Here is a 230,686-nt window from a genome sequence, read left to right as displayed (position 1 = left end):
TCCTGAGTTTAATCGTTACTGTCAAGATGCGATCGCAGCTAAAATAAAAGGAAATCTATTAGTTTCGAGTCTTAATGGTCTTTTTCCTGAATTTTTGCCCGAACAAGTGAAAATGTTAGCTTATTACTCTGCTTTAGGGCAATTTTGGCGAGTAATGAGTGATATGTTCTTATCTTTATCGGATCGTTATGATAATGGAGAGATAGAATCTATTAGTGATGTAGTAAAACATATTCTCGATGGGTTAGTAGAATCAGCAAATAAACCCATTACCTATGCGGTGGAGATAAAAGGGAAAACTTATCAATTAATTCCAGAATCCGCAGGATTAACATTTCTGATGGATACAGCAGTACCCTATGTGGAAGCAGTATTTTTCCGAGGCACACCATTTTTAGGCACAATTTCTTATAATGCTCAAGCCAATCAAATCCCCTCAGATCAAGGCTCTTTTAATTATGGCGCACTTTATGCCGATCCTCTCCCTGTAGGTAGTGCAGGTATTCCTCCCACTCTTTTAATGCAAGATATGCGTCATTTTATCCCCGATTATCTCCATGAATTTTATCGTCAAACCCCTCGGCAGGAAGATGATTTATTAGTCAAAATCTGTATTAGCTTTCAAAAGTCAATGTATTGCGTAACTACGGCGGCATTGCAAGGGTTAGCCCCCTATCCCTTAACCACAGAAAATCCTAAAGAAAAATTAGCCAATCGTCAATATCTTGAACAATGGATGAATCGTTTTACCACTTCTCGTATTCTTGATGTCAATAGCTAATAGGATTAGGGTGTTGGGGAGTTCAGGGTTCAGAAAGAAGTGACAGGTGTCAGGTTGCAGGTGTTAGGGGATGGGGGATAAAGGGGGGTTTACCCTTTGTACTTTTAACTTTGCTCCCAGTCCTTAAATTCTGCTGAGTTGTCAAAAAGTAGCCTATCATGGAAATGTCAAGATACTGTTATAATTCTTAATGTTCATCAACACATATTGGTTAAAAAATTTAAGAGAATTTATCGAGTCGAAAATATTATTTGGAAATAAGTTAACACCCGAATTATTCGCTATTCTGACGGTTTATTTTGTCCAAGGTATTTTAGGATTGGCACGATTGGCGGTTAGTTTTTTTCTCAAGGATGATTTACTGCTTTCTCCTGCTCAAGTGTCAGCTTTAATGGGAATAGCGGCTATTCCTTGGATAACCAAGCCTGTTATTGGTTTTTTGAGCGATGGGAAGCCTATTTTTGGTTATCGTCGTCGTAGTTATTTACTCCTTTCTGGAGTTTTAGGTGCGATCGCATGGTTAAGTTTAGCTACCATTGTGAATAACTTAACAGGGGCAATTATTGCAATTTTATGTACATCTTTGTCGGTGGCTATTAGTGATGTCATTGTTGATTCGGTAGTAGTGGAAAGGGCAAAATCTGAATCTGTTGCCCAAGCTGGTTCACTACAATCAGTTACATGGGGTTTTTCTGCCATTGGGGGTTTAATCACTGCTTATTTTAGTGGATTATTGCTAGAACATTTTAGTAACTCTCAGGTGTTTTTAATTACCGCTTGTTTTCCTCTTTTAGTTGTGGGGATTGCAGGATTAATTATTGAGCAACCTGTTGTTGAAAAAAAGGATATAGGAGATTTTAAAGAACAAATTAAGCAAATATGGCATACTTTCAAACAAAAAACCATTTTATATCCTGTTATCTTTGTCTTTCTCTGGCAAATGACTCCTAGTGCTGATTCTGCATTTTTCTTTTTCAGTACTAATGAGTTAGGATTTACCCCTGAGTTTTTGGGTAGAATCAGACTGATAACCAGTTTAGCCTCATTAATTGGAATATGGTGCTATCAACAATGGCTTAAACAAATTTCTTTTCGGGTAATACTTGGTTGGAGTGTGGTTTTATCTTCTCTTCTCGGCATGACTAGCCTAATTTTAGTGACTCATCTTAATCGCCAGTGGGGTATAGATGATCATTGGTTTAGTTTAGGAGATAGTCTTGTTTTAACAGTGATGGGGCAAATTGCCTTTATGCCCGTACTTGTTTTATCCGCAAGATTATGCCCAGAAGGAATTGAGGCGAGTTTCTTTGCTTTGTTAATGTCTATTTGGAATTTAGGGGGCTTACTTTCCCATGAATTAGGGGCATTATTAACCCAGTGGTTGGGAGTGACGGAAACTAATTTTGATCGTCTTTGGTTACTTTTACTAATAACAAATTTATCTACTTTATTACCCTTACCTTTACTGAAATTGTTACCTAACGAAGACCCTCAAGGTCATGTTTCTGGGGAAAATTTACCTGTTTCGGAAATATATGAACATCATCTTTCAGGGGCAAGTATTAACACAGAAATGCTACCAGATGTAATGACTAACTTTTCTCAAAAATAGCTTGTATGAATCTGAGTTTGGGATAAATTTTCATCTATGAGTGAATAGTGAAATTAAAAATTAAGAATTAAGGATTAAAAACCCTAAACTCCTGTAGGGGCGAATGGCCATTCGCCCCTACTTCTCCCTCTCTCCTCATCTCCTCATCCCCCCATTCTTGACACTTACCCTTATCCAATATTATTAAACCAAACTGAGGTTATAATTAACTCACATCTTGCACCAATACATAAAAACTAAGTAAAAGGTATCACAGATTATAAATGTCTGGTTTGATGATTTTTGACTATTTTGAGGGTTAAGGCAATAATTAAGATTGTTTTGTGAAATAGTTTAAAATTAATTCTTTTTTCTTAGCTGAAAACCAGCAACCTGAAATCTGAAAACCGAGATGTTTTTCTTAAGGTGTAAGATCTCAGATTTGGACTTATATTTCAATCAAAATTATATCTTCCTATTCATGAATTCTGACATCAATCATCCTCTATCACGATTATTAAAATACTCTCGTAAGTATCGCTCATCCATTTATCAAGCCATAACCTGTTCTATTCTTAACAAGTTGTTTGATTTAGCACCTCCTGTGTTAATTGGAGCGGCTGTAGATGTGGTAGTTCAAAAACAAGATTCTATTATCGCTAAACTTGGAGTTAAGGATGTTTTTGGTCAATTAACGGTTTTAACTATACTCTCGGTCATTATATGGGGCTTGGAATCACTTTTTGAATATGGATACGAACGTTTGTGGCGTAATTTAGCTCAGAATATTCAACATGATTTGAGACTTAATGCTTATAGTCATATTCAGGATTTGGAATTGGAGTATTTTGAAAGTCGTAGCACGGGAAGATTGTTATCGATTTTGAATGATGATATTAACCAGTTAGAACGATTTTTAGATGTTGGGGCAAATGAGATTTTACAGGTTTTAACGACAGTGGTTATTATTAGTGGAGCTTTTTTCTTCCTTTCTCCTTCCACTGCTTGGATGACTATTCTTCCTATACCTGTAATTATTTGGGGTGCGATCGCATTTCAGAAATTGTTAGCTCCCCGTTATGGTGATGTGCGAGAAAAGGTTAGTTTACTTAATGGCAGATTAGCCAATAATTTGACGGGCATTACAACCATCAAAAGTTTCACCACAGAACATTATGAAATTCAACGGGTAAGAAAAGATAGTGAAGCCTATTTAGATAGTAACCAAAAAGCGATCGCGCTGAGTGCGGCTTTTGTGCCTTTAATTCGTTTAGTGATTTTAGTGGCTTTTACTGCGATTCTCTTATTCGGGGGCATGGAAGTAGAGAAGGGCAATTTAGCAGTAGGTACTTATAGCGTATTAGTGTTTATGACCCAAAGGTTATTATGGCCTTTAACTCGTCTTGGACAAACTTTAGATTTATATCAACGGGCGATGGCTTCCACTGCTAGAGTTATGGATTTACTAGATACTCCCATTACTATTCATTCGGGAGATACTCCTCTCGCCTTAGAAAATGTAAAAGGTGCGATCGCATTTAATCATATTACCTTTGCCTATCATCAAAGACAACCAGTTATTGAAGAATTTAATTTAGAAATACCTGCGGGGGCAACTATTGCTATTGTCGGTTCAACGGGTTCAGGAAAGAGTACCATAGTTAAGTTATTATTACGTTTCTATGAGATTCAAAAAGGAAGCATTACCCTTGACGGTATGGATATAAGGAAAATAGTGCTTTATGATTTACGTCGTGCCATTGGTTTAGTATCTCAGGAGGTATTTTTGTTTCATGGCAGTGTGAGAGAAAATATCGCCTATGGTAATCCCCATGTTAGTGATGAGGAAATTATCAACGCCGCAAAAATAGCGGAAGCCCATGATTTTATAATGTCGCTACCTGAAGGATATGATACTATCGTCGGGGAAAGAGGTCAGAAATTATCGGGGGGGCAAAGACAACGTTTATCTATTGCTAGGGCTATTCTCAAAAACCCTCCTATTCTCATCCTCGATGAAGCCACATCCGCCGTTGACAATGACACTGAAGCTGCGATCGCACGTTCTTTAACTCATATTACAGAAAACAGAACAACTATTATGATTGCCCATCGTCTTTCTACCATTCGCCATGCAGACTGTATTTATGTTTTGGAAAAAGGGCAAATTGTCGAACAAGGTAAACACGAGGATTTAGTTACAAAAGGCGGAGTCTATAGCAATTTATGGAGAGTGCAGACAGGGGAGTAATTACACTTTAGATTAGATCTAAAATTGATTAGCACCCAACGAATCGCACTATTGCCTCTTGCCTCTTGCCTACCCTAACTAATAATTTACACGACGAGAAGTGATAGAGCCTTAATTTTTCACCATTTTCTCTTGACAATAATCAAGTAGTCCCTGACAAGCATCTAATAATAAATCGATGACATAATTAAAACCTGATTCTCCACCATAGTAGGGATCAGGAACTTCTTGATCTGTAAAATTTTTAGCAAAATCACACATTAATTTAACTTTATGTTTATATTTGCCTTTGGGATCTAAAGCTAAAATATTATGATAATTAGACTTATCCATTGCTAAAATTAAGTCATAATATTCTAAGTCGAATTCTTCTATCTGTCTTGCTTTTCCTCTCAATTCTATGCCTCTTTTTCTAGCGGCTTCCTTCATTCTTCTATCGGGCGGTGAACCGATGTGATAATTTGATGTACCGGCTGAATCACATTCAAATTTTTCTGCTAAACCTTTTTTTTCTATTAAGTGATTCATGATATTTTCTGCTGAAGGCGATCTACATATATTCCCCAAACAGACAAATAATAGTTTTGTTTTCTCCATTTTTTCTTAATAAATAAAGCCCGAAATAACAAGTAATAAAATAAGTAGAAGTCAAGATGTTAGGGAAAAACGAGTTAGGAGTTAGGGATTCGGGGTTAGGAGCTTTTAATTCTCAATTCTTCACCTTTGCCCTCCCCCCTCTCGAGGGGAGATAAAGGGGGGTTTGCCCTTTTATAACCTATTCACTAATTGAACTACATTCCGGGTAAACCTAGGTTACCTGTTAACGCTTCCATTTTTTCACGCATAGTAGTGGTAGAAATTTGATATGCGTCTCTAACAGCTTCTGTAACCATTTCAGAAAGTTTTTCTGCACCTTCTCCCATAGCTTCGGGTTTAATTTCCACTTTTAAAGGCTCTTGATTGCCACTCATGGTGACTACAACTAAACCGTTTTCGCACTGCCCTTTAATTTGCATGGTTTCTAATTCTTCCTGCAATTTTTTGGCATCTTCCTGAATTTGTTGAGCTTTTTGGAAGGCGTTAGCTAGTTCTTTCATTTTACCTAAGCCTAAACCGAATCCTTTTTTTTCTGCCATGGTATTTTCCTTAATATTTTTTATAAATAAACAACAAAATTATATCTTGATCAGGTATTTATTCCTAGCTTCATTATTGATTCGGGGAAATAAAATCAATTTGTCTAGTTTTTCCCTGAATAGCTCTTGATTTTTACTCCAAACTCCATTTTTTCTAATGAACTGGTTGAACTGCTTCGATGGAAAAACCTTTTTTCTTTAATTCTTCTCCTAAAGCAATACTATTTTTTACCCTATCCACAAATAATATGCCATGAAGATGATCCATTTCGTGCTGAATTACACGGGAGAGTAATCCAGATGCTTTAATTTTATGTTTCTTTCCTGATTCATCTTTATAGGTAAGCTGTATATTTCGGGGGCGAATTACCTCAAGAAAAACGTTGGGAATACTTAAACAACCTTCTTCCGCAACACATAAATCTTTACTGAATTTTGTAATTTCAGGATTTATTAATACCATTGGTTGAGATGCAGGATTATCGGGTTGACAATCAACAACAATCATTTGTTTATGTACACCTATTTGAGGAGCGGCTAAACCAATACCGTTTTCGGTGTACATGGTTTGCAACATTTGTTTGGCTAATTCTCTGACACTGTCATCTATTTTGTTGATTCTTTTCGTGTTTTGTCGAAGGGTGCGATCGCCTAGATAATGTAATTGTAGAGGTGGAATAGCTAATTTTTCTTTTTCTATAGTTGTTAAATTCATAATTTACTTATCTTAATAAATATCTATATAATTTCATTCTAACTCCTAATTTCCACTAACATCCGATAAAAAGCGATTGAAGGCTTTGATTGTCGGCACTTTTAAATTTAGAATGGTTTGTTTCAGTAAAAAATGCTATTGCTAATAACAAGCTAATCAACAATAATTATAAGCAATTATGCTGTCTTTAAATTGTTTTAAAGCCCATTGAAATTACTGGTATCTGTGACAGCAAAACTCGTATTTCTGATCATCGTAATTGTAATTTAAAAGTCAGGACATTCCTAAGATAGATTTTTTCTTAATTCTTTGGCTTAATAGTTAACAACTGACACCTTTATACCGCTTAAAATTTTATGTCGCATCGAACCATCGCGAAAAGGCGTACTTCACGCTAGACTAAGAATAATTAAGAGTAAGAAAAATAAAATATGAAAGCTACCAACGAAATTATTATCATTGGTGGAGGAATTATTGGACTGGCGATCGCCATTGAGTTAAAATTAAGGGGTATCGGTGTCACTATCCTCAGCCGAAACTATCAACAAGCCGCCACTAACGCCGCCGCAGGAATGTTAGCACCTAGGGCGGAGGGTTTGCCTCAAGGGGAAATGTTAGATTTAGCTTTGGCTAGTTTAGCTCTTTATCCTGAATGGGTGGCAAAATTAGAGCAAATTAGTGGAGAAGATACCGATTTTAACCCCTGTGGTATTATTGCTCCTGTGTATCAAGCTCCCCAGAAAATAGAGCAGGACTATCATAGTGTTTGGTTAGATAAAAAAAACCTCCAATATTATCAACCTAACCTCAGTGAAGATATTGTCGGTGGTTGGTGGTATCCCGAAGAAGGACAAGTTGATCCTCGTCGTCTAGGTAAGATGTTGTTGCAAGTAGCCCAATCCCTCGGTGTGGAAATAAAAGAAGGAGTAGAAGCGATCGCATTTAGTCGGGAACACGGTAAAATCAAAAATGTTTTAACCAAATCAGGTATATTTTCAGCAGATATTTATATTCTTGCTGGAGGTGCATGGAGCGGTAAACTTAACCCCTTACCAGTAAAGCCCATAAAAGGGGAAATGTTAAGTCTAAAAATGCCCTTAGAAATGCCTTTAGAAAGAGTAATTTTCGGAGATAATACCTACCTTGTACCCAAACAAGACGGCAGATTAATTGTCGGGGCAACGGTAGAAGATAAAGGATGGCACGAAGGCAACACTGCCCAAGGCATTAATGAACTATTGAACAGAGCGATAAAACTTTATCCTCCTTTAGCAGATTGGCAATTATTAGAAACATGGTATGGCTATCGCCCCTGCACTCCCGATGAAAAACCAATTTTTGGTTATGGAGATGCCCAAAATCTGATTTTAGCAACGGGGCATTATCGCAATGGTATTTTATTAGCGCCGATTACCGCCCAACTAATTAGTAACCTAGTAAGTGATAAAATTACAGAACCTTTAATTAAACCTTTTACTTATCAACGTTTTCAAGAAAATTTATCCCCCTCGACTTCTTCGATTATGAATTATCCTACCCCTCTTAATAACGGCAAACTAATTTCTACCTCTACTCCTGATTTAAGTAGCGATGATGATACTTTGATAATTGCTGGACGAAAATTTAATTCTCGTTTAATGACAGGTACAGGTAAATATAAAACTATCCCCTTAATGCAACAAAGTGTGATTGCTAGTGGTTGCGATATTGTTACGGTTGCCGTTAGACGAGTACAAAGTAATGCACCGGGTCATGAGGGATTAGCCGAAGCCCTTGATTGGAAGCGTATTTGGATGTTGCCCAACACCGCAGGATGTACTAATGCCGAAGAAGCCATCAGAGTGGCTCGTTTAGGAAGGGAAATGGCAAAATTACTTGGTCAAGAAGATAATAATTTTGTCAAACTGGAGGTTATACCCGATTCTAAATATTTATTACCCGATCCTATCGGTACACTACAAGCGGCAGAACAGCTAGTTAAAGAAGGTTTTGCGGTGTTACCCTATATCAATGCAGATCCTTTACTATGCAAACGTTTAGAAGAAGTAGGATGTGCTACGGTTATGCCTTTGGGTTCTCCCATTGGTTCAGGGCAGGGTATTAAAAATTTGGAAAATATCAAAATTATCATTGAGCAGTCTAATGTTCCTGTTGTGATTGATGCGGGGATTGGCACTCCTAGCGAAGCCTGTTTAGGTATGGAAATTGGTGCAGATGCTTTATTAATCAACAGCGCGATCGCACTTGCTCAAAATCCAGTGAAAATGGCAAAAGCTATGGGATTAGCTACCCAAGCAGGAAGAATGGCTTATCAAGCAGGACGTATTCCTATTAAAACCCATGCTAATGCTAGTTCTCCTTTAACTGGAGTTATTAAATAGGGCAAAGGTAAATAACCTCAGTTCGGTTTAAGAATATCGGAGAAGGTTAGGTGTCAGGTTGCAGGTTGCAGGTGGTAGGGGTTTTTAGCAAGGGGCTTTCTTCTGACCTAGGCAAGGGGCTTAAGCCCCTTGTTTAAGTCAGTTCGGATTAAGGCAATTTTATCGTTGTTTCTAAGAAGCTATAAGGTTTTCTGACTAGGAGAAAATAATGCTTTCAGCTTATCCAAAACTCAGGTTAAGAATTAAGAATTAAAAACCCCTAACTCCTGTACGGGCGAATGGCCATTCGCCCCTAACTAACTCCCTCATCCCCCTAACACCCTACAACTTATAACCTACCTAAATCAAACATTTCTGCTGAACAACTGAGGGAAATTAATGATGATACCCGGTTGCTTCTTGGGCAGTTAAAGGTTTAGAAATGGGATGTTTGTCCAAATAATCAAGACAACGCTTCATATCTTCAACTAATAAAGATGCTAAGTCTCGACTGACACCATGGCGAACTAAAATACGTTGAATAACCATATGTTGACAATTAGCGGGTAAAGAATAAGCGGGAACTTGCCAACCACGAGAACGGAGGCGATCGGCAAAATCATAAAGGGTATAGCCTTTTGTGTCATAACCATCTTTGATTTTCCAACTTATGGCTGGAATCCCTGATTTTTCATCGCCATTATATAGAATCTCAAAAGGCTCCATTTTTGCTATTTCTTCGGCTAAATATTGAGCAGTTTCATAACAAGCCATTTGAATTTTGCGGTAGCCTTCTTTTCCCAGACGCAAAAAATTATAGTATTGACAAATAATTTGACCTCCGGGACGAGAAAAATTGAGAGCGAATACCGACATTTCTCCGCCTAGATAATTGACTTTGAAAATTAGTTCTTCGGGTAAGTCTTCCTTATCACGCCAAATAATCCAACCACATCCTAGAGGTGCTAAACCAAATTTATGTCCAGAGGTATTGATCGATTTAACACGAGGCAGGCGAAAATCCCATTCTAATTCTGGAACACAAAAAGGAGCAAGAAAAGCCCCACTAGCCCCGTCCACATGAATCGGTATATCCCAACCTTTCTCATCTTGTAGTTTATCTAAAGCATCACTAACTGCTTTTACGGGTTCATAGCCACAGGTAAAAGTTACTCCAAGGGTTGGCACAACGCCAATGGTATTTTCATCGCAACGCTTAATTACTTCTTCAGGAGTCATTAATAAACGGTTTTCTTCCATGGGAATTTCCCGCAACTCTATATCCCAATAACGGGCGAATTTATGCCAACATATTTGCACAGGTCCACAAATTAAATTAGGTTTGTCTGTGGGTTTGCCTTGGGCTTCCATTTTTTTGCGCCAACGCCATTTCATCGCTAATCCACCAAGCATTGCCGCTTCGCTAGAGCCAGTGGTAGAACATCCCATGGTATTTACCGCATCAGGAGAATTCCAAAGGTCTGCTAACATATGAACACAACGAGATTCTAATTCTGCCGTTTGGGGATACTCGTCTTTATCTACCATATTTTTATCTATGCACTCATCCATTAGTTGATGAACTTCTGGTTCGAGCCAAGTTTGACAAAATGTAGCTAAATTCTGACGAGCGTTACCATCAAGCATTAATTCATCGTGAATCAATTGATAAACATGGCGGGGTTCATTTTCTTTGTCAGGAAACCGATACTTCGGCATCGCTTTAGATAAATCAACTGATGCGTAAATATCGTCATTGATATATTCACGAATAAAATCTTTTTCTGAAAGTGCCATAATTAAAATTTATTGAATCCTCAACATCAGGTTAGCTGACAAATTGATGATTTCAACAAAAAATATCCTTCTTGACTAATTTCAACTTAGTTTAGATGGAGGGAATAACTGAGGCGATGACAAAGGGTTGTACTATTAAGGTTTTAAATTTTATTTCTGGTTCTTCATTCCAGTTACTTAATTCTTCTGAGGAGGGTTTTTTTATTAACTGCTCACTAATCCAATTTTGTACTAAGAAAGTATCATCAAGTGCGATCGCACATCCTACTTCAATAAGATCTAGTTGAGGGTGTACAATAATAAGAGCATCTCTTTGAGCGTGGGGTATTAAATCTTTCCAATCAACTTCAGCTAACTGTTCTTTTAATTGTGCTTTAAAATCTGACATGAATCAATAATTACTTAATATCACTTTTGGTTATTGTACCAGTGATTGATAATCAGAAAAATAGACCATTTAGAAATAATTATGCTTAATAATCAACAATTTTTAACTCAAGAAGAATCTTTGGCGGTGGAAGCAAGTCTATTAACTTCAGAAGAAAAATTTTTAACTCGATTGACGATTTCTTCCTTGAGAGTTTTACAGTTAATAGCTCAAGATTTAGATGTTTCAGTAGATTCTTTAAGCAGTGAACAAATTATTGCTTGGATGGAAAAAGATAGCAAAGTTAGACGAGAACAAGGAATAGATAAAGCTATTTTAAAATGGTAAAGATGTTTCACAACTAATATAGGATTACCATATCGAACTTTTTGAGTTCTTCTACTGAAAAAAGTTTAATTATTTTTGATCAATATTTCCCTATTTTTGACTTGAGCAATTTTATTTTTAATTAAAGTAGAAGTAGCGGTGAGGTTAGGGGATTCAATTAACTTAACAACCGCTTCTATCTGCTCAAAATTAGGCATCTTTTGCAAGTTTTGGACTAAAAAATCCTTGACAATTCTTCTTTGGAAATTAAGGCTAATTTTTCTGAGTTCTTCACATTTTAAGCTGTTATTTTCGTGATTATAAACTTGTTCATAAAGTCTGGTTGTTTCCTGTTTTAAATAGGTTAAATCTGCTCTGAGAATTTCGGCGGTTTGGGTTAAATGTTTTTCTATTTGAGGATTAAATTCTGTTTGTAAGTAAGGTATTAAATCCAAACGAATGCGATTACGAGCAAATTTACGCTCTTGATTATATTTATCTTCCCATACTGGTAACTGCCACTTATGACAAAATTGCCCTGTTTCTTGCCTTGTAAAATCGAGCAAAGGGCGTACAAGGGTTAAATTCTCATTTATTTTTCTCCTCCAATTCAACGCAGTTAATCCTTCTATTCCTGCTCCTCTCATTAAATTATAGATAAATGTTTCAGCGCGATCGCTTCTTGTGTGTCCTGTTAAAAGATAATTAAAATCATACTCAGTAGCAATATTAATCAGGGCTTCATAACGATATTTTCTTGCCTCTCCTTCCCTTTCCCTAATTTTTTCTTGGGCTTGAGATAGATAAAAATTAACCCCCCAATCATCACATATCTTAGCAATATGAGAACTTAAACCTCGATCGCATTCCCATTGATGATCAAAATGTGCGATCGCAATTTTCCAAGACCATTTAGACTGTAAATCCAAGCATAAACGAGCTAAACACAGAGAATCCTGGCCACCAGAAACAGCAATCAAAATTCTGCTAGATTTAGCTACTAAATCTTTATCTTTTAATAATTTATGCAACCTTGCATGATCTAAGCTCCAAACAGATTTACCCATAAAGTAGATCGAATAAAATCTTTATTGATTATCATTAGCCAGATATAAGATTAAGTTTCTTCTGTTTGAGAACAGTATATTTGGCGATTTTTTCAAAATCTCTATCACAATGATATAAGATAAAATTATTTTCCATAGCCATAACTGCGATGGCACAGTCAATATTACTACAAATAGTAATTCCCTGACATCGAAGCTCAAAATATAACCTAGCACAATTATCCCATATAGAAGAATAATCAGGTTCAAGATAATTTTATCGTGTTAGATAAGAACTTATTTTTATCCACTCAATCTCGTCTTTGCATCCTTGTAAAAGTTCCATTCTGGTAAAAATAGGAAGGAAATAATTTCTCCCATCAATCATCTTTTTGAGTTTTGCCGACTTAATCTTGGACTTATCCCGTAACACTTCAATCCAAATTGACGTATCAATCAATAACATAACGATTTGTTCTCACCATATTAGTGCCAAAACCGTCGATAAATTCAATCTCCCCCGCCAATTCTAAAAGGTCTTTTTGAGTGTGATTTTTGACTCATTCAGCTAAAGCAAAATTCACTAATTCTTTTTTGGTTCTCAATCCTGTGATAGCAAAGCCTTTTTTTTCGAGTTTTTCATCAAGATCAATATTCGTTTTCATAATAGCAAACAATCGACACAACATAAAATATTATAAACACTAAGTACAAAGTTAGCTGAATTCCGAACACCCTTAATACTCTAACACCCTAACTCCAAAGTCCGAACTATTCAATAATTATCATTGTCTGATTGACCATTAACCAATAAACTTTCTAATAAAAGCTATTTGATAGAAAAATTTTATGAAAAGAGTACTAAGCATCATCTTAGGCGGAGGCGCAGGTACAAGACTTTACCCCCTCACCAAACTACGGGCAAAACCAGCCGTGCCTTTAGCGGGGAAATATCGTTTAATAGACATTCCTATTAGCAACTGTATCAACTCAGAGATATTAAAAATCTACGTTTTAACTCAATTTAACTCTGCTTCCTTAAACCGTCACATTAGCAAAGCCTATAACTTTTCGGGCTTCAGTGATGGATTTGTAGAAGTATTAGCCGCTCAACAAACCAAAGAAAATCCTGATTGGTTTCAGGGTACAGCAGATGCAGTACGTCAATACTTATGGCTATTTGAAGAATGGGATGTAGATGAATATATTATCTTATCAGGAGATCATCTCTATCGCATGGACTATAGTAAATTTGTGCAACATCACCGTGATACTAATGCCGATATTACTATATCTGTTGTACCCATTGACGAACAAAAAGCCTCGGCTTTCGGTTTAATGAAAATCGATGACAATGGCAGAATTATTAGCTTTAGTGAAAAACCAGAAGGGGAAGCCCTCAAACAGATGGCAGTAGATACTTCTATTTTAGGTTTAAATCCTGAACAAGCTAAAGAAAAACCCTATATTGCTTCAATGGGTATTTATGTCTTCAAAAAAGAAGTATTGGAAAAACTCTTAAGACAAAACCCCAATCAAACAGACTTCGGGAAAGAAGTTATTCCCTTTGCGGCAAAAGATCATCGCATTCAGGCATACTTATATAAAGGTTATTGGGAAGATATTGGAACTATTGAGGCTTTCTATGACGCAAATTTAGCTCTAACTAATCAACCTCAACCTGATTTCAGCTTCTACGACGAAAAAGCTCCTATTTATACTCGTTCCCGTTATTTACCCCCCACTAAACTCTTAAATTCTAATGTAACTCAATCCATTATCGGTGAAGGTTGCATCATCAAAGAATGTCGTATTAATCACTGTGTTTTAGGGGTTCGTACTCGCATAGAAAACAACTGCATTGTCGAAGATACTTTAGTAATGGGTGCCGATTTTTACGAGCCTTTTAGCGTCAGAAAAAGCAAAATCGAACAAGGTAGCGTTCCAGTGGGAATAGGAGCAAACTCTACCATAAGAAGGGCTATTATAGACAAAAATGCTCGAATAGGTCAAAACGTGATCATTACAAATAAAGACAGAGTGGAAGAAGCTAATCGAGAAGATGAAGGTTTCTTAATCCGTAATGGCATCATCGTCATTATCAAAAATGCCGTTATTCCCGATAACACAGTTATTTAGAGAATTTATCATAAAGGTTTAAGGTGTTGGAGTGTAAGGTTATTGGGGGATTGGGGTATTGAGGTATTAGGGAGAAGTTAATTATACACTTTTGCCCTCCCCCTCTCGAGAGGGGATAAAGAGGGGTTTGCCTCTTGCCTACTTTAACCTACAATTTTGGATTAAACTCAGATTAACTCCAATCTTCTCTCTCCTCATCCCCTTTCACTTTTTTGCGATAGATAGAGCTATTTTGATGCAACTTCCTTGATTCTGCAAATAATTCATCTTCAGTCATTTCCCATTGTTGTAAGATGGAGTCCAAGTCAAATTGAATATCTCTAGCACCGGGGAAATTTTGGTAACGTATTTTTAGCCTTGCTACTTCCGCTAAGTTATAATCATTTTTTCCCTCAACAAATATCTGTTTAACTATTTCTCTGTCTATATGCCCTAAAGGATGTTTTTGATCTATTACCATAATGTTATAAAAATTATTTTTATCATTTATTGCCCTTAATTCAAAGTATTATAGTAAAAAGTCATATTAAAGATAAAACAGGGTAGATGTTTACTGGATTAGTACAAGGGGTTGGAAAAATCAGAAGTTTAGAAAATGATTTATATCAAATAGATATTGACTCTCAAGCCCAACATCTTATTTGTCATGATTTAGAAATAGGAGATAGTGTTGCTGTTGATGGTATTTGTCTAACGGTAGAAAAGATTTTGCAAGGAGGCTTTACCGCTACTGCTTCTCCTGAAACTTTACAACGTACAACATTGGGAAAAAGTACTATCAAACAGAAAAAAGTTAATCTCGAAACTTCACTCAGAGTGGGCGGTAAGATTGGGGGACATTTTGTAAGTGGTCATGTAGATGGAATTGGTTGTTTAATAGAGTCAGTAAATAAACAGCAGTCGTGGGAAATGACTTTTTCTTTCCCCTCTGAGCTAAAAAAGCAATGGCAAGAATATATTGCTCCTTATATTGTTTCTAAGGCTAGTATTGCCGTTAATGGAATTAGTTTAACTATTGCAAGATGTGATAGTCAATCTGGGGAATGGTTTACTGTTGCGGTTATTCCTCACACTTATGCCCAAACTAATTTATCTTTATTACAAGCGGGAGATTGGGTTAATTTAGAGAGTGATATTTTGGGTAAATATGTGGACAGATTAATTAGTCATCGTCTCGGAAAATTGCCCCAAGAAGATATTAGTTTAGATTTTTTGGCAACCCACGGCTATCTATAAATTATCCCTCTATTGTCAAATTCCGTAAACACTTGCAATTTATGGATTCTGTAATTTCTGCAATTATTGTATATCAGAGGGATGGATCTTAACTTCTTCTTTTTAAAAACTTTTTTCATAGAACTCAGGTAGTTTTAGGCAACAACCGCTTCAAAAGCAATACCTTCAAGATTAAAATTAGCATAGTTACTGATAACATTATCTGTTTCTGGTTCGCTCGTATATAGATAACTACCCAATAAATCATTACTTTGGAAACGGGAAATTACATCTGCCATTTGTGAGCCTTGAGGATAAGCATAAAAAGCAATTCCTTCTTCCACAAAATTAGGATAGTTTTCTCTTATAGACTCGCTTTCAGTTTCCTCCGCATAAAGGTAACTGCCGGGATAATCGAGATTTTGAAAACGATTAAAAGTAATTAAACCATCTTGAGGAGTCGTAGAAACATAAAAAGCGAATCCTTCTTCCACAAAATTAGGATAATTTTCTCTGATAGACTCACTTTCGATTTCTCCTGCATAAAGATAAGCACCCGTATCATAATCACTATTGCGAAAACGGTACATCGGTTTATTTAAAACAGTTTCGGGAGGATTGCCTCCAGCAAAAAACCCTCGTTTGATAATAACTCCATTTCTCGCACCGTCTAAATCATGTTCGCTACCGTCTTGAAGATGTAAAATAACTCCTTCATAATTACTATCATCATCTTCATCAAATAATTCTGCTCCCGTGTCCCCGTTAAAGTCAAATACCTCATAACGTTGGTTTTGGGTATTGAAGATATAGTAACGATTAAACTCATGATTACCGTCAAAATAAAGTTTAACTTCTGCTTCTCCTTCTGTAGCAGTTACCCTAAATTCTAATTCCCCATTGATTAAACTCAAAGGATGAGTTGATTCTTCTTGGATATGATGCCAACTGTTAATAATCCCATTATTAAAATCTGCATGAATATTAAATTCATCTATCAAAGGAGTATGACTTTCTTTTTCGAGGGTGACAAATAAACCGATGTCTTTTGTGCCAGTATAAACATCATCTAAGATTAAGGGTACAGAAACATTAATACTGCTTTCCCCCGGAGTGAAAATAGCTTTACCAACAGTGGGATGATAGTCGTTTCCTGCTTTTGCCCTTCCATCTTGAGTTACATAATGGATTTGGACATATTTATCTAGGTTGCCTGTGCGTTGAATGGTAAATTTAACTTCTCCATCGGCTTCGTTAACGGTTGGATTAGTGACGTATAAATTAGTTGTGCTGTCTTCATTATTACTGGTATTGGCAAAAAGAGAACTAGAAACTTCTGTTATATTATTTGATTCGTCTATACTGACAACACTATTATTTGCTGATGATACCTGACTTACGTTTTCAGGATTGAGTATTGCTTGAGGAATGTTAGTTGAGGGGGCAGAAAATTGAATGTTACTATCAAAAGCATTATCGAATTTTACTCTTAAAACTGTGGGATTAATCTCTGTACCTGCATTATTAACCGTAAACTCTAAAATATTTTCTCCTGCGATAAAACCTTCATTGATAGTAAAAGGAACAAAATCAGTGTTAAAGTTAGGATTACTTGCTAAATATTGCTCTATACCATTAAGTGTAATAGTTATACCCTCATCATCAGTATGCCATTCACCATCAATAAAGAATTGACTAAGATTAACTGTGTCAGGTAAATTAAAAGTTGTACGATAAGTATAATCTCCGGGGGGAGAAGAGTCACTGTTATTATTATCAGGGGAAATCCATCCAGATATGCCGTCTCCTGAATTGGTAACAAGAATATTTGAACTACTGCCGTCGGGAGCAGATACTAATTCATAATGGGGGTCTCCCGTACTATTGTTATTTAAAGGTGTACCTGAATCATCAACGCCTGTATTGTAGAGAGAGAGAGAAAGGGGCGTAAATGCTTTTGTTTGAACTATGTCCTCTAAAATGAGAACTGTTGCACCATCAATTCGATATTTTTGATAGGTTTCCCCATTGCGGTTGATTATTCCCTCGTTGACAAAATCAGCACTAAGATTAAGGGTATCTTCTTTATCCATTAATACTGTAATGGTGTTATTAGATGAAAGTTGAGTCACGGTGAGGGAATTAAGGGTTAAGGTATTTTCTCCATAATCTTTGATGTCTAAAATTTCAAAGTTACGCAAACGATTACCGGGAGAAAGGGTTGTTAAATCCCAATTTTGTCCGTTATAGCCTGTAAATTTAAGGGTATCAATACCTGTGCCACCATCCAAACGACGAAAATAAGTATCATTAACGGTAACAAAATCATTGCCCACACTGGCATAAACTACATCAACGCCACCATTACTATAAATTCTGTCATTTCCTTCTCCCGCAATAAAAATTTCTCCTGTGGGAGTACCAATCATGCGATCGCGCCCAATAGTACCTGTTTGATTAACTTGTTGGGTAAAATCACTACCAAAAATAACATAGGTTAAATCGTCATCGTTACCCGGTGCGCCTACGGTAAAATCATCAAAACCATCACCGTTGACATCCTCTCCACCACTGAGAGAAATTCCAGCTTGAGATGCGGGCAAACCAGTAATTAAAAAGCCATTAGTATTAGAGTTATCGGTGGTTGAATTAGATTGATTGTTGCTCAAACTGCTTAAATCAAAAGGATTTGTCGCAGAATAAGTTGATTGCCAACTTGAACCGCCAAAGACAACAAAAATAGACCCTTCATTACTTTTAGTAGTAGGAGATGACACTGCTACATCATCGTAACCATCACCATTAATGTCTCCAATGGCGGTAAAACGATTGATTTCATAAAGAAGAGACTGATTATCCGTAACAGGAGGATTGACTAAAACGACATCAGGTTTAGCGGAATTACTAATACCATTGGCGTTACCATAGTAGATAAGAATAGCACCCTGATTATTTCTGATTTGTAAACCTGCCGATAAATCAATAATGCCTAAATCTGCAATATAGCCTTGGGCAACTATAGCAAAATCTTCGATACCATCACCATTAAAGTCTCCTATACTATATAGTTGCTCTCCTAATTGTTGAGTTTGATTTGTATTATAAATAGGCTCTGAATAGCTAACATAAAGAGGAGCATTGCTTGTAACTTGTGAACTATAGCCAAAATAAAGGCTACTTTGGAAAAAAGTCAGAGAAGCGCCACCATTAACAAGCTGATTAGGGGTATTTCGATCGTTTTCCCAACTATTACCGCTATCCTGAGAGTAAATATATCTTAAATCATTGGGTTTTGTTCCTTCATAGGCAAGATAAATATTATTACCAACAGTGGTAAGAGATACACCATCGGTAGTTTCTATGGTATTGTTATTGTTTTGAGAATCTTGTACAATTTTCCCCTCACTCCAATTACTACCATCAAAGTTAGTGATATAAATATCGGCTTTATTACTGTTTTTATAGGCTAACACCAGTTTCTCCCCGTCAGGTGTGAGGGTAGCACCGACTCGATCGAAAGATTGTTGACCATTGATATAATTAAATTCATCATAGCCAAACTCTGTGACATTAGCAGGATCAGAAAGGGTTATATAATTGATTTGGTCATCACCATCAGCAATGTAAAAGATATATAATTTGTTATTGAATACGATGGGAGTAGGAGAAGTACCAGCATCCGCTATTAAAGCAGTATATTCACCAAAACTAATAGAATTATCATCCCCAGTAAAAGGAGTTATGTAAATAGTGCTATCTTCAAAGGTGTGGATTAAATATAGTTTATCCTCAAAAACCACTAAAGATGGACTATAAGGTGTCTGTAAAGAAGTCAAAACTACTTGATTTTCCCATGTGTTACCATCTCGACTTCTCATAACATTTATATCATCATTGCCATTGCCCTTAAATGTCATGTACAAATAACCTTGATACACCGCAAAATTAGGAGGCACGGGGGATTGTTGGGAAGGCACACCATAGGATGCGATGGTAGGGTTATAGTCATTGGAAGGAAAATTGGATAATGAAGGGGTTACAGGAGGCAAGATGGATTGATTTCCTCGGTTCGTATAGATGGTAAATTGCCCATTAGCGGCATCTTGAATGGTAAAATTACTCTGAGGAAGCCCTGTCGCTATATCTTGATAACCGTCACCGTCAATATCTCCAATACTGCCAAAGGTATAATCACTAAAGGAGTTACCCCCCACTGGATTAAAAGTAAGGAAGTTGTTAACATTGCCTTCCTCATTGCCTAGATAAATACGACTATTGCTAGAAGTGTTGAGGAGAATATCATCATAACCGTCACCATTATAGTCTCCCAGTTCGATCGCTTCTATGATAGAAGTAACAGAAGGATTAGATAAAGATAAATTGCCTAAACTGTTAAGATTATTAGAGCCTAATTGTATATAAAAATTATTATCGTCATCAATTACCCCAAAATCTTGTAAACCATCACCATTATAGTCTCCCAAAGAGGCAAAATCTTGTATCGAATGATTCGCCACGCTCAAAATTAAATCATTACTACCAACACTGGCATCTAAAAGATTTTCAGTGCTACTCCCGAAAATAATAACTGCACCATCTTCACTGCCTCCAGAAAGCACATCCGCAAAACCATCACCGTTAATATCTCCCAAGATAAGCACATTATTACCATTGCCATTTAAAGATTTTGAATTAGCCTTATAAAGGTCACCATCAATGACAAAACCGTTATCAGCAGAAATATCCGCTAGTTTGATACTACCATCGTCTGCTAACCACTGATGACCAAATACTGCATATAATTGTTGAGCATTGGGGGCAGTTATCATCAAATCATCCACATTATCATTATTGACATCGCCAATACCACTAAGGGCAGAACCTGTTAACTGATAAGGCTGTGAACCATTTAAGAGGAAAGTTTTTTTACTATCTGTGGCAGTGACGTTAAGATTAAACAATGTGCCTTGAGAGTCTAAATCCAAAGGTCCGAAAAGTAAGTAACTTTGTCCTACTCCCATTAATCCTTGGGGTGCGCCTACCAAAAAATCCTCATAACCATCGCCGTTAACATCTCCTGCTGATGCAATTTCACTGCCTGTTTTTGAGAAGGGTAAACCACCAAGAATAATTAAGTTACTAATGCTGTCTAAATCCCCTGAAGTTGGTTTTCCTCCTTTAACAACATAAACTAAACCATCACTATTGTCTGAACCCGGAGCGGAAATGGCTAAATCTCTTGCTCCGTCTAAGTTCCAATCATCACTAGCTAAGGCACTTCCTGTGAAAGAATTTTCGGCTGTGCCATTGGTAGAAGGTAAAATCGAGCCTGTAAAAGAATAAAGAGGAGTAGTTTGATTATTACCAAAAACATAAACCTTACCTATAGCGGTGGATGTGGTATTGGGAAATAAATTTTGATTTTCCGAAGGCAGTTGATCTGCCCCCACCCATTGATTTGATACACTACTAGCATAACTAGGTGCACCTACGATTAAATCATCTATGGTAGTATTACCTGAAAAACTTTGCTTTCCATTAGCTTGAGATACCGCTAAACTGTAACCGAGATTTTCACCATTACTACCTGTGGCGAAAGTTTGTAACTCACTATTATTATGTGCAATATATACTAAACCATCGCCTTTACTAGCCCCCGGAGAGCTAATAGCAAGATCTAAACTGCCATTTCCGTCAAAATTGCCCACCGCCACTGCATAGCCAAAATAAGCCCCTGTAACGGTAGGATTAAAGACAAACCCAATATTATTAGAAGCAGTATTTTTTTGATCAGAGAAACTATTATCAGAATTAATATTGATAATTTGCCCTTGATTGTCGGCGATATAACTGCCCCTAATAACATAAACGATTCCATCACCATTGTTAACATTTGGCGCCCCAATAACTAAATCCTCTATTCCATCTCCATCTATATCCCCAGTGACTAAACTCATGGGATAGTTACTTTTTGCATCCCCTCTGTCAGCGATACCCGTAATTAAAATACCGTTTCCTACGGATATTTTTTTTATTGGGCAAAATTCATCCGCTAATCCGCTATGCTGAGATTAGGGACTTCTTTTGCCATTTACGTTAATGTTAATTGTTTCCGTGACATTGCCATTATCATCGAGAATTTCTAAGGTAAATTGATTAGTATTAGGAACAAAATTACTTTCTAGTTCATCGGAAAAGCTAACAGCAAGAATCCGAGTAATTTGGCTAATTTGCCCATTACCACTCACCTTAAAAGAGGCAATTTGATTTTCATCGGCGGTTAATAATAAATTACCTTGTCCTGATTGATTACTATAATTAACTACCGCATTGTTACTAGGTATATTATCTAGTTTGAGAATAACGGTATTGTCTGAAATGGAAACCGACTCAACATTTGCACCAGTGACAGTAAATCGACGGACATCAGGGATAACATTAATATCAAGAGAAGTCGTATCAAAATAGAGAATTAGCTCATTGTTGAATCGAGAGTAGTTTTGACTGTTACCTGTTATGGGGCTATAAAAAGCACTAAATTGATTTGGAGTATTATTAGCTACCGTCAGGGAAAAAGAGTCTATCACCTCCCCCTGAGTATCCTGTAAATTCAAACTACTATCATCTGAAGTGCTATAACTAACTTGAATTAAATTAGGTTGTGGTTGAGGATTATCCCCCGTTGCATAGTCATAATTAGCATAAAGAGGAATTATCTCTGTTAGTCTTAACTGTAGAATACTACCATCAATTAAAACCTGAAATACGGGAATAGTGGTAATATTGCCAAATTGATCGGTTACTGTCACCACAAACTGACTGCCATCAGGCACAAAATCAGGATCAAGATTTTCACCCCAATCAATGGTTAATAATGAACCTTGCACCTGCGCCCCTGTAGAATCAATTTCTTCGCTAGAAACTCCTGTACTTTCTGCGGTATCTTCTCCTGTTCTCCAAGTCCAACCGGGGCGTAAACTAATGCCAAAAACGATCGGACCTATTTTTGTCCCTGCATCGATAGGAAAAAGCAAAAACTGCACATTAGGAGTATCGCCAATACCCCAAACTAAACCCACTTCAACCCCTGCCGAACCGTTAAAATTAAAGTTTTTGGTCCCTAACTGAAATTTAAATCCGCCCTCAACAATAGGAAATCCGATCGCAGTTTGATAGGCTAATTGATCTGAATCATTGGCAATAGTAATAGCATCAGCTACCGTAGAGAAAACCGCCTCCGCTAAAGCCCATACTATCGCCCCTTCAACGGTAGATTCATCACTGTTAGTTGCGGGCAGCGTAGCTGTGCCTTTGGCATCGCATTCCCCACAGCACCCACTAAAGAAGCAACTCCAGCCCCTAATATTTCTCCTCCCAATACCTCTAAAATAGCTGATAAGGGAGGTTGGTAATCTCCGTCAGGTAAAGGCTCGGCTTGAACATAAAAAGAAGCACCTATGTCACCAAAAGCACTCACTTCCACTAAAGGAACTTTCACCAAAGGAAAATCAACTTCAAAAGTGAGAGTAATACTGTCAAAAATTTCATTTAAAAGTAAAGTTTCTCGGTCAAATGACCATTCTGACTCTATACCCAAAGAAACAGAAAAAGCAGAGCCTTCTTTCTCCCCTCCCTCATTTTCATTTTCTCCTTTATTACCCGTAGCCTCAGACACCTCTTTTTGAGCTGATTCCTCCACTAGCTCTTCCCCCTCCACTTCAGGGGCGGCGACTAGAGTAGCAATTTTCTTGACCTCTTTTCCTTCAAAAGTGGTTTTTGCCTCCACGGATAAATAAGGATTGAGATTATCCCCACTAGAACCTATAATCGTATTTGAAGAAGAATTTTGACCTCCTTTGAGAGAAACTTCTATTTCTACACCCTTTATAAAAGGAGTAAGAATTTTACTTACTATCCCTTTCGGCACATTATCTTTAGCTTTGAGAACTTCTAATAAGTCAACAGAAAATTCTAATCCTCCTCCCCACGCAAAAGAATATTCAGGCACAACTGCTTCTGATTCGCTTTCGCTACTATCACTTTGCGCACCAATTCCCTGCCCTGCATTAGAGTTAAAAGTATTAACAGTTTGAGGGGTATTATTTACGGGGATAAGATTGGTAATGACTCCTTGTTGAATCAATTGGGGAGAATAAGAGGCAAGGGGAGGAGTGACATCACCATCGTAGAAAAGACTGTCATTGATAGTAAATCTTTGAAAATATAAATCCGTATCTTCTTTGATTGCCTGATTTGCTTGATTGAGAAAGTCAACCTTTGAACCAACCAAAAATACATCCCCTTGATAAATTATAGAGGTAGGTTCTAAATCTCCTACTTGGTCTGAGGTGATAGCTTGAGGATTAGCTAACCATTGTAATTCCCCTTGTTCATCATATTTTCCTGCGGTGTAATAAAAATCACTGTCATTATCGCTACCCTGTTGCCATGTCACCACAAATCCGGGTTGTTTTGCTTCTGTATTTCCTTCTTGGATGAGATTATCTTCATACAGTAATTGGATGTTGCTGATGTCTTGATTTTCTAGTTTGCTAATCGCCCTTGCTTCTTGCCAAGTCTCCGAATTTTCATCGTATTTCGCATACCAGAGAAAGGAATTTTCAGCCCAAACCAGATGGGTTTGACTGTTAGAGGAAGAAGTAATTGCACTCAAACCCGAAGCAAGATTGACAACCATTGGTTATATTTTCACCACTATTGATAATTAGTAATATAACCTCAAGAAAAAGGTATATATTTTATTTATTTACAATTCTTATTTGTTCATTTTGGTTGACGTTTTCACTTATACCCGAAATAGCTCCCAAAATAACCCAAGCTAAGATATTTAGCCTTAAATCGAACAAACTTACATCGAATAAATTATAAATAATATAAGCACCAAAAGCGACTAAATAACTAAAGAAAATTATGTTATGATTTTGTTCTATTTTTTCTTCTTTGATTATTAATAATCCTTTTGCTAAAACTATAGCAATTAAACCTAATAAAAATCCCAATGTAGTTAAACCTGTTTCTGCACCCATCATTAAAAAAAAGTTATGGGGATGTCCTAAATAAATTCCCATTTTTTCTTCATATAAAACTGTAAAATTCCTTAAACCCCAACCCAATAGTGGATGTTGTTCAATTAAATCTATGCAAAAATTCCATTGTGTAGTTCTTAGGGTTTCCAACGGGCGATCACCACTTACATACATTTGATCAGAAAATCTTTGCCATAAAAAATTAGGTACTATCTTTCGCCAAAAATTTTGCAATGGTAAATTCCCAAAAGAAGCCCAACTAACGATTATTCCTGAGAAAGTAATCAAAGACAATAAAAAATACCAATGACGATAAATAGCAAAAGCAATTAAACTCAAAAAAACAATAATCCAACCATTACGAGAACCTGTCAAAATTAAACCATAAACGTTAAGTGCGATCGTAAAAATTAAGCATAAATTAACTTTATTCAACCAGTATTTTTGACTATTTTTTATCAGTAATCCAGTTGATAAAATAATGGTAATAGCTAAATATAAAGCTAACGGATTTGCGTAGGGAAAAACAGAAGATGCCCTTCCGGGGGGGATGCCTTCTCCAGTTAATTGCCATCCAAATAATTTATATATTATATCTATTGTTACCCAATGAAAATTAATTTCTCCAATAGCGATCAAAACAACGATAATAGAACTCAATATTAAAGACCAAACTATGGTGTAAAGTTGCTCATAAGTCTTAACAATAGTTCTCAAACTTAAAAATACCCAGAAAAAAGGTAAAAAGTGAACTATGCCTAACCATGCTTCTCCTGATTTATATGCAAAAATAGAACTAACTATTAAAAGTAAACTCAGAAAAATAAAACCCAATGTCAAAGAACTATTTTTGATTTGACTCCAGTTTTTTACCGATGCCTGATAAGAGATATATACTAAAATTAAAATTCCTAAAAATGTTTGAAATGGTAATATTAATAAACTGAGAAATAAGAGTTTATTTAAAAAATTTTTATCTTCACTATAAAATGTCCAAAGCATTATTAATTAATCCTCTTCCATAGACTGCATTGCTACTATTATTATCTTGGTTATTATCTTTTTGTTTGATTACAATAAATCCAATAATAACTAAAATAATAACAAATATGCTTCCTGTAATTAGATTATTTTTTTCAACTTTTAATATTTGTCTGTTAGATAAAATTTTACTTAATCTTTGCTCTAAATTTTTAGGAATAGTTTGTTCAAAAAAAACTCTCGCTTTTTCTTTATTTCTCATATTTGTGATGATAAAATCAAGGGTATTTCCCTGAGCATCTAAGGCTCTATAAAGATATTTTTTTTTACCCCGCAAATTGAAAGGAATTTGCACAATTCTCCATCCTCTTCTTTTTTTTCTAAGGGTTTCCATCGCTCTTTTTTTTGCCAAGGGAGAATATTCTTTCACTAAATAATTAATAGTCCGAGGATCAATTTTAAAACCTCTTTGCCCCATGACTTTTTTTAATTGAGTATAGGTTAGGTTTTCTGTTACGTACCACTGAATACATAATAATATTACTTCTTCTCTAATTTGATCCCATTGATTAACATTAGATCTCCTCATTTTCTTAACCTCATTGAGCAGATTTTATTTATAATAATTATTGTCAGTAATAATATCATATTTTCAATTTTTCGATGTTTTATATTTGTTCTTAGATATTGAACTTGATTATATGATTTGATATTAATACTTATTAATACTTTTAATTGGAAGTTTTTACGAATTTTTGATAGTAAAATAAATGATAGCGGTAGAAATTAATAATATATCTTTTAATTATAACCAACAACAAATTTTTAATGATTTATGTCTAACTATTAATAATCAAGAAAAAGTCGGTATAATTGGTGCAAATGGTGCAGGAAAAACAACTCTTTTTTTATCTATTTGTGGTATTTTAAAACTTAATCAAGGAGAAATTAAATTATTTAATAAAACGATTGCGGCGGGAAAGTTTCATCCTGAAATTGGTCTAGTATTTCAGAATCCAGATGATCAACTATTTTGTCCCACTGTCAAAGATGATATTATATTCGGTGCGGAAAATTTAGGTTTATCATCTTCAGAAATAGAAGCAAGATTCAACCAAGTTATTACTACTGTCGGTGTTAAACATTTAATAAATCGAATCCCCCATCAACTTTCAGGGGGTGAAAAATGTATGGTTGCGATCGCATCTGTATTAATAATGCAACCCAAAATAATTCTCTACGATGAACCTAGTGCCAATTTAGACTTAAAAGCAAGAAGGAAACTAATTCAATTTCTACAATCTTCCTCAGAAACTATTTTAGTCTCAGCCCACGATCTAGAGTTAATATTAGAAGTGTGCGATCGAGTCATTGTTATGAATAAAGGAAAAATCATCGCTGATGGTATTCCTGAAAAGATAATGAGCGACGAAAAATTAATGAGGGAAAATAACCTAGAAATACCTCCCTCACTGAGTAGGTAAAATCGAGTTAATTAAACACTAGATAAGGAGAATCACCCTGATGAAGATAATTTTTTCTCACAGAAGAAGCATTATAAGCAGGGGTAGATTGTTTTTTAACCGAAGATGAATCCGCAGATTTAGATAACTCCAATCTCAAATTAATGGGAGTCAAACCCTGATAGAATTTTACCGATTTATTGGGACTCAAAGAGCAATAATCGCAGATAACATAATCTAATTTAGTCGTATCATCAATATGCCAATCTTCCAAAGAAACTCCACTCATATCCGCACCATAAAAATCCGTATGAGTTCCAATAATTCCCCCTAAATCAGCCTCTCGTAAATTAGCAGACACTAAACGACATCCCAATAGATTCGCTTCTGTCAAAACAGCACCTTGAAGATTACTATGGGTAAAATTGCCATTAGTTAAATTAGCCTTAATCAAATATGACTCAGTAAAATCGGTATATTGACAATTAACACTTTCCATCTCAGCCATACTTAAGTCGGCTTCTGATAAATATGCTTTTTCTAAATTAGCAAAGGTGAAATTGGCTTTATAACAATTTGCTCGTCTAATATTTGCTTCCTTAAGATTTGCCTGATGTAAATTAGCTTTCGTTAAGTCTGCATCAGTTAAATTACAACCTTGTAAGTTTGCACCCTTTAAATTGGCATCTCCAAGATTCACATTAGCTAAATTTAAACCCTGTAAATCTGCATTACTCAAATCGGGAATACTATAAGGATTTTGTAAACGCCATTTATTCCATTCGTGAATATTTCTAATTAAATTCAAATGATTTTGATTTGCCATAATATCTATAACTATTTACCTACTCATGTTATTTACATTTCTTAATAATCTAACATAAATTTTAAAAAATGGTAATTTACCATACAGTTAAAAGTTCACCTTAAATGTATTGAACACCCTTTTATCATTGGTTTTAATCCTTTATCATCGCTTATCACAAAGAAACTTTTTTTCAGTAACAATTATCTATTGGTAATATATGTACAAATATACTTAACTCATCATCATAATTCATGATTAACTTTGGTAAACGTAACTTTTGGGGCAAATTAATCTCATTACCTTTAACCTTGTTTGCAACTTCTCCTTCAATAGCCTCATCCTTGCCGAGAAATATTGAGAAAACAGAAGAATGTGAAATTCTAGTAGTAGGAGGAGGATTAGCGGGTGCCGCAACAGCCTATGAGGCTTTATTAAGAGGAAAAACCGTTTGCTTAACGGATATTACCGACTGGGTAGGTGGTCAAATTTCATCACAGGGTACTTCTGCATTAGATGAAAGAAACACCCAAAGACAAGAGTTATTTTTCCCAAGGGGTTATTTAGAATTGAGGGATAACATAGAAAAATACTATGGCAAGTTAAACCCCGGAGAATGTTGGGTTAGTCAATCTTGCTTTTTGCCCAAAGATGCCCATACCATCCTATTTGAACAGTTAGAAAATGCCGCCAAGAAAGGCAAAGGTAAATTAAAATGGTTTCCCAACACCGTTATTAAAGACTTAACCATTGAAACATTAAACAATAGCGGTACGGGACAACAAATCACAAGTGCGATCGCAATTCAACATCAAGCCCAGCCAAACACCCCCCCATTAAATACAGAACCTCTATCTCAAATCATCGAAGATGCTTATACCTATGAAGATTCCGAAAGACTAAAAAAAACCATCATTAAATTTTCTCCTCCTCAAAATGGTAAAGCCAATGACAAACTAAAATGGATAGTGGTAGAAGCAACAGAAACAGGGGAACTTATAGCCTTAACCGACGTACCCTATAAACTAGGAATTGATCCCCGTAGCGAACTTGAACCATCGTCATCGAGTGCTACCCCAGATCCTTATTGCACCCAAGGATTTACCTATACCTTCGCCATGGAACAAACAGAAGAGCCTCAACCTCAATCTAAACCTTCTTTCTATGAGCAGTATGAGCCTTACTATAGCTATGAATTAGAAAGATTAGCAAATTTTGACCTAGTCTATACCTATCGCCGTATATGGAAAGCACAACCCAGCGAAACAGAGACTTTTCAAGGTATAACTTGGACAAAACCCACTCCCGGTGATATATCCATGCAAAACTGGACATGGGGCAACGACTATAGACCCGGAACACCTCAAGATAACCTCATTTATACGAAAGAACAACTGCAAGAAACAGGACAGCTAACACCTGGTGGATGGATGGGAGGATTACGCACAGAAACCCTCAGAAAAGGAGAAGAAAATGCTCTAGGTTTTTACTATTGGTTAGTGTCAGGTACAACAGACTCTCAACTAGGAGAAGGAGTAAAAAAACCTCATCCCAATCAAAAATTACTCACAGGCTTAAATTCCCCTATGGGTACAATGCACGGTTTATCAAAATATCCTTATATGAGAGAAGCAAGAAGGATTATTGGCAGACCTAACTATGCTTATCCTGACGGTTTTATGGTAAATGAAATTGATATTTCTCGTCGTAACTACCACGATGATTATTATCGACAAGTCTTAACCCCCGAACAATATCGGCGCCTACAAGCCCTTTTAGCTGGTTTAGAAGGTTTTTCCGTATTAAGTGGTGAGACTGATCCTAATGATGTAAAAAATAGAAGTCGCTCAACCATTTATCCAGATTCCGTTGGCATCGGACACTATGCCATTGATTTTCACCCCTGCATGAATGAAAGCCCCCCTGAAAAATCTGGAAACACAGAAAGAGAAGGAGAAAGAAGAGGACAAGGACAGGCTTATCCCTTTCAAATACCCCTATCAGCCATGATTCCGCAAAAAATAGATAATATGTTGGTTGTGGGTAAAAGTATCGCTACCAGTCATATTGCCGCCGCCGCTTATAGGGTACATTCCTTTGAGTGGTCTTCTGGTGCCGCCGCAGGTGTTACAGCCTCATTAGCCTTAGATAAAGCAATTTTTCCCTATGAATTTACAGAAGGATTTGCTTTCAAAAATAAACCATTGCAGGAGTTGAAAGAAACTCTCGACAAAAATGGTAATCCCACTAAATTTCCCAACACATCCATTTTCAACAATAATTGGGATGATTGGCGCTAGTAATTAAACTCTGTTCGGCATAAAAATATAAGATCTGGGCAAGTGATATGGGTTGAATAATGTTCAACCCTTCTGGTGCTGAAAGATTTGACGGGAAAGATTCGAGTCAAATTTGTGATTAGTCATCAAAGAATTGAACATAAGAAAATCAATTCATCTATATTTCTCATAAATTTTCTAACTATTAACCTAACAACTGAAGCCTTATACCTTCAACCAAAAATTTGATGCCGAAATCAGGCTAACTAATTTTCGGAGAATACCGAATCAATCTCTGAGTTCTATATTCATATTACTCTGCCTCTCTCCTCGACAATCAGCAGGACGCACAGAAAAAATTTTTTAAACCTCAAAATGCTTATTATGCAAAGGATAAGAGAATTTATCAAAAAGAAAAAGAAAAAAATGTAGAAAAAAAGTTGCCATTTTAAAAAAGGTTAGTTATATTAGTATTTGTGCGATTGAGCCACACGCTCAACTCTGACACACCACGAACCTCGATAATTCAATATTTTTCTAGCCATCATAACCAAATACAAATCCTTGTTCAATTCATTTAATTGAAAAACAAAAAACAGGAATCAGGTAGTGAAAGCAAGTAATTGTAAGTAACAACCACTATGGAGAGTTTGATCCTGGCTCAGGATGAACGCTGGCGGTATGCCTAACACATGCAAGTCGAACGGGCTCTTCGGAGCTAGTGGCGGACGGGTGAGGAACGCGTGAGAACCTGCCTCAAGGTCGGGGACAACAGTTGGAAACGACTGCTAATACCGGATGAGCCGAATAGGTAAAAGATTTATCGCCTAGAGAGGGGCTCGCGTCTGATTAGCTAGATGGTGAGGTAAAGGCTTACCATGGCGACGATCAGTAGCTGGTCTGAGAGGATGAGCAGCCACACTGGGACTGAGACACGGCCCAGACTCCTACGGGAGGCAGCAGTGGGGAATTTTCCGCAATGGGCGAAAGCCTGACGGAGCAATACCGCGTGAGGGAGGAAGGCTCTTGGGTTGTAAACCTCAAAACTTAGGGAAGAAAAAAATGACGGTACCTAATGTAAGCATCGGCTAACTCCGTGCCAGCAGCCGCGGTAATACGGAGGATGCAAGCGTTATCCGGAATCATTGGGCGTAAAGAGTCCGTAGGTGGCACTTCAAGTCTGCTTTCAAAGACCGAAGCTCAACTTCGGAAAGGGAGTGGAAACTGAAGAGCTAGAGTATAGTAGGGGTAGAGGGAATTCCTAGTGTAGCGGTGAAATGCGTAGAGATTAGGAAGAACACCAGTGGCGAAGGCGCTCTACTGGGCATATACTGACACTGAGGGACGAAAGCTAGGGGAGCGAAAGGGATTAGATACCCCTGTAGTCCTAGCGGTAAACGATGGATACTAGGCGTAGTGCTGTTAGAAGGACTGTGCCGAAGCTAACGCGTTAAGTATCCCGCCTGGGGAGTACGCACGCAAGTGTGAAACTCAAAGGAATTGACGGGGACCCGCACAAGCGGTGGAGTATGTGGTTTAATTCGATGCAACGCGAAGAACCTTACCAAGGCTTGACATCCTGCGAATCTTGGAGAAATCTGAGAGTGCCTAAGGGAACGCAGAGACAGGTGGTGCATGGCTGTCGTCAGCTCGTGTCGTGAGATGTTGGGTTAAGTCCCGCAACGAGCGCAACCCTCGTCCTTAGTTGCCAGCATTAAGTTGGGGACTCTAGGGAGACCGCCGGGGAGAACTCGGAGGAAGGTGGGGATGACGTCAAGTCAGCATGCCCCTTACGTCTTGGGCTACACACGTACTACAATGGTTGGGACAAAGGGGAGCGAAACCGCGAGGTGGAGCGAATCTCATCAAACCCAGCCACAGTTCAGATTGCAGGCTGAAACTCGCCTGCATGAAGGAGGAATCGCTAGTAATCGCAGGTCAGCATACTGCGGTGAATCCGTTCCCGGGTCTTGTACACACCGCCCGTCACACCATGGAAGTTGGTCACGCCCGAAGTCGTTATTCTAACCCAAGTGGAAGGAGACGCCGAAGGTGGGACTAGTGACTGGGGTGAAGTCGTAACAAGGTAGCCGTACCGGAAGGTGTGGCTGGATCACCTCCTTTAAGGGAGACTTCGAGAAGAAGTCAGCAAGGAAATGGGGAGGGCTAGAAAAATAAAGAAAGAGGTGTTGGGGCTATTAGCTCAGGTGGTTAGAGCGCACCCCTGATAAGGGTGAGGTCCCTGGTTCAAGTCCAGGATGGCCCATTGGGGGTATAGCTCAGTTGGTAGAGCGCCTGCTTTGCAAGCAGGATGTCAGCGGTTCGAGTCCGCTTACCTCCAGAAGAACGAGTTTAGCACGGTGAAAAGTCACTACTGCTGAACAAAAAGTTCAGTGAGAACCTTGAAAACTGCATAGAAAAATAGGGAAGATTAAGGTCAAGAAAAGAAGGGCCGATGGTGGATACCTAGGCACACAGAGGCGAAGAAGGACGTAGCAACCTGCGAAAAGCCTCGGGGAGTCGGAAGCAGACGTAGAGCCGAGGATGTCCGAATGGGGCAACCCTAAAAACACACCTAAAAAAGGTGATGAGCGAACCTGGTGAACTGAAACATCTTAGTAGCCAGAGGAAGAGAAAACAAAAGTGATTCCCTTAGTAGCGGCGAGCGAAGCGGGAAAAGCCTAAACCATTGTCTAAGGAGAATGGGGTAGTGGGACACCAAAACATGACAGAGAAGGTTAAATGAACTAGCTGAAAACTAGACCAAAGAAGGTGAAAGTCCTGTAATTGAAAACCGACGAAGCATAGGTGAATCCCGAGTAGTCAGGGATAAGTGGAATCCCTGGTGAATCAGCCACGACCACGTGGTAAGGCTAAATACTACTGTGTGACCGATAGAGAAAAGTACCGCGAGGGAAAGGTGAAAAGAACCCCGGGAGGGGAGTGAAAAAGAACATGAAACCATCGGCTTACAAGCAATGGGAGTCCCATTAGAAGGGATGACCGTGTGCCTGTTGAAGAATGAGCCGGCGACTTACAGGTCGTGGCAGGTTAAGACGAAAAGTCGAAGCCAAAGGGAAACCGAGTCCGAAAAGGGCGAGAAGTCACGGTTTGTAGACCCGAACCTTGGTGATCTAACCATGTCCAGGATGAAGCTACCGTAACAGGTAGTGGAGGTCCGAACCGACCAATGTTGAAAAATTGGCGGAGGAGGTGTGGTTAGGGGTGAAATGCCAATCGAACCAAGAGCTAGCTGGTTCTCCCCGAAATGTGTTGAGGCGCAGCGGTGTGAAAGGTCATCGGGGGTAAAGCACTGTTTCGTTGCGGGCTGGGAGACCGGTACCAAGATGAGACAAACTCAGAATACCGATGAATGGTAGCACTAGTGAGACGGTGGGGGATAAGCTTCATCGTCAAGAGGGAAACAGCCCAGACCATCAGCTAAGGTCCCCAAGTACTAACTAAGTGAGAAAGGAGGTGGGAGTGCTTAGACAACCAGGAGGTTTGCCTAGAAGCAGCAATCCTTGAAAGAGTGCGTAATAGCTCACTGGTCAAGCGCTCCTGCGCCGAAAATGAACGGGGCTAAGTTAGTCACCGAAGCTATGGACTACATTGTAGTGGTAGGGGAGCGTTCTATTAAGGGTGAAGCATTAGCGGCAAGCAGATGTGGACGAGATAGAAGTGAGAATGTCGGCTTAAGTAGCGAAAATTAGGGTGAGAATCCCTAACCCCGAAAGCCCAAGGGTTTCTCCAGAAGGTTCGTCCGTGGAGAGTTAGCCCGGACCTAAGGCGAAGCGAACAGCGTAGTCGATGGCAAGCAGGTAAATATTCCTGCGTGGCTTAATTGGAGTTGCTACAGGGACCCATGAAAACTAAGCACACCCTGAGTGGATTGGGAGCGAGTAATCGTGAGTGTGGAAAGATAGTGGCAAGAAAAGCTAGTAGTAATGTTGAGAATTAAGTCCCGGTACCCGAAACCGACACAGGTGGGCACGTAGAGAATACGAAGGGGAGCGAGGTAACTCTCTCCAAGGAACTCGGCAAAATGACCCCGTAACTTAGGGAGAAGGGGTGCCACCGAGAGGTGGTCGCAGTGAAGAGTCCCAGGCGACTGTTTAGCAAAACATAGGTCTCTGCAAACTCGAAAGAGGAGGTATAGGGGCTGACGCCTGCCCAGTGCCGGAAGGTTAAAGAAGTTGGTCAGCGAAAGTGAAGCTAGCGACTGAAGCCCCGGTGAACGGCGGCCGTAACTATAACGGTCCTAAGGTAGCGAAATTCCTTGTCGGGTAAGTTCCGACCCGCACGAAAGGCGTAACGATCTGGGAGCTGTCTCGGAGAGAGGCTCGGCGAAATAGGATTGTCTGTGAAGATACGGACTACTTACACTTGGACAGAAAGACCCTATGAAGCTTTACTATAGCTTGGAATTGTGTTCGGGCTGGCAGTGCGCAGGATAGGTGGGAGGCGTAGAAGTATTCCTTGTGGGGGATACAGAGCCAACGGTGAGATACCACTCTCTGCTAGCTAGAATTCTAACTCGAATGAGGACAGTTTCAGGTGGGTAGTTTGACTGGGGCGGTCGCCTCCAAAATGGTAACGGAGGCGTACAAAGGTTACCTCAGACTGGTTGGAAATCAGTCGAAGAGTGCAAAGGCAGAAGGTAGCTTGACTGCGAGACCAACAAGTCGAGCAGGGTGGAAACACGGTCTTAGTGATCCGACGGTGCTGTGTGGAAGGGCCGTCGCTCAACGGATAAAAGTTACTCTAGGGATAACAGGCTGATCTCCCCCAAGAGTTCACATCGACGGGGAGGTTTGGCACCTCGATGTCGGCTCATCGCAACCTGGGGCGGAAGTACGTCCCAAGGGTTGGGCTGTTCGCCCATTAAAGCGGTACGTGAGCTGGGTTCAGAACGTCGTGAGACAGTTCGGTCCATATCCGGTGTAAGCGTGAGAACATTGAGAGGAGCCTTCCTTAGTACGAGAGGACCGGGAAGGACGCACCGCTGGTGTACCTGTTATCGTGCCAACGGTAAACGCAGGGTAGCCAAGTGCGGAGAGGATAACCGCTGAAAGCATCTAAGTGGGAAGCCCACCTCAAGATGAGTGTTCTGGTGTAAGGTCACGGGAAGAAGACCCGTTAATAGGCACAAGGTGGAAGTGCAGTAATGTATGAAGCCGAAGTGTACTAATAGACCGTCATCTTGACCTAAAGAACTATGAAATTCTATGCAGTCTTGAAGGTTATTCCTTCGAGAGTATAGCTGGTGTGACTAGCACTATGGAACCACTACGAACCATCCCGAACTCGTGGGTGAAACATAGTAGCGGCGACGATACTGCTTGGGAGACCGAGTGGGACAATAGTTCCATGCCAGCTTTAACATTCTTCCTTTACAATTCTATCTTTCATCGAAACATTAAAGAATCACCACACATTGTGTAGGTGGTTTTTTTATTTATAAAAGAATAGCCTTTCATCCCCTGATTAAAATCTAGGGGATGAAAGGCTTAAGGAGACTTGAGTCTCCCATGGTATCCTAACTCTTTTTGCGGTAATATTTTAATAAAAGAAAAATAATCAATCTTTTGTCCAAATCCCAATGATTTGATACCTAATTTCGGTGAAAAACCCGAAGGGTCTGAGTTTTCGCCAAAAACGAATTAAATGTAAGCATACAGCCAGTGAATATCTCACTAGCCAAGGTGTCTAGGGCGGTTTTGACCCTGCCACAAGGGATAAACATATTTAATCATGGTTTTAACCCGATTCAATTCAATATTCCTTTTTTGAATCCCCGTTACTTTAGTACGGGGAGAGGTCAAGTCTAGTGTTGAATAGTTACGCTATGAACGGGATGCAACTGGTCTATATTTTCCACGGGATAATTTTCGCTACTTCTTAATCATTAATTCGAAGTTTGACAAAAGAGAGATAATTTATACTGGTTCTGACACAAGTTTAGATGAAATAATCTGTAATTATTGTGTCAGTTAATTATATCATTCTTATTTGAAACGACTATATTATTACTCCAAACCGCCTCCTGCTCTAATAATTGAAACTTGTTCTTGCAAAGTACCCGCTACGCTGAGGGCATAACCAGCAGCCGCATCAAAATTCCATCCTGCATCTGTGCTTGCTATACCCGGATCAATTACTAATTCATCAATAGTACTTAAATTAACGTCAGTGGTTTCAATAGTAATAGTGGGATCAATAACTAAACAAGCAGAACTATTACAGTAACCTAAACTTTCGATCGCGCTGCCGGCTGGTGGAGTTCCTCCCTGAAAATAACGACTGCCAGAAGATGTCATTTCTCCATTTACAGACATAGTTGCACCATTAGGCAAAACAATACTGCTACTACCTGAAGCTCTAGCTCCGGGACGGCTTTCGGGAGTTAAACTATTTGTCCCTGCACCGGCACGAATAATCGAGACTAAATCTGACAATTCATTTATATCCCCCGCATTTTCATAAATTTTAAAGGCGGCTGAGGCGTTTAAGTCTGTGGAGGCAGGATTTAATGCACCAGGATTCAAACCCACACTAGGATCTCCGGGTTGTACTTCTCCTGGATTAATAGTTAGTAAAGTCATATTAAGAAAATCAAGTCCACCCACTGCCAACTGTTCCAACTCGGGAATAATACTAAAACATCCTAGTCCCCCTGCTTGAACACAATCAAATGCGACATTTGCTCCAGCCCCGGGGTCTCCAGTGGCAAAATATAAACCTGCAGGAAGAGCTATTTCTCCACTGGTAGATATAGTTGTACCGTCTTGGTTTTGAACAGTAAAAGCTCCTGCTATCCTTGCTTGAACTTGAGGGGAGGCAACACCATTAGCATCACTCACGGCACGAATAATAGACACAATATTTGATAGGTTGGTTTCTCCGTTTAGAATTGATGCGGCAGTGGTAGCTAAGTCGAAAGGAGTATTAACTAAACCCACAGGGCCTGGATCTACTGTTAATTCTTGAATTACAGGAGGTGTAGAGGGATCACCAGCAATCAGATTATCAATGAAAGGAGTTATTTTAATACACCCTGAAATTCCATTACAGTTACCTGTATTAAAGCCATCGTCAAAGCCGAGAAATAACAGTCCAATGGGAAGAGAATATTCTGCACTGGCACTCTGAATTAAACCATCAGGACTAGATAATGTGGTGCTTCCTGTCGCCACCGCTTGGGCAGTGCTGGGATTACTTAAAAAATTAGAATTTGCTCTAATAATAGAGACTACATCAGAAATATTACCAACACTAGCATTGAGTAAGTCAGCCGCTTGTTGATTCAGCGTTACTGAAGTGGGATTTGTTAAATCAATTCCTCCCGGATTAATGAGCAAATCATAGGTAGGATTACCATTAATGTTAGAACCAGAAATATTAACTAAAGGTTGAATGGAAGGAGTGCCAGTAAAAGAACCAGTAGGAATAGAAATACTTCCTGCATTTGTTTGGATAAAATTATTCCCTGAAACAGGGTCTGGGATGAAGTGAACCGATGCACCAGAGACAATAGCCTGAGCCATTACCATTTTTGGAGCGAGGGGAATTAAACTCAGGGTTGCTAAAGAGAAAGTGATTATCGATTTTAAATTCATCTGCTTTTATCCAAATTTTTTCGTAGATTGTTGAGTTTAAGGAGTATCAAATACTATGGCACTGTAAGTAGATTTCAAGATTCGCCGTCTGAAATTTTTGGTTTGAGTATATGGGCAATTTAGGCATTATTCAAATAATGGTTGTCGGATTAGTGGTGAATCTAAGTTTTTATTATTGCTCAAATTCATTCTCTAAATTTTTGTGTTGTCTTTAAACCCCCTTTTAACAAGGGGGGACTATATTCAAGAGACGTATAGAGAGAAGATTACTCTAAACCGTCAACTCCAGCACCGGCACGAATAATAGAAACTTGTTCTTGTAAATCAGCCGCGTTGACTAAAGCATCAGCTGCTGCTTGAGTGAAACTGGAAGGCACAAAACCTGCCAAATTACCGATACTATCGGGTAAGCCGGGATCAACTACTAATTCTGCAAATGCCTGTTCATTAACTGCTAAAAACTCAGTTTCGTCTTCAAGTGCAGGAGTCACAACTACGGCACCATCTACTTGGGCAGGGGTAGCAAGTTCATTAGCAAAACCACCTGTAAAGTAAGTTCCAGAAGGAAGACTAACTTCTGCACCGACAGATTGACTAGCTCCGTTCATTAAAACAATAGTCGAAGAACCGGAAGAGTAAGTTTGAGCAAAAGCAGGAGTGGCTAATAAAGAACCTAATCCTGCTACACCTAAAGCTAATAAAGTTTTTTTCATGGTTTATACCTAAGTAGATATTTGTTTTCAAGAATGAATTAACTACTAAATACCAACATACATTCACTTAATATATTAAAATGACGAAGTGAATTTAGTTAAATCTTTAGTATCATTTAATATTATAATATTATGTGAAAAAAAGAAACTTTTTATTGTTTATTTATTTGTTTTATTATTAGTATTTTTTATACTACTTTTTTCTCTATTGAATCTCAATACACATGATAGTATGATTGTGAAAAATCAATATGTAAAAACATTTTCTTTAGACATCTCCAAAAATTCATAAACGTTTTACCATAAATGTTTAGAGGTTTTTTTTTGATGGGGCGATGGTTTTTTCTTTGTTTCTTGTGCTTTATTCTCATTATCTTCAAGAAATTTAAGGTAATCAATGAGTTGCTGTAATTGTTCGTAATTGATACCTAATAATCTTTTTGTTTCTTGAGGATGGTTTTGAATATAAACCCAAGTATAATTATTCATTATGATCGCTCGCACTTGGCATAAAAATTAATAGGATTATACCAATTTTTAGTTATTATATTTTGGAGATGTCTTTTACATATCCAAAATAAATATATATTCTTATTTTTAAAGTGTTTGTAAAGATGCTACGAAAATTTTAAGAAAAATTTAATATGAAAAAAAAGTATGGATATAATGCACTTTTATCTTCATTTGGGGGCAATATTATTAACAAAAATATTTTAGGTTTCATAGTATTCTTATTGAGCTTTTTACAAAGTACAAGTGATGGTTGTGCAAGTATTTTTACTGATAGTGCTTTTACGGATACAGAGAAATTATTTGATACGGGATCAGAAAACCAATCTCAGGATTTGAAAAATATTGACGAAAAACAATACACTACTGACAGTAAGCAATGGGTAGTAGTAAACGATGAGAAACAATTTTTATTCTTCAGCTCAAGTTATGACTTTGTTAGGTCAAACATAATAGTTCAGAATATAGAAGAATATGAAGTAGCACAGTTATTCATCCCAGAAAGTGAACTCATCGAAGATGCCGCTTTGCGGATCGCTCTTAATCCTTATAGTTTTGATGAGCAGGTGAGTTTTACCCCCTTCAATAACAATCTTCTGGCTCAGAATATAGAAAAATATGAAGTAGCACAGTTATTTATTACACCACCTCAAGATGTATCCATCGAAGATGCCGCTTTGCGGATCGCTTTTAATCCCTACAGTTTTGAGTCGGGGGTGAATTTTACTCCTTTCAATAACAATCTTCTGGCTCAGAATATAGAAGAATATGAAGTAGCACAATTACTTATTCCAGAAAGTGCGATCGCTCTTAATCCATCTTTTTCCCTTGGTTCATTAGCTTTAAATACTACAGAAAACCAAAGTCGAAATTGGCAAAACGCTGATGAATATAGCTTTTTTCAAGAAAAATTATTTGCCCAAAGTGATTTATTAGCAGAAGATAGACTAATACCTTTTGAGCGTCAACCTGACCCCAGAACCTTACCTGTTGAACCCTTACAAGATGAGCCCCCAGAGCCAGAAGAAGAGCCTCCAGATACCATAACTGTACCCCCTGAAGTGGTAGCAGAATTTATTGATAAGGCTTTAAGCGGTACTGCCACAAAATATCCTTGGATTGTCGGAGGTTCAGATAGTCTCACTTTTTCTCCTTTTATCTTTAAGCCTCGCATCGATGATATGTATCTTAATTTAGACTTAAGAGAGTCCGATCGCAATCCCTTTTGGAATAAATTTGGTTTTGGTTACTATCCCTATAAAGATCAACTGTATTGGGTACTAGAAGATAACACCATTGTTGGTAGTGTTGCAGGTATTTTAGCAGGATCAATTTATGAGGGGAAACAAACAGAGATTACCCAACGACAAGTATTAACTCAAAGACAAAGTTTCACTGGTTATCAAGCGGTTTGGGTAATTCCCAATGATTTACAAAGACTATTTAAAGTTCAAGATTTATCAGATTTTCAAGTATTTAGTTTAGCTGGAGAAGTCGTTAACCCAGAAGGAGTACCAGCAGGGGATATTCAATTTAATACAGATAATTTAGGAGCAGTGGGAAAGGACACAATTATTTTACCTTCACCTCAGGCACTCAATGATAGTCAAATTGGTGTTGGTTCTACCTTTAATCCACAAGGGGGAGGAGCATTATTTCGTAATTTAGATGTGGAAAATAGTCCTTTAATCTTACAAGGTTTCCCAACTAATGATTTAAGGGCTTTAGCAGAAGTTGATGTGAGACAGGGTGAAACAATACCCAAGGAAATATTAGAAGGAGCAGGAATTTATTGGACAAATCCCATTACAGGAGAATCAGCACCCATTTTTAACCGTGAAGTTACCTCCACCCCCGGAGTCAAAATTGCTCAGGATGGAAAATTTGACAATCAAGATTTACTAAATATCCTTGTCAATCCTTTCTTAACCCAAAAAGAAAGAAATAATCATTATTGGAATTCACTTTTTTGGCTTGGCATGGGTATTCAACCCCCAGAAATTAACACTTTTGAAATTGCCAATGACCAAAAAGACTGGTACAGATTTTACTTCAGTGGTTTACATAATCGTTTTCTACTGCAATATTCCCAAGAAGATATAGGTGCAGTTTTTTATAATTTATTTACTAACCCCGGCTTATCCGTAACTCTTTCAGACGATTTTAACAATGTTGATGAGACTCAAAGTATTAATGCGAGTATTGGTATGATGTTAGGGGCAATATTTCACACTTTAGATCTTCATATTTTGGATGAAAGTCTCGAAAAAGCCAGAGAGAGGAGAGATAATAACGAAATTTTTAAACCCATTACCACTAAAGCCACATCTGAACAAAGACGGGATATAAATGTACGCTTAAACAGTACTCTCGGCTACGGTAATTCTGCCAGTAGTTTAAATCAGGTGTCAGGTTTTATTACCTTCCCCACCTATGTTACTCCTGATGAGTCAGATATTTTTCAGATTAGAACAGGCAATATCAAAAGGGCAGTACAATTCATTCAACAAGATATAGGTGATTGGACTGAGGGAGAAACTTTTGTGGAGTCTGCAAGACTTTCTAATGAAGATTTTGGCCCTTTAACCTTTTTAGGTAATCCCACACCTTTACAAGCAACAGAGTTTGAAAATAGAGGACAACCCATCAATGAAAACTTTGCCAGTCAGGTAGTTTTAATTAGTCCTGAAGGACAAAAATTTGTGCAGGAATTTAATTCTCGCTACTTAACAACCTATCCAGTGCCGATTACAACTTTTGACTTAGCTTATGATCGTTTAGTGTTACGAAGAGATTTTACAAGAGATATAAATCTTAAATACTTTAATGGTTATATTAACTTACCTACCATAGAAGGACTCTATGCTGGAACATCGGGAGATTGGGCTTACAGTGCTAATGCAGGTATTTGGTTTAATGTTGATCCCAATTCTGCAGGAGATATTAGTCGTAATGATTTTGGCTTGAAAGAACCAAGTGTTGGGATTTATGTAAATGCTTTAACCACAGCTAACTTTTCCTCTCCTGAGTTTGATGAAAATAATATATTAAAAGCCATCAGCACTCATAGCCCTTTATTTCGTTTTAGTTGGAATAGTGCTAGTAGTGGAAATAATCCTTGGCAGATTACCCTTGCTTATACATACTCTCGTCAAACTCGCACTTATGGTACTTCTGTCACAGGTGCATTGGGTATTATTCCTCAATATGGAAACGGCTCTGTTGTCGGTTTTCTCAATGGGAGATTCAGTTTTAATAATGGACCTATTTTAAAAGGTAACTTAGAGTTAGGGAATACCGTTTATTTTGGTTTAGAAGCAACACAAAAAGTTACAGATAACATTTTAATTGGTCCTTATGTTCGTAACTATATAGATCTTAATCAAGGATTTAATAGTAGGGAAGAAGAATTAAGTTATGGCGGGGTTATTGACTATCAAATGCCAGATAGTAGAGCTTCCATGCGTTTAGAATTGGGAGTTACAGAAAATGGAGATTTCATCGGTAGTTTAAAAGGTGATCTACGTTTCTAAATTACATGATTGAGTTAACCTGAATTCGATATAAAATTGTCTAATTGTGGTAGAAAACAGTAAAAAATACTTATAATTGCTGCAAAATAAGGTTAAATTGATTTTTTAATACCTTTTTTCTCAATTAAATGATTGTTTCGGGGAAATTTTTAAATTTTGTTGACTAATAGGTTTTAACTTCTTATTTTTCAATAGTTTTTTCCTCAAACTCAGGTGATTTAAGAGGGTTGAATAATATTCAACCCCGACAAAGTTAAACTAAACCTGAACTGTTTAATGTCATAAAGTCCGCCATTGTTAATTGATTGGTATTTATGCGAATAAAGGTGTCAGAATTTGCATCAAAACCAACTCCTGATTGATTGATTACCAAAAAGTATTGTGCAGAAACACCATTTAATTCAAGTACTACCGCAGTATTTTCAGCTAATCCACTAAGGGTGCTTTGAATAGAAGACTCATTCAAATTGGAAATCAAGCCAATATCCATGACATTGTTAAGGGTATTTTCAGTAATGATTTTATCCCCTTCGCTAGAGTTAAAATCTTTGATGTAGTCATAACCATTGAGCAATGAGTCAGTGGCAGAAGCATAAACAAAATAGTCAGCTCCAGCATCGCCAATTAATTCATCCGCACCATCACCACCGACAAGAGTATCATTGCCATTACCGGCAACCATTTGGTCATCTCCACCACCACCTATTAATAAATCATTGTCTATACCTCCACGCATAATATCGTTGTCCATTGAACCAATAAGAGTATCATTACCTGTATCTCCATCGAGAATGCTATTACCGCTTTCACTTATGATTACATCATCTCCTTCTCGTCCATAAAGAGCATCATTTGCTCCTTTTCCGTTAATTAAGTCATTTTGAGGTGTACCGATTATGGTATCACTGCGGGGTTGTTCTGATTCGTCTCCAATCATTGTATTATCTGGACTCCAAGGATCATCAACCCGAATGTAAACTTCTGCAAGATTAGAATTTAATTCGGAGTCGTTAGCAATGAAAGATAACTTTCTGATTCCTTTATGCTCGTTGACATTATAGGTAATATTTTGGATTAAGATATTTGCTTCCGTTTGAGTTAACTCTTTTGCAAAAGTTATTTCCAGAGGATTTCCATTGCTTCCTCCAGTAAAAGTACCAATTTGCGTTCCAGAAATACTCAAGATATTTCCATTAACAGTAACTCCAGCCCCAAAGCCAATAGTTTCTCCTGTTATGTCTCCGCCAAAGTAGAAGTTGCCTTGGGCTTGAACAATTAATGTGCCAGTATTTTTCAACAATTCATTATCAATAAGAGTTACTTTCGGTGAGCCAGAGGGATTAACCTGAGCGTCAATAACAAATACACCTGAGTTGATGTTAGTGGTGAAAGATTTTCCGTCTAAGTCATTTATCACAGGGGGAGTATTAACTGTACCATCGGTATAAATGTCAACCTTGTCACTTATTGCACTGGTATTGGTGGGGTTTGTGCCATTTAAACCAGTGCTTCTGGTAGCTAAGTTAACACTGGAGAAATTTAAGAAAGTCCCAAAAGCAGTACCCGTTCCGTTGTTGTTATCCACTAATCGCACTTCTAGGGGTTCAGGAATACCGGTAAATCCAGATGCGGATAAGAAACGAATGCGAGTGGTAGGTAAGAGAAGTAAGGCATTGTTGTCGCTAATGGTGCTAGGGATTGATCTCCAACTGCGACCTGCAAGATATTGCCATTGACCTTGACCACTATTTGGTGCATTGTTTCCTACGACTGCTATGCCTAATAAGTCATTAGCACTACTTCCTCCCGTTACTTGATCGGTATTGTCATTGAAGTTACCGTTAGCTGTGTTAAATATATTGCTGATAGTGTAGTAAGGTGGAGTACCATAACCTGTATATTTGGGATCAGATAAAATTACATCTTTACCAGTGGGGGCATCATTAACAGGATTGAGATTGATGTTTAGGATATTAGTATTAATGGCAGTATCATTACCTCCATTAGCTGTTCCACCATCATCTTGGACTCGGAATTGGAAATTTGTGTAAGATGAACCGATACGGTTCTCGTTGGGGTTAGTGGGACGGAATATTAAGTTTCCATTGTTAATGTCTGCAATGGGTATAACATCGTTGATATTATTGGCCGGATCAACGAGATTTCCATTATATAAAAGTATGCCATTACTAGGAAGGCTCTCAATTATGACAGCAGATAAGTCATCACCTTCAATATCAGTGAAAGGAAAGTCTGTTACTTGAAAAACATAATCATTATCTTCATTAACATTGATTGTGCTGTTTATGCCTTCTGGCGGATCGTTAGTGGGGATGATAGTAATTGTGGAAGTTATCGCAAGGGTATCATTGATATTGTCATCAATGTATATGTTGCCATTTTCATCTGTGTAATTGGTGCCGTTGTTGCCGTTATCCGTGAGAGAGGTGATTGTTACAACTCTTGTATTACTATCATTGGGAATGTCACTGGTATTTTCATAGGCGATGTTATTTACTAATGTTTGGAAACTGCTTTCTGATAAGTTTCCTCCGCTAAAGGTAAGGGTAGCTGTGTTTGAAACATCTATGCTAAGGGTGTAGTTTAAACCATTAGTTGTTGTACCTGAACCGTTACTTAAGGTTATAGGCGTACCATCAATGGTTAATATTTCATTCGTATCTGTTATGTTTGTTATGGTTAGTTGAAAGTCAGTTAAAGTTTGACCACTTTCGATCGCATCTGCAACAGTTCCACTGAAAACCTGAACGGGGGAATTGTCTTCGATATAGTTAGGATTTAATGGTGTAGCAGTAAGAGTGGGTTCATCATTGACAGGAATAACTGTTATGGTTCTGGTTAAGGCGGTGCGATCGCTTCCTCCATTATTTTGTCCATCTCCATCGATAACCAGAAAACGTATTCTGCGATCATTTGCAGAAGGATCATCGGAGGTATTGTTAAAAGTAACATTTTCGATTAATGCTTCTACTGCTGTGGGGGTTGCTTGATCGCGATCGAATCTGATACGGAGTTCAGAACCATCCTGTCCATTTAACCCTGTGACAATTACACCGATGCGTTGCCCTTGATAGTTAACGATATTATTATTTGCCCCAGTAATAGTTATATCTCCACTGGTATTAATTCCCAGTTGATCACCAGAATCAAATGAACTATTATTCACACCTCCCAGATTAAGAGGGGTAGGATAAAAGATTCTCAAAAAACCACCGTTGAAGTTAGGAGAATCAATGTCACTCAAGGTAACATCATTATCATAAATTTCTGCGGGTTCACCTTCTATGTGGGTTAAATTATCTAGGTCTGTAAAAATCGGAGAATCATTAACCCCTACTAGGTTAACAGTAAAGGTTGCGATACTAGAGATAAGATTATCGTCATCAGTAACAGTAGCACTAAAAACACGAGTACCGTTGGGGTCATCAGAAGAACTGTTATACTTCAGGTCATCAACAAGGGTTTCAAAGTCCGTTAAAGGAACTGTAACACCACTATTATTAGTAAAAGTGATAGTACGCTGACCACTTACATCAGACACATTGTAAGCAAAAGTTGTACCACCATAGGTAATAGTTCCAGAACCTGTAGCAGAGGTTAAATCGATAACCGTTATACCTAAACGCAGTTGATCTCCTGTTTGTATGGTGTTACTGTCTATACTAATTGTTAAGTTACTTAATAAAGTGCTATCAGGATCGCTAACATTAGTACCAGAACCGTTATTAATAGTGAAATTCACCGCATTCGCCCCCGTGTCAGGAACGCTCATTTCCGTGAAAGTAGTGGTATAGTTTAAAGTTCCCAAGTCGGTAGGATCAAAGTCAATAACGGGGGGATCATTGGTGGGTGTAATCGCTATTCCTCCAGAAAGAGTATTGGAGTTTAATGGATTTAGTCCTCCTGCATTATTTACACCTTGAATGTTATTCCCATCATTTACAAAAATATTATATTGACGGGTGTTATCTGTTCCGAAATTAGTGGGATTATCACTAGAACTTCTGTACTGAATATTGTTAAGAATATCGTTAACCTCAGTCAGAGTGGTATCGCCATCGAGGGTGATAAGAAAAGGAATGTTACCTGTGCCACCACTTACTGTGACACCATTAGGCAGAGTAAAACTAGGATTAATTTGCAGTATGTCCCCACTTACCCCGTCTGTGATTTGTGCTGTAATAGTACCTGCACCAAAAATGCTTGAGTTAAGACCGTTAGTGGTGCTTAAATCAATATCTGTAACATTAGAATTACTGAGTAAGTTGACAGGTTCTATCGAATTCCCTGTGCCAGTGGTGTTATTTTCTGTAACGAAAATATTTCCATGGGTAGCAGTTAAAACAGGATTATCATTGCGAGGACTAATTATTGCTGAAAGGTCGATCGTTTCTGACCATGTGCTAGTTTGAGTTAAATTACCTGTAATATTTACACCACTAGCAAAAGTTTGGGAGGTATCTGCAACTCGGATACTTAAAGGATCGGGTGTACCGTTAAAATTGGGATTGGGGTTAAAGCGTAATTGAGCATTTTCGGGGAGAATTAAAGCTGAATTATCGGAAACCAAACCCACATTAACCCAACCACTACCCGTGTTATATTCCCAATTTCCTTGAGTAACGGAATTAGCAGTATTACCAACGATCGCAATACCACCGAAAGAAGTACTCGCATTACCTCCTCCTATAATTCCTGTTTGGTTATCAGTAGCGTCACTATAGCCAAAGTTAGCACCTGTTACATCAAGGGCAGGAGTCGGATTATCTTCTACGGCACCAGTAATAGAAGTGTTAGTAGCGGTGGGGCGGTCATTTATATTAGTTATACCATTAGTGGTAATAGTAACAGTACCATTTGACCATGCACTTGTACCTCCTACTGTACCAAGATTTTTAAAATCACTCGAACTGTTACTTGCGGTTAAAATATTTGTACCGTCGGCTAAACGAACGGTTAAACTACCGGGAGTGCCAAAGAAGTTAGGATTGGGTACAAAACGAATATCTCGCCCTGCAGGAATAATTAATGCAGTAGTGTCAGATAATCCACTCACGGGAATATTAATCCATCCACCACTACCATTACTATATTGCCAAGTACCTTGCCCAGCTACATAGTCAGTGCTACCAGTAACTGCGATCGCACTTAGGGGAGTATCATTATCTGTTCCGACGGCAGTAACTATATCGTCGAGGTTATCAGAATAGTTAGCAGGATCGAGAATGAGGCTATTAATAATTGTACCGCTAGGATTATTATCATCTTCCGATTCTTGGTTAATTGATACTGTACCTTGGGCAGTAGGTGCATCGTTAACAGGATTAACATTAATGGTAATGGTATTGGGAGTTTGATCTAAATTAACTCCACCGTTAGTAGTGCCTCCATTATCTTCTACCTGAAAAGTAAAATTGGCGTAGTTATTGCCATTTTCATTGGTATCAGGAGCAAATCTTAAATTACCTGCACTGATGTCGGCAATATTTATAAATGTACCAGCAGTGATAGATGAACCATTAAGAGTTAAAGTGCCGTTGGTGGGTAAAGTCGTGATTAAAACTCGATTAAGACTATTAGGTGCGATCGCATCATTAGGAAGATCAGTAAAACCAAAGTCAGCTATATTGAAAATATAAGATTGATCCTCATTAGTCGTAACGGTGTTATCCGCACCACTAGGTTCATCGTTAACGGAGATAATGCCAGTATTCAAGGTAACGGCATTACCAGAGTTACTATAGGGAGTTGTAACACCACTAAGGCTAGTATCATTACTAACGTTGGCCGTTGTGCCTGAAGTTACCGCCCCAGAAGAAGTATCTATTAAACGGGCGATTAAACTCCCCGGAGTGCCGTGATAGTTAGCAACAGGCACAAAACGCAATAAATCAGTAGGAGCTAAAACAAAAGCACTGCCAGAAGATACGGAAGGTAAAGGAGTCCAACTTGTGCCACCATTAGAAGAATATTGCCAAACCCCTTGAGTAGAAGCATTGGCATTGTTATTGGTGATGGCAATTCCTGCAAAATCGTTAGGAGATGAACCACCATTAACGATTTGATTATCTCTTACATCAGAAAAAGTAGGGTTAAATAAAGAATCAACTGTTGCACCAACAGGGTTAGTATTGTCTTCTAAAATCGATGTTAGGTTGGTGGTAGCACTGGTGCGAGTAGGAGCATCATTAACTGGAGCAATATTGATACGGATAGTATCTGTGGCACTTGAAAAAGCAGTTGTGCCACCGTTAGTGGTCGTATTAGCAGTAACGCCATTCGTGCCAGTGGTTTGATCCCATGCTCTGAAGGTGATACCACTTACTAAAGTACCATTAATGTCTGTATTCGGAGAGAAGAAAAGACGGGTATTTCCATCATTTGCTAATAAAAGAGCGTTACTGTCGGATAAAGTTCCTGTAAATTCAGTCCAATTTGTACCGTTATTGGTAGAGTAATAGATTTTCCCTAAATTACTAGCATTAGTTAGGGCGATGCCAGTGAAAGGGTTATCATCTACGTCAGTGATATTGTCATTATTGTTGCCATCTACTAAATCGACAAAGTTACCAATTAAAAAGCCCACCGCCCCAGAGGGAATACCTATATCTTCTGTGGTGGAGAGACTTAAATCAGGTACAGGATTTAATACGGGCGCGTCATTAATGGGATTAACAACAACAGTAGCTATGCGGTTAATGTTCTCATTAAAATTATCGTTATCATAAGTTACACCATCCACATCAAAAGAATTATTAGCCCCGCTATCGGTTAAAGTTGTGATAGTAATAGTTCGATTTCCAGCCGTGGGTGCTTCACTGTTATTTTGATAAGAAAGACCATTAACTAAACTGTTTATTTGACTGGGGGTTGCATTTCCTGTCTTTGTAATAGTTAAAGTTGCAGTTCCAGATGATTCAGAAACGTTGATAGTATAACCATTGGTGGTATTGACAGTATTACCATTTGTTAATGTAACGGCACTTCCATCAATATTTAAAACTTCATTTACTCCATCACTGACATTATTAACAGTTAATTGTAACTGAGTTAAAGTTTGTCCAGATTCGATCGTACTGCTTGATATAGTACTGAAAAGATCGACAGCAGAAGCATTTTCGTTATAGGGTGCATTGCTAACTCCTGTTGCGTTGAGAGTAGGTTGATCATTAACAGGAATAACTTCAATGGTTGAGATTAGATTAGGATTACTGTTATTATCACCACCGTCAAGGACACCACCATTATCCGTGATAGAAGTAATAGTAACAACTCGATTTCCAGCAGTTGGGTCTTGACTAAAATTTCTGTACGCAATACTATCAACAAGAGCGTTAATTTGGGCTGAAGTTGCACCGGAAGAACTATTGATAGTAACTGTAGCGATGCCACCTGAAACACTTACATTCCCTGAATATAGACCACTGCTAAGAGTAAAATTGGTTCCATTAGTTAAATTAAAAGGTGTACCATTAATTCTTAGTCTTTCATTCCCACCATTACTTAAATTGCTAACGGTAAAGACAAGTTGATTAATTAATTGTCCCGCTTCAATGGTACTTGTCACCGAATTATTAAAAAGAGTTTTAAAATTATTCCCTTCTACAAATTTAGGATCTAAACCATTACTTATTAAAGTGGGTTCATCATTAATAGGAATAACCGTAATATTTCTGGTAGCTGTACCCGTGTCAGTTCCAGCACCATCAGAGTTAGCATCAGTGACGTTATAAGTGATAGTACGAGTTGTATTAGTGGGATCATCACCAGTATGAACAAAAGTAAGAGACTTTAAAACTGCTTCATAGTTTGTTTTACTATCTGTACCAGAAAGACTTAATACTCCCGTGTTAAAATCATAAATTGCTGTAATAGAAGTACCACTGGTATTAACAGCTAAAACATCCCCTGCGGTGAAACCACTACTAATAGAGATAGTAGCACTTGCCATCTGGGTATCGTCCACATCTGTTAGAGTGATGGCGTTATCAACAGAGATAGCTGTATTGTTGCCAATTTGCCCCACTGCTTCGGTAAAGATAGCATTACCCGTAGTCGGAGTGATAACAGGTGCATCTGCTTGGGGTGTAATGGTAATGTTAATTAGACCACTTCCTGTTAATGCACCTCCAGCACCTTGATTAATAATTGGATTTCCGTCATTAATAGTGTAAGCGATCGCAACTGAAGTCGGAGGGTCTTCACTAGAGTTGTTATAGGTAATTTGTTGTAAAGCACTATTAACTCTGGCAGTGGTAGCACTATTATTAAAGGTGATAGTTAATGTGCCGTTACTATTGGTGGCTAAAGTTCCGATGGTAGTTCCATTAAGAATAACATCACTACCACTAAAAGTTAAATTGCCAGTTGTGCCGAAAATATCTTCTGAATTTGCACCGCTTTGACGTTCAAGGGTTAAACTTGCTCCATTCCAATTATTGAATAAACCCGATAATTCTGGATCGATTACAGTAGCATTACTGTCAAGCACGATCGCACTTCCGTTTTCTGTGTAAGTAGGGGTTGCATCTAAGTCAACAAAAGATGGGGCATTATTTTGATCTGAAATGTTAACACGAATATTATTTGTAGCCGTTAGAGGATTATCTCCTACAGTGGGAGAACCATTACCCAAATCATTTACCAAAACATTGATATTGATGGGGGCATCATTGTTGTAATCGTCCGGGGTGAAACTAAGACCATTTAAGGCGTTATTAATGTCATTTTTTGTCCCCGTAATCGTTATAATGGCGGCATTACCATCGGTATCAGTAAGAGTTGAACTACCTGATAGTGCCAAAGTTCCACTACCTGCTGTTAGGGTGACGGTAAAATTATCAACTCCATTGTTATTGAGATCGGCTAAATCATCAATAGTAATAACATTTCCGTTAGTGGTATTAAAAACTAAAGGACTATTGGAGGTAATATTTTGAGCACCGGGTACAGCTAAAGTCGGGACATCATTAACAGGAGTAACATTAATAGGAATATCTGCGATCGCAATATTACTGCCTCCTTGTCCAACACTACCTTGTCCCAGTGCCTGAATTTCTAGAGTATCAATACCATTAAAGTTCACATCCCCTGTATAACCTAGGGCATTAAACAAAGCATCGATGGCAATTGGCTCAAAAGTACCTGTTATAGTGATGGTATCTGTTCCATTTCCTGTAATGGTAAAACCAGAAGGAGGATTATTAAAAGATAAAGTACCATTTGTTACTGTCAATTGAACTGTATTATTAGTTGTCTGGAAAGTATCAGGATCTCTTACTTCAATACCACTAAAAATTGCTCCACTTGCTACATCTTCTGTAACAGTAACATTTGCAGGAACATTAAGGATTGTGTTGTCATTGGCAGTAGAAACATTGATGTTAATTATTCTCGTAACCGTATTATTGGAATCATCTAAAGGTGATGTACCGCCATTAGTACCCTGATTTAATAAACCTCCATTTGCCCCAATAACATTGCCACTACCATCATAAAGGCGATCGTCCACAGTTACATTAAGTGCGATCGTTTGGTTTAAGTCGGTATTGGTTTGATATGTAAGGGAAGCCAAAGCGTTATTTATATCAGCTAAAGTTCCCTCAATAACTAATTTATTCCCTAGGGTATTATTAGTACCTTGAATAAAAGTAATATTATTTGTAGTGACTAAATTTAATGTACCAGCGTTAAAGGTATCGCCACTATTTTGACCATTGAAGGCTTGAGTTAACTTAGGATCGATCGTAACTCGGATTCTATCTGTTTCACCCACCGCAACGTTAACTAAATCAACATCTGCAAGGCTAATACCAGTTATAGGTAAAGGTGATGTTGAATCTAAGTTAAAAGTAGTGGTGGCAGTGGCTAGAGTTGCCTTATCGTTAAGGGGGTTAACTTGAATATTAAATTGTGCTACCTGAGTGGTTTTATTTCCATCACTGATAGTGAAACGGAAAAAGTCAGTGAAGTTTTCTGAGCCGTTATGCTTATAGCTTAATTTACCATCATCAATATCTTTTTGAGTGAAGGTACTACCAACCCCTAAAACTTTACCATCTAATAATAATGTGCCATTTTGGACTGCTTGGCTAAGGCGATATTGTCTTTGAATACGGTTATTATCAGAATCAATTGCTTGTAATAAACTATTATCAATCAGTCCAGTATCACCTTCATTTAAGGGAGTAATGAAACCTAAACCCTTATTGGTAGCAGTTGCAACTTCCCCCGGAAAAGGATCGGGAATGATAATATCATTAGCAGGATTGATAGATGATGTTAAAGGTACGATCGGAGTATCATTGACAGGAAAAACATCGATATTGATGTCAGCAGTACCACTAATACTACTATCAGGTTGACCTTCAGGTCGATTTTGATCATCTCTTGCTCGAACTGTAAACTGATCAATAAAATTCTCTGTACCATCATGGAGATATTTAACTTTACCGTCAATTAAGTCTTGTTTAGTAATCCATTGAGTAGTAGTAATTTCTTCCCCTACGTCAATGATGCCATTATTATTAGCATCAAGAAATAAAGTGCCACGAGTCGGTAAAGCAGTTACCTGAAATTCAAGATTATTGATAGTGGCGAAACCTGTGCTTTTATCAGATCCAACACCATCTACATCATTAAGACTTAATTGAGAAGATGTTATGGTAGTTACTTCTCCTTCTTTTAAAGTGACAGAAGAACCTTGACCAATGGTAGGAGTATCGTTAACAGGGTTGACATCTATACTAAAAGTATCATTAATGCGAACTTCACCACCGTAACTGACAGAATAGTCAAAACTACTGATAAAATTTTCTGTGTCGTTATGAACAAAAGTGATTAAACCATCATTAATATCTTGTTGAGTAAAAGTAGAGTCAACAACTAATTTCACCCCATTTTTGAATAATCCACCACCGGGATCGATATTATCAGGTAAAGATTTTAGAGTATAAACAACTTGCTCATTGGGTATTACTGTTACTCCAGAGTTTACAAATTTGTAATTTAACATCTCATCAGTGATGACGTTGAAACCACCTTCATTTGGAACTTGAGGAGAGTTATTTTTTGTAAAAGTTGTAGCTACATCGACTATGGGAGCATTATCTAATCTTGTACCCGTATCACCGCCATAACCAGTTGTTGAACCAGAAGGATTTGTAACTAAGGGATCAGTTTGTGGATTATTGATATTAATGTTAAAGGTGATAATATCTAAAGGACGGGGATCGATCGACGGTAGAGGTGTGCTTCTTATCCCCCCCTCTTCATCTGCAATGGGAAAAATAGTTCTTAAAGCGGAATCTCTAACAACGAAACTGAAAGAATCAGTATCTGTGAGATTAGTACTATGAACTTCATGAACATAACGAATATCCTCGTCATTAATTTGTTTTTGAGAAAATAAGCCGCCGATACCTAAATTAACCCAATTATTGTCATCATTTTTATCTCCCGTTGCTCCCCCTATGTATAGCTGTAGCACACCTTTTGTGGGGCGACTATCAAGGGAATAAACTAAATTTTTGGCTTCGCTATCAATATCATCCACTCGTAAAAAGCTATCAGTTATAACTGTAGTGCTTCCACCTTCTACTGTTAAAGAATTATTTACCCCTAAAGTGGGATCATCATCGACAGGATTGATAAATACGGGAATAGTGGCGGTGCTACTTAACTCATTTCCTGCACCTAAGCCACCACCTGCATCGGTAACGGTGATAGTATAAGAGGGTAAGGGTAAACTTGGTTCCGCACCATTACTGTCAAATTTTATTTTAAATACTTGATCTGCCGTAAAAGTTTGGTTAACAAATAAGTCTTCTCCTGTCGTATATTGCCCATTATTATCCGCATCAAAATATAATGTTCCTTGCCCTGCATTATCTACAGCATTAATTGTTATGGTAGCAGTTTCAGGAGTGTCGGCATTGTCTCCCAAATCGATAACGGGAAATCGAATGTTGTTAATTGAACCTTCAAGAAAAGCAACCTCGTCAAAAGCAATGATTGGGGCTATATTAACGGGAATTAAATCAATGTTGATTTGAGTGGGAGCAGACTCACCACCACCACCATCATTAACTTTTACGGTGAAAAAATCTGTATCACCCGGGCTAACATCATCGCCATTATGGGTATAAGTCAGTTGAGATAACTGATCATAAGAAAATACAGAACCAACTACTAAAATATTGCCATTTAGTCTTAAAGTACCTTTCGTGGGGAGACTTTCGATACTAACAATTTGTTGGGTTACTACTTGTTGTCCTGTGATGATGTCGGGATCAGATAAACCAAATTGGGCATCTGTAAAAACTACGTTAGCCTCTCCTTCATCAACGGCTAAGGCACTGATTGGGGTTAAAACGGGATCATCGTTGACTGCAGTAATAGCAAGAGAGACATTTTGACTGTCGGGGGTAACAATGGGCGGATTAGTACCATCAGGGACACTACTACTTATAGATATACTAAGAGTTTCATTACCGTTGAAGTGAGTATTAGGAGTGAAAGTTAAACCACTTAAGGCATCGTTTACATCGGCTAAAGTTCCAGAAAATTCAACAGCAGTATCATTTGTTCCATCTCCTGTTGTAAAAGTTAAATTGGGTATAGCATTGGTATCAAGAGTCAATGTGCCATTAGATACCGTGAGAGTTACTGTTATTGTTGCACTCGGATCATCATTAAGAGAAATTGTATTAAAAGTAAAGAGATTATCTTCGTTGAAAATATACTCAAAGGGAGTAGGATTAACGTCAATTATTGTAATAGCCATGATTTTTCTTCTTTCTAAGAATTAAATTAAGTTCAAAAATAAAATAAATTATTAATAATAACGAGGAAATAAATTAAAATTACGAAATATCATTTGTCGAGATAAACCGGTGTATAAATATGCTAAAACTCTTGCTTTGTAAAAAAGATTACTATGGAAACACTTAGGTATATTTTACAATATCGTTTCTTTCACAAGCAACAAATTATAAAATTAGAATTGGGTTATAGAGAACAAGATGAACTGGATATAAGACTTCCAATGCTATGATCCTAACATTATTTAATGAGGAGAAATAATTTCTTTTTTAAAGTTTTTATAAAGTCTTTTTTAAATTTTTTATAAACTTAATTATTTTTACTGGGAAATACATATATAACCTTATTTCGTCATAAAAAAAATATTTACTCTCACCTGCTTCTTTCTGTAGTTTGTTAGGGAGAATTGAATTCAAACAACAAAAGTTATATTACTAGATAAATTTTGCTATAAAGATGTAGAAACTTGAAAGGAAAAACTTCTTTACTGCAATATGAGTTAGATATAAAATTGTCTAGTGGTGACAAAGAAAGTGGAAAAACCCTCTATACCCCTTTGTGTCTTCCGTTTTAAGGGAAACAGGGAAAAGTATTTATAATTGGTATGTATGCCTTATAAACATGGGAAAAGCTATATATTAGCCTTTTTATTTTGACGCTCCACTGCCCAAAGAGCGGGGCCTGAAACCCATGTAAATATGGTCAAATTTTAACAATAATTACTTATTACTTATTATTTATACAAACTCTAAACTCCTAACCCTAAATTCCTAATTAATTAAGCTGTTTTCATGTCTCTTAAACTGTTGATGTCCACCTCAATGGAAGGTCCCATAGAAGAAGAAACGAACATGGTACGCCAGTAACGACCTTTCGCGCCAGAAGGACGATTGCGATCAACGGTTTCTTGAATCGCCTTGAGGTTGGTCAACAAGTCATTAGCAGAGAAAGATGCTTTCCCGAACATTACGTGAACAATACCACTGCGATCGGCTCTGAATTCTAATTTACCTGCTTTAAATTCGTTAATAGCACCCACTAAATCGGTGGTAACAGTACCACCCTTGGGAGAAGGCATCAAGCCTTTAGGACCTAAAACACGACCTAATTTAGCAATTTTGGGCATCATGTCAGGGGTAGCGATTAAGACGTCAAAATCCATCATTCCTTTTTGGATTTCATCGATTAAATCTTCGTCACCAACTAAATCTGCACCACCTTCACTGGCTTCTTTTACTTTTTCCCCTCTGGTAATAACTGCAACTCGAACAGTTTGTCCTGTACCTTTGGGTAAGCTAACAGTAGTTCTTAATTGTTGATCAGTATATTTAGGATCAATTCCTAAACGGATATGTACTTCGGCAGTTTCATCAAATTTTGCCGTTGCGGTTTCTTTTAACAGTTGTAATGCCTCTAAAGGCTCGTAGGCTTTAGCCTCAACTTTGGCTAAGGCTTCTTTAAATCTTCGACTTAATTTCTTACTCATTGGTGTAATGTATCTCCTTGGGTAAACTAACGAAGTAAAAACCTCTCCCCAGATTGCGAAAATCTTTTAGCAGTTAAACCACCATCAATTCACAAGCTTCGATGGAAAGTTATTTCTCGAATTAATCAACAACGGTAACGCCCATGTTACGAGCTGTACCTGCGATAATTTTCATTGCCGCATCAATGTCATTAGCGTTCAAATCCTGCATTTTGGTTTGCGCTATTTCTTCTAACTGAGCCTTGGTAATTTGGGCTACTTTAGCACGGTTGGGTTCTTTTGATCCTTTTTCAATTCCTGCGGCTTTTTTGATTAAAACCGAAGCTGGAGGGGTTTTGAGAATAAAGGTAAAACTGCGATCCTCAAACACTGAGATTTCCACAGGAATGATCATCCCGGGTTGATTGGAGGTTTTCGCATTATACTCTTTACAGAATGCCATGATGTTAACACCATGTTGACCCAACGCAGGACCTACTGGAGGTGCGGGGTTAGCCTTACCTGCGGGTAAAGCCAATTTAATCAGTGCAACGACTTTCTTCGCCATTATTCAAGTTTCCTTTTATTTATCCTTGTTTTTCTACTTGGTTAAATTCCAATTCTACGGGGGTATCACGTCCAAAAATGGATAATAGTGCCTTGAGCTTGTTTCTCTCGGTACTAACTTCAATAACCTCCCCTGCAAAGTCTTTAAATGGTCCTGATAGCACGAGGATTTTATCTCCCACTTGCATATCGATTTTTAAGACGGGTTCAGCTTCTTCGGATTCTTTGAAGATACGGGCTACTTCTGAAGGTGATAAGGGTAAGGGTTTGACATGACCTCTTCCTCTGCCTACGGCACGACGTTGTTCTGCCCCTACAAAGTTAATGACATTGGGGGTATTTTTCACCATCTGCCACGCATCATCATCGAGAATCATCTCAACCAACACATAGCCGGGTAAGACTTTTTCTGCTCCGTGAATACGACTACCATCTTTTTTGACTTTTACGGTCGGTGATTGAGGTATTCTAATTTGTAAGACGCGATCGCCCAAATCAAAGCTATTAGTCCTCTGTTCGAGGTCAGTTTTGACTTTTTTTTCACAACCAGAGGCTACCTGAACTACATACCAACGGGGTTTACCCACTGCTTTAGTTTGGGTTTCTTCTGCTTGTTGTTCTTGTTCAGGGAAATTGTTCATTAAAACACCTTCCCAGCCAACCAGCCAAATAATTTATCCATTAAATAAATTAGAGTTGCAACTACTGTAACCATTAAGATGACAGCCACTGACTCGCTTAATAACTGTTGTCGAGAAGGCCAAACCACCTTAGCTAATTCTTGCTTTGTTTCTTCGACAAAACCGCTGGAGATGATTTCTTTTCCTTGAGCTTCGTTGGAATTTGCGTTTTTCGTTTTTACGGTATCTTTATTAGTCACGATTATTCCCTCATTAGTTAACTTCTGTTTGTAGCGACTTATTTTAAGACACCACTAACAAGTACTTATTATATAATCACTTAACCATTCTTATAGGTCTGTCCCAACACGTCCTAGAGGATTTGAACCCCTGACATTCGGTTTTGGAGACCGACGTTCTACCACTGAACTAAGGACGTATATCATATTACTATAACAATCTTGTTAACTTTTGTCAAGGCTTAAACCCTGTATTTTAGGCTAACAATTATAGTAGTTGGTAAAAGACTACGGTTAAGTAGTTAGGGTTTGCGAGAGAAATAGAAGACTATTTTTTCTTTTTACTTTTGGTTGTTTTAACAGTGTCAATAGGACGGTCAAAACGTTGCTTAATACGGGTTGCTTTACCAACTCTGTCTCTGAGGTAATAAAGTTTAGCACGACGCACTTTACCTCGGCGGAGAACTTGGATATTAGCAACGATGGGGGAATGGATTAAGAATACTCTTTCTACTCCTACTCCCTGAAAAATACGTCTAACGGTGATAGTTTTATTTATACCGCCGTGACGCATTGCGATCACTGTACCTTCAAAAGGCTGTACCCTTTCTTTTCCACCTTCTTGAATGCGGACACCAACTTTAATAGTGTCGCCGACGTGAATGGTGGGGATACTGTCTTTATCTTTTAGATATTCCGCCTCAATAGACTGGATTATCGCATTTGCGTTGATAGACATGGAGATTGATTGCTTTAAAACTCACAATTTTTCATCATAACTTTTATTTGACTTCTTTGTCAATAAGTGATTGAGGATGTGTTTGACCCAGATCTTGTCTTTATCATCAATTTACCTGATGGTTTTAGTCATAAAGGAACTAAAAAGGAGGAAAAACAGTAGAAATTGGACTTAAAAGTATTAAAATTTATTTTACTTGTTTTATTTATTAAATATTTTTATTGCGATGCAATATCGTCTAGTGTGGAGATAGGGAAATTGTGGATATGATCATAGTTCAAATTTACAAATCTTTACCTAAATGGGCAAAATATTGTAAACTACCACAAGATAATCATTAATTTCACGCAAGGAGCAAAATATACCAATGCAGTCGGTTTCACCTGTATTGACATCGGTCCCAAGAGAATATTTGAAAGCACCGGGTGGATTTAATCCCAATGTATTCATGTTTATAATAGCCCTCTCTTTGATTACTGTTTCTACCTCTGGTTATTTTCTCTGGAGTTTTCCTGACTGGCTTTGTTTTACTGCTAATGTTTTAGCTTTGCACATTTCTGGTACTGTGATCCATGATGCTTCTCATAACAGCGCCCACAGCAATCGTATTATTAATTCTATTTTGGGTCACGGTAGTGCTTTGATGCTAGGCTTTGCATTTCCTGTGTTTACAAGGGTTCATTTACAACATCATGCTCATGTTAATGATCCTGAAAATGATCCTGATCATTTTGTGTCAACGGGGGGGCCTTTATGGATGATTGCGGCTAGATTTTTTTATCATGAGATTTTCTTTTTTAGAAGAAGATTATGGAAGAAATATGAGCTTTTAGAATGGTTTTTAAGTCGTTTGTTTTTGTTTACAGTGGTTTTCTTAGGAATTCACTATGGTTTTATCGGTTATGTAATGAATTTTTGGTTTGTACCTGCTTTAGTGGTAGGTATCGCTTTAGGTTTATTTTTTGATTATTTACCTCATCGTCCTTTTAAAGAGCGCGATCGCTGGAAAAATGCTAGAGTATATCCGGGTAGAGTTCTAAATTTTCTTATCTTTGGACAAAATTATCATTTAATTCATCATCTTTGGCCTTCTATTCCTTGGTATAAGTATGAATCTGCTTACTATGCGACTAAGTCTTTGTTGGATGCAAAGGGTTGTGATCAATCTTTGGATTTATTAAAGGGCAAAAATTTTGGCAGTTTCTTATATGATATTTTTCTTGGTATTCGTTTTCACGAAAAGCATTAATTTTTGGGTTTAATTTTTTCTTTCCTTATTTTTTTAATTGCCCTTTTGGGTGATTTTTTGTGTTGGTAAATTGTTCAAATAAATATGAATTTATGAATAGTAACTTAATCGCTGATAAAAATATTTCTTTTGAAGATGCGATCGCACTTACAGAAAGATTTATTGAGCAGATAAGCCAATTATCGGAGGCGGAAAAAGAGAAAGTTATCTCTTCTTTAGTAGCTACGGAAAATGGAGCAAGAGGTTTATTTGTTACTTATTTAACTAGCGATAATTCTGTGGTTGATAACCCGTCTCCGGGTATTATAAATGGACTAAAAACCTCTCCTCAAATTGTCAGTGAATTATTAGTTAAAAATGTAGCTATGTCAACGGGAATGAGGTTAACCCATACAAGAAATAATAACCCTGACATGGCAGAAAGTTCCTTTAAAGTTACCCAAAGAAGTTTAAATTTGATTAACGAATTATCTTTACCAGAAACCAAGGAAAAAATTATCTTGTTAATAAATACGATAAAAGAAAAAGAAGGTGTTTATCAAGAGTTTTTGAGCCGATGGGGTTATGATGAGGAACAAAAAAAACAGATTTTAGATGTGTTGACTAAAATTGACCAATAATTAAAGATATTTTGATGGTGTTTTGTGGCAAAATAAAATGCAAAAGCAATGATTAAATCATAAAGTCATACTATGTTAATAAAATCTACTACTCGTCACATTAGAATTTATGCGGCAGAAATTCAAAATAATGAGTTAATCCCCTCTGAACAAGTTTTAACTCTCGATGTTGACCCTGATAATGAATTTAATTGGGAAGAAATGACTTTACAAAAAGTTTACCGTAAATTTGATGACTTAGTAGAAAGTTATAGTGGAGAGGATTTGAATGATTATAATTTACGTCGTATTGGCTCAGATTTAGAGCATTTTATTCGTGGTTTATTGAATAAAGGGGAAATTAGCTATAATTTGGACTCAAGAGTATTAAATTACAGTATGGGTTTACCAAAAGTAGAAAGCCCTGATTCTGAAGGAAAATACTTATTAAGTTAATGTTAATTGTCATAGTATAAATAGTGTAGAAAACATAGAGAGGAAATAGATGTCAATGGTAAAAGCAGTATTTTCTCTCTATATCCATTGCAATCTTTAATTATGAAATTATCATTAGATGAGTATGTTTATTTAGACTCTCTTATTCATCGTTGGCAATCTAAACCAAAATTAATAGCTTTACTAAGTTTAATTTTTTGTTTTGCTTTTATTCAGCGTTTATCTTTTTTGCCTGTTATTATTTTCATTACGGTTATTCTTTATTCTCTTTCTAAACTTCCTATAAAATATTTAATTTCTCGTCTTCGCTACCCCGGAATTTTTATTTTAGCAGTTATTTTTTTATTACCTTTTTTAGTGGGAGAAACAACGATTTTTTCGTGGGGATTTTTCTCGATAAAACAAGAGGGTTGCTTGTTAATTTTATTAGTAATTACTCGTTTTTTGTGCATCATCACAACTACATTGGTTTTATTGGGTACTTCTCCCTTTTTAACTATACTTAAGACTTTAAGATCTTTAGGACTTTCTCCTATCATCAGTGATATGATGTTATTAACATACCGCTATTTAGAACAAATGGGCGATCGCATCTTGAGTATGCGCAGAGCATTAAAATTGAAGGGATTTAATTTTCATCAATTCAGTAGTCGTAATTTAAGAATTATGTCTCAGTTAATAGGTAGTTTATTAGTAAGAAGTTATGATGAATCCAAGCTAGTTTATCAGGCCATGATATTAAGAGGTTACGGTTACAATTCTCAGCGAAAAAATCGCCATGAGCAGAATATAAAAATATCTGATTGGATTGCTTGTTACAGTGTGGTAGTTATAAGTGTATCTATAATTATTCTTCAGACAATATCTTAACTTTTTTGTTCTATTATTTTGAGTCTGTAAATTGTTGGTTAGGATAGGGAATAGGCAATAGGCAATAAAGGATTATTTTCTATTAATCTGTCATAACTAGCAAATAATAGTCATTTTCATGGTACTTTTTTTCCAGTCTAAGATCAAATAATGTTTTTATTCTTCAGTAAATTTTCTGTCATTATCGCTAGTTTTTCCAATTCAGTTTCTAACTGCTTAGCTTTTTTTTCATAACTTTTTTTCTTCGTTAAAGCCTCTCTTGCTAAATCTTCCCTATTATTCTGTAAAGCCTTCACAGCAACTTGTTGCCATGTGTCAATTTCTGTTAGTGCTTCCCGATATTGGGGTTGAATTTGTTCCCAAACTACCCTAATTTTACCTAAAGCATCTTCGAGTAAATGCTGAGAATTATTAATATCATTACTGCCCTGAAACGCATTTTTTAATGGTTCAAATAAATTAAAAGTATCTAATCGATTAATAGTAGGAATAAAGTCTTTCACCTGTTGACTTTCACTAACCCCTGTTTTACACCAAGTAGCAAAATGTTCACAATTATTGAACATAAGATTATATTTATTTTCTCCCAAACGGCTAAAAGCACGTTTTACCACCACTTCAGGAATAAAAGTAAAACCTTGAGGATATTCACGCACATAAACAGGATTAGCACGACTAAAAGTATCCCAGGAAGTTTGCTCAACAATTTCTGAGGGTTTACGATAGTGAATCACACTACCATCACCAATATCAATACCATGATGTTGATAAACCCCTTCTAAATTGTGAAAATTACGCCAGACGTATATTTGATCTCCAAATGCCATTGAGAATTTTTGATTCTTAATAATTTCTTATAATAATTCATCTCAAAGAAATAAATCAAATGGGATTAAAAAACAAAGACACAAGCCACCCCTCCCCGACCGCTACGGGTCAAGAAAAGGTGGCTTATTTACTTATACTTCCAGTATAGCAATAACACTCCATTTTGTCAATAGTTTTTTTGTTTTATTTATTGTTATTTTCAATGTTTATTTCAGCAAAAGATTTAACTAATTGATGAGAAGTTTGTTGCTCTATATTTAATTGATTAAATGTCTGTAAATCTCGTGCAACTAAAACCGTTTTCATTTGCACTTGAGAGGCACTATTGACTTCAGCTTCAACATCAGATAGAAAAATAATGTAATTTGGGTTTAAGCCGATAGATTGACTAATTTTTTCATAAGAATTAGGTTCTTTTTTATTGCCAATGTTAGTATCAAAGAAACCAGAAAATAAGTATGATAAATCACCATATTGAGTGTGAGCAAAAAAAAGTTTTTGGGCATGAATTGAACCGGAGGAATAAATATAAATGGGAATATTTTGACTGTGCCATAATTTTAGTTTTTCATAAGCATCTTCATAAATATGAGAACAAAAATCCTGATTTTTATAACCAGTTTCCCAAATAATTCCTTGTAAATCTTTTAGGGGAGTAAGTTTGCGATCGCACTTTATCCAATCTTGTAAAATAGAGGTAATTTGAGAAGGAGTATAGCTATCTAAATTTTCTATTTTTGCCACTTCTCCGACAGCATTTTTTACTGTTTCATCATGCCAATGTTGAGATAAAAAATCTCCCATTTTTTCATAAGCATAGGGAAACAAAACATCATGAACAAAACTAATAGAACTTGTGGTGCCTTCTATATCAGTTAAAATCGCTTTAATCATAAATTACTTTCGAGATTCGGAGTTATAAAATAGGTTTCAGGTTTCAGGTTGCGGGTGTTGAGGGATGGGGGGATGGGGAGATGGGGGGATGGGGAGATGGGGGGATGGGGAGATGAGGGGAGAGGGAGAAGTAGGGGCGAATGGCCATTCGCCCCTACAGGGTTTCAGGTTTCAGGAGAAAGTAATAAGTATTCAGAGTTTTTAATTCTTAATTCTTAATTCTTAATTTTTAATTTTTAATTATTAACTATTCACCTTTGCCCTTTGCCCCTTTCCCTTTGCCCCTTGCTAATTAAATTACTGACCTGTAATAGATAAAGAATCAACCCAAATACGGGGACAAACACCACTGGGAGTAACTTCCGCTTCGGATTCCACAAAAATAATAGACTTTAATAAATCGAGAAAATCTCCTGCAACGGTAGCCGCTTCGATACTAACTTTTTCTCCTTTGTTAACTAGCCAACCATCAAAAGGTAGAGAGAATGAACCTTGTAAAGCATTAACTCCAGCGTGTAAGGCTTGAACATCATCAATTAAAATAACATTTTCTGCCTCAGCTAAACTATATTCAGTAGTGGGGGACTGACCACGAAAAACATGATAATAATTAGGGCTAATACTCACTTTTGCCCCAATACTAGCATGACCTGTGGGTTGAGCATTCATTCTTTTTGCTGTCACACTGCTATGAAGAAAATTAACCAAAACTCCTTTATCAATAATGGATAAATTACGGGTGGGTGTGCCTTCACCATCAAAAGTTTCACCGCTTACATTTCCTTCATGTAACGGATTATCATTAATAGAAATCAGAGGAGATGCGATTTGTTTTCCTAAAGATTCGGGTGTGGAAAGACTTTGTTTATCGAGAATATTTTGAGCATTGTAAAGATTACTGAATGCACCTAAAAGACTTAAAAAGGCTTCTGGAGAAAAGACAACTCGATATTTGCCCGATTTAATCGGTTGATAGTCTAAATGACTCAGGGTTTTCTCAACGGTTTCTTGAAAGCAACCCTCAATGTCCAATTTTTCGAGACTATTGGCAACTTTATACGCTCCTCCGCTTCTAGGTTTTTTATTCTCCTGTTCAGTTTTGGCGTAGAGATATAGAGAGGTAAAGGTGCGATTTTCTTCTCTTAATGCTCCATCACTGTTAAGGTAAAAGCGTTCTATGGCTTGTTCTCCTAAACCATTATAAGGTACAGATGCGATCGCATCATGGGCATTTAATAAATCTGTTTCTAAAGTAATTAACTTTTCAATTAAATCAGAAGCAGGGGTTTGACTACCTAATTCTCGATGAACTTCAGGTAAACTAGCGGTAGCAGAAGGGCTAAAATCGGGGACATAATCTGTCACCCCGAAATAACTGGCTTCTAAAGCAGTTTTCAAAGCCAATTCAATTCCTACCTCGTCCACATCAGTAGTAGATGTCACGCCAATTTGTTCTTTTTCATTCCATACTCTGACGATAACACTTGATTTCTGAGAGGCTTTTACCTGTTTTGGCTCACCCTGAAACACTTGGACACTGGTTTGATCTACACTTGAACCATAGATGTCAAATTTTTTGATTTCTAACTCAGAGGCTAAGAGTTGAGCAATTTTGGCAATGGTTTTAACTTTAGACATAATTTTGTACAAAATGTAGAATTGAGAATGAATAATGAATTAATTAGGTTTCAGGTAAAAAACAATGACTAATTACTAAGTGAAACTAATCCCAATGAAGTTTGTATTGGTAAAGTATCAGTGATATTTTTCTGAGAGCAATATTTCAAATCATCATCTAAGGCTAGTCTCAATAATCTTTGTCCATGACTAGACAACTTAAATAAATCTAACAGTTTATCTTGCCATTGTTGATATAAGGCAATAGAAGCAATTACCTCATCATTACCAATCATATCAGGTTTACCAGTATCCACCAACAAAGATGCGATCGCACCTGCACAGACGGTATCTTCTAAAGAATAGCCTCCCTCCCAACCTGAACCCAATAACCAAAGAGTTTCGGGTTGTTTCTCTTGCAAATAATCCACCACTGCTTGATAATTAATCATCGCTCCAGCAATGACAGTTTTTGCCTCTTGAACTCTTTGTAAAGAACGAGTACCATTGGTTGTGCTAATAAATAACTGTTTTCCGCTCACTGTTTCCACAGTACAATCAAGAGGGGAATTACCCAAATCGCAAAAATCAACCTTTTTTCCCCCTCTTTCTCCCAATCTTAAGCGAGATTCAGGAGGCAATAAATTACTTTCTTTGGTCAACAAATCTAAATCACTGTAGGCTTTAACAGATTTTGCACCATTATTTAACGCCGTAACAATGGTCGTAGTTGCCCTTAGTACATCAATCACCACAGCACAATCAGGAATTTCATTTTCTGGAGTTGACTCGGGAGTATAATAAACAGAAATTTTCACGTTGGTTAATCAATCCAAAGGTATATCACAGTGAACAATGATGATTTTACCTTAATGATGTCAGATAATAATTAGTAATTTAGTAATTAGCAATTAAGATAAGGGAACAGGCAATAGGCAATGAGCAAAGGAAGAATTAAGAATTAAAAACTCCTAACTCTCATCGTCATTACTCATTACTTGTTTCTCCCTAACACCCCAATACCCTAAGCCCTCACTTCTCTCTCTCCCCCAAACACCTGCAACCCGAAACCTGAAACCTGCCACCTCTTTCCGAACTCTTTAATATTTTCTTAATATTTGCTATGGTGTTCTTTTGTTAACGCAATAGTGATCTAACTTAAAAAACTGTAACAAAATGCACAAAATATATACTGATAAAGTATAACTGAATGTCAAGTAAAGTTAAAAAACTGTTGTTACGGCGACAAAATATCAGTGTTAAGATCAAATTGCAACTATTTTTACAATTTATATTAATTGGTTAAATTATGACAATGAATCAAGCACCAATAGCTCCCGTTGTGCTAGTCATTCTTGATGGTTGGGGTTATCGTCCTGAAAAAAAAGATAATGCGATCGCACTTGCGAAAACTCCTGTAATGGATAGTCTATTAGAAGTTTATCCCAATACTTTAATCAGTGCTTCTGGTAAGGCCGTTGGATTACCCCATGGACAGATGGGCAATTCAGAAGTAGGACATTTGAATTTAGGGGCGGGGAGGGTTGTTCCACAGGAATTAGTACGCATTTCTGATGCAGTGGAAGATGGCTCAATTTTTCAAAACCCTGTATTAGAAGAAATTTGTCAACAAGTAAATCAGTCTGAGGGTAAATTACACCTGATGGGTTTATGCTCTGATGGAGGTGTTCATTCTCACATTGAGCATTTAATTGGCTTACTGGATTTAGCAAAATTACAGGGTGTCAATGAGGTTTGTGTTCACATTATCACTGATGGTAGAGATACCAATACCACCGAAGGAGTTAACTATATTCAGGCGGTTGAAGAACATATCCACAAAATCGGTTTAGGTAAAATTGTCACCGTTTGCGGACGTTATTATGCCATGGATCGCGATCGCCGTTGGGATAGAGTACAAAAAGCCTATGATTTATATACGATAGATGGTGAAGGGGATGGTAGAACACCAGTACAAGTATTAAAAGATTCTTACAGTCAAGACATTACCGACGAATTTATCGAACCCACTCGTATCAGTAAAGGGGCAGTAGAATCAGGAGATGGTATTATATTCTTCAATTTTAGACCTGATCGCGCCCGTCAGATTTGTCATGCCTTCACAATGCCGAATTTTGACGGTTTTGAAAGAGAATTAATCGAAAACCTCCATTTTGCAACTTTTACCCAATATGACCCCAATTTGCCTGTTAAAGTTGCCTTTGAACCTCAAAAACTAACCAATATTCTCGGAGAAGTTATCGCCGAAGCTGGATTAAAACAATTTCGTACCGCCGAAACAGAAAAATATCCCCATGTTACCTACTTTTTCAATGGTGGATTAGAACAACCCCTCGAAGGAGAAGACAGGGAATTAATTTCTAGTCCTATGGTGACAACCTACGATAAAGCACCGGCTATGTCTGCGGTAGAAGTTACCCAAGTCGCTTGTAATGCTGTCAATAAGGGCATTTATTCTTTAATCGTCATGAACTATGCAAACCCCGATATGGTGGGACATACAGGCAATTTAGAGGCCGCTATAGATGCGATCGAAACCGTTGACTCATGTTTGGGTAAATTAATCAAAACTATCAACCAAGCAGGAGGCACAGTAATCATTACAGCAGATCATGGTAATGCCGAATATATGAAAGATGAAGACGGTAATCCTTGGACTGCTCACACCACCAATTTAGTACCCTTGATTTTAATTGAAGGAGAAAAAAGAAAAATACCCGGTCACGGTGGCAACGTACAATTAAGAGAAAATGGTAAATTAGCAGATATTGCACCCACTATTCTCGATATATTGCAACTACCCAAACCAGAAGAAATGACAGGAATATCTCTATTCAAACAACCTCAATACGAGGTCAAAACCAGTCGAACCCCCGTCAGTATATCTTTGTAAAATACAAAAGTGGTTATAAGGTATTGGGATGTTAGGGAATTTATAGATAATAATGTTTGGATATGACAGAAAATAAAGAGCCAAACGACAAAGATTATGAAATATCCCGCAAATTAAGAAGTCTTAATAGGCGAGTTGAACGTTTGGAAGATACTAGGGAGGATGTCAAGAAGAAATTGACTATCTCGAAGATAAACTAAGTCTTGTTCAATCGGAATTTAACGATTTTAGCAGTGGAATTAACCCAAAACTAGATACTATTTTAAAACACATCACTAGAATTAATTAAGTGAGACTAACAGAGATTGATTATATTTGAGTCAATGAATAAAGGAAACAAACCCCTTTGGATAACAGGAGAAAGTTGTTGTGGTAAAACTCGTTATTTAGCCCAATCAATTTATCAATGGATGCAAATATATCCTCTCCCCCATAAACCCCTTATTCTCGTTATCAATCATCAAGCAAGAGAAAATCTACTTCGAGAAATCCTTAAACTTAACGCTCAAGGGTATCTAGGAAAAATAAGAACCCCTCTGGGATTAATAATGGAAGATGTTAACCTATTCTATCCCCTTATTTGCGAAAAACTAGATATAAAAGCAAAAATACCCATTAGACTACGCCCTGAAACTGAACAAGAATTAGCAACTCAACTATGGCAAAAAGATATTACCTCCGAATTAATTAGCATTTTTGGTAATGAATATACTTGCGTTCGCAGAATTTTAGATTTAACACAATTAGCAGGGGCGGCAGGAATACCTTTTGAGAAAATACCTGACTCATTACAAAATTCAGATTTTTTCCAGACTATAGGTAATAAATCCATTACTAATTTGCTCGGAGAATTAATCCAAAAATGGCGCAATTGGTGTTTAGAAAAAGGATTTTTAAACTACGGTTTAATTTATGAGCTTTACGCATTATATTTATTGCCTTCTGGGGAATATGAACAGTATTTATTAAATCAATATAAGGGTTTATTTATCGATGATATTGATGATTTTCCTTCTATAATTACACAACTTTGTCAAAGATTTATTGATAATAATATCACCTCTGTTTTTACCTACAATGAAACAGGAAAAGTTCGATTAGGATTAAATGCAGATCCAGAATATATTAAAGAGAAAATATTACCTTTATGTAACCATCAAGTTTTAGAAAATAAGGATAATCAATATTTAAAAAATAACCTAGAAAAACCAATTTTAAAACTAATAAATGGAGACTTTGAAGATATAGAAACTTTAGCAAATATAAGTAGTATCATCACAGAATCAAGGGCGGAGTTGCTTTCTCAAACTTGTAATTTTATTATCAAATCTATTCAAGAAAATAAAATAAAACCTCAAGATATAGCGATTATTGCCCCGGGCTTAGATGAAATAGCTCGATATACTTTTCAAGATATTTTTACCAATCAAAATGGAGTAGCAATTCAATTTTTAAGGGAAAAAAGACCTTTAGTTAGTTCGGCAATTATTCGCAGTATTTTAAGTATTTTAACTTTAGTTTATTCACATCAAGGGAGGTTAGTAAGAAAAGATTTATTACCAGAAATGTTAGTAATTTTGTCTAAAGAAAAAATAGATTTAGTTAGGGCAAATTTATTAGTTGATAGTTGTTATGTTCCTGATGTAAATAATCCTTTTCTCTTAGATTACACTAATTTTTCCCGTTGGGATCGTCTCAGCTATCAAAGTAGGGAAAGTTATCAAGAGATATTAGCCTTAATAGAAAATATCAAAGCTGAAATTAGCGAAGGAAACAACCATTTAATTGCTATAATAGACAAAATTATTCAGCTATTTTTTCCCAATCTTAATGAACTTCAATATAATCAAATTACTAATTTAAAAGAGTTTATAGAAACCGCACAACATTTCTGGGAAATTCAATATAAATTGGGTAATTTAACTATTAATGAAATTGTTAGCCAATTTTTAACATTAATAAGAAAAGGTACAATCACAGCAAATCCCTTACTTGAATATAATCAAAACAATAGTGATGACTCAGAAGATAATTTTTCTTCTTTAGAAGGAGGACTATTAATTTCAACTATATATCAATATCGATCGCATCGTTGTCGCCATCGTTGGCAATTTTGGATGGATACAGGTTCACGTTTTTGGAGTCAAGGTTTAGGATTATTTGCTTATGAAGCATTTTTACAACCTATAGAAAAAAATGCTCAAACAATGCCAAGAGAGTCAGAAGATATTTTAATTAGACGAATTGTTAAAGATTTATTAGCTAGAGCAGAAGAAAAGATTTTTCTATGTCATAGTGACCTCAGTGTCACAGGTAATGAACAAATTGGTAAATTATCTCCTTTACTTGCGCTCACACCTTAAAATTGTTTTGTGGTGGTAGAGAAAAGGGAACTAGCTCATAAAAGAATAAAACAATAGTTAATTAAATGAAAACTTACTTAAAAAAACTTAGAAATTGAAAAGATATTTGTATGAGATCATTAAAATAACGTGAATTATAACAATGATTAAATACAAATCTTAATAAAGAGAAATGACTACAGATAATAAACCCACAGTAATTGTCACTGGTGCATCATCAGGGGTTGGCTTACAAGCCGCTAGAGCCTTAACACAAAAAGGCTGGTTTGTAATTATGGCTTGTCGTAATATTGATAAAACCCTAAAAGCCGCTAACGAAGTAGGTATAAAATCTGGTGACTATCAAATTATTCATATTGATTTAGCCGATTTTGACAGTGTGCGTAAATTTGTGCAAGATTTTAGGGCAACAGGTAGAAAATTAGATGCCTTAGTTTGCAATGCTGCGGTTTACTATCCTCTTTTAAAAGAACCTTTGCGCAATAAGGATGGCTACGAAATTAGCGTTGCGACTAATCATTTAGGACATTTTCTTCTTTGTAATTTAATGCTAGAAGATTTGCAAAAATCTGGCAATCCTGAACCCCGTTTAGTCATTTTAGGCACTGTAACCGCTAATCCTAAAGAGTTGGGCGGTAAAATTCCTATTCCTGCACCTCCAGATTTAGGTAATCTTGATGGCTTCAAACAAGGATTTAAACCACCTATTAGCATGATTGACGGCAAAAAATTCAAATCAGGCAAAGCCTATAAAGATAGTAAACTTTGCAATATGCTCACCATGAGAGAATTGCATCGCCGTTATCACCAATCCACTGGTATCACTTTCTCTGCTTTATATCCCGGCTGTGTGGCAACTACTGCCCTTTTCCGCAATCACTATTCTTTATTCCAAAAAATCTTCCCTCTTTTCCAAAAAAATATCACAGGGGGTTATGTTTCTGAAGAATTGGCAGGAGAAAGAGTTGCTATGGTTGTCGCCGATCCAGAGTATAATCAATCGGGTGTTTATTGGAGTTGGGGTAATCGTCAAAAAGAAGGCCGTAAATCCTTTGCACAAGAAATTTCCGATGAGGCGAGTGATACAGATAAGGGTGTACTCATGTGGGATTTGAGTAAACAATTAGTGGGATTAGCTTAGGTAATGAGTAGAAGTTAGGAGTTAGTTAGGGGCGAATGGCCATTCGCCCGTACAAGGGTTCGGGGTCATAAAATAGGTTGCCGGTGTCAAGGTGATGGGGGGAGAGGTGGCAGGTATCAGGTGGCAGGTGTCAGGTTTAAGGGAGTAATTATCAACTATTCACTATTCACTAATGAAAATAGGTATTATCGGTTTAGGCTTAATTGGTGGTTCGTTAGGTTTGGATTTAACCGCTAAAGGCTATGAGGTAATTGGGGTTTCTCGTAAAAAAGAAACTTGCGATCGCGCTTTAGAAAAACAAATAGTAACCACCGCAGGACAAAATTTAGAGCTTTTGAGCAAAACAGACCTAATTTTTGTTTGTACCCCCATAGAGGCAATTTTAAGAACCATAGAGAGCATAATTCCTCATCTATCCCCAGAAACCATTATTACTGATGTAGGTTCTGTTAAAGGTGCGATCGCATCTCCTGCCACTAAACTATGGTCAAATTTTGTCCCCAGTCATCCCATGGCGGGTACAGCTAATCAAGGGGTGGAGGCCGCAGAATATAACTTATTTAACAATGCCCCCTGTGTCATAACCCCTTTACCACAAACCTCTCCCCTAGCCATCACTAAAGTCAGTCATATTTGGGAAACTGTTGGTTGCCGACTATATCAATCTACTCCTGAATTACATGATCGAGCAGTCGCATGGATTTCTCATTTACCTGTGATGATTAGTGCCAATTTAATTTATAGTTGTACTCATACATCATCCCCAGAAGTCATCAAATTAGCTCAAGCTCTGGCTAGTTCAGGATTCAAAGACACCAGTAGAGTAGGGGGAGGCAATCCAGAATTAGGACTAATGATGGCACAATACAACCGTCAACAATTAATCAACTCCTTACGGGAATATCAACAAAACCTTGATTTACTGATTGAAAGCATTGAAGGGGAAAACTGGGAAGCCCTGACAAATATCTTACAAGAAACTCATCAAAACCGCCCTAACTTCATTTGAGTTGGATTTCACAAAGAAATTGACACTCACCCGTTAAATCAGTGATTGTAACGGGCTATTCTTGCTTCTTTCAAGTCCCCTCTTAACTAGGTATCATTATTACTAATAATACCCCCGTCAGAACGAGTCCACAAGCAGTTTAAACATAGTTTTTTATCTGTGCTACCGTATGCCCTACGGCTAGTATCAGTTTTGTTTTACGTCAGCCCACATTACTGGTTACTGCTATTATCTATAGTATAACTTTTTGTGGATACTGTCAATGGCTAGAGAATATTCTTTAAGAGTAAGGTTAACTAAGGATGAAAAATCAAGACTTGCTTACTATGCAAAATGTAAAAATGTAAGTATGTCTGAGATTATCCAAGATTACTGTAAACGGCTACCAAAACCCCCTGATACTAAGGACTAAAGGTTTATTTTGTTGGTCAAAATTCATCTCCCAGTTCCTTCCTTTCGTCAGGACTAAAGGATTTGAGGTATGTTTTTTTGTTGTCAAATATCGGGTAAGGTTCGAGAGTCACCTCTCTCCCCTCCCCTAAGAACCGTGCGTGACTATTTCTAATCACGCGGCTCAAGCCTTACTTCAAGCCTTCAACTTGGATTTCGAGTGTACCTGTTTATGACAAGCCTTGTGCAAATGTACGAGATTGTCAGTGGAATCTTCACCACCATCTTTTACAGGTACTATGTGATGGGTTTCTATTTCTTCTCCATTGAACAAGTTGTCACCACATACAGGACATTTCCAATTTTGGTTGGTGGCTACTTGATAGTATTTACTACCTTTTGCCCAATAGTTTTTACCCTGTTTTAGTTCCTCTAATCCATGTAAACCAATGTTGGCTAACAACGGACTTATGACTCCTCCTTGAGGTGTACCTGTTTCGGTAGGGTTGTGGACACCTTTATCGATGAATCCTGCTTTTAACCATCCTTTGATTAACTCCTTTTTAGGGTGAGTATCAATCATTTTTAGGATAGATTCATGGGCAATGTTATCGAAAAACCCCTTTATATCAGCGTCTAAAACCCAAGTATCTCTACCATCACACAATCTTAGAAAACATTGTTCAATAGCATCATGACAACTTCTTCCGCATCTGAATCCATACCAGTTAGGCTCAAATACGGCTTCCCATTCAGATTCTAGTGAGTTTTTGACTATTGCTTGTGCGACTCTATCTCTCACGGTTGGGATGCCGAGAGGACGTTTCTTGCCATTGGATTTAGGTATATAAACCCGCTTTGTCGGAACTGCTTTTGGCATCTCACAACAGTATTTAGTTCACCCTCTTACCATTTTGGTTAGAGCTTATCAGGGATAATTTAGCTCTTCGGACTATAACGCAGTTTAATCATCAACTTAGACTATGTTCATCCTTCTACATCTTCCCTCTAGCTCCTTACCGTTTAATCCCTAACAGCTTCGGCTACATTTGGGGTCTGCATTCCACCTGTTTCGTTACTTACTAGGGTGTGACCACGCTTTGTGATAAAGTGTTTTCCACGAGGGCTGGTGGTAGAAATCACCAAACGACAGGGTGTCGTAATCAAAATGACCAATTCAGGTCGCACGCAACGGGAGTCCTCTTTTGACATAACCTGATAGAAATATCTTCTTAATTACCTTTACCCCTTACCCTTCGTTAATTAAGCGAATACTCGATGTTGTAAACAAGGCATTTGTTGTCTTACCTTTTGTAATCTTTGAGGATTAATTTCTGCGATCGCAACTCCAATTTGAGAGCCAGTACTAGAAAGAATAGAACCCCAGGGATCTACAATCATACTATGGCCATGGGTACAGCGACGGGCATAATGATTTCCCGTTTGAGCAGGAGCAATAACATAAACAGTATTTTCGATCGCCCTTGCCCGAATTAAAACTTCCCAATGGTCTTTTCCAGTATAAGCAGTAAATGCCGCAGGAATAAAGATAACCTCAGCCCCCTGACGAGATAAATGACGATAAACTTCAGGAAAACGCACATCATAACAGATAGACAAACCAATCTTACCTAAATTATTGACCTCACAAACATTAGGCAGACTCTTTCCCGCCATAACAGTATTAGACTCACAATAATTATTGCCATCAGGGACATTAACATCAAATAAATGTATCTTTTCGTAACGAGCTAACTCTAAACCATTAGGATCAATTAAAAGAGCAGTATTATGAACTTTGGACTTATCCCCCGGTAAAGGAGTAGGAAAACCACCGCCGAGAATCGTCACCTGAAAACGCTGTGCCATGCGAATTAAAAACTTTTCGCTTCTTTGGGCAATATCTTCTCCCTGAGCGATTTTATCCTTATCTTCTCCTAAAAAAGAGAAATTCTCAGGCAAACCAACTAACTTTGCCCCTTGATTAACCGCTAATTCGATTAATTCTTCAGCTTGATTCAAATTGTGATCTACATCTGGAGTGCTTGTCATGCACACCGCCGCCGCAAGGTAAGATTTCATTTGATATAAAATGTCAGTATATTTAGATTATGGATAAGATGGGATTGGGGATAGAGGGGAAATTAATGATGAATTATGAGCTATAAACTAACACCTAAAACCTACTTACCCCAACACTATTTTTTGTCCCTACTATTAATTATTGATGGAAATAAAGTCTTGATAACTTGCCGTCAATTCCTTAACCGCTAACTCATAAAACTGTTTACCGTGTTCAGGAGTAGCCAAAGCAGGATTAGATCCCATTCTACCATCAGGGTAGCATTCTCGAAAGTTCTTTGCTCCGTAAATAGGATGTCCTGTGGCAACGGATTTATCTAAAGGTGCGCTTTTAATAGTATCAGGATAAACAAATTGAGTTAAAGCTACTTCTGAAGGGGTAGCATGAGAGCCTTCTTCATCTCCATAAAGTTTTTTTGCTAGTTGATAAACTTCACGCCCCATAAACCAATTAGCAATTTTACATTTAACTTGTTCACTATTAGCAAAATTCATCGAATCTAAATGATCATAAAACTGAGAAAAACTGGCCTTGACAGTGGCGATGTTTCCTCCATGCCCATTAATAAAAAAGAATTTTTTAAAACCTGCTTTAAACAAAGAAGTAAGATAATCTTGGATATATAGTATTAAAGTAGTTGGACGTAGAGATATAGTACCGGGAAAAGCCGTATGATGTAAAGCCATACCCACATTAATAGTTGGGGCAACAATTGCTCCTGTATTTTCTCCCACTCCCTGAGCTATTTTTTCCGCGCAAATAGCATCTGTACCAATTAAGCCCGTTGGCCCATGTTGCTCTGTTGAACCAATAGGAATAATAATACCATTAGAATGGGTGAGATATTTTTCTACTTCTTGCCAAGTGAGTAAATGTAACTGCATTTTTATCGATTATTTTTGAAATCATTTTATCAAAAAAAAGGATTAATCTGAGTTTTGGATAAGCTGAAAGCATCCCAACTCGTAGTCAGAAAACCTTAACCTTATAGCTTCTTAGAAATAACGACAAAATTGCCTTAACCCGAACTGACTTAAACAAGGGGCTTAAGCCCCTTGCTAAAAACCCCTACCACCCCAAACCCTAAGCCTTTACTTCCTCCTCTCATTCTCTCTTCTCATCTGGTCATCATCCTAACACCTGCAACCTGCAACCTGACACCTAACCTTATCGGATATTCTTAAACCAAACTGAGGTTATTTACCTTTGCCTTTTTCTTAATTACTGATTCCTAATTGCCTAAAATCTTGTTTTATAAAGGAATAATCCCACTAGGATTCAAAGGAAAAAGGTTTCCATAATAATCTTGTTTGATGGCGTTGAGATCATAGGTGTTTTTAATATTTGGTAAATTATTTATATCCTCCACATATCTGCTTAAGTGTGGGTAAGATGCGATCGCATTTAGACTACATTTGAATAGAGGATAGTAAACCATATCAAAACGAATCAAAGTAGTAAATAAACGCACATCTGCTAAAGTAAAACTATCACCACACAGATAACGATTACTAGCTAAATGAATTTCAATCTGAGCTAAAGTGTCAAACAGACTGCGACAGGCTAACTCATAAGCCTCCTGAGTTTGGGCAAAACCGCAACGATAAACCCCATTGTTAACATTATGATAAATTTTCTCATTCCATTGATCTATTTGCCTAACCAAAGAAGAAGGATACAGATTCAAATTCGGATTCTTGGCATACTGATTAAATTCAGAATTAAGCAATAGAATAATATCTGCACTCTCATTATTAACAATAGTTTTAGTTTGTTTATCCCACAAAACAGGAACAGTATTTCTTCCTCGATAACTACTTTGAGAAAGTCGATAAAGTTGAGCAAGAGTTCGACAATTTTCCGACTCTGTTTCCATAATCCATCCCCCTTGATTAACGGAAGGAATCAGGATTTCTATATCAATCACATCCTCTAAACCCTTCAAACTTCTAACGATTAAGGTACGGTGCGCCCATGGACAACTCATTCCCACATATAGACGATAACGACCTTTTTCGGGCTGATAAAGATAATTTACCTCTGATTTGACCTGATGACGAAATTGACTAGAAGGACGTTGATAATTTCCCTGTTTTTCAGTGGGAGCTAACTGAGACATCATAATCCGCCATAGAGTATGCCAAACCCATTTTCCTGTAATAATTAACCAAGATTGAGGCAAAGATGTACTCTTGTTTTTTAAATCTGTCATGGATATAGATTCATGTGAGTTCAGAGTTAGGAGTTAAAGCTGATAAATTTTGATCAAAACAGTTATTGACAATCAAACCGTCAAACCTAGTCAAATCAAATATTTTCACATTTAATTGAGGTATTCCCTTTAAACCTACCTCTGATTTGGCAAAAAGAAAAGCCCTTGGGAGTCTTGCCGTGTTTCGACCCCAAGAGCTATTCTTTGATTTCCTCACACCCTAATTAGGTACATTGACCTTCACTGATAAACAGTATAAACCTATTTTCTCATCCTGTCAACTGGTATAATAAAATTTCTTTAAATTAGTTATAAATTAAGTTATGGAAGTTATACCCGCTATTGATTTATTAGCTGGACGTTGCGTTAGATTATATCAAGGTGATTATGAACAATCTCAAGTTTTCAGTGAAAATCCTTTAGAAATCGCCCTACAGTGGCAGTCGTTAGGAGCAACTCGTTTACACCTCGTGGATTTAGATGGAGCAAAAGAAGGAACAACCATCAATTTAGATGCTATTTCTACTATCGTTAAAAATCTTAATATCCCCATTCAAGTGGGAGGAGGACTGCGCGATCGCACTTCCGTAGAACGTTTGTTCGATTTAGGAGTAGAAAGGGCAATTGTTGGCACTGTAGCAGTGGAAAAACCAGAATTGGTAGAAGAATTGTGTAATACTTTCCCTCATAAAATTGCAGTAGGTATTGACGCTCGTAACGGCAAAGTAGCCACAAAAGGATGGTTAGAAACATCAACAGTTGAAGCCACCGACTTAGCCCAGAGAATTTCTGACAAAGCCGCCGCTATAATTTATACAGATATTAGTAGAGACGGCACATTAGTAGGTCCTAATATCGAAGCCTTAAAACAATTAGCACAGGTAACAGATATTCCTGTTATTGCCTCTGGTGGTATAAGTTCTTTAACAGATTTATTAAGTTTAGTTTCTTTAGAATCTTTAGGTGTTCGGGGTGTTATTGTGGGAAAAGCAATTTATACAGGTAAATTAGATTTAAAAGAGGCGATACAAGCCATTGGCAATGGAAGATTACAAGACATTCCTCCCGATATTGGTAACTCAACCCTCGTTTAACCTAAGTTCGGTTTGAGAATATCAGCTAAGGGCAAGTTGTGGGGGTTGAACAATTTTTAACGTTCATAGTCGGAGGTATCAGGTTTCATGTGTCAGGTGTTTTTTATTTTGTCCTTTACCCCCTCTTACGAATAGATTTTATCTCTAACTGAGGTTATAATAAATAATTTAGCAATCGTGCATAAATTTCAGTATCATAGTATAGGTTAAATAAATATTCACTAAAGTTATATAGTTGTAAACTAATTAAGTTAATATGGTTAAATTACGTTTAAAAAGATTAGGAAAAAAAAGAGAAGTAAGTTACCGTATTGTTGCGATGAATAGTACCAGTCGCCGTGATGGAAAAGTATTAGAAGAATTAGGATTCTATAATCCTAGAAATGACGAAACTAGATTAAATGTACCTGCTATTGTCACCAGATTAAAACAAGGTGCTCAACCAACTGAAACTGTACGCAGTATTTTGACAAAAGCAAAAGTATTTGAACAAGTAAATGCTTAATAGTGACATAAACTTTCCCCTTCCTGATGGAACAAAACCCGATTATGATGGTTTAGTACGTTTTTTAATTGAACCTTTATTAGAATCTCCCGAATTGTTAAATTTCGATTGCGAATTAGTACCTAGTACAAAAAGAGTCTGGATTCGCCTAGCTTTTGAAGAAAATGACAAGGGAAGAATATATGGTAGGGGTGGACGTAATATTCAGGCAGTAAAAACAGTTTTACAAACTGCAGCAAACATTGTTGGGGATACCTTATACTTAGAAATTTATGACGAACAAGGGCGAAATAGAAGTAGAAATTCTCGCCCTCCAATAACTTCATCTTCTCCCAACAAAGAATCAGGAGATGCTTATTCTAAAAAACCAGTGAGAAGAAGACGTCGTACTATTAAACCCCAATTTTAGTAAAAAACATTCAAAGTAACAAATAACGCTACAATTGCTTATTCTGTTGAGCTTTTGTGGCGTTTTGCATTTATAGTTAGAGGGTGCTTTAAAGGTGTTTTGATTGATAAAAACAAACAATTAAAGTAATTGGTAATCAAGGGGAAAGGGGCAAAATCAAAGGGCAAAGGGAATTAAAAATTGGTTTCCCTCTCTCACCTCATCACCCTATCACCCCATCCCCCTTTCTCTCTACTCATTTATCCCTTTAAACCTGACACCACTTTTCGGCAATTTTCAGTTAATTTATTTCCCTTGCCTGACGAAAAATTTTTGCGGCAAACTCTGGATTTTCCCTCATTCGTCTAAACAATAATGGCATATCTTTATAATGTTGTTTAATTAATTCCTCATCTTCAGAAGGAATTTTTCCAGCTAAAAAAATAAGTTTATTTTCATCTAGGGTTAAATATTGAGCTAATTGACGAATAATATCTTCTTTTGGTGGATTTCCCCTATCATTCTCCAATTTAGAGAGGTAAGTAAAGTCTATTCCCAATTTATCGGCTAACTCTCTTTGACTATACTTTTTTTCTTTTCTGGCTTGTTTTATCAACTCTCCAAAGGTTTTTACTTCTATCATAATTAAATATTTGAAAAAATTTTCAACTTTTACTTGACTAAAAATTCAACATTAGTTAATATCATAATATCATGTTGAATAAAAAATCAAGTTTAAGGTTATGAGTCAAGCAGAGTTACAGCCCACAAAAGTGCAAATAATGTCGGCATTTCATCGGCTACTAAATCAATATCAGCAACAAGAAGCCAAGATTACGACAAAAGAGGAAGCAATTGAGAAGGAAAAAAATAAGGTTTTGTTAACCAAAGTTGCGGATTATACCGTTAATAATATTGTTAATAGTATGGCAACTTTACAGTTAGATTTTGGAAATTTAACCAAAGAAATTGCCACCAGATTGGAAAACGAATCTAATATATTAATTGACTTAAAAAAGGCGATTACTGTTGAAGCTAAAAGACTAGAAGAATTAAAACAAATTCGCTTAGTAGCTGATGGTTTATATATTCTTAGACAAGAACATCAAGAGAAGTTAAAATTATTAGAAAATCAGATTGAAGAAAGTAAAAAATTAATTGAGATTCAACAGGAGAAATTAAGAAAAAATTGGGAAAAAGAACAAGCAGAATTTGAAATAAAAATAGCAGAAGAATCTAAGTTATTAGAAGAAGCAAGGGCAAAAGAAGAAGCAGATTATAACTATAATTTACAAATTAGTCGAAAACGAGAAATGGATGAATATGAGGAAACAAAAAGGAATCAAGAAAGAGAATTGAATTTACTAGGAAAAGAAAAGAATAAACTATGGCAAGAAAGAGAAAATATTTTAGCTAGTCAAGAGGAAGAATTTAAAGCTAATCAAGAGAAAATTGCTCAATTAGAAGAACAAATTAAAACTGAAGTTAATAAAGCCCGTAGCGAAGCTATTCAGGAGGCAGATAGAGAAGCAAAAGTTAAAGCCAATTTAGTAGAGAAAGAATGGGAAGCTACGAAGCAAGGTTATGAGTTTAAGATTCAATCTTTAGAGGCAAAAATTGCTCAACAAAATCAACAAATAGATGCGATCGCACTTCAATTACAAAATGCAACAAATCAAGCTCAAAGTTTAGCCTTAAAAGCCTTTCAATCTAATAATAATTAAACAATAAATATAAAAATAATTAGGAGTAGAAAAATGGCGATTAATTCAAAAAATACAAAAGCAGAAATCTTATCAGCTTATAAAGAATTAGAAAAGGAAAAAACTGAGTTAGAAAATAAATTAAAAGCAGGGCAAAACCTTAATTTACCATTAGAAAAAACACCACCAATCCCTGAAAATAAGACGACTGACCAGAAAAAAAACACTGATAAAAATGAAGAAAAAACTATGAATATATCTAATGCAAATATAAGTCAAATAATCCAAAATTTAGAAACATTACAAGTTAGTTTTGGGGGTGCTGTGAGTCAACTTTCAGAACAACTAATAACAGAGGCTTCTACGGTGGAGAAATTACAAACAGAAATTCAAGGAGAAATTGACAAGTTAAGAGAATTACATGATTTAGAAACCATTGAAGAAAATACATTAGATGAGTTAATTAATAACTATCAAACCAGTGAAGAAAACTTCATTTTAGAATATAGTCAAAGAGAAGAAAGTTTAAGACAAGAGTTAGAAAATTTAAGTAAAGAATGGCAAAAAGAACAAGAAACCAAACAACGGGAAATCAAAATTCGTAACGATAATTATAATACCAATAAACAAAGAGAACAAGATGAATATTATTATAATTTGCAATTAGAAAGACAACTAAATCAAGAGAGCTATGAACAGGAAATCAATAATTTTTATAAAGAATTAGAAGAAACTAAACAGCAACAAGAAAAAGTATGGGAAGAAAGAGAAAAAGCTATTTTTGAAAAGGAAAAAGAATATGAAGAAACTAAACAAAAAGTAAAAGAATTTGAGGAAAAATTAAGTTTAGAAATCAAGAAAGCGAAAGAAGAAGGAAAAGGAATAGGAACTTATCAAGCCAAAGTTAAAGCGGATTTAAGACAGAAAGAAATTGAAGGAGAAACCCAAAATTATTTATTAAGAATACAGGCTTTAGAGTCAACAATTAATAATAATGAAAACCGCATTAATAACTTATCTCATCAGTTAGAATCTGCATTGAAACAAGTTCAAGATTTAGCCGTAAAAGCCATTGAAGGTACATCTAATCGTAATTCCTTTGAAGCGATGAAAGAGGTTGCGTTAGAACAGGCAAAAAATCAACAAAAAAGCAAATAATTTCCCCATAATAATTAGGAATTAGTAATTAAGACGAGGCAAGAGGTAAGAGGCAAACCCCCCTTTATCCCCCCTCGAGAGGGGGGAGGGCAACAGTGTTTAATTAATTTCCTCCTCATCCCCTCATCACCCTAATACCTGAAACCTGAAACCTACAACCTCTTTCCTAATTCCGAACTCGTGTAGAATGAGGATATTTAAAGCGACAGGTGTCAAAGTAGGATATAATATCAACCACAAAATTGTTGAAGAAGAATAGGAATGTCTGACAAATTTTCCCGTCGTACTAAGATTGTAGCAACGGTTGGTCCTGCTTGTGCTAATCCCGAAACCCTGCGCAAAATGATTCTAGCAGGTGCAAATACTTTTCGTCTTAATTTTTCTCATGGCACTCATGATGATCATCAACGTAGTATTCGCCTTATCCGTCAAGCGGAAAATGAATTAAATAAGCCTATCGGTATTTTACAAGATTTACAAGGACCGAAAATTCGCTTGGGAAAGTTTAATTGTGGTTCAATTACATTAGCAGAGGGCGATCGCTATATTTTAACCAGTAGGAATGTAGAGTGTACTCAGGAGATTGGTTATATTAGTTATGAAAATTTAGCAGAAGAAGTACCCATCAACTCCCGTATTCTCCTCGATGACGGTAGGGTAGAAATGAAAGTCAAGGAAATTGATTTAGAAAACAAGGATCTTCATTGTCAGGTAGTGGTTGGGGGTGTTTTATCTAGTAATAAAGGGGTGAATTTCCCCGATGTACGTCTTTCTGTAAAAGCATTAACAGATAAAGATAAAGTTGATTTAATGTTCGGTTTAGATCAACGGGTGGATTGGGTTGCGTTAAGTTTTGTGCGTAATCCTCAAGATGTTTTAGAAATCAAGGATTTAATTGCTAATGCTGGGAAATCAACACCTGTGATTGCTAAGATTGAAAAGCATGAAGCGATCGAACAAATGGAAGAAATTTTATCCCTCTGTGATGGGGTAATGGTTGCTAGGGGTGATTTAGGGGTAGAATTGCCTCCTGAAGAAGTACCAATTTTACAAAAACGCCTAATTCGTACTGCCAACCGTCTGGGTATTCCTATTATTACGGCAACTCAAATGCTTGATAGTATGGTGAAAAGTCCTAGCCCCACCCGTGCAGAGGTTTCGGATGTGGCAAACGCCATTTTAGATGGTACAGATGCGGTCATGTTATCCAATGAAACTGCCGTGGGAGATTACCCAGTCCAAGCGGTGGCAACCATGGCAAAAATCGCCACCAGAATTGAAAACGAAAGGGGTAAAATGTTAGCTGAATCAGCAGAAGGTAGTAGTTTTGCGTCTTTCCTCAATTACTCAGAGTCTTCTAGTCATAACCATAATATCCCAACTGCGATCGCTGGTGCGGTAGGTCAAATTGCCCAACAATTAAACGCTTCAGCAATTATGACCTTAACAAAAAGTGGAGCAACTGCCCGTAACGTTTCTAAATTCCGCCCTCAAACTCCCATTTTTGCTATTACTCCCCATGTCAATGTTTCTCGTCAATTACAGTTAGTTTGGGGGGTTAAACCCTTATTACTTTTAGATTTACCCGGTTTAAGACAAGTATTTCAAGCGGCAATTAATGTTGCTAGAGAAAAAGGCTTATTACAAGATGGCAACTTAGTGGTGATGACCGCAGGTACATTGCAGGGGGTTTCTGGGTCAACGGATTTAATCAAAGTGGAAATTGTTAAAGGCTTATTAGAAGCGGGAATAGGTATCGGACAAGGAGCTATTACTGGTAGGGCAAAAGTCGTTCATGATATTACTCAAGCTAGTAATTTTCAAGCAGGAGATATATTAGTAACAAAAAGTACTGATAATCAATATGTGGACTTTATGCGTCTTGCCTCTGCTATTGTTACTGAGGAAACTGGAGTGCGATCGCACGCAGCTCAAATCGGGATGCGTTTGGGCATTCCCGTCATTGTTGGAGTTAAAGACGCAACCACATTAATTAGAGATGCTAGTTTTGTCACCCTTAAGATTGAACAAGGACTTGTTTACTTAGGCACAGATAATGAAAGTGACGTTGATAGTTAGCTGGAATAATAAATAAATTGGGAAGGTTTTGAGTTCGGAGAGTACTCCTTATTCTTCACCTTTGCCCATTACCGAGGGGCTATCATCTGAACTGGGTTTAGGTGCTTAAGGGTAGAGAAAAACGGAAAACAGTACCTTTGTTTAATTGACTTTCTACTTCTATTTTTCCTCCCTGTAATTCAACCAGTTTCTTAGAAATAGCTAGACCAATACCACTACCTCCAGAATAACTCGAACGGGAGCGATCGCCTCTCCAAAATCTTTCAAAAACATGAGGTAAATCTTCTTGAGGAATACCAATACCAGTATCAATTACTTCTAACCAAAGATAAGAGCCTTTTTCCACTATCTTAATCTTAATTTCTCCTGTTTCTGTATATCTGATGGCATTGCCAATGAGGTTAACTAATATTTGTTCGGTGCGATCGAGATCTGCTATAACTAAAGGTAAACTTTCAGGAGAATCAAGGCTTAAAGTCGGTCCATCTTCTAATAGTTGATCAGAAAATCGAGAGATTAAATTTTTTAATAAGGGAAGCAAATTGACGGATTGTAAATCAATAGAGAGATAACCAGCTTCTGCTTTTGATAATTCTTGCAAATCATGGGTTAAACATTCTAATCGCTTAGTTTCCCTGACTAAATTGGCATATAATTGAAGAGAAGGCTCGATTTCTCCTCCTGCCAACTCCTCCAAATACCCCCTAACAACTGTTAAAGGGGTGCGTAACTCATGGGTTAAATCACTAACTAAATCCCGTCGCCGACTTTCTACATCTTCTAAGCAACTAGCCATACGATTAAAGCTAATACTGAGTTGATTTAACTCTAAAATATCACTTTCAGGCATTCTCTCTTTTAAATTTCCCGCTGCAAACTGTTGGGTAATTTCCTTCATTTGCTGTAAAGGCTTCATAATACGACGACTGAGACAATAACTCAAAAATCCTGCACTACTACCACCAACAATAAAAGACCAGAATGTGCTACGATTCCAAGCAGTGTGGAAACCGTCAATTAAATAGGTTCTGGCGGATCTAAAAGTAATAAAACCCCTTCTTTCTAATTGTTCCAAACGTAAGATAAAAAATTGAGGTGAAGATACTTTGGCGATAAAAACGAATGTACCTAAACCCACCATCATTACTGCTAGGTGAGAAAGAAGCAGTCGGGTATTAAGACTCATTTTCGGTTTAGGTAGCTTCATGATAGGATATTGAGGATTAGGGAGTAGCGAGTGAGGAGAGAAAAATGGCGAGTGTACAAGAATTTGAGTAACTATTTTAGTATATACTGTTGCTCGTTCCCTGTTGGCTGTTCCCTTTTCATAATTCTTAACTTGTAATTTTTAATTCTTTGTTATGGCTCGAACACCTTCAGTTATGTTACCTTTAGGTACGATCGCACCTGATTTCAATTTACCAGATACGGTATCAGGAAAAATTATTTCTCTGAAAGATTTTCAGGGATGTAAGGGGTTATTAGTGATGTTTATTTGTCAGCATTGTCCCTTTGTGAAACACGTTGAGCAAGAATTAGCAAAAATTGGTCATGACTATGGTAGTCAGAATTTAGGCATTGTGGCAATTAGTAGTAACGATGCGGAAAATTATCCTGATGATTCCCCCGCAAATTTAAAGCAAATGGCAGAGAAACTCAACTTTAATTTCCCTTTTTGCTATGATGAAACTCAAGAGGTCGCAAAAGCATATCAAGCGGCTTGTACCCCCGATTTTTATCTATTTGACAGCGATTTTAGATTAGTATATCGAGGACAGTTAGATGATAGTCGCCCTAGTTTAGATATACCCGTAACAGGAAAGGACTTAAGAGATGCGATCGCATCTTTATTGGCAGGTAAACCCATTAACCCTGATCAAAAACCTAGTCTTGGTTGTAATATCAAATGGAAAAGTTAAAATCCATTAGGAATTAGGAATTAAAAATTAATAATTTGGCTTAGAGTATATTTATGAGTCAGAGTATATCTGCAACAGAAGCGGATTGGCAGAGAGAAAAAATAGAAAAATGGTGGTCTCCTTCTAAACAACTGCTAAAATCCATTAGGGAATATCAAAAATGGCAATCCAGTAATTTCCCCTTCAAAGCTATTTTTATGAAATGGAATGCTCTGCAACATCGTTTTTGGAGTGTTGTCACTGGTGCAGAAATTCATCTCAATACCAAGAAAATGGGCGGAGGTTTAGTTCTCACTCATCCTAATGGTGTTGTTATTCATCCTGATGTAGAAATTGGGGTAAACTGTTTGATTTTGCAACAAGTCACTATTGTTAAAGGCGTGAAAATAGGTGGTCATGTGGACATTCATGCAGGGGCTAAAGTTATTAGAAGTGTTACCATTGGAGACCATGCAAAAATTGGTGCGAATGCTGTCGTTTTAACAGATGTCCCTGAAGGTGCTACTGCTGTCGGTGTTCCAGCTCGTATTATTTTACCAACAAAAGAGAAATAATAATATATATATAGTAATTTCAAATAAGAAAGTTACATTTAATTTGTGCAATAATCACGGATAATTTCATCTAAAGATTTTCCCGAAGGGGCATATAGTTTAACGTTGTGAGAGAAATCAATATTTATTTAATTATATTATTGTTACAGTCTTAATTAAAACTACTATAGACTTTTTGCAAAACAAATACCACTTCACAAGCAACGGGAAGAAGTAATATTATCTTGTTATTTTCAAGTATTTCTTCTGCTTTATTGGACAATTTCTCATGATCATTAAGAAGATAACGAAGGATTATATTTCCATCAGCAATCGCCATATTTTTCCTCTACATAATTTTCCCAAGCATTTGATTCCAAAGTGATTAATTCAGGATTAGCATAGTTTTTAAGTATCCCTTTTAAACTTTTTCTCTTCCTATCAGAAAAGTCTTTTGTTAAAACAATAATTTCCACCTATTTTCCTAAAAACTCTGAAGGTAAATTTAGTAAAATTTGACCATTTTTAACCTTTTCTACTATGCGAATTATTTTCATTTTTTTTGTTTATAATTCAATTTTAAATTACTCATCCCTATTCATAACACAAATTCACTGAAAATTTTATTTTATTCTATAATTTTAGGCGAGATATTCCTTTTCCCTACCATTACCAGTAAACTTAAATTCACTCCTAACTTTAACAGATAAATTATGTCTTCCATTGCCGTTGTAACCATTGGTAGGAATGAGGGCGATCGCCTCGTCAATTCTTTACAATCGATTAAAAAAGTACTACCAGAGACAAATCCGATTATTTATGTGGATTCAGGTTCAACGGATGATAGTGTAAATAAAGCAGAAGAATTGGGCGTAATAGTGTTAAATCTGGATTTATCCATAGCTTTTACCGCCGCTAGAGCCAGAAATACAGGATTAAAGTATATAGTCAATCATTATCCCCAGATTAACTATATCCAATTTCTTGACGGTGATTATGAATTAAATCCTCAATGGTTAGACAAAGCAAAGAAAAGACTAGAAGAAAATCCCTCATTAGCTATTGTTTGCGGAAGAAGAAGGGAAAAATACCCCGAAAAATCCCTTTATAATCGTCTTATTGATATGGAATGGAATACTCCCATTGGGGAAGTTAAAGCCTGTGGCGGAGATGCTTTGATGAGGGTTTCAGCCTTAAAAGAAGTTAATGGTTATAAACAAGATCTAATTTGTGGGGAAGAGCCTGAAATGTGCATTCGTCTAAGGGAGAAAGGTTGGAAGATAGAAAGACTTGATTTAGATATGACTTACCACGATGCGGCTATGTACAAATTTAGTCAGTGGTGGAAACGTAGTATTAGGGGGGGATGGGCTGTAGCAGAAGGGTATGCTATGCACGGAAAACCGCCCGAAAATTACATGATTAAAGAACTTAAAAGCGGTTATTTATGGGGTTTTATTATACCTTTTAGTGCCATAGTTTTAGCTTATTTTACTAATGGTATTAGTTTGCTTTTATTGCTCAGTTATGCACTTTTATATTGGAAAATATATCGCTATAGAATTAACTTTGGTGATAATGTAGAAAATGCAAAATTATACGCTTATTGGTGTGTTTTATCTAAATTTCCACAATTTATAGGACAATATCAATATTGGTGGAAAAAGATAAATAAGCAAAAATTTACTATTATTGAATATAAAAGTTAAAGTTCAGAGTTTTTTTATTGATTATTCCCTCTTCCCCTCCCCCCTGTCGAGGCAGGGTTTTTTCAAAGTCAGGGCAAAATTATCTTATCTTGCCCTCACCCCCAACCCCTCTCCCACAGTAGAGGGGAGCGTTTTTTCTTAATAATTGATTAATTAATACTTAAAAACTCCTGTATCTGTTACTATTTGTTAACCTGAGTTTTGGATAAGCTGAAAGCATCCCAACTCGTAGTCAAAAAACCTTATAGCTTCTTAGAAATAACGATAAAATTGCCTTAATCCGAACTGACTTAAACAAGGGGCTTAAGCCCCTTGCTAAAAACCCCTACCACCTGCAACCTGCAACCTGACACCTGACACCTAACCTTATCAGATATTCTTAAACCGAACTGAGGTTATTTGTTAGTTTCAAAAATTGACATTTTTGAGAATGAAAAAACCCTAGGGATAAAGGGGGGTTTCCCTTTTCCCTATCTCAATCAATAAACCTAAATATTTCCTAGTTTAATTGTAAAACTGCCTTAACCACATCAGAATGCTTGTCTAACCGAAAACCTAACTTTTGACAAAGATTTTGCATCCCTATATTTTCAGGGAGGATTTCCGCAATAATTGACCTAATTTCCTCCTGTTTAGCTATTTCGATAAGTTTTTGCCCTAAAATACTACCTAAGCCCTGTTTTTGACACTTATCTTTCACTAACATCCCTAATTCAGCAGATTCAGGTGTACCGTGTACCTTACTTAAACGGGCGATCGCAAGTATTTCTTTTTCCTTACTATCAGGTTGCAATGATTCTGCCACCAGAGCAATTTCTTGATCATAGTCAATAAAACAAATACGAGCAAGACGTTCGTGGGAAATAAGAGATTTATGGCTAATAGAGTGAAAATATCGCAGATAAACGCTTTCTTGAGACAAATCTCGGCAAAAATTTACTGCTTCGGGTTCATCTTCTGGGCGAATAGGACGAATTATCACTTCTCTACCGTTGCTTAACTGACAATAGGAGAGATATTGGTTAGGGTAAGGGCGAATGGCAGGGGGAATTATATCTTCTTTAGAGATAGTGGCATCGTATAACAAAACCCTTGCATCTAAGGCAATAAGTTGATTTCCTGACACTAATAAAGGATTGATGTCAATTTCCTTAATTAAAGGTTGTTCGAGAACTAATTGACTGAATAAAACTAAAATCTGTTTTAATTTTTCTAAATCAACACTTTTTCTCCCCCTAACTCCTTTTAAAGCAGTATATATCTTGGTTTGTTCCATTAACCTCTTGGCAAGAGTTGTATTGAGGGGAGGAAGTGCGATCGCCTGATCTTGATACACTTCTACTAATTGTCCTCCAGTGCCAAATAAGATTACTGCCCCAAATTGAGGATCAACAGTACTACCTAAAATCAATTCATAACCCTCAAGGTTAGCCATTTTCTGCACACTTACCCCTAAAAAGTCACTGGCTGATATGCGACTTTGCATCTCCAAAAAGGCTTGTTTCACTTCATCGCCATTTTTCAGGTTAAGTTTGACTCCCCCCACATCGGTTTTATGGGTAATGGTTTCGGAATGGAGTTTTAACACCACTGGATAACCTATTTTTTCGGAAACTGCGATCGCATCTTCCACATTTTCAGCGATAATAGTTTCGATAATAGGAATACCATAAGCCTTTAACAATTGCTTAGACTCATATTCCGTTAAAAGAGTGCGATTTTGCTCACGGGCATGATTGATGATATTTTCCGCAATGTCACGATTAACAAAATCATCGGACTCACCAAAACTGGGAGTTTCATACAAACCCCTTAAATTATAACTATAGCGCCACATCAAATTAAATAAACGGGCGGCATCATCGGGATAAGGTTGGGTATAAATATGAGCATTATTAAGAATTTCTGAACCCTTAGCAACGGTTTCTCCTCCCATCCAACTAGCTAAAACCGGTTTATCCTTAATCTTTTGTGCCACTTTCACCAATGCCTCTGCCGTTTTAGTAGGATCAGTCATGTCTTGAGGAGTTAAAATGACTAATAATGCATCACTATTGGGATCATTTGCCGCAATTTCAAGGGCTTTAGCATAACGTTCAGGATTAGCATCCCCTAAAATATCAATAGGGTTACTATGACTCCAATGGAGAGGAAGAATTTTATTTAACTCTTCGATGGTATTGTCGCTTAATTTGGCTAGTTTTCCTTTTCCCCACGTTAGTGCATCCGTAGCTAAAACCCCCGGACCTCCTGCATTAGTTAAAATAGTCAAATTCCTACCCTTTGGGCGAGGTTGTTTTGCCAAAATCTCAGTCATGTTAAAGACTTCTTTCACCGTATCAACTTGTAAAACCCCACTACGGCGAAATGCCGCCGCTAATACCTTATCACTACTACTTAAAGCCCCTGTATGGGAAGCCGCCGCCCTAGCCGCTTCTTGGGTACGCCCTCCTTTGATGACAATAATCGGTTTTGATAAAGCCACTTCCCTTGCGGCGGAAATAAAGGATCTAGCATTACCAATGGATTCCATGTAAATTACGATACTTTTAGTTAAAGGATCATCCCCAAAATAGTAAATTAGATCGCCCCAATCCACATCCAACATTGAACCGATGGAGATAAAAGCACTAAAACCAAGATTTTCCGCAAAACTCCAGTCTAAAATTGCCGTACAAAAAGCCCCACTTTGACTGATAAAAGCAACATTTCCCATTTTTGGACTAGCACTGGCAAAACTAGCATTTAATCCCGTGGGAGGACATATTAAACCTAAACAATTAGGACCAATTATTCTTAAGTTACCTTTTTTCGCCTCTGCAAGAACTTCTTTTTCTAATCTTAAACCTTCTGCTCCAATTTCCTTAAATCCTGCGGAAATAATTATTACCCCTTTCACTTTCGCTTTAACGCAATCTCTAATGATGTCGGGAATGGTTACTGCGGGAGTTGCGATAATTGCTAAATCAACATTTTCAGGAACATCTTGAATAGAGGAGTAAGCCTTAATTCCCATAACACTTTTCCTCTTGGGATTGACAGGAAAAACTGTGCCACCAAAGGGATGGGTAATTAAATTCCAAAGTAATGTACGCCCGACACTGCCTTCTTTTTCTGAAGCCCCAATTAACGCCACAGATTTGGGTGCAAACATGAAGTTTAAGGGATTGTGGTGATACCGCATGATGTCGTGGGCTTTTTCTGTTGCCATAATTATTCCTCGTGTTGGCTTATTTTTTTGCACTGAGATGCTTACTGCGTAGCCCCTTCGGGATCGCTCTTACAGATATTATTTTCTAGTCCTTACTTTCAGCTTACCTCAGTTGATTTTTTGCCTGACGATAATTTATGATTACTTTATATTTCACATACTACTTTCTAAAAAAAGCTAGGAATTAGGGTATTGGGGAAAGACGAGTTCGGAGTTCGGAAAATTCTTTGCGCTCGTACACTCCTTTCAATCGTGAACGGGATTCTTAATTCTTAATTCTTAATTATCAAACCTTTGCCCATTCTCCACCTAAATTTAGAAATCATATCTAAAATCAGCAACTCTAAAATAGGAACAAATTGAAACCGCTATCGTCAAAAAAGATAGTTTATCGTTACTTCGGGTAATTTAGTTATGTTTAAACCTATTTCTCTTACTTCAAAAACTCTTCGTTTTATGGTTTTAAGTCTTTCTTTAACTACTTTGGTGGGTAGTTTTGCTTCAGTGGAAGCTAGACCCGACAAATACTATAGATCCGCTCCTCCGGGATGGGAACGCAAAAACGAAGTAAATCAAAATAGAAAAAATCCTACCTATTATTCTGCTAACTTAAATTCAGGTACTGTTATTCCTACTACTTTACCGTCAGCGAAAAAAATACTTGTCACTAAAGATGAAACTTTACCTGTTACCTTAGTGGTTACTCGTGATGTAAAAGATAATTCAGGAAGAGTTGTTATTCCCCGTGGTAGTGAGGTTGTTGGGGAAGTTCGCCCTGCAGGTAGTGGTTCAAGATTTGTTGGTAATACTGTTATTTTACCTAATGGTGAGCAGTATTCTATTCAGGCTAACTCTAAGATTGTAACTCGCACAGAAAAAATATCTGATGGTAGAAACACTGACGCTATTTGGCAAGGTGCATTGGCAGGAAGTGCCGCCGCCACCCTTATATCGGCAGTAACAGGAGATAAAGCGATCGCAACTGAAGAAGTTTTAGGTGGTGCTGGTTTTGGTGCTTTAGCTGGATTTTTATTTGGTGGTACAAGAGACAGAGAATTGATTTCCATTAACACTCAGGAAGATTTAGATTTAACCGTAACTTCCAATATTTCTTGGTAAATTAGTCTATATGGAAAAAATTAGGGTGGGCATAGCCCACCAATAGATATTTAGGGATAAATATTTCTATTATTAAACCAATATATTCAATTAGTATTTTTGGTTAAATAAGTGATAAAATTAAGAGCTGATAATGGTTGAGAAAAAAAATAACCTTGTCCATAATGGCAACCTAAAGCTCTCAAAGAATCTAATTGTGCTTTACTTTCTATTCCTTTGGCGGTAACTTTAATATTCAAAATATTAGCCACAGCAATAATTGATTCAATAATATTTTTATTTTGAGAATTTCTAGGTAAAGATTGAACTAAGCTCTGATCTATTTTTAAGTGTTTAAAAGGAAACTTACTAAGATTAGAAATTGATGTTAGTCCCGCACCAAAATTATCTAAACAAAACTCAATATTAATCGAATTAATATCATTGAAGATACTATCAATAAATTTTTTGTTTTCCTCTAAATATTCTTCTTTTATTTCTATACATAAATTACATTGTCGTAGTTGTTTTTTTCCTGTCAAATCTTTAATATTCTTAACCATTTTTGCATTTTTAAACTGATATTCAGATAAGTTAATACTTATAAGTAAATCTTCGTATCTTTCCCAAAATTTTAAATCATTGATGATAGTTTCTAATATCCATTGTTCTAAAACTAAAATTAAGCCATTTTTCTCTAAAAAAGGAATGAATTTTTCTGGATATATCAAACCTAAATCTTTATTTTCCCATCTCACTAAAGCCTCTGCACTAACAATTTTTCCCGTAAAAATATCGATGACTGGTTGATAGACAATTTTAAATTCATCATTACTAATGGCATTCAAAAAATTTTTTTCTAAAGTGGATTTTCCAATATCAACTTTGTTCATATCATACTGATAAAATTGAAATTGATCTCTTCCATTTTTCTTTGATTGATACATTGCTAAATCAGCATTGCGAATAAGTTGTTTTAATTCCTGTCCATCTTCGGGAAAAATAGTGATTCCAATGCTGGCAGAAATAAAAATTTTTTCTTGAAAAATATAAAAAGGCTTTTTTAATATTTGAATAATTTTATTCGCAATAATTTGTAATTCATGACGACTTTGAACAATGGGAATAACAATAAAAAATTCATCTCCCCCTAAACGGGCTAATAAGTCAGTGCTACGCAATTCTCCTTTCATTCTCATGGTTACTTCTACTAGTAATTCATCTCCAAAATCATGACCTAAAGTATCATTTACTTCTTTAAAATGATCTAAATCAATAAACATTAAACCAGTATTATATTTATTTTCTTCAGCTTGATTTAACAGTTTATGTACTTTTTCTAACGCATAATTACGATTAGGAATTTTTGTTAAATAATCATATTTTGCTTGATATTTTAAAAGGAGTTGTTGCTGTTTTTCTTCTGTTATATCTTCTTTCACTGCAATATAATGGGTTATTGCCCCTACAGAATTAAATATTGGTGAAATTAGCGCTCTCTCCCAATATAATTCTCCGTTTTTTCTTTTATTATGAAATTCTCCTTGCCATTCTTTGCCATTACTAATTGTCTTCCACAGATTTTTATAATCGGTTTCATGGGTATAACCCGACTTTAAAACACGAGGATTTTTACCTATTACTTCTTCTTTTTTATATCCTGAAACAGTTTCAAATTTGGAATTAACATATTGTATATTTCCCTCCACATTAGTAATAACAATTGAAGCTGGACTTTGTTCAGAAGCACGATATAATATCTTTAATTCTTGCTCCATTTTTTTCTTTTCACTAATATCAATAAAGGATAGTAAATAAGCATTATCATCATTCCAAATAATTGGTACTGCTCTCATTTCTACTGTAATTAATTCAGATTGCGATCGCAGTATTTCTAACTCACCAATTTTATTTAACTCTAAAGGAACACCTAAAGTATTTCCCACCATTTGTTCATGAGTGCGATTGAATAATTTTTCCGCTTCTTCATTAAGAAATAAAACCTTTCCATCTAAATCTAAAACAACCATACTATGAAAATGATTGTTAATAATTGTTTTTAGTTTTTTCTCTGCTTTTTGCAGAGAAATTTGGGCATTTTTTCTCGCTTCTATTTCTGATTTCAAAAGCCTGTTTTGTGTCTTTAAACTATTCGCTAAATTACTAATTTTTAAACAAGTATTTACCCTTGATAGAAGTTCAGGGTAATGAATTGGTTTTGTAATATAATCGATCGCACCTAATTCTAATCCTTTAATTTTATCTTCTGAGCTATCTAAAGCAGTTAAAAAAATGATGGGAATATCTTTAGTTTTACTTGATTTTTTTAGTAAAGAACAAGCCGTAAAACCATTTATATCAGGCATCAAAATATCTAATAAAATTAAATCCGGGACTAATTGACAAATTTCTCTAATTGCTTGAAAAATATCTGTGTTAGTTACAACATTAAAACCACTTTTATGAAGAAAACGACCAATTAAACTCAAATTTATTCTATCATCATCAACAATATAAATTAAAAAAGAATCTTCTTTAGTCGGTGCGATTTCATCAATCAATTTATCTCCCTCATTCCGTGGTAACTTAACACTCATTTTTCAAATTTTCAAAGTGGCAATGAAAAACCATCAAACACTTATTGTCGAGTTTACTGTATAAATTATCACTCCATAAACAAAGCAATAAATACATTTCTTTATTAACTGAATACTTCCAAGATTAAATAGAAAAATACTAATATTGAACAAAAAAATAATATTAAGATGTAGAATATTAACGCTAATAAATAAAAATATCTAAAAGTTGATTAAAATATAAATAATATGGAAATTTTTACTACTATACTAACCATTATAGTATCGAGCTTATCTTTCGGGGGATTATTTGTTAATAATTCTTTAACCAAAGTAATTGAAAAAAACTCAGAAGAAGTAAGGCAAATAGATGTTAGAGTTAATAGTGTTCCCACTCACCAACTTTTAAAAGGAAAAGCAGATTCTATTCAAATTAGTCTCAAAGAATGGCAACCTCGTGAGAATATTTCCTTGGAATTAGTCGAAATAGAAACCGATGAAATCAACCTTAACTTATCTTACTTAAGAAATCTCAAGAAAATAGAACAAAATGAGTGGAAAAAAATACTAAATTCGCCTCTTAATTTAGCGGGAAGAATTATTATTAATCAAGATGATTTGAACAACATACTTACGTCTTCTCAAGCAAAATCAATTATGGCTAAATTAGCAGAAGAATCCGATGTTCAAATTATGGATCTAAAATTAGATTTACAAACAAATAACCGTATTCGTATCGATACTAAAGCCAAATTACCCATTAGAAAAGAAGAATTGTTAAATATTAATTTAGAATTTACCCTAGACTTAATTAAGGGTCATAAACTAAGAATTACAGATGTTAAGGGAACATTAAACAACAGACAACTATCATCTAAACTATTACAAGGATTTGCTGATAACATAAATACTCAGTTAACCTTACAAAAGCTAGAAAAATACGGCGTTATTGCAAGGCTATTAAAATTTAAGATAGAGGATAATAAATTGGAAATCGCAGGATTTGTTCATCTTGATAACCAATCCCCATAAAATAAATAACTAAGTAGTCACTATCAATTACAGTAACAATTATGGCAAAAGATCAAAAACCAAATTCTTTTTTCTCGACTAAAATTATTGCTTCCATTGCCACTACAGTTTTAGCAGTAGGGACTTTTGCCGCATGGTATGCTTATAGTAACCTAGAGTCGAAAAATCAAGTTAGTCAACCAGATGACACCGCCCCTACAGATGTAGAAGTAATTCCTGACAATCCAGCCAATAATCAACAACAGCAAGTCGCAATATACCTGTTAGATGAAAATCTCCAATTAACTCCCAAAAATATTCCCCTGACAAAAGAAGAAAATCCTCAGTCAGCCCTGACTACAGCTTTTAATCAGTTATTATCTGAAGAAGAAAGTCAGGATAGTGCAATCCCCTCTGATACAAAATTAGAGAATTTAGAAGTAAAAGAAGATGGTATTCACCTAAACTTATCAGAAGAATTTACTCTCGGTGGGGGTAGTGAGTCAATGATTTCCAGATTAGGACAAGTCATTTATACTGCTAGTAGTTTAGATCCTAATGCCAGTGTTTGGATTAGTGTAGAAGGGCAACCTCTGGATGTTTTAGGAGGAGAAGGATTAATTATAGAACAACCAATAACAAGGGAAATTTTTGTTCAATCTTTTGCCTCTTCTAATTCTTCAGAAGAATAGATAATATTGTCGTCAATAACTGTAACTTAATTTATTAATAATGCTATTTATCTCCATGAAAAAGATATTTATTTTTTTAGCCTTATGTCTTTGCTTAACTGGATGTGTTCGCTATGATGTCGGCATTCAATTCCCACAGGCTAATCATGGTACAATGATTCAACATATCAAATTGGGTGAACAACTAACCAACTTCAGCGAAAAAGAAGGGAATGCGTGGTTAAATAGTATTGAACGTCGTGCATTGAAATTACAAGGAAAGAGTAAAAGACTTTCTCAAGATGAATTAGTGGTGACAATTCCTTTTAGTAATGGTCAAGATTTGGTTAAGAAATTCAACCAGTTTTTTATTCCGACATTGGGTGATAAATCTTCTCAAAAAATCTCAGATGATAATTCTAATAGTCTTTTGGATTTATCTGCAAAGATGTCCATTAAACAAAATAATTTATTGTTTTTGGAGAGAAACACCCTTAATTTTGATGCAGATTTAACTCCTTTGGGAGTCGTATCCAGTGAAGGTAACATCATCATTTCTTCTGGAGACTTAATTAACCTACAAATTCAGTTTGATTTTCCTTTGGGTGCTAAACTCACTACCAACGAATTTGCCCAATGGGAAAAACTACCCAACAATCAATACAATATTCAATTATCCGCAGGGCAAATCAATCAATTACAAGCTGTCTTCTGGCTTCCTAATTATATCGGTTTAGGTGCAAGTGCGATCGCACTTTTCATCATCCTAGGATTTTATCTAAAATACCAAAAACTCCCTCTTATTTAAAAATATTCAAATTAAGGTTGCATTTGTTAAGAAAAGACGTTAACATAGTAGATGCGTCGCGGGATAGAGCAGTCAGGTAGCTCGTCGGGCTCATAACCCGAAGGTCGGTGGTTCAAATCCGCCTCCCGCCATTTTTATTAAGCTCATATAGTGATTTCGACTGGGCTAAGGCTTATTTCTCAAGAGAGACAAGATAGTAGTTGAACTTATTTTCACAAACAAGTTGGCTGTGGATATGAGAAATATTGCAATGAATGCTCATAAATTCTTCTTTTTTCCCCTAAGAAAATTGCCTGATTTCAATATCTCCTAAAATTTATTTGAAGAATTATATAGAAAAAATATTCAGATCAATTACTCCTTTCAAAAAAAGATGAATAATCTACTTTTGGAGTTATGGTAAAAATTAATGCTGAGAAAAAGCTACTTAAGTGATGTATCTGTAGAGCGACGAGAACTAAATCTTGACCTATGGAAAATTATTTAACCTTATATTTTTTAACCTTGAGAAGAAGAATTGGGAAATTTCCCAACTCTTAACACCTAACCTAACGCCAAGTAACTATTTAACGGTTACTTTACCACCAGCTTCTTCCAACTGTTTCTTGATGTTTTCAGCTTCTTCTTTGTTAATACCTTCTTTGATAGCTTTAGGAGCAGATTCAACTAACTCTTTAGCTTCTTTTAAGCCTAAACCAGTGATAGCACGAACGACTTTGAGAACGCCCATTTTAGCATCACCGAAGCTATCGAGAATAACATCAAATTCGGTTTTCTCTTCAACTTCTTCTGCAGGAGCGGCCGCACCGGGAGCCATCATCATCATACCACCAGCAGGAGCGGCGGCACTTACACCAAATACTTCCTCGATTTGTTTAACTAACTCGGAAGCCTCTAATAAGGTTAAAGTCTTTAACTCTTCAACAATATTTGCAACTTTATCAGACATTAAATGTAATCTCCTATAAACTATGTAAACACTAAAAAATCGACACTGAAATTACGACTCTTAAGCCGCTTCTTCCTCTTGCTTGGCTCTGTAGGCTTCGATACCACGAGCAATAGAAGCAGGTACTTCTTTGACTCCGATCGCAATTTTTGCAGTAATAGAATTGATCGAACCTGCAATTTGAGCAATAAGTTGTTCCTTGGTGGGTAAATCTGCTAAAGCCTTAACCTCAGCTTCACTGAGGGCTTTACCTTCCATCACACCACCTCTAAGAGTTGTTTTTTTGCTCTCTTTCGCAAAGGCTTGATAGGCTTTAACTGCACTTCCGATGTTTTCTTCATCCGCCAAAATAAACGCAGAAGAACCCTTCAAAAACTCGGTCATCGGTTGCCAATTTTCATCACCTTCGATGGCTTTACCCATTAAAGTATTTTTGGTTACTTTACAGATAGTTCCGCCTTCTCTTAAGCGATTACGCAAATTAGTGATGTCAGCAACAGTCAGCCCTTGATAGTCTATTACCACCGCCAAGCGAGATTTTTCTAGCAACTGTTTGATTTCAGTTACTTCTTGTTTTTTACTCTCTAATGACTTAGAAATGACTCTCACCTCCTCGGGTGTTTTATGTTCTTTTTTGCGCCATTGATTAACTCAAGGGAGTGATTAAACTTTTGATTTATTAACCAACAGACAATAAAAAAAGCCTTGCTACAATTTGCACGGCATTAGGTTGATGTATCGCGGTAGATTTTTACTATAGTTAGTTAATCTTGAGACAGACCTTATGTTTGATCTGTAATTCGCATCAACCTAGGCAGGATGATTAAGCTATTGCCCCTGCTGTCTTCGGCTGTCGCCAAATATAATTTAGAAAGAAATTATAAATTAGTTTAAAGACATTAAATGATTCTAGCTAATTTTCATTTGCTTGTCAACCAAATAGCTACGAGTACGGAGGGATTTGAACCCCCGACACCCAGAACCGGAATCTGGTGCTCTATCCAACTGAGCTACGCACCCAATTTTTAAAGCAATGATGGTACTTAGTTTAGTATAGCAGTTCTCAATAGGTTGTGATATTTTTTATTGTATTTATTAAAGCCTCGAAAAGCTCAATCAATAATTTTCCAATAAAAACACTAAACGTTACATTATTTTAATAAAAATCCATCTCAGAACTTAAATTTAATTGCTATATATCTCCCGTTAATTGAAAAGAATAATAACCGTTTGGGAAAAGTTAACGGGAGTCTTTTTTACACATTAAAGTGATTTAGAATATTAGCGACTAAACCTTCAAATTAAATTTAACCTTCCACGTTTAAGAAAGGTAATAAAGCTAATTGTCTAGCTCTTTTTACAGCATTGGTTAAATCTCTTTGCTGACGAGCGGTTAAGCCAGTGATACGACGAGGAAGCATTTTCCCTCTTTCCGTTACGAATTTATGGAGTAATTCTAAATCTTTATAATCTATTTTTTGATTTAGAGGAATAGGAGATAATCTTTTACGAAAATAAGCCATAATTTACCTTTAATTTTTTACTTTAATTTTTTGAAAATTGTACCGAATAAAACTATTTAATTTCTTTGTGAATAGTATGTTTATTGCAATGGGTACAGAATTTTTTAATTTCCATTCTACCAGTGGTGTTTCTTCTATTTTTCATGGTAGTATAGCGAGAAACCCCTTTAGAACGTTTGTCAGGGTTTGTACGACACTCTGTACATTCAAGAGTGATGATAATACGGACACCTTTTTTACTTGCCATTTTTTTAGCTTAAGTTACTATGGGAGTAATTTTATACACAATCTACTATTATCTTATATTGACCCCTTTTTTGACAAGCCCCCAGTGAAATAATCAATAGTTTTCATAGTCAGAAAACACTTATGGAGAGAGGAAAAAGTTAAGAGGCAAAGATATTTTAGGCTCTATTACTTTGAATACGTGAATTATTAGTTAGGGTAGGCAAGAGGCAATAGACAATTATTAAATAATAATTTATAAATTTTTAGCTTATATTCTGCCATGAATAGTATTCAGGCATTACAAAAATTCTTTTCTATTAATTTATCATGACCACATTCTGAAGAGTCATAATATTTAGGGTACAAAAACTTTTAAAGCATGAGGAATAACTTTAAATTTAGCTGGGGTAATAGTGGTAATTTCACCATCGGTGTTGACACTATAAGATTTATAAGTGTGGATTTCTATTTCTTTGCCTTCTATGGTCCTTACCCATTGTAATTGATGATGTTCTCCTTTTGGTAGATGCCAAATTAAAGGGAATATTTGCCACCAGTGTTGTAGTTCAATGCTATATAAATCAAGTCTTTGATCATCTATTGCGGCATCATTTGCGATCGCCATCCCACCTCCGTAGTATCTACCATTACCGATCGCAATTTGGACGGTTTTAACGGGTAAAGTTTCGTTATCCACCTTAATAGTGGCAGAAAAACGCCTAGCAGTGCTGATAACTTGTAATGCTGTGATGGCATAGGCAAAAACTCCCCAACGACGCTTCACACCACGAGACAACTTTTTTGTAATATCAACACTTAAACCCATACTGGCGACATTAAAGAAATACTTGCCGTTAACCCACCCTAAATCAATAGACTTTAATTTACCGTTACCAATAACATTACAAGCCTCTCTCATAGCTAAAGGAATATTTAAGGTTCGAGCTAAATCATTTGCCGTTCCCAATGGTAGAATACCTAGGGGTAAATTAGTTTCCACTAAGCTATCAACTACCGCATTCAAAGTTCCATCACCACCGCCCACAATGACAAAATCAATTTGATGATGGTATTCTCTGACTACAATTCCCAACTCTTGGGCATCTTTGACTGGTTTAATAATCAATTCCAAGTCATGGGCATAAAAATACTCTACAGCTAAAGGTAAAGACTTTTCACCCTTACGGGAATGACGATTAATCAATAATAATGCTTTGCGACCCATTTTTGTTAATCAGGTTTATTATTTAGCTTAGTTATATCAGTTATCTGACAGGTTTGGGAGATAAATTAGGTGGTAGTTAAAAGTCAGAAGTTTTTATAATCTCAGTTTGATGACAAGAATATTTAACTGGGGCAGGTTTTAGGTGTAAGGTTGCAGGTTTCAGATTTTAATTAACTACAAATTACTGATTGATAATTTACCAAATAAAAGGAATTCTAACAGTTAATGTTGATTAGCTCATAAGTTAAAGAAAAGATTAAGATTACTTTTTCAGTCTAGTAAAAGTATTTTTATCTGAGATAATGAGTAATAACTCTCTAACTTTTTTGCAAATACTTATTTGTTTAGGAGTTAGTAAAAAAAAGATACTTGGGAATTTATCAACAGAATTTTTGCAGTTTTTTTAGTAAAAATTGACTGTTTTTATATATGCTTTCAGTAAAGCTCATCAAGAATAATCAATAGATTCTTTGTTATCTTATATTATCAATATGAATTATTTATACTATTGATAAATATCAGTCAATCTTAATTTTTACCAGATAGTTTTCCAGATGAATTCTCTTTGAGTTGTATTGAAATAGATGTTATTAATGGGATAAAATTATGAGTGTTAAAACTATTTATTCTGTGGGTATTATTAAACAAAAAGCGAAAGAATTAGTCTCGAAAGGATTAATTAGTAGACAACAACCTATTTATACTCTATGTAATTTTATTCCTGCGGGAGAATGGCACACAATTGAAATAGAATTAGAATTTAATGGTTATTTATTGAGAGATCATATTATTGATTTAATTCAACCTGAAACTTGGGAAGATTAAGAAATTGTGGACTCATATTTTGATTTAGTAATTTTATCTAATGGGCCAGGGGAAATTACAACATGGGTTTTACCTATTGTTAAGCAAATTCGTTCTTTATCCACTATTAATCAAGAAAATTTGCGTATTTCTTTAATTTTATCTCCTTGTCCTCATGCAACGGGTAATGAGGTTAATATTGCCCGTAAATTGCCTGAAATTAACCGTATTTTGGGAGCTGAAAATTTTTTCTCATTTTTATTATGGGGAAAAACAATAGATAATTGGGAGTGGTATCAACGAGGATTGGTTTTATTTCTAGGAGGAGATCAATTTTTTACTGTTGTTATTGCGAAAAGATTAGGTTTTTTAAGTTTAGTTTATGCTGAATGGGATGCAAGATGGTATAAGTATATTGATTATTTTGCTTTGATGCAACAATCTATTTTGGATAAAATACCCAGCTATTTTCATGGTAAATGCCATTTGGTTGGGGATTTAATGGCGGATATAACATCTAATAACCTACAAAACATAGGAAGTAATGAAACAGTTAAAATTGGACTTTTGCCCGGTTCTAAATCTGCAAAATTAACCCAAGGTGTACCTTTTTTAATGGCGATCGCATCTTATATATATAAATATAGTAATAATGTGGAATTTATCATTCCTGTTGCTCCAACTATTACTCCAGAAATATTAGCTAGTTACGGGAAAAAAGAGAATAATAATTTAATTGAACAATTAGGTAATATTACAGGGGAATTAATTACTATTAATAAACAACTTTATTTACAAACATCTGACGGAATAAAAATAAAATTAATCACTAAATTTCCCTGTTATGAAGAAATAACACAATGTCAATTATGCTTAACAACCGTAGGGGCAAACACCGCACAACTAGGCTCATTAACTATGCCGATGATTGTTTTAATTCCTACCTATCAACTAACAGCAATGAAATCATGGGATGGAATCTTAGGGTTATTGGCAAACTTACCAATTATTGGTGATTATTTTGCTAAATTAATTAATTGGATAGTTATTCAATATACGGTGAAAAATAAAAAACTTTATGCTTGGCCTAATATCTGGGCAAAAAAAGAAATTGTCCCTGAATTAATAGGACATTTGAAAGTAGAAGAAGTGGGTAATTTAGTATTAGATTTGTTGAATAATGAGGATAAATTGAAGCAAATAAAATCGGATTTGCAGAAACTCAGAGGAAGTGCTGGAGCTAGTGAAAAAATAAGTCAAATTGTTGCTAATGTTATTAACAATAAATAAAGCAATTTATGGCTTTTACACAGTAAGTATGACAAATTAAGTATGACAAAATACTATAAAATAATTAGTACAAACTTTAACTGACAAGGATTTGTTCAAGTAAACAATGCAATTCTTCATAAATTAACAATTTTAATTCAACCTAAAACTTGCCACCTGAAACCTTTTTTTAGGGATAATTTATTATATCCAAAGTAAGAGAACCCAATTTATCAATGATAGAGCGTATTTTAGAACCTGAAGTCATGAACGACGACTTAGAAGCCCAAGAATATGATCAAATGGACTTCACAGAAGTTAACACAGATTTCGCCCTTCTTGCTAGTAAATTAGGAAAAGAACAAAGTAAAGTGCTTGACGTTGGTACTGGTACAGCCAGAATACCTCTAATACTAGCTGATTTTTGCCCTCAATGGCACATTACGGCTATTGATTTAGCTTCATCTATGTTAAAAATAGCGGAAAAAAATATTCAGGAGAAAAATAAATCATCCCAAATTTCTTTACAGTTAGTGGATGGCAAAAAAATGCCCTATCCTGACAATAGTTTTGATTTAATTATTTCTAACAGTTTGATTCATCACATACCGCAACCTTTGGAATTGCTCAAAGAAATTAATCGGGTTGTAAAAACAAATGGAGCTATTTTAATTAGAGATTTATTCCGCCCTGAATCGGAGGATGATATAGAAAAAATTGTTCAAGAAGCTAACTTAGATTATAGTCCTCGACAGAAACAACTATTTAAAGATTCCTTACGGGCGGCCTTAACCGTTGATGAAATAAAAGATTTAGCCCATGAAATGGAATGGCACTCAGCTAAAGTATATCAGTCTTCTCCTCGTCATTGGACGTTAAGACATAGTCTAAACTGATTTCTTGGTTAGGAGTTATAAAATAGGTTTCAGGTTTCAGGTGTCAGGTTTCAGGTTTTAATTAATTACTAACTACTAATTTTTAATTACCATTGCCTTTTGCCTCTTGCCTCTTGCCTCGTCTTCATCAATATTTTTTATTCTCTCGCCGAGTATAAGTTAATTCATTCATAATTATATGTGCGATCGCACTTGCACTATTTCTATCAGCTAACTGTTGAGCATGGGAACTCATTTTCATCAATTTATCATGATTATTTAACAAATCTAGTACAGTTTCTGTTAATAGTTCTGGGGATAAATGTTCTTGCCTAAACATCAAAGAAGCCTCAGTGTTAACAAATTCTTGACCATTAAAAAATTGATGATCTTCTGCGGCAAAAGGATAAGGAATCAAAATGGAGGGAGTTTTAGTAATGGCTAATTCCGTTAAACTTCCAGCACCTGAACGACTAATGGCCAGATTTGCCCTTTGTAATAATGCCCCCATTTTATCATAAAAAGGCATTTCTAAATAGTGAGGATGGGTAAATGTTCCGATTTCATCGTCTTGATTGCCTGTTAAATGGACGATATAAGCCCCTGTGTCCAGTATTTGAGGTGCTGACCGTCTGACCAATTTATTCAAGGCTACTGCCCCTTGTGACCCCCCCATAGCGACAATTAGAGGAACATCGTCAGGAATATCTAATGGCAAAGTTTGGGGTTGTAAAAATTCCTCTCTAACGGGTGTACTTACCCATTGGGTTTTACTTTTGGGTAAATATTTTTCTGTACCTCGAAAACCGATAGCCACTAATTTACACCATTTTCCGAGTAACTTGGTTACTTTCCCGGGTATATAGTTAGATTCGTGTAGAATAACGGGAATTTTGGCTAATTTAGCGGCAATAATGGCAGGAGCGGCAATATAACCCCCTGTGGTGAAAACTATCTCTATTTTACTCTTTTTGATAATTTGATAAGTACGTGCGATCGCACTGAGCATTTTACCCATGACAAAAATAGTTTTTATGCCGAAACTGGTTTGAAAACCCTCAATATCAACGGTATGTAAACGGTAATCTGAAGGCACAAGGGTAGTTTCTAAGCGATTAGGCACACCTAACCATTGAATGTGATAATCAGGTAACTGTTGAGCTACAGCTAAAGCAGGGAATAAATGCCCTCCTGTGCCACTGGCGGCAATGAGTAAACGAGGTTGTTTCACAGACACGAATATCTATAAATATAAATTATCAATTGTTCGGAATAATAAATTATACTTTGTAAAGGATAGAGTTTTGAATTAATAATTCAAGAATTAAAAATTAAGAAATAAATAATAGACCATAATTATTATCTAACTTCAAACTCCAAACTCTTTATTTATTCGTCCAAGCAATTTCACTGAGGAAAAAATGATTTATTTCTGGCATCAAGTATATAATTTCTGTCACCAGATTACCCACCGCATTGGGGAAAGTTTACTAGCGGATTTTGCTCAATTAGAACCAACTCGGAAAGCCGATGGTAGTCTAGTAACAAAGGCGGATAAATGGGCGGATGAGGAGTTAAGACTGGGAATTAAGCAATGTTTTCCCACCCATGGGGTTTTGACGGAGGAAACCGAGCATATTTTACCCCCTAATGAATGGTGTTGGGTAATTGACCCTATTGATGGTACAACTAATTTTACCCGTGGGATTCCGATTTGGGGTATATCCATCGGCTTACTTTATCGAGGTATTCCTGTTTTCGGTTTTGTTCATTTTCCTCAAGTACAACAAACTTATCATGGTTATTATTATGGTAATACGGGATTAACTGGCCCCAAAGGTGCTTTTCTCAACAATAATCTTATTTCTACCAGTGACGCATCTCCTACCATGAATCATGTGGTGACAATGTGCAACCGCAGTTTAGATATTCTCAAACACGACTTTCCCTGCAAAGTTAGAATTACTGGTGTGACAAGTTACGATCTTATTTCTGTCGCTTGTGGTGCTACGTTAGGGGCGATCGAAGCTAGTCCGAAAATTTGGGATGTTGCTGGTGCTTATCCTATACTTTTAGCCGCAGGGGGAAATTTTGTCCATATCGATCCAGAAAATGCTTTTCCTCTTACTAAAGGAGTCAATTATGGTAATATCAGTTTTCCTTGTTTAGCAGTGGCAAAAGAGAATTTAATTTCTGTTTTTAAGCCTTTAGTAGAGTCAATTTATCAACCTAAATCTTTACTTAACCTCAGTTCGGTTTAAGAATATCCAACAAGGTTAGGTGTCAGGTTGCAGGTTGCAGGTTGCAGGTGGTAGGGGTTTTTAGCAAGGGGCTTAAGCCCCTTGTTTAAGTCAGTTCGGATTAAGGCAATTTTATCGTTGTTTCTAAGAAGCTATAAGGTTTTCTGACTAGGAGAAAATAATGCTTTCAGCTTATCCCGAACTCAGGTTACTTATTTCTTAATTAGACTTCGTTGTAGAAATCCGGCAACAGGCAACGATAAAAAATTGACTATTTCTCTAGGGAAATTGATTTTAATTTTAATTTTGCATTTGTGTCTATTATTACCATTGCCTATTCTCCATTCCTAATTCCCAATCTAAACCGAAAAATCATGGCTTAATTCGCCAATGCCCAATATTCTTGCGCCCAACAAAGGTTAACTAATCTAAATCTCCTTCCATAACCATAGCTGTTGCTTTACGGGTAGTGGCCTGAAATTCCTGAACATTAACCCGATTTAAAAGTGCGATCGCACCTATGATACATAAGGCTTCACAAACAAAAACCAAGCTATAAGCTAACCAAGGATTGTTAAACAAAAAACGCCCTAAATCGAGAATCCATCCCCCCACAGCGATGGCGATACCACGGGATAAGGATTGAGCCAACCCCCAAGCCCCCACAAACGTTCCAGCCGTCTCAGCCACCGTTAAATCAAGCATTAAACTAATCGCCCCGATAGTCGTAATTCCAGCCGCAATACCAAATAACACCATCGCCCCTTTTAATACAGAAGGAGTCTGAGTCAAACCGGAAAAGATAATCAAACCAAAAGATAAAGCTACTAAAATACAACCTAAACGAGTAGTATTATTTTTACCCAAACGAGGAACAACAAAAAAACCTGTTGTGCCATATCCCAATAAAATACCCATTCCCCAAAAAGAGTTTAATAAAGTAGTATCTCCTATGGGCATATTAAAAACCTCTGCCCCATAAGGCTCTAAAACCGCTTCCTGCATAAATAAACTAAGAGTAATCATCACCAAAAAAGAGAAGAAAATACCAGTTTGACGAGAAGAAGTTAATATCTTGAGAGCTTTTTTAAAACTAACTCCTTCCTCTCTATCTTGAAAAGACGAGCGTTGCCGAAAACGAGAATATTTTTTCTCCACTCCCCAAGTTGCCACCAAAGTCAAAATCACCACAATTATCGGCACAACAAGAAAAATACCGTTAATAGGAGCTTGTAAAGTTGCTAAAGGTATCCCTTTACCTTCTACCCCCGACAAATTATTTAACAAAATTTTTCCCGATATACCCCCAATAACAATACCTACCATCAACATTGACCAAATGGTAGCCACAATTTTTGAGCGATTATCTTCATCGGAAATATCCACTAACAAAGCAGTGAAAGGAGTTGAACAAGCCCCCGTTGCAATACCTTGAACAACAAAAACAATTGCTAAAAGAATGCTAACAAAAATCGTCACGTTATTCCATTGCCAACCATTATTAATGATGATATTACTCCCCAATAACCATACCAGTTGAATAGCGAAGAAAATAGCAATACCTGAAATAATGACTCCTAAACGAATATATCCTGTGCGATGAAAACCAAATAATTTTTTGCCATCGGATAATTGCCCTAACCAAATGCGAGTAGGAGACACTAATTGAGAAATCGCTAATACCCCTGCGGCAATAGAGGCAGGAATACCCAACTCTGCAATCATGACTCGATTTAAGACTGCTAAGGTTAATACGGAAATTAAGCCAATACCTAAGTTAAATAAACCTAGGCGAAACATAGTTAGAGTATTAACTTTCGGAATGGTTGTGTCTGATAAAGAGATAGATTGATAATTGTTGCTTGTCATTGTTATTTTTCGTTATTTTTCTCAATAAATTTTACGTCGATGAGCAATTAAGATGAAAGTAACTCTAAGAATAATGAGTTAGGGGTATTGTGTTAAGAGTTAGAAGTTATTAATTATTAATTATCAACTATTTACCTTTGCCCTCCCTCCTAATTTAGGGGAGATAAAGGGCAGGGCTGTTTCAAAGTAAAAAATTAGGTTAACTGAGATTAAGGGAGAGTAAGATATACAAGGATTTTTTTTATTAGTTAAAACTTTATGAATAAAAATCCCCCTATTTCCCGCACTTTTTTTTTCTCGAAAATGAAACAGCCTTGGGGATAAAGAGGGGTTTGCCCTTTTCACCATCACTCTATAGATGAAAATTTATCTCAAACTCAGGTTATATAAATTGATTTTAATTTTAGTTTTGTCAGAGGTTGATTATGGTTAAGTGGTTTCGTCGTGATTTTCTCTCTATTTTGACTTTAGCTTCTGCAGGCACTTTTTTTACTCCTATGATAAGTAAAGCAATTAATTCTGATGATTTAGAAGCAAAAATTTTTCCTTTATTTACGAATTTACCGGGTAAGTCAACTATGAAGATAAAAGCAGTAAGCCAAGGTAATTCTATGGATGTTTCTCTTAACAGTGATATTCCTCTTTTTTGTGGTAGTAGTTTCAAAGTTTTTGTTTTAACGGTATTTTTGCGACAAATGGAGGAAGGAAAGGTTAATTTTGAAGAGGAGTTGGTGATAAACGATGAGATGAGAGTGCTTTCTAGTCCGGTTTTTGGGGGTGTATCGGGCAAAACCACTGCCTTGATTGCCTTAGAGGCGATGATGATGCACAGTGATAATACCGCAACAGATTTGATTATGGCTTACGTCACTCCTCAAGCGGTAAGAGAATTTATTGCGGAAATCGGTTTAGCAAATACTTTAATTCCCGATAGCATTAGTGTGATGTTTTCTTATCTTTTAGGGGCGAAAAATGGCGAGGATTGGGGATGGGAAAAGATAAATCAAGAGATGAATAGTCCTAATTTACCCGCTAGAAGTATTATTAATCAAGAACAAAGCTCGATCACCGAAGGTGCGGCTACGCCGAGCGCATCTTCTACTGATTTTGTTAATTTTTACAGTCGTGCTTTACAGGGAGAGTTTTTCAAACAAGAAGAAACCTTAACGGAATTTAAACGTATATTAAGACTTCCCGCCATTTTAGATAAATTTATTCCTTCTGGGGCGATTGGTTATGTTAAAGGGGGAAGCATCGATTTACAACCCCAATACGCTTTATGTTTGGCAGGGGGAGTTAATTTTTCTGCAGATACATGGGCTTACTATTCCTTTATGATTAATTGGGAAGATTCTACGGGCAAAGAAACCGCCAATATTTCTAGTAATTTCCTCAATTCTGTTAAAGCTAGTCTGAAAATTATTGAAAATGCAATCTACAATGGAAGATAAAGTTTTGTAACAAAATTAACCTTCTTAACTATTGTGAGTTTTATCAATACCTTTAAAGCCGTTGAAAGAGATAAGTTAGTTAATTTATTTATTCTTTTTTTCTGTGCTTTGTTTTTTTGGATGAGTTTAACTAGCCTAATTCCTACTCTGCCTTCTTATCTTCAGAATATAGGGGCAACGGTGAAGCAAGTAGGTTACATTATGGGTTGTTTTGCCATTGGTTTACTTTTATCTCGTGTATGGTTAGGAAAATTAGCAGACGAAGGTTTACAAAAATTTATTAATTATCTTCCTTTTCCTTCTGGGATTAATAATTTTATTCTCCGTTTTTTTCGTCGCTTCTTGGGGAAATTAGTTTATTATCCTAGTCGTAAGGTTGTAATTATCATTGGTACAATTGTCGCTTTTATTGCACCTTTAGGATATTTATTTTTTGATTCTTTATCAGAATTAATGATTAATCGTGCTTTTCATGGAGTGAGTATTGCGGCTTTTACTACGGGTTACAGTGCTTTAGTGGTAGATTTATCACCCCCGAAACAAAAGGGGGAGTTAATTGGTTATATGAGTTTGGCTGTGCCGATTGGAATGGCTATAGGTCCTGCTATGGGGGGATTTTTAGAGGTTTACACCAGTTATGAATTTCTATTTCTCCTTTCGGCCAGTTGCGGTTTAATGGCGTTAATTTTGGCTTGTCAGATTCGAGAGTTAGATTCTCAAGTTGATAAAAATCAAAATATTTCTGTGTCAGGGGAAATATTAAGTAAAGAGTCTTTGATTAACCGTGATTTTAAAGAGTTAATTTTTAGTGCTTCTTTTGCAGTACCTGCTTTAGTTTTACTCTTGATTGGTTGTCTTTTTGGTACTCTAGTCACATTTTTACCCTTATATATTCGAGATTTAGGACTCAACTTTAATGTTGGTTTCTTTTATACTGCGGCTGCGATCGCATCTTTTGCAGTACGTTTTCTTTCAGGGAGAGCATCTGATAAATATGGCAGAGGTTTATTCATCAGTGGTAGCTTAATTTGCTATATCTTATCTATGATTTTCCTCACCTTTGTTCAAGATAATATGATGTTGATTCTTTCGGCAATATTAGAAGGAATAGGTGCAGGTGTATTAGTTCCTATTACCCTTGCTTTAATTTCAGATCGTTGCAGTGCGATCGAACGTGGTAAAGTATTCGCAGTATGTGTTAGTGGTTTTGATGTGGGGGTTGCTCTCGGTGGACCGGTTTTAGGTAGCTTAATTCTTGATTTTGGCTATCGTGTACTCTTTGGTGTGACAGCATTAATGGCGATCGCAGCTTTGTTAATTTTTATCGGCTTTAGTAACAAAAATATAGCTAACTCATGGAAATTTGCATGGGGTATAAGTAGTGATTTATATGCAGTGAAATAATGGCTCTATCACTTTGAGTATGTAAATTATTAGTTAAGGCAGGCAATAGGTAATTATTAAATAATAATTTATAAACTTTTAGTTTTTATTTTACTATAAACACTATTCCATATAAGTTATAGAAGTTATTTCCTATTAATTTATCATAACCACACTCTGAAGAGCCAAAATAATTAATTTTTTATTAAAGTTTCTTGGTAAAATTAGGAAAAAAAAGGAACGGAAAAAATAGAATTAAAATTTCGATTTATAAGTTATAAAAGGTGTCATGGAAAATAAAATCAACTTAGATAATATTGAGGCAATAATCTTTGATTTAGGTGGTGTAATTATAGGTGTAGAAATGGAAAGCCCTTATCAAACACTATTAAAAATTAGCCCTAGAAATGAGCAAGAATTACTGTCTGAATTAAAACAAATAGCCTATGAGTATGAAATAGGAAAAATAGAAGATATAACCTTTTTATCTGCCATCAAAAAAAAAGCACAAATTGATTTAGATTTAGTAGAAATAGAAAATATTTGGAATCAAATGCTAAACTATGTTCCTGAATATATGGGAGAATTACTAGCTAAAATTAAACAGGAAAAAAGGACATTTATTCTAAGTAATACTAATCCCATTCACATCCGAGAAGTAAAAAAAAGATTTGCCCAAAGTGTAAAAGAATATACTTTTGAATCCTTGTTTGAGAAAATATATTATTCCCATGAAATAAGTTTACATAAACCAGATCAAGCAATCTATGATTATGTTGTCAAAACCTCAAAACTTAATCCCCTTCGTACCCTATTTATTGATGATAATTATCATAATGTGATCGAAGCAAAGAAATATGGTTTACAGGCAATACATATGAATCCTGTAATGAATTTAGATAAAATTTTTCCCTTCTATAAATAATTTGCTAATATCTACTATTAAAATCTCACATTTTCCAATCATTAAAGATGAGTATATCGAGCTTGTTCCAATTTTTAATCGGTTTTTTCCTCGGAATAATTCTTTTCACCGCAGGAATTGCAGGAGGCGCATATTTTTTCCTAACCCAAGTCTCAGGCAATCCCCCTAAACCGAGTTTCCCAGAAGAAAACTCCGCCGTAGAAGAAATCCCACAACCTGATGAATCTTCCAATCAAGCAGAAACAGCAACGGAAGAAACAGCCAAAGAGACACAAGAAACCACAACCAATGAAGAAACAGAAGATTTACCAGAAGGAGCTTATAGGGGTAAAGTAATATGGTCTACTGGTTTAAGTTTAAGGGCAGAACCCGGAATCGATTCAGAAAGAATTGGAGGAGTGGGCTATAACTGGGAAATTGTCATTCTTGGAACAAGTGACGATGGCGGTTGGCAAAAAATTCGTATTCCTAGCAGTGGGCAAGAGGGCTGGGTTAAAGCAGGTAATATCGAAAAAATAGATTAACTTCTGCAAAAATCAGGCAATAGGGAACAAGTAATGGGTAACAGGGTTAATATTGGCGTTTTCTTAACAATAATTGATTTTTATTTTAAATTCAGTCAGTGTCTATTAAATTAGGGATTGCTTAAAAGTGTTTGGGTAAAGTGAGGAAAAGGCGAGGCAAGGAATAAGGGCAAAATGTTCCACCTATTAGAAATTAAAAACCCTGAACTCAGAATTCGGATTGTTTAGTGTAGCTTTAGCAAAAAAATCATTGTGGGAACATAAAAGACATCAAATAAATCTAATAAAAATAGTTGAATTTAAGAATTGATCTTACTTTCAGATTTTTTTAATGACTATCTTAGTATTAATATCTTTTAATTTGAAAAATGTATTCTAAATTACACTTTTCTAAGTATAAATAATAATTTTTGATATAAAAATATAAAATTAAACTGCTATAACAATATATTTATTTTTCATAGTAAATCATTTTTTTGTGTGAAATTATTATTATTACTTTGTTTTTTTTCAAAACTTTAACTCTTATTAAATTTTATTTAAAGTTTTTGTCCTAGAATGATAAATTATTAAGCAAAATTTTCCAAAACATATTATCATTACCACTATGATAATATCCTAGTTTTATTAGCAATAAAATTTAGAATTGATCGTCATACTATAATGAGGAGTTCTACCAGTTATGAATAATCAGCAAATTTGTACACCGCAAGGAATAATTGACCACAACAATGAAAGTCTATTTCAAGAAGAGTTATTAAAATTTATTGACAACACAAAGGAAAAGGATGTTGTTGTTGACTTTAAGGGTGTTGAGTTTGTTGATTCTAGTGGTTTAATTGCTCTGGTGCGTATTTATCAAGAAGCGAAAAAACAGGAGAAAAACCTATATCTTTTCAATGTTTCCCCTTCCGTCAGAATGATATTTGAAATTAGCCGTTTAGATAAGGTTATCGGCATAAGAGACAAGGATTATAGGCAACAATTAGAAAGTGACGATTCCACCGACGCAGGCGCACCTTCGGTGAAGGCAGCTTAATACAATATTTCTTTAATAATATTTATTTAATAAATTAAGAGGTGACAAGGGGGATAACCCCCCTGTTTAGCTTTCAGCTATCAGCATTCAGTCAATTATTATCTATTTTTTGTTTTTAATTGTCAACCTCTCTAATGGACTTATTTACTGTTAGTTAGGCAGGAATTTCTTTCAACACTTCTTCCGCCATGGCTAAAGTTTGGTTTATATCCTCTTCGGTGTGAGCAATAGAAGTAAATCCAGCCTCAAACTGGGAGGGTGCTAAATATACTCCTCTCTCAAGCATTCCTCTATGAAAACGGGCGAATTTACTGGTGTCAGCTTTTTTCGCATCATCATAATTATGAACCTCTTCACCAGTGAAAAACATGCCAAACATACCACTAATATTACCGCCAGTAACCTTATGACCAGTATTTTTAGCAATAGTTAATAAACCACTTATTAGTTTATGGGTAATTTCTTCCAAATATTCATAAGTGCCGGGTTTTTGTAATAATTCAAGGGTTTTAATTCCTGCTGTCATAGCTAAAGGATTACCAGACAAAGTACCAGCCTGATACATGGGGCCAGAAGGAGCAACCATTGCCATGATTTCTTTTTTACCACCATAAGCACCCACAGGTAAACCACCGCCAATAACTTTTCCTAAAGTTGTTAAATCGGGAGTAATACCGAATTTAGCTTGAGCTCCACCATAAGATATGCGGAAACCAGTCATTACTTCATCGAATACCAATAAAGCACCATTCTGCTCAGTAATTAATCTTAAACCCTCTAAAAAACCCGCATCAGGGACAATAAAACCAGAGTTACCCACTACCGGCTCAAGAATAACCCCCGCAATTTCATCAGGATGATCGGCAAATAATTTTTTCACCGCTTCTAAATCGTTATAAGGTGCAGTCAAAGTATCAGATGTAACGCTTTTAGGTACTCCGGGAGAATCTGGTAAGCCGAGGGTAGCAACTCCAGAACCTGCCTTAACTAAAAACATATCGCCATGGCCATGATAACAACCTTCAAACTTGATGATTTTGTTTCTACCTGTATAGGCTCTCATCAATCTTAAAACAGAAATACAGGCTTCTGTACCAGAGTTAACAAAACGCACCATTTCAATGCTTGGTACTGCATCAATCACCATTTCGGCGAGGATATTTTCTAAATAACAAGGAGCGCCAAAACTTGTACCTTTTTCCAAAGCCTCACTTAAAGATTTGATGACTTCAGGATGAGCATGACCACAAATTGCAGGTCCCCAAGTCCCAACATAGTCAATATATTTATTTTCGTCCACATCCCAAATATATGCACCTTTTACACGGTCAAAAACAATAGGTTGTCCACCGACAGATTTAAAGGCTCTTACAGGAGAATTAACTCCTCCCGGCATTAATTTTTGGGCCGCGGCAAAGATTTCATCGGATTTAGTAGTTTTGAATGATACTGTATTTACCAAAGTGATCTCCTTCTCTATTCTTTTTTTGGTTATTTATTTATTTATAATCTCTATATTTTACTGACATATCGGTTTTACTGCTAAATCTACCTTTGTTTGACGTTAACTGAGAACCCATATTAGTACATTAAAACTAAAGCGTAAGGTCTTCAAAATCAATTTTAACCTCAGTTCGGTTTAAGAATATTGGATGAGGGTAGGTTTCAGGTGTCAGGTTGCAGGTTGCAGGTGTTAGGGAGATGAGAGGAGAGGGTGAGAGGGGGAAGTAGGGGCTTAGGGTTTTGGGGTGGTAGGGGTTGAATGAAGAAAATACTCATCGTTCAGGCTCTATAAATTCGTGCTAACTTATGTTAAGTATTATTAAAATCATTAAAATTGCCATAATCTTATCCTAATTGTTGCATGAATAATATATCCCGTCGCAGTTTGCTAAAATTATCCGCTATTAGTGGCATTGTTGGTATTCTCGGCTATTCCCGTGTTGTTAAGCCTCAGCCGACAATTCATAAATGGGATACTTTAGAATTACCTCGCTTTTTAAGCAAGCCGAAGAAAGTGGTAGTTATTGGCGGTGGTTTGGCAGGATTGGCTTCTGCCTATGAGTTGAGTAGTCGGGGTTTTGAAGTTACTTTATTGGAAAAATCCCCCCAGTTAGGCGGTAAAATTGCTAGTTGGGACATTCAAGTGGGAAATGATAGTTTTAGGATGGAACATGGTTTTCATGGCTTTTTTCCCCAATACTATAATCTTAAAAGTATTGTAAAAGAGGTTGCGATCGAATCTAATTTCCAATCATTAGAATATTATTCGGTGGTGTTTAAAGGAGATAAATATAAACCCGAAAATTTTCGTCCTTCTCATTCTTCTTTCCCTTGGAATATCGTTGATTTAGCTATTTCTTCTCGCAATTCTCTTCATTGGGGTATTAATTTAACAAATCCTGCCCATTGGCGAGTTTTTCACGCTATTACGAGCTTTAAAATTCCTGACACCTACTATGACCTAGACAATATTTCCGTGGCAGACTGGGCGGCAAAAGGTATTCCCCAAGGTTTATTCGATTTGTACTTTTTACCCTTCGCAAAATCTTCTCTTAATGCCCCTGATGTTCTCAGTACAGGTGAACTAATGCAATTTTTCCACTTTTACTTTTTCGGTAATCCTGAAGGGTTGGCTTTTAACGGCACAGTAGATGATATGGGCAGAAGTTTAGTTGAACCCATCGCCGCTCACGTCGTCAATAATCAAGGTAAAATCATCACTGAAGCCAATATTAGTAAAATTAATTGCCGTTCTGGGAAAATTACTTCTATTGAATATTATCAAGGGGATGAGGAAAATAATGTACCTTTTTGGGTAGATCTCAATCCCCTCTTAAAAGATGAACACTATAGCTATTATGGCGGAGGCGATCGCCTCTTTGCTGTAGTTAAAGATACCGATGAAGCCTTTTCTTTAAGCTGTACTCATCAAGGTTGTATTGTTAATAAACAAGAAGACGGAAAATTTGTTTGTCCTTGTCACGGTGCAGTATATGATCAACAAGGGAAAGTGCTAAATCCTCCTGCAAAACGTAACTTAAAAACTTATAAGGTAATCGAAAGAGGAGAGAATCAAGTCAAATTAGTTGCAAATCAAAAAACCGCCAGTAAACCAAAAACCATTGAAGCGGATTATTTTGTTTTTGCTACTGATGTGGTAGGAACAAAACACCTATTTAATCTCATAGAAGGTGACACAAAAAGTTATCCCGAAACTAAAGCACAAATAGAAAGTTTAGCATTAGCTGACCCCTTTGCCGTTGGGCGTTTTTGGTTAGATAAAGATTTTGAGTGGCAACACAGTAATTTTGCTTCCTTATCAGGCTATCGTCTCACTGATAGTATTACTCTTTATCATCGCATTCAAAATGAATATAAAGCATGGGCGGAAAAAACGGGGGGCAGTGTGGTAGAGTTACACGCCTATTGTTATAAAGAAAAAGAATTTCCTACCCAAGAAGCTATTTTAAATACCTTCAGAGAAGAATTGATTGAGATTGTGCCGGAATTAGCCGATGCGAACATTTTACATCAGCAATTAGTCAACCAAAAGAATTTTTCTGGTTATCCTCCCAATAGCTTTAAAATGCGTCCTTCTACCGAGTCTCAAATTAGTAATTTAATGTTTGCAGGAGATTGGGTCAAAATGCCTTTTCCCTGTGGTTTAATGGAGAGGGCAATTAGTAGTGGTTTGTTGTCTGCTAATGCTATTCTTTATCGAGAGGGTTTACAACGACGAGATTTATTATCTGTTAATCCGTCTGGTTTATTTAGTATTTAACTTGAATTCCCTTGAATTCGATGTAAAATTTTCGGTTAGGGTCAGAAAAAGGAGAAACCCCTCTGTGTCTCCCCTTAAAAGGGGAGAAAGGGAACAGAGAACAATGTTTATTTTGTCACTCCGAACCCATTACTCATCTGTCATAATACGCAAACGAATCATTTTTTCTCCCTCATCATCAAGACGTAACTCGATGACCTCACTGGTTAATTTTTCCAAACAACTAAGAAGCGATCGCAAACTTGGGGTACTACTTCCTGTTTCCACATAAAGGCGATCAGCTATACTACCTAATTTTTTCCAGAGAGTATAGAGTTTACCCACATTCTGCTCTAAATTGGTTGCTTGTTTGACTAAATCAGCCGTCAGACTTAAACAATCTAATCTCAGGGCTTCTTGTAAAGCAGACTCAATATCTACAGCAGAATCTCTCAGGGTTTCTACTTGGGCGGCAGAATCGAGATATTTACTTAAACTTTTCGCCGTTGAAGTCATCTGCTTAACTGTGTCCACATCAGGATTACTTTCAATTTCTTTTTGAATTTCGCTAATTTGTTCTTCTGGTAGTTTTTCTAATTCTTTGACTAAAGGTGCTAAATGACGGGGAGGTAATGAACCATCAACGGCTTTCTCTTTAACACTTTCAGGAATTAAATCCGAGTTCATCGCTGTATATTCATCCGTCAACTGTTTTACTTCTCGACGGGTGATGCGATCGCCTTTTTGTGCCGCTTCGCTGACTAATTTTTGTATTTCAGGCTCTGCTTTGGCGGTTTCTACAAATGCCCGTTTACTGAAATTATTAATAGCGGTAGGTTCTAAATTTCCTTCTTCCAAGAGGGTATCTGCACTATTGGCAAGTTGAATTAAAGCATAGGCTTGACTTTTGGTAATTTCCCTATTTTTTAGCCAATTTAAAAAACCTGTACCTCTGCCTTCTCCGCCGACTTTTTCTCGATCCCGAACAGCCCTTAAGATTCTACCACGCCAAATATCTGTCTGTAAATCGAAGCGATCGCACACTTTCCAAACATCATCAACCTTTTGCAGAAAATCCTCCTCCGCAATTTGATCATCTTCTGGATCGGGTAAGTTAAACTCTAAATCAGCAGGGATGGTAAGAGCTTCTGCAATTTCAACAGGAGAGGGAACAGTTTCCACCATATATATTTATTTTATTGATGATTGTTAGAAAATATTTACAGGTTTTCTTATTGTCTATCTTTACATCCAATCTTGTCAATAGATAATTTTAGGGGCAAAGGTAATTAGTGAATAGTGAATAGTTGATAATTAAGAATTAAAAACTCCGAACACTTATTACTTATTTATTATTTATTACTGGTTTCCCCCTATCCCTTAAACACCCTGACACCTGCAACCCGAAACCTGACACCTCTTAGTGATGAATCTTTGCTAAATCCAATATTTGTGGTATTAAATCCTCTCTTTTAACCGCCATTAGATGGACTCCTTGGCAAATTTGTTGGGCATCTTTGATTTGTTCGGCGGCAATAGTCATGCCTTCTAGTAATGGGTTTTCTGCTTTTTCTAGGCGATTAATAATATGTTCTGGTATTTCTACTCCCGGCACATTTTTATTAATAAATCGAGCATTTTTAGCACTTTTTAACAAGAATATTCCTGCCAAAATAGGTCGATCGCATCCTTTAGCAATTTCATTCATAAAGCGATCTAATTTATCAAAATCTGTAATTAATTGGCTTTGAAAAAACTTTGCTCCTGCTTTAATTTTTTGTTCAAAACGTCTTTGTAACCCTGACCAACTCTTTAGTTGAGGATCAACCGCCGCACCAGCAAACAAGTTTAAATTTCCATCGGGTAGGGTTTTATTATTCAGATCAAAACCTTCGTTTAATTGTCCAATTAACTTTAATAAACGGACTGATTCTAACTCAAAAACTGCTTTTGCTTGAGGGTGATCTCCTGCTTTTAAAGGATCTCCTGTTAGGGCTAAAATATTTCTAATTCCTAAACTATAAGCACCCATTAAATCTGCTTGTAATGCAATGGAGTTGCGATCGCGCCCGGTCATTTGACAAATCGGCTCAATTCCTTCTCGTTGCAACAACACACAAGAAGCAATAGAAGACATCCGCAATACGGCACGACTACCATCTGTAATATTAACTCCGTGTACCCTATCTTTGAGTAAACGGGCAACTTCTAGCATCCGTTCAGGATTGCCACCTTTAGGGGGGGTCACCTCGGCGGTGATGATGAATTCTTTAGATGCGATCGCATTTTCTAGTTTAGTCATTATAAGTGGGTAGGAAAATTAATTGGATATTTAGGTTAAGGGCGAAAGGCAAAAGGCAAGAGGCGAGGAGTAACAAGGGGCTTAAGCCCCTTGCTAATTAACACTAATCCCAATACCCCAACACCCTATTAATAAATCGGTGGTAAATAACCCAAAGCATCTTTAACTCTTTTTAGAGTTGCATTGGCGACATTTTCCGCTTTTTCCCTACCATCCCTTAACACAGAATCGAGATAAGTCTTATCTGCCATAATTTCTGCATATTTATTTTGAATAGGTTGTAATGCTTCAATCACCGTATCCGTCAATAAAGGCTTAAATTTACCCCATCCCATATCCCCACACTCGTCACTTACCTCATCCTTACTTTTACCACTAAAAATGCTATATAATCCCAATAAGTTATTACATTCGGGACGATCTTCACTGAAACTTAAACCCATAATAGGATCAGTTTTACATTTTTTAATCTTTTTCCTAATTTCATCAGGGCTATCTAACAAATTAATCCTACTCAATTCAGAAGGATCAGATTTTGACATTTTATTTGTACCGTCAGTTAAACTCATAACCCTAGCCCCCTCCTTTTTAATCATTGGTTCAGGCACTTTAAAAACGGGTTTATCTTCACTACCAAACTTGTCATTGACACGAATAGCAATATCACGAGTTAATTCTAAGTGTTGTTTTTGATCTTCTCCTACAGGTACTTGATCTGCATCATATAATAGAATATCCGCCGCCATTAGTACGGGATAATCTAGTAAACCCACACTGACATTTTCTCCTTGTTTAATCGCTTTTTCTTTAAACTGAATCATTCTTTCTAGCCAATTCAATGGAGTAACACAATTAAGCAACCATGTTAATTCTGTATGGGCTTTTACATGGGACTGCACAAAAATAGTGGAGTAGTTTAAATCAATACCACAAGCTAAATATAAAGCGGCAATAGTATAAGTATTATCTGCTAATGAAGTGCGATCGTGGGGAACTGTAATAGCGTGTAAATCAACAACACAGAAAAAATTATCATAATTAGGTTGTATTTCTACCCAGTTACGAATTGCCCCTAAATAATTGCCTATGTGTAAATTTCCTGTGGGTTGAACTCCTGATAAAACACGCTTTTTAGTCATGATTCTGTTAGAGGATATATGAATTGGATTTTACTAATGATGAACAACATTTTTCATGTCCAAGGGCAAATTATATCATTACCTCTGTTCAGTTCGATCTAAAAATTAAGATGTAATCAATGGCAATCAACAAGTAATCAGATTAAGAGAGAGTGATGAGAAGATAAGGGGAATGGGTGAGAGAGGGAAGTCGGGGCTTAGGGTGTTGGGATTAGTGTTAATAGGCAAGGGGCTTAAGCCCCTTGTTACCCCCCAAGGCTGTAACCTTAATCGATAATCTTATATCGAACCCAGTTAAAACTCTGCATTCATTGGGGTGCGTGGGAAGGGAATTACATCTCTGATATTTTCCATTCCTGTCATAAATTGAACTAATCTTTCAAATCCTAAACCAAAACCAGCATGAGGAACAGTGCCATATCTACGTAAATCTAAATACCACCAAAGTTCATCGCCATTAATATTACATTCAACAATACGAGATTGTAATACATCTAATCTTTCTTCTCTTTGTGAACCGCCTATAATTTCGCCGATGCCCGGGGCTAAAATATCCATCGCCGCTACGGTTTTTTGGTCATCATTGAGACGCATATAAAAGGCTTTAATCTCTTTTGGATAGTCAGTAACTATGACGGGTTTTTTGAATAATTCTTCAGCCAAGTATCTTTCATGTTCTGATTGTAAATCTATCCCCCACTCAACAGGAAATTCAAATTTTTTCTTGCTTTTTTCTAATAGATTTATTGCTTCTGTATAAGTGATTCTTGCAAACTCATTATTAATGATATTTTCTGCATTAATAAGTACATTTTGATTAATTCTTTGGTTGAAAAAAGCCATATCTTCAGGACAATGATCTAAAACATATTTAAAGACATATTTTAAAAATTCTTCTGCTAAATTTTGATCTCCTTCTAAATCACAAAAAGCAATTTCTGGTTCAACCATCCAAAACTCTGCTAAATGTCGAGAAGTGTTAGAATTTTCTGCTCTAAAAGTAGGGCCAAAAGTATAAACATTTTGAAAAGACATCGCCATAATTTCAGCTTCTAATTGACCACTAACTGTTAAGTAAGCCTGTCTGCCAAAGAAATCATTTTCATAATTAATTTCATCTTTTTTATCTTGAATGATTTTTTCTAAAGAGAGATTTGTTACAGTAAATAATTCCCCTGCTCCTTCGCAATCACTGGCGGTAATAATAGGAGTATGAACCCATAAAAAACCCTTACTTTGAAAAAATTGATGAATAGCATTCGCACAAGCATTTCTTACTCGCATGACTGCTCCAATGGTGTTTGTTCTACCTCTTAAATGTCCAATAGTTCTAAGAAATTCAAAAGAGTGACGTTTTTTTTGTAAAGGATAAGTTTCAGGATCACAATCACCAAAAATGATTACTTCTTGAGCTTGTAATTCTACTTTTTGACCTTTGGCAGGAGAATCAACTAAAATGCCTTTTATGCTAACAGAAACTCCTGTATTTAATCTTTTAATAATATCTTGATAGTTTAGTAAATCTGAGTTTAAAACTGCTTGTAAATTCCCAAGGGAAGAACCGTCATTAATTTCTATAAAAGAAAATTCTTTTAACTCTCTTTTAGTTCTAATCCAACCTTTTACTTCTATTTCTTCTTGAGCTTTTCCGTTTCTCAAAATATTAATTATTCTTGCCATTTTTGCTTATAATTTTGTAGATTATTAATTATGCTTTTAAATTATATCGAAAAAAACTTTTATTCAGCAAATCATTAGATTATATATATATTTATTGTAATTATTAATTATGATTAAATAGTCAAATTTATAGACAGTACTCGTAAGGAAATAAAATACTAATAATATTAGCCGATTTTGTTTTGTAAGTAGCTATCGAGATAGTTTGGATAGTCTCTGAAGAATATGTATAAACAATACAAAATTATAAACAAAAGCAAAATTGAGTATAATTAAATATGTTCCCTAAAAAATAAACAAAAATTTCCTATCTGCAATAATATGACTTCAACCATTTTAGCTAGTACTATTGTTGCTCCGAATAAATCGAGTCAAGTCACTCGCAAACCATATCCAAACTATAAAGTTATCGTCCTTAATGATGATTTTAACACCTTTGATCATGTAGCTAATTGTTTAATCAAGTATATTCCTAATATGACTCCTGATTATGCTTGGCAGTTAACTAATCAAGTACATTTTGAGGGACAGGCTTTAGTGTGGAGTGGTCCATTGGAACAAGCAGAGTTGTATCATCAACAGTTAAGAAGGGAAGGTTTAACCATGGCACCCTTGGAGGCAGTATGAGTAAATCTTCAGAGGGGAGAATTGTCTGGAATCATTCTACCCATTTAGACGGGTTAATTCCCATTTTAGAAAAATTGATTACTTATGAAGGCGTTAAAACCGTTACTCCAGCCGTATTAAGTAGATCGCGATCGCACTCTCCCCATATGAAGTTAAAAATATCCGTGCCGATTCGGGGAGGGTTTAAGCTGATTGCTAGATGTGGGAAAAGTGTACAAGAAGTTTTTGTGATCACAGAATTGGATAAATCTCGACTAGAAGAAATTATAAAAGGTATTCTTTAAAATACAAGTCTTTTAATTTTCTGACACTTCACATTAATAAACTAATTCTATTTTTGCACAATATTTTTTGTTAAGTGAATATAGATCGCATTTTTCTGAATCTTAACTTGAAAAAATGGTTTAAATTTGACTTTATTTTTTTTTAAGAGGGGATTTAATAAATGAATGCAAAACTCTCTTAATCGAATTATTCTAGGTTCAGTCTTTTTTTGTGTCACCATTGTTGTGGCTATTGTTGGCTACATGACTTTTGGCTGGACATTATTAGAATCAACCTACATGGTTGTAATTACTATTTTTGGAGTCGGTTATGGAGAAGTAAAACCGTTACAAACCCCCGCAGAAAAAATTTTTACCATCAGTGTGATAATTGCAGGGACATCTTCAGCTATTTATGGTTTGGGGGGATTTATTTCAATGATTACAGAAGGAGAAATTAATCGAGCTTTAGAGGCTCAAAGACAAAGGAAAACAATTTCTAACTTAGAAAATCACGTTATTATCTGTGGTTTTGGGCATATTGGACAAGTCTTGGCTCAACAACTAGAAGAAGTAGCGGAGAATTTTGTAGTAATTGATAATAACCATGAAATCATTGAATTAGCTAAAAGTCGTAACTACTTAACTGAAGAGGGAGATGCAACAGATGAAAATATTTTAACGAAAGTAGGTATTGATAAAGCCAGAGTCTTAGTAACAGTATTAGCTAGTGATGCTAGTAATGTTTTTATTACCCTCACCGCCCGTGAATTGAATCATAACCTAATTATTATCGCAAGGGGTGAGTTTCCTAGCACGGAAAAAAAACTGCGATTAGCTGGAGCGAATCATGTGGTTTTACCTGCTTCAGTAAGTGGCATGAGAATGGCGAATTTGATTACTTCCCCTAATACCAATGACTTTTTTCAACATCCTGAAGAGCAAAGTTATCTTAATGATTTACTTAAACAGTTAGAGGTGCAGATAGAAGAGTTATCCCTTGCTGATACTTCTCCTTTGGTGGGCAAAACTGTTAAAGAGTTGGAAATTCGTGGAAAGGGGTCATTTTTAGTGGTGGCTATTCGGCGTTACAGTGGAGACTTAATTAGTCATCCTGCCTCAACTCTAATCTTAAATAGGGGAGATATTTTAATTGTTTTAGGGCATCAAGCGGATTTGCCTCAATTTGCCCGTTACTATCGACTTAATCGCTTTTTATCGACTAATCAACATGGATAAACTTTGGGTATTGTTATGTACGGGGTTAGTTTTTTTGATGCAAGCGGGTTTTATGTGCCTTGAGTCAGGATTAACTCGCTCTAAAAATAGTATCAATGTCGCTGTTAAAAATTTTGCAGATTTTGGTATCTCTGTACTGTTATTTTGGGCTTTTGGCTATGGTATTATGTTTGGTGCTTCTCAAGGAAGTTGGTTTGGTGGGGATAATTTCTTTTTCTCTGCGGATACCCAAGGAGATATGACAGTTTTTTTTCTGTTTCAAGCCATGTTTTGTGGTACGGCAACAACTATTATTTCAGGTGCGATCGCAGAACGAATTAAATTCTTAGCTTATACTATAGTTGTCATCTTAGTCTCAGGTTTAATTTACCCTTTTTATGGACATTGGGTATGGAATAGTAGTGGTTGGTTAAAACAATTAGGTTTTATTGATTTTGCTGGAAGCACTGTGGTACATGGTGTTGGTGCATGGGTAGGATTCGCTACTCTGATTATCATTGGTTCTCGTCAGGGTAGATTTAGCGATAAAGGAGAGGTTAATAAAATTCAAGGCTCAAATTTACCTTTTGCCGTGTTAGGTGCTTTATTTTTATGGTTAGGTTGGTTAGGATTTAATGGCGGTAGCACTTTCGCTTTTAACAATCAAGTACCAAAAATTATTCTTAACACTGTATTGGCAGGAGTGGGAGGGATGATAATGGCAATGATTTTTTCTCAAGTAAAAGAAAAACGGGTTGAGGTGGAAGAATTAATCAACGGTTCAATTTCTGGTTTAGTGGCAATTACTGCGGGTTGTCATATAATACCTAATCCTTTGGCGATTATAGTAGGCATGACAGGGGCGGCGATGGCTAAATTTGTTTCACAAGCCTTAATTAGAGCCAAAATTGATGATGCGGTGGATGCTGTAGCAGTACATGGTGGTGCTGGTTTATGGGGTACTATTTCCGTAGCGTTATTTGGTGATTTAGCTTTGATGAAGATGCCTATCAGTCGAATAGAATTATTGTTAATTCAGTTATTAGGTATAGTCATCGCTATGGTTTGGGCGTTTGGTTTAACTTGGTTAATTTTGAAACCTTTAAATCAGATTTTTCCCCTCCGAGTCTCTCTTGAAGCAGAAGAATTAGGTTTAAATGTAGCTGAACATGAAGCAAAAACAGATACATATGAATTATTAAACGTTATGGATTTACAGGCAAAAACCCACGATTTAACCTTGCGAGTGCCGGTAGAATCTTTTACAGAAGTGGGTCATATTGCTACTCGTTACAATCAAGTTATGGATGCTCTTGAACAAAATCACCGTCAAAATATGGAGTCTTTAGAAGAATTATATGCAGTGACGGCAACAGCCGTTTCAGCTGTAGAAAATAAACAGTTTTCCCCTGATGATTTTGATGCTTTTTGCGATCGCCCCGATGAATTAGGGATTCTTGCTCAAGCACTTCAAGAGATGATTACAATTATAAATAATCAACAGGAACAACTACAAATTTTAAGTGGTGAAACTCCAGAAAACCATAATCAAGAAATAAGAATTTTACAAGATACGGTAGTAGAAATTTTAACTACTCGTTTTGGACAAATTACCTCCCAATTAAATGTCAGTATTCATAAAATAAAAAATTTAAGTGAAATAGCCGATTTATTGAAAAAAGCCATCTCTGCAAAATCTATCGATGATTTTTTATAGCAATTCTCATTACTATGAGGCACATCACTTATCCGTATTCGGGAATGGGCAAAGGGCAAACCCCCCTTTATCCCCCCTCGAGAGGAGGGAGGGCAAAGGTAAATAGTTGATAATTAAGAATTAAGAATTAAGAATTAAGAATTAAAAACTCCGAGCATTCATTACTTTCTTCTAAAACCTGAAACCTAAAACCTGAAACCTGACACCTCATCTCCCTCTCTCCTCATCTCCTCATCTCCTCATCCTCTAAACACCCTGACACCTAGCCTTATCCGATATTCATAAACCAAACGGAGGTTTAATACATTTTTCTCTATGGATAGGAAATGTTAAAATAATAAATTAACAAATAATTACTAAAAAGCTATAAAAAGTAAATCAGCAGTTGTGAAGAGCGAAAATATCCAATTTGACAGTATTGAATCCGCCTTAGCAGATATAAAAGCAGGAAAGGCGATTGTAGTAGTGGATGATGAAAATAGGGAAAATGAAGGTGATGTAATTTGTGCCGCCCAATTTGCTACTCCCGATATGATTAATTTTATGGCGGTAGAAGCAAGGGGTTTAATTTGTTTAGCAATGACAGGGGAAAGACTCGATGAGCTAGATTTACCTTTGATGGTGACAAAAAATACTGACAGTAATCAAACCGCTTTTACTGTTAGCATTGATGGGGCAAAACATCTTGGAGTAACAACGGGTATTTCTGCCGATGATAGAGCAAAAACGATACAAATAGCTATTAATCCTCAAACTCAACCAGAAGACTTAGCACGGCCCGGACATATTTTTCCTTTAAGAGCGAAAAAGGGTGGGGTTTTGAAAAGGGCTGGCCATACTGAAGCGGCGGTAGATTTATCTCGACTGGCTGGTTTATACCCAGCAGGGGTAATTTGTGAAATTCAAAATCCTGATGGTAGTATGGCTCGTTTGCCTCAATTATATGAGTATGCCCAAACTCATCAATTAAAATTAATTAGTATTGCCGATTTAATTAGTTATCGCTTAAAATACGATCGCTTCGTATATAGAGAGACAATTTGTAACTTTCCCAGTCAATTTGGAGATTTTCAAATTTATGCCTACCATAATGCTTTGAATAATACGGAACATTTAGCCATTGTTAAAGGAGATATAAACGAATTTTCCCAACAACCAGTCATGGTGAGAATGCACTCAGAATGTTTGACTGGGGATGCTTTAGGCTCATTACGTTGTGATTGTCGAATGCAGTTACAAGCGGCATTGAAAATGGTTGAAAATGCAGGATTGGGAGTAGTTGTTTATTTACGTCAAGAAGGTAGGGGCATTGGTTTAGTTAACAAACTCAAAGCCTACACTTTACAAGATAAGGGTTTTGATACCGTTGAAGCCAATGAAAAATTAGGTTTCCCTGCGGATTTAAGGGATTACGGTATGGGGGCGCAAATTCTTAATGATTTAGGCATTAAACAAATTCGCTTAATTACCAATAATCCTCGTAAAATTGCTGGTTTAAAGGGTTATGGTATTGAAATTGTGGAGCGTTTACCCTTATTTATTGAAGCCAATGACTATAATTCTAATTATTTAGCCACAAAAGCAGAAAAGTTAGGACATTTACTCTTACAAACTTATCTTTGCACCGTTGCAGTTACATGGAAAAATCCCCTTAACTCTGCCACTAAGCGCTATGAAAAACTAGAAAATATACGTTATTTGGTGCGTAGTAATAATTTACTTTTACAGGAAGAAATGCGCCCAGTTTCTATTGCTTTATTTAGTCAACCATCAATGATTTTTCACTTGGGTTTTGATAGACCTAAAATGGTTGAATCTAACTGGTATAAGAATAAAAATCATCCTTATTTGAATGGAATTTTAGAAATAATTGATAAAATCCTTACTTGGGAAAATATTGATTCTGTGCAATTTTTACTAGCTGATGGGGATGATCCTATGTTGGGATTACAGGTGAGATTACAAAGAGAAAATATTTCTAATTATTCTTCTATTCAAGAGTTAACCCCAAAATTAGAAACTCAAACAATTTATGTTTATAAACAAGATGCCTAAAAAATTAAGGCTCTGACCCGGTGATTATGATAAATTAATAGAAAATAAGAGCAACAAAAACTGTTATCACAAAAGCAATCGAACTCAGGTACATTAGTAAGAGCAAGATCAAAAATATAATAATCAATTAGTATATGCGTATTTTAATTATGGGAGGAACTCGTTTTATAGGGGTTTCTCTAACTAAAATTTTAGTTGCTCAAGGTCATGAAGTAGTACTTTTTAATCGAGGTAATAAACCAGCACCAGTTAACGGCATTGAACAAATACACGGCGATCGCACCAATGCTTCAGAATTAAAAGATAAGTTAGCAGGACAAAAATTTGATGCAATTTTCGATAATAATGGTAGAGAATTAAAAGATACAAAGCCTTTAGTAGAGTTATTCAAAGATCAAATATCCCATTTCGTTTATGTTAGCTCGGCGGGGGTGTATTTACCATCAGAACAAATGCCCCATCGAGAAGATGATCCCGTTGACCCACAAAGTCGCCACAAGGGTAAATATGAAACGGAAACCTACTTAAAAGCTGAGGGTGTGCCTTTCACTTCTATTCGTCCTACTTATATTTATGGTTCTGGCAACTATAATGATTTAGAAGCATGGTTTTTCGATCGCATCCTTCGTAATCAGCCTATTTTAATACCTTATCATGGATTACATTTTACTCAATTTGGTCATGTGGAAGATTTAGCAACTGCCATGAGTCTGGTTTTGGGAAATTCTCAAGCGGTAGGACAAATATATAATATATCAGGCGATCGCTATGTTACTTTTAAGGGACTAGCCTTAGCTTGTGCCGAAGCTGTGGGAAAAAACCCAGAAGAAATTGAGATCAAATATTATGATCCTGCTCAATTTAACTTAGAAAAAAGAAAGGCTTTTCCCATTAGAGTTCAACATTTTTTTGCCGATATTTCCAAAGCTCAAAAAGAACTAAATTGGCAACCAAAATATGATTTAATTTCTGGATTAAAAGAGTCTTTTGAAAATGACTATTTAGCTAATGGTAGAGATAAAGTCGATGTTGATTTTAGCCTTGATCAAGAAATCTTAAATAATTAGAAAAAGTAAAAAGGGCAAGAGTAAAAAATTAAGAATTAAAAACTCCTGTACGGGCGAATAGCCATTCGCCCCTAACTTCAAACCCCGAACTCTGAATCCCCATCTCCCTATTTATTACTCCTTATCATCATGAAAATTGCGATCGCACAACTTAATCCGACTATCGGAGACATAAAAAACAATCTTAAACAAATAAAAGAAACTGTTAATATTGCTGAAAAAAAAGGAGCAAAATTAATTCTTACTCCTGAATTATCATTATGTGGTTATCCTCCTAAAGATTTACTTTTAAATAAAAATTTTTTAGGGCAAATGAAAAAAGAATTAGAACAATTTGCTCAAGAAATCAATCCTCAAATATCGGTTTTAATCGGAATTGCTGTCATAAATGATAATGCAGAAAAAGAAGGCAAAAAAACCCTTTATAACAGTTCTGCTTTAATTAGAAATGGAAAAATTGAAACTTTTTTTCATAAACGTCTTTTACCGACTTATGATGTATTTGAAGAAGATCGCTATTTTAGTGCAGGAAATGAGGCTAATTATTTTTATCTTGATGATGTCAAAATAGGCGTTACAATTTGTGAAGATTTGTGGAATCAAGAGGATTTTTGGGGTAAGAAAAACTATACTACTAACCCCGTAAAAGATTTAGTTAATCTTGATGTTGATTTGATTGTTAATCTTTCCGCTTCTCCCTATGTTGTACAGAAACAACAAGTTAGAGAAAAAATGTTGATATATTTATCTAAACAATACAAAAAATCTCTTATTTATGTGAATCAAGTGGGAGGAAATGATGATTTAATTTTTGATGGTAATAGTTTTGTTGTTGATAAAAAAGGCAATATTATTAATAAAGCCAAAAACTTTCAACAGGATTTAATTTATGTAGATTATTGCAAAAAAAATCAAGATTTAATCTCAGAAAATAAGATAAATTTAGTAAATATAACAAAAGAAGAAGAAATTTATCAAGCCTTAGTTTTAGGTGTAAAAGATTATGCAAAAAAATGTGGTTTTAAACAAGCAATTATCGGTTTAAGCGGTGGAATAGATTCTGCTTTGGTGGCAACTATTGCCGTTTCTGCTTTAGGTAAAGACAATGTTTTAGGGGTTTTAATGCCTTCGCCCTACAGTTCAGCCCATTCAATTACAGATGCAGAACAACTGGTCAATAATCTAAGTATAAAAAGCGAAAAATTGCCCATTCAAGAAGTAATGAAAAGTTATGACTCTACTTTACACCCTCTTTTTAAAAATACAGAATTTGGTATCGCAGAAGAAAATTTGCAGTCTCGTATTCGTGGAACTTTATTAATGGCAATCGCAAATAAATTTGGTTATCTACTATTATCAACAGGTAACAAATCAGAAATGGCAGTAGGATATTGCACCCTATACGGCGACATGAATGGCGGACTAGCAGTAATTGCAGATTTACCGAAAACTCAAGTTTTTTCCTTGTGTCATTGGCTTAATCAAGAAAAAGAAATCATACCTCATAATATTCTCACTAAACCTCCTAGCGCCGAACTAAAACCAGATCAAAAAGACCAAGATTCTTTACCCCCTTACGAAATATTAGATGATATTTTAGAAAGATACATAAACCATCATCAATCCGTTACAGAAATAGAAAATTCAGGTCATGATTTAGATACCATCAATAAAGTAATCAAGTTAGTTGTAAGAGCAGAATTTAAACGAAAACAAGCCCCTCCCGGTCTAAAAATTACTGATCGAGCTTTTGGCACTGGTTGGAAAATGCCTATTGCCAGTCGCTGGATTTAATTAAATCAAAAAAAAACCTAGCCCTATGGGCTAGGGGAATTATTTAGTTAAAGCTCCCGAAAATTTGAGAGTTTGCGGTAATTATTATTAACTACGCTTAGAATTTGAATACGGTACGAAGAACACCAACCACAACGGTTTGGTTTCTGCTGTCGTCACTATTGTTAGGATTGAAAACAGCGTAAACACCGGGGGTTAAGGAAATATTGTCGGTTAAAGGATATTTATACTGACCTTCAACAACCCAAGATTGTCCTCTGTCACGTCCAATAGTACCATCAACACTTCCAGCACGGGGAACTTGACCACCCGCAATAGTTAATACAGATCCTTCTTTACCTAAGTCGAGGAAAGAAACATTAGTATTCCAAGTAAATAAGTCTGCGTTATCTCCGTTACGGTTAGCACCGGTGCTGTCAGCAGAGTGAGCTTGAGCGAAAGACCAACCTACCCATCCTGCGAGGTTTACTTTTTCAGCTACACGCCAAGTTGCTTGTAAACCAACGTTTTCAGAAGAAGTAGCCGCACCACTGAAAGGATCACTAGTTCCTGCAAAACCACCGTCTCTGTTTCCAGAACCTAATGCCGCAATTTGACTGGAGATACCATCAGTGTAACGACTTCCAGTACTACCAGTTAAGTTAACATCATCCTGAGAAAAATAGCTGTGTACATAAGCTAAACCAAAGCTAAGAGTATCAGTAGGATGAACCCCTAACTGAACACCGGTGCTATAAGTACCATTGAATAAACCATTTCCTTGAGAAGCATCCGCCGCATTATCTGCTAAATAAGAAGCAGTAATGTCAAAGTTTTTGTTGAAGGCATATTTTAAACCGATACCTGCACTACCGGGTTGACGGTAAATGAAGGGGTTAAAACGGTTAACTCGAGACAATGCACCAGTACCACTACTTTCAGTGTAAGGACTAAAGGTTTCGTAGATGTCCTCGATAGGCATTTCAGTACCTACCCAGAAAGTTGTTTTATCACCTAGCTTGGTTTTGTAATATACACGATCAAGAATGATGTCATTACCAGTATTTTGTTCAAAGTTGAGACGAGCCATATCGCTACCGAAGGCGTTACCCAAACGAACAATGTTACCAGCCGCTAAACGAGTTCTTAAGGTGTCTTTACCAGTAAAGCTAGTATCTAAAGTTAAGCGTACACGATTACTTAAAGTAAATTGGTCATCAATGGAATCAGCAGGAAGGTCTCTTAATCTTTCACCAGCACCAGTTAAGTAGTTTTCATTGAAAAGACCTAAACCGTCAGTGCCGCCTCCTTGACCAACTGCTGCGATAACAACTTCCCCTTTCAACTTGGTAGTGGTGGAGAATTGGTGATCTTCTAAGAAAGCTACTCTACCTTCTAAGTTATCAACTCTTGCACCTAAAGCCGCTAATTCTGCTTCAAACTCAGACATTAAGCGTTTTAATTTTTCAATATCTTCTCTAAGTACAGACTCGCTAGAAGCAATTAAACGCTCCATTTGTTGCATACAAGCGTTTAAACCTGCGGCGAACTCATAACGACTTAAAGCACGATTACCACGGTAAGTACGATCAGGATAACCAACAATACAGCCGTAACGTTCAACAAGACTTCTTAATGCTTCAAATGCCCAGTCAGTAGGAGAAACGTCTCTTAGCTGAGATACAGATGTTACCTGTCCCATAGGCTGGGTTTCATTGTACTGAGAAATCTGGTCAATAGTAGCTGTATCTACTTCGTTCGCATTGGCAGATACGGGAGCTAAACCATTAGATGCGATCGCCATTGCGATCAATGCGGGAGTTGCGATTGTATAGTTTTTGACTAATTTAAACATAATTCTTTTAAGTTTCCTCACACCTTGAATATCAGTCTCTTAATAATTAATAGCACAAAGATTTACTTTTTTGCCATTTTTTCTGTAACTAAGATAACAACTTTTTCATTTTTTTGTCATCAAATAGCTATTATATAGTAAATGAGAAAAAAACTATTAAGTAGCTGAAAAATAATGGTGTGCTTTTTCACCGTCCATCATAAACCTTTAAGGTTAAGGGGGGTTTAACTTCTTCTTTTTTGTGAAACTATGAGGGCTTTATAATCTTTTGTATAGTAGATTTTTCAGCACTATAGAAGTTTATGACTTAATGGTATTAAAATAACTGAACAATGGGAAAAGTAATCCTAATATTTTTAATCAATATCTATCGACAATATATTTCCCCTCTATTCCCTCCTTCTTGTCGTTTTCAACCAACTTGTTCTCAATATGCGATCGCAGCTATTTCTACTTTTGGAGTTTGGAGAGGCAGTTATTTAGCAATCAAAAGAATTTTGCGATGTCATCCATTTCACCCCGGCGGTTATGATCCTGTTCCTTCCTCACTAGAAGAATTACTGTTGAATAATAAAAAAAAGGCAAAAGACAAAGGGCAAAGGTGAATAGTGAATAGTTGATAGTTGATAATTAAGAATTAAGAATTAAGAATTAAAAACTCCGAACATTCATTACTTTCTTCTAAAACCTGAAACCTGACACCTTATCTCCCCAATACCCGAATACCCTAATTCATCCATATAAACTCATCGAACTTTTACCGATCTTCGATCGCTACATAAGGAATACCTCTATCACCGATATAAACTTGAGTAGGACGGAAAATACGATTAACGGCCAATTGCTCTTTCCAGTGAGCCAACCAACCCGCAACCCTAGAAATTGCAAACATAGGAGTGAATAAATCTGGCTTAATGCCCAACTTACGGTAAACTAAACCTGAATAAAAATCAACGTTAGCGTAAATACCTTTATGACCAAGTTTTTCAGTAACCACTTTTTCCACTTCTAAGGCAATATCATAATATTCATCATGACCAGTTAGCTCGAATAATCTTTCTGCCAATTGCTGTAATATCTTTGCACGAGGGTCTTTTACTTTATAAACCCTATGACCGAAGCCCATAATTTTCTTTTTATTTTCAATACAATCTTCAATATAGGGACGTACATTTTCCACTGAACCAATTTCTTCTAACATCACTAACACTTCCTCATTTGCACCACCATGTAGAGGACCTGCTAATGTTCCCACCGCCGAAGCAACAACGGCATAAGGATCAGTTAAAGTTGAAGCTGTTACCATGGCAGAAAACGTTGACGCATTCATAGTATGTTCTGCATGAAGCATTAAGCACACATCAAAAATTCTCGCTTCTAGGGGTTCGGGTTCTTTTTCTGTCAACATATAGAGGAAATTAGCCGCATAATTTAGATTGTCGCTTGGTTGTACTGGATCATTGCCCATGCGCATTTGTGCAAAAGCGGCCACCATTGTGGGTATTTTGGCTAATAGGCGAACTACAGCATCTCTAATATATTCTTCTTTAGCTAAAGCACGACGAGAATAGAATAAGCCCAAAGCAGCAGCAGAAGTTTGTAAGGCATCCATGGGGTGACCACTTTCGGGAAAACACTTCATCATATCTCTAATATGGTATTTAACACGACGATGGCGTGTAATTTCATCTTGGAAGTTAGCAAGTTCATCTTTCGTGGGTAATTTACCCCAAATTAATAGATAAGCTGTTTCCAGAAAAGTGCTTTTTTGAGCTAACTCTTCAATGTTTATACCTCTATATTCTAAAATACCGTTTTTGCCGTCCACGAAACTAATACTAGATTGAGCAACGGGGATTCCTTCTAATCCGGGTTGATATTCGCAAGAAGGCTTTGTCATGTTTATACCTCAAGAAAAATATAATAAAATCAAAATTGATGGAAAAATTAATAGATTTGCATACCCATATTATGGGGAAAATAGGAAAGAGCCCTCACCAAAGGTGTAACAAAATAATTCACCTCTAAAAAAAATAACATTCACTTATATTTTGGTTTGCCCGTGAGTTTTTGAATTAAAAATAAATCATGGGGAAAGTTTATGATTACTCTTATTAGAGGTCAAAGGAGTTAATATACTATAAAATTTATGATGATAAAAGTGCCGACTAATACTTTAGCAACTAATCCATTTTGGACTAGCTAACAAGAATAATTGGGCAGTACCAAGGGGATTGCTTAAGTCAGCTACTTCCAAACCAATAATACCAGCTTTTTTGAGGATTAATTTATCTTCAGTTTTTCCCCAAATAAGTAACTGAGCCCATTCACTTAAATCTGGTTCGTGTCCAATTAGGGCAATGTTTCCCGCAGATTTATAAGGAGAAGTTTGTAACCAGTTAAACCATTCCAGAATATTTCCTTGGGGTATTAGAGCAGAATGTTCGACAATATTTAAACTTCTTTTTGCCTGTTGCAAAATAATAGCGGTTTCTTTTGCCCTAGTGTAGGGGCTTGTGATAATAACATCAAATTCTATATCCAAATTCGTTAATTTTTGGGCAACTTTTTGGGTTTTAGTTATGCCTTTGCGAGTAAGTATTCTTTGAGAATCATTTTTTTCCATCGCTCTTGATTCAGCGATACCATGACGAATTAAATATATCTTCATCTTAAAATTGTGCAAGTTATAAATTTATTTTTGTTGAGAATCAGATTTTATCAGGAAACTGATAATTTTTCTAAAAAAGTAGGATTGACTTAGATTACTTAACCTTGGTCATTTGGCAAGAATATCTAATCTGGGTAGATGGTGAGTTTGACGGTTTTTAATATTCTAAACATTTATTAATCCATCAAAGAGTTGAGAATAAAAAAATCAATTTATGTGCTTTTTTCATCAATATCTATTAGTTTTAACTCCTAATTCCTAACTTTGAACTCTGAACTCAGATAAGTGAGATTTTGTACACCTGAGAAATTGTATTAACTCTTTTCTCTTGTTTGACTTGTGCAAGAAGTCTCATAAAATTAAGCTAAGATAATGGCAATATTGTACGTCTAAGGTGTTTAAAAAATCAAAAAGATTGAGGTTATGAAAGAGCAAATTTTAGCACAGAAGCAATATCCTTATTATACGATTCGTTGGTGTGAAAAAATGGCAGATATTCCTCAATCAGCTTGGAATGCAATGGCTTTACCGTTGAAAACTCCTTTTTTAGAGTGGGAATGGTTACACAACTTAGAAACTTCGGGTAGTGTAAAACCTCGTGCTGGTTGGCAATCTTGTCATTTAACGGTATGGCGGGATAATAATTTGGTTGCTGGTGCTCCTTTATATATAAAAGGGCATAGTTATGGAGAGTTTGTTTTTGATCATCAATGGGCTGATTTGGCTTATCGTTTAGGAATACAATACTATCCCAAATTGTTGGGCATGACTCCTTTCACTCCTGCGGTGGGTTATCGTTTTTTAATTGCTGAGGGAGAAAATGAGTTACAAATTACTGAGTTGATGGTGAATGCGATCGACCATTTTTGTATTAATAATAAATTATCTGGTTGTAATTTTCTCTTTGTCGATCCTCAATGGAAAGAGCTTATTTCTCAATTAGGATATAGTGCATGGATGCACCATAGTTATATTTGGTCTGACCAAAACTTCCATAATTTTGAAGATTTTTTGAAAATATTTAAGTCCAATCAAAGGAAAAATATCAAAAGAGAAAGGAAAGTTGTTGAGAAAGCCGGATTAATTTTAAAAACCTTAGTAGGAGATGAAATTCCCCATTATTTATATCCTTATATTTATCGTTTTTATAGTAGCACCTGTGATAAATTTTATTGGGGCAGTAAGTATTTAACTAAGAAGTTTTTTGAGCAACTTTATCCTAATTATTCCCATCGTTTAATGTTAGCGGTTGTGCATAGAGAAAATGACGATCATCATCCCGTTGCTATGTCTTTTTGTGTGCGGAAAGGGGAGAATTTATATGGGCGTTATTGGGGTTGTTTAGAAGAATATGACAGTTTGCATTTTGAGACTTGTTATTACAAACCTATTGAATGGGCGATCGCACATGGAGTAAAAATGTATGACCCGGGGGCAGGAGGAAGTCATAAGAGAAGGCGAGGTTTTCCTGCCACTCCTAACTATAGTTTACACCGTTTTTATCACCCCAGAATGAATACTATTTTAAATCATTATATTGATGAAATAAATATGGCAACGGAGGAAGAAATAAGGGCAATTAATGAAGATTTACCTTTTAATAAAAAGGAAATAAAAATAGAAATTTAATTATTATTCATAGGGAATTAGGAATTCAAAATAAATAAAAGTTAAACTTTATTCTCAAAAACAATTATAATATTAGTGAAGAACAAAACAAATTATTTTTCATTTTTAGGATTAAATTTTTTTATACTAATTCTACTAAGTATTACTGGTAAATCTTTGGCGAATAATAAACAACGTCAACTGTTAAAATCAGGTAACGTTATATCATTACGTTCTACAAATTACCCTGATAGATATATTCGTCACCGTAATTATTTGGGTCAACTAACTAAAGTAATTACAGAGTTAGACATGAATGAGTCTTTATTTATTCCCAATCCAAGATTTGCTTCAAGGTGCTTGCTATATTGGCAATTGCCGACATTGGATGACTTTCAGAAACACTAGGCATCATCCATTCTTGATCCAATCTGCTCATTTCCAGTAAATCACGAATTTGTTTTGATTTTCCGCAACCTGTACTTTCTGAAACCCCGAAACGTTGATAAAGTTCTGAAGATTTCATATAAGGTTCAAAAGAAGAATCTGCTAAAAAGTTGATCATCCCTAAAGCATGAATAATACCACAAGCCCAAGATTTTGCCTTACCTTTATTTAATGGGGATGGTTGATAGTTACATAAAACGGTGGTTAATTTTCTTGAAAATTCTAAATATTCGTCATTAAGATAATTGCGACAAAAATCATCTGTTAAATTGGTTATTTCATCATATTTATTTTTCATGGAGGGGGGAATGGTGCTTTTCCCAAGTAGTTGAGAAACTTGAAGATTTTTATCAGATGAGACTTTATTCTGACTTTGACCTTGAAGAAATTTTATTAATGCTTCTTCTGATGTCATATCTAATCCTGATTTATGGGCATTCATCAACATTGATTTGACAAAACTACCAGAGCTATCATCGGTCATCATAGCGGTAAATTTATTTTCCAAAGTCTTTAGATATTTGATAATCCCTTTTGCCGTTTTTCGTTTATGAGTTTCTCCCAAATATTGCCAAAAAGCAATTAATTCAGGAATCGCATCTTCCACTTCTTCTTCATTCAAAATCATCAATTTACGGGGGAGGATATATTCCATGATAGTTTTTACATCGCTAACAGTCATGGTTGAAAGGGTATAACCCTCATACATATAACCGAATTCAATAAAGTGGTGAATCCAAAAACCTCCTTGCTCTCTTGTTTTTATATATTCTTGTCCTACGGGAGAATCAACAAAATCCCAAATAGCATCTTCTATATAATCTTCAATGATTTCCTGTCCTTCATCAAAATCAAGATTATCTAGTTTATTAAGCTGAAAAGTCATAATGTGAAATAAAGTAAATTTATTCTCAAACTTTAGCAAATTATTCAGAAAAAAATGACTATTAATCGAGAGAAAAAACAAGAATATCCGCTTCCCCCTGGTAGTTTTGGTTTACCCTTAATGGGTGAAACCCTCAGCTTTATAAAAGACCCAAATTTCGGGAATAAAAAAGAAGCCAAATATGGCTCAATATTCAAAACCAATATTATCGGTAAACCCACTGTATTTATGGTTGGTGCGGAAGCGAATCATTTTATCTTACAAACTCATTTCGATCACTTTTCATGGCGAGAAGGATGGCCTGAAAATTTCCGTACTTTATTGGGAGAATCCCTATTTCTTCAAGATGGAGAGATTCATCAAAAAAATAGACGTTTGCTGATGCCCGCATTTCATGGGGTGGCATTGACTAAATATTTTAACACCATGAAAGAAATCATCGATCGCACCTTGAAAAAATGGGCAGAAATGGGGAAATTGACCCTATTTCCAGAAATGAAAGAAATGACCTTTGAGATTGCTAGTGTGCTATTGTTGGGCAGTGAAATGGACAATCGGGAAGAAATTAAGCTACTTTCTCAAAAGTTTGGCGAATTAACTAAAGGCTTGTTTGCTTTTCCCTTTAATCTACCGTTTACTAACTATGGTAAAGCTCTAAAAGCTAGGGATTTTCTTTTGCAACACATAGAAAAAGAAATCGAGAAACGGAAAAATAACCTAAAAGAAGATACCATAAGCCTACTACTTCAGAGCCAAGATGAAGAAGGCAACCGTTTTTCTGAAGCCCAAATCAAAGTTCAAGCCCTATTAATGCTATTCGCAGGACATGAAACTACAACCTCCATGTTAACTTCTTTTTGTATGGCTTTGGCACAAAATCCCGAAGTGCGGGAAAAGGCTATTTTAGAACAAAAAACTCTGATGGATGAGTCTGATTTTACGATGGAACAGATCAAAAAAATGACCTATTTAGACCAAGTATTAAAAGAAGTAGAAAGGTTATATCCTCCCGTTGCTGGTGGTTTTAGAGGAGTAGTTAAGCCTTTTGTTTATAATGGCTACTATGTGCCGAAAGGATGGCAAGTATTGTATAGAATAGAAAGGACTCATAAAGATCCTAACATCTATACTGAACCGAAAAAATTTGATCCTGAAAGATTCAATAGTCAGAGAATGGAACATAAAAAGACTGACTTTAGTTTAGTGGGTTTTGGCGGTGGTGCAAGATTTTGTCTCGGTTACGCTTTTGCCCAATTAGAGATGAAAATTTTTGCTAGTCTATTATTGAGAAACTATCATTGGCAATTAGAACCAAATCAGGATTTATCTTTAGATCGTATTCCATCTTTACATCCGCGATCGGGTCTTAAAGTAGCATTATACTCAGGAAGATAATAAATAAAAAGCAAAGTTAAAAGGGCAATGGGCAATAATTTGAGTTCGGAGTTAAGATAAAAAAGAAATTTCCCTCTTTTTATCCCCTCTCTCAAAGCAGGGCTGTTTCAAAGTAAAAAATTAGGTTAACTGAGATTAAGTGAGAGTAAGAGATACAAGGATTTTTTTCTATTAGTTAAAACTTTATGAACAAAAATCCCCCATCTCCCTCTCCCCTCATCACCTCATCCCCAAATATTCCAATACCCTAAAACCTGACACCTCTTTCTCAACTCTGAACTTTCCTAATTCATAGGTTTTGTAATCAATCTACCTACGGTTTTATTGTCGGAGGTAAAAGTATTTTGAGCAACCCTTTGAATATCTTGGGCAGTAACGGCAGAAATTTTGTCTAAACTTAAAAACAAATTACGCCAATCTCCTGTTTTCGCTTGATATTCTGCTAATAACTTCGCCATACCTGCATTAGAGTTAAGACTACGCAGTAAACTAGCTCTAGCTTGAGTTTTTACCCTTTGTAATTCTTCTTCTGTGACTAAGTCTGATTTTAATTTTTCTATCTGTTCGTGTAAAGCTACTTCTAAATCTTCCAATTGTCTTTCAGGAGCTAACATGGCATAAAATAACATTAAATTGGGGTATTTGTCTCCGGGAAAACCGTTAAACCCTGCGGCCGAAAGAGCTATTTTTTGTTCATCTACTAAGGATTGATACAACCGGGAAGTGCGTCCGCTACTCAAAATAGAACTGATAATATCATAAACCACATAATCAGGATCGTTAATGTTAGGGATATGGTAGCCTTCTAAATACCAAGGTTGTGAAGGATATTCGATCGCAACTTCTCTTGTTTCAGTTTGTTTTGGTTCGACTATATTTAGTTTAGCGGGTTTGGTGCTAGAAGGAAAACGCCCGAAGTATTTATTAGCCATTTGCTTAACTTCTTTGGGGTCAACATCTCCGACAATGGCAATAGTAATATTATTACCCCCATAGTAACTATCAAAGAAATTTTGTACATCCTCTCTGGTTAAGTTAATAATATCTTCTTCATAACCGATGACAGGGCGTTTATAAGGATGAGTAGTAAAAGCGCTATCTAAAAAGGCTTCTACCATTTTGCCTACAGGAGAATTGTCTGTACGCAATTTTCTTTCTTCAAGAATTACTTGTTTTTCCTGATAAAATTCCCTAAAAACTGGATTCAAGAAGCGATCGGATTCTAAATACATCCATAATTCCAATTTGTTAGAGGGAAAATTGTAAAAGTAAACCGTTGAATCTGCCGAAGTTGCTGCATTTAGACCAACTCCACCTTCCAGCTCTATTATTTGTCCAAATTCATTTTGCTTAACTAAATTATGGGCTTGATTATTTAACTGTTCAAATTTATTTTCTAACTCGGTTAATTGTTCTTGATTATTCTCTTTTTTAGCTTCTTTTATCTGTTGAAAAGTTTTATCTAATTCTTCTAAAATCTGTTTTTCTTTTTCATAGTTGATCGTACCAATTTCCTTCGTACCCTTAAAGGCTAAATGTTCTAAAAAATGGGCGACTCCTGTTTTTCCTTCTGGTTCATTAGCACCACCAACATCCACATAAGTGTTAAAAGAAATAACGGGGGCTTGGTGATTTTCTAAAACGATAAAATGAATACCGTTGCTAAGGGTAAATTCTGTTATGTCTTCTTTTACTTGGTTAAGATAGGGTTCTATGGATTGATTGCTTTCATTTAGGGATATTTTAGCTAAAGCTAGTTCACAATTATTTGTCCAAGCAAAAAAGATTATTAATCCGAAAATAAAGGCTTTATATAAGGGTCTAAAAAACATATAAATTTAGTTTTCAAATACTATTTTGATGAAAATTATAGATAACTATTTATTACTAAAATTATTAAACTAATCTTCTTTTTTAACTACTCTTTTGATTTCGGAATAAAAGCAAGTCTGCCGTACTTGATTATTGTGTTTGAAAATAGTATTTCTTAGGCGTAAATTATCACTGGCAAAATTAATTCTTTCCTCAAGGTATTGATCATCTTTTATTATTCTTAAAATTAATGACTCATCCTCTGCTAAAACATATTCTCCTTTAACTATTTCCGATGAGTTAGTAATTCTGACAATATTACCCTTATTGAGATCATTTTCAGAACGGAATATTAACATTAAACTTTCTCCTGTTTGTTTTGGTTTTCCCCAATCAGGTGAATTATCCCAACTAGATGCGAGCACCAAGGGTGCGGCTACGCCGAACGCACCTAAACTTAAATCGAGATTAAAATGATATTGGTTAGCTAACTGAGTTATTTTGCTATCATCAGCAGTTAAAAGAGTAAGAGTAACATTAGCTTTTGCATTATCTACTTGATTTTGAGGAAGATGATAAGTAGTGCGTTGAGAAAACCAATCACCAACAAATTTATCTAAAAAATTATTAATATCCATTCTTATAAAAAAATCATCATATTAAGCAATGGTAGTAATTATAACCCGACATCGTTCCAGATAATTAACCTGAGTTCGGGATAAATTTTCATCTATGAATGATGGAAAAAGGGCAAGGGGCAAAGGTAAATAGTGTTGGGGTGAATAGTTGATAATTACTCGTTACTCGTTACTCATTACTCCCTTAAACCTAACACCTGCAACCTGCAACCTGAAACCTGACATCTATCCTTATCCAATATTCTTAAACCGAATTGAGGTTAATTAGTGAACTTGGGTTCGGCGATTTCACTGCACTCATTCTGCAAAGGGTACAAAGTTTGGAAATAAGTTTCAGGTGTTAGGAGGCAGGTTTTAGGTTTTAATTACTAATTGCTAATTCTTCAGTGGATTTATGTCAACGCTTCAAAAGCTACCCCTTCAAGGGTAAATTGAGGGAAATTTTCTAAGATATTATTTTTTTCTGTTTCTGTAACATAAATATAAGTACCGGGTTGTTGGGTATTTTGAAAACGGTAAAAGTCCGTCGCCATATTAGCATCTGCGTCATAGGCATAAAAAGCGATTCCTTCTTCGACAAAGTTAGGATTATTTTCTCTAATGCTAATGCTTTCTTCCTCGCTAGCATAAAGATAAGTTCCGGGTACGTCCGTATTTTGAAAGCGATTCAAACGAATTAAAGTATCATTTTCTGTGCTGGAGGCTTTAAACGCAAATCCTTCTTCGACAAAGTTGGTAAAATCTCGGCGGATAACTTCGCTTTCGGTTTCGTTAGCATATAAATAAGTGCCGGGGCGATCGCTATTTTGAAAACGATTAAAGGTAGTGGTTAAAAGGTTTTCAGGTTTATCTGCTGGATCTACTGGTGTACCAATTAAAGGAGGCTCAACGGGATCTGCTAAACCGACAAATTGTACAACTCCATCACCACCAACTATATTTTCTGGATCTGACACAGAACTTTCTCTTGTCCAGTTGTTAGCTAACCAAATATTACCACTAGGGTCAACTTGTACGGCTGTAATATGCTGTAGAGCTTCACTTTCAAAAACAGTGGAATTTCTGGAATTTTCTTGATTGAGGAGTACTAAACTAAAATTATCAAAACCCCCTGCCCAAACTTGATTTCCTGAGTCCACAGATAAGCCCCACAAGCCAAAATTTTCTAAACCAAGGGGAAATTCTTGAGTTTCTTTTGTCTCTTTATCAATGAAAGTTAAACTAGAAGTTGTCCAGTTTGTAACCCATGCGTTGCCCTCTGTATCGAAAGCAACGGTTCTCGGTGTGCCAAAGGTGTGGGGAAAAGGAGGGGATGTAGGGGGTGCGTTGGTGGGAATGTTGTCGATTAATTTGATTTCTCCATCTTCATAGTCAAGGATAGTAACACTACTATTTCCTGCTTGATCATTTGTTACCCATGCCAATCCTTCGTTATCAATGGTAATGTTAAAAGGTTTACCGATGACATCATTATTGGTGAAAGTAACCGCCTGAGATGGATTACCTTGAGGATAAACGGTGACTGAGCCTAAATCATCTAAATCCGCAAAGCCTCCACTATTGGGAATCCAAAGATTGCCTTCTTGATCAATAGCAATTCCTTGGGGGTTATCATTTTCTTGGATACCTGCACTACTCCACAGGTCTAAATTAGCCGTGTTATTTTCAAAGTCAGGGGTAAAACGAACAATAGAACCGTTACCATAGTTAGCAAACCACGCTTTATCATCTGCTCCTACCGCCACTCCGTAACCTACCCCATTAACTAAACTGGTGTCGGGAATGGGACTGTCAATAATAGGACTGCCTAAAATTGGCTCTCCGGCTGGATTTAAAACTGTTATCTGACTGGCTGGGATGCGTGCTGCGCAGCAGATCCCTTCGGGATCGCCTTCTCCATTAAGAAAAGACTGATAATCCCAATTGTTAGCAATCCAAGCGTTACCCTGACTATCAAAAGCCATTCTACCTACCGCATACATCCCACCTGCGGTATAGTGAAGGGGAATAGGTAAAGTGGTGCGAAATTCCTCTAACATAGGTAAAGGATTAGAGGCAGATTCTGCTAAACGGAAAAAACTTCTAGCATTGGCTTCACTCAGAGTTTGGTTTAATTCTTCTGCTAAATTAAATAATGCCTCAAAAGTGCTTTCAGGGCGATCGCCGTTTGGTAAAGTAGTTATATCAAAAAGAGTATTGCGATTTTGCTCAGTAGCGATACTAGCAGATAAAGTATTAACCAGAGTATTAAAAATTAACAGGGCTTCTTCATTATCTTCATTGGCAATAATTACTCCTGCCTCACCCGTTTCAATATTGGCAATATTCGGCACAATGGAAAAAGCATTATCCAACCCCGGAGAAGGACCAAAAATAAAACCTTCATCGCTGATAAACTGAGCTAAAGCATAAGTGGAGGCGATAGTAGTTCTCTCATTGATAGTAATATTTTGACTATCTGAATTAGGATTAACATTACCAATGGCATTGATTAGGATAACTTCACTATCTTCAGCATTACTTTCAGAAGCAACAATATAAAAAAGATCATCTTCACTAAAATTGTCTAAATTAAATTGAAATGAACCATTCCCATTAGTGGTAGTTTGTCCAACAAGATTAGCCTCTTTTAAATCTGATTTATATACCAATACCTGTCCGAATCTGATACCCTCGCCATTGGCAATAACTTGCCCATTAAGTGTCGTCATGATCAAAAATTACTGGTTTTTAGTTTTACATTGACCTCATTCTAAGTATTTTTATTCATAGACAAAGATATTCTTAATATCCCTTAACCTATTAAACCTGAGTTCGGGATAAATTTTCATCTATGAATGATGGAGAAAAAAAGGCAAAAGGCAAGAGGCAAGAGGCAAACCCCCCTTTATCCCCCCTCGAGAGGGGGGAGGGCAAAGGAAAAATTAAGAATTAGGAATTAAAAACCCCGAACACTCATTATTTATTACTTATTACTCGTTACTTATTACTTTCTCTCAACACCTGCAACCTGTAACCTGCAACCTGAAACCTGACACCTACCCTTATCCAATATTCTTAAACCGAACTGAGGTTAGAGGTTAATTGAGATAAACTTCAGTGGTTCTGATAGAACTATGTTCAAACGATTGTTGCAACAAAGATAAATTGTAACGATTCTTAATGGAAGTGGTAGCATGGCTATGTCTAAATTTATGGGGTGTTATTCGTGTCTTAAGTCCTTAACTTTTAAGGGTTAACAGGGTGTTTTTATCGTACGTAGTAAAAACATAGTCTATTACTTCTTTCTTCAATTTGAGTAGTTCAACAACAATAGTGAAAACCTATATTTTTATAATTGCTTGTTTATGCCGATAACAATACCGATAGTTATACCAATAATTAATATATCTTATCCCGATAAACAATAATTTTTAAACCGATTGTTGTACCAACATAACTCAATTTACTGATAAGATAGGAGTAGCTAACCGATAACAATACCGATTATTATACCGATATGGCGACTAAAAGAGTTAATAATGAGTTTCATCGTTTGGATGTTAAATTGCCCATTGATGTTTATGAGCAAATATCCAAAATAGCGGTTAATAGTTTTTCTGCAAGGATTCATCACATCAGTGGAAAACCAGAAATAACACAGACTTTAATTTATCTTTTAGAGCTAGGGATACAATCTTTTCTCGATGGAAATGAACTGATAAAAAAGTATGATACCGATAAATATACTGATACCATACCGATAACTGAGAAAGGGGTAAAGCAATTAATTAAGGAGGAGCTAGTACCCATTCAATCTAGGCTCAATGAGCTATCAGAGGCCATTCATCGGTTAACTTATACCGATAATAATACCGATATTCTATCCATAGCGGTGAATGAAGGAACATTGGCAAAAATAGCCGATAACAATACCGATAAGTATGCCGATAAAATAGAAATAGATACCGATAATATTACCCCTTCAGAATCGCTTAAAGGTTCTTAGTGAACCTCTTTCCTAACTTCGTTCGAAGGGAGTGCATGAGCGTTTTTTGCGTTCTCCTCTAGCTCTAATTCTCATTACTCATTATCCATTTTTTATCGATTCTAATTAATTTGTAGGCTTTTTTTTCTGATAAAATATCGTAGTTTATATTGTTAATTTCACTGTTATTTAAGTAGTTAGATTCTCCCAGAATAATTATAGTGTCACTAGGCATTGTTTGAGTTTTCAAAAACTCTTTTAGTTCTGATGTGTCATAAATAAAATTAATGTTTTGGTTACTATAATAAACGGTACTATAACGAGTAAAACCGAGTAAAAACACTTCTTCTTCTGGTTTGATTACTTGGGAAATTTGTTTTGATATTTCTCTAAATTCTAGTTGTCTTTCTCGATCTAAAAGAGGAATTAACGGAGGAAAAGTTAGGGTAATAAAACTGAGAAAAGCGATAAAATTAGCACTCCAAAGCCATTTTCTTAGCCTCTGTTTAAATAATAAATAAATACCGAAGACAGCCCCTGTTCCCCAAGAAATTGCCGCCATAATGGGGATTCCTGATTTTACTAAATTTTCTGCTAAGGTGGGTGCGGTGGGATCTTCTCCTACTAATTTACCACTAATTCCAGATGCGATCGCAAGTATAATAAGAATTAAAATATTAACAATACTACTAATTATAAATAGCCAATTATTTTTATTTTTATGGTTTTTATTTTCCCTAAGTTTTTCGCCCCAAAATAAAGCTAAAATAATTACTACTGCGGGAGTAATAGGAAGAGTATAACCCTGTAATTTAGTATCGGCGGAAGAGAAAAAAACGAAAGTGGTAATAAACCACGCAAAAGCATATATTCCTAAGTGAGAGTTACGGGCAGATTGTCTTACAGCTTGAATACGCCAACAAGATAATTGAATGACGGCGATGGGGAAATAAATTGACCAAGGTAACATTAATACCGTAGCCCAAATAATGTAATAGTACCAAGGTCCTGGATGGTTAAAAACAACTTCTGTAAAGCGTTGAAAGTTACTTTCTAGGATAAATTCATTGATAAAAATTTCTCCGTCAAAAATGGTAGCCATGATATACCAAGGGAGGGCAACGAGCAAAAATAGAGTTAATGCACGAAAAGGCTTTATTTCCCAGAAAATTTCCCAAAATTTGCCCACATAGATTAAAAAAGCCCCTATTCCTAACACTGGTAAAATAACACCAATGGGACCTTTGATTAAAACTGCGATCGCAGCTAAAATGGGAGAGAGACAATAATAAACCGTTTGTTGCTTTGGTTTCTCAGGTTGAGCATAACCCAGAAAAAAAGATAGCATGGACAAGCCAACAAAACTAGATAGCAACATATCTGACACTGCCACCCTACCCCAAGCTATCCAATAGGGATTTAATGCCATAATACCTGCACCAATCCAAGCGGTTAACCATAACTGTGGCGAATTAATTTCTGGTTTTTCACCAATAAAGCCAAAATAACGTAAAGTATAAAATACCACAAATACAGATGCGATCGCACTTAAAGCTACAGGGAATCTAGCCGCCCATTCACTGATACCAAAAATTTTAAAACTTAGTGCCAGAAACCAATATCCCCCCGCAGGATAAGAATAAAAATAATCTCCATTCCAATGGGGGCTAATCCAATTACCTGTAAGCACCATTTGACGGGCAACTTCTACATATAAAGCCTCTGTTTTGTCGATTAAACCAATGTTTCCTAAACCCATCAAAAAAGCTAACCAACAAACAATACCGATACAGATAAGAGAAACTATCCATAATTTTTGTGATTGTTTATGCCATAACTGCTGAAATTGCAAAGATTTATCCTCCCTGTAAGTTAATTTGCATCTAAACTAAAAATCATAGCTTAATTCTTTAACGCTCAAATTTTCTCCCCTGTTAAAAAGATTGCCAATTTTCAGCAATAAATTTTTCTGCTTGAATTAAAGTTTCAGGTGTACCAATATCTAAAAAAGGAGCAGAAGTAATATGAACTTTTATCTTACAACCTTGACTTAGTAAATAAGGAAAAATATCATATTCAAAACTCAATTTATTATTTTGAGGAAACTTAGCTAAAACATCATTTTTAAAAAGATATATTCCGCCATTAATTATACCTTTACCGTCTTTTTTTTCGGCAAAACTAATTAAATTATAATCATCATCAAATTTTAAAGAACCATAACGGGAAGCATCTTCTACGGTTAAACCTAAAATAACCCCTTCTACAGTGTCATCATTTAAACATTCAAAAAAAGGTTTTAAATTGCTAAAAATAAGAGAATCTCCGTTTGCTACTAACCAATAATCTGTATAACTTTTATCTTGTTTAACTGCATTAATAAAGCCGCCTCCAGTACCTAAAGGCTCTAACTCTTCATAGCATTTGATAGATAAATTATCAAATAAACTTGTATTAAAATAATTTTTAATTATTGTTGATAAATACCCTGTAGAAAGAAGAAAATTATTGATATTTTGTTGATGTAAATAACGAATAATCCACTCAAGAAAAGGCTTATCTAAAACCTTTGCCATCGGTTTAGGAATATCTGGTAATAAATGTTTTACCCTTGTGCCAAATCCTCCTGCTAAAATAACGGCAGTAATTTTTTTTTCTTGGTTCACAAATTTATTATTCATGTTAATAATATATTGAGTAGAAATAAGTGATGATTGGTGCGGATAGTTAGGGTTTTAGGGGATTGGGGTATTAGGAAGTATTTTATTTCATCTGACACCTGACACCTTTTCCTAAGCAATAATTGACACGACGAGAAGTGACAGAGCCACTATTATCGATAATTAAAACCAATTAAACCTAAATCTAAATATTTTTTGATTCGTAAAATTTTGCCCTCTAAACAAGCACTAAAAGTAAAAAAATGTCTAATTTGATTATTGGGAATTTTGCCTTTTAATTCTAGTTTAAAATAATTAGGTCTTTGGCGAGATTGACCTTGATTTATTTTGACAATAACTTTTTCTTTATACTTAGAAGAATAAGCAATATCCCCTCGAATAGAAAAATAATTATCAGGTAAAATTTCTGGAATATTTGTTTGAGGTTGATAGATTCCTGCTATTTGAAAATGAATATTATCTGTGTCTGGAATAGTATGAGGATAGACAACCCAATTTTGTACTTGGTCTAAATCCACATGATTTTTCACCGCACCAATGGTTTTTCCTAATAGTACAGTATTAAAAGTTTGATTGTCAGCAGTAGTAATAATTCCTTTAGTTAAAGCATTTTGCGAAGGTTCATATATTCCTTGAATGACACCTATTGCTCTATATTGTAAGGGATGATCGGGAATGCCAATAGCAGGATGATCTAGGAGAAAAGTAGAATCGGGGTTAGAATTAGCAGAAAAATCAGAAGAATTAATGACGCTCACACTCTCTATATCAGATGAAAAAGTTAAGATGAAATTAGTAGGATAAAATCAATCGCCTCTATTGGCAACGGTGAAAAACCCTTTTCCTAGAATATAACAACTAGATTGAACATAATCAATTTAAACATCAATTAAAGATAACAAATCAAAGTGGGGGGCAAATGAACACGGCAGAATTATTAATCAAATGCTTGGAAAATGAAGGAGTTGAATATATTTTCGGCTTGCCCGGAGAGGAAAATCTGCATATTCTTGAAGCCTTAAAGGAATCCTCCATTCAATTTATCACCACTCGCCACGAACAGGGAGCGGCTTTTATGGCTGATGTATATGGACGTTTAACGGGCAAAGCAGGGGTTTGTCTTTCCACCCTCGGACCAGGGGCGACAAATTTAATGACGGGGGTTGCTGATGCCAATTTAGATGGAGCTCCTTTGGTAGCAATCACAGGGCAGGTGGGGACTGATCGTATGCACATCGAGTCACATCAATACCTCGATCTTGTGGCGATGTTCGCTCCTGTCACTAAATGGAATAAGCAAATTGTACGACCGGGTATAACTCCTGAAGTAGTAAGGAAGGCTTTTAAGGTAGCGGAGAAGGAAAAACCCGGGGCGGTACATATTGATTTACCTGAAAATATTGCGGCGATGGAGGTTCAAGGTTCTCCTTTACGTATCGATAATCGAGAAAAAATCTATGCTTCTTTTAAAAGTGTTAATAGTGCGGCAGTGGCGATCGCAAAAGCTAAAAATCCGTTAATTTTGGCAGGAAATGGCACAATTCGAGCAAAAGCGGCGGATGCGTTAACCCAGTTCGCTACAGAGTTAAATATTCCCGTTGCGAATACGTTTATGGGTAAAGGTACAATTCCCTATCTTCACCCTCTTGCATTATGGACAGTAGGTTTACAACAGAGAGATTTTATTACCTGCGCTTTTGAAAAAAGTGATTTGGTGATTGCGATTGGTTATGATTTAATTGAATATTCTCCAAAACGCTGGAATCCCGATGGCACAATTCCCATTGTTCACATTGCTGAAACTTCTGCTGAAATTGATAGTAGTTATATTCCTACGGTGGAAGTAATTGGGGATATTAGCGATGCTTTAAATGAAATTATTAAAAGATGCGATCGCACTTCTAAACCTTTACCTTTTGCGGCCACTCTCAAACAGGAAATTCGGGAAGACTACGAACAATATGCCCATGATGAGGGATTTCCCATCAAACCGCAAAAAATTATCTATGATCTAAGACAGGTAATGGGTTCTGAAGATATAGTTATTTCTGATGTGGGAGCTCATAAAATGTGGATGGCAAGACACTACCACAGTGAAGCCCCTAATACTTGTATTATTTCCAACGGTTTTGCAGCTATGGGTATCGCTATTCCCGGTGCGATCGCCGCTAAGTTAGTTCACCCTGATAAAAAAGTAGTAGCAGTAACGGGAGATGGGGGCTTTATGATGAATTGCCAAGAATTAGAAACCGCCTTAAGGGCAAAAACTCCCTTTGTGACATTGATATTTAACGATAATGGATATGGCTTAATTGGTTGGAAACAAATGAATCAATTTGGTGCGACAAGTTTTGTTGATTTTGGTAATCCAGACTTCGTTAAATTTGCCGAGAGTATGGGTTTAAAAGGCTATCGTGTGGAATCCTCCGAAGACCTCATTCCTACCCTTAAAACTGCCCTTGAAGACAATGTTCCTGCGGTGATAGATTGCCCTGTGGATTATCGTGAAAATATCCGTTTTTCTCGTAAGTCAGGGGACTTAAGTTGTCCGATATGGGAATAAAAATAACCTCTGTTCGGAGTTAAGGTATTGAGATATTTGAGGATGAGGTGATAAGGAGAGAGGGAGATGAGGGGAAGGGGTGAGAGGGGGAAATGAGAGTTCGCTGTGCTTGTAAACTCCCTTCAGTCGTGAACGGAGTTTTTAATTATTCACTATTCACTATTCACTATTCACTATTTACCTTTGCCCCTTGCCTTTTGCCCCTTGCCTTTTGCCTCTTGCCTCTTGCCTTGTCTTAACTACTAATTACTAATTATATTCTCTTGCCGAGTATCGTAATAGGACAATTTGCCTAAACATCATACACACTATACAATAAAAACTTTGAAACTTATGTCTAAATCAATAGGGTTTTATCTTCCCTTAAGGTAATTGTGTCAATAAATTGACAAATAATAGTTATTTTGATGGTGAAGCGAACTCCTTATTTACTTCTATAAGGCTTGGACATAGGATAATTAAAAGAAATTGATAATATTAATAACTAATAGAAAGTAAAGTGAGACAAATTATTATTGCTGGTAACTGGAAGATGCACAAGACTCAAACAGAGTCTTTAGAATTTTTACAGGGTTTTCTTTCTCATTTAGAAGATACCCCCGAAGAAAGAGAAACAGTGTTATGTGTACCTTTTACCTGCCTAAATTTCATGTCGAAAAATCTTCATGGCAGTCGTGTTAAGTTGGGAGCTCAAAATATTCATTGGGCAGATCAAGGGGCATTTACTGGAGAAATTTCTGGGGAAATGCTGAAAGAGTTTGGTATTAACTATGTCATTGTTGGTCATAGTGAACGTCGTCAATATTTTGGTGAAACTGACGAAACAGTTAACGCTCGTTTATTAGCGGCTCAAAAACACGGTTTAACCCCTATCTTATGTGTGGGAGAAAGTAAGGCTCAAAGAGATGCAGGGGAAACAGAGGCGGTAATTTCTGCTCAAATTGAGAAAGATTTGGTGAATGTGGATCAAAATAATTTGGTAATTGCCTATGAGCCTATCTGGGCGATCGGAACTGGGGATACCTGTGAAGCGGCAGAGGCTAACCGAGTTATTGGTTTGATTCGATCGCAGCTCACGAATAAAAACGTTACGATTCAGTATGGCGGATCTGTGAATCCTAAAAATGTTGATGAAATCATGGCACAACCTGAAATTGACGGTGCATTAGTTGGAGGAGCAAGTTTAGACCCTGAAAGTTTTGCTCGTTTGGTTAACTATCAATAGGTAATGGGTTCGGGGTTAGAAAAGAGGTGTCAGGTGTCAAGTTGCAGGTGAGGAGGAGATGGGGAGATGAGGGGATGGGGGGAGAGGTGGCAGGTATCAGGTGGCAGGTGTCAGGTTTAAGGGAGTAATGAGTAACCAGTAACGAGTAATTATCAACTATTCACTATTCACTATTCACTGTTAGATGACTCAATCTTTAACTATCCGCAATTATCATTTTGAGTGGGGTAAACGTACCTATTTAATGGGTATTCTCAATGTTACTCCCGACAGTTTCAGTGATGGGGGAAATTTTTGTTCTGTGGATAATGCGGTTAAACAGGCGTTAAAAATGGTCGATGAAGGTGCGGATATTATTGATATTGGAGGGCAATCCACTCGCCCAGGGGCAAAACAAATAACTCTCGAAGAAGAATTGAATCGGGTTATTCCTGTGGTTCAGGCTTTACGGCAAAAATCTGATATTCCTATTTCCGTTGATACCACTCGCTCTGAAGTTGCAAAAGAAGCGATCGCATCTGGTGCGGATATAATTAATGATATTTCAGGGGGAACTTTTGATCAGGAAATGCTACCCACAATCGCAAAATTAAATGTACCGATTATTTTAATGCACATTAAAGGTACTCCTGAAACTATGCAAAGTTTAACAGATTATCAAGATTTAATAGGAGAAATACAAGACTTTTTACAAAAACAAATTAATCAAGCAACTAACTTAGAAATAAAAAAAGAACATATTATTATCGATATTGGTATTGGTTTCGCAAAAAACTATGAGCAAAATATAGAATTACTAAGAGCAATTAGTCAATTTAAATTAATGAATTTTCCCCTGTTAGTGGGAACATCGAGAAAAAGTTTTATCGGCAAAATTTTAAACCAAGACGATCCCAAAAAACGAGTTTGGGGAACTGCCGCCAGTTGTGCTTATGCTATTACTCAAGGAGTAGATATTCTCAGAGTTCATGACGTTGCACCTATGTACGATATTGTCAGAGTAACAGATGCTATATCCCGAAGACTAAATTAACTGAAGTAACGAGTAATGAGTTTTTAACTATTAATTAACCTGAGTTCGGGATAAATTTTCATCTATGAATGATGGAGAAAAAAAGGCAAAAGGCAAGAGGCAAGAGGCGAACCCCCCTTTATCCCCCCTCGAGAGGGGGGAGGGCAAAGGAAAAATTAAGAATTAGGAATTAAAAACCCCGAACACTCATTATTTGTTACTCATTACTTTATCTCAACACCTGCAACCTGCAACCTGAAACCTGACACCTACCCTTATCCAATATTCTTAAACCGAACTGAGGTTAATGACAATTATCAACTATACACTATTCACTAATTGCCCTTCTCGTTCTAAAGGTGATGTTATAATGTTGAAAAATGAAACTTTTATGAGTACAGAAAAAGTATCAGATAATCAGCAAACATCAGAAAATTATCAACAAGTAAATCAACATCGCCCTCAATTTAGTTTTCGGCAAATATTGAATATGAATCTAGGTTTTTTAGGTATTCAATTTGCTTGGGGGTTACAAATGGCAAATATGAGTGCTATATTTGAGTATCTAGGGGCAGACGCTCATCAGTTACCTATTCTTTGGATTGCCGCACCTTTAACGGGTTTATTAGTTCAACCAATTATTGGTAACTTAAGTGACTATACATGGACTCCTTTAGGTAGGAGAAGACCTTATTTTTTAGGAGGAGCGGTTTTAGGTGCGATCGCACTTTTATTTATGCCTCATTCTCCCAGCATTTGGGTGGCGGCTATTCTACTATGGCTATTAGATAGTAGTGCTAATATTAGTATGGTTCCTTTTCGAGCCTTTGTTGGTGATTTACTGCCTCAAGACCAACGTACAAAGGGATTTGCGATACAAAGTGTTATGGTGGGTATGGGGGCAATTTCAGCTTCTGCCCTGCCTTGGATTTTAAGTCACTTTTTTCAAATAGATAACACCACTAATGCTCTTCATCAAATACCCTTAACCGTTGAATATTCCTTTTATACTGGTGCAATTCTCTTTTTAGGAACAGTAATTTGGACTGTTATCACAACTCCAGAATATCCTCCTCAAAACTTAGAAAAATTTGAGCGCCTACAGGAACAAAGAGGAGGAATTATGAGTAGTATAAGAGAAAGTTGGCAATCATTGCAAAATATGCCTTCTACTATGACTTATCTAGCCAAAATTCAATTTTTTACATGGTTAGGTATATTCTGTTTTTTTCTTTACTTTCCCCCAGCCGTAGCTAGAAATATTTTCGGTGCAACTAATCAAGGTTCACTGCTTTATAGTGATGGTATTGAATGGGCTGGAGTCTGTTTTGCTCTATTTAATGGTGTATGCGTTATTTTTTCCTTTTTGTTACCTAACTTTGCCAAAAAAATAGGTCGTCAAACAATTCATTGTTTATGCTTATTCTGTGGTGGTATTAGTCTTATCGCTTTACTATTTATCCACGACAAGTATATATTACTATTCTCCATGTTTGGTTTTGGTATCGCTTGGGCCAGTGCTTTAGTTATGCCCTATGCCATGTTAACCGAATCAATTCCCCCTCAAAGACGAGGCATTTATCAAGGAATCTTTAACTTTTTTATTGTTTTACCAGAAATTGCGGTTTCTCTGTTTTTTGGCTGGATTATGAACTATTTTCTCCATGACAATCATCTTTTAGCCGTTGTTTTAGGAGGAGTTTTTCTGATTATTGGTGCTGGTTTTACTCTACCTAGAGTGGAAGGGTTGAAAGCTATTTTTCCGCAAAGTTCCAATTAGGAGTAACGTCAGTTCGGGTTAAGGCAATTTTATTGTTATTTCTAAGAAGCTATAAGGTTTTCTGACTAGGAGAAAATAACGCTTTCAGCTTATCCAAAGCTCAGGTTATATTAACTCAGAACCCCGAACTTAGGTTTATTCACTATTCACTTTAGAGAGAGTAGCTACTCCTACCGATAGTAATTTGTGTTTAGTTAAAACTTGTCGGGCTTCATTAACGGTGGTGCCTGTGGTGTAAATGTCATCTACGATTAGGGTTGGGTAACTTTTATTTATTGTGGCTAAATCCTTCCCTATTTCAAAAGCCTTTGAGATATTTTTCTTTCTAGCAGAGGGATTTAAACCAAACATTGCTGTTGTATCTTTCACTCTTTGTAAAAGATTTGGCTTAAGAGAATAACCTGTAATTCGAGTAAAACCACGAGCGATTAATTCGGCTTGATTGAATCCCCTTTGTTTCAATTTTTCAGGGTGTAGAGGAATCGGAATTACTGTTAATTTTTTATATTTCTCTTTGTTTCCCGAATCAAGCCATTTTTTTCCTAACCATTGACCCATTAACACCCCTAAATTTCTATTGCCATTATACTTTAAAGATGCGATCGCTCTTTTTAATGTGCCATCATATTTTCCCCATGCAAAAATAAGAAAATTATCAGATGTTAATTCTTGGGAAGAGTCCAGTTGACAAAGATCTATTTTTTGTTGACAATAAGAACAAATAATCTTTTCTGCTGTGCGTTGACAAAGGGGACAATTATCCTTTAAAAATAACGACAAAAAATTATTTAACATTACCTTAATTTTTACTGATTCTTGGCAAATAAAAACTTATTAAAAAATGGAAATAAACTTCAGAGAATTTAACCCTTTCGATTTATGGATTTGGTTAGAGTTTGATCATGTTCCCTCAGAAATGGAAAAGCAATATGTAGAAGAATTATTTAATTCGTGGTTTTATATTGGTAAATTAGGGGGTTTTAACGCAGAAAATTTACAAATTCAAGATACGGGAATTGATATTAGTTACCTACAGTATGATTATGATTTTGCGGACAACGCCATGATGTCTCCTATGCACAATATGGGAGAATTTGAGTATGTGGGTAATTGGGGAAGATGTTGGTTTGATTTAGGCACAAGTGACTTAATTGCTCTTGATGTTTTAATCAATTCTCTCCGGGAATTAGCAAAAGAATATGTTGGCATTATTCAGTTAATTATTGGCGGTGAAAATGAGGATTGGACAGTAGAAAAAAGAAATGATTTTGATGATTAAATTATCTTTTTTTATGCCTTAAAAGTTATTCTTTACTTAATTTTTCTCCTACTTTTTTGATCAACCAACTTAACAATGCACCTGTGAATAAGATTCCAATGGCTGGATTGAAAACAGGTTGCCAAAGTTGATACCAAATATCCCAACCCAAAGAAATTCCTAAAGAACGTCCCATAAGTGCGATCGCAAACCAAAAAAAGCCAATAATCACAAGAAATACATCGGCGATTAAAAAGCGATCTAACCAGAGTAACAATTTTTCTTTCATAGTAAAATTTAGGGTAAAATCTTAAATCCTAAAGGTCATTGTATAATTCTGGTTAAAAAGAATACTAGATTAAAAGCAATAAAAATTACTTATATAAAATCAAAAACTATGGACTTAAAAGCCTTAATCCGAGATATTCCAGATTTTCCTCAGCCCGGTGTCATTTTTAGAGATATTACCACATTATTAAAAGAACCAAAGGGCTTGAAATACGTCATAGACTCCCTTGCATTGGAGTGTGAAAAATTAGAGAACACTCCCGACTATATTATCGGCATTGAATCAAGAGGATTTATTTTTGCTCCCGCTTTAGCTTATCATTTAGACGCAGGATTCGTTCCCGTACGTAAAAAAGGTAAACTGCCTGCAGATGTACATTCCATCGAATATCAATTAGAATACGGTACAGATACATTGGAAATTCACCAAGACGCTATACCATCCGGCTCGAAAGTGATGATTGTAGATGATGTGATTGCAACAGGTGGTACAGCGAAAGCAACGTCAGATTTAGTTCAACAGATTGGTTCAGAACTTGTAGCCTTTGGTTTTATTGTAGAATTGACAGGATTAGAGGGTAGGAAAAAATTACCTGATTTACCCTGTATTAGCCTTGTTGAGTATTAAAAAAATTAACAATCAAATTTTCTCCCTAATCCTAATCCCCCAAGTCATCAACACTCCTTATCCTTAACCCCGAACTCTCCAAATTCCCTTAAACTCTACCTCTCAACATCATTGCCATTTCATTGCGAGTGGGGGAATGTTCAAGGGCGGTTTCTTCGGTGATTCTTCCCTCTTGATAGAGATTAAATAAAGATTTATTCATCGTCACCATTCCATCATATTCTCCATCTACCATTAATTGAGCAATTTCTTCATATTTGTTGCCGGTAATGTAATCTTTTACTGTTTCCGTATTGATAAGAATATCGTGGTAAGCGGCTCGTTTGCCGTCAGTAGTGCGACATAGTCCCTGTGCAATCACGCACACTAAAGACTCTGCGATCGCAGATCTAATGGCTGGTTGTTCCTCGGCAGTGTATAAAGTGAAAATACGTTCTAAGGTTTTGATAGCACTGTTGGTATGTAAAGTACCCATAACTAAGTGACCTGTTTGGGCGGCTTTAAGTGCCGTGTTAACGGTAGATTTATCCCGCATCTCACCCACTAGGATGATGTCAGGATCTTCCCGAAGTGCCGCTTTTAGGGCATTATCAAATAATAGAGTATTCATTCCTACTTCTCTTTGCTTAATCAAAGACTTACGACTTTTATGGACAAATTCCACAGGATCTTCAATGGTAATAATGTGCTTAGGAAATTCATTGTTGATATAGTCAATCATTGCCGCTAGGGTAGTGGATTTACCCGAACCCGTAGGACCTGTGATCAAAATTAAGCCTTTATGAACCTCACACACATCTCTGAAAACAGGAGGAAGGCGTAATTGTTCCATAGAAAGAATTTTTAAAGGAATTAAACGCAATACTAAAGCAGGACCAGTTAAAGTATCAAAAACATTAATCCTTACCCTGGCAAAGTCATATTGAGTCGCCCCGTCAAATTCTAATTCCTTCTTAAATCTCTGGATTTCCTCCTCTCTCATAATCTCTCTTAACCAACTCATAAAAGTATTAAGGTCGATTTCTGGGTATTGCTCCAAAATTATCATCTGACCTCGATCGCGCATTCTGGGTAATTCACCCACCCCTAAATGCACATCAGAATAGCCATTATCAAAAGCCAACTTAACCAATTCTCGTAGAGAAGGTTGTCCGGGGGATCTCCCCACCGATGCTGAAGGGCGAACCCCTGCCTGTGGCCCCGGTCTTAAATTAGCTTTCTGTACTGTGCCACCTCGGCGTACATCTGTTTCTCCCGGTCTAGCGGTGCTACGAGGAGGACTTAAAGGAGGGGGAGTTAAAGGGGGATGGGTTAGGGGAGGTGGAGCGGGGCGAACATTTTTTGCCGATGGAGAGGGGCTACTAGAGGGTTGAGAAGAATTAGTATCTTTTCTTAGCCCCGGAGGCGGTGGTAAATTGGGGCTTTTTCTTCCCAAAGGAGGCATCATATCAGGAGAGGTGATTTGAGTTTGATCTTCAGATTCAAAATCGTCATCATCGTCAAAATCAGGGGCATCAAAGTCAAGAGATTGAGAAGAAAGGCTTTGGCTATCATCCTCCAGAGAGGGAAATTTACGATTACTCATTCTGGTTTCATCATCAGTTTCTGTTATGCCCTGACGTTGAGTTGGGGGTATGATGGGAGGAAAAGGTAAAGGCTGTTTTTTAGATCTATCAGAGGATTGGGTCATAGCTATTTTTCTCTCAGCTTAGAATATCTCTTTTTCTCAATTCTACTGACATATTCTCTGAATTTAAAGTAAATCTTAACAATACTATAGTAGTTGCAAGAGACAAAAGTGAATAGTTGATAGTGAATAGTGAATAATGACCCTGAACTCATTACTTATTGTTGATTCCCTTGTTATCATAAATGTGCAGGAATAAGAGATGAGATTAAAATTTTAATGAGGTAGAAAAATGAAAAATAACAATAATCCCTATTTCCTCCGAGGGATAAGTAAATTATTTGTTGCAGTTACAAGTATCATGGTTATCTTGCCTGTATCTGTCAACGCCCTTGAATTTCCTAGCGCTCCTGAGAGAAATCCCCCTAAAAGTACGGCGGCGGGTGGACGTAGGGGCGGTTGTGTTCAAGGTGATTTACCGATAAAAGCTATTACCCCCGGAGACGATAACAAAATTAAAACTATATCTTCTCAGCCTCCCTTTTATATTTATATTCCTAAAACTAAGGCAGATTCTGCACAATTTCTAATTAAGAGTGAAGATGGAACTCAATTAGATTTTCAGGAAATAGCCATTGAAAATGGAGATTACATTATTGAAATTAATTTATCTGACCAAATAAATATAACAGAGGGTCAAACCTATACTTGGGAAATATCATTAGTCTGTAATCCCATGTTTATTAATAGTGGTAATTATACAAAGGGTACTATTGAAAGAGTATCCCTAGATGAGTTAACACAAACTCAATTAGAAATGACAGGGGATACCCTAGATAAAGCCCAAATTTTTGCCAATGCTGATATTTGGACGGAAACTTTGATTAATGTTATTGCTGTTAAGGAGTCACAACCCCAAGAGTGGATTGAGTTGCTCACTTCTGTTGGTTTGCATGATTATGCTGAAAAAAGTTTTGCTACAAATTAAAGGAAATAAGGGTTTCTTCGCCGTTGACTAAATAGTCGGCAAAGTATCGGGCAAGGGGAGGCACGAACACAAATGGACTGGTAAACCCAGAAAATATAGACAATCCTTCTATTTGTCCGATTTTTCCCACTAAAAAAGGCATTCCTTCTGTAAAGGCAACTTGGCAATTATGCCATTTTCCCGATAGGTTAGCCAAGGAAGGTAAAATAGACGCGATCGCATCTCTGAGTCTTTTTTCACTGATGACAGAATCAATGGGAGAATTAAGATTAGGAATTATTTGACTGATTTGTCCCAAACAAAAGCTACCATCAAGAAATTGAATTGCTCCAGCTTCTAACACATCTCCATATAGAGTATTACTTTCTTTTTGCCATATCTTTTCTGCTGATTGAGCCACTTGTTTTTCTGTATCAAGACGTTTCATTGTACAAGGCATAACCAACGTTTTTAGTTTTACGGGAGCAGGAGGAGTCATAATTAACTGGGCATGACTAAAATAAAGAGGTAAATTTATCCCTAAATTTTGCAAAATAGAACGAGAAAAAGCTCCTGCACAAAGAATTATTTGACTAGCAGAATAACTATTTTTTTCGGTTTTTACCCCTATAATTTTATCTTGGTTTTTCTCTACAGAAATTACTAATTCTTGCTCAACTTTTCCTCCTAATCTCATCAACGCTTTTTGATAAGCAAATATCATTTTCTCTGGTTGAACATGACCTTGAGGAAATCTTAAACTACCTGAAATAGCATCAATATTAATTAATGGTTCAAGGGAATTAGTTTCTTTTTTATCTAATAATTTTGGGGCAATATGAAATTTTTGATATTGTTGAAAAGTGTTTTCAGGATCTTGATTTTTATCAATAGTAAATAGTAAATCTAATTCTCGAAAATCAATGTTATAGTCTAACTCTTCTGTTAAATTACGATAAATATTAATACCTTCTTGGCATAATTTAATAGTTGTTTCATCTGTTCCGCACCAATAAGAAATTCCCCCATAACTATAAACTGTAGCATTATTAAAAATGGAATCTTTTTCTAATAGCAAAACTCGCAGATTTTTTTTAGCTAATTCATAACTTAAAACAGAGCCAGTTAAGCCCCCACCAATAATGATTACATCATAATTATTCATAGAAAATAACAGTAAAAATATCTTTAGACTTTCAGCATATATTATATATAACCTCTGCTCGAAATGAAATTTTTTTGGCTAAAATAAAATGTAAAACAGTAGGTATTGAATGATATTCAATCTATACAGGCTAAAGAATTATATAAAACTTATCTTCATGGATTTTTGTTTCTTTTAACACATTGATTAATCCCTAAAATTTTCATTGATTAAGAAAAAAACGTGTCATAATTTGAGCAAATCTTGAAAATCACTATCAATCCTGTGATGAGTTCCGAAAAAATTAATTTACTCCTAATTGAACCACAGAAAGGTAATTATAGTTTAATTCGCAAATTACTCACACAAATAAAATATGCAGATTACAGTTTAAAATGGTTTAAAAATATTCAAGAAGCTGCGGTGAGCGCATCTCAATTTTATGACTATGATGCTTATATAATCAACTCATCAGCAAATAATATCAAACAATGGTGTAAACAACTTTTTCCCTCTCCAATAATTTTACTCACCGAAGACATCGCAACAGGTAGAAATTTTTTACATCAAGGTATTAGCGATTATTTAGTAGTTAATCAATTAAATTCCGTTTTACTAGAACATTCTCTCCGTTTATCTCTTGAAAATAGCCGTTATCAAAAACAATTAAAACAAAATACCATAAACTATCAAACTACTATTGCTCAAGAAAGAGAAAAACTAAAACAGATTATAATTTTTCACGAAGATACAACCCTACGCAAACAAACTCAATTAGAATTAGAAAGCCAAAAAAAGAAATATAAAACAATACTCAAAACCGCCATGAATGGTATTTGGATTGTTGATGTTGCCACAAATCCTCCTCGTCTAGTGGAAGTCAATGATGCTTACTGTTATATGAGTGGTTATACCAAGTCAGAATTACTGTCTATGTCAATTTTAGACATTGAATATGATCTTAATCCTAAAACCCTTCAAGAAAGGACGGAAATGATTATCAAATCCCAAAAACTTTGTTTTGAAACTAAACACCGACGTAAAGACGGCACAATGATGGACTTGCTAGTTAGCGTCAACTATATTAAAGAATTTAACTTAGTCGTTGGTTTTCAGCAAGACATAACAGAAAAAAATAAAGTCCAAAATCAACTTTTAGAAACAAATGCAAAGATGAGTGCCATCTTTGACGCACTGCCAGACTTATTCTTAACTATTTCTTCTCAAGGAATAATTATTGACTATAAATCTTCTTCTCGTTTTAGTAACTTATATCTATCGGCTGAAGTATCTTTATCTAAATCGATTATGGATGTTTTTCCCGATTACTTCTGTCAAAAAATATTTGATGCCATAAAGTATTGTCAACAAACAAAAGAAGTAGTTAAATTTGACTATTGCATACTTAAAGACGGAAAAATAAACTATGAAGAAGCAAGAGTAGTTGCTTTAAATAACCAAGAATTTTTAATAAATATTCGTAACATCACTCAAACCAAATTAGCTGAAATTGCACTTAAAGAAAGCGAAAATCGTTATGCAGAGTTAGCAGAATCTTTACCTATAGGTTTATATCGCAATAATACAGAGGGTCAATGTATTTATATTAATCAGAAAACCAGTGAACTTTTAGGCATTAGTTTTGAAGAATGTTTAGGAGAAGGGTGGGCAAAACGACTTCATCCAGAAGATGCCCAAAGAATTTATGAATCGTGGATGAAAGCCTTTAAAAGTAAATCTTATTGGCAAGAAGAATATCGTTTTTTACATCCTAACGGTAAAGTGGTATGGGTGATGGCAAATTGTACTTTTACCTACAATGAAAAAGGGGAAAATACTGGCTCAATTGGAGGATTAACAGATATTACGCCCCTAAAAGAATTAGAGCAAAATTTACAAAAATCACAAAAATTCATCGAAACTATTATTAACACTATCCCCTTTCCCATTTTTTGGAAAGACAGAAATAGTATTTTTCTTGGCTGTAATCAACTACTAGCAGATATTCACGGTTTATCATCAACCAACGAAATAATCGGAAAAACCCCTTTTGACTTTGCTGTTACAGAGGAGGAAGCCCTAAAGTACATTGAAGATGATAGAGAAGTGATAGAATCCAATCAAGCAAAATTATTTATTGAAGAAACATTCACTTTAGATAATGGTGAGCAACTTTGGATAGAAACTCATAAAGCCCCTTTGCCTGATGAAAAGGGAAATATTATTGGCTTAGTGGGAATGTTTAAAGATATAACAGAGCGTAAACAAACAGAAATCGAATTAAAAAAAGCAAAAATTAAAGCCGAAGAAGCCTCCCAAGCAAAAAGCCTTTTTTTGGCAAATATGAGCCATGAGTTACGCACTCCCCTTAATGCAATTTTAGGCTTTACTCAACTAATGAGCCTTGATGATGATATTTCTCAAAGACATAAGCAATATATCAATACTATTAGTAAATCTGGGGAACATTTATTATCACTTATTAATGAAATAATAGATCTATCAAAGATAGAATATGGTAAATTAAAAGTCAATAAATACTCTTTCAATTTTCTGGATTTTCTTAATAACCTCGATGAAATTTTTACCCTAAAAGCTCGAAACAAAAATATCGATTTTATTTTACATAAACAGTCTGGTTTGCCCGAATATATAAAAACAGATCAAGGAAAACTGAGATCTATTATTACTAATTTGATTAATAATGGGATTAAATTCACTCGTCAAGGTTCAATAACACTCACTGTTAAAATAATTAATGACGATAATAGTCAACAAGAAGATAATCAAAATGTTAATATTTATTTCTCTGTTGAGGATACTGGGGCGGGTATTCCCGAAAATGAACTAGAAAAAATCTTTAAAGTTTTTACTCAGGGAAATAGGGGGCAAAATTCAGGAGAAGGAAGTGGTTTAGGGTTAGCTATTTGTAAAACATATACTAATTTATTGGGGGGATATATTAAAGTTAGCAGTAAACTCCATTATGGTAGTAAGTTTGAATTTAACATTATATGTCAAAAAGTAAAATTTACTGATTTAGTTAAGGGCAATAACATTGTTAAGATCGTTAATAACGACTCTTTTATCTCAAAATATAGAATATTACTACTAGAAAAAAACTCCGTAGATATTCAAATTATTCGTCATCTTTTTAGGGGAGCGAATTTTGAGCTTAGAGAGGGCAAAAATAGACAAGAAATTCTCGATATTTATCAGCAATGGCAACCAAGTCTAATTTTAATTTCCGTTTCGAGTTTAAATAGTAAAAATATAGAAACAGTAAAAATAATTAGAAGGTTAGAATTCAATTATTCATATCAGACTAAAATTGTCGCTTTAACAACTTTATCGTCAACTAATGAACTTTTAACGGCGGGTTTTGATGATTTTATCTTAAAGCCCTTTGATTTTACTAATTTTTGGCGAAAAATAGAATTATGTTTGAATATAGAACTTAAGTGGCAAAATGAAATTGTTGATCATGAAAATAATAAAAAGACGATTCGATTAAAACCTGAAAATTTAGTCTTTATGGGCTATTCTTGGCGCAAAAAACTTTTTTATAATTCTTTAAGTGCCCGAAGTAGTAAAATACTAAAGACCATTGAAGAAATTCCCTATAACTATCAACAAATAAGAGAGTCTCTAAAATTATTGACTGATCAACTTAACTTTGAAGAGTTAATGTATTTGAGTAACATAAATGACTACTGATAGTGGTGCGAATACAAGTGACGGCGGAGATAACCAAAATTCAAAAAGAGGTGATATTTTAATTGTTGATGATCAAATTGAAAATATCCAATTTCTTTCCACGATGTTGATGGATAATGGTTATGAGGTGAGACAAGTATTAAGTGGAAAACAGGCGTTAAAAGTAGTTGATTATGATCCTCCTGAATTAATTTTGTTAGATATAATGATGCCTGAAATAGATGGTTATGAGGTTTGTCGTCAACTAAAGAGTAATTCTCGTACCTGTCAAATCCCCATTATATTTCTTAGTGCTAAACAACAATTGTCGGAAAAAATTAAGGGTTTTAAAGTGGGGGGGGTTGATTATATAACTAAGCCTTTTGTGGTGGCTGAAGTAGTTTGTCGTTTGGAAACTCATTTAAAAATTTATCGTTATCAAAATCTTTTAAATCAGGAAATAGTTGCCCGAAAAAAAGTTGAACAACAGTTATTAATTGCAAATCAAAAACTGGAACAAATTGCTAATATTGATGGTTTAACGGGGGTTTATAATCGTCGTTATTTTAATGATTTATTATCAAAAGAATGGTATCGTTTATGTCGAGAAAAGCAACCTTTATCAATGATTATGGTTGATATTGACTGTTTTAAGGAATATAATGACACCTATGGACATTTACAGGGTGATGAAGTTTTAAAGGCGATCGCATCAACCCTAAAGTCTAGTTTACAACGCTCCAGTGATTTTGTTGCCCGTTATGGGGGGGAAGAATTTGTGATTCTCTTACCTAATACTGATTTACAGGGTTCAATCACGATATGTGAGAATATTTCTCTAAAAATAATGGAATTAGCTATACCCCATCGGGGTTCTAGTGCCAGTAATAGCATTACGATTAGTATGGGCGTTCATTGTCTTATTCCCTCTGCAAAAATTAATCCCTATACTTTAATTGATAAATCAGATGATGCTCTTTATCTGGCAAAAAAAGAGGGTAGAAATTGTTTTCGGTATAGTGTTGACTTAGAATAATATTTAACCTCAGTTCGGTTTAAGAATATCGGGTAAGGGTAGGTTTCAGGTTTCAGGTTTCAGGTGTTAGGATGTTTAGGGGATGAGGAAGAAACAAGTAATGAGTGATAAGTGTTCAGAGTTTTTAATTCTTAATTAAGAGGCTGTCTTTTGCCTCTTGCCTATTCCCTAACTAAATGAGAAATCATAGTCTAAATACTTCTTTGCCGTCCGCAATCACTACTAAGTTAATTTGTAATGGTCCTGAGGTATAGGTTTCACTGGCGGCGACAGTCAAAATTTCGTCAATAGTTTGGTCTGAAGACTGTAATTCTTCGATAAAGTTAACAAGGGAGGTTATTTTGCCATCCCCGATAAAAATTTGTCCTAATATTCCCTCTCTACGAGCTCGGAATTGGCTAACGGAAATGAGAAAGTCTAGTTTTTCTTGTAATTCGCCACTGTTTAAATCTTGTTCATCAATAGAAATAGATGCGATCGCTTCATTTTTTTGGTAGATTATTTGATTAGGGGTAACATCTCCAAAAATACGGATTCTTTCTTCTCCTTGCACATAATTACCAGCCGATAAAATTCTCACTAAATATTGCCCCGGATTGGCTAATTGTTGTTTCATCTGTTCTACTTGCCCCCTAGTTATCTGTACAAACCTTTCTTTGGGGGGCTGATTACCATAACCAATAATCTGCATCACATTGCGATTGGCTTGACTTAAAATAGCATCCACTAACTCGCTGATGTCTGTATCTTTTTTGATTTGTACCAAAGTAACGCTTAATACTTGTCCTTTAATAACAGCAATGGGTCTTTCTCTTAAATCTTGATAAGTTTGGTAGTATTGTTCGAGAATTTCCACTTCTTGGCGGTAAAATTCCAGTTGACCTTCTAAAGAAGCTAATTCCCGCTCTTTTGCATCTAATATATCATCCGTTTGAGAAATGAGGCGATCGAGTTCTACTATTTGCTCATCTCGGCTACTTATTTCTGATTCTAACTGTTTTTGTCTATTTTTTAACTGTTCAAGGCTGATTTGTTGTTGTTGTAAAATTGCCTCTTGCTGTTCAATTTGTCCTTGTTTTTCTCGTAATTCTTGATCTCTTTGGGCGATGGATTGTTCTAACTTTAAGCTCTGTTGTTGAATTTCATCTTTTTCTATTAATAAATCTTCTTTTTCTTTAATAATTCTTTCTACTTCTTTTCTTAGTTTTTCTGTTCTACTTTGAATTTCTCTAACTTTTTTTTGAGTTGTTGACAATTCATTTTCTTTAACATTCAACTGATTTAAGACAGTGTTTTGTCTATTTTTAGCCTCTAGCAGAGCTTCTTCTACCCTTTCTTTTTCCGCTTTTACCGTATCTAATTGTTGAGTAATTTCTCGTCTTTTTTTGAGAATTTCATCTAGTTGAAAAACCCCCTGACGCAAAGATGCACTTAAACTAAATAAAATAATTAAAGTAGAAGCAGAAATTAATGTTCCTGTACCGATGGTAATTAAAACAGCAGTTTGTTTGGGTCTTAATTGAAAGAGTCTTAATCTTGCTTTTCCAACCCTTGTACCAATGCGATCGCCCAATGCTGCGATTAGTCCCCCCAAAAGTAACATCGCTATGATTAAAATATAAGCGCTAGTCATTAGTTAATAATTTGTGTAGTTAAAAATCAAAAAAATGATTATTTTTTGTTAGTAGAGGTGGGAGGAAATAGAGGAAAAACTTATGCAAATTGCTGACTAAGGGCAACAGGATTATGTACTGTGATTTTTTTCTTATTGATAGTAATTAAATTTTCTTGTCTTAATTCTCCTAATAAACGAGTCACCGTTACCCGTGTTGAACCAATAGCCTCTGCGATCGCCTGATGAGATAATTTTAAATCAATAGTAATACCGCTAGGGCTAGGAATACCAAAATCTCGACAAAGAATCAATAAAAAACTAACTAAACGAGAAGCCATATCACGATGAGCTAAAGTTTCAATCATCATCTCTGTTTGCAATATGCGAGACGATAAGCCTTGTAACATCAATCGAGACAACTCAGGATTTTCTTTTAAAGAACGCTGAAAATGCTCGATAGGAGCGGAAAGTAATTCCACAGGAGTAAAAGCCACCGCATGATAGAAGCGATCGGATTTTTGCCCAGTAATCAAAGACAAGACCCCAAAAACACTATTTTCTCGCAACAAAGCCACGGTAATCTCTTCCCCTGCCTCATAAACCCGTGACAACTTGACAGCACCTTTCATTAAAAAATATACTCTTTCCGCAGGGTCACCCGGAAAAAAAATTGTTTTACCTCGTTCAAATTTTTCCACCACAGGGGTATAAATTCCCGCCCCAATTTGACGAAAAACTGAAGCTAAGGGTTGTTCAGACATAGACAATGATTGCATAGGGATAATTAACTTAAAAATAAAATTAAAAATGGCTCGATAAACGACCCTTTCTATAAGAAAATAGGAATAACGAGAAAACCGTCTATAACTTGATCAGTTTAGCGAATAATTGTCCTTAAATTACAGAAAATTAGATTCAAAATCAAGAATATGTTAGATTTGACAGGAAAAAACGCCTTAGTAACAGGTATTGCTAACAATAAATCTATTGCTTGGGGTATTGCTCAACAACTACATAAAGCCGGTGCAAATATTGGTGTTACCTATTTACCCGATGAAAAAGGACGTTTCGAGAAAAAAGTTGGAGATTTAGTAGAACCTTTAAACCCCAGTGTTTTTCTTCCTTGCAATGTGCAAGATGATGCTCAAATAGATTCTACCTTCGATCAAATCAAAGACCAATGGGGTCATATAGACATTTTAATTCATTGCCTAGCCTTTGCGCAGAAAGAAGACCTATCGGGAGAATTTAGTAATACTTCTCGTAATGGTTTTCAAACAGCCTTAGATGTCAGCGCCTATTCACTAACCCGTTTAGTGCAATCAGCGAAACCCTTATTTCGTGAAGGTAGTAGTATCTTAACCCTTAGCTATCTTGGGGGTGTAAAAGTTATCCCTAACTATAATGTCATGGGTGTTGCTAAATCCGCCTTAGAAATGAGTGTTCGTTATTTAGCCTCCGAATTAGGCCCTATGAATGTGCGAGTAAATGCGATTTCTGCAGGCCCCATTCGCACTCTTGCCTCTTCTGCAGTAGGAGGAATTCTTGATATGATTCACCACGTGGAAAAAGTTGCACCCCTCAGACGCACTGTTACTCAAACTGAAGTAGGGAATACCGCCGCTTTTTTATGTAGTGACCTAGCTAGTGGTATTACAGGACAAATTATTTATGTGGATGCAGGTTATGAAATTATGGGCATGACAGAGTAAGTATTGAGTTAGAGTGTTAGGGGATTGGGAGATAGGGGGAGAGGGAGATGGGGGGATTTTTGTTCATAAAGTTTTAACTAATAGAAAAAAATCCTTATATCTCTTACTCTTACTTAATCTCAGTTAACCTAATTTTTTACTTTGAAACAGCCCTGCTTTGAGAGAGGGGATAAAAAGAGGGAAATTTCTTTTTTATCTTAACTCCGAACTCAAATTATTGCCCATTGCCCTTTTAACTTTGCTTTCTCCCCCGCTTTAAACCTCGATAAGTTGTGATAAACCTTCCACCAATCTATTAATACCTATAGATGCAGTATCATAATTTAACGCTCCATAGGCAACCCTTAAACAACACTTATTTTCTACACCAAAAGTTGTTCCGGGAATTACCGCCACTCGATAATTTTCAATGAGTTTTTTTGTTAATTCAAAAGAATTCATATCGCTCTTAATTTTTAAAAACAAATAAAATGCCCCATCAGATTTACTCACTTCACAAATATTAGAAATTTTTGCTAAAGAATCAAGCATTTTTTCTCTAACTTTATTTATTTCTAGTAAGTATTTTTGACAATAATTTTTGCCAATTTTTAAAGCACCATAAGCACCATATTGGGAAATGACAGGAGGACAAATTAGAATGGTATCTTGAATTTTTTTAACAGCCATTTCTAAATGTTTTGGAATCACCATATAGCCAATTCTCCAACTAGCAAAACCATAGGCTTTCGATAAACTGAATAAAGAAATTGTGTGATTATCACTATCTACAAAAGAGGCGGGAGAATAATGTTTAATTCCATTGTAAGTAAAATACTCATAAGCCTCATCACTGATATGATAAATTCCTTTTTCCTTACATATTATATTAATAGCTAATAAGTCTTTTTTTGAGTAAACAACCCCTGTGGGATTATTAGGAGAAATGGTTACAATTGCTTTTGTTTTTGGTGTTATGGCATTAATAATTTGATCTATATCTGGTTGATATTGATTATTTGTATCGACAATTATGGGTTTACAATTAGCCAATCTAATCGCCATTTCATGATTAAAATAATAAGGGGCTAAAATAATTATTTCATCTTCTGGATTAGTGATAGCTAAAACTGCATTCATAAACGCCATATTTGACCCTGCAGTTACGAAAATAGATGACCTATTTTGACTATAGTTAATCTGATTATCTTGAGCTAATTTAGTTTCTATTTCTTCTAATAATTTATTGATACCATTGATAGATTGATATAAATTATTTTGAGGATTACCGGCAAATTTATCAATCTCTTTGAAAGTCTCATCTGGAGGGGGATAAAATACAACTCCTTGCCCTAAAGAGATAGTATTCGGGTTATTAATAATTAATTCATTAATAATGGGTATTAATGGTAATTGTATGTTATCTGCACGCATAAAAAAACCTCAATTCGACGTAATAATATCAATAATGTTAGGTAGGTTTCTGGTTTCAGGTATCAGGCATTAAAATTAGGAGTTAACTATTTTCATTCTTCTTTTTTTATCTAGTGTGTCACTACTTTTTCTTTATTCTTAATTGAAATCTATTCATTATGAGCTATTTACTATTAATTAACTGTCTTTTTTTCTATTTTTTATTTAACTGTCAAACCTGCCACCTGCAACCTTTTCCTAACCAATAATTTACATACTCAAAGTAATAGAGACATTTTTTATCGTTGCCTGTTACCTGATTTCTGCAAGAAATCTATTAACTTTAACTCCGCAATCTGAACTAATATAACTCCTAATTACTCTTTATCCCTTCACTCCCGTATTGGCATCACTAGGAATAATATAATGTTGTAAAGTAATAAATAAAACTAAAACTGGAACTAAGGAAATAATCGAACCTGCGGCAATAAAACGCCAATTTAAGTCCAAAGAACTAGCTAAAGATGCAACTCCTAATGGTAAAGTATAGTAGTCGGGGCGATCGAGGATAATAAGAGGCCAGAGAAAATCACTCCAAGAACCAATAAAAACAAAGATAGCAAGGGTAATAATTGCAGGGCGAATCGCAGGTAACATAATATGCCACCAAATACCCAATTCACTACAACCGTCCATTCTTCCTGCTTCTTCTAACTCTTTTGGTACTCCCTGAAATGCTTGTCTTAGTAAAAATATACCGAAAGCCGAGGTAATTTGTGGCAAAATCAAACCTAAATAGTTATTTTTTAGACCTAGATTAACAGCAAAAATATATAGGGGAATCATCACGATTTGAAAAGGAATCATGATAGTTGCCACGATTAAGACAAAAATAAAATCTCTACCTTTAAATTCTAATCTGGCTAAAGGATAAGCGGCTAAAGCACAAAATAATAAGTTTAAACTAACAGTTAAAACCGCACTAATACTACTATTTAATAAATACTTACCAAAGGGGTAATTTTGCCAAACTAAAACAAAATTTTCAAGGGTAAATTGTTGCGGAATAAATTGAGGAGGAAATGCAAAAATATCTTCTCCTGCAGACTTAAAAGAGGTACTTAACAACCAAAATAACGGAAATAACATTGCTAGGGCAATTATTATTAATAAGATATAAATGGTTATAATCTGAATTAAAGTTTTTTTATTGCCCATTATTTCTTTTCTTTGTCAAAATCTGTTAATTTTAACTCTCAATTTCCAACTCCGAACTTATAACTTGGGTTACATAGATACTTTTACAGAAGCAGTATTTAAAGCCTCAACTAAACTGCGTACTACAGCAATCATGGCAACTTGGTCATTTAATTTATTGATAGCAGAGCCAACACCAATACCAGAAGCACCAGATGCGATCGCCATAGGAGCAGTAACATCAGATAAACCTGAAGCACACATAACAGGTACTTCAACCGCACGGGATAGGGCATAAGCGGCGGCGAGGGTAGGAGATGCTTTTTCAATTAATCCTAAAATACCGCTATGATTGGGGTTGGAGCTTGTGCCACCTTCTGTTTGAATAATATCTGCACCGGAAGCAACTAAAGCCTGTGCTAACTCAACTTGTTCATCAAGGGCTAAAATATGAGGTACAGTAACAGAAAGGGTTGTTTCAGGTAATAATTTACGGGTTTCACGGGTTAAGTTTAAAACATCTTCTGCGGAAAAAGTAATACCTTGAGCATAAAAACTATCAAAGTTACCGATTTCCACCAAATCCGCTCCATTATCTACTGCTTGGGCTAAAATTTCAGCAGAAACGGCAGAAACACAGATAGGAAGACTGATTAACTGACGTACAGTTTTGATTAAATCCATATCCGCCGCAATATCGACAAAGGTTGCACCACCTAACTCAGCAGATTTACATACAGCAGTTACATTTTCAACATCGAAGTTATTTAAACCGCTAATCACTTTTAGAGCTTTTTTTGAGGCGAAGGCTTGAGCTAATTTAGAATTATTAATCATCTTAGAATTTATTGGTATCTCTAACTTTTAGAATGCTAATTATAGCAAAATAGAGACAACGGATCAAAAGTTTTCAAGGCATAACGAAAGAATAGAGTAAGGGGCAAAGGGCAAGAGGCAATAATTTGAGTTCGGAGTTAATATAAAAAAGAAGTTTTCCTAAAACCGTAAGGGTTGAATATATTCAACCCCTACCACCTGACACCTGATACCTTATCTCCCTATTTCCCCAATCTTCCATCTACTTATTAACGAGATAATTTAAGGGGTAATAAACTAAAGGAGTCCATAAACTGCTTATAATAGCGGAAGTAAGAGAGTTTTTCTGGTAGTTTAACCATATATCGGTTAAAGGTACTTGAGTTTGTATGCTATATTGAAGGGCGGTAATGGTTTCGTTGATAATTGCCATGCCAAAGACTATCAACATAATCGAAATCAAGTCTTCTTTAATATATTCTTTACTATAAACATTGCTGGTAAATATTCCCACTACCAATAAACCTAAAACATGAGAAGGAAATACTCCCGTTAAGCTATCCCATATTAACCCTAAACAGATAGATGCGATCGCACTTTGCCAAATATTACGTCTGACACTCCATGTAACAAGCCAGATTAAAAGCCAATTGGGGGTAACTCCTAATAATTCCAGTCCTGAAATTCTCACCATTAATAATATACAACAAGCTGCGATCGAGACAATTATAATTAATCTTTGCCACCAAAAATTTTGCCAGACCTTCATTTTTTTATAAAATAATAGGAATATATCAATTAGTATTTATCATAGTGACTACATCTTATTTTGCCACTACTTCCAGAGGGTTGGAAGAAATTACCGCCCAAGAATTAACCACATTGGGGGCGAAGGAAGTTAAAACCGACTTTACAGGAGTACATTTTCAGGGAGATAAAGAATTATTATACCGAGTAAATCTTTGGGGACGAACTATTTTTCGTGTTTTGAAACCTATCGCTACAATAAAAAGTCAAACTCCACAACAGTTATTCCGCAATGTACAAAAAATCGATTGGTCAGAATTTTTACAACCTCAACAAACTTTAGCTATTCGTTGTACAGGTAAAAATGATCAACTAAATCATAGCCATTTTACTGCTATTCAAATCAAAAATGCCATCGTTGAACAACAACAAAAATATCATAAAGTGAGATCGAACATTGATACTAATTCCCCTGATATAGTCATTAACGCCCATATTCACCATGACGAATGTATCCTTAGCTTAGATAGCACAGGAGAAAGTCTGCATCGACGAGGTTATCGCCCTGCAGTGGGATTAGCACCTCTAAAAGAAACTCTAGCGGCGGCGTTACTATACATAGCAGAATGGGATTCAAGCATACCATTATATGATCCTTTTTGTGGTTCAGGTACTATCCTAATTGAAGGGGCATTAATGGGTTTAAATATTGCACCGGGATTATATCGTCATCAATTTTGCTTTGAAAATTGGCAAGACTATGATCATAATTTATGGCAAAATTTGATTGATGAAGCAAGAAAAAGTCAAAAAATAGATTTACCCCCCATTGTCGGCACAGACATTGATAGTAGTATCATTAAACAGGCTCAACATAACGCTAAAACCTGCCAAATTGCTAATCATGTCGAATTTTTCCAACGTCACTTAGTGGATGCTACTCCTCCTGCCGAGTCTGGAATTTTGATTTGTAATCCCCCCTACGGTAAACGTCTTGAAGATACTGAAGCTTTATTTCCTTTATATAAACTTTTAGGAGATATTTTAAAGCAACGTTTTAAAGGTTGGACAGCTTATATCTTAACAGGTAATAAATTATTAACTAAAAAAGTTGGTTTGAGGACTTCCCGTCGTATTGCCATTAATAATGGTGGCATAGATTGCACCTTATTAAAGTACGAATTGTATTAATAAAGGGCAATTAGTGAATAGTGAATAGTTAATAGTTAATAGTTAATAGTTAATAGTTGATAATTAAAAATTAAGAATTAAGAATTAAGAATTAAAAACTCTTAACTCCTGTATGAGCGAATAGCCATTCGCCCCTAACTAACTCCTAACTAATTACTTGTTTCTCTCTCCCCCCTCATCACCGTAAGGGTTGAATATATTCAACCCCTACTACCTGTCTGACACCTGATACCTAGACAAAACTTTTTCATCAACCGCTATTTATGATATATTTATACATCTTTGAAAATTTTGATGTTAGTAGTAAATTGCTAACCATAAATCGAAGTTAAGTTTTCCTCGTCTCAATTTCTATATTCCGAATCGAATTGCTATATGGTGCATATTAAACAAGTTGAATTGTCAAGATTCAAGTCTTTTGGTGGTAGTAATATAGTTCCTTTTTTAACTGGATTTACAGTTATTTCAGGTCCTAACGGTTCAGGAAAATCAAATATTTTAGATGCTTTATTATTCTGTTTAGGTTTGGCTAGTTCAAAAGGAATGAGGGCGGAAAGACTGCCAGATTTAATTAATAATAGTCAAAAAAGCAATAGTAAGAGTATTGAAACTGTGGTTTCTGTGGTGTTTGATTTAGAAGATTTAAGCAGTTTAAATAATCCTTTATTAGCAGATAATGATAATAGTAATAGTGAGGAAGAATCAGAGACAAAATTTAACCTTGACAGTCAAACAGAATTAAAAATTACCCGTCGCCTAAGAGTCACTAAAGGGGGAAGCTATGCTTCTACCTTCTATATTAATGATGTGCCTTGTACAGCTACAGAATTACATGAGCAGTTAAGTCGCCTTCGCATTTATCCCGAAGGTTATAACGTGGTTTTACAGGGAGATGTTACCCGTATCATTACCATGAATGGTAAAGAAAGACGAGAAATTATTGATGAATTAGCGGGTGTTGCGGAGTTCGATCGCAAAATTGAGCAAACCAAAACCACTTTAGAGGCGGTGAGAGAGAGAGAGGAAAAATGTCATATCATCCAAGAAGAATTAATCCAAAATAGTGCCAGATTAAAACAGGATTCCGAAAAAGCGGCAAAGTATCAGAAAATTAAAGCTCAAATACAGGAGAAAAAACAATGGGAAATAGTGATTAACTGGCGTTGCTTATTACAAGAAAAAGAAGACTATCAAAAGCAATTAAATGAGATAGATATTCAACAAACAAAAACTCAAGCAAATTTGGTCAAAATTCAAGAAAAAATTGATATAACTCAAGGAGAATTAGTCACCCTTAATCAGCAAGTTAAAGCATTAGGTGAAGATGAACAAATCAGCATTGCTTCCCAACTAGCTACGGAGAAACTGAAACAAGAAAATCTAGTCAAACGGAAACAGGAGTTAGTTAACCTTCAAAAAGAAGCAACCATTAAACAGGAAGAATATCAACGAAATATTAAACAGAATCAACAGGAAATCTCTGCGTTAAACAAAGAAATTGAATCCTTAGAAAATAACCTTATTCCTCAGTTAGAAAATAGTAAAAATGAAAGCAAACAAACCTTAGAGGAAACTAAGAAAAAAGCCCAAGCAATTGCCTCTCAATCCCAAGTATGGGTTAACCAACAAACAGAATTAAATCAACAAATAAATGCTTTGCAAGGAGTATTAAATCCTCAATTAACTAAACAGGCATTATTAACAGAAAGATGTAGTCAATTACAGGCAACTATTCAACAGGAAAACCAACAATTAGCGCATTTAGAAGATAATATCATCGCTAAAAATGAAGAAATTAATAGTTTAACTCAGCAAATAGCCTTATCAGAGACTAATATTCAGAATATAGCCGAAAAATTAGCAAAAATTGAAGCGGAAATATTTTTAAATCAGGAAACCTTAACCCGTCTCGAAAATGAGCAAAGAGACAAACAAAGACAATTAGATAAACTAGAAGCCACTCGTCAGGCGCAACAGGAAGCCCAAGGCACTTATGCTAGTAAAATTATCCTTAACTCTGATTTACCCGGGGTTTGCGGTTTGGTTGCCCAATTGGGGGAGGTAGAGTCGCAGTATCAATTGGCGTTGGAAATTGCCGCAGGAAGTCGTCTCGGTTTTATTGTGGTAGAGGATGACAGTATCGCTTCAATGGCGATTAAGCTATTAAAACAACAAAGGGCAGGAAGGGCAACTTTTTTACCTTTAAATAAGATTAACGCCCCTCGCATTCATTTGCCCAATAATTTACTGAAAACAAGGGGATTTGTGGATTTAGCCCTTAATTTAGTGGATTTTGAGCCTATTTATCAACCTATTTTTGCTTATGTTTTTGGCAATACTATGGTATTTGAAAATTTAGAAACCGCTAGAAATTTGATTGGGCAACATCGCATTGTCACCCTTGATGGTGAATTATTGGAAATCAGTGGCGCGATGACGGGGGGTAGTGTGTCGAAAAAATCATCCTTACATTTTGGTAAGGTTTCCGCTTCTGAGAATGAAGAATTTAAGGAATGGCGCGATCGCATTTCTGAAATTGAAAACATTAAGCCTCAGCTTACCATCAAAATATCTCAAAAAAGAGAAAAAGTCAAGAACTTATCAGAAGAATTAAATCAAGCAAGACAAAATCGACAAAAACAACAATTAATGTTAGAGCAAAATCAGGGAGAAATTAGCCGTTTAGAAAGAGAAAAAGAAAATATTATTGAGAGTAACGCTAATAACTATCAACAATTAGTAATAGGCACACAAGAGTTAAATAGTCTGCTAGAAAAATTACCTCAATTGCAAAGAGAATTAGAAGAAAAACAGGCACAATTAAAAGATTTAGAATCTAGCTTTGATAACGAAGAATGGCAACAATTACAACAGTTAATTAATGAGCAAGAATCAGTGTTAGAAGAAAGACAATTACTTTTAAGTGAAAATAAAGAAAAACTAAGAACTTTAGTTAACAAACAGAGTCAATTAGAGAAAGAATTACAAATTAACGAGGATAAAATTAATGATTTATTACATAATCAACAGAAACAAAAAGAAGAAATAGTGAATCTTAACCAAGAATCAGAAATAATCAGCCAAAATATATTTCAATTTGAGCAACAAGTTCAAGTATTAGCCCAAAAATTAGAACAAGCGAAAGCAAAAAGAGATAAACAAGAGCAAGAATTAAAGAAAATTGAAAATGAGCAGAAAAACCTCCAATGGAAGTTAGAAAAATTTGTTCTACAACATCAAGAGTATCAAACTAAAATCAGTGAATTAAACTCTCTTATTCAAGAGTTAGAGGCTAATTTACCAAATCCTTTACCTGAAATTCCTTTTTTAGTTAATACTGATTTAAAAGAAGGTAATGGAGAAAAAATCACCTTTGCTAGTCTTAAAGAACAATTGGAACAAATTAAACTAGAAATAAGTAAACTAGAGAAAAAATTAGAGGCTTTAGAGCCTGTTAATATGTTAGCATTGGAACAGTTTGAAAAGAATCAAGAAAGACTAGAGGAATTATCAGAAAAACTAACAACCTTAGAGGGAGAAAGGACAGAATTACTATTAAGAATCGAAAACTTTACTACTTTAAGATTGAGAGCATTTAAAGAAGCCTTTGATGCAGTAAATGAAAATTTTAAAAACATTTTTGCTACCCTTTCAGATGGAGATGGTTACTTAAAATTAGAGGATGAAAATAACCCTTTTAATGGTGGTTTAACCCTCGTGGCTCACCCTAAAGGAAAAGCCGTTCAAAGATTAAGTTCTATGTCAGGGGGAGAAAAATCTTTGACGGCATTAAGTTTTATTTTCGCTTTGCAAAGATACCGCCCTTCTCCTTTTTATGCCTTTGATGAAGTGGATATGTTTTTAGATGGTGCGAATGTGGAAAAACTATCTAAAATGATTCAACAACAAGCAAAAGAGGCTCAATTTATTGTAGTTAGTTTAAGAAGACCAATGATTGAAGCGGCACAACGAACTATTGGAGTGACACAAGCCAGAGGAGCTTATACGCAAGTTTTGGGAATTAATCTTAATTAACCCTGATCAACTCTTGTATTTTTTCTTTTTCAAGAAATTAGTGATTTGAGAGCAATAAATAAATCTCATAATATTATCTCAATAAATAACCATTAATAAAATTAGAATAATGAAGTAAAATAAGCACAATTTTCAATATTATTTAGTTTTTAAAGTAATGGAATCAAATTTTTTAACAGCTATTTTTCTACCTTTAGCCTTGTTTATTATCATGCTGGGCATGGGACTTAGTTTAACATTAGATGACTTTAAACGAGTTTTTGTTGAACCAAAAGCAGTCATCATTGGTTTAATTGCCCAATTATTCATGTTACCAATTATTGGATATTTTTTAGCATTAGCTTTTCAACTTGCCCCAGAATTAGCCGTCGGAGTGATGATATTGGCTACTTGCCCTGGAGGTTCAACTTCTAATATGATTACTTACTTAATAAAGGGAAATGTTGCTTTATCCATTACTTTAACAGCAATAACTAGCCTAGTTACAATATTTACTATCCCTTTACTAATTAATCTTTCCATGACCAAGTTTATGGGAGAAGGAGTAACACTACAACTGCCTGTCGGAAAAACTATTCTTCAAATAGCTGTAATCACCCTTATACCTATTTCTCTAGGTATGTTAATACATTACTATTCACCTAAATTAGCAAGAGTTTTTGACAAAGGAGTAAAATGGCTTTCCTTGTTTTTTTTAGGAATAATTATCTTTGGTTTATTGCTTAAAGAGAAAGAAAATGTCAGTAACTTCTTTGTACAAGTAGGGGGGGTAACTTTGACTCTTAATATATTAACTATGATCTTAGGATATACTCTAGCAACTATTTCTAACCTTGATCAATCCAGTCGTAAATCTATTACAGTGGAAGTTGGTATTCAAAATGGGACATTAGCCATTGCCATTGCTACAACTTTATTAAATATGCCTAATATGGCAATTCCGGCGGCAATATATTCATTAATAATGTTTGTAACAAGTGCGGTTTTCGGTTGGTTGCTAGGAAAAAACCCAATACTCGATTATAAAAAATTCCCAAAAAATTAAGATTTGCTTTGCTCTAAAATCAACACAATTAGAAGTAAGGAGTTTAACACATCAAAACTCTCAATACCCATAATTAATGGAGTCATCTATGTCAAAAGTTAAAGTAGCCATTAACGGATTTGGACGCATTGGAAGATTAGTTTTTCGAGCAGGATTAGCTAACCCTAATATTGAATTTGTTGGTATAAATGATCTTGTACCGCCTAAAAATATTGCCTATTTACTTAAATATGATTCTACTCATGGACGTTTTCAGGGAAAAGTAGAAACCACAGAAGAAGGTATTTTAGTTGATGATAAGCTAATTCCTTGTTACTCCATACGCAATCCTGAAGAATTGCCGTGGAAAGATAACCAAGCAGAATATGTTGTTGAATCAACAGGTTTATTCACTGATTATGAAGGAGCAAAAAAACACCTAATTGCGGGGGCAAAAAAAGTAGTTATTTCCGCTCCAACAAAAACCCCAGAACAAATACCGACTCTTTTAGTAGGAGTTAATCATCATAATTATGATCCCACAAAAGATGATATTGTTTCTAATGCCAGTTGTACAACTAATTGTTTAGCACCCATTGCTAAAGTTATAGATGATAATTTTGGTTTAGCAGAAGGATTAATGACTACAGTTCACGCTATGACTGCCACTCAACCGACTGTAGATGGTATGAGTAAAAAAGACTTACGGGGAGGGCGTAGTGCGGCACAAAATATTATTCCTGCTTCTACGGGGGCGGCAAAAGCAGTAGCTTTAGTGTTACCCCAACTGAAAGGAAAACTTACGGGAATGGCTTTTCGTGTTCCAACTCCTAATGTATCTGTGGTAGATTTAACTTTTAGGACGGAAAAACCTACCAGTTATGAAGAAATTTGTCTGAGGATGAAAGAGGCTTCTGAGGGCGAATTAAAAGGGGTTTTAGGTTATACCGATGAGCCTGTTGCTTCTTCTGATTTCATCTCTGATGCCCATTCAAGTATTTTTGATGCTGGTGCTGGAATTGAATTAAATTCTCACTTTTTTAAAGTAGTTTCTTGGTATGATAACGAGTGGGGTTATTCTAATCGAATGATAGACCTTATTTTATCTATGGCGGGGAAAGAATAAGAAAGTATCAGGAATTAGGAATTAAGAAGGCTCTTTTACTTCCCGTTGTGTAAATTATTGGTTAATAGGCAACGGGCGATTTTTAATATAGTAAACGATCAAATTTTCATTTTAATCTATATGCTTTTGTGATAATAATTTGAAGCTCTTATTTTCTATTAAATTATCATAGCTATGGAAAAATACCCATTAAGAGTTAACTTTATTTACGATTATTCGTTATTAATAATTCATTTAATAAACCTCTTTTTAAACCATTAGAATTGATATTTCTTCTGGCGAGAACTCGATGAATTTGATATTTTTTATATAGGTCATCAAAAAAAATATTTTCGGAATTAGCCTCTCTAACATCAGAGTTACTTAATATCCATTTACAACCTAATTGGTCTAATTTGTCACAAAATTTTTTTAGTCTTATTTGCTCGGTATCATTGAATTTTTGGTCAGCATAGGAATTAAAGTTTGATGTTTTATTTAATGGCTTATAAGGGGGATCTAAATAAAATAAACTTTTGTTCTCGGCATACCTCAAAGTTTTCTCAAAATCACCGTGAATAATTTCAACTTTTTTAAGGGAATTGCTGACAAGTCGCAGGTTGTTTTTGTCACAAATAATAGGTTTTCTATAACTACCTATAGGAACGTTAAATAGATTATTTTTATTAACACGATATAACCCATTAAAACAAGTCTTGTTTAGAAAAATAAATAAAGCTGTATGTTTGATTTGGTTGGATTTTCTTTGATTAAATAAATCTCTTTTTTCATAAAAATATTTTTTTTTGTCTTCTTGATCATGCTCTAAAGAATAGTATTCATTTTGCCATTTTTCTAAAATGAAAATTAAATCTTCTACATTTTTTTTGATTATTTTATAAGCATTAATTAAATCTAAATTTATATCATTAATAATAGCTTTTTTTATATTTTGATAATTATTTAAAACCCAAAATAAAACAGCACCACTACCAACAAATGGTTCAACATAAATAAATTCATCTTGATTTTTATATGGAAAATTTGAGGTAATTATTTCTAATAATTGAGTTTTTCCTCCCGCCCATTTTAAAAAAGGTTTTGCTTTCGGTTTGTTCATTTATTTGCTATATATTGTAAAATTAATAGTATCAATTAGTAACTCGACAAATTTGATAGATATAATATTTTTACATAATGTGGTTAGCTAAAATATTTCTTTCTTTTTTCTCTTCTCAAAAATATCAGTATGAGGTTGGTTTATTGAAAGGATTATTTCCATTATAATTATTTACCTATAACTAAGTAAAAAAATTGCATATACTTAAATTATGATTAGAATTGGCAATGGCTACGATTTACACAGGTTAGTTGAGGGTAGAAAACTGATTCTTGGTGGTGTAGAAATTGATCATCATCTTGGTTTATTGGGTCATAGTGATGCGGATGTTTTAACTCATGCAATTATGGATGCTTTATTAGGGGCTTTAAGTTTAGGTGACATTGGACATTATTTCCCCCCTTCCGATCCAAAATGGGCTGGTGCTGATAGCATGGAGTTATTGTATCAAGTCGATAAGTTGATTAAAGATAAGGGATGGAGCATTGGTAATATTGATAGTGTTATTGTCGCAGAACGTCCAAAGTTAAAGCCTCATTTACCTGCCATGATCAAGTCTTTAGCTGATAAAATTGCGATCGCACCTGAACAAATTAGTATTAAAGCTACTACTAACGAAAAATTGGGTCCTGTGGGTAGAGAAGAAGCTATTTGTGCCTATGCAGTAGTATTGTTAATCAAAGAATAAATTTATCTAAACTGAATTATTAAAAATAATGACCGTATTAACCGTTAAATCTCTCAAAAAAGACTTTGGAATCAAAGAAATATTAAAAGACGCAAATTTCAGTATCGAAGAAGGTGATAAAGTTGGCTTAATTGGAGTTAACGGCAGTGGAAAATCTACTCTCCTCAAAATGTTGGCTGGATGGGAAGCTAATGATGGGGGAGAAATGCAGGTAAAATCTGGGGCAAAAATTATCTATTTACCTCAACAACCAGAAATAGACCCAGAAAATACAGTTTTACAGCAGGTTTTAGCCTATTGTGGCGAACAAATGCAGTTGATACTTGAATATGAAGACTTATCTCATCGATTGGCAAGTGTAAGGGAAGAAAAACAGCAGGAGTTAATGGCAAAATTGGCAACGGTAACAGAAAAAATTAACCAAGAAAATGCTTGGGATTTAGAAACCAACGCTAAAATTGTCCTTGATAAATTGGGTATTCAGGATTTTGAATTAAAAATGGGAGGCTTATCGGGGGGTTATCGTAAAAGAGTCGCCTTAGCCGCCGCCCTGATGGCTGAACCTGATTTATTATTAATGGATGAGCCTACAAACCATCTTGATGCAGAATTAGTGGAATGGTTACAAACCTATCTGCAAAAGTTTTCAGGTGCTATCTTATTAATAACCCATGATCGCTACTTTTTAGACCAAGTTACCAATCGTATTTTAGAGATCGATCGCGGTGATATGTACAATTATAGTGGCAATTATAGTTATTACTTAGAGAAAAAAGCCCTAGCAGAAGAATCTACAGCAAGTAGTCAACAAAAACTTAAAGGAATCCTCAGAAAAGAATTAGAATGGCTCAAAAGAGGAGCAAAAGCCCGTAGCACAAAACAAAAAGCCCGTATTCAACGCATTGAGCAAATGCAAAACAAAGAATTTAAGGCAAAACAAGGAAAAGTAGAAATTGATACTCCCTCCCGTCGCATCGGGAAAAAAGTTATTGAAATACATAATATTTCTAAATTCTGGGAAGGCTATCCTCTCATTAAAGACTTTACCTATTTTTTTGAACCCGATGATAGAGTGGGCGTTATTGGCGGTAATGGGGTAGGAAAATCAACCCTGATGAATTTAATAATGGGTCAAATTGAACCAGATGAAGGTAAAATCGAAATCGGTAGCACCATAAAAATCGGCTATTTTGATCAATACTCAGAAAATCTAATTACTGCCGCAGAAAATCAACAGAGAGTTATAGAATATATCAAAGACGTTGCTAGTTATATTGAAACAGGAGATGGAAAGCAAATCAGTGCTTCTCAACTTTTAGAAAGATTTTTATTCACCCCAAATCAGCAATATGCACCCATAGAAAAACTATCAGGAGGGGAAAAACGTCGTCTTTTTCTGCTTAAAATTCTCATGGGGAATCCCAACGTTTTGATTCTTGATGAACCCACCAACGATTTAGACGTACAAACTTTAGGGGTATTAGAAGAATATCTCGAATCTTTTAAGGGTTGTGTAATTATTGTATCTCACGATCGCTATTTTCTCGATCGCACTGTGGACACAATTTTTGCCTTTGAAGGAGAAGGAATAATTAGAGAATATCCGGGAAATTACTCTCTTTACTTAGAATATAAAACCAGAGAAGAAAAAGAAAACAAAGTAGAAAAAATAAATGAAGTAAAAGAAACTAAAACAGTAGAAAAGAAAGAAAAAAAACAGAATAATATTGAACAGAAAAAAAGAAAAATATCTAACTTTCAAAGAAGAGAATTAGAAAAATTAGAAACAGTAATCATCCCTGAATTAGAAGAAAAAAAAGCCAATTTAGAAAAAAGAATTTATGAAAATGGCGGGAAAGATTATGAGCAATTAAATATTTTAACAGAAGAATTAAACCAAATAATCAAGGAAATAGATAGTAAAACAGAAAAATGGTTAGAGTTATCAGAGTTAGAAAACAATAGTTGAATTTGACACTCACCCGTTAAATCAAAGATTGTAACAGGTGATTCTTGCTTCTACTCCTCTTAACTAGGCATCATTATCACTAATGATGCCCCCGTCAGACCGAATCCACAAGCATTTTACCTTTACTTCTACGGTATGCCCTACCGCCGAAGGATTTAAAACTTTAGTTGTTTAATTTTTTAACTTTGCTATCAATGCTTTAACTTACCAAACGCGTCACCATTACATTTTCTGGGGCGATATTTGTTCCGACGAAAGAAGCTAGGGAAGTCACTCCCCCGAATACCTTACGCACATTACTGCTGGAAACCATCATAACATTTAAGAGGAAAAAACTCAATCAATTAATCATTGATTTTCGTTTTATTTTTTTTTGTTGGTCAAAATTCATCTCCCAGTTCCTTCCTTTCGTCAGGACTAAAGGATTTGTAGTGTATTTCTTTCTTGTCAAATGCAACGGGAGTCCTCTTTTGACATTTAAGATAGTTAGGTAAAGTCGTTCTATCAATTAATAGTGATAAAAAAATCTTCCCTCGCCCCGTGGGAGAGGGGTTAGGGGTGAGGGCAGGAAATATTGGGAAACGATCAAAACTACTGATCAAAGCTACGGATAAAGGATTCTTGTTTCATCGCACTGAATCGGGGAGTTAAAGGCGGTAGATTTTTTGCATCATTAAATTCAGTATCATAATCCCATTGTCTATTGGGTGCATTATAAAACTTGCCCCCAGTGCCAGGCCATTTACCGTTGACATGATTTGGAGTTCCCAAACTAACAAAAGAACCTCTATAACGTAAAGGAATACCGCTCCAACTCTCATGGAGACGAGGATAATTTTCTAAACCTCCATTATATTGACTACCTTTAGTTTCATCATTACCCGCTAAAAACGCCACATTCATTACTGTTTGAAGTGCATTACCTAAACTATTATTATTATTTTTAGTGCTATCGTTACAGTTCATGTTATTTTCTTTGTTTATAACTTTGTTAGGGTCAAAGCATTTATTAGAAAGAACATTTAAAGAATCGCTGAGAATAGAAGCAGGTTGTTTATTTCTAGTGTTATAATCCCCTTGAAGATAGACTGCTTGGTCACTAGCAATGGTTAACCCTGTAGGATCATTAAGATTAAAAGCATTATCTGAACCTAAACCGGGTAACTGATTTCCTTCCACAATAGCGAAACCGTAGGGGCTAGTATTTCCTCCTGCATTGGTATAAGAGTTACTATCAATAGTCAAATACATGACTAAACCATCATCGGAAGTGTCTCTTGCCGCCATACCTAAAGCCTGAAATGAATTGGCGGGGGCTTTGTTATCAGCAGGTGCTGTTTTGAATAGTAATTGGTTAGCAGATTTGAGTTGAGAGCCATCTAAATATATTCCTTCATAATTCCATATCGTCAGACTTTTTATGTTGATTTGTAGCAACCGCATATCTCTACCGTTGTTATTATTCTCCCGATTATTAAAAAACCGAAATGGGGGTTTATTATGATTAGAAGCATCTTTACCAATGTCTGTTAGAGGAGCAGGTACAAAACATCTCTGCACTATCTTTCCACTAGCATCAGGATAAGGAAGAGCAGCAATTTCATTGGGAGTCAAAGAATTTAATTTTGCGACTTGGAAAGTAGCTAGAGATTGAGGAATATTGGCCATGTTGTTGGTAAATACTAATCCTGGTATGCCGCCAACTTTGTCTAAATCCTTAAATTTGAGAGGACTTGTTTCTTCTTGTACTCTTCTCACTAAAATATTATGGGCAAACTGTGCCGCATCTTTTTTTTGCTGTGATGTTAGTCCATTCCAAGTACTTTTAAATGCTGGTGTTAAATTATTTCCAGCATTGGAAAAATTAGCTCCATACACTGGTTTACAACTACTAAAATCTGGATTTTGTGCCTTAGAATAGAATTTGTTACTTGTGCTGTTACTAAAAGATTCGCTACTACTGGGAATAGAAGCTAATTGTTCACTCACTAATATAGGTTGTCTTAAACTATGTCTTTGAGCAGAAGTTAGGGAAACGGCTACGGGGGCTGATACAGGACTGTTGTTTGCTTGGGTTCGTTCAATGACTTCAATAGTGAAAGGTATATCTTCTCCGTATGTTGATTGATTTGTACCTGTAGGAGTAAATTTAATTCTAATATCAGCTTTGGTAAAATATTCCCCTGATGAGTCTAAAAAATCTGGTTCAGGTAGTCCTAAAGGGTCTATTCCTACTCTTAAAGATGGTATCTTAAATCTATCGATAATTTTACTTTGGTATTGACTGGGGCTAATAGGAGTGGCAACTTTTTTCTGATCGTGTATATTCTCTCCTGCGGTAGTTACTTCTCCTTTTACTTCTTGTAGTTGCCCTCCAATATATAAGTCGGCGTTAGTATGAACAGGCCCGCTCAAAGTCATATTCGCCCCCGGGAAAATTTCTAGGTCATCTTTATAGAAAGCGGCGAACTGAAAAAGGGGAATCAGACGGTTTTTGATGTCCATTTGCAGAATGGCGATCGCACCTCTTCCTTGACCACTTCCCTGTTGTTGTCTTTGTTGTACATCACTATCTTTAAAGGCTAAAGCAATAATAGAGTGTCCATACTCAATCATATTCAATCCAGCATGGTTATCCCCGGGCGGAACATTACCCACATTGCCGACACCCCCATTTTTCTCTAAAACATAAGTGGTAGCAGAATAACCACTACGCTCACTATCTCCCCCTGAAAATTGATAGGTTTTACATTGATAATCCCCTGTACCATCACTGATACTATTATCAAAACAAGCCATGGTACTTTCTGGACTTGTACCACTGGGAACGCTATTACTTTGATAAATTTTCGTAATTTCATTGGCTCTTTCATTCAAAGCCGCCTCGGCTCCGTAGAAACCACTAGTGCTATCCACTGCCGCAGTATTACTTACTTGTTCTATACGGCTACTTCGGGCATAAACTAAAACTAAACTAGCCAAACCAAATAAAAGTGCGATCGCAATTACCAAAACATATCCCTTTTCAGAATCAGTATTGAGTAACCTTGATAGAAACCAGCATTTAATAGAGGATAAACTATCTTTTTGAAGAATTAATTGTTTTTTAGCGTTATTTTTCATGACATTAAATAAATAAAATAAATGTTTAACATTGGTTGATAGTAGGAAATATAAATTTAAAAATTTAAACGGTTACGAGGGAGAAATTGCTGTGATAAAGTTAAATCATCCTCCGTTAATTTCGCAAAATTACCCTTGTCTTGAGGGGGTAAAGCCGTCACTTCAACATCAAGAGACTTGATTAGATTCCACGTATAATCATCTATCGAAAAAGTAGGATCACAGTCCACCTCAGTTAAATTTATAGTCTTGCATTCGTACTCTGTAGCGGTGGGATTTTCCTGAATAATCGCTGTAATATCTAATTTTTCAATGTCTTCTACTAAATCAAAAACCTCCCCATTCCTAATTAGTTGCAGAGTGTTATTCGTAACTTTGTATGTACTCTCATCAAATAAATAAATTGCCGTTGTCGACGCCGAATAATCATTTGCCCAAGTATGAGTATTTGTAGTCAAATTAACAACATAAGGTTCTGTACCCCCAGACGGTGTCATCGTCGCCCCCCCACTGTCAAGAGTTTCTTCCCCTTTGTATTCAAAGAATTCTCCTTTATTGGTCGAAGTATCGACAATATAGGCTCTTATGGTATTGCCATTACGAAAATTTTGCCATTCTTTCACCGTGTCAGGCCAGCCATCTCCATCATCGTCATTAACGGAGATACAAGCAGGAGAAGCGGTAAAATTTTTATCAAGCACAGTAACAGAGTCAGTACTGTTAGCACTTATGTCAGCACAGAGGGTTAAAGGCTCTAAACCACCTCGGCGAATAGTTATTTCTGATGTTCCGTTATTGGTGCTAAGGGCAACGGCAGGAAATTCTATATTACTGACATTTTCCCCCATTTGTTGTAAGTCTGGCCCAATAGTTTGAAAAGCCGTTCTCAACCTTTGGTTTACATCTGTGGTTAGCTTATCTTTGCCGAAAAATTCTTTAATTTGGAAAAATCCAGAAAGGGCAACACCAAGAATAATGCTACCCATAAGTAAAGTTGAAATTGCTTCAATTAAACTAAAGCCCTTTTCAAGACTGCTTTTATCTTTGCAGTTGTGCAAAATTAGTCTGTACAGTGTAGATTTTTTCATTGTCTCTTTTTTTATCAATAACTTGAACAACTATGTAACGAATTAAGGCATCCGTCGAACCAGACGGACAATTACTGACTTTTAATTGATTAGGATTATCTGTATCTGTTTCCACCGTTGGCGGATCAGTACATACATATACATCAGCGTCAAAGGTATGACCAAAACTGATGCGATCGGTCAGAGTGGTAGGTGTATTACCTGTCACAGATACGTTATTAATGTTTTTACCTAGTTGAAAACGTAGATCATCTAAAACATCTTTCCCTACCGCCACAGCGGCACTTTCAATTTCTTGTTTTAAATTTTGCATTTTTAACATCAGAACCATTTGTCCGTTAAAAGCAAAAGCCATACTTAGAATGATGATCGCAACTAAACATTCCAGAAAAGTAAATCCTTCCTCTCGATTTCGGTATTTAATTAGCCAGTGTTTGAGTAAATTATTCATAGGATTTAGATAAGTGAGTGAATAGAAATTTTTTTTTGTGAAACAGGCATCTTGCCTGTAACAAATCAAATCAGTATTTTTCTTGTCAATCAATTAGTTGCGATCGCACCTCCTTTTAAAATAGTTAAAGTTTCCTCATTGCTAGAACCGTCCTTGAAAGTAAGTTCCAACTTAGCTTGAGAATTTCCAGAATTATCATAAATAGTAGCTATACCACGACTGTTAAAACACAGAGTCCAATTAGTTATGTTTGATGTCACAGTCACATTTTCAGGTAATTGCAAATACTCATAAATATACTTACCATTTCCGATATTTTTTTTCAGATTTAAAGCACTATCTTCCTTCCAGTTTTCTACTAACTCCACAGTGCTATCTTTATTTTGAGATGTACCCAAAGCCACACCTAAAGTAATTGTTGTATTATCTTTACCCGTAATTTCATTGCTAGTAGTGTCACTACCAATTTTGAGCTTATCTCCTATTTGAAAACCAGTTGTCGAATAAACTTTAATATCTGTTTGAGAACTAACCGCAGCTTCACTTAATCTTGTCAAGGCTTCACAACCCCTAGTGTTAGCAATTTCAATCAAAAATTTATCCGATTGATTCGGATCAAAACTTAACCTTGCCGCCGAAGTTTGAGATATAGCCCGTTGACGGGTAACTCCCACTAAAGATTTAGCCAAGTTATAAGCATCACCACTAGCACTACTAGAATCCCCGAAAAAAAGACGAGGCCCCATCAATGCGCCCATAATCCCCAAAATGATTAAAACCGTTAGAACCTCCACCAAAGTATAACCATAGTTTTTTGAGGTTTTTAAAGATTGTATAAAGTTGTTTAAAAATTTTGTTTTTTTTCCTTGTTTTTCCATTGATGCCCCCTACCCCCATGTAAAAATATCTAAGTATAAAACCAGAATTTACTCTAAATTTTAACCCTTTTTAGAGGGGAAAATGTCAGTAATAATACGCATTTTTATTTTAATTTTTGATTAAGTTAACCTACAATATTAAGTATCTATTAAGTAAGGAATGATTTTTATTCAATAACATTAAAAAATGTAAAACATTACAAAGGATATAAAATATTTTTCCCACTTTGTTCCAGACTCAGTTTGACGCAAAAATATCTGACTAAGGTGGTTATCAAGTATAAGTTAGCAAGTTTCAGGTTGAAAACCATTGAGATCTTGATTAATAAATTTAAAAATTGAGAATAGGAAAATTGATTAAGATACATTTAATATCAATTCCTAAAACTAATAACTAAAAGAAAATACCCTACATCTTTTTAAAAAAGAATTTATCAAAACTAGAAGTCAGAGAATCACCATTTAATTCCTAATTATTTATAATTATTTGCAATAGATAATCGTAGGTAGTTCAAACAATAAAAAGTATTTTTCCAGTTGAATTTTAATTAATAGACTGGATGAGAAAAATAAGAATAATTAAATTGAACTTAAAATATTTATTTTCAAATTTAAATCAAAAATCTGGTCACTTTCTCTAAAAATCATATTTGAATTTAATATACTATCCAATGTTATGATTTAATACTACAAAAAACTGTTGCCTGTTGCCTTTTTATTAAGCAGGGCGTTTTTATTCTCGAAAATGTCAATTTCTAAAATTAAGAGATAATGCTAAATACAAAAATTTTTAACTATTAATCTATTAGAAAAAATATTAGAAAAAAATACCCCTTTCCCCCTCTATTCATTTCTCCCCTTCCAAAACAAATGCGTTTTAATATCTACTTTGAAAAAACCCTGTTTATTTAGGGGGGAAAACCTATTGCTTACCCTCACCTAGCTCAAGTTATGCTCAACAGTGAGTATATCAAAGATTATTTATGAGTAAATCTTGATAAAGAGATAGAGAAATAACCGCTATGTAGATTAAAATGATCGGGATCGATGTATAAAATTGAATATTGTTAAGCCATAAAATCTATGCCACGTCGTGAAGATATAAATAAAATATTACTATTAGGTTCAGGACCTATTATTATTGGACAAGCCTGTGAATTTGACTATTCTGGTACACAAGCCTGTAAAGCGCTACGAGAGGAAGGTTATGAGGTAGTTTTAGTTAACTCCAACCCCGCTACTATTATGACTGATCCCGAAACGGCAGAACGTACCTACATTGAACCCATTACCCCTGAAATAGTCGAGAAAGTAATCGCCAAGGAAAGACCTGACGCATTATTACCCACAATGGGGGGACAGACCGCCCTTAATACTGCTGTTGCCTTAGCAGAATCAGGGGTATTAAATAAATACGGAGTTGAGTTAATTGGAGCGAAATTACCAGCTATTAAAATGGCAGAGGATAGGGAATTATTCAAAGAAGCGATGGCTCGTATCGGTGTGCCTGTATGCCCTTCAGGCATTGCTAGTAACTGGGAAGAAGCCAAAGCCGTAGCGGAAGAAATTGGTTCTTATCCTTTAATTATACGTCCTGCGTTCACTATGGGCGGTACTGGTGGCGGTATTGCCTATAACCAAGAAGAATATGAGGAAATGGCAAAGTTTGGGATTGATGCTTCTCCTGTGTCGCAGATTTTGGTCGAAAAATCCCTCATCGGTTGGAAGGAATACGAGCTGGAGGTAATGCGGGATTTAGCGGATAATGTGGTTATTATCTGTTCCATCGAAAATATTGATCCTATGGGGGTACATACTGGAGATTCTATCACCGTTGCCCCTGCTCAAACTTTAACCGATAAAGAATATCAACGATTAAGAGACTACGCAAAAGCTATTATCCGAGAGATTGGGGTAGAAACAGGAGGCTCTAATATTCAGTTTTCTGTTAATCCTGTTAATGGGGAAGTAATTGTAATTGAAATGAATCCTCGTGTGTCTCGCTCTTCAGCATTGGCATCAAAAGCGACGGGTTTCCCCATTGCTAAATTTGCGGCAAAATTGGCGGTAGGTTATACCCTTGATGAGATTTCTAATGATATTACCCAGAAAACTCCTGCTTCTTTTGAGCCTACCATCGATTATGTAGTGACCAAAATTCCTCGTTTTGCTTTTGAAAAATTCCCCGGTAGTGAACCTGTGTTAACCACTCAAATGAAGTCTGTGGGTGAAGCAATGGCCATCGGGCGTACTTTCTGTGAATCTTTCCAAAAAGCGTTAAGATCTTTAGAAACGGGACGTTATGGCTTTGGTTGTGATAAAAACGAGACTTTACCCACTCTCTCGCAAATTAGCTCTCATTTACGCACCCCTAACCCAGAAAGGATTTTTAGTGTTTATCATGCCTTTAAATTGGGGATGAGCGTAGAACAAGTATTTGAGTTAACGGCGATCGACCCTTGGTTTTTGGATAAAATGCAGTCGTTAGTAGAGATAGAGAAGTTTATGAAACGGGCTTCTTTAAAGGATATTAAAGCCGATGATATGCTTACCATTAAACAACATGGATTCAGCGATCGCCAAATTGCTTTTGCAACCAAGACGACAGAAGATGAAGTAAGAGCATATCGTAAATCGTTAGGTATCACTCCTGTCTATAAATTGGTGGATACTTGTGCCGCCGAGTTTGAAGCCTTTACTCCCTACTATTACTCCACCTATGAATCGGGAGAAAGTGAAAACAATGTCACTGATAAACCGAAGGTAATGATTTTAGGCGGGGGGCCTAATCGTATCGGACAGGGTATAGAATTTGATTATTGTTGTTGTCATGCGGCTTTTGCTTTATCAGATGCAGGTTATGAAACAATTATGGTTAACTCCAATCCCGAAACTGTTTCCACTGATTATGATACAAGCGATCGCCTTTATTTTGAGCCTTTAACCAAAGAAGATGTATTAAATATCATTGAAGCGGAGAACCCTGACGGTGTAATTATTCAATTTGGGGGACAAACTCCCTTAAAATTAGCTGTACCTTTGAAAAATTACCTCGCTCATCCTGATACTACCGTTAAAACCAAAATTTGGGGAACTTCTCCTGATTCTATCGACACCGCCGAAGATAGAGAAAAATTTGAAGCAATTTTGAAAGAGTTGGACATCAAACAACCTCCCAACGGTATCGCAAGGAGTTTTGAGGAGGCTTTAGCCATTGCTAATCGTATTAGTTATCCTGTAGTTGTTCGTCCTTCTTATGTACTCGGAGGCAGAGCTATGCGTATCGTTTACAATGAGCAGGAATTAGAGCATTATATGACCTATGCAGTAGATGTTGAGCCTGACCATCCAATCTTAATCGATAAATTCCTCGAAAATGCCATTGAGGTTGATGTAGATGCGATCGCAGATCTCACAGGACAAGTGGTTATCGGTGGTATCATGGAACATATCGAGGAAGCGGGTGTACATTCTGGGGATTCCGCTTGTTCAATTCCTTATACTTCCCTCTCAGATGGGGTTTTAAGCACCATTCGTAGTGCAACCATCAAATTAGCCCAATCTTTGAAAGTAATTGGCTTAATGAACATCCAGTACGCCGTACAAGGAGAAACTGTCTATATCCTCGAAGCTAATCCCCGTGCGTCTCGTACTGTGCCGTATGTTTCTAAAGCGACAGGCAGACCATTAGCAAAAGTCGCTTCCCTCGTCATGTCTGGAAAAACCCTCGAAGAATTAGGGGTAACCGAGGAGATAATTCCCCGTCATGTGGCGGTTAAAGAGGCTGTATTGCCTTTCAGTAAGTTTCCGGGTACTGATACTTTATTAGGTCCTGAAATGCGTAGCACGGGCGAGGTAATGGGCATTGATAGTGATTTTGGTAAAGCCTTCGCTAAGGCGGAAATCGGAGCGGGTGTAATCTTAGATACTAAGGGTACAGTATTTATCTCCATGAATAACCGAGATAAAGGTGCGATCGTATCCGTGGCGAAAGATTTACAGGCTCTAGGTTTCAAGATTGTAGCAACTTCTGGCACTCGTCAAACTCTGTTAGAGAATGGGGTTAAGGATGTGGATTTAGTCTTAAAACTTCATGAAGGTCGTCCCCATGTAGTGGACTGGATTAAAAATAAGCAAATTCAGTTTATTATCAATACTCCTAGCAATGAGGAGGAAACCCAAACTGATGGGCGTAAAATTCGTCGGGCGGCCTTAGATTACAAGTTACCGATTATTACAACGATTGCAGGGGCTAAAGCAACGGTGGAAGCGATTCGATCGCTCCAGTCCGAACCTTTACAGGTTAAGGCTTTACAGGATTATTTTGTATAATTTAATTTTTCCTGATGGTGGGCATTGCCCACCCTACGTTATAATTTCCTTACCACACATATTAGTTAAGAGCCTTGAACACAATAGATATAAAAACTGGCATTGATTTATTTGCAGGAATAGGTGGTTTTAGAATTGCCTTAGAAAATAATGGTTTAAATTGTATTTATTCTAATGATTATAACAAATATAGTTGTCAAACATATTCAGCTAATTTTGGGGAAATATTTTGTGAAGATTTAAACAATATTCCTGCTGAAAATATCCCTAACTTTGATTTATTATGTGCTGGTTTTCCCTGTCAACCATTTTCGATCGCAGGTGTGAGTAAAAAAAAATCTCTGGGAAAAAACAGAGATTTTTAAAACTATAAATTAAGTTAATTAATATGACCACAAAATATGAGAAGAAATTGGACTAGACATGAATTGATTTTGGCTTTTAGCTTTTATTGCCAAACTCCTTTTGGAAAGTTACATCGTCTTAATCCAGATATTATTAAATTATCAAAAATGATTGATAGAACTCCTAATGCGGTAGCTCTTAAATTGGTGAATTTTTCCAGTTTAGATCCCGAATTGAAAAAAAGAGGAATAAAAGGAATGGGTAATTACGCTAAAATGGATAAGATTATTTTTGATGAGTTTCATGATAATTGGGAAAAACTTTTTTTAGAAGCTGAATTACTTTATGAGTTTTATAAAAATAAAGATAGAGATACATCACAAGAAATTTATCTTTATGAACCCAATCGAAAAATAGGAGAAGAAATAATAACAAAAACAAAAAGGAGAATTAACCAAAATTTTTTCAGAAAAATTGTCTTGTCTAATTACAATGAAAATTGTGCAATTTGTAGTTTAAATTATGTATCTTTATTAGTTGCTAGTCATATAATTCCTTGGTCAAAAAATAAAGAAACAAGATTAAATCCTCATAACGGTATTTGTTTATGTTCAATTCATGATAAGGCTTTCGATCAAGGATTAATTTCTTTTGATGAGGAATTTAAAGTTATCATTTCTCCTCAAATACATAAAATTAAGAATAATGCGATTAATAATTATTTTATTAATTTTAATCATAGGGAAATTAATTTTCCTAAAAAATTCTATCCGTCTTCTGATTTTTTATCCTACCATAGAAATAATATTTTTATTAAATCCAGTTAATTTTATTCAATTAGTGAATATTATGTCTTCTTTATTGAAACAGGAAAAACAAATATTAAAAATGATCAAGTCCAGATATTATATGATTCCTATTCTCAGTAAACTTGATGAATATATTGATAAATATGGTTTAGAAAAATCACTAGATTATCTCAATAAGATTTTAATTTTAGCAAAAGATGACGTGGAAATTTTGTTAGACAAGAGAATTTTAGCTGGAGAAATAAAAGATAAATCTCAGGCCAGAAAATCTATTGCAGGAAATGCTTTTTCTCTTCTTATTAAATATTTATTTCTAACTTTAAAGGAAAATAAATTTATCAAATCTAATGTTTTTGTAACTTCTAATCCTAAACAATATAAATTAATTAGCGATATAGTAACCATTAAAGTTGATAATGAAACTCAAAAACCAGATATGGATTTAGCAATCTATAGTATCAACAAAGAAAATGAGTTAAATAAATGTTTAATCTTATCATTAAAAACATCTTTAAGAAAAAAAAGTGAGCAAATTTGTGCGTGGAAATTATTATTAGAAATTGCCACTTCTGATAATCCCATTAAAGAAAAATATAACATTAGTTATGAACATAAAAATATGCCTTTAGTTGGGTTTGCAACGGTAAATTTTTATGATGAAATTAATAATCCTCAACATCGTGGAATGTTTAAATTTTTTGATGTGGCTTTTATTGGTAAACCCTTAAATGCTGAATTTATTAATAATCTATCAGATTTACCTCGTTTTGTTAATGAAAATCTTTAAACATTTAATGGTTAAATAATTGTTAAGATCAAGCAAAATGCGATTGTTTTTTTGTAAATATCCCTCATCGGCAAGAATTTTCCATAGAATATGCCCATAAAAACTTTAATCAGATAATTGAAACTGCACAAAAAGAAGCAGTTACTTTAAAACAAAATAAAGTCATTATGGAGACTAATTTTTTTATAAAAATATGATTTTTTGTAAAGTGGTTTGCGATACGATTCCGTTAATTAAATGAAGGTGGATGGATTGAATAGCGAACAGACAGGATTTTGGCGGATAAATTTGAGCCTTATTTAAGCTAACTCTTGCCGATGCAATTGTTTATGCCACAGCAGTACAAGAAAAAGTGCAAATTATAACATCCGATGATCATTTTCAGAATTTACCAAATATACAATATTTTTTTAAAAAACCTGATATTAATGATTAAAAAATAAAGCAATATTTTCAAGTTAATTTTTTTTATTAAATGAAAAAGGTACTCATTTCCCACCCTATTATTAATAAACTTGTTGTGAAATAATGTCTTAAAATGCTCGAAATCCTTGCTATATAAGATTTACAAACACTTCTAGCGTCAAATGGCTACAACTTATACTCAGTAAAGTTTTCAGGCGTTTTTTTCGTTATTTTGCAACAACTCTAATGATTACTCAATGTCTTAAATTCGATCGCACAGCACCACTTCATCATCGATCACATCCCTTCTTAGTATAATAATTGAGATTCATTTGATCAATATTCTTCTCTGAGGTTTTCCACTAAAATATCTTTTACTAACTACATATAATATGTAAAGTTAATCAAGTTTATTGATAAAAGAGTATTAATGTTTTTTTGGTACGAATACTTAGATTAAATAGGTAGCAAATATGATTGTAGTATATCATTAAAATGTTCCACTATCTAGTTTATCAAAATTAAATATATATACTGTCCAATTTTTTCTTGCATCAATATTAAATTGAATCCAAATATCTTGTTCTTTTTCAGGAACTTTAATATCTTCTTTTTCTATATATTGGTCATTCGATACAATACTTATTTTTTCTATTTTTGCAAATTTACAAATAGATGTTTCTTTCTTGACTAATAGAGTAGGTAAACCGACTGATAATAAAATACTATTATTTACTTTTAGTCTTGCAGATTTTAATTTATCTCGATATTGTCTAATTTGGCCTAAAGTGATTATTTTATTTAAAGCAATCATTCTTTCAAGAGTTTGATATAAAATCAAATCATGAAGAGAAAAACATATAGTATTTATAAAGTTACAAAAATCAATTAACTCATTAAAATTTAATATATTATCTTGTTGAATATTATGACTAGCATCATTTCGATAATTAATAAACCTCTGTAATTCTTTTTCAACAGTAGTTTGATTACTATTAATACTTGATATTGATTGCTGAATACTGTTACTTTTTTGTAGCCAATCCGATGTATTTTTTATTCCTGCATTGTCTAATAATTTATTTAATTCACTCATTCGCAAATTATATTGGTGATCTGTAAAAACTTCTTGAACTAACTTATAATTAATATTTGTATTTTTAGGAATGTTGATTAATTTTTCTAGTTTTAATTCTGGATATTTATTTCTATTTAATCTTTTTATTAATTTAGCAATTCCTAAAATATATTGTTTCTGAAAATCCATTCCTAAATCTGAGTATTTCTCAAATATATTTGGTAGATTATCAATCCAAATTGAAATCAACTCTTCAACAAAATCTTCATAAATAGCATATAATTGCGTAATGACAGAACAATGTTGATAACGTTTCCATTGATCAAATCCTACACTACTTTTAGTTAAATCCAATTGATTATTTTCTTTCAAAATATTTTTTACAGTAGAATCATTACCAAATATTATGTCCGTTAACTTCTGATTTTTTGTGGTAATTTCCTTTATACTTTGAATATTATTATCAACTTTATCTAAAAGGTTTTGTAGTTTTTGAATAAATTTATTCATCTAATATCAGTTTTTAACAATTCCTATTAACATATCATTAACTATTTTGATTCTTTCCTGTGTTTCTGATTTGCTAGTTTTTCCCGATGATAAGAGCTTAGATTTTTCTCCATAAAATATCTCTTTAGTCTTTTGAATTATTAATTCTTTCTTATTAAGAATAATATTTGCTTTGTCTAAATTAAAGCTAAATGCAACCATAATTGCATCATAATAAACTTTATGAGATTTTTTACCCCAATCATTATTTTTTATATCAAAAGGTTTAAAAAGATTTTCTTCATAAATAGAAAAGCAAAGCTCAATAGTTTGATTAAAAACAGTTTCTAAATAATTAATATCATCCCGATTAAAATTTAACGCTTTTAACATATAACTATCTAAAAATCTTTTAATATCTCCGTTAAAATCATCAAGATGACGCAAAGCAAAAAATCGAAGAATTAACTCTATATCTTCCATTTTTTTGTACATGATATTTTTTTCCAACTTTGTTTCATCTAATGGAAGATCCCATGCTTTTCTAAAAATAGTGTTTTTCGCTAAATCTGATAATAATTCACTAAATTTACCATGATATAAACAGTTTCTAATTTCTTGAGGTTTCATATCAATTCCACCCCTATTAAGACGTTCAAAAGCAAGTTGTGTTAAATAAAATTTATCCTCTTCTCTTTTGGCAGATTCTGTTATTACAACTATTATAGGAATTGATCTTCTATTAATTTCAGATCTAATATCCGATGGTAATGATTCATAAGTATAACCATTTAAGTCCTTCCATAAATCCAAACCTGTTAATTTAAATTTATTACTATAAAATTCTTGAATTGCATTAATTCTTTGTTGACCATCAATTACTTCGTATGAACTATATGATTTTTCATAAAAAATAACGGGAGGTATAGGAATATTAATAATAAATGATTCTATTAGAAGTGATTTATCTTTATTTGTCCATCGTTTTCTTCTTTGATAAAACGGTTGTATTTTTAAATAATTATCTTTTTTTAAGGTTTCGACAAAGGCGGGTAATCTTTCACGATTAAATTCGGTTAAAATTCTTAATTTTGGTGCATTAGGTGTCGAAAATTGTCTATTTTCCTCCCACATATTGATTTCAGATGGAGCATAGATATTTTCTACTCTTTCTGTGATCAATTTTTTTGGGAGTCTATCTGTTGTGGTAGTCATAAAATTAATATTTTTATCAAGATAAATCGGGTAATAAGAAAAAACCTTTGTTCATAAAAGTTAAAACTTATTACCCATAAATCTATATTAACTATTCAATGCCTTCGATGCGATCTTCTGCTTCTTGGTAGAGTTGTTGTAACCTTTCAATATTCTCCTCTGAGGTTTCCCAGTAACCACGCCCGTTAACTTCTAAGAGGGTGCTTACCATACGGCGGAATGAGTTGGGGTTTAAATCCATCAACCGTTTACACATCTCTTCATCTTTGATAAAGGTGGTGTTGGTATCCTCATAAACCCAGTTATCCACAGCGTCGGCAGTAGCACTCCATCCCATCGTATTTACAAGGCGTTTGGATAATTCCCTTACCCCTTCATAACCGTTAGATAACATACCCTCATACCACTTAGGATTTAATAATTTGGTACGAGCATCTAAACGCACGGTTTCGGAAAGAGTACGCACTTGGGCATTAGCGGTGGTGGTGTCTGCGATATATGCAGAGGGTTTTTTACCATCATCGCGCAAAGATGCAACTACTTTGGTAGGATCGGAGTCGAAGTAGTGGGATACATCCGTTAAGCTAATCTCAGAAGAATCTAGGTTTTGGAAGGTAGCATCGGCAGTTTTCAAGGATTTCTCAAAAATAGCTCGATTTTCGTCCATTACCCCCGGATTATCGGAGTTAAAGGCAAAGGATTTACGGTTTAAGTACATATCCCGCAATTCTTGCTCCTCTTCCCAACTACTATTTTCTACCGCTAGGTTAACGTTACTAGAATATGAACCAGAAGCATTAGAAAAGACACGGGTTGCCGCTTCACGAATATTAACGCCCATTTCTTCCGCTTGTTCTAAGGCGTGTTTGCGTACATAGTTCATTTCTAAAGGCTCATCGGCTTCGGCGGCTTTTTTCACCGCTTGATCTAATAATGCCATTTGATTGATGAACAAGTCACGAAATACACCCGAACAGTTAACGACTACGTCGATACGAGGTCTGCCTAATTCCTCTAAGGGGATTAATTCGAGTTTGTTGACACGCCCTAAAGCATCAGGCACGGGTTTAACCCCAATCATCCACATAATTTGAGCTAAGGATTCCCCGTAAGTTTTGATGTTATCTGTTCCCCATAATACACAAGCGATGGTTTCTGGGTACTTTCCGTCGTTGTCTATCTTTTGACGCTCTAAGAGTCTGTCAACAACGATTTTGGCTGATTGTACTGCCGCTAAAGTAGGTATTTTTTGGGGATCGAGGGCATGAATATTTTTACCAGTGGGCAATACATTGGGGTTACGAATGGGATCGCCTCCGGGTCCAGGAAGCACATATTCACCCTCAAGGGCTTTTAATAATCCGCCTAATTCATTATCGGCACAAACTTGCTCTAAGCAAAATTCGAGGTATTCAAATAAGGGTTTGATGGCTTTTTCATCCACTTTGGTGTAACCTAATTCGTGTAATTTGGCTACCCAAGGTTCTTTTTTACCCATATTGAAGAAGTTGAGCTTAGAAACAAAGGAAACTCGCCCTTCTGCGTTGGTTTGCTCCTCTACTAAAGCTCTTACTGCGGCTCTGGTGGCTTCGGTGATTTGTTGCAACAACTCCACATCCGCTAAGACACCTTTATCAGCGTTGCGGTAAATTTCCTCCATGTTGCGTCCAATACTATTGGCGATAATGGTTGGTAATGCCCAAATGCCTTCTTCTTCTCTGTCTAAACTAGCGATATTGACAAGAGTTGCGATCGCCTCTTCTGCGGTAGGAGGTTTACCGATGATGTGCAAGCCACAGGGTAAAAGACGAGACTCAATCTCCATCAACTTGCGATAGACTGCACCGACAATGTGATCTCTTTCATCTTGGGAAAGGGTGCTAGAATCAAATAAATCGGTTTCTGCTTCTGGGCGAATGCCATTCGCCCCTACGGGTGCAATTTCAGGGATGTCTTTGTCTAGGTTGCAGATACGGGCTTTATCCACGATGGTATTGACAATTTGCACACCTCGCCCACCGTCTTTAAGGCTTTGATAAGAACCGATTAACTCGCTTAATTCCTCTAAACCTTTGTATAATCCAGCATTTTCCGCAGGAGGGGTTAAATAGGAGATAGTAGCGGCATAACTACGACGTTTTGCAATGGTTGCCTCACTGGGGTTGTTAGCGGCGTAGTAGTAGATATTAGGAATATTACCGATTAAACTGTCAGGATAGCATTCCCCAGACATACCCATTTGTTTACCTGGCATAAATTCGAGAGAACCATGTGTGCCAAAGTGCAATACAGCATCAACACCCCAGACTTTTTCAAGATAAGTATAGTAAGCAGCAAAACCATGATGAGGAGACGCAGAGCGAGAGAAAAGTAATCTCATCGGATCACCCTCGTAACCGAAGGTGGGTTGTACACCGATAAAAACGTTGCCGAAGTGTTTGCCGTAAATTAACAGATTTTGTCCATCGCTATTCAGATGCCCCGGAGGTGCGCCCCAGTTTTCTTCTAATTTTTTGGAGTAGGGGGTTAAACGCTCGTATTCTTCCACACTCATACGATAGGCAACATTTAATTCGGGGCTAGAATATTGAGCCTGTGCGTCATGGATTACCATTTGCATCAATTCTTCGGGGGTGTCTGGCACGTCTTGCACGTCATAGCCGTTGTTTTTCATGCCTTTTAACACTTCATGAATTGAGCCAAACACGTTTAAATAAGCGGCTGTACCCACGTTTCCTTTATCAGGAGGGAAGCTAAAGACGGTAATTGCTAATTTTTTCTCTAATTTGGGTTTTTTGCGTAAATTTGCCCATTTTAAAGCACGAGTTGCGATCGCCTCTACTCTATCTTGAAGGGTGATAGATTTACCCGTGTTGCCATCTTTCCCTGATAAAATAATAGGCTCGATCGCACCATCTAATTCAGGAATAGCGATTTGTAATGCAACTTGAATAGGGTGTAAACCGAGATCACTTTCTTCCCATTCTTCCGTAGTTTGGAATACTAAAGGTAAAGCTACCATGTAGGGACGATTGAGACGGGTTAAGGATTCCACTGCCTTGGGATGATCTTGTCTAGCAGGACCTCCTACCAATGCAAAACCAGTCAAAGAGACTACAGCATCAACGATAGGTAAAGGCTCAACTCCCTCTACAGGCTTATCCCAGAAATACTCATCCACAGGTTTCGAGAAATCCAAACCACCGGCAAACACAGGAATAACTCTCGCACCACGATATTCTAACTCCTGCAACATCGCCACATAGTGAGCATCATCTCCGGTTACTAAATGGGTTCTTTGTAAGACTAAACCTACACAAGGAGCAAGGGGATCTTTTAAGTCTTCGCTAATGTCATCACGGCTGTTATACCATGCTAGATAATCCTTGATGTTTTCAAACATTTTTGGGGCGAGAGGATGCCAAATACCCATATCAGGATAGACAATAGGCTCTGCGTAGTCTTTACTAGCTAATAAAGATTTTTCCCCTGTGAATACGTATTTGTCTGCTAGCATCAAGAAAAAGTTTTCAAGGTTATCAGATGAACCACCTAACCAATACTGAAAACTCAACATAAAGTTACGCGCATCCTGTGCTTTTTCTACGGGGAGATATTTTAATACCGTAGGCAAAGTGCGTAATAATTTGAGCATAGCATCCTCAAAACCAGCACCAGATTTTTGACGACGTTTTTTCATGAAGTCGCCAATAACGCTCTTGCTTTGTCCTAGCTGTGCCATACTGAAACTGCCCATTTTGTTAAGGCGCATCACTTCAGGCATAGAAGGGAAAACCACCGCAACATCTAAGTTATCTCGATAGGGTGTTACCGCATCTACAACTTTCTGAGCTAATTCTTCGATAAAGATAAGAGAGGCAATGAAAATATTTGCTTCTGCTACATCCTTTTTAAATTCCTCGTAATTTTCTGGGCTTCTCAACTCCTCAATTAAATAACCACTTACCTCAATGGCAAGATTGGGATTATGAGCATTGATGGATTTAACTGCTCCAGAAATGGCACTTTGATATTGTGACTCTAGTACCACATAAACTACCTTCATTAAAGCACGTCCTTGTAAATCTTCTGGTGCTATATGTCGGATAGCTGATTTTACGTTAGTAAACATTAAGCAGAAAACTCCGTGTTATATGATTTTTATACTAGGTATGTGAAAAAATAATGACTTGCCCAATAATAGGCTCTTTATTGTTTTTACCATGAAAATAAGCTCTTTTACCTAGATGAAGTCTTTTTTTACGGTTATCCGTAGTTTTTTGTTACATCTCTTTACACTTTTTACTCGATGATTGCCGAAAAAATGTTTTGGTGAAGATGAGGCAAAGGGCAAGAGGCAAAAGTGTTTAATTAATAATAACCTTAACACCCCAATACCCTAATACCCTAACTCCTGAACCTTGCTTGTCACTCACATATTACACAATATTAGTAGATTATTTGTAGGATTTGATTTGAATTGCTTTGCCATAATTGTTTTAATTTTGTAGCAGGAACTGTCAAATATAATACATCTTGATTTTTTAATTCTGTGGTGAGTAAATTCCAACCGTGAATATTTTTATCTTCTCTGGCAATGTATAAGGGAACAAAATCTCCATCTGGTGCGATATTCTCAACGATTTTCCCACAAAAGGGATGATTAGGAGTAATTAGAGTTGCGATCGCAACCCATAATAAATCATCAGTCATACCATTACCTAATATTCTACCGCCAAGAGCCGCCGCCGCAAAAGAATAAGTTGCTAATTCACTAGGAGAAAAAACATTTTCAAATTGAAAGACATCCTGCACAGATTCAGTAAATTGATTGTCTTGGATACGTAACACTACGGGTAATTTCGGCATTAGGGCTTTTGCTGTTAAGGCAATTTCCACATTTACCATATCATTGCTAGTAACGACGATGATGCCATTTGCTCCTTCAATATGGGCAGATTGTAAGGTTTCTGCTAGGGTTGCATCTTCGAGAATAATTGGAATACCGAGCGATCGCACTGAGTGTAAAAAACGATTACTATGATCAGACTCAATCACCACTATATCATGTCCTTGCTGTTTTAATTCCCGAATTACTTCCATACCGACATTACCCAAACCACAAACAACATAATGATTAACCGTTGCTACCCTTGCCGCATCTAAAAACTGTTTAAAACGGCTACCCAAAACAAAATCATTGAGTAAAGCATAAAAAATACCCACAATTCCCGCCCCAATAATCATCATGACAGCCGTAAAAATTTTAATCCCATCGGGGGCGGATTCCGCTACTTCCTCCTTTCCTCCTGCTCCTGTAATCATTCCCACACTAAAATAAAGAGCATCTACTGGAGAAATATTCCAATTAACCATTAAATAAATAATACTTGCAAGGGCAATGAGAATTATCAAAATTAATGTCACCATGATGACAGGGCGCACATATTGCTTATAGGTGCTTAAATTGAAAAAAAATTTGAACCACTGCTTCCATAAAAAACGAGATTTGCGCTTAAATTTAGTTTTATGAGCAACAATCAAATGATCCCCTACTTGTAATTTTTGCTCTGTTTTTACCCCTGTTACTAAGTCCATCTCCCCTATTTTGGGCAGATAATAAATTAACATTTGTTCAAGATTTTCCCATAAGTGAGACAAACTGACACCATACCAAGGATGATTAGAGTCGATAATTTCTTCATGTAATGACCAAGTTTGCTCAAATAGTCGTAAATGTCCAATAGTTTTACTTCCCAATGCCGAAAAAGCGAAAATGGGGGCGGCTAAACGAGCAACACTCATGGTTAAATGATCGGTAACGGTATAATCTAATCTTTGTCCGAGAGTTTGATTATAAAGACGATTAACGATGCGAATTTTTGGGTTTAAAGTCTTTGCTTGAGTTAATATAGCTATGTTTAAAGCATCATCATTACTAGCTAAAACAATCGTGGTTGCTTCTTTTATTCCCGCTTCTATTAATACTTGTGGTGAACATAAATCTCCCACAATAATTCTATCATCTTCTTGAACTACCAAGGTGCGATCGCTTAAACCCACAACCTCGGCACCCTGTTGCTTTAACAACTGATAAATTTTGTATCCTGTACGCCCTAAACCCGAAACTATAATAAGTGGTTTCATTGCCCTATCTGCTAATTTTTTATCAAACCTCTATTAACCTGATCAAAATTATCCTCTAGCACCCAGAAATTAACTGTAATCCACAAAACAATTAGCTAAAGGAATTAGGAATGTAGGATAAGGCAATAGTGAATAGTAAATAGATTTCAAAAGGGCAATAGGCAATAGGCAATAGGCAATAGGTAATTAGTAATTAGTAATTAATTAAAACAGTCAAACTTGACACCTGACACCTGAAACCTGCAACCTGCCACCTATCCTCACCAAAACACTTTTTCAACACCTCTAATAAAGATTAACTAGCAACAACTGCAGGTTTTTCCGCAAACCAAGAGGAGAGAATTTGCTCAGAAATTTGAGGTGCAGTTAAGCCTAAATCAGCAAAAGATTGATCGGGTTTGGCATGATCTACTAAAATATCAGGTACACCAAAACGTTTTAATTTTGCCATAACTTCCGCTTCTGTTAGGGCTTCCGCCACTGCTGAACCAAAACCACCTATCAAACAACCTTCTTCGAGGGTGGCAACTTTACCAATTTTTTCTGCTAAAGGTAAAATTAACTCTTTGTCTAAGGGTTTAACAAAACGTGCATTAACCACAGTTGCTTCGATTCCGTGTTCACTTAAAATACCAGCAGTTTGCATGGCAGTATTTACCATTGAACCATAACCAAGCAATAAAATATCATCTCCCTGACGTAAAATTTCGCCCTTGCCAATTTCCAATTCTTCCCAACCTTCCTCGGCTAAAGGTACACCAATACCACTACCACGAGGATAACGCATTGCGATCGCACCTTCAGTATAATTAATACCAGTGACAATCATTCGTTGCATTTCCGCTTCATCTTTAGGTGCCATAATCACCATATTGGGGATACAACGTAAATAAGCAATATCATACATACCCTGATGAGTAGGACCATCTGCACCCACAATACCCGCTCTGTCTAAACAGAAAAATACAGGTAATTTTTGAATGCACACATCATGGATAATTTGATCATAAGCCCGTTGTAAGAAAGTAGAATAAATAGCAACGACAGGGCGCATTCCCTCACAAGCCAAACCTGCGGCTAAAGTAACAGCGTGTTGTTCTGCAATTCCTACATCAATATATTGATCAGGTAATTTTTGTTGTAACTTATCTAAACCTGTACCCGTAGCCATTGCCGCCGTAATACCTACAATTTTGGGATTATTTGCCGCCAAAGTAGTTAAAGTATGAGCAAAAACTTTCGAGTAACTAGGGGGTTTGGGTTTATTAGAAGGGATTGGTTTCCCTGTAGCTAAATTAAAGGGATTTTGAGCATGATAACCCACTTGATCCTTTTCTGCCAAAGCATAACCCTTGCCTTTTACCGTTGCCACATGAACTAAAACAGGACCTTTCACTTTATGGGCTTTATTGAAAGTATCAATCAATTCGCTCAAATTGTGACCATCAATGGGACCAAAATAAGTAAAGCCTAATTCCTCAATGACTGCACCAACCTTGGGCATTGCTAGACGTTTCATCGCCTCTTTCAGATTTTTCATTTCAGCAGATAAATTTTCTCCATCACCAAATAAAGGCAAATGCTTGAATTGTTCCTCTAAATTACCTGTGATAAACTGAATGGGGTCAGATAGGCGTACTTTATTCAAATAACGAGAAATCGCCCCCACGTTAGGAGAAATAGACATTTCGTTATCATTCAAGACTACCATTAAGTTAGTATTCGGTAAATGCCCAGCGTGATTAATGGCTTCTAATGCCATACCTCCAGTTAACGCCCCATCACCGATAATAGAAACTACTTTGAAATTTTCCCCTTTGCTATCTCTTGCTAAAGCCATTCCTAACCCTGCTGAGATGCTTGTAGAGGCGTGTCCAGCACCAAAATGGTCAAATTTGTTCTCACAGCGTTTTAAGTACCCTGCAATGCCATCTTTTTGTCTTAAAGTATGAAAATCATGGTATCTTCCTGTGAGCATTTTATGGGGATAAGCCTGATGTCCTACATCCCAAATCACCTTATCATGATCTAAATCTAGGGTTTGATATAAGCCAATGGTTAGTTCCACAACCCCTAAACCAGGTCCTAAATGTCCTCCTGTTGCCGCTACGGTTTCTAAATGCTTTTCTCTGATTTGTTGCGCGATGTCTTCTAACTGCCGAATTGATAAACCATGTAGTTGATTGGGATGGGTTATTTCACTTATGTGCATTATTCTTTTTTCCCTATAATATATATTGATTAATATGTCAGATTGTTAAGACTACTTTCCTTTATTTTGTCTTAATTTTTCTTTTCTTGCTTTAAGGTAAAGGATTATAAATCTTTGTAATGTTTCATGAATGACAAAAATTGTCTTTAATTTACCTACTTAACCTCAGTTCAGTTTAAGAATATCAGATAAGAGTAGGTGTCAGGTTGCAGGTGTTAGGGGATGGGGGATAAAGGGCAGGGCTGTTTCATTTTCGAGAAAGAAAAAAGAGCGGGGGATAAGGGGAGAGGGAGATGGGGAGATTTTTGACTTGCAGATTTTAAGTCAGAATAAAAAATCTTGAAACAATCAATTAATCATAATAAATTATCAAAACTCATTACTCATTGCTCGTTACTTATTACTCCCTCTTAAACAAGGGGGGTTTGCCCATTGCCCTTTTCTCAATCACTCTCTATAAAAATTTATCCAGAATTGAGATTACCTAAGTTCGATATAAGAATATGCGATTTAGATAGGTTTCTGGTTTAATTTAGTTGCTGTTGATTGCCTGATTATCTTTTAAAGGTTGAACTTGTGTTCCGGGATAATAAAATTGTAATATTTTTTCCGCAGTCCAACCTAGCTTAGCAAGATTATAACTGCCAAATTGACTTAGTCCTACTCCATGACCAAAACCACCGCCTATGAATTGATAGGCTGTTAATTTTTTGTTTTTATCATAAATAGGTTCTAAGTAAAAAAAGGTGCTTCTAGGGGGGGCGAAGGCGCTTCTGACTTCATTTTTTTCTAGGGTAATAACTCCTAAGTCAGTTTTTACATCTAACTTTAAGATTCTACCAGAGGGCGATCGCTCTGTTATTTTCATGGATTGAATTTCTTTTATATCTACAAGAGGATGTTTTATTCGGGTTAAATATTTTTGCAAATCTTTAGTTAAATCTGTGATGCTACTTTGTTTTTGCCAACGAAATAAACTTCTACCCGTTTCATTAAAGCCTTTTTCTAAAGAGATAAACTTACGAAAATTATCTTCAGACTCAAGACTTTGTTGACTTAAATTCCACACTTGTTGCGGTGAATCAATCACGGATTTTAGATAAGGGCGATTTTCTCCATTCCAAATATCTGTAAAATTAGAGGTTATTCCCCCTGTGGTAGAAGAATATAAAGCATCCACTAATTCATTTTCATACGTTAATACTAATCCTTTTGTAGATGCGATCGCCTGATCTGCTATTTTGGATGTACCACTTAAACCATAATAAACTTGACAATGGGTATTTGCACAAAGTTCATAATTATCAGCCGCAAACCTTCTTGTGTTGCGTAGGGCGTAAGTTCGAGCAATAATAGTTTGAGCTTGAGCGGCGGCTAAGGGTGCATTGCTACCGATTTCGTGAGGCACAACTCCCCGTAAATAGGTTTCTATATCAACTTTATTAACCAAAGTATAATTGCCATAGGAATTGGGCTGAAGTGTAAAATTGCCTCCATATTTGCGATTTTTGCCGTCTTTTCCTTCCTTAATTTCTATTAATCCTTGATTGCTACTGATTTTTAAAAAATTTACTTGATAGGTATTCTCCCCCACCGAAAAAGAAACCTCTGGCTTTTCTAATAAAATAGCTGTTTCAATATAGACATTACTATAACCTGCTTCTTGTAACTGTTCTAATAATAATCGTCTCAAAAAAGGAGTGTTGTAAGTGCCACGCTTTGCCCATACCTGCCAACGCCCGGGTTGAGTTATCTCCACATCAATACCTAATTCCCTCCAATTATTGGCATCATCTTCTGCTGTTTCAAACGTACCATGATCCCCTAATATTAATCTTTCTTCAATGTATTTGTGGGGTAAAGGCTGGGGTATGATGTCTAATTTTAATTGCTTAGTAGTTAAAGACTTATTTTCCCCAGTGAGATTATCTGTAAAAGTTAGTTTTAAATTATCCTCACCAATACTTGTTAAAGTTATTTCATCTTCTAATTCTTCTCCAAATCTTTGCACAATACCAATTTGTAGATCCAATGCTAAAAGAGGCAAAGTCTGAAATAAAAAAGGAATAATAGTTAATATTGCAATATTCAAGAAAAGTTTATTAAGTTTTAATAACCAATGATTTTTTCCCTTATTTTTATTTAAAATCGTCATATAAAAGCCATCAATATTTTTAACTATTCCATAGTATAAGATAAAGTTTAATCATTGACTTGTTTTGCTATAGACAGTTGTAATTAGAAAGGATAAAACGCAAATCCCCCTCTATCCCTCCTAAATATGGGGGAAGGCAAAGGTAAATAGTTGATAATTAATAACTTCTAATGTACGGGCGAATGGCCATTCGCCCCTACCTAACTCCAAACCCCGAACTCATTACTACTCATTACTTATTTCTTTCCAATCCCCTAAAACCCCATAAAATAATTAGCTTTTTCTTAATTCCGCTCTTAATTTTTCCAACTCATCATCAATGGGAGGTGTATTGCTAGAAACTGTTTCACCATCAATAATCTCATTACCAGCAGGTAAAGCAGTACTGGGTTCAGGAGTACCAGATAATTGACGTTTCAAGGCTTCTAATTCATCATCTACCGCCGTGCCACCTTCTAAGGATGCCCATTTGGAATCCTCTCCCATTCCCGCTAATTCTCCTACAGCACTTGCTTCTGCTTCTTCTAGCATTACTCTTTCTTCCATGCGCTCAAAGGCAGACATGGCGGAACTACTGTTAATATTGCTGATGGTACTTTGTAGCTGTTTATTTGCTTTTGCCGCACTAATACGAGCTTTAAGCATATCTTTCTTCGTTTTTGCTTCTGAAATTTTGCTCTCTAAAGCGGTTAAATTACGACGAAGGGCATCAATTTGTTGCACTTGACTATCTAATTGTGCTTTTAAAGTAGCGGCAGTTTCAGCATGGGTTTTCTTTCTCACTAACGCTTCTCTTGCTAAACCCTCTTCTCCTTTTGATAAAGCTAATTGCGCTCTTTGTTGCCATGTATTGGCTTCGCTTAGATTTTTCTGGTACTGTTGTTCTGTTCTTTTTTGAGAGGCGATCGCTTGTGCTACAGCTTGACGCATTTTAACGAGGTCATCGCCCATTTCACGGATACTCTGCTCTAAAACCTTTTCGGGATCTTCAGCTTTATCAATCATATCATTGACATTTGCTCTTATTACCCTACTGATGCGATCAAAAATTCCCATAATTACTTTGACCTTTATTTTAACTATATTTTCTATATTACTTTAGACTAATTTTATTCTAAATCATCATTCTAAGATTAGGGTTATAACTCATCTGTTGCATTATTTAAAATCTACGAGAATATAATGCTATGAATAAGATATGTTGAGGGTTTTCTGAAAAAGTCTTTTGATGGAATTGGGCAAATTAAGTTTTTTTTTTGCTGATATGGGTTCTCTGTTTAAGATGAGTTTACAATGTTAAAATGGCATTATCTTTTTTGGTTAAACTCCCTCTATGTTGCCCGTAAACCAGCTATTTATTAAGGTATTTCGTCAAAAATGGCAGTTATGGGCGATCGCATTTTTCCTTTTCTTTACCCTCACTTTCATTATCCAAGAGCAGAAAACTACCCAACATAAAACCCTCGAAACGAAAATAAAAGAGATAGGTAAAAATAGTAAAATACCAAAAAAAAGTCTTAATCAAACAGAATTAAAAGAAATAGCAAAATTAGTAAATGTTAGAGTTTTTGCAAATATTGATGACCATGAAATAGGTGGTTCAGGAGTAATAATTGGTCAAAGAAAAAATAGTTATTTAGTATTAACAAACAACCATGTAGTTGATAACAAAGAAATTAATTATCAAATTCAAACTCACACAGGAAAAATTTATAAAGGGGAAGTTATTTGGCAAAATAATGATAATTTAATAGTTGATGATTTAGCTTTATTAACTTTTGAAAGTCAAGAACAATATCAAACTATCAATATCAAAAATAATTATATACCTAAGAAAAATGAATTAATTTTAGCTAGTGGATTTCCTTTTCAAGACAACTTAAAACAATCAGAAAACATTAAATACACTTTCGGAAATTTAAGCCAAGTTTTACCAAAGCCTTTAATCGGAGGCTACCAAATTGGTTATACAAATAATGTTCATAGTGGTATGAGTGGAGGCTCAATTCTCAATTTACAAGGTCAACTAATAGGTATTAATGGTTTAGGAAAATATCCCCCTTTAGGTAATCCTTATATTTATCAAAATGGAAATGACATCCCCGAAAATCAAGTAAAAAATATGAGTAATTTAAGTTGGGGAATATCAAGCCAATCTATAAATAAATTAATTAGTAAAGTTGAACAGCAAAAAAATATAGATTTTCAAATTCAACAAGTTGAGTAAAATTAAAGCTAGTCCAGTGTAAATTTTTTGGTTTTGCTAGCGGATTTATTCCGATAACTAACCTTCGTTCGGTTTAAGAATATCCGATAAGGTTAGGTGTCAGGTGTCAGGTTGCAGGTGTTAGGGTGATGAGGAGATGAGGGGAGAGGGTGAGAGGGGGAAGTAGGGGTTTAGGGTTTTGGGGTGGTAGGGGTTGAATATATTTCACTTCAGTTCGGGTTAAGGCAATTTTATCGTTATTTCTAAGAAGCTATAAGGTTTTCTGACTACGAGTTGGGATGCTTTCAGCTTATCCAAAACTCAGGTTAACTAGCTACCTACCGCCCCTTATGATTTGGATATATCCTAACTTACTCAAAGTAAGAGAGTCTTTATTTTCTTGCACTAGGTAAAGAATATTGAGGATTATTTTTAACCCCATTTTTACCATTGCCATTATAGTTATTACCATTATTCGACTCTAGTAATAAACTACGAATTAACCTTGCCGTTGCTTTTTCTGCTAAACCTCCAGCTATTTTCTGTCCCAATTTTTGAGTTTCTTTATTCTGAATAATATTCGTGACTACGGGAATTAATTTTAAAGGATCATATCCATCAGTTTCTTGAAGGATTTTAACAATATTCATCAATCTTTCAAAAGATTCATCATTACTGCCATTATTATGATTCCCGTTTCTACCATTACCATTATTATGATCTACCGATGAGCCATTATTGAAACCAAGAGTTTCTCGCACGGTGGTAGAAATATTAATCCATGTTTTTTGTCCAAAGTTATCTAAAGAATTAACTATTTCATCGGCTAATCTTTCTCTGATAAACTCACCTCTTTCCGATAACAAAAAATCTAAGCCTTGGTTAATTACTCTGTCAAAATCATAATCAGGGGAATCTTTGGCATTTCTTAATAAATTTTCCAGACGATTCCAACGGAAACTACCATCTTTAAATAACAAATCTTTCAGGGATTTTCTTAACTCAGGAGATTGATCTGTTAATAGTCTTTTGGCAACATAGGGATAGGCTTTACTTAATACTTTAAAATTGGGATCTATATTAATAGCGATACCTTCCAATGTCACCATTGAGCGAATAATTAAAGCATAGTAAGCTGGTACTCGGAAAGGAAATTCGTACATCATTGCCGACATTTCGTCTGTGATTCGCTTAAAATTGAGTTCTGCCACACTAGCACCAAGGGCATTGTTAAAAACGTTTGCTAGGGCTGGAATAATGGGCGTTAAGTCTGTGTCGGGAGTTAAAAAGTCTAATTTTACATAATCTTGAGCGAGAGCTTCAAAATCACGATTTACAAGGTGTACCACTGCATCAATTAAGCCATATCGTTGATAGGGTAAAATCGTACTCATCATCCCAAAATCGAGATAAGCCAGTTTACCGTCTTCCATTGCTAATAAATTACCGGGGTGAGGGTCAGCATGAAAGAATCCATGTTCTAATAGTTGTTGTAAGGAACATTGTACCCCTATCTCTACCAATCCTGTGGCGTTGATGCCTTGAGCTTCAATTTCTTTGATTTTGGTTAATTTTGTGCCATTAATCCATTCCATCGTTAAGACTCGGCGCCCGGTGTATTCCCAATAAATTTTCGGTACGTAGATTTCGGGAATATGTCCATATAATTCTTTAAATCGAGCCGCATTTTCCCCTTCTTGTAAATAATTCATCTCCTCAAAGATACGGGCGGCTAACTCGTCGGTAATTGCGACTAAGTCTGAGCGAATTTTTTTGACATTTTCTTTGATCCAAGATGCGATCGACCTCATAATATAAATATCAAGGGTGATACGTCTTACTAAATCAGGGCGCTGTACTTTTATCGCTACTTCCTCCCCTGAATGTAATTTTCCTCTATATACTTGTCCTAAAGAAGCGGCGGCGATGGGATGTTCAGAAATTTCCGCATAAACTTCTTGAGGTTTTGCCCCCAATTCTTCCTCGATAAACTGATAGGCAATTTCATTGGGAAAAGGAGGTAGCTGATCCTGTAATCTGGTTAATTCATCCAAATATTTAGGAGGAACTAAATCAGGGCGTGTGGACAATGCTTGGCCTATTTTTATATAAGCAGGACCTAATTTTGTCAGAATTTTTCTTAATTTTACCGCTCGCTTCAATTCATTTTTTTTCGTATTTCCCCAAAAACCATCCCACCAACCATCCAACAAGAAAGACAGAAATGGAAACAGAATATTTAATAATCTACCGAATACTTGTAAAGGGCGTTGACGATAATATTCAATAATCATATCTGGGTGATACCGCCAACTATCAGGAGACATATCACTCACTGGACCTAAATCTTCCTTATGTTTTACGGGGATAACAACAGGATTATCATGGATGTTAACGATATTGTCATCAATATTATCAAGATTTTCTTTGCTTTCTGGAGGGGTGATGGTTTGAGTCATAAAAGTTTCTACTATACTCTTTGGTCAAGAACAATTAGAATAACTGAGCTAGAATATCTCATGAAAGATCAAGATCTTGTCGAGAGCCTAGTTTTGTTAACTATTGTAACAATATCTTCATCATAAACCAGTAAAAATAAATTTGTGGATATATATTTAGCCGACAGAATAGAGAAAAAAAGATTATCATATTGTTAACAAAGCAAAGAGTAACGGCGTAAATTCCAACAGAGGAAATTAATAATGGTATTTGATTCTAATTTTTTTCAGCGCGAATCAGAAACAACACTCAAAAATACATTAGTTGAATATTTACAAAAACAACATCCAGAAACATTAGAAAGAGTTGCCCAATCGGCAACTCCAGAAGTAAGAGAAATTATCACTCACAATGTACAAGGTTTATTAGGAGTTTTACCCTCTGATGGATTTAACGTACAAATTGTCACAGATAGACAGTATTTAGCGAATTTATTAGCTTCGGCGATGATGACTGGTTATTTTCTTTGCCAGATGGAAAAAAGAAAGGATTTAGAAGACAGCATCAGCAATACTGATTCTCTTTAATTTTTGCAGGTTATCAGGGGATTGATTGAACAATGTTCAACCCCAATAACTCAAGTTTATCTGATATTCCTAAGCTGAACCCCACCTTAAAAAGCTAGGTTATCTTAAAAACAAAAAATCGGAGCGGCGGGATTTGAACCCACGACCCCCACTACCCCAAAGTGGTGCGCTACCAAGCTGCGCTACGCCCCGTTTAATCACATTATCCTATTATAATAAAAAAAGAACAAGTCGTCAAGTTAGAATAAGTGAAAAGACTGTATAGCCTTTAAAAGCTCTGGTAGAACTTCGACAGACCAAGTTCCTTCACAACATCTACCTTGAGATAAAATAACTCGTAAGGAATAATTTTGAGGATATCCTTCTGCTCCTAACCACAAAAGTTCACTTTCCATCTCACAGACGATTTTTTCTTCATCCATGAGATGTTCGCTTATATCAATTACTGCTTGATTAATTTCTGGTAAAAGACGACAAAAATCAGCCATTTCGGCAGAAGTTAGCTCCATCGCCCAATCTTCGCCCCCTAATAATCCTTGATAAGTGCAAGGATTTGGTTTCCAACCAATACGCCATCCTTTACCTTGTTTAATCAAGTAATTTATCCTCTAAGAGAAAATTACGCTTCTACAGGTGTTTCTGTTTCTTCTACTTCCACTTCCTCCTCACTACTTTCTTCAGTGGGAGAAGAATCAGCCGCCGCAGGAGTTGGTAACTCAATGGGTGATTCAGAAGCGGTAGAAGGGGCGGAAGGAATATCTTTTTCTTCAAAGTCGAAATCAGAATCTAATTTGATAGTAAGATAACGTAAAACTTCCTCTCCTAAGCGCATATCTCTTTCTATGGAGGCAACTTGAGAACCATCACCTGTATAGTAGGTTAGAATGTAGATTCCTTCTTGAAATTTTTGAATAGGGTAAGCTAGACGACGTTTGCCCCAAACTTCAAGGGATACTTTTTCTGCTCCATTTTCTTTGAGGAAATCACGATATTTGCGCATCTGCCCGTTGACTTGCTCTTGAGTTAAATCAGGACGCAAGACAAACATCATTTCATAGGTATTGGTCATTTTTGTAAGTTTCTCCTTTTGGACTGTAAAGGCTTCTTTTTATTACCAGAAGCAAGGTTTTTTGTTGTCCTATTTACTATCTGAAAAATATTTTTATTGATACTTTCGGACAATAGTGCTTATATATTTATAGCAGAAAAGAATTTATTGCACAATCATTCTCATTATATAATTTTAATTCATTTTATTTTTCGATTATGGCACAACGTTATGTCAGGGTAAAAACCATTACTGGACAAACCTATTATGGTCGATTACAACTGAATCGTACTGTAGAAGTTTTAGATGCTCCACCATGGTTAAATGGAAAAGTAACAGATTTAATCTTACAAGAATCCGATTATCGGTTACTGCCCCCCTGTGCTCCCTCTAAAATTGTGGCTGTGGGCAAAAACTATTCTGCTCATGCGGCAGAAATGGGTTCAGATATACCAAAAGAACCTCTGATTTTTCTTAAGCCCCCTTCTGCTATTATTGCTCATGAACAGGCGGTTATTTATCCTAAACAGTCTCAAAGAGTTGATTTTGAGGGAGAGTTGGCTTTAATTATAGGCGATCGCACCAAAAATTGTAGTATTGAAGATGCAAAAGATAAAATTTGGGGTTATACCATTGCCAATGATGTAACGGCTAGAGATTTACAGAAAAAAGATGGACAGTGGAGTAGAGCGAAAGGATTTGACACATTTTGCCCTCTAGGTCCTTGGATTGTGCGAGAATTGACTTCAGGAGCAAGAATACAAACATATATCAATGAAGATGAAAACGAGCCGAAGCAATCCGCTTTATTATCTGATATGGTTTTTTCACCTGAAGAATTAGTTGCTTATATTTCTCAAATTATGACTCTATTGCCCGGAGACGTGATTTTAACAGGTACTCCAGAAGGCATTGCCCCTCTACAAGTGGGAGATTCAGTAACAGTAGAAATTGAAAGTATTGGCAAGTTAACCAACTTTATTGAAGCTAGTCCAACGGAGTGAATAAAGAAATAAAGTAAATAATTACTAATCTATTAATATAGATTTATAGTGAGGGCTAAAGCCCTTATTTTAGAAATTTTTTCTTTAATATTTGTTGAATGCAACTCCCAACCTTAAGCTCATTACCAAGGTACTTGAGAATAGGCGGCTTCAGATATAGTAGGCATTTCTGCATATTTACCTGAAGCAGACTGGAAAATACCATAGCCACAGGCTACCAGAGTACCTAAAAATAGTGCATTAGAGATAGTTTCTGTGAGCAAGGATGTGCCTAAACCTCTAAAAATGACATTGAAAACCAAACCGACGAGAATCAGTAGAATATCGATTAAAATTGCCTGCATGGTATTAAAGCGAATAAAATGACTGATACGGGCATTTCGCACCACGGCGGCAAATAAAACAATAAATAGAATAAAACCGCCAAAGGGTATTTGATTGATCAAAATTAGAGGATAAAGAGGTATGATAATTAATTGTAAAAAAGGGAATTGTCCAAATAAAAAACTGCCAAACTCTAGGGCGTAGTAAAGAGGGAAAAGATAAACAAGAGATGCAAAAAGTCTATCTTTCCAGTCAGTAGATGAGGTTCGCCAATTCATAAATTTAAGATTAGGTGTTTGATTTTAACCAATGTTTATTTATACGATATTAACAAGACGAAACCCCATCTGACATTCATATAATTGAGGTTGTCTTGGTTCTGATGTACCTAAACAATGACCACAACTGAGTTTTCCCCCTTGCCAACGAGGGCTTCCTTGTTGATTAGCCCATAAGCAATTTTGACACACACTATCCGTGCTTAAAATCTGTTCTTTTTGGAGAATTACTAGCATGATTCCCCCCTTTTCGATTATTTTAGGTTGATTTTGCCTTTATTGTAGCCTTTTTATTCTTTAAAAATGGCTATTTTGCTACATTTGTTAATAAATCTGATAATAATAATTATAATTGGCTCTATCACTTTGAGTATGTAAGTTATTAGTTAGGGTAGGCAACAGGCAAGAGGCAATAGGCAATGGGGGATTATTAAATAATAATTTATAAACTTTTAGTTTTAGTTTTACTATAAATACTATTCAATAAAGGTTATGGAAGTTATTTTCTATTAATTTATCATAACCACACTCTGAAGAACCTTATAATTTTTATAGGCAAGATGTCTGTTTCACGGTAAAAAACTCTTGAGGTAAAGATTTTGAATCATTCAGCAAATCCTAATTAGCAATGAGAAATTGGGAATTTATTCAAGTTTTTAAGAGAATTTTGGCAGAATTTTTCTTCTTTTTAACAATTTCTGTGATTAATTGCGGAATTTTTTTTAACCCATCTAAATCTATATTTACTGTTTGTGGATGGTGTTTTTTTTCTTGTCTAAACCACTGACTTAAGGCATCGGCACTCAATTGTTGGGGGTGCAACATATCGACAAAACCTAGTTTGTTTAGTATTTCTGTCCTAATTAATTGTTCCTTGCGGGGGGTAATTCGTGGCACTATTAAAGCCCGTTTTTGAAAAGAAAGTATTTCGCAGGTGCTATTATATCCTCCCATTGACACTACCCAATCGGCTTTTTTTAGTAATAAGGTGGGTTCATTAACATATTCTAATACCTGTAGATTCGATCGCACTGCACCATTTTGCGATGGCATTTCACAATATTCCTGAATTTGTTGCCGCACAGAAGGAGGCATCATGGGACCTGTGACAATAATACCATAAGTATTTTTTGGTAACTTACTTTGAGCAAAAGCTAAAGCTAAATTTCCACCGTCTTGCCCTCCTCCCACCATACATAAAGCGAGAGAGTTTGACGGAAAATGTAAATCTGTTTTATGATGATGTTTTTGATACCATTGAATACGAGCAGTTTGATCTAAATAACCTGTATAGTGCAACTTACTGGCTATATCAGGACTAAAAGTATATTCTTGTATCGAGTCATAAATTTGCTCATCCCCATAAATCCATACTTGATCATAATATTTGCGAATGGCATCTTCATAATTATTTTTTTGCCAACTATTTTTAATAACATCAGGATCATCTAAAATATCTCTTAAACCCAGAATACATTTAGTTTTTGTCTTTTTTCTTAGATATTTAAGGATAGGATTCAACTCATTGATTGCACCCCTAGGCACATTGTCAACAATAAAAACATCTGGTTGAAAATTCTTCATTGCTGTTAAAATAATTTGCGATCGCATCTTAATAATTTGTTTCAAAGACATATCAAAATGCCTAGCCCGATATTCCCCATCACTAGACTTATATAAGGCAGGAAGAGTTAAGTAATCAATAGCAGAAGAAGAAAAAAACTGATTACCCTCTCCTATACCACTAATTATTAAAATATTGCCAGAAATACCGGATTCTTCTAAAGTTTGAGCGATTAGCTGATTTCTTCTTTTATGCCCTAAACCCATCGTGTCATGAGAATAAAGAACTATTTTTAATTTTTTAGGAAATATTTGTTCTTTTTTAACAGCAAAATATTGATTAATCTTAATTTGAGGTTCGGAAATCGGAACAACATTACGATGATGTGTCCATAAATTCTTAAAATAAGGTAGGGCAATATTCATTATGTTTCTTTATTCTTGTCTGACAATTGATAATAAGATTCCAAAAATTCTCAGTTTGTTCCTTGTAATTTTTATAAATACTTTGATTATTACATTTAAGAGCGATCGCATTTTGTCCAACTGATTTGAGATTAATATATGATAGAAGTATGGAAATAAAATTTTTCTGGCTTTTAAAATATTATGAAAATTACCCCTCAAGCAATTTATAGTCTTTATAGCAATGCTATTCGTAACCCTAAATATCGTAATTGGATTATTCTTGGCACATTAATTTATGTTTTAAGTCCTATTGATATTTCCCCCGATATATTCCCCTTGGCAGGACAAATTGATGATTTTTTACTACTATCAATAATGGCGATCGAAGTTACCCAAATGGTGTTTAATAGTCAGAAAAAAGAAGAAGAAAAACCAACAGAAAAAACTGTCGATGTGGATGCAGTTTCAGTGGAATAAAGTAAATAAAAATAGGTTGGGTTGAATAAATCAAAGCCCAACATAACATAATTAAACAGGGGAATAAAAATAATTTTGATTACTCAGAAAACTAACTTTTAAACATCCCCTTAATTTTTTCGATCCATGCCAAAACGTCTTCATAGGAAATTTTCAGCAAAGATAAAACACCTATCAAGATTAAAATAGAACCAAATAAAAAGTTATTATCATATAAATATAAACCAACTATTACAATAAAATAGGGTGATAAAATACCACTAATTTTTTCCACTAATTTAACCAATGGTGGAGAGTCGATTTCTTCTAATTCCGTATCAAATAAATCCTCATTATTCTCATTAGTTAGGTTCTCTATTTCAGAGGTTGCCATTGGGTTTTTATCAGGGTTGTTTTTACTAAACATTGCTATATTTAGAGAGTTTATAATGATAAATATAAATAAAAAAGTGATTATAAGCTATATTTTTAAATTGTAATCTAAGCAATTCATCTTAATAAATTTGCGGCAAAGGTTTCTAAAGAGAAAAATTAGGAAAAAAGCCTTCCGTTACTTGACGTAGATTTTTATTTATTATACGAGCTATTTCTATATGAGGTTCGTCTTTTTGAACAGGGATAATATCAGCTTGTTTACCCTGATGGAAATATTCTATTACTTTATTTGCCGCTTCTAAACCTGTTACATAGGCTTTTTCCTGTGACCAAGAACCATGATTAGTTATAATCCAATCACCACTCATAAATAAATTAGGAATAGCTGTTTGCACTTTTAAAAGGTGTTGATAGCTACCGGGAGCAAAATGAGTCACTCCTTGAGGTATCCTAATGACGCTACTATCGATAATTTCTGCCATCGCAAATTCTGGTAAACAAGTTTTTAAATATTGATGTACTCTTTCAACAATGGCATCATCTGTCATAGATAAAAACTGATTGGCGTGGTAAAAATCTACTTCTACAACGCTTCCTTTTTCCCCTTGATATTGATCATGAAGAGCATTAAGATCGAAGAATGTCCAACCCGTAGTGCGATCGAACCCAAAACAAGCGTTAGAAGGTTGAGGAATATTCACTTTTTTATCAAACCACAGTCTGACGGCTAAAACATCGATGCCACCTAAGTTATTAAGGTTTCTAAACTGCTGATAACGGTTAAGAGACTTACTACTGCTAACGATTTTTTTGATACCCGAAACACTTACCCCAGAAATAATACTATCAGCTTCATAGACGTTATCAGAACAAACTACCCCAGTGGCTAACCCCCGCTCGTCAACTAGAATATCGGTTACTCTCTGATTCGTGACGACTTTTCCTCCTAATTTCTCAATTTCCTCTATCCAAGGTTGAAAAATTTTCTCTCCCACTGTGCCACGACACCAAACCACATCAAAATCGGGCTGATGTGCCAAGATAAAATAATACAACATCCCCAACGCCGCCGCCGCGCTACACTGCTCTCCGGGTGCAAACAAACCTACCAACAACATTGGTTCAAAGGATTCATGATATAAACGGGATGAGACTCCGTATTGTCTAAATAACTCCCTTGCGGTGATTTTATCGTATCTTCTCCATGCTTCTTCTGAATTATCAAAATCTATTACTGCATACATCAAAGGTAACGCAGAGATGCGATCGCACAATGGTAAACGATGGAATTGGGGATAGACAAAAGTACCTAAAGGGGAGGGCAAATAGGGTTGATTTTGAAAAATAGGGGAAGTGGTTTCTAAGCCGTAGGGAGAATATTGATTAGATTGAGTAAAGGCGGTAAAAGGCTCTAAATTTAGTTCTTTCACCAGATGGAAAATATTACGGTAGGGATACCAAAAGCCGTGTATTCCAGCTTCTACACTCTTACCCTGTGCGGTTTTCCAACCAGCTACTAATCCTCCTGCATGGGAGGAGGCTTCTAGTAAAGTAACATCAAAACCTTGTTTAACAAGGTGATAAGTTGCCCCTAAACCTGCCCATCCTGCACCTATAACGATGATTTTCTTATTTCTGTCCATGATTATCAATTAAGCTAATTTGCATTTCAATTAGGCTAATTTACATTTAAGTTTACTGGTGATGGTAGGGAAAAGGGAAGAGTTAAGACTGTCAGTCATTTTCAAGAATCAAATCAATAAAAAATTTAAACTAAATACGTCTTCGCCTATTATAAAATACAAAAATCTCTAAAAATCTCTCTATCTAAAACCAAAAAACACCACAGAAATCAATCAGTAGTCTTTTTGTTAAACCATTGAAAAACTTAAAAATTAGGCGTATTTCTAAATGCCCAAAAAACAGAAGTCAAAAACCCTGTTAAGAGAATAATTGATATTTGTTTCCAATTTTTGTATTCTCCTATCTTTTCTGATAATTCAGGTATTTTATCGAAAACGGGCTTCATCGTATCAATTTTAGCTTCAATCTTAGTAACAGTTTTATCAAGACTGATATAATTAGCTTCTAATTTATCAATTTTGGCTTCCATATGATCGAATCTTGAATCCATTTGCTGAAACTTAAGATTAATTAAATCCTTAAGTTCTTTTAAATCGTTTTCTATGATTGTACTCATGTTAAAATTTCTTTAGTTTTCAAGATAATCAAGATTGTAACACACATTGGATATTTCTCTAAAATAGAGACGATAACCTTAAAGCATAAATCTCTCCCCATTCCCTTGAAAAATATCATAGTTTTTATTTCCCCTGACATCTGACACCTGCAACCTGATACCTTTTCTAAGCAAGAACTGATATTCTCAGGTTAAATTATTAATTTTTTTAAATACTTTAACCACTGACTGGCAATATTAATATCGGTAAAAGGTACATCAATAGTTTGATTTTCCTTTAAACTAAACTGGAGAGTTGCTTCTCCTTTTTCCGGTAGATTATCTACATCAACGACTTGATTTTTAACTAATAGATTCAATTGGGATAAATTCTGTAGAGAAAAAGTTTTTTGCTCTTTTATTCCTTGGTTAGTGGGAATACCAATAGTGATTAAATCACCTTTTTTCCCCAACACTGAATAAATGTCATATTTGGACTTATCAAATTGTTCTGCCCATGCTTGATAAGCCTGAACTTTATCATATTCTTTTTTACCACTCCACGCTAACCAAAAGAATAGCACGAGTAACGGCAACCAGAGTAAACCACGTTCCATGTTAAAATTGGCAATTAAACTTTATTAGGACTAGCATAGAATAAAAATTGATTTTATCTCAGGAAATAATTAAAAATTGACCCTGAGTCAGTAAAATCATAGTTTATCGAAAATTATATATTTTAGAGAGTAAATATTTATATGACTTCTTATACAACTTCCTCTGCAAGGGCTGAAATGAATGAACTGAGAAGGTTGAAAACGTTACTACCGCCTGAGTTACAAAGTTGGGTGATGATTGAAGCCTCTACAGAAGTCAATCCTCCTTTAGTTCGCACAGAAGAATTAGGGAAGGATGAGGTAGAAATTCAAATTGATTTGGCAAAATGGGAAAACTTAGCGATAGATCAACGTAATCTCTTATTCTGGCATGAAGTAGCCCGAATTCAAAATGATACGATTCCCAAAGAAGGATGGGAAATGGCGGCGTTAGCTATTGGTTTAGGCGGTGCTGTAGGGGAGTTATGGGTACAAGATGGTTTATTGTTGCTTTTAGCTTTGGCTTTGTGTGGTATTTCTGGTTATCGTCTCTGGCAGAAAAATAATGGGGAGAAAAACCTAAAAGAAGCTATTGAAGCCGATGAAAAAGCGATTCAAATTGCCACTCGTTTCGGATACACCTTAAAAAATGCCTATCAAAGTCTAGGAAGTGCTTTTAAAACTTTAATAGAGCAAACTCCTAACCGTAGTCAACGCAAGAAATATGAGGAGCGTTTACAGGCTTTAAGACGTAGTGCGGCAAAAGCAAAACAACAGAAGACTCCAGAAGGCGGTAATCAACCCCTGAAAACCCCCTCCGTGCGATCGCGCTCTAGTGCCAGAATGAAAAACATTTAAAGAATTAAGAATAGAGGTTTCAGGTTTCGGGTGTCAGGTTAATAATTAATTTTATTTAATTTTCCCACTTCCTACTCATTACTCATTACTCATTACTCAAACAATGATGCCAAATAATCACCAAGATAACTACGAAAATCAAGAATTAGATCCCATCACTTCCTTTATAGATGAGTTTTCTGACCCAGAAATGGAAGAAGAGGAATTTAGAAGTGACTTTTTTCAGGGATTGTCGGGAAGGCGAAAGAAAGCCGCTTTTGCTTTGGGTATTATCTGGATTGTGACGGTAACTCTCCATCTTGTTTCTTGGAGTGTCTGGATCATAGCGATTTTAGGGATTTTTGTCACCATTCAGGCTTTAAGGTTAATGTTTGTGGCTTCTCCTACGATAAAAACCCCTGAGTTGGAAAAATTACCCTATGTTTCTTTAATGGTATCGGCAAAGAATGAAGAAGCAGTGGTGGCTAAGTTAGTGAAAATGTTGGCAAATGTGGACTATCCTCGCCATTTGTACGATTTTTGGGTAATTAATGACAATAGTAGCGATCGCACTGGTATTATTTTAGATGAATTAAAGCAGGAATATCCCCAATTAAAAGTTTTGCACCGTGATGCTAGTGCCAAAGGAGGCAAGTCTGGAGCTTTAAATCAGGCATTTTTACAAACCAAGGGGGAAATAGTGGGAGTATTTGACGCTGATGCTATTATTCCTCGTGATATTCTCTTAAAAACTGTACCTTTATTTACCGAGGAAAGAATAGGGGCGATTCAAGTCAGAAAATCTATTTCCAATAGTAACGATAATTTTTGGACAAAAGGGCAATCGGTGGAAATGGCTTTAGATAGCTACTTTCAGCAACAAAGAATCGCTTGTGGTGGTATGGGAGAATTAAGAGGAAATGGGCAGTTTGTGCGTCGATTAGCCCTAGAAAGTTGTGGCGGTTGGAACGAGGAAACCATCACCGATGATTTAGACTTAACTATTCGTTTACACCTTGATCATTGGGATATAGGTATTTTAGAACATCCTGCCGTAGAAGAAGAAGGAGTTAAAGGTGCGATCGCACTTTGGCATCAAAGAAGTCGTTGGGCAGAAGGAGGCTATCAACGCTATCTTGACTATTGGCGCTTTATTATCAGTAACCGCCTCAACTGGCAAAAAAAATTCGATCTGCTATATTTTTTCATGGTGCAGTATATCTTTCCTACCGCCGCCATTCCCGATTTAATTATGGTGACAACTCATCATACTTATCCCTTAATTGCACCTTTGAGTAGTTTAACCCTCTTTCTTGCCTTTTGGGGTATGATTATCGGCTTAAAACGTACTAACCCAGAGAAAGAATACAAATTTGCTGATTACTTACAACTGATACAAAAGAGTATCCTAGGCATGATATATATGACTCATTGGTTTATTGTAATGCCCGTTACCACTGGAAGAATGTCTATTCGTCAAAAACGTTTAAAATGGGTTAAAACAGTCCATGAAGGAGATAAAGAATTAGCTATTAGTAATATTAGCAATTAGTCATGGAAAGAATTAAGAATTAAAAATAAAAATTGAACGTCCGTTGCGGCAGTCCCCAATCTCAGGTGTAAGCGGATTGGGGAAGGATAGCAACACCTAATTTTATTTTCCCCCTTCCTGATTTTTTATATATTCTTTGAGCTTTTCGATAGTCGCACCACCCGTACTAGCTACGTAATAAGAACCAGACCAGAAAGACACTTTCCCCCAATAGTATTTTTTTACTTCTTGAGGAAATTCCTTTTTTAGCATTCTAGCCGTTGAGCTTTTTAGACAAGCGACGACTGTGGAGATAGCATTTTTAGGATGCAAGTCTAGCAAAATATGTACATGGTCTGGTTCACCGTTAAATTCTAAGATAAAGCAATCTAACTTTTTTGCTACTTGTTCTAACATTTCTCCTAGTCTTACAATCATTTCTTTTGTTAATACTTTTCTCCGATAATGAGTGACAAAAACTAGATGTAAGTGAACGCTAAAAACACTATGAGAGCTTTTTCTGGGTTTCAATACACAATCCCCCAACTGCATGATATAATAACGAATATCTTAGCAAAACTTTTTGACTATAGATGGCTATAAAAAGAGTTACATTTAGACTATATCCGAATAAAGCTCAAAACGAGAAAATGCACTATTGGCGGAGATTGCACAAGGATCTCTATAATGCGTGTATCACTCATCGCAGGGAGCAATATAAGCGATATGGTAGAAGTGTGACTTATTTTGAGCAACAAAATTCTTTACCTGAGTTTAAAGAAGTATGGATAGAATACAAGAAGCTAGGTTCTCATGCTCTCCAAGCAACGGTAAAGCGTGTTGACTTTGCCTTTCAGCGATTTTTTAAACTAAAGTCGGGTTATCCAAAGTACAAGTCTGCTAGACATTACAGAGGATGGACATATCCTTGTAAAGCAGGATGGAAGGCTCTAAGTAACGGAAAGCACGGTAGGCTTAAAATCTCAAATTTAGGAGAAATTAAGATGCGTGGACAAGCTAGAGATTGGGGTGAACCTAAAACCTGTACGATTCTGTACAAACAAGGAAAATGGTACGCATCAATCACGGTAGAGTGTATCCCTACTCGCTATCAAACGGATAAGGGAGTAATAGGGCTTGATTTTGGGGTAAATGATGCTATAGCAGATTCATCGGGGAATTTTATCGAAAATCCTCGATTTTTAAAAGAATCTCAACAAAAAATCAATAAAGTTGCAAAGAAAGCTAGGAAAAAAAGAAATCCCCGTAAAGGGATAAAAGCCTCTTGTAGATGGAAAAAGTCTGCTAAAGCCGTAGGTAAAATTCAAAGTAAAGTTGCTCGTCAACGGCACAATTGGCATCATCAAGTATCGGTAGAAATCGTTAGCCGTAATAGCTTCATCGGTACAGAGCAACTTAACATCAAGGGAATGACCAAAAAAGCTAAAAAAGGTAGTAAACGTAAAAAGCAAAAAACAGGACTTAATCGCTCTATCTTAGATGTAGGGATAGGAGAACTCAAGTCCATGATTGCTTATAAGGTAACAGAAGCAGGAGGAATGTACATAGAAATTCCTACTCGCAAAGTAAAACCCTCTCAGACTTGTCCTAAATGTGGACATCAAAAGAAAAAATCTTTATCTGAGAGGGTGCATAAGTGCGAAAACTGTGGATTTACTACTAATCGTGATACTGCTGCCGCTATGGTCATCGAAAATTACATCAGGGGTATGGAACGTGCCTCTTTAGACGCAGAGTCGTCAAGCTCTACCGAGTGTGGAAACATGAGGCAAATTGGGGCGAAGAAGCGTCAGAAACGCATTTCTCAGCGTAGCGGAAATGCGTAGTTCATAATTCCTGTACCAATGGCTTTTCTTTCATAATCACAAAATAACTTAAATCCAAATTAACTTACGATTTTTTTCATCGTGAAACAGGCATCTTGCCTGTATTTTCCTAAAAACTATTAATGTATAAAAATACCTATAGAAAGATGTTAAAAATAGGACAAAAAGCACCAGAATTTACCGCAACTGCCGTTATTGATCAAGAATTTAAAGTAGTTAAACTATCTGATTATCTCGGAAAGTATGTGGTTTTATTTTTTTATCCCCTTGATTTTACCTTTGTTTGTCCCACAGAAATTATTGCTTTTAGTGAACGTTACGAAGAATTTAGCAGTTTAAATACAGAAATTTTAGGGGTTTCTGTTGATAGTGAATTCGCTCATTTAGCGTGGATTCAAACAGAAAGAAAACAGGGTGGAATAGGAGATATTAACTATCCATTAATTTCTGATTTGTCGAAAGAAATTAGTAAAGCCTATGAAGTTTTAGACGAAAGTGCAGGGGTTGCCGCTAGGGGATTGTTTATTATTGATACGGAGGGTAACATACAACAAATTACCATCAATAATCTTTCTTGTGGACGCAGTGTAGATGAGACGTTGAGAAATCTAAAAGCCATTCAACACGTTCACTCTCATGATAACGAAGTTTGTCCTGTTGATTGGCAGGAAGGAGACAAAACCATGATTCCTGATCCGTTAAAATCAAAGTTATATTTCGAGTCTAATAGTTCATCAACCTAAAAATAGACACCCAATAAATACAGGCAAAACGCCTGTTTTAAAGTGCCAACTAGCCTAGTTTTTTTAATAATAAATCTACATTGAAATGTTCTTCAATAAGATTCTGCATACATTCTACTTTAATGGTCTCATGAAGTCTGACTTTGCCAAAAGCTCTATCAATGATTTCTACTGTGGTAAGGGTATCGCAATCTACCATCAGAATTGGAATTTCTAGGTCTTCAGCCCTTGCTAAAATGAGTTGTTGAGGTGGGGTGTGTCCGGTTAAAATCAAGCAGTTTGTAGAGCTTTCTAGGGCGGCTAATTGTAAGTCAGTGCGATCGCTTCCTGTGACTACAGCCATATTTTGTCCTTTACGGAAATACTCTAAAGCAGAGTTAACATTCATCGCCCCTACCGTTAAACTTTCCACCATTAAATCAAGGCGATTTTCTCGACACAATACCCTTGCATTTAGTTGGGAGACTAATTCTCTAACGCTAACGCTTTGTAATAGTCTGTCAGTGGGTAACATTCCCAATATATCAATCCCTCTACTTTGGAAAAAGGGTTTCAGATCACTTTCAATATGATCTAAGGCATCATTGGGGATACTATTAATTAAAACACCTAAGAGGCGATCGCCCAAAACGTCTTTTGCATGAAGAATTTGATCAACTATTAATAATCCATCGTATTTGACCACTAATAAAACTTCTGCTGAAATTTTTTCCACTATTTCTGGTACAGAAAGATTAAATAGCTTACCCTGAGTTAAATTTCCTGCACCCTCTAATAAAATTAAATCTCCC

General features: G+C 35.8%; 174 protein-coding genes, 6 tRNA genes, 3 rRNA genes, 1 pseudogene and 1 other annotated feature (2 of these 185 only partly in view). Of the genes and pseudogenes, 87 read left to right on the top strand and 97 right to left on the bottom strand.

Annotation, left to right across the window (positions count from 1 at the left end; translation table 11 throughout):
* The 3 genes from CYAN10605_RS01175 to CYAN10605_RS01165 all read left to right on the top strand — a co-directional run.
* Positions 1 to 781, top strand: partial view of a CO2 hydration protein gene (locus tag CYAN10605_RS01175; RefSeq protein WP_015218114.1) — the 3' portion only. Its footprint begins 350 nt before the window's first position; 781 of the gene's 1,131 nt are visible here — the last part of the coding sequence; its start codon lies beyond the left edge, outside the window; it ends in the stop codon at positions 779 to 781.
* 190 nt (positions 782 to 971) lie between these two features.
* Positions 972 to 2,393, top strand: coding sequence for a folate/biopterin family MFS transporter (locus tag CYAN10605_RS01170; protein ID WP_015218113.1), 1,422 nt, complete (start codon positions 972 to 974; stop codon positions 2,391 to 2,393).
* Between the two features lie 460 nt (positions 2,394 to 2,853).
* Complete coding sequence (locus tag CYAN10605_RS01165; RefSeq protein WP_015218112.1) at positions 2,854 to 4,623, top strand: ABC transporter ATP-binding protein; 1,770 nt, start codon at positions 2,854 to 2,856, stop codon at positions 4,621 to 4,623.
* 111 nt (positions 4,624 to 4,734) lie between these two features.
* Here the strand turns inward: CYAN10605_RS01165 and CYAN10605_RS01160 are convergent, their stop codons facing one another.
* From CYAN10605_RS01160 to def, 3 genes are all read right to left on the bottom strand, one after another.
* Positions 4,735 to 5,220: a low molecular weight protein-tyrosine-phosphatase gene (locus tag CYAN10605_RS01160; RefSeq protein ID WP_015218111.1), complete on the bottom strand. Its 486-nt coding sequence runs from the start codon at positions 5,218 to 5,220 to the stop codon at positions 4,735 to 4,737.
* A 194-nt stretch (positions 5,221 to 5,414) separates the two neighbouring features.
* Positions 5,415 to 5,759, bottom strand: a complete 345-nt coding sequence (locus CYAN10605_RS01155; protein ID WP_015218110.1) for a YbaB/EbfC family nucleoid-associated protein — start codon at positions 5,757 to 5,759, stop codon at positions 5,415 to 5,417.
* A gap of 154 nt (positions 5,760 to 5,913) precedes the next feature.
* Positions 5,914 to 6,474, bottom strand: coding sequence for a peptide deformylase (gene def, locus CYAN10605_RS01150; RefSeq protein WP_015218109.1), 561 nt, complete (start codon positions 6,472 to 6,474; stop codon positions 5,914 to 5,916).
* A 431-nt stretch (positions 6,475 to 6,905) separates the two neighbouring features.
* Here def and thiO point away from each other — a divergent pair, with 431 nt between their 5' ends.
* A complete protein-coding gene (gene thiO / locus CYAN10605_RS19255; RefSeq protein WP_015218108.1) occupies positions 6,906 to 8,855 on the top strand; it encodes a glycine oxidase ThiO in 1,950 nt (649 codons plus the stop codon).
* A gap of 375 nt (positions 8,856 to 9,230) precedes the next feature.
* Here thiO and gad read toward each other — a convergent pair whose 3' ends face one another.
* Together gad and CYAN10605_RS01135 are read right to left on the bottom strand one after the other, a co-directional pair.
* Positions 9,231 to 10,631, bottom strand: coding sequence for a glutamate decarboxylase (gad, locus tag CYAN10605_RS01140; RefSeq protein ID WP_015218107.1), 1,401 nt, complete (start codon positions 10,629 to 10,631; stop codon positions 9,231 to 9,233).
* A 91-nt stretch (positions 10,632 to 10,722) separates the two neighbouring features.
* A complete protein-coding gene (locus CYAN10605_RS01135) occupies positions 10,723 to 11,019 on the bottom strand; it encodes a DUF2288 domain-containing protein (protein ID WP_015218106.1) in 297 nt (98 codons plus the stop codon).
* Positions 11,020 to 11,100: 81 nt separating this feature from the next.
* Here CYAN10605_RS01135 and CYAN10605_RS01130 point away from each other — a divergent pair, with 81 nt between their 5' ends.
* Positions 11,101 to 11,346 (top strand): NDH complex assembly factor CRR9, encoded by a 246-nt coding sequence (locus CYAN10605_RS01130; protein WP_015218105.1) that lies wholly within the window; start codon positions 11,101 to 11,103, stop codon positions 11,344 to 11,346.
* Between the two features lie 65 nt (positions 11,347 to 11,411).
* Here the strand turns inward: CYAN10605_RS01130 and tilS are convergent, their stop codons facing one another.
* Positions 11,412 to 12,392 (bottom strand): tRNA lysidine(34) synthetase TilS, encoded by a 981-nt coding sequence (gene tilS, locus CYAN10605_RS01125; RefSeq protein ID WP_015218104.1) that lies wholly within the window; start codon positions 12,390 to 12,392, stop codon positions 11,412 to 11,414.
* Positions 12,393 to 12,931: 539 nt separating this feature from the next.
* The gene (locus CYAN10605_RS18975) at positions 12,932 to 13,036 is read right to left on the bottom strand and encodes a type II toxin-antitoxin system VapB family antitoxin (RefSeq protein ID WP_206536261.1); all 105 of its coding nucleotides are present in this window, start codon (positions 13,034 to 13,036) and stop codon (positions 12,932 to 12,934) included.
* 184 nt (positions 13,037 to 13,220) lie between these two features.
* On the opposite strand from CYAN10605_RS18975, the gene CYAN10605_RS01110 reads away from it, so the two are divergent.
* Positions 13,221 to 14,510 carry a glucose-1-phosphate adenylyltransferase gene (locus CYAN10605_RS01110; protein ID WP_015218102.1) on the top strand — a complete coding sequence of 430 codons (1,290 nt, stop codon included), beginning with the start codon at positions 13,221 to 13,223 and terminating at the stop codon, positions 14,508 to 14,510.
* A 172-nt stretch (positions 14,511 to 14,682) separates the two neighbouring features.
* On the opposite strand, the gene CYAN10605_RS01105 is transcribed toward CYAN10605_RS01110, so the two are convergent.
* Positions 14,683 to 14,970 carry a DUF3288 family protein gene (locus tag CYAN10605_RS01105; protein ID WP_015218101.1) on the bottom strand — a complete coding sequence of 96 codons (288 nt, stop codon included), beginning with the start codon at positions 14,968 to 14,970 and terminating at the stop codon, positions 14,683 to 14,685.
* A gap of 86 nt (positions 14,971 to 15,056) precedes the next feature.
* Between CYAN10605_RS01105 and CYAN10605_RS01100 the strand changes: the two genes are divergently transcribed.
* The gene (locus CYAN10605_RS01100) at positions 15,057 to 15,746 is read left to right on the top strand and encodes a riboflavin synthase (protein WP_015218100.1); all 690 of its coding nucleotides are present in this window, start codon (positions 15,057 to 15,059) and stop codon (positions 15,744 to 15,746) included.
* 134 nt (positions 15,747 to 15,880) lie between these two features.
* Here the strand turns inward: CYAN10605_RS01100 and CYAN10605_RS01095 are convergent, their stop codons facing one another.
* The 5 genes from CYAN10605_RS01095 to CYAN10605_RS01075 form a co-directional block, all read right to left on the bottom strand.
* Positions 15,881 to 21,682, bottom strand: coding sequence for a Calx-beta domain-containing protein (locus CYAN10605_RS01095; protein ID WP_015218099.1), 5,802 nt, complete (start codon positions 21,680 to 21,682; stop codon positions 15,881 to 15,883).
* Between the two features lie 114 nt (positions 21,683 to 21,796).
* Positions 21,797 to 22,804, bottom strand: a complete 1,008-nt coding sequence (locus CYAN10605_RS01090; RefSeq protein WP_041922394.1) for a SwmB domain-containing protein — start codon at positions 22,802 to 22,804, stop codon at positions 21,797 to 21,799.
* Between the two features lie 173 nt (positions 22,805 to 22,977).
* Positions 22,978 to 24,423: a hypothetical protein gene (locus CYAN10605_RS01085; protein WP_015218098.1), complete on the bottom strand. Its 1,446-nt coding sequence runs from the start codon at positions 24,421 to 24,423 to the stop codon at positions 22,978 to 22,980.
* Between the two features lie 61 nt (positions 24,424 to 24,484).
* Positions 24,485 to 25,774: an O-antigen ligase family protein gene (locus tag CYAN10605_RS01080; protein ID WP_015218097.1), complete on the bottom strand. Its 1,290-nt coding sequence runs from the start codon at positions 25,772 to 25,774 to the stop codon at positions 24,485 to 24,487.
* Complete coding sequence (locus tag CYAN10605_RS01075) at positions 25,755 to 26,342, bottom strand: DDE-type integrase/transposase/recombinase (protein WP_015218096.1); 588 nt, start codon at positions 26,340 to 26,342, stop codon at positions 25,755 to 25,757. The genes CYAN10605_RS01080 and CYAN10605_RS01075 overlap by 20 nt, the downstream gene beginning before the upstream one ends.
* Positions 26,343 to 26,523: 181 nt before the next feature.
* On the opposite strand from CYAN10605_RS01075, the gene CYAN10605_RS01070 reads away from it, so the two are divergent.
* Complete coding sequence (locus tag CYAN10605_RS01070; RefSeq protein ID WP_015218095.1) at positions 26,524 to 27,237, top strand: energy-coupling factor ABC transporter ATP-binding protein; 714 nt, start codon at positions 26,524 to 26,526, stop codon at positions 27,235 to 27,237.
* A 7-nt stretch (positions 27,238 to 27,244) separates the two neighbouring features.
* Here the strand turns inward: CYAN10605_RS01070 and CYAN10605_RS17675 are convergent, their stop codons facing one another.
* Positions 27,245 to 28,042, bottom strand: coding sequence for a pentapeptide repeat-containing protein (locus CYAN10605_RS17675; RefSeq protein WP_015218094.1), 798 nt, complete (start codon positions 28,040 to 28,042; stop codon positions 27,245 to 27,247).
* Positions 28,043 to 28,275: 233 nt separating this feature from the next.
* Here CYAN10605_RS17675 and CYAN10605_RS01060 point away from each other — a divergent pair, with 233 nt between their 5' ends.
* The 6 genes from CYAN10605_RS01060 to rrf all read left to right on the top strand — a co-directional run bounded on the left by CYAN10605_RS01060 (position 28,276) and on the right by rrf (position 35,679).
* Positions 28,276 to 30,321 carry an FAD-dependent oxidoreductase gene (locus CYAN10605_RS01060; RefSeq protein ID WP_015218093.1) on the top strand — a complete coding sequence of 682 codons (2,046 nt, stop codon included), beginning with the start codon at positions 28,276 to 28,278 and terminating at the stop codon, positions 30,319 to 30,321.
* A gap of 617 nt (positions 30,322 to 30,938) precedes the next feature.
* A 16S ribosomal RNA gene (locus tag CYAN10605_RS01055) occupies positions 30,939 to 32,424 on the top strand.
* A gap of 68 nt (positions 32,425 to 32,492) precedes the next feature.
* Positions 32,493 to 32,566 (top strand) — tRNA-Ile (locus tag CYAN10605_RS01050).
* Between the two features lie 2 nt (positions 32,567 to 32,568).
* Positions 32,569 to 32,641, top strand: a tRNA-Ala gene (locus CYAN10605_RS01045).
* A 94-nt stretch (positions 32,642 to 32,735) separates the two neighbouring features.
* Positions 32,736 to 35,511, top strand: a 23S ribosomal RNA gene (locus CYAN10605_RS01040).
* A 51-nt stretch (positions 35,512 to 35,562) separates the two neighbouring features.
* A 5S ribosomal RNA gene (gene rrf, locus CYAN10605_RS01035) occupies positions 35,563 to 35,679 on the top strand.
* Together the 16S, 23S and 5S rRNA genes with 2 tRNA genes alongside form the textbook arrangement of a ribosomal RNA operon.
* A 650-nt stretch (positions 35,680 to 36,329) precedes the next feature.
* Here the strand turns inward: rrf and CYAN10605_RS01030 are convergent.
* The 3 genes from CYAN10605_RS01030 to CYAN10605_RS01020 form a co-directional block, all read right to left on the bottom strand.
* A complete protein-coding gene (locus tag CYAN10605_RS01030) occupies positions 36,330 to 37,919 on the bottom strand; it encodes a hypothetical protein (protein WP_015218092.1) in 1,590 nt (529 codons plus the stop codon).
* 266 nt (positions 37,920 to 38,185) lie between these two features.
* Positions 38,186 to 38,632, bottom strand: coding sequence for a hypothetical protein (locus CYAN10605_RS01025; protein ID WP_015218091.1), 447 nt, complete (start codon positions 38,630 to 38,632; stop codon positions 38,186 to 38,188).
* A 297-nt stretch (positions 38,633 to 38,929) separates the two neighbouring features.
* On the bottom strand, positions 38,930 to 39,121 hold the full coding sequence (locus CYAN10605_RS01020; RefSeq protein WP_015218090.1) for a hypothetical protein: 192 nt from the start codon (positions 39,119 to 39,121) through the stop codon (positions 38,930 to 38,932).
* A gap of 155 nt (positions 39,122 to 39,276) precedes the next feature.
* On the opposite strand from CYAN10605_RS01020, the gene CYAN10605_RS01015 reads away from it, so the two are divergent.
* Positions 39,277 to 42,675 carry a hypothetical protein gene (locus CYAN10605_RS01015; RefSeq protein WP_015218089.1) on the top strand — a complete coding sequence of 1,133 codons (3,399 nt, stop codon included), beginning with the start codon at positions 39,277 to 39,279 and terminating at the stop codon, positions 42,673 to 42,675.
* A 253-nt stretch (positions 42,676 to 42,928) separates the two neighbouring features.
* Here CYAN10605_RS01015 and CYAN10605_RS01010 read toward each other — a convergent pair whose 3' ends face one another.
* From CYAN10605_RS01010 to rplS, 7 genes are all read right to left on the bottom strand, one after another.
* On the bottom strand, positions 42,929 to 55,480 hold the full coding sequence (locus CYAN10605_RS01010; RefSeq protein WP_015218088.1) for a cadherin-like domain-containing protein: 12,552 nt from the start codon (positions 55,478 to 55,480) through the stop codon (positions 42,929 to 42,931).
* An 816-nt stretch (positions 55,481 to 56,296) separates the two neighbouring features.
* Entirely contained in the window at positions 56,297 to 57,004 is a 708-nt protein-coding gene (rplA, locus tag CYAN10605_RS01005; RefSeq protein WP_015218086.1) for a 50S ribosomal protein L1, read from the bottom strand.
* A gap of 121 nt (positions 57,005 to 57,125) precedes the next feature.
* Positions 57,126 to 57,551 carry a 50S ribosomal protein L11 gene (gene rplK / locus CYAN10605_RS01000; protein ID WP_015218085.1) on the bottom strand — a complete coding sequence of 142 codons (426 nt, stop codon included), beginning with the start codon at positions 57,549 to 57,551 and terminating at the stop codon, positions 57,126 to 57,128.
* A gap of 19 nt (positions 57,552 to 57,570) precedes the next feature.
* Positions 57,571 to 58,191, bottom strand: coding sequence for a transcription termination/antitermination protein NusG (gene nusG, locus CYAN10605_RS00995; RefSeq protein WP_015218084.1), 621 nt, complete (start codon positions 58,189 to 58,191; stop codon positions 57,571 to 57,573).
* The gene (gene secE, locus CYAN10605_RS00990) at positions 58,191 to 58,367 is read right to left on the bottom strand and encodes a preprotein translocase subunit SecE (RefSeq protein WP_051018172.1); all 177 of its coding nucleotides are present in this window, start codon (positions 58,365 to 58,367) and stop codon (positions 58,191 to 58,193) included. The genes nusG and secE overlap by 1 nt, the downstream gene beginning before the upstream one ends.
* Before the next feature lie 170 nt (positions 58,368 to 58,537).
* Positions 58,538 to 58,609: transfer RNA gene (locus CYAN10605_RS00985), tRNA-Trp, on the bottom strand.
* A gap of 128 nt (positions 58,610 to 58,737) precedes the next feature.
* Positions 58,738 to 59,142 (bottom strand): 50S ribosomal protein L19, encoded by a 405-nt coding sequence (rplS, locus tag CYAN10605_RS00980; RefSeq protein ID WP_041922587.1) that lies wholly within the window; start codon positions 59,140 to 59,142, stop codon positions 58,738 to 58,740.
* Between the two features lie 373 nt (positions 59,143 to 59,515).
* On the opposite strand from rplS, the gene crtR reads away from it, so the two are divergent.
* From crtR to cbiQ, 4 genes are all read left to right on the top strand, one after another.
* On the top strand, positions 59,516 to 60,397 hold the full coding sequence (gene crtR / locus CYAN10605_RS00975) for a beta-carotene hydroxylase (RefSeq protein ID WP_015218081.1): 882 nt from the start codon (positions 59,516 to 59,518) through the stop codon (positions 60,395 to 60,397).
* 92 nt (positions 60,398 to 60,489) lie between these two features.
* Positions 60,490 to 61,017 (top strand): sll1618 family protein, encoded by a 528-nt coding sequence (locus tag CYAN10605_RS00970; RefSeq protein WP_015218080.1) that lies wholly within the window; start codon positions 60,490 to 60,492, stop codon positions 61,015 to 61,017.
* A 72-nt stretch (positions 61,018 to 61,089) separates the two neighbouring features.
* The gene (locus CYAN10605_RS00965; RefSeq protein ID WP_015218079.1) at positions 61,090 to 61,452 is read left to right on the top strand and encodes an NAD(P)H-quinone oxidoreductase subunit M; all 363 of its coding nucleotides are present in this window, start codon (positions 61,090 to 61,092) and stop codon (positions 61,450 to 61,452) included.
* 102 nt (positions 61,453 to 61,554) lie between these two features.
* Positions 61,555 to 62,322: a cobalt ECF transporter T component CbiQ gene (gene cbiQ / locus CYAN10605_RS00960; RefSeq protein ID WP_015218078.1), complete on the top strand. Its 768-nt coding sequence runs from the start codon at positions 61,555 to 61,557 to the stop codon at positions 62,320 to 62,322.
* Positions 62,323 to 62,465: 143 nt separating this feature from the next.
* Here cbiQ and CYAN10605_RS00955 read toward each other — a convergent pair whose 3' ends face one another.
* The 4 genes from CYAN10605_RS00955 to CYAN10605_RS00940 form a co-directional block, all read right to left on the bottom strand.
* The gene (locus tag CYAN10605_RS00955) at positions 62,466 to 63,149 is read right to left on the bottom strand and encodes a lecithin retinol acyltransferase family protein (protein WP_015218077.1); all 684 of its coding nucleotides are present in this window, start codon (positions 63,147 to 63,149) and stop codon (positions 62,466 to 62,468) included.
* A gap of 184 nt (positions 63,150 to 63,333) precedes the next feature.
* A complete protein-coding gene (gene mtnC, locus CYAN10605_RS00950) occupies positions 63,334 to 64,044 on the bottom strand; it encodes an acireductone synthase (RefSeq protein ID WP_015218076.1) in 711 nt (236 codons plus the stop codon).
* A gap of 297 nt (positions 64,045 to 64,341) precedes the next feature.
* Positions 64,342 to 65,682, bottom strand: coding sequence for a TldD/PmbA family protein (locus CYAN10605_RS00945; protein WP_015218075.1), 1,341 nt, complete (start codon positions 65,680 to 65,682; stop codon positions 64,342 to 64,344).
* A gap of 68 nt (positions 65,683 to 65,750) precedes the next feature.
* A complete protein-coding gene (locus tag CYAN10605_RS00940; protein ID WP_015218074.1) occupies positions 65,751 to 66,479 on the bottom strand; it encodes a 2-phosphosulfolactate phosphatase family protein in 729 nt (242 codons plus the stop codon).
* Between the two features lie 497 nt (positions 66,480 to 66,976).
* Here CYAN10605_RS00940 and gpmI point away from each other — a divergent pair, with 497 nt between their 5' ends.
* The 4 genes from gpmI to CYAN10605_RS00920 all read left to right on the top strand — a co-directional run bounded on the left by gpmI (position 66,977) and on the right by CYAN10605_RS00920 (position 73,088).
* Entirely contained in the window at positions 66,977 to 68,575 is a 1,599-nt protein-coding gene (gpmI, locus tag CYAN10605_RS00935) for a 2,3-bisphosphoglycerate-independent phosphoglycerate mutase (protein ID WP_041922393.1), read from the top strand.
* Positions 68,576 to 68,898: 323 nt separating this feature from the next.
* Positions 68,899 to 70,938: a PD-(D/E)XK nuclease family protein gene (locus CYAN10605_RS00930; RefSeq protein WP_015218072.1), complete on the top strand. Its 2,040-nt coding sequence runs from the start codon at positions 68,899 to 68,901 to the stop codon at positions 70,936 to 70,938.
* A 172-nt stretch (positions 70,939 to 71,110) separates the two neighbouring features.
* Positions 71,111 to 72,079: a protochlorophyllide reductase gene (locus CYAN10605_RS00925; protein WP_015218071.1), complete on the top strand. Its 969-nt coding sequence runs from the start codon at positions 71,111 to 71,113 to the stop codon at positions 72,077 to 72,079.
* A gap of 172 nt (positions 72,080 to 72,251) precedes the next feature.
* Positions 72,252 to 73,088, top strand: a complete 837-nt coding sequence (locus CYAN10605_RS00920; protein ID WP_015218070.1) for a prephenate/arogenate dehydrogenase — start codon at positions 72,252 to 72,254, stop codon at positions 73,086 to 73,088.
* 586 nt (positions 73,089 to 73,674) lie between these two features.
* Here the strand turns inward: CYAN10605_RS00920 and CYAN10605_RS18305 are convergent.
* The 5 genes from CYAN10605_RS18305 to CYAN10605_RS00895 all read right to left on the bottom strand — a co-directional run bounded on the left by CYAN10605_RS18305 (position 73,675) and on the right by CYAN10605_RS00895 (position 77,773).
* Positions 73,675 to 74,358 (bottom strand): group II intron reverse transcriptase, encoded by a 684-nt coding sequence (locus CYAN10605_RS18305; RefSeq protein ID WP_241212790.1) that lies wholly within the window; start codon positions 74,356 to 74,358, stop codon positions 73,675 to 73,677.
* Positions 74,359 to 74,501: 143 nt separating this feature from the next.
* Positions 74,502 to 74,645: a hypothetical protein gene (locus CYAN10605_RS18735; RefSeq protein ID WP_190275007.1), complete on the bottom strand. Its 144-nt coding sequence runs from the start codon at positions 74,643 to 74,645 to the stop codon at positions 74,502 to 74,504.
* Between the two features lie 96 nt (positions 74,646 to 74,741).
* Entirely contained in the window at positions 74,742 to 75,560 is an 819-nt protein-coding gene (locus tag CYAN10605_RS00905) for a carbon-nitrogen hydrolase family protein (RefSeq protein WP_015218067.1), read from the bottom strand.
* A 135-nt stretch (positions 75,561 to 75,695) separates the two neighbouring features.
* The gene (locus CYAN10605_RS00900; RefSeq protein WP_015218066.1) at positions 75,696 to 76,445 is read right to left on the bottom strand and encodes a creatininase family protein; all 750 of its coding nucleotides are present in this window, start codon (positions 76,443 to 76,445) and stop codon (positions 75,696 to 75,698) included.
* A 368-nt stretch (positions 76,446 to 76,813) separates the two neighbouring features.
* Positions 76,814 to 77,773 (bottom strand): glutathione S-transferase family protein, encoded by a 960-nt coding sequence (locus tag CYAN10605_RS00895; RefSeq protein WP_015218065.1) that lies wholly within the window; start codon positions 77,771 to 77,773, stop codon positions 76,814 to 76,816.
* Positions 77,774 to 78,096: 323 nt separating this feature from the next.
* Here CYAN10605_RS00895 and hisA point away from each other — a divergent pair, with 323 nt between their 5' ends.
* From hisA to CYAN10605_RS00875, 3 genes are all read left to right on the top strand, one after another.
* Positions 78,097 to 78,867 carry a 1-(5-phosphoribosyl)-5-[(5-phosphoribosylamino)methylideneamino]imidazole-4-carboxamide isomerase gene (hisA, locus tag CYAN10605_RS00885; protein WP_015218064.1) on the top strand — a complete coding sequence of 257 codons (771 nt, stop codon included), beginning with the start codon at positions 78,097 to 78,099 and terminating at the stop codon, positions 78,865 to 78,867.
* 256 nt (positions 78,868 to 79,123) lie between these two features.
* On the top strand, positions 79,124 to 79,372 hold the full coding sequence (rpsP, locus tag CYAN10605_RS00880; RefSeq protein ID WP_015218063.1) for a 30S ribosomal protein S16: 249 nt from the start codon (positions 79,124 to 79,126) through the stop codon (positions 79,370 to 79,372).
* A complete protein-coding gene (locus CYAN10605_RS00875) occupies positions 79,365 to 79,781 on the top strand; it encodes a KH domain-containing protein (protein ID WP_015218062.1) in 417 nt (138 codons plus the stop codon). The genes rpsP and CYAN10605_RS00875 overlap by 8 nt, the downstream gene beginning before the upstream one ends.
* Before the next feature lie 280 nt (positions 79,782 to 80,061).
* On the opposite strand, the gene CYAN10605_RS00870 is transcribed toward CYAN10605_RS00875, so the two are convergent.
* On the bottom strand, positions 80,062 to 80,403 hold the full coding sequence (locus CYAN10605_RS00870) for a helix-turn-helix domain-containing protein (RefSeq protein WP_015218061.1): 342 nt from the start codon (positions 80,401 to 80,403) through the stop codon (positions 80,062 to 80,064).
* A 100-nt stretch (positions 80,404 to 80,503) separates the two neighbouring features.
* Between CYAN10605_RS00870 and CYAN10605_RS00865 the strand changes: the two genes are divergently transcribed.
* From CYAN10605_RS00865 to pyk, 3 genes are all read left to right on the top strand, one after another.
* Positions 80,504 to 81,484 carry a coiled-coil domain-containing protein gene (locus CYAN10605_RS00865; protein ID WP_015218060.1) on the top strand — a complete coding sequence of 327 codons (981 nt, stop codon included), beginning with the start codon at positions 80,504 to 80,506 and terminating at the stop codon, positions 81,482 to 81,484.
* Between the two features lie 33 nt (positions 81,485 to 81,517).
* Entirely contained in the window at positions 81,518 to 82,621 is a 1,104-nt protein-coding gene (locus CYAN10605_RS00860; protein WP_015218059.1) for a coiled-coil domain-containing protein, read from the top strand.
* A 261-nt stretch (positions 82,622 to 82,882) separates the two neighbouring features.
* Positions 82,883 to 84,700 carry a pyruvate kinase gene (pyk, locus tag CYAN10605_RS00855; protein ID WP_015218058.1) on the top strand — a complete coding sequence of 606 codons (1,818 nt, stop codon included), beginning with the start codon at positions 82,883 to 82,885 and terminating at the stop codon, positions 84,698 to 84,700.
* A gap of 97 nt (positions 84,701 to 84,797) precedes the next feature.
* Here the strand turns inward: pyk and CYAN10605_RS00850 are convergent, their stop codons facing one another.
* Positions 84,798 to 85,907: a sensor histidine kinase gene (locus CYAN10605_RS00850; protein WP_041922391.1), complete on the bottom strand. Its 1,110-nt coding sequence runs from the start codon at positions 85,905 to 85,907 to the stop codon at positions 84,798 to 84,800.
* Between the two features lie 154 nt (positions 85,908 to 86,061).
* Between CYAN10605_RS00850 and CYAN10605_RS00845 the strand changes: the two genes are divergently transcribed.
* Positions 86,062 to 86,619, top strand: a complete 558-nt coding sequence (locus CYAN10605_RS00845) for a thioredoxin family protein (protein ID WP_015218056.1) — start codon at positions 86,062 to 86,064, stop codon at positions 86,617 to 86,619.
* 53 nt (positions 86,620 to 86,672) lie between these two features.
* Positions 86,673 to 87,173, top strand: a complete 501-nt coding sequence (locus CYAN10605_RS00840; RefSeq protein ID WP_015218055.1) for a serine O-acetyltransferase — start codon at positions 86,673 to 86,675, stop codon at positions 87,171 to 87,173.
* Between the two features lie 151 nt (positions 87,174 to 87,324).
* Here CYAN10605_RS00840 and CYAN10605_RS00835 read toward each other — a convergent pair whose 3' ends face one another.
* The gene (locus CYAN10605_RS00835) at positions 87,325 to 87,492 is read right to left on the bottom strand and encodes a PIN domain-containing protein (protein WP_015218054.1); all 168 of its coding nucleotides are present in this window, start codon (positions 87,490 to 87,492) and stop codon (positions 87,325 to 87,327) included.
* A gap of 373 nt (positions 87,493 to 87,865) precedes the next feature.
* On the opposite strand from CYAN10605_RS00835, the gene CYAN10605_RS00830 reads away from it, so the two are divergent.
* Entirely contained in the window at positions 87,866 to 88,861 is a 996-nt protein-coding gene (locus CYAN10605_RS00830) for a glycosyltransferase family 2 protein (protein ID WP_015218053.1), read from the top strand.
* A gap of 499 nt (positions 88,862 to 89,360) precedes the next feature.
* Here the strand turns inward: CYAN10605_RS00830 and CYAN10605_RS00825 are convergent, their stop codons facing one another.
* Entirely contained in the window at positions 89,361 to 92,072 is a 2,712-nt protein-coding gene (locus tag CYAN10605_RS00825) for a bifunctional acetate--CoA ligase family protein/GNAT family N-acetyltransferase (protein WP_015218052.1), read from the bottom strand.
* Positions 92,073 to 92,486: 414 nt separating this feature from the next.
* Between CYAN10605_RS00825 and CYAN10605_RS00820 the strand changes: the two genes are divergently transcribed.
* A complete protein-coding gene (locus CYAN10605_RS00820; protein WP_015218051.1) occupies positions 92,487 to 93,191 on the top strand; it encodes a TraB/TrbI/VirB10 family type IV secretion system protein in 705 nt (234 codons plus the stop codon).
* Positions 93,192 to 93,277: 86 nt separating this feature from the next.
* Here the strand turns inward: CYAN10605_RS00820 and CYAN10605_RS00815 are convergent, their stop codons facing one another.
* The gene (locus CYAN10605_RS00815) at positions 93,278 to 95,767 is read right to left on the bottom strand and encodes an EAL domain-containing protein (RefSeq protein WP_015218050.1); all 2,490 of its coding nucleotides are present in this window, start codon (positions 95,765 to 95,767) and stop codon (positions 93,278 to 93,280) included.
* Between the two features lie 228 nt (positions 95,768 to 95,995).
* Here CYAN10605_RS00815 and CYAN10605_RS00810 point away from each other — a divergent pair, with 228 nt between their 5' ends.
* The 4 genes from CYAN10605_RS00810 to CYAN10605_RS00795 all read left to right on the top strand — a co-directional run bounded on the left by CYAN10605_RS00810 (position 95,996) and on the right by CYAN10605_RS00795 (position 98,367).
* Positions 95,996 to 96,778: an LmeA family phospholipid-binding protein gene (locus tag CYAN10605_RS00810; RefSeq protein WP_015218049.1), complete on the top strand. Its 783-nt coding sequence runs from the start codon at positions 95,996 to 95,998 to the stop codon at positions 96,776 to 96,778.
* Between the two features lie 41 nt (positions 96,779 to 96,819).
* Positions 96,820 to 97,449 carry a GerMN domain-containing protein gene (locus CYAN10605_RS00805; protein ID WP_015218048.1) on the top strand — a complete coding sequence of 210 codons (630 nt, stop codon included), beginning with the start codon at positions 96,820 to 96,822 and terminating at the stop codon, positions 97,447 to 97,449.
* A 55-nt stretch (positions 97,450 to 97,504) separates the two neighbouring features.
* Positions 97,505 to 98,236: a DUF3153 domain-containing protein gene (locus tag CYAN10605_RS00800; RefSeq protein WP_015218047.1), complete on the top strand. Its 732-nt coding sequence runs from the start codon at positions 97,505 to 97,507 to the stop codon at positions 98,234 to 98,236.
* A gap of 57 nt (positions 98,237 to 98,293) precedes the next feature.
* Positions 98,294 to 98,367 (top strand) — tRNA-Met (locus CYAN10605_RS00795).
* Positions 98,368 to 98,798: 431 nt separating this feature from the next.
* Here CYAN10605_RS00795 and rplL read toward each other — a convergent pair.
* The 6 genes from rplL to CYAN10605_RS00765 form a co-directional block, all read right to left on the bottom strand.
* The gene (rplL, locus tag CYAN10605_RS00790; RefSeq protein WP_015218046.1) at positions 98,799 to 99,185 is read right to left on the bottom strand and encodes a 50S ribosomal protein L7/L12; all 387 of its coding nucleotides are present in this window, start codon (positions 99,183 to 99,185) and stop codon (positions 98,799 to 98,801) included.
* Between the two features lie 60 nt (positions 99,186 to 99,245).
* Entirely contained in the window at positions 99,246 to 99,785 is a 540-nt protein-coding gene (rplJ, locus tag CYAN10605_RS00785; RefSeq protein WP_041922585.1) for a 50S ribosomal protein L10, read from the bottom strand.
* A gap of 87 nt (positions 99,786 to 99,872) precedes the next feature.
* Positions 99,873 to 100,053: a sequence feature (ribosomal protein L10 leader region), on the bottom strand.
* 78 nt (positions 100,054 to 100,131) lie between these two features.
* Positions 100,132 to 100,205 (bottom strand) — tRNA-Arg (locus CYAN10605_RS00780).
* A gap of 287 nt (positions 100,206 to 100,492) precedes the next feature.
* Positions 100,493 to 100,708: a 30S ribosomal protein S18 gene (rpsR, locus tag CYAN10605_RS00775; protein ID WP_015218044.1), complete on the bottom strand. Its 216-nt coding sequence runs from the start codon at positions 100,706 to 100,708 to the stop codon at positions 100,493 to 100,495.
* 52 nt (positions 100,709 to 100,760) lie between these two features.
* Positions 100,761 to 100,955 carry a 50S ribosomal protein L33 gene (gene rpmG, locus CYAN10605_RS00770; protein ID WP_015218043.1) on the bottom strand — a complete coding sequence of 65 codons (195 nt, stop codon included), beginning with the start codon at positions 100,953 to 100,955 and terminating at the stop codon, positions 100,761 to 100,763.
* A 336-nt stretch (positions 100,956 to 101,291) separates the two neighbouring features.
* The gene (locus CYAN10605_RS00765) at positions 101,292 to 102,161 is read right to left on the bottom strand and encodes a lipid kinase (protein WP_015218042.1); all 870 of its coding nucleotides are present in this window, start codon (positions 102,159 to 102,161) and stop codon (positions 101,292 to 101,294) included.
* Between the two features lie 606 nt (positions 102,162 to 102,767).
* On the opposite strand from CYAN10605_RS00765, the gene CYAN10605_RS00760 reads away from it, so the two are divergent.
* The 3 genes from CYAN10605_RS00760 to CYAN10605_RS00750 all read left to right on the top strand — a co-directional run bounded on the left by CYAN10605_RS00760 (position 102,768) and on the right by CYAN10605_RS00750 (position 105,130).
* Positions 102,768 to 102,986, top strand: coding sequence for a DUF4327 family protein (locus CYAN10605_RS00760; protein ID WP_015218041.1), 219 nt, complete (start codon positions 102,768 to 102,770; stop codon positions 102,984 to 102,986).
* A 6-nt stretch (positions 102,987 to 102,992) separates the two neighbouring features.
* Positions 102,993 to 104,255 carry a glycosyltransferase family protein gene (locus tag CYAN10605_RS00755; RefSeq protein WP_015218040.1) on the top strand — a complete coding sequence of 421 codons (1,263 nt, stop codon included), beginning with the start codon at positions 102,993 to 102,995 and terminating at the stop codon, positions 104,253 to 104,255.
* A 218-nt stretch (positions 104,256 to 104,473) separates the two neighbouring features.
* Positions 104,474 to 105,130 (top strand): class I SAM-dependent methyltransferase, encoded by a 657-nt coding sequence (locus tag CYAN10605_RS00750; protein WP_041922584.1) that lies wholly within the window; start codon positions 104,474 to 104,476, stop codon positions 105,128 to 105,130.
* Between the two features lie 127 nt (positions 105,131 to 105,257).
* On the opposite strand, the gene murG is transcribed toward CYAN10605_RS00750, so the two are convergent.
* The gene (gene murG, locus CYAN10605_RS00745; RefSeq protein WP_015218038.1) at positions 105,258 to 106,346 is read right to left on the bottom strand and encodes an undecaprenyldiphospho-muramoylpentapeptide beta-N-acetylglucosaminyltransferase; all 1,089 of its coding nucleotides are present in this window, start codon (positions 106,344 to 106,346) and stop codon (positions 105,258 to 105,260) included.
* Between the two features lie 184 nt (positions 106,347 to 106,530).
* Between murG and CYAN10605_RS00740 the strand changes: the two genes are divergently transcribed.
* The gene (locus CYAN10605_RS00740) at positions 106,531 to 107,370 is read left to right on the top strand and encodes an inositol monophosphatase family protein (RefSeq protein WP_015218037.1); all 840 of its coding nucleotides are present in this window, start codon (positions 106,531 to 106,533) and stop codon (positions 107,368 to 107,370) included.
* Positions 107,371 to 107,772: 402 nt separating this feature from the next.
* Here the strand turns inward: CYAN10605_RS00740 and CYAN10605_RS00735 are convergent, their stop codons facing one another.
* Positions 107,773 to 109,218, bottom strand: coding sequence for a BCD family MFS transporter (locus CYAN10605_RS00735; RefSeq protein WP_015218036.1), 1,446 nt, complete (start codon positions 109,216 to 109,218; stop codon positions 107,773 to 107,775).
* Positions 109,219 to 109,643: 425 nt separating this feature from the next.
* Between CYAN10605_RS00735 and CYAN10605_RS00725 the strand changes: the two genes are divergently transcribed.
* From CYAN10605_RS00725 to CYAN10605_RS00705, 5 genes are all read left to right on the top strand, one after another.
* Positions 109,644 to 110,669, top strand: a complete 1,026-nt coding sequence (locus tag CYAN10605_RS00725; protein ID WP_015218035.1) for a serine hydrolase — start codon at positions 109,644 to 109,646, stop codon at positions 110,667 to 110,669.
* Positions 110,670 to 110,702: 33 nt separating this feature from the next.
* Entirely contained in the window at positions 110,703 to 112,073 is a 1,371-nt protein-coding gene (locus CYAN10605_RS00720; RefSeq protein ID WP_015218034.1) for an MFS transporter, read from the top strand.
* A gap of 268 nt (positions 112,074 to 112,341) precedes the next feature.
* On the top strand, positions 112,342 to 112,977 hold the full coding sequence (locus tag CYAN10605_RS00715) for an HAD-IA family hydrolase (protein ID WP_015218033.1): 636 nt from the start codon (positions 112,342 to 112,344) through the stop codon (positions 112,975 to 112,977).
* A gap of 47 nt (positions 112,978 to 113,024) precedes the next feature.
* Positions 113,025 to 113,501, top strand: coding sequence for an SH3 domain-containing protein (locus CYAN10605_RS00710; RefSeq protein WP_015218032.1), 477 nt, complete (start codon positions 113,025 to 113,027; stop codon positions 113,499 to 113,501).
* A 682-nt stretch (positions 113,502 to 114,183) separates the two neighbouring features.
* Positions 114,184 to 114,540: an STAS domain-containing protein gene (locus CYAN10605_RS00705; RefSeq protein WP_015218031.1), complete on the top strand. Its 357-nt coding sequence runs from the start codon at positions 114,184 to 114,186 to the stop codon at positions 114,538 to 114,540.
* 154 nt (positions 114,541 to 114,694) lie between these two features.
* Here the strand turns inward: CYAN10605_RS00705 and hemL are convergent, their stop codons facing one another.
* Positions 114,695 to 116,002: a glutamate-1-semialdehyde 2,1-aminomutase gene (gene hemL, locus CYAN10605_RS00700; protein WP_015218030.1), complete on the bottom strand. Its 1,308-nt coding sequence runs from the start codon at positions 116,000 to 116,002 to the stop codon at positions 114,695 to 114,697.
* A gap of 402 nt (positions 116,003 to 116,404) precedes the next feature.
* Between hemL and CYAN10605_RS00695 the strand changes: the two genes are divergently transcribed.
* Positions 116,405 to 118,324, top strand: a complete 1,920-nt coding sequence (locus CYAN10605_RS00695) for an FAD-dependent oxidoreductase (protein ID WP_015218029.1) — start codon at positions 116,405 to 116,407, stop codon at positions 118,322 to 118,324.
* Between the two features lie 129 nt (positions 118,325 to 118,453).
* Here the strand turns inward: CYAN10605_RS00695 and CYAN10605_RS00690 are convergent, their stop codons facing one another.
* The 4 genes from CYAN10605_RS00690 to asnS all read right to left on the bottom strand — a co-directional run bounded on the left by CYAN10605_RS00690 (position 118,454) and on the right by asnS (position 123,424).
* Positions 118,454 to 119,488 (bottom strand): hypothetical protein, encoded by a 1,035-nt coding sequence (locus CYAN10605_RS00690; RefSeq protein WP_015218028.1) that lies wholly within the window; start codon positions 119,486 to 119,488, stop codon positions 118,454 to 118,456.
* 235 nt (positions 119,489 to 119,723) lie between these two features.
* Positions 119,724 to 120,605: a methylenetetrahydrofolate reductase gene (locus tag CYAN10605_RS00685; protein WP_015218027.1), complete on the bottom strand. Its 882-nt coding sequence runs from the start codon at positions 120,603 to 120,605 to the stop codon at positions 119,724 to 119,726.
* Between the two features lie 128 nt (positions 120,606 to 120,733).
* Entirely contained in the window at positions 120,734 to 121,744 is a 1,011-nt protein-coding gene (gene trpS, locus CYAN10605_RS00680; RefSeq protein WP_015218026.1) for a tryptophan--tRNA ligase, read from the bottom strand.
* Positions 121,745 to 122,038: 294 nt separating this feature from the next.
* Entirely contained in the window at positions 122,039 to 123,424 is a 1,386-nt protein-coding gene (asnS, locus tag CYAN10605_RS00675; protein WP_015218025.1) for an asparagine--tRNA ligase, read from the bottom strand.
* 321 nt (positions 123,425 to 123,745) lie between these two features.
* Here asnS and clpS point away from each other — a divergent pair, with 321 nt between their 5' ends.
* The 7 genes from clpS (at position 123,746) to CYAN10605_RS00640 (ending at position 132,165) form a co-directional block, all read left to right on the top strand.
* Positions 123,746 to 124,051 carry an ATP-dependent Clp protease adapter ClpS gene (clpS, locus tag CYAN10605_RS00670; RefSeq protein WP_015218024.1) on the top strand — a complete coding sequence of 102 codons (306 nt, stop codon included), beginning with the start codon at positions 123,746 to 123,748 and terminating at the stop codon, positions 124,049 to 124,051.
* Positions 124,048 to 124,335 (top strand): DUF2103 domain-containing protein, encoded by a 288-nt coding sequence (locus CYAN10605_RS00665; RefSeq protein ID WP_015218023.1) that lies wholly within the window; start codon positions 124,048 to 124,050, stop codon positions 124,333 to 124,335. Before clpS ends, CYAN10605_RS00665 begins: the two co-directional genes overlap by 4 nt.
* A gap of 165 nt (positions 124,336 to 124,500) precedes the next feature.
* Positions 124,501 to 125,553 (top strand): potassium channel family protein, encoded by a 1,053-nt coding sequence (locus tag CYAN10605_RS00660; protein WP_015218022.1) that lies wholly within the window; start codon positions 124,501 to 124,503, stop codon positions 125,551 to 125,553.
* Positions 125,546 to 127,249: an ammonium transporter gene (locus CYAN10605_RS00655; protein WP_015218021.1), complete on the top strand. Its 1,704-nt coding sequence runs from the start codon at positions 125,546 to 125,548 to the stop codon at positions 127,247 to 127,249. The genes CYAN10605_RS00660 and CYAN10605_RS00655 overlap by 8 nt, the downstream gene beginning before the upstream one ends.
* A gap of 387 nt (positions 127,250 to 127,636) precedes the next feature.
* Positions 127,637 to 129,304: a bifunctional 3,4-dihydroxy-2-butanone-4-phosphate synthase/GTP cyclohydrolase II gene (gene ribBA, locus CYAN10605_RS00650; RefSeq protein ID WP_015218020.1), complete on the top strand. Its 1,668-nt coding sequence runs from the start codon at positions 127,637 to 127,639 to the stop codon at positions 129,302 to 129,304.
* A 134-nt stretch (positions 129,305 to 129,438) separates the two neighbouring features.
* On the top strand, positions 129,439 to 130,371 hold the full coding sequence (locus CYAN10605_RS00645) for an NAD-dependent epimerase/dehydratase family protein (protein WP_015218019.1): 933 nt from the start codon (positions 129,439 to 129,441) through the stop codon (positions 130,369 to 130,371).
* 129 nt (positions 130,372 to 130,500) lie between these two features.
* On the top strand, positions 130,501 to 132,165 hold the full coding sequence (locus CYAN10605_RS00640; RefSeq protein ID WP_015218018.1) for an NAD+ synthase: 1,665 nt from the start codon (positions 130,501 to 130,503) through the stop codon (positions 132,163 to 132,165).
* 97 nt (positions 132,166 to 132,262) lie between these two features.
* On the opposite strand, the gene CYAN10605_RS00635 is transcribed toward CYAN10605_RS00640, so the two are convergent.
* A complete protein-coding gene (locus CYAN10605_RS00635) occupies positions 132,263 to 133,999 on the bottom strand; it encodes an iron uptake porin (RefSeq protein WP_015218017.1) in 1,737 nt (578 codons plus the stop codon).
* Positions 134,000 to 134,331: 332 nt separating this feature from the next.
* Here CYAN10605_RS00635 and yidD point away from each other — a divergent pair, with 332 nt between their 5' ends.
* Positions 134,332 to 134,604, top strand: coding sequence for a membrane protein insertion efficiency factor YidD (gene yidD, locus CYAN10605_RS00630; RefSeq protein WP_015218016.1), 273 nt, complete (start codon positions 134,332 to 134,334; stop codon positions 134,602 to 134,604).
* Between the two features lie 152 nt (positions 134,605 to 134,756).
* Here yidD and CYAN10605_RS00625 read toward each other — a convergent pair whose 3' ends face one another.
* Positions 134,757 to 135,899: a citrate synthase gene (locus CYAN10605_RS00625; protein ID WP_015218015.1), complete on the bottom strand. Its 1,143-nt coding sequence runs from the start codon at positions 135,897 to 135,899 to the stop codon at positions 134,757 to 134,759.
* A gap of 276 nt (positions 135,900 to 136,175) precedes the next feature.
* Positions 136,176 to 136,670 carry a phosphohistidine phosphatase SixA gene (gene sixA / locus CYAN10605_RS00620; RefSeq protein ID WP_015218014.1) on the bottom strand — a complete coding sequence of 165 codons (495 nt, stop codon included), beginning with the start codon at positions 136,668 to 136,670 and terminating at the stop codon, positions 136,176 to 136,178.
* 423 nt (positions 136,671 to 137,093) lie between these two features.
* Between sixA and CYAN10605_RS00615 the strand changes: the two genes are divergently transcribed.
* Positions 137,094 to 138,299 carry a GNAT family N-acetyltransferase gene (locus tag CYAN10605_RS00615; RefSeq protein ID WP_015218013.1) on the top strand — a complete coding sequence of 402 codons (1,206 nt, stop codon included), beginning with the start codon at positions 137,094 to 137,096 and terminating at the stop codon, positions 138,297 to 138,299.
* A gap of 75 nt (positions 138,300 to 138,374) precedes the next feature.
* Positions 138,375 to 138,686 (top strand): AbfB domain-containing protein, encoded by a 312-nt coding sequence (locus CYAN10605_RS19420; protein WP_370670890.1) that lies wholly within the window; start codon positions 138,375 to 138,377, stop codon positions 138,684 to 138,686.
* Here CYAN10605_RS19420 and CYAN10605_RS00610 read toward each other — a convergent pair.
* Positions 138,607 to 139,611, bottom strand: a complete 1,005-nt coding sequence (locus CYAN10605_RS00610) for a DUF6398 domain-containing protein (protein WP_015218012.1) — start codon at positions 139,609 to 139,611, stop codon at positions 138,607 to 138,609. The genes CYAN10605_RS19420 and CYAN10605_RS00610 overlap by 80 nt on opposite strands.
* Positions 139,612 to 139,665: 54 nt before the next feature.
* Here CYAN10605_RS00610 and CYAN10605_RS00605 point away from each other — a divergent pair, with 54 nt between their 5' ends.
* Positions 139,666 to 141,006, top strand: a complete 1,341-nt coding sequence (locus CYAN10605_RS00605) for a cytochrome P450 (RefSeq protein WP_015218011.1) — start codon at positions 139,666 to 139,668, stop codon at positions 141,004 to 141,006.
* Positions 141,007 to 141,290: 284 nt separating this feature from the next.
* Here the strand turns inward: CYAN10605_RS00605 and CYAN10605_RS00600 are convergent, their stop codons facing one another.
* The 4 genes and pseudogenes from CYAN10605_RS00600 to CYAN10605_RS19415 all read right to left on the bottom strand — a co-directional run.
* Positions 141,291 to 142,838: a M16 family metallopeptidase gene (locus CYAN10605_RS00600; protein ID WP_015218010.1), complete on the bottom strand. Its 1,548-nt coding sequence runs from the start codon at positions 142,836 to 142,838 to the stop codon at positions 141,291 to 141,293.
* 69 nt (positions 142,839 to 142,907) lie between these two features.
* Entirely contained in the window at positions 142,908 to 143,456 is a 549-nt protein-coding gene (locus CYAN10605_RS00595; protein ID WP_015218009.1) for a phycobiliprotein lyase, read from the bottom strand.
* A gap of 392 nt (positions 143,457 to 143,848) precedes the next feature.
* Positions 143,849 to 146,167: an NHL repeat-containing protein gene (locus CYAN10605_RS00590; RefSeq protein WP_015218008.1), complete on the bottom strand. Its 2,319-nt coding sequence runs from the start codon at positions 146,165 to 146,167 to the stop codon at positions 143,849 to 143,851.
* Positions 146,168 to 146,536: 369 nt separating this feature from the next.
* Positions 146,537 to 146,665: pseudogene (locus tag CYAN10605_RS19415) on the bottom strand (tyrosine-type recombinase/integrase); the annotation flags it as partial.
* A 290-nt stretch (positions 146,666 to 146,955) separates the two neighbouring features.
* On the opposite strand from CYAN10605_RS19415, the gene CYAN10605_RS00585 reads away from it, so the two are divergent.
* Positions 146,956 to 147,444 carry a hypothetical protein gene (locus CYAN10605_RS00585; protein WP_015218007.1) on the top strand — a complete coding sequence of 163 codons (489 nt, stop codon included), beginning with the start codon at positions 146,956 to 146,958 and terminating at the stop codon, positions 147,442 to 147,444.
* A gap of 64 nt (positions 147,445 to 147,508) precedes the next feature.
* Here the strand turns inward: CYAN10605_RS00585 and CYAN10605_RS00580 are convergent, their stop codons facing one another.
* The 3 genes from CYAN10605_RS00580 to patR all read right to left on the bottom strand — a co-directional run bounded on the left by CYAN10605_RS00580 (position 147,509) and on the right by patR (position 150,862).
* Complete coding sequence (locus tag CYAN10605_RS00580) at positions 147,509 to 149,275, bottom strand: ArnT family glycosyltransferase (protein WP_015218006.1); 1,767 nt, start codon at positions 149,273 to 149,275, stop codon at positions 147,509 to 147,511.
* A gap of 82 nt (positions 149,276 to 149,357) precedes the next feature.
* Entirely contained in the window at positions 149,358 to 150,104 is a 747-nt protein-coding gene (locus tag CYAN10605_RS00575) for a sugar phosphate nucleotidyltransferase (RefSeq protein WP_015218005.1), read from the bottom strand.
* Positions 150,105 to 150,256: 152 nt separating this feature from the next.
* Positions 150,257 to 150,862, bottom strand: a complete 606-nt coding sequence (gene patR / locus CYAN10605_RS00570; protein ID WP_015218004.1) for a heterocyst master regulator PatR — start codon at positions 150,860 to 150,862, stop codon at positions 150,257 to 150,259.
* A 161-nt stretch (positions 150,863 to 151,023) separates the two neighbouring features.
* Here patR and CYAN10605_RS00565 point away from each other — a divergent pair, with 161 nt between their 5' ends.
* The 4 genes from CYAN10605_RS00565 (at position 151,024) to CYAN10605_RS00550 (ending at position 156,684) form a co-directional block, all read left to right on the top strand.
* A complete protein-coding gene (locus tag CYAN10605_RS00565) occupies positions 151,024 to 152,667 on the top strand; it encodes an acetolactate synthase large subunit (protein WP_015218003.1) in 1,644 nt (547 codons plus the stop codon).
* A 499-nt stretch (positions 152,668 to 153,166) separates the two neighbouring features.
* Positions 153,167 to 153,892 carry a triose-phosphate isomerase gene (gene tpiA / locus CYAN10605_RS00560; RefSeq protein WP_015218002.1) on the top strand — a complete coding sequence of 242 codons (726 nt, stop codon included), beginning with the start codon at positions 153,167 to 153,169 and terminating at the stop codon, positions 153,890 to 153,892.
* Between the two features lie 184 nt (positions 153,893 to 154,076).
* Entirely contained in the window at positions 154,077 to 154,925 is an 849-nt protein-coding gene (folP, locus tag CYAN10605_RS00555) for a dihydropteroate synthase (RefSeq protein ID WP_015218001.1), read from the top strand.
* A 349-nt stretch (positions 154,926 to 155,274) separates the two neighbouring features.
* Positions 155,275 to 156,684, top strand: coding sequence for an MFS transporter (locus CYAN10605_RS00550; protein ID WP_206536259.1), 1,410 nt, complete (start codon positions 155,275 to 155,277; stop codon positions 156,682 to 156,684).
* Between the two features lie 135 nt (positions 156,685 to 156,819).
* Here the strand turns inward: CYAN10605_RS00550 and CYAN10605_RS00545 are convergent, their stop codons facing one another.
* Positions 156,820 to 157,479 carry a ComF family protein gene (locus tag CYAN10605_RS00545; RefSeq protein ID WP_015217999.1) on the bottom strand — a complete coding sequence of 220 codons (660 nt, stop codon included), beginning with the start codon at positions 157,477 to 157,479 and terminating at the stop codon, positions 156,820 to 156,822.
* A 46-nt stretch (positions 157,480 to 157,525) separates the two neighbouring features.
* Between CYAN10605_RS00545 and CYAN10605_RS00540 the strand changes: the two genes are divergently transcribed.
* Positions 157,526 to 157,963, top strand: a complete 438-nt coding sequence (locus CYAN10605_RS00540; RefSeq protein WP_015217998.1) for a DUF3531 family protein — start codon at positions 157,526 to 157,528, stop codon at positions 157,961 to 157,963.
* Between the two features lie 25 nt (positions 157,964 to 157,988).
* Here the strand turns inward: CYAN10605_RS00540 and CYAN10605_RS00535 are convergent, their stop codons facing one another.
* Positions 157,989 to 158,231, bottom strand: coding sequence for a DUF8620 family protein (locus CYAN10605_RS00535; protein WP_015217997.1), 243 nt, complete (start codon positions 158,229 to 158,231; stop codon positions 157,989 to 157,991).
* A gap of 108 nt (positions 158,232 to 158,339) precedes the next feature.
* Between CYAN10605_RS00535 and CYAN10605_RS00530 the strand changes: the two genes are divergently transcribed.
* Positions 158,340 to 158,858 carry an adenine phosphoribosyltransferase gene (locus CYAN10605_RS00530; protein WP_015217996.1) on the top strand — a complete coding sequence of 173 codons (519 nt, stop codon included), beginning with the start codon at positions 158,340 to 158,342 and terminating at the stop codon, positions 158,856 to 158,858.
* 88 nt (positions 158,859 to 158,946) lie between these two features.
* On the opposite strand, the gene CYAN10605_RS00525 is transcribed toward CYAN10605_RS00530, so the two are convergent.
* On the bottom strand, positions 158,947 to 160,548 hold the full coding sequence (locus CYAN10605_RS00525) for a type IV pilus twitching motility protein PilT (RefSeq protein ID WP_015217995.1): 1,602 nt from the start codon (positions 160,546 to 160,548) through the stop codon (positions 158,947 to 158,949).
* A gap of 229 nt (positions 160,549 to 160,777) precedes the next feature.
* Between CYAN10605_RS00525 and CYAN10605_RS00520 the strand changes: the two genes are divergently transcribed.
* Positions 160,778 to 161,473 carry a DUF928 domain-containing protein gene (locus CYAN10605_RS00520; RefSeq protein WP_015217994.1) on the top strand — a complete coding sequence of 232 codons (696 nt, stop codon included), beginning with the start codon at positions 160,778 to 160,780 and terminating at the stop codon, positions 161,471 to 161,473.
* Here the strand turns inward: CYAN10605_RS00520 and CYAN10605_RS00515 are convergent.
* A complete protein-coding gene (locus CYAN10605_RS00515; protein ID WP_015217993.1) occupies positions 161,463 to 162,617 on the bottom strand; it encodes an NAD(P)/FAD-dependent oxidoreductase in 1,155 nt (384 codons plus the stop codon). The two genes, CYAN10605_RS00520 and CYAN10605_RS00515, sit on opposite strands and share 11 nt — an antisense overlap.
* A gap of 243 nt (positions 162,618 to 162,860) precedes the next feature.
* Between CYAN10605_RS00515 and CYAN10605_RS00510 the strand changes: the two genes are divergently transcribed.
* Positions 162,861 to 166,313, top strand: coding sequence for a PAS domain-containing sensor histidine kinase (locus CYAN10605_RS00510; RefSeq protein WP_015217992.1), 3,453 nt, complete (start codon positions 162,861 to 162,863; stop codon positions 166,311 to 166,313).
* Positions 166,303 to 167,328: a GGDEF domain-containing response regulator gene (locus CYAN10605_RS00505; RefSeq protein ID WP_015217991.1), complete on the top strand. Its 1,026-nt coding sequence runs from the start codon at positions 166,303 to 166,305 to the stop codon at positions 167,326 to 167,328. The genes CYAN10605_RS00510 and CYAN10605_RS00505 overlap by 11 nt, the downstream gene beginning before the upstream one ends.
* Before the next feature lie 184 nt (positions 167,329 to 167,512).
* Here CYAN10605_RS00505 and CYAN10605_RS00500 read toward each other — a convergent pair whose 3' ends face one another.
* Both CYAN10605_RS00500 and ntcA read right to left on the bottom strand, forming a co-directional pair.
* Positions 167,513 to 168,961, bottom strand: coding sequence for a DUF3084 family protein (locus CYAN10605_RS00500; RefSeq protein WP_015217990.1), 1,449 nt, complete (start codon positions 168,959 to 168,961; stop codon positions 167,513 to 167,515).
* Positions 168,962 to 169,041: 80 nt separating this feature from the next.
* On the bottom strand, positions 169,042 to 169,719 hold the full coding sequence (gene ntcA / locus CYAN10605_RS00495) for a global nitrogen regulator NtcA (RefSeq protein WP_015217989.1): 678 nt from the start codon (positions 169,717 to 169,719) through the stop codon (positions 169,042 to 169,044).
* Positions 169,720 to 169,872: 153 nt separating this feature from the next.
* On the opposite strand from ntcA, the gene fabI reads away from it, so the two are divergent.
* Positions 169,873 to 170,655 carry an enoyl-ACP reductase FabI gene (fabI, locus tag CYAN10605_RS00490; RefSeq protein ID WP_015217988.1) on the top strand — a complete coding sequence of 261 codons (783 nt, stop codon included), beginning with the start codon at positions 169,873 to 169,875 and terminating at the stop codon, positions 170,653 to 170,655.
* A gap of 255 nt (positions 170,656 to 170,910) precedes the next feature.
* Here the strand turns inward: fabI and CYAN10605_RS00485 are convergent, their stop codons facing one another.
* The 4 genes from CYAN10605_RS00485 to mreD form a co-directional block, all read right to left on the bottom strand.
* Positions 170,911 to 172,068, bottom strand: a complete 1,158-nt coding sequence (locus CYAN10605_RS00485) for a pyridoxal phosphate-dependent aminotransferase (protein ID WP_015217987.1) — start codon at positions 172,066 to 172,068, stop codon at positions 170,911 to 170,913.
* Positions 172,069 to 172,431: 363 nt separating this feature from the next.
* Positions 172,432 to 173,265: a carbohydrate ABC transporter permease gene (locus CYAN10605_RS00480; protein WP_015217986.1), complete on the bottom strand. Its 834-nt coding sequence runs from the start codon at positions 173,263 to 173,265 to the stop codon at positions 172,432 to 172,434.
* Between the two features lie 69 nt (positions 173,266 to 173,334).
* Positions 173,335 to 174,081, bottom strand: a complete 747-nt coding sequence (locus CYAN10605_RS00475) for a DUF561 domain-containing protein (RefSeq protein WP_015217985.1) — start codon at positions 174,079 to 174,081, stop codon at positions 173,335 to 173,337.
* Between the two features lie 241 nt (positions 174,082 to 174,322).
* Positions 174,323 to 174,829, bottom strand: a complete 507-nt coding sequence (mreD, locus tag CYAN10605_RS00470) for a rod shape-determining protein MreD (RefSeq protein WP_015217984.1) — start codon at positions 174,827 to 174,829, stop codon at positions 174,323 to 174,325.
* A gap of 44 nt (positions 174,830 to 174,873) precedes the next feature.
* Between mreD and CYAN10605_RS00465 the strand changes: the two genes are divergently transcribed.
* The 4 genes from CYAN10605_RS00465 (at position 174,874) to gap (ending at position 182,183) form a co-directional block, all read left to right on the top strand.
* On the top strand, positions 174,874 to 175,998 hold the full coding sequence (locus CYAN10605_RS00465) for a THUMP domain-containing class I SAM-dependent RNA methyltransferase (protein WP_015217983.1): 1,125 nt from the start codon (positions 174,874 to 174,876) through the stop codon (positions 175,996 to 175,998).
* Between the two features lie 375 nt (positions 175,999 to 176,373).
* Positions 176,374 to 180,033: a chromosome segregation protein SMC gene (smc, locus tag CYAN10605_RS00460; RefSeq protein WP_015217982.1), complete on the top strand. Its 3,660-nt coding sequence runs from the start codon at positions 176,374 to 176,376 to the stop codon at positions 180,031 to 180,033.
* 157 nt (positions 180,034 to 180,190) lie between these two features.
* A complete protein-coding gene (locus CYAN10605_RS00455; RefSeq protein WP_015217981.1) occupies positions 180,191 to 181,078 on the top strand; it encodes a bile acid:sodium symporter family protein in 888 nt (295 codons plus the stop codon).
* A gap of 88 nt (positions 181,079 to 181,166) precedes the next feature.
* Entirely contained in the window at positions 181,167 to 182,183 is a 1,017-nt protein-coding gene (gene gap, locus CYAN10605_RS00450; protein ID WP_041922386.1) for a type I glyceraldehyde-3-phosphate dehydrogenase, read from the top strand.
* Positions 182,184 to 182,385: 202 nt separating this feature from the next.
* On the opposite strand, the gene CYAN10605_RS00445 is transcribed toward gap, so the two are convergent.
* Positions 182,386 to 183,282 carry a DNA adenine methylase gene (locus CYAN10605_RS00445; RefSeq protein ID WP_015217979.1) on the bottom strand — a complete coding sequence of 299 codons (897 nt, stop codon included), beginning with the start codon at positions 183,280 to 183,282 and terminating at the stop codon, positions 182,386 to 182,388.
* Between the two features lie 208 nt (positions 183,283 to 183,490).
* Here CYAN10605_RS00445 and ispF point away from each other — a divergent pair, with 208 nt between their 5' ends.
* Positions 183,491 to 183,970: a 2-C-methyl-D-erythritol 2,4-cyclodiphosphate synthase gene (gene ispF, locus CYAN10605_RS00440; protein WP_277422495.1), complete on the top strand. Its 480-nt coding sequence runs from the start codon at positions 183,491 to 183,493 to the stop codon at positions 183,968 to 183,970.
* Between the two features lie 28 nt (positions 183,971 to 183,998).
* Positions 183,999 to 185,939 (top strand): ABC-F family ATP-binding cassette domain-containing protein, encoded by a 1,941-nt coding sequence (locus tag CYAN10605_RS00435; protein WP_015217977.1) that lies wholly within the window; start codon positions 183,999 to 184,001, stop codon positions 185,937 to 185,939.
* Positions 185,940 to 186,530: 591 nt separating this feature from the next.
* Here the strand turns inward: CYAN10605_RS00435 and CYAN10605_RS00430 are convergent.
* The 4 genes from CYAN10605_RS00430 to CYAN10605_RS00415 all read right to left on the bottom strand — a co-directional run bounded on the left by CYAN10605_RS00430 (position 186,531) and on the right by CYAN10605_RS00415 (position 191,479).
* Positions 186,531 to 189,062 carry a hypothetical protein gene (locus CYAN10605_RS00430; protein WP_015217975.1) on the bottom strand — a complete coding sequence of 844 codons (2,532 nt, stop codon included), beginning with the start codon at positions 189,060 to 189,062 and terminating at the stop codon, positions 186,531 to 186,533.
* A 56-nt stretch (positions 189,063 to 189,118) separates the two neighbouring features.
* Positions 189,119 to 190,150 carry a PilW family protein gene (locus tag CYAN10605_RS00425; RefSeq protein ID WP_015217974.1) on the bottom strand — a complete coding sequence of 344 codons (1,032 nt, stop codon included), beginning with the start codon at positions 190,148 to 190,150 and terminating at the stop codon, positions 189,119 to 189,121.
* Positions 190,101 to 190,601 carry a type II secretion system protein gene (locus tag CYAN10605_RS00420; RefSeq protein WP_015217973.1) on the bottom strand — a complete coding sequence of 167 codons (501 nt, stop codon included), beginning with the start codon at positions 190,599 to 190,601 and terminating at the stop codon, positions 190,101 to 190,103. The genes CYAN10605_RS00425 and CYAN10605_RS00420 overlap by 50 nt, the downstream gene beginning before the upstream one ends.
* A gap of 89 nt (positions 190,602 to 190,690) precedes the next feature.
* A complete protein-coding gene (locus CYAN10605_RS00415) occupies positions 190,691 to 191,479 on the bottom strand; it encodes a pilus assembly FimT family protein (RefSeq protein ID WP_015217972.1) in 789 nt (262 codons plus the stop codon).
* 1,083 nt (positions 191,480 to 192,562) lie between these two features.
* Between CYAN10605_RS00415 and carB the strand changes: the two genes are divergently transcribed.
* The 4 genes from carB to CYAN10605_RS00395 all read left to right on the top strand — a co-directional run bounded on the left by carB (position 192,563) and on the right by CYAN10605_RS00395 (position 197,752).
* Entirely contained in the window at positions 192,563 to 195,811 is a 3,249-nt protein-coding gene (carB, locus tag CYAN10605_RS00410) for a carbamoyl-phosphate synthase large subunit (RefSeq protein ID WP_015217971.1), read from the top strand.
* A gap of 74 nt (positions 195,812 to 195,885) precedes the next feature.
* Complete coding sequence (gene dcm, locus CYAN10605_RS00405; RefSeq protein WP_041922384.1) at positions 195,886 to 196,176, top strand: DNA (cytosine-5-)-methyltransferase; 291 nt, start codon at positions 195,886 to 195,888, stop codon at positions 196,174 to 196,176.
* Between the two features lie 36 nt (positions 196,177 to 196,212).
* Positions 196,213 to 196,983, top strand: a complete 771-nt coding sequence (locus tag CYAN10605_RS00400; RefSeq protein ID WP_015217970.1) for an HNH endonuclease — start codon at positions 196,213 to 196,215, stop codon at positions 196,981 to 196,983.
* Between the two features lie 22 nt (positions 196,984 to 197,005).
* Positions 197,006 to 197,752, top strand: a complete 747-nt coding sequence (locus tag CYAN10605_RS00395; protein WP_015217969.1) for a BsaWI family type II restriction enzyme — start codon at positions 197,006 to 197,008, stop codon at positions 197,750 to 197,752.
* Between the two features lie 895 nt (positions 197,753 to 198,647).
* On the opposite strand, the gene CYAN10605_RS00390 is transcribed toward CYAN10605_RS00395, so the two are convergent.
* The 7 genes from CYAN10605_RS00390 to CYAN10605_RS00360 form a co-directional block, all read right to left on the bottom strand.
* Positions 198,648 to 199,745, bottom strand: coding sequence for an MAE_28990/MAE_18760 family HEPN-like nuclease (locus CYAN10605_RS00390; RefSeq protein ID WP_015217968.1), 1,098 nt, complete (start codon positions 199,743 to 199,745; stop codon positions 198,648 to 198,650).
* 6 nt (positions 199,746 to 199,751) lie between these two features.
* Positions 199,752 to 200,939 (bottom strand): DUF262 domain-containing protein, encoded by a 1,188-nt coding sequence (locus tag CYAN10605_RS00385; protein WP_015217967.1) that lies wholly within the window; start codon positions 200,937 to 200,939, stop codon positions 199,752 to 199,754.
* Between the two features lie 91 nt (positions 200,940 to 201,030).
* Positions 201,031 to 205,071 carry a magnesium chelatase subunit H gene (locus CYAN10605_RS00380; RefSeq protein ID WP_015217966.1) on the bottom strand — a complete coding sequence of 1,347 codons (4,041 nt, stop codon included), beginning with the start codon at positions 205,069 to 205,071 and terminating at the stop codon, positions 201,031 to 201,033.
* A gap of 317 nt (positions 205,072 to 205,388) precedes the next feature.
* Positions 205,389 to 207,086: a potassium channel family protein gene (locus tag CYAN10605_RS00375; protein WP_015217965.1), complete on the bottom strand. Its 1,698-nt coding sequence runs from the start codon at positions 207,084 to 207,086 to the stop codon at positions 205,389 to 205,391.
* 295 nt (positions 207,087 to 207,381) lie between these two features.
* A complete protein-coding gene (gene dxs / locus CYAN10605_RS00370) occupies positions 207,382 to 209,298 on the bottom strand; it encodes a 1-deoxy-D-xylulose-5-phosphate synthase (RefSeq protein ID WP_015217964.1) in 1,917 nt (638 codons plus the stop codon).
* A 532-nt stretch (positions 209,299 to 209,830) separates the two neighbouring features.
* Complete coding sequence (locus CYAN10605_RS00365; RefSeq protein ID WP_015217963.1) at positions 209,831 to 211,453, bottom strand: SpoIID/LytB domain-containing protein; 1,623 nt, start codon at positions 211,451 to 211,453, stop codon at positions 209,831 to 209,833.
* Positions 211,454 to 211,726: 273 nt separating this feature from the next.
* Positions 211,727 to 212,509, bottom strand: coding sequence for a PspA/IM30 family protein (locus tag CYAN10605_RS00360; RefSeq protein ID WP_015217962.1), 783 nt, complete (start codon positions 212,507 to 212,509; stop codon positions 211,727 to 211,729).
* Between the two features lie 277 nt (positions 212,510 to 212,786).
* Between CYAN10605_RS00360 and CYAN10605_RS00355 the strand changes: the two genes are divergently transcribed.
* Positions 212,787 to 213,680, top strand: coding sequence for a S1 family peptidase (locus tag CYAN10605_RS00355; RefSeq protein WP_015217961.1), 894 nt, complete (start codon positions 212,787 to 212,789; stop codon positions 213,678 to 213,680).
* 371 nt (positions 213,681 to 214,051) lie between these two features.
* Here the strand turns inward: CYAN10605_RS00355 and CYAN10605_RS00350 are convergent, their stop codons facing one another.
* Entirely contained in the window at positions 214,052 to 216,118 is a 2,067-nt protein-coding gene (locus tag CYAN10605_RS00350; protein ID WP_015217960.1) for an ABC1 kinase family protein, read from the bottom strand.
* A gap of 243 nt (positions 216,119 to 216,361) precedes the next feature.
* On the opposite strand from CYAN10605_RS00350, the gene CYAN10605_RS00345 reads away from it, so the two are divergent.
* Entirely contained in the window at positions 216,362 to 216,685 is a 324-nt protein-coding gene (locus CYAN10605_RS00345; RefSeq protein WP_015217959.1) for a DUF760 domain-containing protein, read from the top strand.
* A gap of 118 nt (positions 216,686 to 216,803) precedes the next feature.
* On the opposite strand, the gene CYAN10605_RS00340 is transcribed toward CYAN10605_RS00345, so the two are convergent.
* The 3 genes from CYAN10605_RS00340 to rpsF all read right to left on the bottom strand — a co-directional run bounded on the left by CYAN10605_RS00340 (position 216,804) and on the right by rpsF (position 217,754).
* A tRNA-Pro gene (locus CYAN10605_RS00340) sits at positions 216,804 to 216,877 on the bottom strand.
* 47 nt (positions 216,878 to 216,924) lie between these two features.
* Positions 216,925 to 217,281 carry a DUF1818 family protein gene (locus CYAN10605_RS00335; protein ID WP_015217958.1) on the bottom strand — a complete coding sequence of 119 codons (357 nt, stop codon included), beginning with the start codon at positions 217,279 to 217,281 and terminating at the stop codon, positions 216,925 to 216,927.
* Positions 217,282 to 217,304: 23 nt separating this feature from the next.
* The gene (gene rpsF / locus CYAN10605_RS00330; protein WP_015217957.1) at positions 217,305 to 217,754 is read right to left on the bottom strand and encodes a 30S ribosomal protein S6; all 450 of its coding nucleotides are present in this window, start codon (positions 217,752 to 217,754) and stop codon (positions 217,305 to 217,307) included.
* A gap of 197 nt (positions 217,755 to 217,951) precedes the next feature.
* On the opposite strand from rpsF, the gene CYAN10605_RS00325 reads away from it, so the two are divergent.
* The gene (locus CYAN10605_RS00325; RefSeq protein WP_015217956.1) at positions 217,952 to 218,737 is read left to right on the top strand and encodes a fumarylacetoacetate hydrolase family protein; all 786 of its coding nucleotides are present in this window, start codon (positions 217,952 to 217,954) and stop codon (positions 218,735 to 218,737) included.
* Between the two features lie 122 nt (positions 218,738 to 218,859).
* Here the strand turns inward: CYAN10605_RS00325 and CYAN10605_RS00320 are convergent, their stop codons facing one another.
* The 3 genes from CYAN10605_RS00320 to CYAN10605_RS00310 all read right to left on the bottom strand — a co-directional run bounded on the left by CYAN10605_RS00320 (position 218,860) and on the right by CYAN10605_RS00310 (position 221,328).
* Positions 218,860 to 219,339 (bottom strand): Tic20 family protein, encoded by a 480-nt coding sequence (locus tag CYAN10605_RS00320; RefSeq protein WP_015217955.1) that lies wholly within the window; start codon positions 219,337 to 219,339, stop codon positions 218,860 to 218,862.
* 39 nt (positions 219,340 to 219,378) lie between these two features.
* On the bottom strand, positions 219,379 to 219,576 hold the full coding sequence (locus tag CYAN10605_RS00315) for a hypothetical protein (protein ID WP_015217954.1): 198 nt from the start codon (positions 219,574 to 219,576) through the stop codon (positions 219,379 to 219,381).
* A gap of 411 nt (positions 219,577 to 219,987) precedes the next feature.
* A complete protein-coding gene (locus tag CYAN10605_RS00310; protein ID WP_015217953.1) occupies positions 219,988 to 221,328 on the bottom strand; it encodes a glycosyltransferase family protein in 1,341 nt (446 codons plus the stop codon).
* Positions 221,329 to 221,511: 183 nt separating this feature from the next.
* On the opposite strand from CYAN10605_RS00310, the gene CYAN10605_RS00305 reads away from it, so the two are divergent.
* On the top strand, positions 221,512 to 221,787 hold the full coding sequence (locus tag CYAN10605_RS00305; protein WP_015217952.1) for a YkvA family protein: 276 nt from the start codon (positions 221,512 to 221,514) through the stop codon (positions 221,785 to 221,787).
* A gap of 91 nt (positions 221,788 to 221,878) precedes the next feature.
* Here the strand turns inward: CYAN10605_RS00305 and CYAN10605_RS00300 are convergent, their stop codons facing one another.
* The 4 genes from CYAN10605_RS00300 to CYAN10605_RS00285 all read right to left on the bottom strand — a co-directional run bounded on the left by CYAN10605_RS00300 (position 221,879) and on the right by CYAN10605_RS00285 (position 224,958).
* Positions 221,879 to 222,160 carry a hypothetical protein gene (locus tag CYAN10605_RS00300; protein WP_241212789.1) on the bottom strand — a complete coding sequence of 94 codons (282 nt, stop codon included), beginning with the start codon at positions 222,158 to 222,160 and terminating at the stop codon, positions 221,879 to 221,881.
* A gap of 145 nt (positions 222,161 to 222,305) precedes the next feature.
* A complete protein-coding gene (locus CYAN10605_RS00295) occupies positions 222,306 to 223,805 on the bottom strand; it encodes a hydroxysqualene dehydroxylase (protein WP_015217950.1) in 1,500 nt (499 codons plus the stop codon).
* Positions 223,806 to 224,050: 245 nt separating this feature from the next.
* A complete protein-coding gene (locus CYAN10605_RS00290) occupies positions 224,051 to 224,362 on the bottom strand; it encodes a hypothetical protein (RefSeq protein WP_015217949.1) in 312 nt (103 codons plus the stop codon).
* Between the two features lie 191 nt (positions 224,363 to 224,553).
* On the bottom strand, positions 224,554 to 224,958 hold the full coding sequence (locus CYAN10605_RS00285) for a hypothetical protein (protein ID WP_015217948.1): 405 nt from the start codon (positions 224,956 to 224,958) through the stop codon (positions 224,554 to 224,556).
* A 141-nt stretch (positions 224,959 to 225,099) separates the two neighbouring features.
* Here CYAN10605_RS00285 and CYAN10605_RS00280 point away from each other — a divergent pair, with 141 nt between their 5' ends.
* Both CYAN10605_RS00280 and CYAN10605_RS00275 read left to right on the top strand, forming a co-directional pair.
* Positions 225,100 to 225,795, top strand: a complete 696-nt coding sequence (locus tag CYAN10605_RS00280) for a DUF3318 domain-containing protein (RefSeq protein WP_015217947.1) — start codon at positions 225,100 to 225,102, stop codon at positions 225,793 to 225,795.
* Between the two features lie 106 nt (positions 225,796 to 225,901).
* Entirely contained in the window at positions 225,902 to 227,326 is a 1,425-nt protein-coding gene (locus tag CYAN10605_RS00275; RefSeq protein WP_015217946.1) for a glycosyltransferase family 2 protein, read from the top strand.
* 102 nt (positions 227,327 to 227,428) lie between these two features.
* Here CYAN10605_RS00275 and tnpA read toward each other — a convergent pair whose 3' ends face one another.
* Entirely contained in the window at positions 227,429 to 227,857 is a 429-nt protein-coding gene (gene tnpA, locus CYAN10605_RS00270) for an IS200/IS605 family transposase (RefSeq protein WP_015217945.1), read from the bottom strand.
* A 41-nt stretch (positions 227,858 to 227,898) separates the two neighbouring features.
* Between tnpA and CYAN10605_RS00265 the strand changes: the two genes are divergently transcribed.
* Positions 227,899 to 229,152 carry an RNA-guided endonuclease InsQ/TnpB family protein gene (locus CYAN10605_RS00265; RefSeq protein ID WP_015217944.1) on the top strand — a complete coding sequence of 418 codons (1,254 nt, stop codon included), beginning with the start codon at positions 227,899 to 227,901 and terminating at the stop codon, positions 229,150 to 229,152.
* A gap of 146 nt (positions 229,153 to 229,298) precedes the next feature.
* Positions 229,299 to 229,895 (top strand): peroxiredoxin, encoded by a 597-nt coding sequence (locus tag CYAN10605_RS00260; protein WP_015217943.1) that lies wholly within the window; start codon positions 229,299 to 229,301, stop codon positions 229,893 to 229,895.
* Positions 229,896 to 229,944: 49 nt separating this feature from the next.
* On the opposite strand, the gene CYAN10605_RS00255 is transcribed toward CYAN10605_RS00260, so the two are convergent.
* Positions 229,945 to 230,686 carry the 3' portion of a phosphotransacetylase family protein gene (locus CYAN10605_RS00255; protein ID WP_015217942.1) on the bottom strand. The gene runs 326 nt beyond the window's last position, so 742 of the gene's 1,068 nt are visible here — the last part of the coding sequence; the start codon falls outside the window, past its right edge; the stop codon is at positions 229,945 to 229,947.

The organism is Cyanobacterium aponinum PCC 10605 (assembly GCF_000317675.1).
Taxonomy (GTDB): Bacteria; Cyanobacteriota; Cyanobacteriia; order Cyanobacteriales; family Cyanobacteriaceae; genus PCC-10605.
The sequence above is the reverse complement of the archived record's forward strand: the minus strand, read 5'-3'. Positions and strand labels throughout refer to the sequence as shown.

What these genes read in the sequence shown, in the direction of transcription:
- CYAN10605_RS00860 (WP_015218059.1), top strand. Translation starts at nt 81,518, where the DNA reads ATGGCGATTAATTCAAAAAATACAAAAGCAGAAATCTTATCAGCTTAT.
- CYAN10605_RS01025 (WP_015218091.1), bottom strand. Translation starts at nt 38,632, where the DNA reads ATGAAAAAAACTTTATTAGCTTTAGGTGTAGCAGGATTAGGTTCTTTA.
- cbiQ (WP_015218078.1), top strand. Translation starts at nt 61,555, where the DNA reads ATGAAATTATCATTAGATGAGTATGTTTATTTAGACTCTCTTATTCAT.
- CYAN10605_RS00455 (WP_015217981.1), top strand. Translation starts at nt 180,191, where the DNA reads ATGGAATCAAATTTTTTAACAGCTATTTTTCTACCTTTAGCCTTGTTT.
- CYAN10605_RS00905 (WP_015218067.1), bottom strand. Translation starts at nt 75,560, where the DNA reads ATGAAATCTTACCTTGCGGCGGCGGTGTGCATGACAAGCACTCCAGAT.
- gpmI (WP_041922393.1), top strand. Translation starts at nt 66,977, where the DNA reads ATGAATCAAGCACCAATAGCTCCCGTTGTGCTAGTCATTCTTGATGGT.
- CYAN10605_RS00350 (WP_015217960.1), bottom strand. Translation starts at nt 216,118, where the DNA reads ATGACTCAAACCATCACCCCTCCAGAAAGCAAAGAAAATCTTGATAAT.
- sixA (WP_015218014.1), bottom strand. Translation starts at nt 136,670, where the DNA reads ATGAAGATATATTTAATTCGTCATGGTATCGCTGAATCAAGAGCGATG.
- dxs (WP_015217964.1), bottom strand. Translation starts at nt 209,298, where the DNA reads ATGCACATAAGTGAAATAACCCATCCCAATCAACTACATGGTTTATCA.
- CYAN10605_RS00310 (WP_015217953.1), bottom strand. Translation starts at nt 221,328, where the DNA reads ATGAATATTGCCCTACCTTATTTTAAGAATTTATGGACACATCATCGT.
- thiO (WP_015218108.1), top strand. Translation starts at nt 6,906, where the DNA reads ATGAAAGCTACCAACGAAATTATTATCATTGGTGGAGGAATTATTGGA.
- nusG (WP_015218084.1), bottom strand. Translation starts at nt 58,191, where the DNA reads ATGAACAATTTCCCTGAACAAGAACAACAAGCAGAAGAAACCCAAACT.
- CYAN10605_RS00475 (WP_015217985.1), bottom strand. Translation starts at nt 174,081, where the DNA reads ATGATTAATAATTCTAAATTAGCTCAAGCCTTCGCCTCAAAAAAAGCT.
- CYAN10605_RS00920 (WP_015218070.1), top strand. Translation starts at nt 72,252, where the DNA reads ATGAAAATAGGTATTATCGGTTTAGGCTTAATTGGTGGTTCGTTAGGT.
- CYAN10605_RS00435 (WP_015217977.1), top strand. Translation starts at nt 183,999, where the DNA reads ATGACCGTATTAACCGTTAAATCTCTCAAAAAAGACTTTGGAATCAAA.
- CYAN10605_RS01155 (WP_015218110.1), bottom strand. Translation starts at nt 5,759, where the DNA reads ATGGCAGAAAAAAAAGGATTCGGTTTAGGCTTAGGTAAAATGAAAGAA.
- CYAN10605_RS01085 (WP_015218098.1), bottom strand. Translation starts at nt 24,423, where the DNA reads ATGGTTGTCAATCTTGCTTCGGGTTTGAGTGCAATTACTTCTTCCTCT.
- pyk (WP_015218058.1), top strand. Translation starts at nt 82,883, where the DNA reads ATGTCTGACAAATTTTCCCGTCGTACTAAGATTGTAGCAACGGTTGGT.
- CYAN10605_RS00735 (WP_015218036.1), bottom strand. Translation starts at nt 109,218, where the DNA reads ATGACAAGCAACAATTATCAATCTATCTCTTTATCAGACACAACCATT.
- CYAN10605_RS00845 (WP_015218056.1), top strand. Translation starts at nt 86,062, where the DNA reads ATGGCTCGAACACCTTCAGTTATGTTACCTTTAGGTACGATCGCACCT.
- CYAN10605_RS00540 (WP_015217998.1), top strand. Translation starts at nt 157,526, where the DNA reads ATGGAAATAAACTTCAGAGAATTTAACCCTTTCGATTTATGGATTTGG.
- CYAN10605_RS00400 (WP_015217970.1), top strand. Translation starts at nt 196,213, where the DNA reads ATGAGAAGAAATTGGACTAGACATGAATTGATTTTGGCTTTTAGCTTT.
- clpS (WP_015218024.1), top strand. Translation starts at nt 123,746, where the DNA reads ATGACTTCAACCATTTTAGCTAGTACTATTGTTGCTCCGAATAAATCG.
- CYAN10605_RS00300 (WP_241212789.1), bottom strand. Translation starts at nt 222,160, where the DNA reads ATGGCAACCTCTGAAATAGAGAACCTAACTAATGAGAATAATGAGGAT.
- yidD (WP_015218016.1), top strand. Translation starts at nt 134,332, where the DNA reads ATGGGAAAAGTAATCCTAATATTTTTAATCAATATCTATCGACAATAT.
- smc (WP_015217982.1), top strand. Translation starts at nt 176,374, where the DNA reads ATGGTGCATATTAAACAAGTTGAATTGTCAAGATTCAAGTCTTTTGGT.
- CYAN10605_RS00610 (WP_015218012.1), bottom strand. Translation starts at nt 139,611, where the DNA reads ATGACTTTTCAGCTTAATAAACTAGATAATCTTGATTTTGATGAAGGA.
- hisA (WP_015218064.1), top strand. Translation starts at nt 78,097, where the DNA reads ATGGAAGTTATACCCGCTATTGATTTATTAGCTGGACGTTGCGTTAGA.
- CYAN10605_RS00695 (WP_015218029.1), top strand. Translation starts at nt 116,405, where the DNA reads ATGAATAATATATCCCGTCGCAGTTTGCTAAAATTATCCGCTATTAGT.
- CYAN10605_RS00830 (WP_015218053.1), top strand. Translation starts at nt 87,866, where the DNA reads ATGTCTTCCATTGCCGTTGTAACCATTGGTAGGAATGAGGGCGATCGC.
- mtnC (WP_015218076.1), bottom strand. Translation starts at nt 64,044, where the DNA reads ATGATTAAAGCGATTTTAACTGATATAGAAGGCACCACAAGTTCTATT.
- CYAN10605_RS00835 (WP_015218054.1), bottom strand. Translation starts at nt 87,492, where the DNA reads ATGGCGATTGCTGATGGAAATATAATCCTTCGTTATCTTCTTAATGAT.
- asnS (WP_015218025.1), bottom strand. Translation starts at nt 123,424, where the DNA reads ATGGCAAGAATAATTAATATTTTGAGAAACGGAAAAGCTCAAGAAGAA.
- CYAN10605_RS00295 (WP_015217950.1), bottom strand. Translation starts at nt 223,805, where the DNA reads ATGGACAGAAATAAGAAAATCATCGTTATAGGTGCAGGATGGGCAGGT.
- CYAN10605_RS00690 (WP_015218028.1), bottom strand. Translation starts at nt 119,488, where the DNA reads ATGGTGGAAACTGTTCCCTCTCCTGTTGAAATTGCAGAAGCTCTTACC.
- rpsR (WP_015218044.1), bottom strand. Translation starts at nt 100,708, where the DNA reads ATGGCTTATTTTCGTAAAAGATTATCTCCTATTCCTCTAAATCAAAAA.
- CYAN10605_RS00840 (WP_015218055.1), top strand. Translation starts at nt 86,673, where the DNA reads ATGAGTCAGAGTATATCTGCAACAGAAGCGGATTGGCAGAGAGAAAAA.
- CYAN10605_RS01075 (WP_015218096.1), bottom strand. Translation starts at nt 26,342, where the DNA reads ATGAGGAGATCTAATGTTAATCAATGGGATCAAATTAGAGAAGAAGTA.
- CYAN10605_RS01160 (WP_015218111.1), bottom strand. Translation starts at nt 5,220, where the DNA reads ATGGAGAAAACAAAACTATTATTTGTCTGTTTGGGGAATATATGTAGA.
- CYAN10605_RS01070 (WP_015218095.1), top strand. Translation starts at nt 26,524, where the DNA reads ATGATAGCGGTAGAAATTAATAATATATCTTTTAATTATAACCAACAA.
- CYAN10605_RS00305 (WP_015217952.1), top strand. Translation starts at nt 221,512, where the DNA reads ATGAAAATTACCCCTCAAGCAATTTATAGTCTTTATAGCAATGCTATT.
- CYAN10605_RS00505 (WP_015217991.1), top strand. Translation starts at nt 166,303, where the DNA reads ATGACTACTGATAGTGGTGCGAATACAAGTGACGGCGGAGATAACCAA.
- CYAN10605_RS00615 (WP_015218013.1), top strand. Translation starts at nt 137,094, where the DNA reads ATGAAAGAGCAAATTTTAGCACAGAAGCAATATCCTTATTATACGATT.
- carB (WP_015217971.1), top strand. Translation starts at nt 192,563, where the DNA reads ATGCCACGTCGTGAAGATATAAATAAAATATTACTATTAGGTTCAGGA.
- CYAN10605_RS00550 (WP_206536259.1), top strand. Translation starts at nt 155,275, where the DNA reads ATGTTGAAAAATGAAACTTTTATGAGTACAGAAAAAGTATCAGATAAT.
- CYAN10605_RS00500 (WP_015217990.1), bottom strand. Translation starts at nt 168,961, where the DNA reads ATGACTAGCGCTTATATTTTAATCATAGCGATGTTACTTTTGGGGGGA.
- CYAN10605_RS00825 (WP_015218052.1), bottom strand. Translation starts at nt 92,072, where the DNA reads ATGGCAACAGAAAAAGCCCACGACATCATGCGGTATCACCACAATCCC.
- CYAN10605_RS01015 (WP_015218089.1), top strand. Translation starts at nt 39,277, where the DNA reads ATGAAAAAAAAGTATGGATATAATGCACTTTTATCTTCATTTGGGGGC.
- CYAN10605_RS00395 (WP_015217969.1), top strand. Translation starts at nt 197,006, where the DNA reads ATGTCTTCTTTATTGAAACAGGAAAAACAAATATTAAAAATGATCAAG.
- CYAN10605_RS01100 (WP_015218100.1), top strand. Translation starts at nt 15,057, where the DNA reads ATGTTTACTGGATTAGTACAAGGGGTTGGAAAAATCAGAAGTTTAGAA.
- CYAN10605_RS01060 (WP_015218093.1), top strand. Translation starts at nt 28,276, where the DNA reads ATGATTAACTTTGGTAAACGTAACTTTTGGGGCAAATTAATCTCATTA.
- CYAN10605_RS00655 (WP_015218021.1), top strand. Translation starts at nt 125,546, where the DNA reads ATGGATAAACTTTGGGTATTGTTATGTACGGGGTTAGTTTTTTTGATG.
- CYAN10605_RS00430 (WP_015217975.1), bottom strand. Translation starts at nt 189,062, where the DNA reads ATGAAAAATAACGCTAAAAAACAATTAATTCTTCAAAAAGATAGTTTA.
- CYAN10605_RS00315 (WP_015217954.1), bottom strand. Translation starts at nt 219,576, where the DNA reads ATGCTAGTAATTCTCCAAAAAGAACAGATTTTAAGCACGGATAGTGTG.
- CYAN10605_RS01105 (WP_015218101.1), bottom strand. Translation starts at nt 14,970, where the DNA reads ATGGTAATAGATCAAAAACATCCTTTAGGGCATATAGACAGAGAAATA.
- CYAN10605_RS01010 (WP_015218088.1), bottom strand. Translation starts at nt 55,480, where the DNA reads ATGGCTATTACAATAATTGACGTTAATCCTACTCCCTTTGAGTATATT.
- CYAN10605_RS00585 (WP_015218007.1), top strand. Translation starts at nt 146,956, where the DNA reads ATGGCGACTAAAAGAGTTAATAATGAGTTTCATCGTTTGGATGTTAAA.
- CYAN10605_RS00900 (WP_015218066.1), bottom strand. Translation starts at nt 76,445, where the DNA reads ATGCAGTTACATTTACTCACTTGGCAAGAAGTAGAAAAATATCTCACC.
- mreD (WP_015217984.1), bottom strand. Translation starts at nt 174,829, where the DNA reads ATGAAGGTCTGGCAAAATTTTTGGTGGCAAAGATTAATTATAATTGTC.
- CYAN10605_RS00480 (WP_015217986.1), bottom strand. Translation starts at nt 173,265, where the DNA reads ATGGGCAATAAAAAAACTTTAATTCAGATTATAACCATTTATATCTTA.
- CYAN10605_RS00970 (WP_015218080.1), top strand. Translation starts at nt 60,490, where the DNA reads ATGAATAGTAACTTAATCGCTGATAAAAATATTTCTTTTGAAGATGCG.
- CYAN10605_RS00820 (WP_015218051.1), top strand. Translation starts at nt 92,487, where the DNA reads ATGTTTAAACCTATTTCTCTTACTTCAAAAACTCTTCGTTTTATGGTT.
- CYAN10605_RS00345 (WP_015217959.1), top strand. Translation starts at nt 216,362, where the DNA reads ATGGTATTTGATTCTAATTTTTTTCAGCGCGAATCAGAAACAACACTC.
- CYAN10605_RS00715 (WP_015218033.1), top strand. Translation starts at nt 112,342, where the DNA reads ATGGAAAATAAAATCAACTTAGATAATATTGAGGCAATAATCTTTGAT.
- tilS (WP_015218104.1), bottom strand. Translation starts at nt 12,392, where the DNA reads ATGGGTAAATCTGTTTGGAGCTTAGATCATGCAAGGTTGCATAAATTA.
- CYAN10605_RS00740 (WP_015218037.1), top strand. Translation starts at nt 106,531, where the DNA reads ATGATTTATTTCTGGCATCAAGTATATAATTTCTGTCACCAGATTACC.
- rplL (WP_015218046.1), bottom strand. Translation starts at nt 99,185, where the DNA reads ATGTCTGATAAAGTTGCAAATATTGTTGAAGAGTTAAAGACTTTAACC.
- CYAN10605_RS00895 (WP_015218065.1), bottom strand. Translation starts at nt 77,773, where the DNA reads ATGACAGATTTAAAAAACAAGAGTACATCTTTGCCTCAATCTTGGTTA.
- CYAN10605_RS00925 (WP_015218071.1), top strand. Translation starts at nt 71,111, where the DNA reads ATGACTACAGATAATAAACCCACAGTAATTGTCACTGGTGCATCATCA.
- CYAN10605_RS00575 (WP_015218005.1), bottom strand. Translation starts at nt 150,104, where the DNA reads ATGAATAATAAATTTGTGAACCAAGAAAAAAAAATTACTGCCGTTATT.
- crtR (WP_015218081.1), top strand. Translation starts at nt 59,516, where the DNA reads ATGCAGTCGGTTTCACCTGTATTGACATCGGTCCCAAGAGAATATTTG.
- CYAN10605_RS00290 (WP_015217949.1), bottom strand. Translation starts at nt 224,362, where the DNA reads ATGAGTACAATCATAGAAAACGATTTAAAAGAACTTAAGGATTTAATT.
- CYAN10605_RS00600 (WP_015218010.1), bottom strand. Translation starts at nt 142,838, where the DNA reads ATGTTTTTTAGACCCTTATATAAAGCCTTTATTTTCGGATTAATAATC.
- CYAN10605_RS00875 (WP_015218062.1), top strand. Translation starts at nt 79,365, where the DNA reads ATGCTTAATAGTGACATAAACTTTCCCCTTCCTGATGGAACAAAACCC.
- CYAN10605_RS00760 (WP_015218041.1), top strand. Translation starts at nt 102,768, where the DNA reads ATGAGTGTTAAAACTATTTATTCTGTGGGTATTATTAAACAAAAAGCG.
- gap (WP_041922386.1), top strand. Translation starts at nt 181,167, where the DNA reads ATGTCAAAAGTTAAAGTAGCCATTAACGGATTTGGACGCATTGGAAGA.
- CYAN10605_RS00625 (WP_015218015.1), bottom strand. Translation starts at nt 135,899, where the DNA reads ATGACAAAGCCTTCTTGCGAATATCAACCCGGATTAGAAGGAATCCCC.
- rpsF (WP_015217957.1), bottom strand. Translation starts at nt 217,754, where the DNA reads ATGACCAATACCTATGAAATGATGTTTGTCTTGCGTCCTGATTTAACT.
- CYAN10605_RS00635 (WP_015218017.1), bottom strand. Translation starts at nt 133,999, where the DNA reads ATGTTTAAATTAGTCAAAAACTATACAATCGCAACTCCCGCATTGATC.
- CYAN10605_RS00800 (WP_015218047.1), top strand. Translation starts at nt 97,505, where the DNA reads ATGAAAAAGATATTTATTTTTTTAGCCTTATGTCTTTGCTTAACTGGA.
- CYAN10605_RS00260 (WP_015217943.1), top strand. Translation starts at nt 229,299, where the DNA reads ATGTTAAAAATAGGACAAAAAGCACCAGAATTTACCGCAACTGCCGTT.
- CYAN10605_RS00275 (WP_015217946.1), top strand. Translation starts at nt 225,902, where the DNA reads ATGCCAAATAATCACCAAGATAACTACGAAAATCAAGAATTAGATCCC.
- CYAN10605_RS01170 (WP_015218113.1), top strand. Translation starts at nt 972, where the DNA reads ATGTTCATCAACACATATTGGTTAAAAAATTTAAGAGAATTTATCGAG.
- rplK (WP_015218085.1), bottom strand. Translation starts at nt 57,551, where the DNA reads ATGGCGAAGAAAGTCGTTGCACTGATTAAATTGGCTTTACCCGCAGGT.
- CYAN10605_RS01135 (WP_015218106.1), bottom strand. Translation starts at nt 11,019, where the DNA reads ATGTCAGATTTTAAAGCACAATTAAAAGAACAGTTAGCTGAAGTTGAT.
- CYAN10605_RS00685 (WP_015218027.1), bottom strand. Translation starts at nt 120,605, where the DNA reads ATGACTAAACTAGAAAATGCGATCGCATCTAAAGAATTCATCATCACC.
- trpS (WP_015218026.1), bottom strand. Translation starts at nt 121,744, where the DNA reads ATGACTAAAAAGCGTGTTTTATCAGGAGTTCAACCCACAGGAAATTTA.
- CYAN10605_RS01030 (WP_015218092.1), bottom strand. Translation starts at nt 37,919, where the DNA reads ATGAATTTAAAATCGATAATCACTTTCTCTTTAGCAACCCTGAGTTTA.
- CYAN10605_RS00810 (WP_015218049.1), top strand. Translation starts at nt 95,996, where the DNA reads ATGGAAATTTTTACTACTATACTAACCATTATAGTATCGAGCTTATCT.
- CYAN10605_RS18975 (WP_206536261.1), bottom strand. Translation starts at nt 13,036, where the DNA reads ATGAAAACGAATATTGATCTTGATGAAAAACTCGAAAAAAAAGGCTTT.
- CYAN10605_RS00355 (WP_015217961.1), top strand. Translation starts at nt 212,787, where the DNA reads ATGTTGCCCGTAAACCAGCTATTTATTAAGGTATTTCGTCAAAAATGG.
- CYAN10605_RS00595 (WP_015218009.1), bottom strand. Translation starts at nt 143,456, where the DNA reads ATGGATATTAATAATTTTTTAGATAAATTTGTTGGTGATTGGTTTTCT.
- CYAN10605_RS00710 (WP_015218032.1), top strand. Translation starts at nt 113,025, where the DNA reads ATGAGTATATCGAGCTTGTTCCAATTTTTAATCGGTTTTTTCCTCGGA.
- CYAN10605_RS00515 (WP_015217993.1), bottom strand. Translation starts at nt 162,617, where the DNA reads ATGAATAATTATGATGTAATCATTATTGGTGGGGGCTTAACTGGCTCT.
- CYAN10605_RS00660 (WP_015218022.1), top strand. Translation starts at nt 124,501, where the DNA reads ATGCAAAACTCTCTTAATCGAATTATTCTAGGTTCAGTCTTTTTTTGT.
- CYAN10605_RS00285 (WP_015217948.1), bottom strand. Translation starts at nt 224,958, where the DNA reads ATGGAACGTGGTTTACTCTGGTTGCCGTTACTCGTGCTATTCTTTTGG.
- CYAN10605_RS00485 (WP_015217987.1), bottom strand. Translation starts at nt 172,068, where the DNA reads ATGCGTGCAGATAACATACAATTACCATTAATACCCATTATTAATGAA.
- CYAN10605_RS00380 (WP_015217966.1), bottom strand. Translation starts at nt 205,071, where the DNA reads ATGTTTACTAACGTAAAATCAGCTATCCGACATATAGCACCAGAAGAT.
- CYAN10605_RS00365 (WP_015217963.1), bottom strand. Translation starts at nt 211,453, where the DNA reads ATGACGATTTTAAATAAAAATAAGGGAAAAAATCATTGGTTATTAAAA.
- rpmG (WP_015218043.1), bottom strand. Translation starts at nt 100,955, where the DNA reads ATGGCAAGTAAAAAAGGTGTCCGTATTATCATCACTCTTGAATGTACA.
- folP (WP_015218001.1), top strand. Translation starts at nt 154,077, where the DNA reads ATGACTCAATCTTTAACTATCCGCAATTATCATTTTGAGTGGGGTAAA.
- CYAN10605_RS00320 (WP_015217955.1), bottom strand. Translation starts at nt 219,339, where the DNA reads ATGAATTGGCGAACCTCATCTACTGACTGGAAAGATAGACTTTTTGCA.
- CYAN10605_RS01165 (WP_015218112.1), top strand. Translation starts at nt 2,854, where the DNA reads ATGAATTCTGACATCAATCATCCTCTATCACGATTATTAAAATACTCT.
- CYAN10605_RS00415 (WP_015217972.1), bottom strand. Translation starts at nt 191,479, where the DNA reads ATGGAAAAACAAGGAAAAAAAACAAAATTTTTAAACAACTTTATACAA.
- CYAN10605_RS00520 (WP_015217994.1), top strand. Translation starts at nt 160,778, where the DNA reads ATGAAAAATAACAATAATCCCTATTTCCTCCGAGGGATAAGTAAATTA.
- CYAN10605_RS00590 (WP_015218008.1), bottom strand. Translation starts at nt 146,167, where the DNA reads ATGACGACACTTAATGGGCAAGTTATTGCCAATGGCGAGGGTATCAGA.
- CYAN10605_RS00325 (WP_015217956.1), top strand. Translation starts at nt 217,952, where the DNA reads ATGGCACAACGTTATGTCAGGGTAAAAACCATTACTGGACAAACCTAT.
- fabI (WP_015217988.1), top strand. Translation starts at nt 169,873, where the DNA reads ATGTTAGATTTGACAGGAAAAAACGCCTTAGTAACAGGTATTGCTAAC.
- CYAN10605_RS00815 (WP_015218050.1), bottom strand. Translation starts at nt 95,767, where the DNA reads ATGAGTGTTAAGTTACCACGGAATGAGGGAGATAAATTGATTGATGAA.
- rpsP (WP_015218063.1), top strand. Translation starts at nt 79,124, where the DNA reads ATGGTTAAATTACGTTTAAAAAGATTAGGAAAAAAAAGAGAAGTAAGT.
- CYAN10605_RS18305 (WP_241212790.1), bottom strand. Translation starts at nt 74,358, where the DNA reads ATGCCAAAAGCAGTTCCGACAAAGCGGGTTTATATACCTAAATCCAAT.
- CYAN10605_RS01020 (WP_015218090.1), bottom strand. Translation starts at nt 39,121, where the DNA reads ATGAATAATTATACTTGGGTTTATATTCAAAACCATCCTCAAGAAACA.
- CYAN10605_RS00645 (WP_015218019.1), top strand. Translation starts at nt 129,439, where the DNA reads ATGCGTATTTTAATTATGGGAGGAACTCGTTTTATAGGGGTTTCTCTA.
- CYAN10605_RS00930 (WP_015218072.1), top strand. Translation starts at nt 68,899, where the DNA reads ATGAATAAAGGAAACAAACCCCTTTGGATAACAGGAGAAAGTTGTTGT.
- def (WP_015218109.1), bottom strand. Translation starts at nt 6,474, where the DNA reads ATGAATTTAACAACTATAGAAAAAGAAAAATTAGCTATTCCACCTCTA.
- CYAN10605_RS00865 (WP_015218060.1), top strand. Translation starts at nt 80,504, where the DNA reads ATGAGTCAAGCAGAGTTACAGCCCACAAAAGTGCAAATAATGTCGGCA.
- ntcA (WP_015217989.1), bottom strand. Translation starts at nt 169,719, where the DNA reads ATGCAATCATTGTCTATGTCTGAACAACCCTTAGCTTCAGTTTTTCGT.
- CYAN10605_RS00445 (WP_015217979.1), bottom strand. Translation starts at nt 183,282, where the DNA reads ATGAACAAACCGAAAGCAAAACCTTTTTTAAAATGGGCGGGAGGAAAA.
- CYAN10605_RS01110 (WP_015218102.1), top strand. Translation starts at nt 13,221, where the DNA reads ATGAAAAGAGTACTAAGCATCATCTTAGGCGGAGGCGCAGGTACAAGA.
- CYAN10605_RS00385 (WP_015217967.1), bottom strand. Translation starts at nt 200,939, where the DNA reads ATGACTACCACAACAGATAGACTCCCAAAAAAATTGATCACAGAAAGA.
- CYAN10605_RS00535 (WP_015217997.1), bottom strand. Translation starts at nt 158,231, where the DNA reads ATGAAAGAAAAATTGTTACTCTGGTTAGATCGCTTTTTAATCGCCGAT.
- CYAN10605_RS00870 (WP_015218061.1), bottom strand. Translation starts at nt 80,403, where the DNA reads ATGATAGAAGTAAAAACCTTTGGAGAGTTGATAAAACAAGCCAGAAAA.
- CYAN10605_RS00965 (WP_015218079.1), top strand. Translation starts at nt 61,090, where the DNA reads ATGTTAATAAAATCTACTACTCGTCACATTAGAATTTATGCGGCAGAA.
- CYAN10605_RS00375 (WP_015217965.1), bottom strand. Translation starts at nt 207,086, where the DNA reads ATGAAACCACTTATTATAGTTTCGGGTTTAGGGCGTACAGGATACAAA.
- CYAN10605_RS00705 (WP_015218031.1), top strand. Translation starts at nt 114,184, where the DNA reads ATGAATAATCAGCAAATTTGTACACCGCAAGGAATAATTGACCACAAC.
- CYAN10605_RS00805 (WP_015218048.1), top strand. Translation starts at nt 96,820, where the DNA reads ATGGCAAAAGATCAAAAACCAAATTCTTTTTTCTCGACTAAAATTATT.
- CYAN10605_RS01080 (WP_015218097.1), bottom strand. Translation starts at nt 25,774, where the DNA reads ATGCTTTGGACATTTTATAGTGAAGATAAAAATTTTTTAAATAAACTC.
- CYAN10605_RS00640 (WP_015218018.1), top strand. Translation starts at nt 130,501, where the DNA reads ATGAAAATTGCGATCGCACAACTTAATCCGACTATCGGAGACATAAAA.
- CYAN10605_RS01095 (WP_015218099.1), bottom strand. Translation starts at nt 21,682, where the DNA reads ATGAGTTTAGTCACTGGGGATATAGATGGAGATGGAATAGAGGATTTA.
- CYAN10605_RS00605 (WP_015218011.1), top strand. Translation starts at nt 139,666, where the DNA reads ATGACTATTAATCGAGAGAAAAAACAAGAATATCCGCTTCCCCCTGGT.
- CYAN10605_RS00390 (WP_015217968.1), bottom strand. Translation starts at nt 199,745, where the DNA reads ATGAATAAATTTATTCAAAAACTACAAAACCTTTTAGATAAAGTTGAT.
- CYAN10605_RS00850 (WP_041922391.1), bottom strand. Translation starts at nt 85,907, where the DNA reads ATGAAGCTACCTAAACCGAAAATGAGTCTTAATACCCGACTGCTTCTT.
- CYAN10605_RS00765 (WP_015218042.1), bottom strand. Translation starts at nt 102,161, where the DNA reads ATGGGTCGCAAAGCATTATTATTGATTAATCGTCATTCCCGTAAGGGT.
- CYAN10605_RS00945 (WP_015218075.1), bottom strand. Translation starts at nt 65,682, where the DNA reads ATGTCTAAAGTTAAAACCATTGCCAAAATTGCTCAACTCTTAGCCTCT.
- gad (WP_015218107.1), bottom strand. Translation starts at nt 10,631, where the DNA reads ATGGCACTTTCAGAAAAAGATTTTATTCGTGAATATATCAATGACGAT.
- CYAN10605_RS00725 (WP_015218035.1), top strand. Translation starts at nt 109,644, where the DNA reads ATGGTTAAGTGGTTTCGTCGTGATTTTCTCTCTATTTTGACTTTAGCT.
- CYAN10605_RS00665 (WP_015218023.1), top strand. Translation starts at nt 124,048, where the DNA reads ATGAGTAAATCTTCAGAGGGGAGAATTGTCTGGAATCATTCTACCCAT.
- CYAN10605_RS17675 (WP_015218094.1), bottom strand. Translation starts at nt 28,042, where the DNA reads ATGGCAAATCAAAATCATTTGAATTTAATTAGAAATATTCACGAATGG.
- CYAN10605_RS00545 (WP_015217999.1), bottom strand. Translation starts at nt 157,479, where the DNA reads ATGTTAAATAATTTTTTGTCGTTATTTTTAAAGGATAATTGTCCCCTT.
- CYAN10605_RS00280 (WP_015217947.1), top strand. Translation starts at nt 225,100, where the DNA reads ATGACTTCTTATACAACTTCCTCTGCAAGGGCTGAAATGAATGAACTG.
- CYAN10605_RS00360 (WP_015217962.1), bottom strand. Translation starts at nt 212,509, where the DNA reads ATGGGAATTTTTGATCGCATCAGTAGGGTAATAAGAGCAAATGTCAAT.
- CYAN10605_RS00530 (WP_015217996.1), top strand. Translation starts at nt 158,340, where the DNA reads ATGGACTTAAAAGCCTTAATCCGAGATATTCCAGATTTTCCTCAGCCC.
- CYAN10605_RS00565 (WP_015218003.1), top strand. Translation starts at nt 151,024, where the DNA reads ATGAACACGGCAGAATTATTAATCAAATGCTTGGAAAATGAAGGAGTT.
- CYAN10605_RS00425 (WP_015217974.1), bottom strand. Translation starts at nt 190,150, where the DNA reads ATGAAAAAATCTACACTGTACAGACTAATTTTGCACAACTGCAAAGAT.
- CYAN10605_RS00955 (WP_015218077.1), bottom strand. Translation starts at nt 63,149, where the DNA reads ATGGCATTTGGAGATCAAATATACGTCTGGCGTAATTTTCACAATTTA.
- rplA (WP_015218086.1), bottom strand. Translation starts at nt 57,004, where the DNA reads ATGAGTAAGAAATTAAGTCGAAGATTTAAAGAAGCCTTAGCCAAAGTT.
- CYAN10605_RS01130 (WP_015218105.1), top strand. Translation starts at nt 11,101, where the DNA reads ATGCTTAATAATCAACAATTTTTAACTCAAGAAGAATCTTTGGCGGTG.
- tnpA (WP_015217945.1), bottom strand. Translation starts at nt 227,857, where the DNA reads ATGCAGTTGGGGGATTGTGTATTGAAACCCAGAAAAAGCTCTCATAGT.
- CYAN10605_RS00420 (WP_015217973.1), bottom strand. Translation starts at nt 190,601, where the DNA reads ATGAATAATTTACTCAAACACTGGCTAATTAAATACCGAAATCGAGAG.
- CYAN10605_RS00525 (WP_015217995.1), bottom strand. Translation starts at nt 160,548, where the DNA reads ATGACCCAATCCTCTGATAGATCTAAAAAACAGCCTTTACCTTTTCCT.
- CYAN10605_RS00265 (WP_015217944.1), top strand. Translation starts at nt 227,899, where the DNA reads ATGGCTATAAAAAGAGTTACATTTAGACTATATCCGAATAAAGCTCAA.